Genomic DNA, 230,686 nt, shown 5'->3' with positions numbered 1-230,686 from the left:
CCGATGCTGATGCACCTGTTTCTAATCTATTACGGGATTCCCCTGATCATCGACAAGCTTGCTGCCCGGTACGGCTGGGCCTTTCAGTCGTCTTCCATTCCGATTCTGGTGTTTGTGCTATTCGCTTTCTCGTTAACTGCGGGAGCTTATATGTCTGAGATTATCCGTTCCGGCATTCTGGCGGTGGATACCGGGCAGATGGAAGCTGCACATGCCGTGGGCATGAGTACCTCTCAGGCGTTGAGACACATTATTTTACCTCAGGCGATTGGTGCGGTTCTGCCAAATCTGTGCAGCATGTTTGTTGGTTTCTTGCATGGATCAACACTTGCGTTTACCGTGTCACAGATGGATATTCTCGGTAAAGCGGATGTGGTGGCTTCAGTCAGTCTGAAATTTCTGGAGGCTTTCATTGCTGCCGCATTGATCTATTGGGGTCTGACGGTGATTGCCGAACGGATTACAGCTTTGTTGGAACGCAGAGTTGCCGTGTACAGCAAAGGAGGGGTGTCATGATATCACTGACGAATATACACAAATCTTTTGGTCAGCAGGAAGTGTTGAAAGGTATTGATCTGACTGTGGAGCAGGGGGATGTTGTTGCCATTCTTGGACCGAGCGGGTCCGGCAAAACGACATTGCTGCGTTGTGTGAATTTTCTTGAACGTGCCGATGAGGGCAAAGTACAAATTAGCGGATTAACCGTAGACTGCAAGCATGCCCGCAAACATGACATTGTGCAGTTACGGCGAAAAACGGCGATGGTATTCCAGCATTATAACCTCTTCAAACATAAGACGGTGCTGGATAACGTTACTGAAGGATTAATCATCGCCCAGAAAATGTCAAAAGCAGATGCTCGTGAACGAGCCTTGCGTGTCCTTGAACAAGTAGGTCTGTCCGCCAAAATTAATGAGTATCCCAGCATGCTGTCAGGTGGACAACAGCAGCGGGTTGGCATTGCTCGGGCGCTGGCACTGAATCCAGAGGTGATTCTGTTCGATGAACCTACCTCGGCGCTTGATCCTGAACTTGTAGGTGAGGTGCTGTCCGTCATTCGATCGATTGCCCAGGAAGGTATCACAATGATTGTTGTCACCCATGAAATGGGTTTTGCCCGCGAGGTGGCGAATCGAGTTGTATTTATGGATGGGGGTTCCGTAGTGGAAGAAGGAACACCGGAGGAAGTATTTGTGCGACCCAAACAGGAACGTACCCGCCAATTCCTCAGCCGATACTCATCCGATTGGAGTTATGTCATCTGACGATATAGGCGCAAGCTGGAGTAACTGACGATCCCGGCCCGGCATATGCTGTAGCAGGCAAATGCTGATAGGCCGGGTTTTTCTATGGGTGAAGCAGGCCGTAACGGTAAGGAGGAGGACCATGCAGAGCAAAATCGATGAAATACTCACACATATTGCACATTCTCACCAGCAGGTTGCGCGTGTACTGGATGCCAAACGTCAAGTCGCTGTGCGCATGTCTGAAATCATCAATCATTTGCCGGATATCGAACCAGAGCTGGATGGCGTTGACGGTCTGCTGGACAGCTCGGGACAAATCAACAAAAGCATCATCTCCTATTTGGGAGGCCTGGCAGACCTGGAAGAAGCCGTAGCCGAAACGCTGACCCAGGTGATGCGGGAAATGGCGAGTCAAGAGGAAGAATAAGCCCGGAAGGCGGGTGAATGGACATGAGCAGAGAACAAAGTCTCATACTGATGCTGGATGCAGCAGCCAAGATGCAGTGGAATATTGCTCTGATTTTGGAGGCCAAGGCGATTGAAGCCGAGAAGGTAAGGAACTGGGCGCTAAATCATTTGAACGGTGAGGCTTTTCTGACGCATAGTGATCAGGTGGCTGAGCCACTCAAAATGCATGATCAGCTGGTGGAAATACTGGAAGGGTTGACCCGAATGGAAACCGGACTGTGCAACAATCTGAAAGCAGTGATGGTACAGAACGATAGTGAAGAAGGCGGCATGGACGGTGGCATGTTTGGCGGTATGGATATGGGGGATCTCGGAAAATGAGTCTGTTGCGGCGTGAGCAGGAAGCGAAACTGTCCCTCATTGAGTCCATTGCACACAGTCAGCAGGCGCTCGCCCGCATTCTGGACAGTGTGGCCAGCGTGTCTGCCCACTCGGAAGTATCCGCCCGCAGTCTGGCCGAGAACATTCGTTTGCTGAGCCGTTATCAAGAGGAGATGTCCCGGATGGTTACGGGGATTCAACTGGCCCGAGTCCAGCATGGGGAGCCTGGTGTGCCATGGCTCAAAGACCCTGGATATGCGATACGCATGGTCCGGAACATACAGGAGGAATGTTGACATGTTAAAGAAGAAAAAAATACGTCTGAGAACCAAAAGAGCGCTGCTTGCTCGTGGGGCCCGTCTGCGTAAAATTCGTAAACTGCGTGCGGTCAAAGGCAAACGTGTACTGCACAAACGTACCCTCAAAGGACGCAGTGCGTGGCTCAAAAAAAAGAAACGTGCGGCAGGGCGGCATCGGAGTCTGAAGCCCGCACAACCATTCGTCCCGGCTACCCCTACCGATCCGAACCCGGACAGCGCCTACAGCCAGGGGTACAACGAGGCGTACAACGAGGGATTCAACGCGGGTTTCGCCAAGGGATTCGAGGACGGACATCAGCTGGCTTACAAAGCGCAATAACAGAATAGGTGTACGTTTTCTGATGACTATAGATGCATGTCCAGTGTTTGACGATTGCCCGGGGGGACAGATCCCTCCGGGTTATTTGTATCGCCGCAAAAGCGGACATGCCCGTGCAGGCGGATGTGGAGGGCAGACGCCAATTTTGCGCCTTGCAGGACACCCGTCCATGATGCATCTGACCCCGGGGCATATCCTTTAGAGGGAACACCAATCACGGGGAGAATCTGGAAGTGGGATCTCCTGAAGGAAGACAGGGTGAAGGATGTGGCAAAACGACGACACCGACCGCCTACAGAAGCGGAGACGGCTTACCGTGGCGGATATGCAGAAGGCCGCAGATTTGGCGGCTGTCAGGCCATGATGGAACGAGTGCAGATGTTTGAGCCGACCGTGCGGAATATGAAAGTGCTGTACATTCCTCAAGGATTCGATGCCATCGATGAAGGCGTCATTGGAGCCTTGCAGCAATCTGTTCGTGAATGTGTTGTCGGATCGCCGGCAAACATGCTGCAGGAAGCCAGCCAGCACAGACCCGATCTGGTGCTGGTCATGAATGGATTACACGTATTTCCCCCCGATCATCTGGAACAGGTGAATGGCATAAGGGCACTGGGAATTCGAACAGCAGTATGGTTTGTAGATGATCCGTATTTTACCGAAGATACGACAACCATCTGTCAGCATTATGATGTCGTGTTCACGCATGAAGAAGCGGCTGTGCCATTCTATACGGCACATGGAGCGGGTCGGGTGATCTATATGCCACTGGCAGTGAACCCGGGAATGTTTCAACCAAGGCGTACGGCACCGCAGCATCAGTACGACATTTGTTTTATCGGCACCGGGTTCTGGAACCGAATTGCGCTGTTCGACGAACTGGCTCCTTTTCTGGCGGACAAAAAGGTATTCATTGCCGGCAGCCAGTGGAACCGGCTGAAACGCTCCGACATCCTGGGTCGCTTCATCCATGAAGGCTGGATTGATCCCGGAACGACAGTGGATTATTACAACGGTGCCAAAATTGTCATTAACATTCACCGGACTTGCGAGAATGGGGAAGACAACCGCAATACGCATCATCTCCAAGGTCATTCCATTAATCCGCGGACGTATGAGATCAGTGCCTGCGGCACGATGCAGATAACGGATGCACGCAATGATCTGCCACGCTACTACCGGCCTGGGTATGACATCGAGACCTTTACAACGGCGGCAGAACTTCAGCACAAAATCAAATATTATCTGCACCATGAAGAGGAACGGCGAGCCCTAGCTTGGCGTGGGCTGCTTACCACACTTAACCAGCATACGTTCACCCGTCGTATTGCTCAGCTGCTGGAGCACGTGTAAATCTCTTTCTGCAAGACAGCAGAGTTAGAGAACCCTATCCCAAAAATAAAAGGAGTGGCGGTATGTCTCTCAAACACCGTAAAACGAGAAAGTTTCATGCACCTGTGCTCAGTCTGGCTGACCAAGCACGCAAAAACGGGCAACATGCCGGATATGATGCGGGCAAGGAAGAAGGATATTTGCGCGGCCGTGCCAACTATATCGTCAATTGTGCACAGGAGCCATTGCCTTTCCGGCAGCTTCACGTGCTGTATGTATCTTCGGGTAAGGGATTCCCATATTCCCCACTGGACGAAGCCATCATGGCAACATTGCAGGGCATGGTTGCACAGGTAACCCTTTCCGATCCGCGTCAACCTGTTTCTGAAATTGCGCTGCAAACCCGCCCTGACCTGGTGCTTGTGCTGGATGGCATGGATATTCCGCTGGAACATCTCGATGCGATTCGCCAAGCAGGCATTCAGACGGCAATTTGGCTCACGGATGATCCGTACTATACGGATATGACGCTTGAGACAGTTCAGCATTTCGACCATGTGTTCACATTGGAACTGAACTGTGTCGAGTTGTATCGACAAAACGGCTGTCCTTCTGTTCACTACCTGCCCTTTGCTGCATTCACTAATCACTACTTCCCAATTACGACGCCATCTTCACTCCACCGGGAAGTCAGCTTTATCGGTTCGGCCTACTGGAACCGGGTATATTTCTTCAATCCAATCATGTCACAGCTGATGTCACACAATACCGTATTTAACGGCATCTGGTGGGATCGCCTGCCTGATTATGCTGCTTACGGTGAGAAGATCGAACTGGGTCGCTGGATGAGTCCCCAGGAAACGAACGATGTCTATAACGGTACCAAAATAGTCATCAACCTTCACCGCTCCCACGAAGACGATTCCGTTAACAACAACCATGTTAAAATTCCACCAGCCTCTCCGAATCCGAGAACATTTGAAATTGCGGCTTCCACGACCCTTCAATTGACCGATGCGCGGGATGATCTGGCACGTTTCTATAAACCGGGTGTGGAGATCGAGACCTACTCTTCCCCTCAGGAACTACTCGATAAGGTTGAATACTATCTCTCGCATGAGAAAGAACGCCGTGAGATTGCACTTCGCGGGCTGGAACGGACATTGAAGGATCACACGTATGGCAAAAGAATCAACGAACTGCTGAGTATTATATTTCCTTAATCCTGTCCGGAAGGAGGTGTGCACAGCACCCTGCATATTCGTATTCAGGGTCCGTGCAGCCATGGCGACTAAACCTAAACTCATGTTATTTTCCCATGTGTGCAACACCCGCAGCATTACGGGAGCGGAGAAGCTGTTGCTTCATTTTATGAGAGAGATGGGTTCCATCTTCGATTGTGTACTCGTGGTTCCTCAGGAAGGAAAGCTTGCCGGACTTGCACGGAGATTCGATATTCAGGTCAAAGTATGCTTCTTGCCGATGCTTCACGGTGTGTACACACCTTACCGAGGGATTGCAACCGATGCAGAACAGCTTCGCCATAAACCAGATTATCAGGACGTGGTCTCCCTTATCCGGGAGACTGCACCTGATCTGGTGCTAACGAATACCTGCGTAAATGTGATGCCTGCCGTAGCAGCGAAGTCTTTGCAGATTCCGGTGATCTGGAAGATTACCGAAATTATTCAGTTGAATGAACATACAAACGAGGCTGTACAGATGATTGGGCGTTACTCGGATTGGATCATAGGCATATCCGAAAGTGCGGTAGCTCCATTCAAACAAGCCGGCATGAGTGCCAAATTGACCGTGATCTCCCCAACCTGGGACCCGGCCTTACCGGACCCGGAGCGATGGCTTCACTTGAGGGAACGCAAACGCAAAGAGCTTGGTTTCAAGCCATCGCAGATCTGCATCGGTTACATCTCTTCCTTCATATATGATGCCAAAGGTCTGAAACCTTTTGTGGATATGGCTCTGCAATTGTGTGAAACCCATTCGCGCTGCCGTTTCTGGATCATTGGCACATCAGCGGACAAAAAGTACTATGACGAATGTGTATCACGGGTGAAAAAATCCGGTTATTATCGGAGATTCACCTTTACTCCGTTTGAAGAGAACGTATCGCTGGCCTATACGGCCATGGATATGGTGGTCATTCCGAGCATGGTCAAAGAAGGATTCGGCATGACCGCGCTGGAGGGGCTTTATTTCGCCAAACCGGTTATTGCTTTTGCTCAGGGCGGACTCAAGGAATTGCTGGAATCGGTAGGCAGTGGTGCATTTTTGGCCCCGGCCGGGGATTCCCAGGCGCTTGCCACCCTGGCAACAACTCTGCTGAATGATCCTGAACTGGCCTCCGACACCGGTTGGCGTAATCGAACAGAAGCGGAAAAGCTGTACGGTATTGAAACCTACAGGGCAAATCTGCATACGATGGTGACACAGTGGTTGATGCGTTTTCCCGGATGGTTTCCGTACATTCAGCCTCCGAATGGTCCAGTGTACGCATGGGGTGAGGGCCGCTTGCGAACCGTGCTGATTCTGGAACCGGCTTCGGTTCGGGCACGATTGTTCCCATTGACGATGATTCAGGCGTTGCCACTCTCGCCCTTGCCTCCTCTTGCCATAGGTCAGCCTGTTTATGAAGAAACAGAACCTCGCTCAAGCCACAGAACGGGACGAAGTCGTTACCCGCATTCAACCCCACGCAGCAGGGTTCGTGACCGAATGAAACGAGGAACGGGAACAGGCGGGAGGAAACTGAAGGCAAGTAAAAAGAAGAAACAACGTGTGCGCGTGGTGCAACCGACTGTCCGCAAACGTGCGCCTGTCAAAGCCAAACGAAGCCGGGTTCGCCGGAGATTATCCAATAGACGATGAAGGCAGGGATTACGATGAAGATCATGACGGTGCTGGGTACGCGACCTGAAATTATACGGCTCAGCCTGATCATTTCCAAGCTGGACCAGTACGCGTCCAAACATATTCTGGTACACACGGGACAGAACTTCACGGAAAGTCTCAGCGGTCTTTTCTTCAAGGAAATGGGCTTGCGGGCGCCGGACCACGTCCTTCAGGATGAAGCGGCCTCGTTGGGTCGACAGTTATCCTCGATGTTTACGCAAATGGAAGATTTATTAAACCAGGAGAAACCGGATAAAGTGCTGCTGCTCGGTGATACGAACAGTGCATTATGTGCTGTTCTGGCTGAACGGATGGGCATACCCGTCATTCATATGGAAGCAGGCAATCGATGCTTTGACCTGGATGTGCCCGAAGAGAAAAATCGCAGGGTTATCGACGCCATTTCTACCATTAATATGCCATATACCGAACAGAGCAAGAAACATCTGGTTAGTGAAGGGGTTCCCAGTAGCCGAATTGTGCTGACAGGAAATCCGATCTATGAGGTGATGCGTCACTACGACACACAGGTGAGTTCCAGCAAAATACTGAAAAAATTGAAGCTGAAGTCCGGGCAGTATTTTCTGGTTACGGCCCATCGGGCGGAGAATGTCGACCATCCCCCTCATTTGCTGGAGATCATGAAAGGCTTGAATCAGGTTGCTGAGGAACATGCCATGCGAGTCATATGCAGCATCCACCCTCGAACGGCTATTCGCATTGCCGAGCATCTGCAACTGGAGATGAATCCGCTGGTGGAATTTCACGAGCCATTCGGATTTTTCGACTTCGTCATGTTGGAACGACATGCACGCTGTGCACTCACGGATAGCGGTACCGTTCAGGAGGAGTGCTGCATCATGGGGGTGCCTACAGTGACCATGCGTCGTACGACGGAACGGCCAGAGACGGTGGATTGCGGCAGTAATGTGGTCTCGGGTCTGGATGCGGAGCGTATTGCGGGCTGTGTAAAAGTGATGACCGAAATGCCAAACGACTGGGAATGCCCGCAGGGTTACAAAGCAACAGATGTATCCAGTAAAGTGGTTAAATTTCTGCTTGGAGGGAAAATGCATGTTTGAAAATAAGCGTATACTCGTGACTGGCGGTACGGGATCATGGGGTTATGAACTTGTGGCTCAACTGCTGCCCCAGCAGCCCAAGGAGATTATCGTATACTCCCGGAATGAGTCCAGCCAAGTGGCGATGAGCCGTGAATTCGAAGACCCGCGTCTTCATTTTCGCATTGGTGATATTCGAGACAAGGAAGCGTTGACGGTTGCCTGTCAGCATGTGGATTATGTATTTCATCTCGCAGCGCTTAAGCATGTTCCGGTGTGTGAAGATCAACCCTACGAAGCACTCAAAACCAATGTGATCGGCACACAGAATGTCATCGAGGCTGCGATTGAAAATAATGTAGAAAAAGTCATTTACATCTCGACCGACAAGGCTGCTAATCCATCCAATTTCTACGGCATGACAAAGGCGATCGGTGAGAAGTTGATCGTATATGCCAATCTGCTTCACAGCAATACGCGGTTTGTCACTGTGCGTGGTGGGAATGTACTTGGAACAAATGGCAGTGTCGTGCATTTGTTCAAGAATCAGATTCGATCCAAAGGTCAAGTATCCATTACCGACATGAACATGACGCGGTTCTTTCTGACTTTGAAAGATGCGATTACCTTGCTGTTCAAAGCATCGGTGGAAAGCGTGGGTGGCGAGATTTTTGTCATGACCATGCCTACCTGCAAAATTGTGGATCTCGCTGAAGTGTTGATTGAAGATTCAGGTGTGGAGAATGTGTCCATTGTGGAGCGTGGCACCCGGCCTGGCGAGAAGATTCATGAAATTCTGATGAGTGAATTCGAGAGTATGACCACCGTTGTATATGATGAGCAATACTTGGTGATTTTGCCTACACTCGGCATTCCGGGGCTGAAGGAGCATTATACCAATTGTCCCCCTGTTTCCTTCAGCAGTTTTAGTTCGGAACATCAGCTGATGACCAAACAGGAGATTCGTGACATTCTGCAACGCGGAGGGTTCCTGTCATGAAGTTGCTGATACTTGGGGGGAACGGAATGGCCGGCCATATTTTGGTCGACTATTTCCGCCGTCAAGGCGTCCACAGTGTCTTCTATACTACCCGGGATGTGTCTGATCCTAACGGTCTGTTGCTGGATGTAAACGACAGCTTTATGGTTGACCGTCTGGTAGAGGCGGTGCACCCGGATGTCATCGTTAACGCTGTAGGTGTCTTGAACAGCTTTGCAGATGAAGACAGAATTACCGCTTATCACATTAACGGATTTCTGCCGCATCGTTTGCGGCGGGTCGCCGACACGATCGGTGCACGCTTGATTCACATCAGTACGGATTGTGTGTTTAGTGGGAATCGGGGGGGCTACCGGGAGGACGATGTTACCGATGGAACATCTTCTTATGCGATCACGAAAGCACTGGGTGAAGTCCTGGATGCTGGACATCTGACGATCCGCACGTCCATTATTGGACCTGAAATTCGGAAGGGCGGTATCGGTCTGATGCACTGGTTCATGTCTTGTACAGGCGAAGTTGGCGGGTATACGCGTGTCTTCTGGAATGGGGTGACCACTCTTGAACTGGCCAAATGGGTAGATCATTATCTGTCGTCCCCCGTTAGCGGCCTCATTCATCTGGCTCATCCGGTACCTGTCAGCAAGCATGATCTGCTTATCCTGTTCCAACAGACATGGGATAAGCAAGATGTTGTTGTCGTACCGGATGATAGCGTAGTGCAGGATCGTACGCTGGTGTCCACACGTGAGGACGTGAAGACAGACCTTCCGGATTATTCTACAATGCTGAAGGAGCTGGCATTATGGATGGAGCAGAGCTGACAGGCAAAAAGGTGCTGATCACAGGTGCGTCCGGTTTTACCGGACGGCATGCGGTCGCTTATTTCCGGGCAGCTGGTGCGGTGGTTGCAGCAGTGGTCAGGCGAGTCGGTGTGCATTCGTTTGGCAGTGGCGTAGCTGTACATGTCTGTGATCTTAACGATAAACAGCAAGTCCGTCATCTGATTGACGAGGTGCAACCGGACTATGTGCTGCATCTCGCAGGCAAAAATTCGGTGCCGGATTCATGGTCTGATCCGCTGCTTGTACTGGAGACCAATGTGATGGCTGTCCTGTATCTGCTGGATGCTCTCCGGAGCTGTCCAGCGGCACGGACCGTTATTGTAGGTTCCCGGTTAAAATATACCCCTGAACCCGGCCGGCTTCCGCAGCCTCCCCACCCGTACAGTCTCAGCAAAGCACTGGAGGAGATGGTCTCGCTGTCGTGGATGTCCCTCTTTGGACAGCAGATTATGCTGGCAGAGCCGGGTAATCTGATCGGGGCAGGTCCTTCAACAGGAATATGTTCGCTGCTGGCACGTCATGTTGTCGCCTGTGAACAGGAAGGCAAGACGGAGGCTTTCCGTCTATCCGGCCGGGATAATACCCGTGATTTTCTGGATGTCCGGGATGCAGTCCGGGCATATGCAACCTTGCTTGTTCAGGGCACGACAGGTACTGTTTATCCTGTTGTATCGGGCAATGAGCGAAGTCTGGGCGAGATAGCGGATACGCTGCTGACCATGACCGAAGCCGAAGTTCCCGTACGCTGGGACGGAGCTTCTTCCGGTCCGGACGGGGCTGGAGAACAGGAGGAATTGTCGCTACTGCGAAAGATGGGCTGGCAGCCACTGATTCCTTTTGCCCAATCTCTTCAGGACATTCTGAGCGATGTTCGTACCCAGCAGGGGAGGTCGACTACATGAATCCGAGAGTGTCCATTGTCATTCCGTTTTACAACTGTCCCTATGTACCTCAAGCGATCCAGAGTGCACTGAACCAGACATATACCGATGTGGAGATCATTATCGTCAACGATGGCTCTACCCGACATGAAGAGCTGCTTAAGCCTTATCTTCCCTACATTTATGTTCTTGGCAAAAGCAACGGAGGTACAGCTTCGGCTCTGAATCACGGCATCCGTCATGCCTCTGGGGACTATATCGCCTGGCTGAGTTCAGATGACCTCTTATATCCTGATAAGATTCGTCATCAGGTTGAATTTATGCAACGGGAGAATGTGCTCATCTCACATACCAACTTTAATTACATTAATGAGCACTCTGCAGTGACCAAGCTGAACGGGGGAGCAGAACCGATGGCCGAACCGGATTGGCTGCGCCTCTTCGTAAACGGTAATCCGGTGAATGGCTGTACCGTGATGGTCCGCAGGGATCTGTTTAGTGCGGTGGGCCTGTTCGATGAACTGTTGCCTTATACGCATGATCTGGATCTATGGATGCGTATTCTGCTGAACGGACATCGTTTTCCATATCTGAACGAATCGCTTACGGCATATCGACGGCACGGGGGAATGGGGACGGTACGCTACGCGGATGCCATCGGCCGGGAGGCCTCCATGGTATGGTCCAGATATCGGGAGCCATTGTTGCAGCGGATTGCTGCCATGGGGGGATAACGAACTTTGGTGGGGGTTATGGAGGCCGCAAGTTGGCCGAATAACGCCCTCTTTATTTATAAGCATTTCGATCTATATCTTACTGATTGAAAGCCGCTCTTTGGATTTATGCAAAATGCTCATTTAGTCGTGCGTAATTTATGCGTCGTTATGCAACAGATGCCTGATACCTAACGGATCTACCCTCATATAATAGAGAGAATGGTGATTATTCACGCGGAGAAAGGGGAGGACCGAATGGAGCCGAAAGTATCAATTGTCATTCCTTTTTATAATTGTGCGTACATCGAGCAGGCTGTTCACAGCGCCATTCACCAGACATATCCGCATATTGAGGTCATTGTGGTGGATGACGGCTCTACGAAGCATGTAAAGCGGCTGAAACCATTCATGGATCGCATTCGCTATATTCGAAAAGAGAATGGTGGAACGGCAACAGCGTTAAACGAGGGAATCAAACAGGCAACAGGTGATTACTTTGTCTGGCTCAGCTCCGATGATGTGATGTTGCTGGACCGGGTAGAGAAACAACTGAAGTTCATGCTTGACGTTAAGGCTTCGTTCTGTCACGGGGCCTATCATTATGTAGATGCGAACAGCGAATGGATGGACACCGTGAGACCAGAAGTAGGGAGTCGTCTGGAGATGCTTCAGGTGCTGACCGAAGGTTGTCCAATCAACGGTTGCACCGTGATGCTTGAGATGGATGCATTTCGAAAGTTCGGCATGTTTGACACCGATTTTCGCTACACGCATGACTATGAGATGTGGCTGAGACTGTTTCCGCTCTATGAGCTGTTCTATTACAATGAGCCTCTGATGTGTTATCGGGTTCATGAATCGATGGGAACCAAGAAACACTTCGAGGCATTGAAAGCCGAGATGGAACTTGTTCAAGCGAAGCATCGGCCCGTATTACTCAATCTACTGCAGGTTGGCGGTTACTGGAAGTAGAGGCTAAAAGACGTGGAAGCACGAATACTAGATAGTGAACCGCAAGAAAAAGAGGGTATTCGGTTGCCGTTAAGTAAATGCGGCATCAACGAATATCCTCTTATTTGATCCTGTTTGTAAAGTTATTTAACTCTAATTTTTCTCAGAAGTGAGAATGTGCATGGTTGCCGGATCAGGGAAAACGTAACCTTTGGGCAGCTTCCTCATTAATTCGTTCATTACAGCGTAATCCACCTCGATATGCGTCGTCGACACAGGGGTGGAGAACCAACGATTATACAAATCACTGGGTACGAGCAATGTCATATCCTCTGACCTCCCAACTGAATGGCTTCCTGGTAGACATGCAGCGTGCGCAATCCCATCTCCTCCAGTGATCGATATTGTTCAGCCCATGTTTTGGCTGCTGCTCCTACCTTTGCAAGGGTGGCATCATCCTGCAGAAGGGCATTTAACAGTGAGCTAAGGGCTTCGACATCCTGCGGTGGCACGACCCAACCGGTATGTTCAGGCTGCACCATCTCAGGCATACCTGCCGTACCGCTCACAATGACAGGCAATCCAGCGAGTTGAGCCTCTGTGACCGAGAAAGGCTGCGTATCCTGCAAGCTAGGCTGTACATAAATGTCAGCATGGCGTAGGAATGAAGGGATATTGTCCAGTTTACCCCAGAAAACGATGTCAGCACCTACTCCAAGATCATTGGCTAGGGAGCGTAAATCCTCCATCAGATTACCTTCTCCAGCAATCCAGCAGATCCAATCCGAGCGGATCTTCTTCAGGCCGGAGAGCGCTTTGATCAGAATATGCACCCCTTTGATGTGCTCCAGTCTGCCCGTAAAGGCGATCACTTTTTTGCCCGCTGGCTTGCGTTGACGGAACTTGACCCTTGCTTGGGCACGGTAGGCTGGAATATCCACGGCATAAGGAATAATTCGAAATTTGGACTCGGGAACACGGAGGTCCGTAAGTGTGCTCTTAATCCAATGGCTGGAGACCAGAATAAGCTCGGATTGTTCAGCGCTTCGCTCTTCCAATGACAGGAAGTAACGTCCGCGTTTGGATTGCAAATATTCGGGAAGGGTGAGCTGCGCGTTAGAGTTTTGAGCATCGTAAAAGGCTTCGCGCGCGAGCGCTCCGTGATAACTCGTTACCATGGGTGTGTTGCGGTTCAATATGCGTCTCATCGCGACGGCTGCTACCGGGTCTTGCGCATGGATGACATCATAATGATCAACGCCGAGATAGGCGGCTCCCATTTCAAAGGCGTACCTGTTCAATTCATAATAAGCCACGAGAGCATCGGCAGTAAATTGAGGCAAATCTGTCGGATTAAGTTTGGCTTGAAGCATGGGCCATACCTTATCTTTGGAGAAGGAGCGATTGAGATTGCGAATGTACACTTCATTTTTGGCTCCGTTGGTGCCCATAATATCCACCTCTACGCCAAGAGCCATCAGCCTGTCAGCCAGCTGTTTCACATATGTCCATATTCCACCCATCTGTGTAAGCTCCCAATAGGTCACGAGCAGAACTCTCATAGGTACCTCCTTGTCACGGCCTGCACAGGCCGATCTTCTATCCTGTTAGTCTATGAAAAAAGGCAGACGAAAGGGTGGGCATTTCCGTGGAATTGATTAAAATGGGTGATTGCAAATAGCAATGGACGAGAGAAGGCATACCATATCTAGAGAAAGGTTTAACTCTGCTCTACAGGAGGGATATACCGTGGCCGCATATGTGTTGGAGATTCACGAAAACTTGCTGCAAACCGTTGTTCCGGTGAGATATATGGACATTGAATTGTCATTTGTGGGGAATGACGATGTGGATATCTTTGTCGGAGGAATCAGTCATACCCGTGGGGAGCTGTATCGCTATCTTTGTCGGATTGGGGCGGATACGGGAAATCACATTATTCATAATCTCGCGGTCTCATCCGATCCGTGCGAACTGCGTATCATTAGCAACAGTTCTACACCAAGTCATCTGGTTATTCGCATGTACTGCAGAAGTGACCAAGGCCAGACCCTGGGTATACTTTCGGAGCATCAGATGATCAAGTTGGCAGATTAGCAAAGTTCACTTCAATGAGGAACGATTAACCAAATGGGTGGAGCAGGAGAAGACCTGGTCCATTTTTTGGCATACATACTTGATCCGTTATCTAATAAAAAAATAGCTTGACAGCAAAGGTATTTTCATTAGAATTAACCTATGCTTAAACAAGAGTTTAAAACGACGGTTTAAAACAAAAGTTTGAAACGTCGTGAATATAAGGCCGATGGAGAGGCGCATACAAAGATAATGCCTCCAGGCCGGAAAAGAGAGTGGAGAGAGTGAAACAACAAACAGCAGTGCCCCAGGACCCGGCGGAATTCTCGATTAAAACGATTATTCTGCCGCTACTGGCTATTATCGTCGGGATGATTATGGTCATCTTGGACAGCACGGTGGTTAACGTGGCGATTCCGAATCTGGTTCAATATTTTGAGACCGATCTGAAGACCATTCAATGGACGGTGACAGGATACACGTTGGCTTTGTCAGCCGTCATTCCGCTGGCGGGATGGTTGACCGACCGATTCGGTGCCAAAAGAGTATTTCTGTTCACGATTGCGATGTTTACTCTGGGTTCAGTATTATGTTCGATCGCGCAATCTCCTGAACAATTGATTATTTACCGTATCATCCAGGGACTCGGCGGAGGCATGGTTGCGCCGATTGGTATGGCGATGGTGTTCCGTCTGGCTCCTTCTGAAAGAAGAGGCTCTATCATGGGTATGCTCGGGATTCCCATGCTGTTGGCCCCTGCGCTGGGTCCGGTATTATCGGGCTGGTTCATTGAATCATTCAGCTGGCACTGGATCTTCCTGATCAATCTGCCGATTGGTATTGCTGCGTTTATTCTATGTATCAAATTCCTGCCAGATACGGATCGTGGACGCACGCCTGCGCTTGATCTGCTCGGTATGATTCTGGCACCAATCGCATTCTCGATGCTCGCATACGGTGTAAGTGAAGGCGGAACAAGCTGGACGTCTGCAACAACACTGACAGGTGTGATTGTCGGAGGCGTGGCGCTGATCCTGTTCGTTATCGTGGAGCTTCGTCACAAAAATCCGCTGTTGGAGCTTCGGGTGTTCAAATCATCTGATTTCACACGGGGTATTATTCTGGCATGGGTATCACAAGTTGCTTTGTTCGGGGCGATGATTTTGATCCCACTTTATCTGCAACAAATCAAAGGCTACACTGCACTGGAAACAGGACTTATTCTGCTCCCGCAGGCGCTTGCTTCGGGTGTGGGTATGCCACTTGGTGGACGTTTATTTGATAAAATTGGTGCAAGACCACTGGCTTTCGTGGGTCTGGGTATCATCTCGGGTGCACTGTTTATTCTGTCTTCGATTACGGCGGAAACGGGTCTTGGTCTGATCATTCTTAGCCTTGTCATGATGGGATTGGGTATGGGTTTCTCCATGATGCCACTCAATACGCATGTACTGAATGCTGCTCCACGTAAGCTGGTAGGTCGGGTTACCCCGCTTACTGCTGCTGCACAACAAGTAGTTGTGTCCTTTGCAGTTGCTGGCTTGACCGGATTCCTGACCTCCCATATTGCAAGCAATACAGCCGGAGCTACTGATGCTACAGGTGTGGTGAATGGATTAGTGGCTGGTTTTAACGACACCTTCTTCCTGGCAGCGTGCATTGCCCTGTTTGGATGCCTGCTCAGTCTAATCCTGCGAAAACCAAAACGGATGGAGGAAGAATCCCTTCAAAAAGGGGATCAACCTGATCCTGCAATGATGATGGGACACTAATTCTTATAAGCCGATCTCAAGAAATTAATTTAGGGCAGTTCAGAGCATCTTTCTGAACTGCCTTTTTGTTTTGTTTAAAAGAAAATACTCAAGGCTGTCATCATTTCCCGAAATGAAGTGGCGTATCGATCAGGTGAGAAGGAGACGGCCATGTGCTGTCTGCCTTGAATGCGTATATATTCCCGCAGCTTTTTGTTGCGCATAAGGTCTACCGCTTCAGAAACAGCTTTATTCACGTTGCCAATCGGATAGAATTTTCCCGTTCGGTTATGTGTAATAAAGGACCTTACACCATCCGAATCGGTACTGAGTACCGGGCAGCCGCAGCTGATGGCTTCAGCAACGGCGTATCCAAAGCCTTCAAGTAGGGATGTGGACAGCATAATTCCCCCGGAAGCTGCAACCATGGAGTAGAATGTAGGCATCTGGGAATGGGGGACGTTGATAAAGATGCCAATCCGATCTTCAAGCCCGTACTCGGTAAGCATGTGTCGGAACATGACCTCGTCCTCCGGATTAGCCAAGGTCGGATCGTGGAACAACCATAGTCTGGCTTTCGGAATTTTTTTAATGATTTTGCTGGATATCGTCAAATATTCCCGCCAGTTTTTGTTGTGTTCGAGCCTTCCCACCCATGCAAGTACCGGATAGGGAGGGGTGTCCACCGAAATAGGGGCAAAGGTGTTGGTATCCAGCATATTGGGAATGACAAACCGATGAAGCCATGGGCACATTTGGATGAACATCTCCAGTAAATGATCCGTTGGAGGGATGACCGCAGCGTTACAGTGGGCTTGCAGATTAGGTACTCCCATCTGAATGGTTTCCAGAGCCTGTTCACGCGTCCCAAGTCCCTGTGCTTCATAGATAATGCGTCCTTCATACCCGAGGGCTCTTAATCTGCCCGGCATGGCAATATCGGAGGTAACAATAATGGCATCATAACGATGATGATGAATCAAACTGTGAATTTCCTCATCACTGGAAGCGGTGAAGACCGGCGTGCTGGTATTGTTCTGCATTCCCGAGCCAGGGTACAGATACAATAGATGCGCTTCGATGCCATGGCGTTGCAGAACGGCTGTACGCAATCGGTTTAAAGTATCTACACCGCCACTTGGAACAAAAAACGTGAATAGTACTTTCACACGGTTCACCCTCTGACTTTTGTGCAGGTGCTCATGCTCCTGTACTGTAAGGTACGTTGCCCCAGAGTGCAGGGTGTGGGTGAATGAAGTGTTGTTCACATTTTAGACATATATTTTTAAGCTCTCTTTTAAGTGACTTTAAGCTGTATTTAGGATACAACACGTAAGATACAAGGAACTTCCCGTGTTGACCATCTGAAGAAAGCGATGATGGCACACGGGTATTTTAACGGGAAAGGATGAATGTTGTGCTCGAAGTGAAACAGGTAAGCAAAGTATTTGATGGACGGCGCGGCGTGCATCAACTGGATTTCACAATGGAGCGCGGTGAGATTGTTGGATTTTTGGGACCGAATGGTGCCGGGAAAACCACAACGATGCGAATGATTACGGGCTATTTGCATCCCACGGCAGGCTCCATTGCAGTGGATGGCATATCGGTGCACGATCAGGGCAGGAGTGTCCGTTCCAAGATCGGTTATCTGCCGGAGACACCGCCGCTTTATCCGGATATGACGGTACAGTCGTACCTGAAATTCGTCGCTAATCTGAGGGATGTCCCGACACGTGAAGTGAAACTGCGGATTAGTGAGATGGTGAGCAGGCTGGGTCTTCAAGGTCGCGAAAAGCAACTGGTTCGCGGACTGTCCAAAGGGTACAAGCAGCGTCTGGGTCTGGCTGGAGCCATTATTCACAAACCGGATCTGCTCGTGCTGGATGAGCCGACTTCAGGTCTTGATCCGAATCAGATTATTGAGATACGGGATCTGATCCGTGAACTGGGTGAAAATCATACAGTGCTGCTCAGTACACATATTTTGCCGGAAGTGAGCGCGCTTTGTAATCGCATGTTGATTATTAATCAGGGACAGCTCGTATTGGACGGTTCACCGCAACATTTTGGCTCAGCGATGGGCGACCAGTTCAAGGTGTCTATTGAAGTGAAGGCAACAGAGCAGCAATTACATAATGTGCTGACACCATGGGAGAAGGTACGGAGCGAAGTCATTCAAGCAGCAGATGGGCAGGCATCCACTGGTTCTACTGATACGGTCAAAATGCTGCTTACCGGTGAATCTTCCGAAGATTTCCGGGAGGAACTGTTCTATCTTTTGTCTGGTGCAGGCTTGCCGATCTTGGAGATGAAGAAAGAAAATCTCAGTCTGGAACAGATTTTCCTGAAGCTTACCACAACCGAAACGGAATCTGAAACGGAAATGGCAACGAAGGAACCTGAAGCTGATAAAGCGAAACTCGCCAATCAGACGGCAGATGCAGAGGTCAATTCGGACACCGCTTCAGATCAGAAGCAATCGACTAAGTCCGAGAGCGCTCCATCTGATTCCCACACAGGGGAGGATACCAAATGAGACGAATGATGGCGGTTTGCAATAAAGAACTGCAGGCATATTTCCTGTCACCGACGTCGTATTTCGCTTTTGCCGTATATGTACTGATGACAAGTTTGCTGTTCTACTCCAGCTTTGTCTACTATCAGCCAAGTATTGTGGATTATCGCCTAGTGCTGGGAGACACGTTATCCATGCTGCTGTTTGTGGTGCCGTTGCTGACAATGCGACTGGTGGCAGAGGAATTCCGGCAGGGAACAGACGAACTGTTGTTGACTTCACCTGCACGGGTAACCGAGATCATTTTCGGTAAATATTTGGCGTCACTCGCCATTCTTGTTGTACTTATTCTGTGCAGTCTCGTTTATCCGTTAATTATGTCCTTCTTTGGTGAACTGGATCTGACATCCGTATGGTTGTCTGCACTGGGTCTCTTTTTCCTGGGCGGAAGCATGATGGCGATTGGACTGTTTGCTTCCACGTTATCTCAGCACCAGATGGTGTCTGCGGTAGCCGGTTTTATTATTTTGCTCGTATTATGGATGCTTGATTCATTTGCAGGCAATTCCGGATCTGCGTTACAGCAATGGCTGGACCCATTTGCGCTTACGAACCGGTTTGACAGCTTCACGAAGGGTGTACTTAGTGGCCCAGATATATTGTATTACGTGACGCTCTCAGGTGTGTTTCTGCTATTAAGCATTCAAATTGTGGAACGGAAGCGGTGGAGGTGAGAAGATGAAAAAATGGTTGAGTCATACCAACAGTACCGTGCTGTCTGTAGCGGTCATTGGCATCTTTATTTTGCTGACCCTGTTTCTGAATTCGCTAGGCGGCTTCCAACTGGATCTGACCTCGAATAAACAATATACCTTGTCAGACCAGTCTCTTACCGCGATCAAAAACGTAAAAGAAGACGTCAACATTCTGGTGTTAACCGTCGAAAATGCGAATAATACGGTCTTGAACCGCGAAGTTTCGGATATGGTTCAGGAATATACGAAACGAAACAACAAACTGACGATGAAGCAATACAATCTGACACAGGAGCCTACGCTGGCCTCCAAATATGGCATCACAGGCAGTTCCATTGTATTGGAACAGGGCGATCAACATAAAGTTATTGATATCGCCAGTCTATTCACGGCTGTCGGGGATGGTAGCGATGGATCGTACCAGTTCACAGGTGAGGAGAAGTTGACACAAGCCCTAATGAACCTATCTTCCACGGAGATGCACAAGATGGTCTTCCTGACAGGACATGAGGAGCTTGGTCTGGATCAACTGACTACGCTGCGCTCTTCTCTGGAACAGAATAATATCACGACAGAAGAACTTCAGCTGAATCAAGCTGGTCAGGTTCCAGAAGATGCGGATGTGCTCGCGATTATTGGACCACAGCGGGATATTAGTGATACTGAACTGAAGGCTATTCGGACTTATCTGAGTAACGGAGGGAAATTGCTGTTATCCCTCGGTTTTCACGAAGACATGAGGTTGACTTGGAAAAATATCGATGCACTCATGACGGATTATGGCGTGGTTGATGAGCATGCAGTCATGGTGGATAACCAGCAAGCTAGCACAATGGGCCCACTGTGGGTCGTGCCAGAGTATGGCTCACATGGCATCACGGATAAACTATCAGAAAGTAAACTGTACCCGATGTTATCCCTGTCCATTGCCTTGACGAGCATAGAGCAGGATAAATACACGTTGTCCCCGCTCATTCATTCATCGGATGACAGTTATGGCGAGACGAACATTGCAGGTTTATTGCAAAACGAAACAACCAACGATCCAGATCAGGATGTACAAGGTCCTGTTGAGCTTGGATATGCGGCGGATACAACAGAAGGCAAACCGAAGGCTGTAATTCTGGGTTCATCCATTTTCATGCAGGACTCGGAAATAGTGAACGGTGGGAACCGAGATTTTATTCTGAATACCGTCAATTATTTAAGTGAAAAAGAAGATGGAGTAACGATCCGGCCACGGGTGCAATCCGGTTATCAAACGGCGTACCTGGACGGTGAGCAAGCCAGAACCATTTTCTTCGTGGCGATTGTCGCATTCCCGCTCATTTTTGTTATGATAGGTGTACTCTTATGGTGGAGGCGCAGACACGTATGAAAAAATGGGTCCCAACGATTCTAGTCTTATTGGTCTTGATTATCGGATGGGTCTATGCGGCCAGTCAGAATTATTTTCGTGAAGAGGAAGCGGAGAAGGTCAAGTTACTTGGTATTAAGTCTGCCGATATACAGTCCATCACGATTCATGATAACAATAAAGACACATCAGGTGCTTCAAAACCCTCATCTTCACAATTGGAACTAAAGAATGGCGTATGGAGCATGGTGGAACCCAAGGCTTATCCTCTAAATGGTTATACGGTTAGCAGCTGGCTTGATGCCTTAAGTGATGCGGATCAGAAACTGGTTGTGGAGGAAGACCCGAAGGATCTCGCCAAGTATGGATTGGGTTCAGATGCAACGTTGCTGGACATCCAACTGAAGGATAACCGTGAGATCAAACTGAGCATCGGTGCTCAGCTGCCAGCAGATGACGCTCGTTATGTGCGGGTAGACTCCGGACCTGTCGTAGCTGTACAGACGGAATCCATCAGTAATATAGAAAAATCACGGCAGGATCTGCTGGATACGACTCCGTTTAATCTGGATGAAACCAATGTCACTACGCTGGAATGGGAAGGCGAAGCAGCCACCTGGATGCTCAAATCTTCCTCAGAGGAAGGTGCGGCAGAGCAGACGTGGACGCTGAATGGCGAAGCGATTGAAGCTACAGATTCCGTCTCGCTGATTGGCAAAATTAAAAACCTGTCCACAGCTGAGGATGTGCGCAAAGCTTCTGAACTGAAAGGAACCGTGCCACGCTTTACTTTATCTGTTGAGCAGACGGTTAATGGAGAAGCTGTTACGGATGTGTACCGGGGACTTACTATTCCATCGGAACCGGATCAGATCTGGGTAGTCACACCGGACGGTCAATGGGCCTATCCGATGGATGCAGTTAGTCTGAAGGAAGCAGAGCAATTTCCGAATTCGATCAAAAAATCAGAATCAGATGCAACATCTTCTTCAAGTGGAGATGATGCTGATGCGAATTCCTCATCCTCATCCAAGTAAGTGAAGGGCTTCTTCAACATAATAATGAAGGTTCACACTTGAACAAGAAATACGCGGTTATACAGAGCGGTGCTGCACTTTGTGCAAGCATCGCTTTTTTATTTTTTTATGTGGAAGAGAACCCATTGAGCCCAGATAAAGGAGACTAATGTTCCAGATCCTTTCAGCATATCGCTCCGTACAGAAGAGCATCCTATCCTTGTGACCAAAACCAACATAATTGGAGGATGAGACATGCCAGCAGCCAAAAAGGCGACAGCAATCAGCTTATCTTTGTCTACTGCAATCTTCGTAATGGCCGGATTGACGGGTTGTGGAACCAGTACAAAAGATAACAATCTGCATACCCAAAGTGTTCGTCATGAAGTGAAAGGCATTAACCGTTATGGTGTTGAGTCCAATGGGATGGATGGTATTCGTGCGAAAAGCTATCGCACGCATAACGTCACTGACCTGAAATCAAGTGACGAGCTGGCTAAACGTATTTCAGAAATGAAGGAAGTGAAGTCAGCACATGTTATGCTGACCGATCGTAACGCGTATGTTGCAGTCCGTTTGACAGATGGTCACACTGGCAAATTGGAAAGCAAATCTTTGCGTAACCGTGCAAATGGCACTATGCGTACAGAAAGCATGGGTCAGGATATGGGCGGTTTGCGTGTAAATGGTGGTAATGGAACCATGTCTCCATACAGCACCAGTGGCATTGCTCCGGGACTGAACACCAATGCAGCTACGGATCGCAGCCACATGGGCAATGACCGCAGTATCTATGGAACCATGGGAACCGGATCTTATGGCATGATGCGTGGTCTGACTAACAGTGGCAATGGCAATACACGTACAATGACCGAAGGTCACTACGGGATGAAGAGTGAAACATCGCGTATTGACAGCACGGATGACAACACATCCGAAGAGATTAAATCCAAAATCTCGGCGAAAATCAAACAATTTGCACCTAACGTCGAGAACGTATACGTATCAGCTAACCCGGACTTTGTTCAACATGTGGAGAGCTATGCCACAGATATACGTAACGGCAAACCGGTTAGCGGCATGATTAACACGTTCCAATCGATGGTTGAACGTATTTTCCCAACGAATGCGTTGAACTCGAATCACCGTGATGGTGTGCTCGATGATGGCATTATGAATCGTAACAACAACGATGGCATGATGAACCGCATGAATCGGTAATTTAGGTTGAACAAGTATGCCTTTGCGCTGATGGTCAACATTAGCTGCAGGGGCATGTTTGTTTTTAGAGGGATATTGAAAATAACGATTGAGAAAATGATACATAGTATACTTATATGAGACCGAGTCCAAATTGACGATTAGGGTTTACTTAGTTTGTACCTACATAGGTTATTCATTCAAATTGCAATTCACTGCCCATTTTTTTGATAAAACTGAACCAACGCCCTTGACCCTACATAAGATGAGTTGACTGTATCCCCTTAACCTTGTTACACCAACACAACCCAGGCAAGGAGGGGTGAACATTGAAGGGTATCGATCATAAAAGCAAATTTCTGTTGACCCACCGTGAACGCGAAGTATTCGAATTACTGGTTCAGGACAAAACGACGCGTGACATCGCAGGGCAGTTATTCATCAGCGAGAAAACGGTGCGTAACCATATTTCGAATGTGATGCAAAAACTCAATGTTAAGGGTCGTTCGCAAGCAGTTGTAGAGCTGATTAAGCTCGGAGAACTGAAGATCTGACGCGATACTGCACAGTTGATTGAAGCAGCATGAAAGTCTTTTTCTATTCTTCATGATGAAGAATGGGGAAAGACTTTTTTGTTTTAGGTTGGAAAGCGAAAACAAGCGAATCCCTAAAGTGAAGGGATCGCTTGTTTTAAATAGTCATTCTCAGAAGTCTGAATTCAGAAGCTGCTGAGTGCAGTCAGCTATTCTGGTTAGCTCAGATTTTGGATAGCCTAGCCGCTTTGTCTTTTCGCAGCACCACCAGCAGGAACAATGTATTTTGCCTTTGGCAAAAATCCCTTCGAACTTATAGGACCAACCGTACCGTACAGCAAGCTGTTTTTTTCGTTGAATAACACGCTTTCTGTGATGCCTGTAATAGGCTTGATTTCTTTGCTGAGATTTCATGGATCATCACGCTCCCTTGGGAAAAGGCTCAGCCCGCAGAAATTCCAAGGGTATAGATTGCTACGGGCAGAGCGTGATGGAAATCGTAATCATATATGGCATAAGGGTTCACCTACATATTGTTATTGAAATGCTCCTTAATAAAGGATCTCCATTGTTTCTTTGAAAAAGGCTTATAGAAGAGCTGCTCCAATTCCCCGTATTGTGTTTCATCTAGGTACAGATAGAGTGCTCTGTTTTATGGCAATAATCCAGGTGGAAGGAATCATTTTTTGACGTTGTCGTTGATTCATCGAGTGTACTCCTTCCTTAGAAATGAAAATGTCCACATTCACTTCAAGGTTTATCTCCAATATAAGCGGAATCCCATTCCTTAATCAAGAAGATACCTTTTTAAAAATTTCATCATACATACCGCGAATACATAGTGAGAATGCTCTTGATTTGCAACAAAGTATTGATTAAAATGAAAATATAAAAATAATTTTCTTTATTTATGATGAATTTATAAAAATAATTTTCAAAAAAGGAGTACTCATGGCAGCCATACTACATGCGTTGCAGCAAGAGCTGAATGGACTTCCGTCCCAGGAACGACGAATTGCAGAGGTGATTCTACAGTCTCCATCCGATATTCCTGGCTGGACCATTAATCATCTTGCGCAGCAAAGCGGAACAAGTGCGGCTACGGTAACCCGCTTTTGCAAATCATTTCATTTCAAAGGTTTCCCTGATTTCAAAATGAAGCTCGCCGCAGAATTGTCTCATTCCACCAATGAAACAGCTTATCAGGATATCGTGGCAGGCAATCCTTTATCCAAAATCGTAGAAGCCATTGAAGCCAACCACCTTGCATCCATTGCGGATACCACCCGTTTGCTGGATCTAGGTAGGCTGGAGCATGCGGTTCAGTTACTATGTCATGCCCGTCGCATTGATCTCTACGGTGTCGCAACCTCTTCCATTGTTACGCAGGATTTCTACCAGAAACTTGTGCGGATCGGCAAAAGCTGTACCGCCTTCTCGGATTCACATATGCAAATTACGTCGGCTTCTTCACTGGGTGAGGGAGATGTGGCGATGGCGGTATCCTATTCGGGTGAAACGCCGGAGACGATTGATGCTTTGCATTGTGCCAAACAGGCGGGAGCTTCTACCATTTCACTGACATCCTATGGCAATAACAAACTTGCGGCGGTATCGGATATTCCGCTCTTTACGTCTTCGCTAGAAGAAGGCATGAGGCGCGGGGATATGGCTTCACGTATAGCATTGCTGCATGTCGTCGATATTTTGTTCACGGGCATGGTTAGTGCCGACTTTGACCGCTTTATCCCCAAATTGGAACAATCGTATCACAATGTACAGTCTTATCGAGTTCAACATAACGGAGGTGCCTAAGAAGATGAATATACGTATTTTTGAAAATGAAGAAGATTTGAATGCAACGGGTGCAGGGGTGATTGCCAGTTTGCTGCAGACGAAACCCCGGGCTGTACTGGGACTTGCGACTGGAAGTTCTCCTGTAGGTATCTATAAACAGCTTATTGCTATGTATCAGAAAGGTTTGGTCAGCTTTGCGCAGGCATCTTCCTTCAATCTGGATGAATATGTCGGTCTTCCTGTAGAACATCGCGAAAGCTACCGCAGCTTTATGAATGAGCAACTGTTTTCGCATATTGATATCGATCTCGCCAGAACCCAGGTGCCGAATGGACAGGCTTCGGATTTAAATGAGGAGTGTGTTTCCTATGAACAACGGATTGATGATCGTGGACCAGTAGATCTGCAATTGTTGGGTATCGGACATAATGGTCACATTGGCTTCAATGAACCCGGAACCGAGCTTACAGGACGGACACATGTGGTGGATCTCAAAGAAGAGACAAGAAAAGCAAACGCCCGCTTTTTTAATCATATTGATGAAGTTCCAACTCAGGCCATTACGATGGGGGTAGGTACGATTCTGAAAGCCAAACAAATTCTGCTGATCGCCCGTGGTGAGGAGAAAGCCGAAATTATTCGTGAAGCCTTTATGGGGCCGATTACGACGCAATGTCCCGCTTCGCTGCTGCAATGTCATCCAAATGTGGTCGTATTGCTGGACCGTGCTGCCGGGAGGTTGGTGAAGTGAGCATAGAACATACGGAGAAACATGAGCAAGAGAGTGAAAAAACCATTTCCCTTCTTCGAGGCAAAATCGTACTGCCCGATGGTGTAATGGAGGATGGTGTGCTCGTCTGGACAGAAGGGAAAATCCTTTATGCTGGCGCACCCGAGGGACTATCTGAACACATTCGCCGTGAAGCCGTTTCTGTGCCTGTTTCTAAGCATGGCGTTATTGTCCCTGGGTTTATAGATATCCACGTACATGGCGGTAATGGAGAAGACTTCATGGATGCGAGTAAAGAAGTGTTGGATAAGATCACTTCTTTTCACAGCACGCAGGGGACAACAGCAATGCTGGCAACGTCCATGACAGCGCCCAAAGATAGTCTGGATCGGGTATTGTCTGAAGTGGACAGCTACCGTTCCGAACACATGCCATTTGCACAGTTGGAAGGTGTGCATCTGGAGGGTCCCTTTTTCAGTCCCAAGTGGCCTGGCGCACAAAATCCGGAACATATTGTACTGCCTAATGTGTCCTGGCTTGAGGCGTGGGGAAAACAATATCCTGGCCTGATCCGTCAAGTCACACTGGCGCCGGAACGTGAGGGAGCGCTGGAAGTCATTTCATGGCTGCGTGAGCAGCGAATTACGGCAGCATTAGGGCATACGGATGCGACTTATGAAGAGGTACAGCTTGCAGTCGAAGCCGGGCTGCACCATGCAGTGCATACATTCAATGCGATGACACCGCTGCATCACCGAAATCCCGGAGCTGCCGGAGCAGTACTCAGTGATTCCCGCATCAGTGCAGAGGTCATTGCAGACGGTATCCATGTGCATCCAGCGGCGATCTCGCTCCTTGCACAATTGAAGCAATCTACTGATCAAATCGTATTGATCACGGACGCGATGTCTGCTGCCGGGCTGGATGATGGTGAATACAAAATTGGCGATCTGCCTGTGATTGTTAAGGAAGGTGTAGCACGTTTGAAAGACGGAGGCGCACTGGCAGGAAGCACGCTCACGATGATTCGTGGTTTCCGCTATCTGGTACAGGAAGTGGGCTTGAGTCTGAATGCAGCTTCACGCGCAGCCAGCCTGACGCCGGCACGTCTGCTCGGGATTGATCACCGCACGGGTTCCTTTGCTAAAGGCAAACAGGCGGACGTCGTTTTGCTGAATGGTGATTTGAAAATTGAGGAAGTGTGGGTGAAAGGCAGACGAATCGGCGGTTAATTCTCCGTCTGTAGTGTTGTAGTGTGCCTCAACAGGCAATAGCTTGCGTAATGTGTTAAAATAGATCTCAAAAAAGCCGGGATCTGCGGATCACGCATTACGGAGGCGTGAAACATGGAACGTAACGCTATGCTCGAATTCGACCCGTTCATCACAGAGCTGGCGGAAAAGCTGCACGTACACGGATATTATGCCTTTTATGGCGAACACTACAATGAGACCGATATGGAGCAGTACCGCAGACACCTGTTCACCTCATTCAGCAATATCGTATGGGTGGAGCTGGATGCCCGCAAAAAGTATATGATTGTGGATCATCGTGGACGCAACACGGTCATGAAATTGATCGACGGTATGCTGAACACCCGTAGAACGCTGCGGGCCAATCTGGCGATGGCAGGTACGGACACCTCCGAAGTCCAGCAGGAAATCACGCACATGATGCAGCTTGTGCATATGTTAAATTTCACAACCTTCCGCTCATAAGTGGAGGATGCAGGAGTAGAACTGGAGGATGTCTCCGGAGGTAGGTTTGCCCCTTCTGGACACTATCGCACCAATTATAAAAGGGGTGTGCCGTCATAAATATAGACGGCACACCCCTTTTATATACTTATATATCTACCTACTACCCTTCATTTGTAAAGTAGGTTCAATCTTAAAGTCAGTCATGGAAAAGCTGCAAAGTAGTGAAGGGGACGAAATCGATTCTGGAGAAGCGAAGCGTTCGCCTAAAAGCTTTCTGCAAGAAAGCTACTTCGGAAGCATATGCTATCCCCGGATTTCACCTTTGGAAAAGGTATTCAAAGAAATCCGGGGATAACAGCGATCGAAAGAACGATTCGTATCCGGAACGGCCACTTGCACGCTTTCCAGCACTTATTTTTCACATGAACTATACTTTACAAACTTTTTAAAAACTGAACAATCGTCAACAACCCTTTATCAAAGTTCTCCAGGTTGAAATGCTCATTAGGTGCATGCAGGTTCTCATCTGGCAAACCGAAGCCCATCATGACAGCCGGAATACCAAGCACGCGTGAAAGTTTCTCCACGATCGGAATGGAGCCGCCGTCTTTCGTAAATAGCGCGCGAACGCCGTACACTTGCTCATACGCATCAGCTGCTTTTTGCAGTACTGGATCCGATGGATCTGTATTGAACGCAAAGGCTTTCTCGATTTGTTTCACATGCAGCGTTGCGCCTGGTTGAACATGAGCGCGCAGATGTGCTTCGATTCGGTCCAGCACCTGCTGTGGATCTTGATCTGCAACAAGGCGGCATGTAATTTTGGCATGAGCTTCCTTCGGAATAACCGTTTTGGTGCCTTCACCTTGGAATCCGCCCCATACGCCATTCAGTTCCAGCGTCGGACGTGCGCCAACACGTTCCACGAACGAGTAGCCTTCTTCCCCATACAATTGCTCCAGTCCGAGGTCTTGACGAAGCTGTTCTTCATTGAAGCCCTGCTTTACGAACTCTTCTCTCATCTCAGGAGAGAGCGGCAGAACGCCATCATAGAAACCATCTACGCTCACGCGGCCTTGCTCATCATGCAGCGAAGCGAGCAGGGATACGAGTGCGTGCAGTGCGTTCGGTACACCACCTCCAAATGAACCGGAGTGCAGGTCCGTGTTGGCTGTATTCAGATCCACTTCAAGCGAGCAAAGACCACGCAGACCTGTGGAGATCGCCGGTTTTCCTTTTTCGAGCAAGGACGTATCCGAGATCAGTACCATGTCTGCACACAGTTTGTCTGTATTGTCATTCAGGTAGATCGGCAAGTTCGGGCTGGAGATTTCCTCTTCGCCTTCGATGCAGAATTTCACATTAACGGGAAGTTCCTTGTTTTCGGCAAGCAGAGCTTCAACCGCCTTGATATGTAAGAAAATTTGTCCTTTGTCATCCGTAGCACCACGTGCAAACAGTTTGCCGTCCCGAACGGTAGGTTCGAATGGAGGTGTTTCCCACAGGTTAAGCGGATCGACAGGTTGTACATCATAGTGTCCATAGATCAGTGCGGTTGGTTTGCCGGGTGCATGCAGGTGATCTGCATATACAATCGGATGTCCCGCTGTTGGAATAACCTCTACATTTTCCATACCTGCACGAGTGAGTGCATCTGCAGCCCATTGTGCCGCACGGTTAATATCTTCTTTATGCGCCGAAATGGCTGAGATACTTGGAATGGATAACCATTCATTCAATTCTGCCAGGTTTTTCTCTCTATTTTCTTGAAAATAAGTTTGTTCCTTCATTAAAAGGCCTCCTTCATGTTTTGCTTTACCCTATTGTAATCCATTTTGATGCGTTAATAAAACATTGGTTAAAAAATGATCTGCTACATACCGTTTCATTCCCCCGGAAATTATGCGTATAATACAATAAACGGATTTCATCCATATATTCTCATGTAAACCATTCAGCAGGGGAGTTGAGGGAGTTCCCATGACAGTCAGACCATACGCAAGCAGGCAGGTGAGCGCTGATGGAACCAGTTAGGAAGGTAAGACCCTCCGGCAGACTCACGCGTTGGCCAGGGTTAACCACAGGGCGACATAAAGGGCGTTTTTATCGAAATAGTTTGATGCTTATTTTGCTCATTGCCAGCATTCCCGGACTGATTACAGGCATCGTGATGTATCAGTTGGTCGTTGGCCGGATGGAAAATGAATTTAATCAGATGCACCAAAGCCAGATTGAGAACCGGGCGCGCAACGTGGACGACCAACTCGCTTATCTGGAGATGACCTTGTCCCATTGGGCTTTTGAACCCAGGTTTGGCAATGCGCTGCGAACGCTGGATTTTGTGTATTATTTCAACGAAACACAGGAGATCGTAACCACACTATACGTGTTGCAAGGCTCCCATCCGCTCATCAAATCCGCGCAGCTATATTTGCAGGAACCGAAACCGATTTTGTTTAACCGGGATTATAACGAGTTGAAGGATGATGCAAAAATACAGGCCTTTGACCGCTATCTGACGATGGGCAACCATGTGTATTGGACAGACTGGATTGCGAGCCAGAGTAGTGATAAAGCATCTCGAACGAATGATAGTATACTGCATACCGATCCGGGTAATGCACTGGTTCTTGTACATAAAATTCCGGGTGAAAGCATTAATCCATTTGGTGCGCTGATCATTACGCTGGATAATGACAAAGTCGCCAGCTTGTTGAAAACGCTTACTCCTTATGATGAAGGGTTAACGTTCCTCATGGATAAACAGGGCAATACACTGGTTACCGGTAATCCGGTAGCAGGGAAGACCGACCTTGCTTTTGAGCAGCAGGTAAAAGAAGAAACAGCCCTGCATGCAGACAATCATTCATTCCTGTTCAAATATGAGGACGAGACCTATTCTGTGTCCTATGGATCACTGAGTCGGATTGATTCGGACTGGACGTATGTCTCCGCAGCTCCGCTGACATCGGTGACCTCACCGGTGAAGCTCGTATCCAAAATCATCGTCATTGCGAGTGCTGGCAGTCTTATCCTGGGGTTGGTATTATCCTGGTTTGCTTCACGCAGAATATACTCTCCCGTAGCAAGGATGCTCCATTTATTGACGCCGGGCAGGAGTGAAACGACAACAGATACCAGGCTAGATGAATTCCAGCTGCTGGAACAACAGTGGAACGAATTGACTTCGCAGAGTCTGACCGCCCATCGACAATTACAGGAGCAGCTTCCCCATTTGCGGGACAGTTTTGTATTACAACTGGTGCAGGGGCATCTGTATGCCTATAACGAGCAGGATCTTCAGCAGCGGATGAGGAATCTTGGATTTGAGGTGGAAGACCAGCAGTTTTTGCTGCTTCAGATGTATTTTACGGGCTATGCCCAGTTACAGGGTCGATTTGGTAGCCAGGATACAGGGCTGGTTACCTTTGCAGCAGTTAATATCATTGAAGAAGTTGCCAAAAATGTTTTCAGTCAAATTAGTGTAATGAACTTTCACGACCTGTCTTCAGCCATGCTTGTGATTGCTGCCAACGACGAGCCTGTGAAATCACAAGCGTTATTGTGGGGACAGGAGTTGGTGGAGGTCATAGGTCAGACTTTGAAAATGAACGTGACGGTGATCGTAAGTCGTCCTGCTGCCTCCCCGCAGGAATTGCCGGGATTATTCATGGAGATGGAGCAGGCGGTTGCTTATCGCAGCGTGGAGGACGGGAGCCAGATTCTCGATTTGGAGGATGAGCAATGTTTCCGCAGAACGGAAGAAGCCTCGTATCCACTGGGGCTGGAACGTGAGATCCTTCAGGCGATCAGGCTTGGGAAGAAGGATGAGTCTGAGCGTGTACTGGAGCAATTTGTGACCGAGATCACCCAAGCGGGCAGTTCCGAATTCCAGGTGCAGCAGATGATGCTTCAATTGCTGGGAAGTATTCAGCACATGATGCTGCAGACCGGGGTAACGCCTTACAAGCTGTTTGGTGGCTGCAACATGTATGAGCGCTTGTCCACGATTCGCGAACCTGCACAAATGATGAAATGGATGATCGGAGAAGTATTGCTGCCATATGTTCAGGAGATCGAGATGCGTTCCCAGGAGCCGCTGAAGCAGGTAGTGGAACGTACGATGTTGTTTATTGATGAGAATTATAGAAACGAACTTTCCCTGGAAGGCTGTGCAGATGCGGAGCAGATGACTCCTTATGCATTAAGCAAGGCATTCAAGCAAGTATCGGGCATGAATTTCATTGATTATTTAACACGGGTACGAATGGATGCGGCGAAGCAATTGCTGCGTGAGACCACGATGAAAATCAATGATATCGCAGGCGCTGTTGGATACCAGCACAGTTACTTTAATCGGATTTTCAAGAAACAGGAAGGTTTAACCCCGAGCCAGTATCGGGATCAATGGCTAGGTAAATAAACCTGTTCATGAGACTTCATCATTGACCGGAATCCCGCTTTATGGGACTCCGGTTTTTCATGTTTCACCTCGGAAACAAAGAAGGATAATGCTGCAAAAATGTGCAATAACCTTTGACGAAATATATCCAAATTGAAGAAGGAATGGCGTTATAGCGGGCTTTCGGGCCACTTTGCGTAACCATGCAAAAAATGAAGGTTGCCGGAAACAGGGCAGCTGTATAGTCTGAATAACAGGTCGATTGATAACGCTTACATAAATAGGGAGGGGAGACATTATGAACGGGAAGACGGACTGGAATGGAAATGGCGCTACAGCAGCTCAAGTGGAAATGGCCGCATTGCCGATGAAGCGGGAGTCCAACTGGAAGAGGCAGATCAAACGAAATAAATGGCTGTACGTACTTGTGCTTCCCGGATTTTTGTACTTTGTCATTTTTAAATATTTGCCCATGTGGGGGATCGTTATTGCCTTCCAGGACTATCAACCTTTTCTGGGCATTCGCGACAGTCAATGGGTGGGTATGGAGAACTTTACGAATTTCTTCTCCAATCCGGATTTCTTCCGATTGCTGAGGAATACGCTCGTCCTTGCCCTATATGATCTTATATTCTTTTTCCCGGCACCGATTATCATCGCTTTGTTACTTAATGAAATCCGGGTCGCTTTCTTCAAAAGAACGATTCAAACGCTGGTCTATGTACCTCACTTTGTTTCCATGGTCATTATCGCGAGTATCACTTATGTATTCCTGACTCCGCAAGGCGGGGTACTCTATGACCTGATCTCCTGGATCACAGGCAAACCGATCGATGTATTGGCAAGTCCGGGGTCATTCCGTCCGCTCATTATTGTTCAGATGATGTGGAAAGAGATGGGCTGGGGAACGATTATCTTCCTCGCAGCACTTGCAGGTGTGGATACAGAGCAGTATGAGGCTTCAATTGTGGATGGTGCAGGTCGATTACGGCGCATGTGGCACATCACGCTTCCAGCGATCCGCACGACCATTGTTATCTTGCTCATTCTCAGGCTGGGGAACTTCCTGGATACCGGTTTTGAACAAATCTATCTGATGACCAACTCGCTGAATCGTGATGTGGCAGATGTATTTGATACGTATGTATACACCGTCGGGATTACGCAAGGTGCATTCAGTTACAGTACCGCGGTCGGGTTGTTCAAGTCGGTTGTCGGAATTATTCTGGTGCTGGGCAGCAACAAACTGGCCAAGAAATTCGGACATCCCGGAATCTATTAAGAGCATGTTCGTCATCCATTGATAAGGAGGAAATCGCCCATGAACAGCCGTCTATACAACAGCCCTGCCGGCAGAGTATTTGATATTTTCAATTACGTCATTCTGGGGATTCTGGGCATATTAACCGTCCTTCCTTTCCTGTATATTATAGGAAATTCATTCGCGACCGAAGCCGAGATTACCGAACGCAGTTTTTTCCTTATTCCGAAGGTGTTTTCGTTCAGTGCGTATGAGTATATTTTTTCCTCGTCCACCATCTTCCGCAGTATAGGGGTTTCGATATTTGTTACGGTTGCAGGTACATTGGTCAATCTCTTCTTCACACTGACGATGGCTTACCCACTGTCCCGAAGTGACTTCTGGGGCCGAAATGTCATGATGAACATGGTGATTTTCTCCATGTTGTTCGGCGGCGGGATGATCCCGACCTATCTCGTCATTCGTGGACTTGGACTTCTGGATTCCTACTGGGCCCTCATGCTTCCTGGCGCGATCAGCGCTTTTAACTTAATTGTTGTCAAAAACTTTTTTCAACAAATGCCGCCAGGGCTGGAGGAAGCGGCCCGCATCGACGGCTGTTCGGATCTTGGGGTACTGTGGCGAATTGTTCTGCCATTGTCCAAACCGGTGATTGCCACCTTTGCGTTATTCTACGCCGTAGGGCACTGGAACAACTTTTTCTCGGCACTCTTGTACATTTCCGACAGTGACAAATGGCCATTGCAAGTCATGCTGAGACAGATCGTTCTGCTCTCACAGGCCAGTGTCGGAGATATGGCAAACATGGACCCCAATTTTGTACAGCCACCGGAGCAGTCCATTAAAATGGCGGTCATTGTGGTTGGTACCATCCCGATTTTGCTGGTGTATCCGTTTTTGCAGAAGCATTTTGCCAAGGGTGTCATGTTAGGTTCAATTAAAGGCTAAAGCCAAGGGGGAGAACGTATGGGACAAAAGACGGGATTCAAAAAAGGCGCATTGCTACTCTCTGCATCATTGGTATTGAGTACGATTCTGGGAGCTTGCTCCACGGACAAAGCAGGTTCAGGAACAGCTGCGGGTGGCACGGATCAGATCACGATTATGCTTCCGAACTTTGAAGCGGAGAATCCGCCGGATAACAGTCCTGTGATTCAGAAGCTTGAGGAATTGACCAAGATGGATGTGAATCTGCAATGGGTACCGAGTAGCTCCTATGAGGATAAATTCAATATCACACTGGCTTCGGGCAAGCTGCCCGATGTTATGGTTGTGCTGGGTAAGTCCCCAAGTTTCATTAATGCGGCTCGTACTGGAGCTTTCTGGGAGCTTGGACCTTATTTGAAAGACTATCCGAACCTCAGCAAGATGAATGAAATTATCACTAACAATGCTTCTATCGATGGCAAAACCTATGGCATCTACCGCGCACGTGCTCTCGGACGTAACGGTGTCACGATCCGCAAGGATTGGCTGGAGAAGCTTGGCCTGGAAGAGCCAAAGACCATTGACGAGTTCTACAACGTATTGAAGGCGTTCACGAAGGATGATCCAGACGGCAACGGTAAAGACGATACCTACGGTCTGGTGGCGAGCAAATTCACGGGCCCTTGGGATAATATGCAGATTTGGTTTGGTGCACCCAACAAATGGGGCGAGGATGGTAACGGAGGTTTAATGCCGGCACATGAGACTCCAGAATATATGGAAGCTCTGAAATTTTTCCGCCAAATCTATAGCGAAGGTCTGGTCAACAAGGACTTTGCCGTGATGGATGCGACGAAACTGCCTGATCCTTTTGTAAACGGGCAAGCGGGTGTCATGGTGGATGTGGCGGATAACGCACAGCGCATGGATCAGAAGATACTGGAGAAAGATCCGTCAGCGACTGGACATGTGGATGTACTTCAAGCGATGGAAGGTCCAAAGGGATTGCGCGATATGCCAACATCCGGCTACTCCGGTCTGATAGCTATTTCCAAAAGCAGTGTCAAAACGGAAGAAGATTTGAAAAAGGTGCTTTCTTTCCTGGATCAGCTGAATGAAACAGAATTGCAAACATTGTTGTACAACGGTCTGGAAGGCAAGCAATATGAGAAAAAAGAGGACTACATTATACCGACCACTGATAAACTTGCGCTCCGGGACCTACAGGGTTTGAATCAGATTCTGATGTTTGTTCCCGAGGACAGAACGCTTCGTGTGCAACAGACACCTGTTCGCGAAAAGGTTGCACAGGTGCAGAAAGCCAATGAGGAAATCGTCATTGCTAATCCTGGCGAACCGCTCATTTCCGATGTGTATGCCCAGAAAGGACCACAACTGGATAACATCATTAATGATGCCCGCATCAAATTCATCGTGGGGCAAATTGACGAAAAAGGCTTCCAGGATGCTGTTGCATTGTGGAAAAGCAGTGGCGGCGACGACTATGTCAAAGAAGTGAATGAGCTGTACGCTGCACTGAAATAGATGGATGTTCCAGAGCCCGGCAGCCTTGCTTGTAGTGTAAAGGTGGCAGCCGGGCATTTCCGTATATGCATAGTTCAGGCCAATTAAAACCATGTTCATCTCTTTTTTTGTGAATTATGGCTTCCAGTCTTTGGTTTTTGATGTATAATCAATGAAAAACAAACCTATTTGAACTTAAATGAACGGTAATGGTAAAGGATGACCACTCTTGAGCATACAGGGAGGAAGCGACATGTGGAACGGGGATGCATTTGAAAATCCCGAGGCGCAGTACCGGGTTCATCCCTTTTGGTTTTGGAATGGGGATATGGAAGAAGGGCAAATCAAACGACAAATATCTGAAATGTCTGCACAGGGCATAGGTGGTTTTTTCATCTGTCCACGTCAGGGGCTGGAGATTCCCTATCTGTCCGAAGCATGGTTTGACAAGGTACGGATTGCAGTGGAAGCGGCGGCCGCCTGCGGCATGCAGGTATGGTTATATGACGAGTATCCCTATCCAAGCGGGATGGCCGGCGGTGAGGTGACACTTGATTTTCCCGAGGCGAAGCAGCGCCAGCTTGTACATCAGCAGATTCGTGTTCATGGCGGAGAAATAGTGGATCATGAGTTGCCGTGGGGTCGAATTTTAGTGGCGAAGGCAATACCAAAGGATGCACAGGGCAAAAGATTGTGGCAAGAATCCATTGATTTGCGCAGCAACATCGGCAATATCCAGACGGATCAGGTATATCAGGAGACAGGACTCACGTCGTATAATCGCAAGCGGTTTTTTACATACCGAACGGCTTTTCGCTTGTTGTGGAAAGCTCCCGCTGGGGAGTGGGACGTGATTATATTTCAGGAAGAAGAGATGAATGATTTCAAATATTACGGCAACTTTGTAGACCCGTGTCACAAAGAAGCGATGAGCCGTTTTATTGAACTGACCCACGAACGGTATAAGGAAGCAGTTGGAGAACAGTTTGAAAGCGTAATCAAAGGCATGTTCTCTGATGAAATTGCGCCGCTTGGGCGTATTCCTTGGTCTCCACAGCTTCCCCTATTTTTTAGCGAACGCTGTGGTTACAGTCTGATCGAGTCCCTACCCGCTCTGCTGCATAGCGATGTCCCAGATGCAGAACGAATCCGGTATGACTACTACCAGTCGTTACATCTGCTGCTCAGGGAGTCGTATCACAAACAGGTACATGACTGGTGCGAAGAGGCAGGGATTCAGTATGCGGCAGAAGTGCCCGGGGTACGGATGACCACTCAGTTGTTCAGCCATATGCCAGGTGGAGATTCCGCGCATGAGAAAATCGGACGCCCCTTATCCTGGATTCTGGAACGGTATGGCAAAAAAATGCGCGACAATCCGAAGATGGTCAGCTCGCTTGCCAGACAGTTGGGACGAAGCCGTAATCTGATTGAGTGTTTCCACAGTGTAGGCTGGTCGATGACCTTACAGGATGCCAAATGGATGATTGACCGGATGGCAGCCATGGGCACCAACTTTTTTAACTTCCACGCCTTTTTCTATACCATCGGCGGACTTGCCAAGCATGATGCACCGCCATCCCAGTTTATACAGAACCCTTATTGGCGTCATTTCCGGCAGTTGGGAGATTACACGGGACGTTTAAGCTATCTAATGAGCACGGGGACTGCGGACATTCGAATTGCTGTGCTTGATCCAACGACCACTTTTTGGAGCCTGATGGGCAATCCGCTTCACGGATTCGAATATGGCGGAGAAGACGAAGCAGAACGGGCGAAGCTGGATCGCCTCACGAACGATTGGATGCGGATCACCTCGCACCTGCTCGAAAACAGACGTGACTATGATCATCTGGACCCCGAGCTGTTAGCGGAAGCTGTGCTGGCCGAGGGCACAATTCAGATTGGCGTTGCACGTTATGAAGTGCTGATTCTTCCGCCGATGCTGAACCTGGAGGCAGCAGCTTGGCAGCAGGTGAAGCAGTTCGTGGAACAGGGGGGAACGGTCATATCTGTAGGCATGCCTCCGCATGTAGCTATCCAACCAGGAAGCCCTGTAGGAAATGAGGCCGCTCAGTTCTTTGGTGCAGGTAACCAGCCGCACGAGGCATATTGGGGCAATGCGGAAGAAACAGGTCACGATAGCAGCGAATCGATGTGGCAACAAGGGCAGGGAAATGCTTTTTTTCTACCTGCGGGAACAGGTCGCGGGGATGACTTCTCGTTGGAACTGATCTCCCTGCTGCTGGATCAGGTACTGCCCGAACCGATCTGTTGGATCATGGAAGAAGAAAGTGCGTCGCTGCTTATGCAGACCCGTCAATTATCGGATGGAGAGTTTATGATCTTTTTGTCCAACCAGGAAGGACAACAACTTGAAGGGCAATTGAAAATGGTAGCCAAGCGGTTATGGACGGATGTGGATCTTTCAGCGGGTACACGTCTGCTGGCGGAACGGCTCGATCTGGAGACAGGACAGCGTGAACCATTGCCGTTTACCAGCAGTGGTGGTGAGTGGTGCATTTCGCTAAAGCTTGCTCCCTATGAAGCACAGGCTGTGAGGCTTACTTTACAACATGCCCGAGAGGTATCAGAGGGGAATTCTTTTGCTCTGAACCAAACAGGAATGAAGTCTGGCGCGGATCGTTTAGTTACTGAGACTGAGGACGCGCCCTATACCATTCAACTTCCTGCGGAGGGGCCATGGCGACTGGAAACGGTGCAATCCAACACACTTCGGATGGGGCAGTTCAACGTAACAGCTTCCAATGACAATGGTGTAATTTTTGAACGTAATCATGTTGCAGTCAAACCCTTTATTGATCAGGCGGCTGAATTATCGGAGAACCATCATCTGCCGCTCCAGTTTAATCAGGTATTTGGTACACCAAAGAAAGCTTCCGTTGCTTATCCAATCCAGTGCAAGTATACGACTACATTTGAGCTGAGAACGGCATTGGCAGAATGTCTGTTATTCATGGACAGGGCAGCGATATCGGGTAACTGGACCATGGAAATTAACGGACAACAGATTGGACCCGATCAATTCGAGCCGATTGAAATTACCGATCACAACAATATTGGCTGCAATATAACAGAGTTCCTACACAGTGGTCTGAATAAAATGACCGTTACTGTACAGGTCACGAGGGATGAAGAAGGTATCGTTGATCCGCTGTATCTGCAAGGGCGATTTGGCGTGGAATTCCATCATGAAGGCATGGTCTCTCTCGTTCGCGAGCCGGATACGGCGACCCGAATTGGGCCTGAGCCTCAGCCGTTTTATCCCCATTTTGCAGGGGAGATGAGTTACAAACGAAGCTTCTGGCTGGATCAGCCTGCTGAAGAGGTCGCGTCCTTTGAACTGGAAATCAGCGACTGGCAGGTGCAGGATGTGGTAGAGGTACGGGTGAATGGTCATAGTCTGGGCGTTCGATGCTGGTCTCCATATCGCTGGACGGGAGAAGCCTCCTGGCTGCGAGCAGGGGATAACGATATTGAAGTACGAGTTACCAATACATTAATCGGACTGCTGGAAGGTACGTATTTTGACTCGGGCAGCCACAGTTTGCAGGAAGCCGGTCATATATCAGCTGAAGAATAAACCTCACAAGATAAACGGATTGGCAAGAACATATGAAGGAGGGAAAGCATGGGTATAACCGGATTCAACCAGCAGCGTGCGGAGCCAATCTGGGTGGCGGATCAGGGGGATGGTACATACCGAAATCCGATTCTGCATGCAGATTATTCCGACCCTGATGTCATTCGTGTTGGTGATGACTTCTATATGACGGCTTCCAGCTTTTCGCATACGCCGGGGTTACCGATTCTGCATTCCAAAGATTTGGTGAATTGGAAGCTTGTACGATATGCCATTGAACAGCTGGATTTGCCAGGGTACGATGTGCCGCTTCATGGGAAAGGCGTATGGGCTCCAAGCATTCGGTATCACAACGAAAAGTTTTGGATTTTCTTCAGTACACCGGATGAAGGCATCTTCATGACCACTGCGGGTCATCCCGAGGGAGAGTGGTCCCCTTTGCATCTCGTTCACGAGGTGAAAGGATGGATTGATCCTTGTCCGTTATGGGATGATGACGGCCAGGCTTATCTGGTGCACGCTTTTGCCCATAGCCGCTGCGGGATCAAAAGCAAAATTCAAGTATGCCGCATGGCTGTGGATGGAAGCAGACTTTTGGATGAAGGAACGATTGTTTTTGATGGAACGAAGCATCATCCGACGATTGAAGGACCGAAATTCTATAAGCGAGATGGGTACTATTATATTTTTGCCCCGGCAGGTGGCGTGAAGCCAGGATGGCAAACGGCGTTGCGTTCGGAACAGGTATTTGGGCCATATGAGGACCGAATCGTCATGCATCAGGGAGCTTCCGCGGTGAATGGACCTCATCAGGGAGGTTACGTGGAATTGATGTCGGGTGAGTCCTGGTTTGTGCATTTTCAGGATCGCGATGCGTATGGTCGAATCGTTCATCTGCAGCCGATGTCATGGAGCGAAGATGGCTGGCCTGTCATTGGAATAGATCGTGAAAGTAAAGGAACAGGTGAACCCGTCGATGTGTATGCGAAGCCGAATGTTGGAGCTTCGTATCCCGTCTCGGTGCCTGATGTTTCTGATCATTTTGAGGCCAATCGTCTTGGTCTCCAATGGCAATGGCAGGCGAATTCGCGCCCGGAATGGGCGGATGTTGGTTCGGAAGAGGGGCTGGTATTACATGCGCACCCATACCCGGAGAATATTCAATCCTTGTTTGGTGTCCCACAACTGCTCTTACAGAAGCTGCCTGCCTCTGAATTTGAAGCGACGACCAAGTTGACGTTCTTGCCCAAGCAAGCAGGTGATCGGGTAGGACTTATCCTATTTGGCGATTCGTATGCAAGCTTGTGCCTGATGCAGATGGAAGATGGAACAGCCAGACTATCGTTGATTCGAGGAGCCAAACGTCCGGAGAGCCACCTGCACGCAGATGAATGGGAAGAAACGGGGCTGGACTGGAATGGTAACGGCACACCGTACAACGGCAGGACCATTCATCTCCGATTCACCCTGACGGAACCTGCCCGTTGTCAGTTCAGCTGGAGTGAAGATGGAACGGGGTTTCAACCGATCGGTGCACCGTTTAACGCGACGACAGCTCTTTGGGTGGGCGCGAAGATGGGAATTTTTGCTGTGAATACGCGATCTGCGAATAGTGGAGGTCAAGGTGTTTTTCGATATTTTGATGTGAAGGAAACGGTCTAATCGGTTCAGTAACGGGCCTGGAGGGACGTTCTGACCGCGCAGTGATCCAGTGTGAATCATTCGTTTTTGGAGAAAGCAAGTGGGGGAGGAACAAGATGGGACATCGTATCCAGTTTGACCGCTACCCGGGTGGCGTGATGAAGGCGTTGACGTTCAGTTATGACGATGGTGTGGTGCATGATCGCAGACTGGTGGAAATTTTCAATCAGCATGGGCTGCGGGGCACATTCAATCTGAATTCCGGTACGCTAAGCAAACCTGGCAGAATTGAGACGACAGAAGTTGCGAAGTTGTATGCCGGGCATGAAGTGGCTGTACATACGGTCACCCATCCCACATTGCCTTATGTCCCGGATGAGCTGCTGACCGAAGAGATTATGGAAGATCGGAGAGCGCTGGAACAGCTGGTCGGTTATCCGGTACGAGGTATGGCCTATCCGAATGGGGGTTATGACCGTTCACTCAGCACCAAGCTCGAATGGCTTGGCATCGATTATGCACGCACGGTTGAATCCCACGGCAGGTACACACTGCCTGAGCGGCCGCTTGAATGGCATCCAACCTGCCACCACAACCATGATTTGGCGGCCCATGCCGAACGATTTATCCAGCATACGAAGACAGGTACGCCACTCTTGTTATATGTATGGGGCCACAGCTACGAATTCAATGATAACGACAATTGGCAGATTATAGAACAGTTTGCTGAGCAGATTAGCGGCCGGGATGACATCTGGTACGCAACGAACATCGAAGTGATTGCTTACTGGAAAGCGGTCAAACGTCTGGAGTGTTCAGCAGACCGGTCGATTATCCATAACCCATCGGCCATCTCCATCTGGTTTACAGCGGATCAGCAGGTGGTTGAATTGAAGGCTGGCGAGACATTGCTACTAACCGAACGAATCAAGGTATAGGAAGGGAGCTGACGATCATTCGTTATTTTCATGAGAACGAGGCGATTGCAGGCAAGGTGTATGATTCAATTCCGGATATTTTGACTACCGTGGCACAGCGTTATATTGGGGACCATCCGAAACACTCCTTTTTGTTCCGAGCGTACCACCGTGGAGGCTTCCGCAGACTTGGGGATTATCGTTATGATCTGAATCTGGATGCCAAATGGAAAGAGGCTCGTGCAGGACAGTACGTGTACGTATGGGGCAAGTTGTGGAGCCAGCAGGAGGCTACGTTAAATACGGGACTGAACTGTTATAGTCCGGTGACGGTCTATGTGAATGGAGAAGAAATATTCAAATCGGAGCTATTGCAGGAATTATTTCCTGAGCGCAGAACCCAGATTCCGATTTCCGTGAAATATGGCTGGAACGATGTGTTGCTTTGTTTTGTAAAAACAGAGGTGGGATTCGGCGGAATCTACGGAACGGCCTCATTTAAAAACTTCCCGCTTCACTTCCTCACACCTGGTGTGTATCGCCAAGGTCAGGAGGGCTGGTTGTACTCGGAACCAGTCGATGAACCTTTATCTTCACTCCCTCGTGATGGCATGACTGAAGAAGAAACGGGCCTCTCCTGGTATCCGCGCAGGGACTGGACAGAAGGGGAACAGAACGCTGGAGCTTTCGCCAGAATCTTTGGGACAGAGCAGCCTGCTGTTGCGTACGCATGGTCCAAACTGGATGTCATCCAACCGGGATCGTCACCTGTTCTTTTGCAAGGGAAACATGAGGGTGCTCTCACCCTGTACGTCGATGGCAAGGTGATATATTCTGCTGAGCAAAGCGGCAATTTCCGCATTGAATTGCCTCGCCGCTATGGTCCAACTGATCTGATAGCGAAAGGCGAAACCAAGGCTGGGAGCGAGTTGTGGGGATTCACACTGGATGATGCGAAGGATTCCACTGCAAAAGGATGGAGATTAAGACCACCTCATCCGGTTGCAGGATGTCCCGATGCGTGGCTGTATACGGGTGCATTTTCCCCAGGCTCTGAACCATCTCCCGATGACATCGTGGTAACAGATACCGTATTTGATGATGGAGCCCAAGGTGTATACTGGCATGTGGATCTACCTGAAACGAGTGTTCGTCCCTATTTGGAAAATACCCATTACGGCAAATGGAATTATCCACTCGGTGTTACCCTGCTTGGACTTCTTCAGATTGGACAGGAGTTGGGACGTGACGACTATGTTCAGTATGTGCGGGACCATATTGACCTGAGTACGTCGTTTGACCGTTATGGTCTGTGGGATCGGGAAGGGTACGGCGCCGCGGGAATTAATAATCAGTTGTCTGCAATCGACAGTCTGGATGATTGCGGTTCGTTTGGATCTACTTTGCTGGCAGCGATGGAACTCGGCGACATTCGTGGAGGCAGGGATACCGCAGATCGTATTGCGGGCTATATTACGGATGAACAGGAACGTCTGGACGACGGAGCCTTTTACCGTGTTCGTGGCAGCGGAGAGATGCGCCAGGAAACGATGTGGTGTGATGATCTGTATATGAGCACACCTTTCCTGATGCGTTACGGTCAGTTGACGGGAGATACTTCTTATTGGGATGATGCGATCAACCAGTTCCTCATGTTCCGCAAATATCTCTATATTCCCGAACAACAGATCATGTCCCATGTGTATGATTTTGTACGCGGACGGGCGACAGGCATTCCATGGGGACGCGGAAACGGATGGGTTCTGTTTTCGCTAACCGAACTACTGTCGATTCTACCAAGTGATCACGTTAAACGGCCGGAATTGCTGAGCTTTTACCGGGATTTATGTCAGGGGTATCTGGCGCTGCAAGGTGAAAATGGACTCTGGCACCAGGTGCTGAACCGCCCGGATTCATATGAGGAAACCTCCTGCACGTCAATGTTCATCTACGCCTATGCCCGCGGCATTCGTGAAAGCTGGCTGGAGCAGCCAGAGGCCTACCTGGATGCGGTGCGCAAAGGATGGGAAGGCATGACACGTCTGTCCATTGATTATAAAGGCAATGTGTACGGAGTATGCCGGGGTTCCGGTTATTCCTTTACTGCACTCTATTACCGAGACGATCTGGGATGGATTCTGAACGATACGCACGGTATCGGCATTGTGCTTCTGGCCGGGATTGAGGCGTATAAAATGAACCAGCAGCTCTGCCGGAATTCGCTCGACTCCTCGGTTACAGCCGCACAACGCTAATACAGCAACCATGTGTTCATCTGCATATAGCCTAACGACAAATAAAGCGGCACAGCCTTAAGGCTTGCCGCTTTTTCCTTGTCATTAGGCTTATTATTAGAAACATTTTGTTCAGAATCCGAATTAGACATGTGTTTAAAACAGCTCCAATTGCTCTGGTCCCTCTTCCTCCTCCGGCTCCGTACGGTCAGGGAAGGGCCTTACGGGCTGCTCTAGCAACTCCATCATCATCTGAGCATTGGCAGCGGCGTCGCCGCCCGAGTTGTTGTTGAAAATCACATATACATCTTTGCTCTGCTCTTGCAATTGCTCCAAATAACCTTTCCACTCCAGCAACTCTTCCTGGTTGTAGCGATACAGATAACGGGTCTCGCGCCAATTGGGTGCACCATTCTGGTGCCAGCCTGATACATTGCGTCCATGCATACGCACCAGCGTCATTTCGGCATCGGTAGCCTCAGGTACAATAGGGATAGATCCTGGCCCCGCCTGAGGTTCATCACAGACGCTGTGAATCCAGCCTTGTTCCTTCAGAAATGCCAGCGTCCGTTCGCGCATGCCCTCTTCATACCAGCTGCGATGGCGAAATTCGAGAGCACACGGGATGCCTTCCATTCTTTGCTTCACTTCACGCAGTTCATTGACGTTGTCTCGATTGCATTCAAACCACGGCGGGTACTGGAACAAGGCCGCTTGCATCTTGCCTGCTTCCATGACAGGCTCCAGGGATTCACGAAAAGCTTTATACATCTCCGAGGTGCTTGTGAAATAGGGTTTTCCCCGCAGATGTCCTGTCATCCCTTGATAGGCCTTGACGATAAAAGCAAAGGACTCTGGCGTTTCTGCTGCCCAGCGTGCCATCCGGTCCCGAGGCTGAACGGCGTAGAAGGAACTGTCTACCTCCACGGTCGTAAAATATTGTCCATACAGACGGAGCTTGTCTTTCGCTTTGGTACGGTTCGGGTACAAATCTTCGTGATCTCCCCAGCCCGTAAGTCCAATCCGAATCATAAATAACACCTCCTGCTGCTTCTTCTTATGTCAGCGTTATATTTTAGTTGTCTCATGGCGTTCATGAAGTGAAAATGCCATAGTAGTACTATATCAATCTTCTATGTATACTTAACCGATTCGCGGGGGCCTGACTATGTTTAACATTATATCGTGTGGTTTCCGGCCGTTCAATGTGTACGATCCTTGGGAATTTTTGAGTTTGAAGGATAAAGACGGTACAATGGCTAAAAGCTATAGAGATATGATCCGGCTGATATAACAGCGTATTACGGATAGTTGGGCCAGTGACCATGTGGAGGGCGATACGTAATGACGGAATGGTATGAAAAGAGTTTTGGAGAAGACTACCTTCTTGTGTACAAACATCGGGATGTGCAAGGTGCATATCAGGAAGTACATAAAATGATCAATTGGTTAAAGCTTCAGCCCAAGTCCAAGGTACTTGACCTGTGCTGTGGTATGGGCCGACATTCTCTGGCCCTTGCAGATGCTGGTTTCCAGGTAACCGGAATCGACCTGTCTGATGTGCTTCTGCGAGAAGCACGCAATATGGACACCGAACATCGTGTAGAGTGGTATCACGCCGATATGCGCGAGCTTCCACTGAAAGGCGGATTTGACGCTGTCGTCAATCTGTTTACCTCGTTTGGGTATTTCCGAGAGGATGGAGAGCAACTAAGAGTGTTGCGCGCCATTCATCGGATGCTCAAGCCGGGGGGCAGTTACATTATTGATTTTATGAACACGGCTTATGTGACTCGCCATCTGGTGCAGCATTCAACACGTGAAAGCGAAGGACAGAATATTGAGGAGTTTCGCAAGATCCAGGATGGATTTGTGCAAAAAGAAATCCACATCACCGATACCGCATCGGGCCAAAAACCACGAATCTATCAGGAACGCGTCAAGCTGTACACTCGCGAACAACTACGTGATCTGCTTCACGAGGCAGCACTCGTGGTGGATCAGGTACATGGCGGTTATGATGAAGAGAAGTACGATGAGCAGACATCGCCGCGGATGATTTTTGTCGGTCATCGGCCGGAGCAGTAGAGTTGGAGGAGAATATAATGAAGCGAACGGAATCCATTCCCATGCCAGCAGGCATGTATCGGGTCAAGATTACTATGGCTTTTCCACTGCGTTGGGTGAACAGCTATGTGCTTCATGAACCGGATGGAACAATAACGATTGTTGACCCGGGACCACGCAGTGCTGAGACGGAACAGGAGTGGCACGAAGCACTCGCAGATTTCAATTTAACTTTTCAGGATATTAGTCAGATTGTACTGACCCACCATCACCCCGATCATCTGGGGTTGTCCGGCTGGATACAGCAGCAAACGGGTGTGCCTGTTCGAATGTCCACACGATCCCGCCAGGAAGCGGATTACATGTGGGGAACGGAGGCAACTATAAATACAGTTTTGCCTGAATATTATGGTCGCCATGGAATGCCGGAAGATAAGACGCAGCAGATCCGTGAACATATGGAGGGATTCATCTCACAGATTACGCCACTTCCCGTAGTGACACCGATTGAAGATGGCGAATGGCTGGATATGGGCGGGAAAAAGTGGCGTGCTGTAGAAACAGGTGGACACGCGCCAGGGCACCTATCCTTCTATGCGCCGGACTCCAGGGAGATCTTGTGTGGAGATGCCGTATTGCCGCAGATATCACCGAATATTAGCCTGCAGCCGGGAAGTGACGATCAACCCTTATTGTCTTATATGGAAGGGCTGCATCGACTAGGGGCTTTGGATGTAGAAGTGGCATATCCAGGGCATCGGAATCCGTTTGGCCATTTTGGCGATCGAACGGTTCATCTGCTTACTCATCATGAAGGGCGCCTTCAGAAGATGATGGAGCGAATCCGGGAAGCACCGACGAATGCGTATGATATCTGTGTGTTTATGTTTGGTGACCGATTGGGAACACATCAGCTTCGTTTTGCGATGAGCGAGACTTTGGCACATCTGCAGGAATTGATCCGGCGGGAGCGTATAGTACAGGAGCAGCAGCCCGACGGAGTGTTCTTTTTTATCGAAAATACGTAGAATTACAAGACTTTGACCAGGAGAACTGCCTGTTCAGAGTCTTTTTTGCGTGTAACGACTCAAATAAATGAAAGCTTTAGTCTCTCTTAACCGTTCATTCATCTTCTTTTAAGCCAGCACTTCTATGATAAATTCATGAACTTCGCCAGAGAAAGCAGGGAAGAGCGATGACCAGGAAAAAACGAAATCAATGGAGAAAATGGCAAGCCTCAGCGGCAGCAACGTTGACCGTAGCTGCACTCTTTCAATATGTAAGAACTTCTGATGCCTTTGATGTCGCTTATGCGGCGGCTAATGGTACCGATATAAGCAGTACAGCTTCTACTCAGATAGATGCTCAGGATGATGTCATGGACGAATGGACGAACAACACAGATAACAATTCCGATGCATCGTCCAATGAGGGCTATAGTCTGGATGAAGGAACGACCGATGGAAGCAATGCCATCGGTTCGAATCAAGGCAGGTCGTCGGGCGGTTGGATAACAGATCAGAACAGCAATCAGGATACAGACTCCGGATATAGCCGTGGCAATTATCAGTCACGCACGGGTGCATCATGAGCCGCACGGAGCAAGTCTCCCGTCTTCTTAAGTTCCGCTTCCGGGCGATGAACACGGACGTGGAAGTTCAGTTAGCCGCAGGACGGGAAGAAGCTGAGCATGCGGCAGCCTTGGTGAAGAATTGGTTCGAAGCGCAGGAACAGCGTTTCAGCCGATTTGTGGAAGACAGTGAATTGAATCGTCTGAATCGTTGCACAGGATGGATGCCCATCTCCGCAGCAATGGATGAAGTGTTAAGTTTGGCATACGGTTATATTGGTCAGACGGAAGGGATCTTTCAGCCAGGTATCTCTCAGGCTCTGCGGGCTTCTGGTTACGATGTCAGCTTCGAGCAGCTGCAACAAAGAGTACTTCAGCAATCTGGAACTGAACACAAATCGGGCATCCGACAATCGGATATAACAGATATGCTGAGAGACGAATATGACTATAGCCGCCCACGTTGGATTCAAAGGGAAGGCAGCCGAATGGTTCATAAGGACCCTGGGACTGAGCTTGACCTTGGGGGCATTGTTAAGGGTTGGGCTGTTGAGCGTATCGCCGATTGGCTGCAACGTACACTTCATATTTCGGCCGGATTAATCAATGCAGGTGGAGATATTCAGGCATGGGGGACAACACTTCATCCGATGTGGTCCGTGCAAGTCACCGATCCTTATCAGGAGGAGCATAATCTGATAGGGAGAATTCAATTGAGGAAAGGTGCGGTTGCCACTTCAGGAGTGATACGAAGACAGTGGCATAATACGGACGGAAGCCCTTCACACCACTTAATTGATCCCCGGACGATGGAGCCAGCAGATACAGATGTGCTACAGTGTACCGTTCTGGGCCAGCATGCATCGCAATGTGAGATTATTGCCAAGACCGTCTGTATTTTGGGGAGCGCCGAGGCAGTAGGCTGGTTAAACCGTCACTACGACCGGCATGATATCCTGTGGATGACCCGGGATGGGAGCACTTATTTTAGAGGAAATACCGATACGCTCGCTGAACTCTGGCCTGGTTTTGATCCGGATCACCGGTTCAGTCTTATATAAAAGGTAAGTCTATCAGATATGGGGGAGCCGGTTATGGCGCAATGGATTGTAGATTACCTGCCAACGTGGAATATCATTCGAATTAGTGGGATAGCCGCTTATTTGCTGCTCTTTGCGGGTGTGTTTCTAGGGATTGCTCAAGGGATGCCCATGGCCAAAGGCAGACCCAAAGCGGCCATGTTTAAATGGCATACCCGAACGACCTGGCTCGCCTTTGGACTTGGACTCATGCATGCGTTAACCCTATATATTGATCACTATAGCCCATTCACTTGGAGTGAACTGCTCATTCCGTTTACGGCTTCAGTACATCCGATCGGAAGCGGACTGGGAACGTTATCTTTTTATGGTTTGGTAATCGTTCTGTTATCCAGTGACCTGCGTAACAAGCTTGGCCGCAAATGGTGGTTTATGTTCCATATGTTGTCTTATCCCGTATTCATCGGTTTACTGTTCCATGGCATGGTTACCGGCTCTGATTCAGGCAATGTTCTTATGCGTCTGATGTATGTGTTTACTGGCTTGAGCATTCTTGGTATTACGGTACTTCGAGGTATGCTGCGAGAACGCAAAGACCCGGAAATTACAATTGGACCCAGTCGTGTACAGCCTAAGCCAGCAGCGGAACAGAAATGGACAGAGGTGTACAGTTTGGCGGGAGCGGGAAGACAGGAGCATCTGAAATAGCGTATTACAAAAATAAGTGAATCAACACAAAAGAAGCGGCCTGGTGGCCGCCTTTTTGTCATGATCAGAATAAGTCTGAATGTTGAATTTACTTTGTTCGTTCATTTCCAACTCCTAATCACACATTCTATACGATTTCATCGCTGACAGGTTTTTCTCCCAAAGCTTCTTCAAGCTCCGATTGTTTGCGATGCGCAATCCGACTGCTGGCCGCCGAGGCGATAGCCCCCACGATATCATCCAGAAACGTATGCACAGGCCCGAGGCTCTTGTCGTTTAAACGTTCAAGCACACCGGGTTTTAGCTTGTCTACATAGCCGTAATTCGTAAATCCGATACTGCCGTATACATTGACGATAGAGAATGCGAGAATCTCATCCACGCCATATAACCCTTCGTCATTCTCAATCATCTCCTGCAAAGGAGAAATGAGTTTGCCTTGCTCTGCCAGCAAGTCCAGTTGAATGCCTGTCAGGACTGCGTTCTGCACCTCACGTTTGCGTAATACTTTCTCCACGTTGTCGATACATTCTTCCATCGTAAGATCTGGGTAATACTTTTTCTGCAGCATCATGACCAGTTCTGCGATCTCAGGGATCGTAACGCCCCGCTTGTGCAGCCATTCCCTCGTTGCCTCTGCCACTTTACGGCTATTCAGGCTGTAAGGGATTTTTTCTTGCTCCGGATGTTCCATGGGCGATTCCTCCTCTGAAGTTAGCAATGTCCCTACACTTGTATCCTAATACGTTATTAACCGTTTTGGGTTTCTTTGCTATCCTTCGATGGGGATGGAAAGCCTGTTTTCAGCTTTATGCATGGTGAGCTTGTTTAAAAAGTAGTTATTTTTTGGGCAAAGGCTCGTATACATGGTAGTACAAACTGTAAAAATGATGAGGGGGAACGTGATCATGAGTAAGATCCGTTATTTGCGTACAGCTTCTGCAGCTGCGCTGTTGAGTATTCCTGTGGTGTTATCCGGATGTGGCATGTTTGGGGCACAGTCCTCCGAAGCCATTGATCCACCGCCGCCGATTCAGGAAGCGGCCATGATTCAGGCGGCAGAAGGCAATGGATCACTGGCCAAGCTGCCACTTACAACCGTGTATCTGCAGGACCAGCAAGGTTTATTGGCTCCGGTATCCATGACGCTTCCGTCGGGAACGGACGTCAGCAGTCCCAAAACAGCCCTAGATACACTTGTGACGGGTGGTCCGTATGCAGGGATGTTGCCTGAAGGATTTCAGGGCGTTCTCCCGCAGGGTACCGTTGTTCAGAACGTAACGATTCATTCGGATGATAAACTGGCAGTCGTGGAGTTCTCCGGAAACTTTGCCAAGTATGATGCCAAGAACGAGCGCAAAATGCTGGAGGCTGTCACCTGGACACTCACCGGTACACCGGATGTGCAGAGCGTACAGATCTGGGTGGACGGCAAAAAGTTAACGCAAATGCCAGTAAACAGCACGCCACTGCCGGAACCGTTGAATCGGGCGGTGGGCATCAATCTCGATTTGGGTGATACATTCACGACCAACAGCAGCCCGGTAACAGTTTATTTCTCAGCCGCTTCGCCAGCAGGCATTCAATATTATGTCCCGGTTACGCGTCTAGTGACACCAGGTGGAGACCGGGTGCAGGCGGCGCTGAATGAACTGATCAAGGGGCCTGCCAAAGGTGGCGAGCTGGAAGAGGTCATGACAGGTGGAACGCAGCTGCAATCGATCAAAACGTCTGAGGATGGAACCGTAACGGTTGCACTCAAAGACGATATGTTCACTGAGGGAGATGTCGTGCCAAGTGAACTGCTCCAATCCGTCGTATTGACTACGGCCGAGAACACAGCTGGCAAGGAAGCTAAAGTCCAGATCGAATGGAACGGGCAAAAGACAGTCATGAGTGATGATAATCGGGATTACAGTGCCCCAGTATCGAAGCCTGAATATATCAATGAAATTCCAATTTAAGTCACAAAGAGCGGTCTAACGTACGGTTGACAGAACTCTTTGGTGGATAGGATGCTTTTAACAGAACTCTTTGAGGGACAGGATGCTTTTAAGTGAACTCTTTGGTAATATAGAAGGGATTAGTAAAAGTGTGAACAAGCTCGACATTACAGGATGCTTAAGTCGTAGGAGGCAGAAATGATGAGATCTAACGGACGAACCAGCGACCAGCTGCGCCCGATGAATTTAACAATTAACACGAATAAATACGCCGAAGGTTCTGTACTGATTGAAGTAGGAGATACCAAGGTTATCTGTACAGCTACTGTGGAGGAACGTGTTCCTCCCTTTATGAAAGGGCAGGGTAAAGGCTGGGTAACGGCTGAATACTCCATGCTGCCACGTGCAACACATACCCGTAATCAGCGTGAAGCGAACCGCGGCAAATTGACTGGACGCACCATGGAAATTCAGCGTCTGATTGGCCGGGCACTGCGCTCGGTCGTTAACTTGCAGGCGCTTGGTGAGCGTACCATTACGCTGGACTGTGATGTCATTCAAGCCGACGGAGGTACACGCACAACGTCCATTACCGGTTCGTTTGTAGCTCTGGCGCTCGCGGTGAACAAAATTGCCCAACAGCATAAATTGCAAGTATTTCCGATTACGGATTTCATTGCAGCGGTAAGTGTGGGTGTAGTTGGAGAACAGCCTGTGCTGGATCTGAACTATGATGAAGATTCCAAAGCCAAGGTAGATATGAACCTCGTGATGACAGGCGGCGGGAAATATGTGGAGCTTCAGGGAACAGGTGAAGAAGCACCATTTGACCGTCGTGAGCTGAACGCGATGCTGGAGCTGGGTGAGCAGGGCATTCTGGAGATGATTGAGCGTCAAAAAGAAGTTCTCGGTCCCATTGCACTCAAGATCGGTGCTCGTGGATTAGGAGAAGCCTAAAATGAGTCTGGATAGCCCAATTATCATTGTCGCAACCCGTAATGCAGGGAAAGTACGTGAATTCGCTCATGCATTCGCTCCACTGGGCAAAGAGGTCAAAAGCATGTTCGACTATCCGGAGCTGCCGGATGTTGTTGAGGATGGCGTAACCTTTGCAGAGAATGCCTGGAAGAAAGCCAAAGCGGTGGGCGATGCTCTTGGTCTGCCTGTCCTGGCTGACGATTCGGGATTGTGCGTGGATCTGCTGGACGGTGACCCGGGAGTGTATTCTGCGAGATATGCAGGCGAGGGTGCAACCGATGCGAAGAACAATGCCAAACTGCTTGAGGCGCTGGAATCGCTCAAATCCGGTGAGGATACGGAGCAACCGCTGTTGAGTCCAGCAAGTTTCGTTTGTGCACTTGTGTTGTATGACCCGGCAACCGGAGACAAGTATGAATCAGAAGGCATGGTGGAAGGCTGGATCACAGCTGAGGCAGCCGGTGGTGGCGGTTTTGGATACGACCCACTCTTCTACGTGCCTGAATATGAGATGACGATGGCCGAGCTTACGCTGGAGCAAAAGCAGGCGATCAGTCACCGGGGCCATGCCCTGAGAGCGCTCGTATCCAGTCTGAAAGGCTGAGATTCAAACGAATCGGCTCATATGATTATGAATGTATAAGGTGAATTATTGCCTTGATTAAATATCAAAGCGTTAGTGGAAGGTAAGAATCATTCCTGTGGAATGCTTCACCGACCATTAACGTTTTTTTATTTTTATTGAGTGGAGCCGATTTTAATAAAGCCAGTACGTGGGACCCAAAATAAATCCCGCTTTTTTCAGTGAAAACATCGGAACATACGTTCTTATACCTATATAGAAAATACGAAGATTTCACGTTTGAGCAGAGCATTAGGACCGGGGTTGGAAGGAGTTGCAAGTCTTGTACAGTATGGGTTAACATTCAAGTTAACGAATCATCAATGAACTCAAACGGAGGGGATTTGCTTATGCAAGAAGTGAAGCTTACGGTGTCTTATGATGATTATGAGAACGGTATTCGTATGGAAACGTTGATCAGGGAACTGGCTGCCAAACCGGAGGCTGGTTCGCTGGAGAGTCTGATTATTGGAGACTGGGGACAGGCTTATGAAAATTCGCCGGATGAATTTATGGGCACACTCATCGAACTGGCTCCAAGCTTTCCGTCTTTGATGAAACTGTTCATCGGAGATATGGGCTTTGAAGAATGCGAAGTATCATGGATTATTCAAACGGATCTCACACCACTATTGGTTGCTTTTCCTGAATTGAAGTCATTCACAGTGAAGGGCAGCAGCGGACTAAGTCTGGAACCAATCGAACACGCCAAACTTGAAGAATTGATCATTATTTGCGGTGGTCTTCCCAAAAGTGTGTTAGCTTCAATTGCCCGGGCTAAGTTGCCTGAATTGCGTAAGCTTGAGCTGTATCTGGGTGTGGATGATTATGGATTCGACGGTTCACTGCAAGATGTACTTCCACTTTTGGAACAGGGCTTATTTCCAAAGCTCGTATACCTGGGTCTGAAAGACAGTGAAATTCAGGATGAGATTGCAAAGGCTGCAGCTGAGGCGCCAATTCTGGATCAACTTGAAATCCTGGATCTGTCAGAGGGCACGTTGTCTGATGAAGGGGCAGAGGCGCTGCTTGCCAGTGACAAGATCAAAAAACTTAAACATCTCAATCTTAGTTACCATTACATGACGGACGAAATGCTCATTCGCTGGAAACGTTCCGGTATATCTGTAGATGTTAGCGAGCAACAACAGAGTGATGAAGATGACTGGCGTTACCCGTCGTTAACGGAATAAATGATGTCAGGCATGACGGAAATGGAAGGAAATTTGCAACGCCCAGTTAAGGATTCGGATCTGGAGCAGCCGTTATTGTTAATTGGAAACCCGAATAATCGCCGTACCCTTGGATTACAGGAGGCAAGACAGCGTATTGGCTTACAACCTGCACTTGTGCTGCCTTATGCCCGTTTGCTAAAGACTTGGAGACGGGGCGGAACCATGGCGGATGCCGTACAGCAATGTCTGGAAGGGCGAGGAATTACGCACATGCAGCGAGAGCCGTGGATATCTTCACCAGCGTCGATGTCATATGCGAATCATGGTTCAGTTAACGGAGTGAAAAGGATACCTCTTATTCGGATTGATGCACCTGGTGAGGAGTGGGAAGTAGAGCGTGAACTTCTCTTCCTTGGAGCTGTGAATGATATATCACGTTTAACGGATGGCCTTTCTGAGGGAATGATTCCGGCAGAACAGACACTTACTCTTGAACAGGAGTGGGGGCGGATCTACGCGCCCAACCAATGGTTTCGTGGCTGGAAGGCCTGTTTGGAACGAGTTCGCTATGAAGCCTTGGAATATTGGCCTAATGCCCGGTTCATGAATGATCCCGATGACATTGCGATCATGTTTGATAAAAGGAAATGCCAGCAGCATCTATCTGCCCATGGCGTTCACGTTCCCTCAACACTCCAATCTTCGGAGCCGATCCGCAATTATGTAGACCTGCGTACAGCGATGACAACAGCCGGTATGAATCGCGTTTTCGTGAAACTTGCGTGTGGCTCCGGGGCTTCAGGCGTTGTTGCCTATCAAATTAATCCGCGAACGGGTGCTGAAATCGCCATAACCACAGTGGGAATGGAACAGATTCAGGGAAATCTCATTTTTTATAATGAAGGCCGGATGCGCAGGTATACACATACTTCGGAGATTTCGGCACTCATGGATTGGTTGTGTGCTGAAGGTGCCCAGATTGAACGTTGGATGGCAAAAGCATCCCTGGGTTCAAGCGTGTTTGATATTCGCCAGCTTGTGGCAGGTGGACAAGCAGGTCATGCCATCGTACGGCTTAGTCAGACACCGATCACCAATCTGCATTTGCGCAATGAGCGGTTGCTGCCCGCAGAAGCGGGGCTGGATGAACAGCAGATGGAGGAAGTTCAGACGGCAGCGAAAGCAGCAATGGCTGCCTTCCCCAACTCATGGTCTGCCGGGATTGATGTGATGCTCAGTGGAGGTAGTGAGCCGCGTGCCTATATTTTGGATGTGAATCCGTTCGGAGATTTGTTGTACAGAGTGCAGCATAACGGACTTGGAACCTATGAATGGGAAATGGAACTTTTGCGAAAGGAGCCTTACAACTATGACTGATATGAACACCATCGTAGGCTCCCATGATCTATTAATGATTACGCTGGACACATTAAGGTATGATGTGGCCAAGCTGGAGGAACAGAATTGCCCCAACCTGTGCGGTTCGGGTTCCTGGGAGCAGCGTCATACCCCTGGAAGCTTTACATATGCGGCACATCATGCTTTTTTTGGTGGCTTCATGCCTACACCTGCCAATACGGACAAAACCTCACACGTACGGCTTTTTCATTCCCGGAATACTGGATTAAAGACTCATCCGCATACCTGGCTGTTCGACACACCAGATATCGTATCCGGTTTTGCGGCTGAAGGATATCGTACGATTTGTATTGGAGGGGTCATTTTCTTCACCAAGAAAAATCCGCTCGCCAAAGTGCTACCGGGTTATTTTCAACAGAGTTACTGGCGGATGAATTTTGGGATAACCAACCCCAAATCGACCGAGCATCAGGTTCAGCATGCCTTGAAGCTGCTGGAGCAAAGCGCACCAGATGAGAAGCTGTTTTTGTTCCTGAATGTGTCTGCCATCCATGGGCCAAATCGCTATTTTGTGGAGGGTGCAAGAGAGGATTCGGTAGAAACACAGCGTGCAGCGCTTCGGTATGTGGACGAGGCCCTTGGGCCATTGTTTGATGCAATGAGGCAGCGTTCAAGGCCTACGTTTTGTTTAGCTTTTTCCGATCATGGCACGGCGTATGGTGAGGATGGCTATCAGGGGCACAGGTTGGCGCATGATGTCGTCTGGAATGTGCCTTACCGTGAATTTATTTTATAGAACAAATGATTCATATCATCAACAACTACAAACTGGATATAGGGAGGAAACCGATGGACGATCAATCTCAACATACGACAGCAGGTCATTCCGCACAGTCCGGATCCAATACAGCTACAGGTCTCAGAGAAGTGCTTGCTTCCCCCTATCGCTCTTATTTATATTCGTATCCTCACAAGACCGCATATCGGGAATTGAACCCGCCGTTACCGCTCGGTCCATTGTGGGAACGTGAGAATACCGATACGTATTTTTTATATATGCACATTCCTTTTTGTGCCGCTCGTTGCGGATTTTGCAACCTGTTCACGTTACCGGATCGCCGTGATGACACCCATGTGCGTTATGTGGATGCGCTGGAACGGCAAGCCAAGCAGTGGGCACCCCTCACATCACGCAGACCCTATTCGAGGTTTGCCATCGGTGGTGGGACGCCCACATTATTAAATGAAATTCAGTTGAACCGCTTGTTCGATATTGCGGAACAGGTGATGGGGCTCGATCCGACGCAAGCTTCGATCTCGGTAGAAACGTCACCGGATACCGTGACGGAAGCCAAATTGGCCATCATGAAGGAGCGGAGCGTGGACCGCGTAAGTATGGGCATCCAAAGTTTTATCGAAGCCGAAGCCTCAGCCATTTACCGTCCGCAGAAACCACAGGAAGTGGAACGCGCACTTGAGAAGCTTACACGGTATGAATTCCCTCTGTTGAATCTGGATCTGATCTATGGTCTGCCGGGACAAACGGTGGAATCATGGCTGTATTCGCTGGAACGTGTCCTTTCATATGAACCGGGTGAGATTTTCATTTATCCACTGTACACCCGAGAGAATACCATTGTGAAACCGGATGATATTCAGCGTCAGGGACCGGATATTCGGATGGAGCTGTATAAGGCTGCGCGTGAGACTTTAAAAAGCAGAGGCTATGTCCAGTATTCCATGCGCAGATTTGCCAAAGAACAATCATCTTCTGGAAGCAAAGAGCTTCTACCCTACAGCTGTCAGGAGGAAGGCATGGTTGGTCTGGGTTGCGGAGCACGCTCCTATACCAGTGAAGTACACTATGCTTCCAAGTATGGTGTTAGTTATAAGGCCACACAGAGCATCATCGCCGATTATGTGGCAACCGAGCGTTATGATGTGGCCGATTACGGCATTGTACTCAGCCGGGAGGAGCAGAAGCGCCGCTTTATTCTGAAAGCCCTGCTGCATCGGGAAGGTTTGGCGCTATCGGATTATGATCAACGATTCGGAACGGAAGTCATGTCAGACTACGGATTGTTGAGTGAACTGTTGTCTGAGGGCATGGCTGAGCTTGAGCAGGACGATAAGGGTAACCAGGTGCTGCGTCTGACAGAAGAGGGATTTGGCTACTCGGATGCCATTGGAGATTGGCTCATCTCCGCTGAGGTTCGTGAACAAATGGAAGGGTTTGTATTCTCATGAGAGCAACCTTGTATTATCGGGGGAAGCTGTCGTCCTGTAATTACGACTGTCCATACTGTCCGTTTAGCAAAACGGTAGATTCCAAGGAGACGCTGGAAGTGGATGAACAACAACTGCGTCAATTTGTGAATTGGGTGAGGGATCAGGAGAGTGCTGGTCATCAATTTTCGATTTTCTTTAACCCGTATGGAGAAGCTTTGGTAAGACGTTGGTATCGTGAAGCGATGATTGAACTATCGCATATGCCACATGTGGACAAAATTGCAGTCCAAACCAATCTGTCTGTCAAACTGGACTGGGCCCGCGAAATGAACCGGGATAAAGCGGCATTCTGGGCAACCTATCACCCGCGTGAGACGAAGGAGTCTTCTTTCGTCAAACAATGTTTGACTTTACGTGAGATGGGACTTGCCTTTAGTGTGGGGACAGTTGGATTGCGCAGTGCATTCCCTGCTATTGAATCGATGAGGCAGGCTTTACCCGATGACGTGTATATGTGGATCAATGCATTTAAAGATCGACCCAAATATTACAGCGTGGAAGAGGTCGACTTTTTACGATCCGTTGATCCACTGTTTGAAGGGAACCTGCGGGATTATGAGAGTCTGGGCAAGCGCTGTTCCGCTGGTTCGGAGGTATTTTATGTGCAAGGGTCAGGGCATGTAAAAAGGTGTTACAAGGATCGTCGTATTATTGGGCATCTATACCGCGATGGTTTGGAGGCTTTGGCCGTAGATCGGCCGTGTGGCATGAAAAAGTGTGGCTGTTATATCGGTTATATTCATATGGAGGATTCACCGTTCAGAGATATTTTTGGCAATGGGTTGCTTGAGCGTAATCCGGTTCTAATTAATCGATAGATAGAGGTCAGCAAGTAGTAGGAAGATGCTACGGAAGAATTGCAGCAGTCACTTGATATTTTAAAGTGGGATGATGTATAGCCATACCATAATTTAGTCGTGTACGACGAAGGGGTGCCTGATGAACAGCTATTATGCTGTTCATCGGCACCCTTTTACGAATGAAAAAATAGCCTCATTTATCGAATGGCCACTTTGTACGTACGCAACCACGAGTTAATCTGTGTCAGATAAGCAAACAACTGTGGACCCGACATTAACTGTCCAAACCAGGGCAGGTTCGATGAAGCATCCGGTGAGGAGGCCAATTTGCGAATTTGAACTTTGTCGATTAATGGCAAGATCGGTGAGCTGGCGTCATCCAGAATATCAAGCACCTGCTGTTTAACGGCAGCAAGATACTGCGGGTTATGTGTTTTCGGGTACGGACTCTTTTTCCGGTACAACACATCGTCAGGCAGTACACCTTCCAACGCTTTACGCAGAATGCCTTTTTCCCGTCCGCCTGTCATTTTCATGTCCCAAGGCACGTTAAACACATATTGAATCAAACGGTGATCACAGTAAGGCACCCGAACCTCAAGCCCAGCTCCCATACTCATCCGATCTTTCCGATCCAGTAGTGTGGGCATGAAGCGGGTGATGTTCAGATAGGACATTACTCGCATTTGGGCTGCTTTACCGGTCTCCCCATCGAGTAAAGGTACTTCAGCCACAGCATCCGAGTAGCGGTCCGCGAGATAGTCGAGTGGCCTGATCCATTCCCGAATGTCTGGGGATAACAATCCTGCTCGCATATCAGGCGCAACAGACCATGGGAATGTACCGGAGTTCAGCATCTCTTCCCGATGGAACCAAGGATAACCGCCAAATATTTCATCCGCTGCTTCGCCTGAAATGGCAACGGTGGCTCCTTTTTTGATTTCTTTACAGAACAGATAGAGAGAGGAATCTACATCCGCCATACCTGGCAAATCACGCACAAGCATCGCCTGGGTTAGTGCATGAACCAGTTCTCCGTTTTCAATCTCAATCCAGTGATGATCTGTCTTCAGTTCATCTACCATACGCTGAATCCAGGGTCCATCTGCACCAGGTTGGAAGGAATGGGCCTGAAAATGCTTTGCATTATCCACATAGTCGACAGAATACGTGCTGACCTGACCTTGACCTGTACGGTTATAATAATCCACCGCTAACGCAGATAGAGCACTTGAATCCAATCCCCCCGACAAAAGGGAGCAGACCGGAACGTCCGAAGCCAATTGGCGTTCTAATGTATCCTGTAACAGTCTGCGTACTTCGGCAGCTGTCTCATCCAGATTATGTTCGTGATTCTGACTTTCCAGCTTCCAGTAAGCATAGGTTTTAATACCGTTTCGGTTGTAGATAAGCGCATGCGCAGGTTTGAGCTCGTTAAGGGAGGAGTATACGCCGTGTCCAGGTGTCCGGGCAGGACCGACAATAAATACTTCTGCCAAACCTTCAGGGCCAACCGCAGCTTCAACATCCGGGTGGATGAGCAGTGCTTTGGGTTCTGAGCCAAATACGAGTGCATCCTTTGCATGACTGTAGAACAGGGGTTTGACGCCTAGCCGATCACGGGCGATAAAAACCTGTTCGCGTCCGCCATCCCATATGGCAAAAGCAAAAATTCCGTTAAACCGGTCAACGCAGGCCGGTCCCCACTCAATATAAGAGGCGAGCAGCACTTCCGTATCACATTGTGTGCGGAAATGGTGTCCGCGCTGAAGCAATTCCTTTTTCAATTCGGGTGCATTGTATAGTTCTCCGTTATACACGACGGTATAGGAGGTGTCTCCCTGTAACGCATGCATGGGCTGTGCCCCGTTCTCCGGGTCCATAACGCTGAGACGCCGATGTCCGAACGCACAAGGATTGGAGATCCATGTACCTGAAGCGTCGGGCCCCCGGTTCGACAAGCTGTCCGTCATCCGGACCAGCAGCTCTGATTCCTGGGTCAAATCCCGATTCCACTGTATGAAGCCGGTTATACCGCACATGGTTTGTTCATCCTTTCTTAGTCGAGTCATTCATCCGTATGGCTGCTTGAGTCCTAACAGCCAGCAAATGTTGTCTTTTTCGTCAGAAGTCGTAACAAATATATGCCGAAAGCAGGCATAAAATGTCTGTCCTCTTCGGAAACTATATCTAGGGACAACGGCCTCAACATGCCTGTAAAGGAGAGAACTTGCAAATGGACAGTATGACCTATTATGTATCTGTCATGGGGCGCTCCGTTATTCCGGACCCGCACGTAACGTCGTATGAATGGGTGATCCAGGCGACGCCTCAGGAGGCGGAACATTTACTGGGACTGCTTAATCTGATGCAGGAAAAAGAGGAAGAGGCCTTTCCAGGAATGGTATTCCCTTGGCCGGATACGCCGGAGGAGTCTGTAAACCGTGCATATGAAGCTGTGTTACAGCAGGTGTATCGGGAGATTTATCGCTTGGGAACACCAGAGACCCGATACCAGATCGAACAAAGTACATGAAATGGACAAAGGAGCGCGATAACAAATGTATGCCATTCAGGATGCCAAAATACGCAGATTAACCGAAGTGGATGGATTGTCTTGTGCAGAAGTTGAGGTACAACCTGGAAATGCAGGGGATCCGTCTTTGCTTGTATACGTTGCGGCTTCCCAGCCGGGGAACTCGCTTGAAGTCGTTCGAATTGTACGCAATCATTCGGATGCAGTCCTGGATTGGTACAATAACAATATGCACACAGCGTTTGAAGATGCCACGGAAACGGCGTTTGAGAACAGTGAAGGCATTACAGCAGGGGAAGATAAAGCCCGGTTTCAGAGTGAGTTACTTTCTTTTGGATTACTGGGACCGACGCTTCAACGCTATTTGCTGGGGCAAGGTTAAGGTGGTCATTCCAACAAATGCCGATAGCTGCATAGGATAAGCGAAATTACCCGGAGCCATACTATATGCAAGTTCCGGGGAGGTGATAGCAATGGCTTCCAAGTTCAAGAAAAACAAAGGGAACCTTTATGCGCATCATACCGAGTTTGCCGAGGAAGTGCTCGCCATTAACAGCAAGCGTCCTGCCCAGAGAAATCCGTGGCGTCAGGGAAACAAGTAACCGGAATGCAGAAACCCGCCCTTCTTTCGAAAGGCGGGTTTTTGAATGTTTATTTTAACTTGGTTGTGGAGCTTGTGGTTAGGCATATTCACGCAGCACTTGAATACCTTTGACGATATTGTACACAAAACTTAAGGCATAAATGACAAAGAACAGTATTACAAATCCGACAGCGGAACCCAGACTGTGGGCGGTAACGAAGAAATAAAGTAGCGGGATTGCCGCAAGAAACGGGAAGATATGCGAGAATAAGGCCCGTTTCGCATGTCCCTCAATATAGTTGTCCTTGGCCACAATCCAAATAATGATGGGAAACAAGAACGGGGCGAAGAAAATACTAAAATAGGATAATGCTGATAAAAGTTGTCTCATAGCGGTTTCTCTCCTTTATTTGGTTCAGTAGAATGTATGTATCCAAGTGATTACCCAGCAAGTCTCATCCTGAATATGTCTGCCCATTTTAAATGCACCTAAGCTTAATATCCTCAATATTGCCTGCTTAAAGCATTCATATTCTGTACCTGTGTTGAGTATGAAAATAATACGTTCAAGTCATGTGGAACGATGCAATTATTAATTTTTTTATAAAACTATTGAAAAATATAGAAATGAGAGTATAATAGGAATCGCGCGGTATTTTTATTATACATATTTGTCTCAGTAGCTCAGCCGGATAGAGCAACGGCCTTCTAAGCCGTCGGTCGGGGGTTCGAATCCCTCCTGGGACGTAAGAAAAAGCTTCCTTTGGGAAGCTTTTTTGCGTACAAGGGATGAGAACCCCAAGGTTCGTCGGAGGATAAGCTCCGGTAGGAATACTTCGCAGTCTAGACTGTATCCGACAAAGAGTGGAACATCCTCCAGACATCAAAAAAAGCTCCCCGCAGGGAACTTTTTTTATTTAATCTGTTTTTTGATTATACCTTGAACTTGCCGATGACTTCCTGAAGCTCTTGAGCCATTTGACTCAAGCTGTCCGCGGATGCTGATACTTCTACCATGGACGCACTTTGCTGTTCGGTCGAAGCCGCTACATTTTGGGTATTTCCAGCGGATTGCTCTGCAATGACAGCAACACTCTCTGCCATGTCGACCATATTTTGTGCGCTGGCGAATACCTGCTCCACAATGGAAGAGACATCAATGGATTCGGAAGCGACACGATCGATCGACTGAACAATGTCATTGAAGGCATCCCCAGTTAATGAAACCAGAGATATTCCTTCCTGTACGACCGCTGTTCCTTCGTTCATGGATGTTATAGCATTCGCCGTTTCTTCTCGAACCTGATAGACCAGTTTGCGAATTTTCTCAGCGGATAGTGTGGATTGTTCAGCCAATTTTCTGACTTCGTCGGCGACGACAGCAAATCCTCGGCCATGTTCCCCGGCACGTGCTGCTTCAATAGCAGCGTTTAGAGCAAGCAGATTCGTCTGACTGGAAATTTCGGTAATCAGCCCGATAATATTGCCAATCTCGTCCGTTTTCTGTCCCAATACATGAACGACATTCGCGGTATGGTTAACTTTTTCATAAATGACATTCATTTGTGTTACTGCATGATTAACGACTTCGGTACCTTCTTTGGCTTTTTCATTGGCACTTGTTGTTAACTGGGTGACATGTTGAATCGATGTTGCAGCCTGACTCATACCTTTGGAAATTTCCTCGGTAGACTGAGTAAAGGCATTCGAGTTATTGACCAATTTTTCGGAACCATCTGCGATATGTTGTACTGCCTCTGAAATATAGTCGGCCGTGGCGCGGGTTTGTTCAGCGCTTACTGATAATTCTTCTGAGGTTGCAGCCACCTGTTCTGAGTTAAATCCTACCTGTGAAACTAGCTGTCTTAGATTTCTAGACAGGATGCAACACGTCTCGTCGTATATGTTACGGACATGTATCGCTATCGTCCCATCGTAAATCAAATTCAAAAAGAACTGTGGGGTTCCGGCCCTTATCCGCCGCGCAGCATTATCGAAGTGGATCGTCTGAATCAGGATGATATTGTCGAAGTGGAAGGTACGTTCTACGCACCTGAACAATAAATAAGAGAAATTAAAAGGTCTCCATTGGATGGAGGCCTTTTAATTTGGGTTGAATGATTGGTTCTCATGGAAAATAGATAAAATGTTATAGGATTAAACTATCAATCGTATAGAATTTATATATTTAATTAATAAACCATCTTGTGACACAATGAAGATATCAATCATGAAAGCGATGGTGGTATCCATGCAATCGATTAATCAATGGCAAGCGGATGAGTATGACAACAAACTGGCTTTTGTATCGGGTTATGGTAAAAGTTTAATCTCATGGCTTCAACCTCAAAAAGGGGAATACATCCTTGACTTGGGCTGTGGGACGGGAGATTTGACGTACGAAATTTCTGCAGCGCAGGCTGAGGTAGTTGGCATGGATGCATCACCGGACATGATTCGTCGTGCAAGAGAGAAATTTCCCGATATCGAGTTCATAGAGGGTGACGGCCATCAGTTTGAGACGAACAAGCTCTATGATGCCGTCTTTTCCAATGCAGCTCTGCACTGGATGCGAAGTCCGCGACTTGTCGTGGATAGTATATGGAAGTCTTTGAAGCCTGGGGGACGTTTTGTGGCGGAGTTCGGTGGCAAAGGAAATGTACAGATCATTGTAGATGCATTAGAGGAAGTGTTTGAACGACACACTGGCATTCGTGGATCAGAGCGCAATCCTTGGTATTTCCCGACGATCGGGCAATATAGCAATATTCTGGAACAATGCGGATTTTTGGTTCGACAGGCCTACCACTATGACCGTCCTACCAGACTGGCGGATGGTGAACAGGGTATAGAGGGCTGGTTGGCTCATTTTGGAGGGGACTATTTTGATGGTTTGAGTCAGGAGCAAATTCAGGAAATCTGTCGTGAAACTAGTCAAATCGTTGTGCCGAAGCTCTGGAAAGAAGATGCAATCTATGCCGATTATAAGCGTCTTCGAATTGAAGCATTGAAGCCGGGAGGTTAAATAATCAAAAGATGTATCTTTGTTAAATGAATTAATACATGAAATCCATCGATCACAATTAGGTTAGGAATCTCTTTCAGAATGAAGAGGCTCTTGGCCTTTTTTCCTATGTTATTTAAAAATTGAAATATTCAATCGACAAATAAATACAATTTCACTTTTTCCCCTTACTCAAGAACCATATAAGTAATTTTTATATCATAATTGTAATTATTTAGAAGGGGAATGCGCTATTTTAGTAGAATAATTTACCAAGGGTCAATCTTCTTGCAGATAGGGCGGTGAGTTGTCACAGGTATTGCAGTACTTGTCATAGCAGGACCCAAGCGATTGGTGAGGTACTTTCATATTGAGAAGGAGGGGCATAGCCTTGAATAAACGATTGATATCCATATTGTTAAGTATCCTAATGACTTTTTCTATCATCATGCCAGCGGCCGGAGCCGCTCCTGTAGGTGTTCAGCTTGAGAACTCGCTAAGCAATGGCGAAGCCACACAATGGCGAGAAATTCTTGCCCAGCGGGAAGGGAAGCTTGCAGCAGATCCATTTTTGGACAAGAGCCTGGAAGGTCTTGGGGGAGAGAATACAAGAGTAATTGTTGAACTCTCCAATAAGCCAGTTGCTGTTGCGCAAGGCGAATCTACCCTCTCTGGAAAATCTTTTACCTCCTCTATGGAAACAAAGGCTGTGGCTCAAGTTGAGCAACAACAACAGTCATTTGTACATAGCCTCACTCAGAATAAAATCAAACACGAAGTATTGGAAAATTACGCATATGCTCTGAATGGTATAGCCATTGAACTTAAGGGCAACCAATTGGGGCAATTGCTTCGCATACCGGGCGTTGTCAGTGTATACCCTGACCTTGAAATTACCGTATCCCCGGAAACAGATGAAGTAAATCCTTATATGAAAGATACCGCACCATTTATTGGCGCCCTTGAAGTATGGAATTTGGGATACAAAGGAAAAGGCGTCAAAGTTGGCGTCATTGATACAGGGATTGACTATGAACATCCCAATCTGCAAGACGCTTATAAAGGTGGATGGGATTTCGTTGAAAATGACAATGATCCTTATGAAACAACACGTGAAGAATGGAAAGTATCTGGAGCACCTGAATTTAATGCCAATGGAAGCGCCTATTACACATCCCACGGTACTCACGTAGCCGGTACCATTGCTGCTCGTGAAGCTGGAGATTATGGTATTGTTGGGGTTGCTCCTGAAGCCGATATTTATGCATATCGTGTTCTTGGGCCCTACGGAAGTGGTCAAACTTCATGGGTGCTGGGTGGAATTGACCGTTCCGTTGCCGATGGCATGGACGTAATCAATCTCTCGTTGGGTAACTCCGCAAATGATCCAAGTTATATCACTTCAGTTGCACTTAATAATGCCATGTTGTCTGGCGTGACTGCAGTTGTGGCAAGCGGTAATGATGGCCCGAATCGTTATACATTAGGTTCTCCAGGAGCATCGGCTATGGCAATCACTGTAGGTAACTCCACAGGACCAAGCCAAAGTATTACAGCCAACACTCATTTCTGGATTGGTGAGGAAGGTGAAGGTACGCTTCCTGAAGAACAACCTGTCCCTGAAGTTGAGCCATCTCCTGAACTGGGAACAGCACCGGGAACGGAAACTCCTGAAGTTCCGGCTCAAGGTGAACCATCAACCACATCGGAAGGTGCGACAGGCGAAGAAGCTTCATCAACAAACGAAGCTGCATTGTCTGGATCAGTGTCTGCTGATGTTACAGCTCTAGATGTGGAAGACAGCCAACCAGAAGAGGGTGTTCAACCAACCTCGCCTTCTGCGCCTAGCGAAACAACTCCAGAGGTTGCACCTGTGAAAGAAGAGCCTGAGGTTGATCCAACTGAAACGGAGCAAAATCCACTGGCTGTTACTGAGTCGGTGTACCGCCTGGATGTGATGGGCTGGAGCCTTTCAGCAGATCCGGAATCTGTTTTGACGGATCAATATGATCTTGTATTTGCAGGGTTGGGTAAACCGACCGACTTTGAAGGCAAGGATTTTACAGGCAAAGTGGCTTTTGTACAGCGCGGTGAGCTGGCATTTGTAGAGAAAGTAGCCAATGCCAAAGCTGCTGGTGCAGTTGCTATTATCGTATATAACAATATTCCAGGCCCGATCGGTGTGAGTTTGGGAGATAATTTTGAACTTATTCCAACCTTGAGCATGTCGAAGGAAGATGGAGAAAGTATCAAGGCTGAGCTGGATGCTGGTCAAAGCGTTGAAGTGAGTTTCAGTGACTTCGTTAAAGGTCAAACGGCTGGAGATGAGATGAATCCATCCAGCTCCCGCGGACCAGCCAAGGTGACTCTGGATATCAAACCGGATATAGTTGCACCCGGTACCAGCATTCTGTCTACTGTTCCTGCCTATGGCAAGGACGAGCCTGAAGCAGATTATTCGCAGGCTTATGATCGTAAATCAGGTACAAGTATGGCCACGCCTCATGTTGCCGGACTAGTTGCCCTGTTGATTGAAAAGCACAGTGACTGGACACCATTTGATATTAAAGTAGCACTCATGAACAATGGTAAAGTGCTCGACACAACCAATTACGATGTGTTTGATCAAGGTGCAGGGCGTATTCAAGCGGTGAAAACGATTGATCCTGCTGCATTTGTTAAAGTATTGGATGTAACGAAATACACAGAGAATGGCGTGGCTGTCGAGAAACCAAATGTAACGGGTAGTGTCAATTTTGGCAACTTCCTCAGCACGGACGAAAAAACCGTCAGCAAAACGATCAAAGTGGAGTCGCTGAATGGCAGCGGTGGAAACTACACTGTAAGCGTGAATCCGACACGTACAATCCCTGGTGTATCCGTTGCGGTGGACAAGAGCTCTTTTACACTGAATGGTGAGGAAGAGTTACAAGTTACAATTACAGTTCCAAAAGGTGTTACTGCGGTAACAGAAGCGCAAGGATACCTTCAGTTGTCTAATGGAACGGACACATTCAGTGTTCCATATGTCGCACATTTCAACCTTACCCTGGCAGGCGTTAAATACATTGAGACTGTCTATGGTACAGAGAAGAACCCGTTCCATTATCCATTGAAGTCTGATGGTACGCTGGATACACTCAATGTAGCTATGGAATTCTACAATCCCATGAATTTTGCCCTTATTGAGATCTTCGATGGCCTTAACCCGGATGGGGGCTATTATGGAGATGGATATATTGGATCTATTTTTGGGAACTACTACAATTTTGCTGCCAACACAAGATATAATCTGGAGTGGGATGGACAGTATGCAGACTACACTACCGACGAGGTAACAACTATTCCAGATGGTCTTTATACGGTTGACATCACTACAATCGGTGTTGATGGCAAAACGTATATCGAAGATACTTCTCCATTTTTGGTGAAAAAAGCAGCTCCGGTTGTAACAGCACCAGAAAAGTTGGAATTCAAGCAAGATGAATCTGCTGTCATTAACGGCAGCGTGGATGATTTATACTTCCGTGTCGCTCCTGCACTTAAAGAGAACTGGAGCATTGAGTTTGACCCGGTGACTGCCTTGAAAGCAACATACGTCCTGAAAAAAGAGGATGGTTCGACTTACAAGGAGGGTGTATTTGAAGTAAAACCTGATGGTACCTTCACTCTTCCTTTAGAAGGCATCCAAGCAGGTGAATATGCCGTTGAACTTACGGTAAAAGACCAACAAGGGCTTTCTGGTAAAGCCACTACGGCACTGAGTCTGAAATCCAAGGAGACTGAGCCGGAAACTCCAGCAGTCAAAGCGCCTGGAACACCTGTGTTGTCTCATAATAATTGGGTTGGTAATGGCCTGAGCGAAGGCTCATATATCGTTACCATGAACCTGTGGTGGGGCGAGAACGCCACCAGCTACAAGCTTTATGAGGACGGGGTTTTGATTGATACGCAGAAGTTGACCTACAATGCGCCTCTGGCACAGTTTGCCCAAACGAAGATCACAGGCAAAGCCAACGGCACCTATACGTACGTAGCCGAGCTAACGAACGACAAAGGGACCACGCGGAGTCAGACACTGACAGTCAAGGTTACTAACGCATCGCCAGGCAAAGCAGTTCTCTCTCAAGATAACTGGGACGGCGACGGCAATTATAAAGTTACTATGAACTTGTGGTGGGGAACCAATGCCACTGAGTACCGCCTCTACGAAAATGATAAGTTGATCGACACCCAAGCACTCAATGCGGTTACGCCTAATGCGCAAAGCGCTGTTACTTCGCTGACTGGACGCACTTCGGGCACGTATACGTATCGGGCTGAGTTACTCAATGCAGCTGGTGTAACCAGCACTGACAAGATCACGGTAAAAGTGAAATAAACTCTTCAGCACTTATTTATTGAAGCATTTGTTTTTCGCATAAGCGGTCTTCATCCTGATCTCGCGGGATGGAGGCCGTTTTATTTTGTTTTTTCTCTGCTGCGGAATGGATAACTACTCATTGTCCTGTTAGTTGTAAATTGAGTATAGTTCGCATGAAAGTCCGTTAATAAGAAAACGCTCCTCTCAGGGGACAAGCTTTGTTAGCCTGTCACTCATGAGGGGAGCGTAATTAATCTAACCGATCACTCGATTCTTGCTGGCATTTATACCTGCTATCAGTAATACAATGGCAAGGAGAACCTGTACCAGCAATGGAAGTGTCCATCCTTGTGTCCAATCATGAAGCACGCCGAACAGCAACGGCCCGACGGCTGCCAGCATATACCCAAAGGATTGAGCCATACCTGAAAGTCCCGCAGCCTGTCTTGCATCGGACGTACGCAGTACAAAAAACATGGTTACAAGTCCGAACGAAGCCCCGGCTCCAACGCCAGCCAAAGCAACACCGACGGTTACGAGAGAGGAAATACCACTTAAAAGGAATGCGTAGCCCAGAATCAAACATGAACCTGTAATTGCTGTCAGCCAACGTTGATCTTTCATTCGTCCAGCCAGAATGGGGACGATGAACGTTACCGGAACGCTAACCATTTGCATCAGAGACAACATCCAGCCGGCTGAAGAGGAACTGAAACCCTGATCAGATAGAACCTCTGGCAGCCAGGTAATTGTAGTGTAAAAAATTAAAGATTGCAGTCCCATGAACAATGTGACATACCAGGCTAAGGGAGATGTAATAAGACGAACGGGCTTCGCTTCCGTTCTCGAAGCCACGTAAACTTCGCCGCGACGTCCAGAACGGACGTGAGGCAGCCAGAGAATCAGGGCTAGAATGGACAGTATAGCCCACATGCCCAGTGAAGCGTGCCAACCCATGGAGGTTAAGCCTGCCGTGGGAACGCTGATTCCTGAGGCGATAGCGCCCCATATATTCATGGACACGGAATAGAGGCCGGTAACGAGTCCCACTCGCAATGGGAAATCCCTTTTGATCAGACTGGGCAGCAATACGTTGCTCAGGGCAATACCACATCCAAGGATCGCTGTTCCTGCGAAGAGAACGGGAACAGAGGGCATAAACCGGAGGGATACGCCTATGGTCACAAGAATTATGGCAGTTAACAGAGCGGTTTCTAGTCCGAATCTTCGCGCCAATTGTGGAGCGAACGGAGAGATTGCCGCGAAGGCAAGCAAAGGAAGAGAGGTAAGCAAGCCTGCCAATGTATGACTTATTCCTGTATCTGTACGGATCAGTTCCACAATTGGACCTGTTGCCGTAATAGGTGAACGCATTGTTGCTGCGATAACGATAATGCCTGCCAGCAAGAGCCCAAGTTTCATGGATGCTGACGATGAATTATCGACTGCAGAATGGTCAGGTGAGTTTTGATGTAAAGAGGATGGCATGGTAAATCTCCTATAGTTTATTTGTCTAATATGTATACTTTGATACATACATATACATAAACAAGCATAACATCCCGTGTCAACATCAGCCGATTAACGTATTCAATCATCCCCAGAACGCAAAAAAAGCTTCCCGAAGGAAGCTTTTTCTTTAATTACGTCCCAGGAGGGATTCGAACCCCCGACCGACGCCTTAGAAGGGCGTTGCTCTATCCAGCTGAGCTACTGAGACATGAAATTTTTCAAGCAAAATTGATTTTATCATAAATAATGATGAATATCAAACATTTTATTATAATATATTTTTCGTATATGATATTTGGCGGCAGTAACGTTTTTTTCATTATAATTAAGGTTATGTTAGAATATCAGAAGAACTCAAAAAATAGATCGACTTTCGTTTAATATACATCTATTTATGGTTGATTGCGACTGGAGATTCAGGATACAGAGGAGGTGCTCCTATTAAGGAATCCACGACCCCGGAAACCGAGCACAGTAACAATATTGTGCTGTTTCCTAAGACGCTGGACTATTACCAGATTCAATTGACGGTTATGCTAGAAAATGAACGATATGGTGAAGCGATGGACCTGCTTCGCTTTTTGCTGCAATGCCAAGGGCAGGAAGAGCGGCATTACGACGAATGGCGAGCCTTGCTCGAATGGCTTGAAGCTGCGTTTCCTCATTACGGGGAAGATTTACCCGAGGTTCGTGAAGAGCGTGAGGAAGAGGAAATTAGTGAAGAGGACATGGCACGCCAACATGCCCGATCCAAGCTTGAGCAGGATGATGGCTATGCGGATAAACTTCTTCGTACCGTAATGGAGGAGCCTTTATCTGAACAAACAATGCTGGCGCTGGAGCAGCTTGCTTATCTCGATCGGCCAGAAATTGATGATTCGCTTACCGGTTGGCTCAAAGACAAGACGCTGCATCCTTTACTTCAGTTCCGCGTGCTTCAGACATTACGTCGCCGAGGTGTTCAAGGCATTATTGCGTTTACTCGTGGGGAAGAGCCGGTTGAAGTGGAGATTGATACCGTTCCGCTTAGACCTGAGGATTTCCCGATTCAGATCGTTCAGATTCTTGAAAGAGTGGCAGATCAGACGGAGGTTCATGAACCTACGCTCTTTTATTTTGCACAAGAACTGTGGATTCAATATGTCATGGCCGTGTACGGAACCCGTGATTACATGTCCATGCTGGAAGAAAATGATTCCATGACAGATATATGGGGAGCTGCTCTACATATGACCGTTGCAGACAGTCTGGGCGGTTCGCATGACGAGGAAGATACTCGCTCAATGTATGCTGTGACAGGGGCGATGCGCTTTCGTCTGGAGCAAGCATATCGATCAATGAAGCAGTTTGTTTCTGCCGGTTTGGATGGTCAATAGGACCCGGAAACGTTTTCCTCAAACCGTATCAAGGGATTCCCCTTGAAAAAGAATCTAATCTTGTTTATACTAAAATGGTTATTTTGTACGTGATTGCCTACGTGAACAAGCGAATTTTGGAGGGGAAAGTATACAATGAAAGCAACTTGGGAAAAGATAGAGAAGAACCTTGGGGTTCTTGAGGTTGAAGTGGGTGCAGATCGTGTAACTGCAGCACTCGACAAAGCTTTTAATAAAGTAGTTAAACAAGCAAACGTACCTGGATTCCGTAAAGGTAAAGTTCCACGTTCGATCTTTGAAGCTCGTTTCGGTGTAGAAAGCCTGTATCAAGAAGCAATTGACATTTTGCTTCCTGAAGCTTACACAGAAGCAATCGACCAAACGGATATCTTCCCGGTTGATCGTCCTGACGTAGATGTCGAGCAATTCGCTAAAGGACAAGTATTCAAGTTCAAAGCGAAAGTAACAGTTAAACCTGAAGTTACACTGGGCGACTACAAAGGCGTTGAAGTTGCTGTAGCCAAACATGAAGTAACGGATGTAGAAGTGACTGAAGAGCTCGAGCGTCTTCAACAACGTCACGCAGAACTCGTTGTTATCGACGAAGGCTCTGCACAAAACGGCGACGTTGCTGTAATCGACTTTGACGGTTCCGTTGATGGTGTTCCGTTTGAAGGTGGACAAGCTGAGGGGTATTCCCTGGAACTTGGTTCCAACACATTCATCCCAGGATTTGAAGAGCAGGTTGTGGGTCTGTCCACAGGTGACTTCAAAGACGTTGAAGTAACTTTCCCTGAGAGCTACCATGCAGCTGAACTGGCTGGCAAAAAAGCGGTATTCAAAGTGAAAGTACATGAAATCAAACGTAAACAACTTCCTGAACTGGATGACGAGTTTGCAAAAGATGTTAGCGAATTCGATACGCTTGAAGAGTACAAAGCTGATCTGAAAACGCAATTGGAATCCCGCAAAGCAGATGAAGCCAAAGCAGCTCAAGAAAATGCTGTTGTAGAAAAAGTGGCTGAAAATGCTGAAGTGGATATTCCTTCTGCAATGGTTGAGAGCGAAGTACAAAACATGATGCGTGATTTCGACAACCGTCTGCGCAACCAAGGTATGAACCTGGAAATGTTCCTGAGCTTCTCCGGTCAAACACAAGCTGACCTGAGAGGACAAATGCAGGAAGATGCTTCCAAGCGTGTTCGCAACAACTTGGTTCTTGAAGCAGTTGGTAAAGCGGAAAACATCGAAGTGTCTGATGAAGAAGTTAACCAAGAACTCGAAAAAATGGCTGAGTCTTACAAGCGTCCTGCTGAAGAGATTCGTGGCATTCTCGAGGGTAATGGTTCCCTGGACAGCCTTCGTGATGAAGTGAAACTGCGTAAAACGATCGATGTTCTCGTTGAGAACAGCAAAGTCGTTGAAGCTGTTGAAGCTCCAGCTGAAGAAGTTGCTGCAGAAGCTGACGAAAAATAAGACAAGCTGTTACGTAATGAACAGCTGAATAAACGATAAGGCACGTGAATCATTGCGTGCCTTATTTTTAAATTATGGCATCCATTTTATAGAGGATTCAGTAATAATATGGATGGATTTCGTTGTGGCATTGGTTATGCATATTCAAGGTCCTATGGTTCTCCTGCAAATAAAAAAAAAGGTGAAACGGCATAGGATTGCTCCGATTTGCACATACATAGAAAACATGGTTAAATATGATCAGGCAAAAAAGTAAACTTACTCCGTCTTGACACCACTTGTGAAAAATGACATTGTCACAGGAACGTGTTAGAATGAATTTGGGTTTGCTTTACAGGTAGCCTATGTCTAATTACATGTAGAAAAGAGGTTGGTCTCATGAGTCTGGTGCCAATGGTTGTTGAACAAACCAATCGAGGCGAGCGGTCTTACGATATATATTCGCGTTTGCTGAAGGATCGCATTATCTTTTTAACCAGTGCGATTGATGACGATGTAGCCAATCTTGTCATAGCGCAGCTTTTGTTTTTGGCAGCCGACGATCCTGAGAAGGATATAAGTTTGTACATTAATTCACCTGGTGGTTCTGTCACCGCAGGGATGGGTATATACGATACGATGCAATATATCAAGCCGGATGTATCGACCATTTGCGTAGGTATGGCAGCAAGCATGGGCTCGTTATTGCTGACAGCCGGAGCTCCTGGCAAACGATATGCGCTGACTAACAGCGAAGTGATGATTCATCAGCCGCTTGGCGGCGTTCAAGGACAGGCTGCGGATATCAAAATTCACGCAGAATGGATTATTAAAACACGTCAGAAACTGAATCAAATATACGTCGATCGTACAGGTCAACCCCTTGAGAAAATCGAGCGGGACACAGACCGTGACTTTTTCATGAGTGCTGAAGAAGCCAAAACGTACGGCATTATTGACCAGGTGCTCAGCAGACCGATCAATTCCTAAAGGGGTGGTTTCATGTTTAAATTTAACGATGAGAAAGGGCAATTGAAATGCTCTTTTTGCGGTAAATCTCAGGAACAGGTGCGCAAGCTGGTCGCTGGACCGGGCGTTTACATTTGTGATGAATGTATCGAACTGTGCACTGAAATCGTAGAGGAAGAGCTCGGTCATGACGAAGAACTGGACCTCAAAGATATTCCAAAACCGAAAGAAATTCGCGACATTCTTGACCAGTACGTCATTGGACAGGATCAGGCGAAGAAGTCTTTGTCTGTAGCGGTTTACAATCACTATAAACGGATCAACACACAAAGTAAGATTGAGGATGTTGAATTGCAAAAAAGTAATATTTTGCTGTTAGGACCTACGGGTTCTGGTAAAACGTTGCTTGCGCAAACCATGGCCAAAATCCTTAATGTTCCTTTTGCTATTGCTGATGCGACTTCATTGACGGAAGCAGGTTATGTCGGCGAAGATGTAGAGAATATTCTGCTCAAGTTGATTCAAGCTGCTGATTATGATGTGGAAAAAGCAGAGCGCGGCATTATTTATATCGATGAAATTGATAAAGTAGCGCGTAAATCCGAGAACCCATCCATTACACGTGATGTATCGGGTGAAGGTGTTCAACAAGCGCTCTTGAAAATCCTGGAAGGAACTGTAGCTTCTGTACCACCACAAGGTGGTCGTAAGCATCCACATCAGGAATTCATCCAGATTGATACCACCAACATCTTGTTCATTTGCGGCGGTGCCTTCGATGGTCTCGAGCAAATGATCAAACGCCGGATCGGTAAAAAAGTCATTGGCTTTAACACCGTTGCGGAACAAAAAGATCTAAAACCAGGTGAATATCTGGGTATGGTATTGCCGGAAGACTTGTTGAAATTTGGTCTGATTCCGGAGTTTGTAGGCCGTTTGCCAGTCATCTCCACTTTGGAGCCGCTGGACGAAGATACATTGGTACGGATTCTGTCCGAACCAAAAAATGCGCTGACCAAACAATACCAAAAATTGCTTGAACTGGATAATGTAAATCTGGTGTTCGAACCAGGAGCATTACTGGCGATTGCCAAGGAAGCCATTAAACGTAACACAGGTGCACGTGGACTGCGTGCGATCATCGAGGGCATTATGCTTGAGATTATGTACGAAGTGCCTTCCCGTGATGATGTTACGAACTGTGTCATTACCGAAGAGGTCGTTGAGAAGAGAGTCGTGCCTGAACTGAGCCAATCGAAGGACGACAAGCAGGAAGAAAGTGCCTAACTAAAGGTGATTATTCCGTTTCAACACTGAAATATAGACTTGTCAGTTCTCCACTCCTGGCAGAAGGCGAATTCATGTCTCTGTCAGGGTGGAGCTTTGACGTTGTGGGGAGAGAAATCACTCATGTTTTTAAGACAAGATACACGACCCGTAAAAGTGGGGAACTTAACGATTGGTGGCAGCAACGAGGTCATCATCCAGAGCATGTGTACAACGAAAACGGCAGACGTTGAGGCAACCGTGGCAGAGATTTTGCGTTTGGAAGAAGCAGGCTGCCAATTGGTGCGTGTAACGGTGAACAATGAGGAAGCTGCCGCAGCCATCAAGGAAATCAAGAAACGGATCAATATTCCGCTCGTAGCGGATATCCATTTTAATTATAAACTGGCTCTCCTTGCGATTGAGAACGGCATCGATAAAGTACGGATTAATCCCGGCAATATCGGTAAACGTGCCAAAGTAGAGGAAGTCGTCAAAGCTTGTAAAGAGAAAGGTATTCCAATTCGGATCGGAGTAAACGCTGGTTCTCTGGAAAACCATTTGCTCGAAAAATATGGTTATCCAACAGCTGAGGCTATGGTAGAAAGTGCACTTTATCACATTGGTATTCTGGAAGAATTGGATTTCCATGATATTATTGTGTCTCTCAAAGCATCGGATGTACCGATGGCGATTGCAGCTTATTCCAAAGCGGCTGAGATCATCAAGTATCCATTGCATCTGGGCATTACCGAGGCGGGTACGTTGTTCTCAGGTACGATTAAAAGTTCTGCAGGTATGGGTGCCTTGTTATCGATGGGCATCGGTTCGACGATGCGGATATCGCTTAGTGCTGATCCGGTCGAAGAAATCAAGGTTGCTCGTGACTTGCTCAAAACCTTTGGTCTGATTTCCAATGCAGCTACGCTGATTTCCTGCCCGACCTGTGGTCGTTTGGATATCGATCTGTTCTCCATTGCGAATGAAGTGGAAGAGTATATCTCCAAGCTCAAGGTGCCGATCAAAGTATCAGTGCTGGGTTGTGCCGTTAACGGTCCGGGTGAAGCAAAGGAAGCGGATATCGGTATTGCCGGTGCACGCGGAGAAGGCTTGTTATTCCGTCATGGTAAAATGATTCGTAAAGTGCCGGAAGAAATCATGGTTGAGGAATTGAAAAAAGAGATCGACAAAATCGTGGAGTCCTATGAAACGACAGGAGTTATTCCTGGCCGCTCGCACTGATTGATTTATATAATCGTTTTGTAACAGTCCGTCAGCAATGACGGGCTGTTTTTTGTTCTCAAACATACAATTTCCTGATCACCCGTTTACGTCTCGGTGAAAAGGCTATACTACCAAGTATTAGCATGATCTCATATGAGAAAAGGGATAGAACAGGAGGATGTTGAGACATGGAATTTGGTATGGTCATAATGATGATTCAGTTATTTTTTGGTGTGGTGATCGGTTTGTATTTCTGGAATTTGCTTCGTGGACAGAAAACAAATCGCAGTGCGGTGGAGCGTGAATCCCGCAAGGAACTGGAGAAGCTGCGGAAGTTGCGCTCCATTTCACTCACCAAGCCTCTGGCAGAGAAGACACGTCCGGCAACCATTAATGATATTGTAGGGCAAAAAGACGGACTCCGCGCCCTTAAAGCCGCGCTATGCAGTGCAAATCCACAGCATGTCATTATATATGGGCCTCCAGGGGTCGGGAAAACAGCTGCTGCAAGGGTGGTTTTGGAAGAAGCCAAAAAGAATCCGTCATCTCCCTTCAAGGCCGATGCCAAATTCACGGAACTCGACGCCACGACGGCGCGTTTTGATGAACGGGGTATTGCTGACCCTTTGATTGGTTCAGTGCATGATCCGATCTATCAGGGAGCAGGAGCGATGGGCGTAGCAGGCATTCCTCAGCCGAAACCCGGTGCCATTACGAAAGCGCATGGGGGGATGCTTTTTATTGATGAGATCGGTGAACTGCATTCCATTCAGATGAATAAACTGCTGAAAGTATTGGAGGACCGCAAGGTCTTTTTGGAAAGTGCGTACTATAACTCGGAAGACACGCATACTCCTGCTTATATCCACGATATTTTTCAAAATGGTCTGCCAGCCGATTTTCGTCTTGTCGGAGCGACGACTCGATCGCCCCATGAACTGCCTCCAGCCTTGCGCTCGCGGTGTATGGAGGTCTTTTTCCGTCCATTGCTGCCCGAAGAGATCGGGCAAATTGCGGAAGATGCCGTACAGAAAATCGGATTCAGTCCATGTCCAGATGCAGTTGATGTGGTCAAGCGGTATGCAACCAATGGCCGTGAAGCGGTCAATATCATTCAGCTGGCTGCTGGGCTGGCCTTGACCGAAAAACGTGAAACGCTGCAGGCGTCGGATGTGGAATGGGTCGCTGGCAGCAGCCAGATTCAGCCCCGGCCAGATCGCAAGGTGCCTTTGCGGCCACAGATCGGTTTTGTGAATGGCTTGGCCGTATATGGACCGAATATGGGCACCATTCTGGAGATCGAAGTATCCGCAGTTCCGGCTCTTCGAGATCAGGGACGAATTAACATCACGGGAGTTGTGGATGAAGAAGAGATTGGAGGCGGTTCGCGTACACTCCGGCGAAAAAGCATGGCTAAAGGCTCGGTTGAAAATGTGTTAACCGTATTAAAGGCCATGGGCATTCGTCCTAATGACTATGATTTACACGTCAACTTCCCAGGTGGAACGCCAATTGATGGTCCGTCTGCCGGGATTGCTATGGCCACCGCCATTACATCAGCCATCCAGGGGCGTCCGATTGATCATGAGACAGCGATGACTGGCGAGATAAGTATCCATGGCCGGGTAAAACCGATCGGTGGTGTACTCGCCAAAGTGGAGGCTGCATTCCAGGCTGGTGCAAAGACGGTCATTATTCCGGCAGAGAACTGGCAGTCCATCTTTGAAAATCTGGATGGCTTACGTGTTGTCCCGGTCGATACGGTTGAAGACGTATTCCGAGAAGTATTTGACTGGGTGCCTAATGAGGAGCAAGCAAAACAAATCAACCTTGCGGAGGAGACAGCGACACCTGCACCGGAGATTTTCCCACCGGCATCCGCATCCTATTTACGTGCTGACTTGCCTCGTCCAGGACAGGTTACAGATTCGGGAAGCTGCTAAGCACTTCCCTTCATTGGTTTTTTATGTGAACATTTGATAGAATAATGAATGACTACAACCTGAGAGCCATTGGAGGTGCGAAAGCGATGGGACCGAGCAAAGCGAAAGGTCGTCGTTTTCCTTTACTGCCTTTAAGAGGACTTCTCGTCTACCCGAGTATGGTACTGCATCTCGATGTGGGCCGGGAGAAATCGGTCAAGGCTTTAGAAAAAGCGATGGTAGAAGAACATTTGATTCTCCTATGTTCCCAAGCCGAGGTAAATATTGAAGAACCAACACAAGAGGATATTTTCAGAATCGGAACGGTTGCCAAGGTCAGACAGATGCTGAAGCTTCCAAACGGGACGATTCGTGTACTTGTGGAAGGCTTGGAACGGGCTGAAATCATTGAATATACGGACAACGAGGAATACTATGAGGTTCTGGCACAAGAGCTTCCTGAAGAGGAGAACAGTCATCCGGAAACAGATGCGCTGATGCGTACAGTTCTGAACCAGTTCGAAAATTATATTAATCTGTCCAAAAAGGTTACACCTGAGACACTTGCGGCTGTGTCCGATATTGAAGAACCGGGTCGCTTGGCCGATGTCATCACCAGTCACCTGTCTCTGAAGATCAAGGACAAACAGGAGATTTTGGAGACCATTGACGTTCGTGAACGGCTGGAGAAGTTGCTAGACATCCTCAACAATGAGCGGGAAGTACTGGAGCTTGAACGCAAAATCAGCCAGCGAGTGAAGAAACAGATGGAGAAAACCCAGAAAGAATACTACCTGCGTGAGCAGATGAAGGCGATTCAGAAAGAGCTGGGTGAGAAAGAGGGCCGTGCCGGCGAGGTTGAGGAACTCCGAAATCAGATGGAGGCTCTTGGCTTGCCGGACAAGGTGAAGGAAAAGGTTGAGAAAGAAATTGATCGACTGGAGAAAATGCCATCAAGTTCTGCCGAAGGCGGCGTTATCCGCAACTATGTGGATTGGCTGCTGGGACTGCCTTGGACGCAGTTGACAGCTGACGATCTGGATATTCAAAAGGCTGAAGATGTGTTAAATGCAGATCATTACGGTTTGGAAAAACCGAAAGAACGTGTGCTTGAATATCTGGCTGTTCAGAAGCTGGTGAAAAAGCTTAAAGGACCGATCCTCTGTCTTGTTGGACCTCCAGGGGTCGGGAAAACGTCGCTTGCCCGCTCCATAGCCAGATCACTTGGACGCGAATTCGTCAGAATATCGCTGGGTGGTGTGCGAGATGAAGCAGAAATTCGCGGTCATCGTCGCACCTATGTGGGTGCAATGCCAGGCCGTATCATTCAGGGCATGAAGACGGCGGGGTCACTCAATCCTGTTTTCCTGCTGGACGAGATCGATAAAATGGCTTCGGACTTCCGCGGAGATCCTTCCGCAGCGTTGCTTGAAGTACTTGATCCCGAACAGAACAACACGTTCAGTGACCACTTTGTAGAGTTGCCGTTTGACTTATCTAACGTTATGTTTATTACAACCGCCAACACAGTGCATAACATTCCACGTCCGCTTCTGGACCGGATGGAGATGCTCAATATCCCGGGGTATACTGAGCTGGAGAAGCAGCAAATTGCCAAAAACTATTTGCTGCCGAAACAGAAACAGGACCATGGCCTGGAAGAAGATCAGCTGAATATCGGGGATGACAGCTTGTTGCGTGTCATTCGTGAATATACACGAGAGTCCGGCGTGCGGAATCTAGAACAGCAGATGGCTTCGTTGTGCCGGAAAGCGGCCAAAAACATCGTGTCTGGTGTGGAAGGCCAGATTAACATTACACCGGATGAAGTGAAGGATTACCTTGGTCCGGGTAAATTCCGCTACGGTATGGCCGAACTCGAAGATCAGATTGGTACTGTGACGGGACTGGCGTGGACTGAAGTGGGTGGAGATACCCTCGTGATAGAGGTTACCGTTGTACCTGGAACAGGCAAGCTGACGCTGACAGGTAAATTGGGCGATGTCATGAAGGAATCGGCTCAGGCGGCATTCAGTTACACCCGATCCAAAGCTTCCCAGCTCGGCATTCCGTCTGACTTCCACGAGAAGAACGATATCCATATTCACGTTCCTGAAGGAGCCATTCCGAAGGATGGACCATCTGCCGGGATTACGATGGCGACTGCGTTGATCTCTGCTCTGACGAACAAACATGTCTCCAAGGACGTTGCCATGACTGGCGAAATAACGCTGCGTGGCCGTGTGTTGCCGATCGGCGGACTTAAGGAAAAATCACTGGCTGCCCACCGCGCTGGTTACAAAAAAATATTATTGCCCAAGGATAACGAGCGGGACCTGCGGGATATTCCGGACAGCATTAAGGAAGATGTGGAATTTGTTCCCGTAGCCCATATGGATCAGGTGCTGCAACATGCGCTTGTGGAACAGGCAGGAATACACCTGTAGCCCGTTAAACGAGGGATCGTATGAAGAGTAAACCGTTCTGCGGAAGCTTTGGCGTCCGCTGGAACGGTTTTTTTGGTATGATAGAACAATCCATGGCATAATACCAACAGCAGCTCTAATTAAGAGCACAGGATTCAAGAGAGGACAGATACATTATGAAAGTAAATCAATCCGAATTTATTATCAGTGCCGTTCGGCCTGAACAATACCCCGAGGACGGCCTGCCCGAGATTGCCTTAGCGGGGCGGTCCAATGTAGGGAAATCATCTTTGATCAACCGCTTGATTAATCGCAAAAACTTGGCACGGACGAGTTCTACCCCTGGTAAGACACAGCAACTGAACTATTATAAGATCAATCAGGATCTCTACTTCGTCGATTTCCCGGGATATGGCTACGCTAAAGTTTCCAAAGAGCAACGCTTTGCCTGGGGCAAAATGATGGAGAAGTACTTGTTGGGACGCGAGGAATTGAAGCTTGTCATGCAAATGGTGGACATGAGACATGAACCGTCCAAGGATGACATGATGATGAATGAATGGCTTCGCCATCATGGCTTGCCTCTGGTCGTGGTTGCGACGAAGATGGACAAGATTCCAAAAACGCGTAGAGCCAAACATATTAAAGTCATCAAAGAAGCTTTGGATCTTCGTCCTGGTGATCTGTTTGTACCGTTTTCATCGGAAGAAGGTTTAGGGAAAGAAGAATTATGGGAGATCATCACCCGCTTTGCCGGAATCGGTCAAGCCACAGTGGAAGAAGAGCCACAGGCTTAAGAGAATCACGAAGACCACGAAATTAACGGATAACCGGGGATTGCGCCATTTTGATGCAGGAAAGCGAGCAACTTGGGTGTATCTTTGATGAGATCAAAGATTAATCCATATTTTATGGGTTTCCGTGAAAATTCATTGTTTTATTTTGGGGCGAAATAGCTATACATTAGTGTATAATGAGCTTAGGTGCATTTGTGCCAACAGTACCAAAGTACCGGCCTTGCCGGCCTGAAGAATTTTGAGATCACTGCCACATGTGCAGGAAGACAAAACAATCGGGAAAGAATTGAGGAGATTTTTATGGCTCAGCGATTAGCCACAGAGTATGTTAAAGCCACTTTGAAATTGTCAGAACCTCAGATGCATCAGTTTTTGCGCATGACACAAGACGGCCGGATTCATCAACGTGTGAAGGTGATGGAGAATGGTTGCCAGGAAATTGTGCTAGGAGATGTGAGTGGAGAAGAAGTTCATTTCCCGTTTGATCGTAGGGAAGGGTTTTACATCTGTGAGTTATCTTGCCGCCTGGTAAACCATTATCTGACGAACGTAGTCCGGAAGCTCTTTATGACCTTTAAGGGTGACGGCGTTGTTCATCGAATTTATGAAGAGTTCACCATGACGTATGTTTATACTCAAGGCGTTGTCCGTAAAATTGTGGAGCAGACCGGTGAGAATATCCGTGTCATCTATGAATACAAAAATACGTTGCTTGAATTGCAGCGTGTGTTCCAGGCACGAGATGTTGAACGCGAGATTATTCGGGTATACGCCGAGATTGATTCGTTACTCGATACAAGAATGGATGCTTCTTCTTCTGAACAGCTCCAGCAAATTGATGAAAAGCTTGCTCGCCACCAGAAACGACTGTTTCAGCTTGAAGCCTATTGACCTAAAAGTGTGAGTTATACAAGTACCTAACTAACCATCCCCTAATGCTCTGATCTGGCACATTCCAGGCAGCTGCGAAAGGGGATTTTTTTGATTTTGGGAGCTTGTTGGATACGAATCTTTTATTTTTTGATCTTCCTAAAAGGGGTTGCATTCCCTTTTGCATTCCCTTTGGATAGATGTTATTTTTAATCTCGTTGAAATGAAAAGAATATAGGAACCAAGTACGCAAAGAAACGTGATTGAATAACGACAGCATGAATAATGTTCACATATCGGGATGGAACGAAGATCATCCCAAACCTGAATAGTCATGGAGCCTTCCATGGCTATTTGTTTTATATGGGATTTTCATGAATCTTTATCATTAAAACAAGTATTTAACGCATAACGGTGAAGATTGGTGAGACACTACAATAAATGACAATGCATAAGATGATTTACATGGGGATTTCATAAACATTTCATAAAAATGGCCCAGTCATAGTATGGATGTGTGATATAATTAACCATGTCAATCATAAATGGATGAACATATGTAGAAAACACTTTGATTGGAAATTTATTAGGCAGGTGAACTTGCAATGCACATCGTTGTCGTTGGTTTGAATTATCGCACGGCGCCTGTAGAGGTTAGGGAACGATTCACATTTGCAGAAAAGGACTTGTCTGAAGCGCTGCAGCAGCTCAAGCTGACCAAGAGTGTATTGGAAGGTGTAATCGTAGCCACATGTAACCGTACCGAGTTGTATGTTGTGGTAGACCGTCTTCACATGTGTGGTTATTTTATTCGGACGTTCATGGAACAATGGTTTAATGTTCCGCGGGAAGAATTTACGCAACACTTATATATATATGAAGATGATCAAGCCATGCGCCATTTGTTCCGTGTCATTTGTGGGCTGGACTCAATGGTTATTGGCGAGACTCAGATTCTTGGACAGGTGAAACAGGCTTTTTTCAAAGCACAGGAAGAGAAAGCTACTGGGACCTGGTTTAACATGCTGTTCAAACAGGCTGTTACATTGGGTAAACGGGCACATTCGGAGACTTCGATCGGAGAGAGTGCGGTATCTGTAAGTTATGCTGCTGTAGAACTAGGCAAGCGTATCTTTGGTATGTTCACGGATAAGAAGGTGCTGATTCTGGGTGCCGGCAAAATGAGTGAACTCACAGTAAAACATCTGTATACCAATGGAGCCTCCGAAGTCATTGTGGCGAATCGGACACTTGCGCGAGCTGAGGAATTGGCAGCGAAGTTCCGCGGGACCCCTTGTACGATGGAACAGGCACTAGAGCGACTGAACGAGGTTGATATTGTCATCAGTTCGACAGGGGCCGAAAGATATGTACTGGATGCCTCTGTTGTTCGAGATAGTATGAAGCGTCGTCAATCGCGTCCACTGTTCCTGATTGATATTGCTGTTCCGCGGGATATTGATCCGGCGATCGGCGAGTTATCCAATGTATTCCTTTATGATATTGATGATTTGGAAGGAATCGTGGAGAGCAATCTGGAGATGCGTAAGGTGGAAGCTGCCAAGATTGAGAAAATGATTGAACTTGAGATGGAAGATTATTATCAATGGCTTAAAACCTTGGGCGTTCGTCCTGTCATTCGGGCATTGCAGGAAAAAGGCGCTTCCATTCATGAAGAAACGATGGATAGTCTGTTTAATAAATTGCCTGAACTGGATGAACATCAGCGTAAAGTTATCCGCCGTCTGACGAAAAGCATCGTGAATCAAATGACGACAGATCCGATTAACCGGATTAAGGAAATGGCTGGTACCAAGCACGGTGATGAAGCGCTGCGCATGTTTACTCAGATCTTTGCTCTGGAGGATGCAGTAGAGGTGGCCGCTGAGAAAGTAAGTCAGAGTGATGCGACGGCTCTGCGCAAACCGGATGCCGTTCATCTTAACGATTCCCGGCAAGACCCCGTGCCGGCTTATGCTCCGGCAGGCGTATAAGGCGGGTGGGCAGCTTGACCCTTGCTGAACAAATCTATGAAGCTTTAATCTATATGTATGCCCTGAGCCTACTGTTCTATTTCTCGGACTGCATTCGACGCAATGCGGGGGCGAAGCGGACAGGCACAGGGTTTCTTGTTGTTGTGTGGGCGCTTCAGGTGTTCCATGTCATTTTGCGCATGTTAACTGAAGGGCATTTCCCAATCTACACCACGTTTGATTTTTTGTTTATCTTTTCATTTAGTATTGTGCTGATGTCTCTGGTGATGACTCGGATTCAGCGTTCCGAATTTGTCATTTTATTGCTGAACGTCGTTGGTTTCTCCGTTACGGTGTTGAACCGGTTGTGGTTTACCGCAGGTGAGATATCTCTGCATAACTGGCAGACTGTGCATGGATTGCTTATTATGCATATCACCTTGGCCAATCTAGGTTTTGCGGCTCTCACAGTAGGTGCTGTATTTGCTATGTTATATCTGTTTTTGCACCGCAAGCTGAAAAACAAGAAATGGAATGATACCGTACGTCGTCTGCCGAGCCTCGAAGTGATCGGCAAATATATGGATGGGGCTACACTGATAGGCACACCTCTTCTTGGTGTTTCTATCATGCTCGCGGTATTGTCCATTGTAGCTGAAACGCGCTGGAGCCTGCTCTTGGATCTCAAGGTTATTGCAACGGGACTTGCCATAGCGATCTATGTGGGGTACTTCGTCTTTAAGAGAAGAAAACAGTTTTCCACAGTCATTATGGCGAGATGGACGCTGATCGGATACGGCTTTGTCATTATCAGTTTTTTATCCAATGCGTATTCAGCGTTTCATCGTTGGACGGGAGAGTGAAGGGGATGGAACGGTACACGCCAATATTTGTGGATATATCAGGGAAATCCTGCTGCGTGGTTGGAGGCGGACGTGTTGCTGAACGTAAAATAAAAGGTTTGCTTCATGCGGAAGCGCAAATCAAGGTGATTAGTCCGGAAGTTACGCCAACGTTACAACAATTGCATCATGATTCCCGAATTCAATGGCTGGCCCGGTCCTACCGCAATGGAGATTTGCGGGGGGCCTTTCTCGTATATGCAGCAACGGACCATAGTGAAGTGAACACAGCTGTTGTCCAAGAAGCTGAAGATGCGGGTATACTGGTTAATGACGCCATATCTTCTGAGCGAAGCACCTTTATTACACCAAGTGTGGTCAGGCGTGGAAGACTGAGCATTGCGATATCGACCGCTGGAGCAGGACCTGTGGCCGCAGCAGAAATTCGTGACACCTTGGAGCAGCAATTCGGAGATGAGTACGAGACATATATTGAATTTTTGTATCAGATGAGGATGGAAGTAAAGGCACGTGTATCTTCTCCAGGTGTCAGAGCTAAATTACTCCGTCGTTTAACCGAAATGAATGTACTGGAAAATATCCGTGCAGGTCAGTTTGAGTGGTGGACCGAAGAACAAATTGGGGACTGGATATCCCATAATCAGGAGGACGTGTAGACATGCGGACAATTAAAGTGGGAAGCAGACAAAGCGCACTTGCTTTGACCCAGACAGGCCATGTAATTCAGGATTTACGTGATATTTGTGAACGGGAAGGATTAGCTTTTGATTTTGAAGTACATAAAATTGTTACAAAAGGAGATTTGATTCTCGACGTAACCCTGTCCAAAGTCGGAGGCAAAGGACTGTTTGTCAAAGAGATTGAACAGGCGATGATGGATCGCACGATTGATATGGCTGTTCATAGCATGAAGGATATGCCTTCCGAGTTGCCTGAAGGGTTGACGAACGGAGCTGTTCCGCGCCGTGCAGATCCTCGTGACGCACTGATTTCAAATGGTGGACTCACATTGGATCAATTGCCGGAAGGGGCAAGAGTGGGGACGAGCAGTCTGCGTCGATCCAGTCAATTGAAAGCATATCGTCCGGATTTGCAACTTGAATCGCTTCGTGGCAATATTGATTCCCGTCTGCGCAAGCTGGAGACAGAAGGTTTGGACGCTATTATTTTGGCTGCCGCTGGTCTGTATCGAATGGGCTGGCAGGATCGGATTACGGAATATCTGTCAGAGGAAGCTTGTCTTCCCGCAGTAGGTCAGGGTGCACTCGGCATTGAATGCCGTGAAGATGATGCGGAACTGCTCCATCTGTTGCAGTTGTATAACGATCCGGAAACCGCCTTTCCTGTATTGGCAGAACGTCGCTTCCTTAGTGTATTAAATGGGGGCTGTCAGGTTCCAATTGGAGCTCATGCCGTATGGGTGCCACAGCAAGATGCAGATTCCCCGAATGGACAAAACACGTTACAATTAACAGGTATGGTCGGCACGCCGGACGGCGGACTGATTCTTAAAGAAGCGTTGACGGGCAAAGATCCGGTTCGTCTTGGAGAAGAAGTGGCTTGGAGATTGATTGAACGGGGAGCAGAGCAGATACTGGCAGAAGTTAGGGGATGAAGACATGGTGGGGAAGGTCTTTTTGGTTGGTGCAGGTCCAGGGGACGCTAAGCTGATTACGGTAAAAGGCTGGGAATCGATCGGTCGAGCGGATGCTGTCGTTTACGATCGGTTGGCTAGCCCGAGATTACTCAAACAAATGAAGCCCGGCGCGGTTAAGATATATGTGGGTAAGCGGCCGGATCGACATACGATGAAGCAGGAAGAAATCAACCAGCTGCTGGTTGATCTCGCACTGGAAGGCAAGGTTGTGGTCCGGCTTAAAGGGGGAGACCCGACGATATTCGGACGCGTAGGTGAAGAGGCTGATCTGCTGCGCAAAAACGAAGTTCCTTTTGAAATCGTACCTGGTGTAACCTCAGCAATAAGTGTACCTGCTTACGCTGGAATACCTGTGACCCACCGCGACTATGCTTCCTCTATTTCCATCATTACGGGGCATGAGAGTCCGGACAAGCTTGATCGCAGTATCCATTGGGATAAAGTGACGAATGCAACAGGCACACTGGTATTTATGATGGGCGTCTCCAAAATTGGATATATCAGCGAACAGTTGATTCGTCACGGACGCCCGGCGCAAACACCGGTGGCATTGATTCGCTGGGGAACAAGAGCAGAGCAGGATACGATCACAGGCACGCTTGAAGATATTGAAGCAAAAGTCATCGCTGCGAACTTTCAACCACCCGCTGTCATTGTTGTTGGTGAGGTGGTGAACCAGCGCGAACAGTTGAAATGGGCGGAAGCAATGCCGCTGTTTGGCAAACGCATTTTGGTGACGCGAGCACGCAGTCAGGCTAGTGATTTGGTGAACCGGATCGAGGAACTTGGCGGTGAACCTTACGAATTTCCGGTAATTGAGACCGTGATGCCATCAGGGGAGTCGGCACAGGAAAGTGTCAAACAGGCCTTTGGTGCGTTAAATACGTTTGACTGGGTATTTTTCACGAGTGTAAACGGGGTGGAATTCTTTTTCCGTCATTTGGAGCAACAGGGAAAAGATATTCGCTCCATTCATCAAGCGAGAATTGCGGCGGTAGGGCCTTCCACTGGAGAAGCTTTGCGTAAGTATGGCATCGCAGCGGAAGTCATCCAAGGGCCATTTCAGGCCGAAGGTATGCTTGAAGCTTTTGAAAGTGAACTGAAGGAAGGCCAGAGGGTTCTCTTACCGCATGGAGATCTTGCGCGCTCCTGGTTGCCTGAACAGTTGAGGGAGCGGGGACTACTGGTCACCGAGGCAATTATCTATGACACCATTCTGGCTGGCGAGGATGACGATGAACTGCTGAAGCTGCTTGAAGAGGGCGGCATTCATGCGATGACCTTCACGAGTTCATCCACCGTCACCAATTTCATGAACATTCTGAAACGGATGGGATTGCAGGATCCCTTGCCTTTACTGAAAGATGTTGAGGTTGCGTGTATCGGGCCTGTTACAGCGAAGACGGCAGAAGCAGCAGGCTTGAAGGTCACAATGATGGCTGAAGAAGCAACCATTGAGAGTCTGATTTCTGTGTTGTCTGAGTGGAAACGAAAGCCTGCTACAGAAGCTGTATTTCCCCGTTAAATATATAAATTGAACCGCAATCGATAGATGAAGCGTGCTGAATTCGTTACGATACCGGCGCGCTTCGCTTTTTGCTCCAAATTACTATTTAGGGAGGTTTCACACGTATGAGTTTTCCAATTGTAAGGCATCGCCGTTTACGTCAATCCACAGGTATTCGCAATATGGTAAGAGAGACCCATTTGACTGTGGATGACTTTATCCAACCCATCTATGTTACTTATGGTGAAAATGTAAAATCCGAGATCAAATCCATGCCGGGCGTATTCCGCTTCTCGCTGGATCGTCTGCAGGAAGAAGTGAAGGAGATTGCCGATCTGGGTATTCCGGCTGTGCTCTTATTCGGTATTCCCGAAACCAAAGACAGTGTCGGTTCGTCTGGATTCGCAGAAGATGGCATTGTACAGGAAGCAACGAAACTGATTAAGTCATGGTATCCTGAGCTGCTGGTTGTTGCTGATACCTGTCTATGCGAATTCACCGATCACGGTCATTGTGGCATGGTGCATACCGTGGAAGTGGACGGTCACATATGCGGTGATGTTCTCAATGACGAATCGCTAGAGCTGCTCGTGAAAACAGCGGTATCCCAGGCCAAAGCTGGAGCGGACATCATTGCACCATCCAACATGATGGATGGATTTGTCCAAGCGATCCGTGCCGGACTGGATGAGAATGGCTTCAGTCACATTCCGATCATGTCCTACTCCGTAAAATATGCTTCGGCATTCTATGGTCCATTCCGCGAAGCTGCGGATTCCACGCCACAATTCGGAGATCGCAAGTCGTATCAGATGGACCCAGCCAACGCTCGTGAAGCATTGCGTGAAGCCGAAACCGATGTGTTGGAGGGAGCGGACATGTTGATGGTGAAACCTTCACTGTCCTATCTGGATGTCATGCGTACGATCAAGGACCAATTTGATCTTCCACTGGTTGCTTACAACGTAAGTGGAGAGTATGCCATGGTGAAGGCAGCGGCGATTCAAGGCTGGATTGATGAGAAGAAAGTGGCCATGGAAATTCTGCTGAGTATGAAACGTGCGGGTGCAGATATGATTATTACGTACTACGGAAAAGACGCTTCACGGTGGTTGGCCGAGAAATAATAGCTTGCTCCCATACAGCTAGGATGAACAAAACGGATTATGGTTTATCAAAATTATATAAAAGGCCTCCTCCAAAGGTTTGGAGGGGCCTCATCACTAAGGAGGATGTTCATGACTGCACAACAAGGAACTCGTCGCAATGATGAGCGCTCACGCAGCGCATTTGAAGAAGCCAAGCAGTACATACCTGGGGGTGTGAACAGCCCCGTTCGGGCGTTCAAATCGGTGGGTCTTACCCCGATCTATGCAGAGCGCGGAGAAGGCTCCAAGATCTATGATATTGACGGCAATGTTTTTATTGATTATGTGGGATCCTGGGGTCCGCTCATTATGGGACATGCACATCCTGACGTTGTAGAAGCTTTGCGTGAGACAGCCCTTAAAGGAACAAGCTTTGGTGCGCCAACGCTGCTGGAGACAGAGATGGCAAAACTCGTCTGTGAGCGTGTGCCTTCGATCGATATCGTACGAATGGTGAATTCCGGTACGGAAGCAACCATGAGTGCGATTCGGCTGGCACGTGGTGTAACAGGACGTAGTAAAATTTTGAAGTTTGAAGGATCATACCACGGGCATGCCGACAGTTTGCTGATCAAAGCAGGTTCTGGTGTAGCAACACTGGGTCTGCCTGACAGCCCTGGTGTTCCTGAAGGTGTGGCTATGAATACGATTACGGTTCCATACAATGACCTGGAGTCAGTGAAGCTTGCTTTTGAACGTTATGGTGAAGAACTGGCCGCCGTCATTGTGGAACCTGTTGCAGGTAATATGGGAGTTGTACCACCCGTTTCGGGTTTCCTTGAAGGCCTGCGCAATTTGACGTCTCAATACGGCAGTCTGCTCATTTTTGACGAAGTCATGACTGGTTTCCGTGTAGGGTTGAACTGTGCACAGGGACGATATGGCGTTACACCTGACCTGACTTGTCTGGGTAAAGTAATCGGTGGTGGGCTTCCGGTGGGCGCTTATGGCGGCAGACGTGATCTGATGGAACAGATTGCTCCGACCGGACCGATCTATCAGGCAGGTACACTGAGCGGTAATCCACTGGCTATGGCAGCAGGTTATACGACACTTAAATTGTTGACACCGGAGGTCTATGATCGTCTGGAGACACTGTCTGCACGCTTGCAGGCTGGGTTTGAGAAGAATGCAGCAGAGACGGGTGTAGCCATAACGATTAACCGTGTTGGTTCGATGGTATGTCCATTTTTCAGTGCTGTTCCAGTTACGAATTATGATATTGCCAAAGAAAGCAATCTGGATCAATTCCGTCGTTATTTTGCGGCGATGATTGATCAGGGTGTGAGTGTAGCACCTTCCCAATACGAAGGCATGTTTGTCTCTGGCGTGCATACGGAGCAGGATATTGACGATACAATCGAGGCAAACCGTAAGGCTCTTCAATCATTATGACCATTAAAAGTTGGAAACGTCGTGGGGAATGGCTTGAGCTAATGCCAGGCAAAGCGGTGACAGGCAGTTCAGACAGGCAAACGGCTGCAGAGAAATGGCTCTTGTCTGAGCTTCAGTTACCAGAGAAAATGTTGCGTCAGCTAAAGACGAACCAAGGCATACAACTCGCAGGGGACCGGCTTCGGCTGGCCCTTTTTGCGTCTCAGCCAATCGATGTTGAACCGCGCTGGGTGGATATCGATGTTCTGTATGAGGATGACTTCTGTCTGGTCGTGCATAAACCGGCCGGAATGAAGCTTCATCCCGATGGGAGCCGGGCGGATCAAGCGATTACGCTGGATCATGCGGTTGCGTCTTATTACGAAATGAATGGGATTCAGGCGAATGTACGCCATGTTCATCGTCTGGATGAGGACACAACTGGACCTGTTTTATACGCCAAAAATGCTTTTGCCCTCGCCAAACTGGATGAAGCGATGCGGCGTAAAGACATTGGACGTCATTACGTCGCCATTGCAGGCGGTCAGATATCCACGGAGCTAAATACGATTGATGCTCCGATTGGGAAGGACAGGCATCACAAGCAACGCAGACGTGTCTCTGAAGGCGGGCAGGACGCTGTAACCCATGTGGAGATCGTGGAGGTGTGGGATAGGGCTACCCTCGTCCGGCTGACACTGGATACAGGACGCACACATCAGATTCGGGTGCATTTAAGTTATGCAGGACATCCTCTCGTCGGAGATGAGTTATATGGAGGCAGAAGGGATTCTATTGGTCGGCAGGCACTTCATGGTGAGACACTGAGTTTTGCTCATCCGCTGACAGGGGCACGAATTGAAGTGGCAGACCCTTGGCCGCCCGATTTCGAACAACTGGCACAACGGGAAGGCAAGGACCAATAAACTGGGAAGGTTTGCACAAAAGGTGGCATGCTCATCTCATTCAAGGCATATAGATGGGGTAACGAAGGATTTGGACCATGGATCAGTCCCATGAGAAGGATCATGGTGAACATATGCCGAAAGGAGGACGCCACCTTTGTTGAATCAACCTTATGGTTTGCGGTTCGATATTTATGAGCGCGTTCATTTGTCAGAGGGAGTCCCTGCAATTGAGGAACTGGAGGAAATTGAGTTATATCCCCGCATTCAGGTGATAGGTCAGGATGATCATGCAACATTGCGAGGCCATCTTTTGCTGACAGGTGCGTATCGGGGAGAGAACGAGATCTCGGAGGAACTCAAACATTTTATTCCGGTGGAGATCACGGTACCCCTGAATCGGGTAAGATCGCTTGAGGATATTTCCATTGAGATTGAAAATTTTGATGTCGATTTGTTATCCAACCGAAGTCTGAACATTACTGGCGTATTGTCGCTTCGCGGTATCGAGGGCTTTCCGGTGGAGGAACCGCAGGTCTGGTCAGCAGATGAGTTTACCGTTGTACATTCGCCCGACCCTCAGCAGGGCGACCGTTCCGCTGAAACAGAGCAGACAGGCAGCTATCCCAATGTATTTGCTCAGGAGTATCTGCTTCAACGGAGCGAAGAGGAGTTACAGCAGGAACATCTATTTCAAGCTGCTTCCGAACAATTTCAATCCTGGCACCAAGGTGATGGGAACGCGGAGCAAAGCAAAATAGCTGAAAACGGAGAGTCCTCGTCCTTGAGGGACAAGGAGGATGACGCGCAAGCGGATGTGTTGTCCGAAACGCCTTCTCCCGTTTCGTCTTTTTTGGCGGAGACAGCCGACAGGTTGGCTTCTTACCCTGAATCTGAGCCTTTGCTTCCTCTGGCTGAAGAGTCGTCTGTCTGGTCCGAGCCTTCCGTCGAGACCTTACATACGAACCTAAGGAATTCGGAGCAGGCCGATTCCAAGCTGGATCCGCAGCCTTCGGATGAACAGGCAGCGCCGGACGTATGGCATTTTGAATCTGCCCGATCTGAACCAAAGCAGGAGGATCAGGCGGTTGCAGATGTCCCAGCAGGTTCGCAGTCAGAGAACTGGCAGGATGTCTTCGCAGCGTCTGAACCGGAAATTTCGGAGGAAAACACACCTCCTCTTGAAGCGGTGGAGACGAATGAGCCCGCTGAAAAAGAATCTTTTATCCCTGAACCTGTGGCTGAGACGGAAGACAAGCCGGAGCTTAAGGTTGCTTTTGGCAGCAAGAGAGAATCTGCACCCAAACAGGAAGAGGGCGTAGGCATCTCCTCCTTGTTATCCTCTGGCAGGGTGACACGGGAGGCGGAGGCTGAACGGGAGCAAGAGGCACTTGCTGGAGTCCAGCAGCAAGAAGCATACCCGCCTGATGATGTAGAGTGGAAGAACCTGTTTCTCGGCACCATTGTTGATCAGACCCCGTTCCGTAAAGTGAAGTTATGCATTGTACAGCGTGAAGAGACGCTCGATACCATTGCAGACCGATATCAGTTAAGTACCCGAGAGCTCCAGTTGTATAATCGTCTTTCTGAACAGGTTGTGGAAGAAGGACAGATTCTATATATCCCTTAACCTATAGGCAGGTTTAATGACCATTGTGACCCGTGATCCCTTGAGGATGGCGGGTTTTTGCTTTGTCAGCCCTCAACCTGCATTGCAGCGCGCTTTTTCCGCTGTTGTCAGGTTGACTATCGGGCACGGGCAGGGTATGATGTGTTTAGGTTTTTTGAAGAACAACGTGGATCGGGAGTAGTAGACAGTATGACCTTTCAGAGAGCGGGATTGTAGCGCTGGGAAATTCCGTAGGAACCAACTGATCGAAGTCGCCCGGGAGTTGCCTGTTTGAATACAAGGGATGAGTAACTTTAGTATCATTCATTCCTAAGGTAGGATGGGCCGGTCGCAGCCGTTATCTGCTTGAAGTGTCACGTGAGAACAGAAGGGGTAGTCTATCTTTCTATCTGCGTGAAACAAAGGTGGTACCGCGAAAGCTAACCTTTCGTCCTTTGATGGATGAAAGGTTTTTTTGTTTTTTGGCGATGATGAATAAGTAACGGAGGAATGACACATGTCTGAACAAAAAAATTCAGCTGCAACAGAAATGCCAACCACATATGATCCGAAAGCTGCGGAACAAAAATGGTATTCCACTTGGATGGAAAATGGATATTTCAAGGCAGGCCAGCGTAAAGATGCTGAACCTTATACGATTGTAATCCCACCCCCGAACGTAACCGGAATGCTCCATATCGGGCATGCGCTCGATTTTACACTGCAGGACATTCTGATTCGTACCAAGCGGATGCAGGGCTATGATGCACTGTGGCTGCCGGGTTCTGACCATGCAGGTATTGCTACCCAAACCAAAGTAGAGCAGAAATTGCGTGAAGAAGGTCAGACTCGTTATGATCTGGGACGCGAAAAGTTCTTGGAGAAGGTATGGGACTGGAAAGAGCAATACGCAACAACCATTCGTCAGCAATGGGGCAAAATGGGCTTGTCGCTCGATTACTCGCGTGAACGTTTTACACTGGATGAAGGTCTATCCCAGGCTGTGCGTAAAGTGTTTGTTCAACTGTATGAAAAAGGCCTCATTTATCGAGGCAAACGAATTATTAACTGGGACCCGGTGAACCGGACTGCACTGTCCGACATCGAGGTTGAATATAAAGAAGTTCAGGGTCACTTGTACCATCTGCGTTATCCACTCAAAGACGGAAGTGGGTATGTTACAGTAGCGACAACTCGCCCGGAAACGATGCTGGGAGATACAGCAGTTGCAGTTCATCCTAAGGATGAGCGTTACGCAGACATGATTGGCAAGGTGCTTGTTCTGCCTATTATCGGACGTGAAATTCCGGTTATTGCAGATGAGTACGTAGATAAAGATTTCGGAAGTGGCGCCGTGAAAATTACGCCTGCTCATGATCCGAATGACTTCGAAGTGGGCCTTCGTCATGATCTGCCACAGATTACGGTGATGGATGAGACTGGTACGATGAATGCCGAAGCAGGCAAATATCAGGGACTGGATCGCAGTGACTGCCGTAAGCAGATTGTTGCAGACCTGCAAGAACAGGGCGTATTGATCAACATCGAGGATCATACGCATCAGGTTGGACACAGTGAACGGACAGGAGCTGTCGTTGAGCCGTATTTGTCGACACAGTGGTTTGTTGAGATGAAGCCACTCGCGGAGAAAGCGATTGAGAAGCAACAAAGCGGTGAAGGGGTTCATTTTGTCCCGGATCGTTTTGAGAAAACGTATCTGAACTGGATCGAAAATGTTCGTGACTGGTGTATCTCTCGTCAATTGTGGTGGGGTCATCGTATTCCTGCCTGGTATGACGAGGAGACTGGAGAAGTTATTGTATCTGCTGAAGATCCGACAACATTGCCAGAATACGCTGGACGCAAGCTGAGACAGGATGAAGACGTTCTGGATACATGGTTCAGCTCCGCATTATGGCCGTTCTCTACTTTAGGCTGGCCGGAAGACACAGAAGATCTGAAACGTTATTACCCGACAAGTGTACTCGTAACAGGGTATGACATTATTTATTTCTGGGTGGCGCGCATGATCTTTACCGCTCTGGAGTTCACGGAAGAGGTTCCGTTCAAGGATGTGCTGATGCACGGTCTTGTTCGTGATGCAGACGGACGCAAGATGTCCAAATCGCTAGGCAATGGTGTTGATCCGTTGGATGTGATTGAGAAATATGGTGCGGATGCAATGCGTTACATGATCTCTACAAGTAGTACTCCGGGTCAGGATCTCCGTTTCCGCTGGGAGCGGGTTGAACAGGCTCGTAACTTTGCCAATAAAATCTGGAATGCATCGCGCTTCGCTCTGATGAATCTGGAAGGGTTCACCTATGAAGATCGTGATATTAGTGGAGACCTTGGAACAGCGGATTACTGGATTTTGCACCGCCTGAACGAAACTTCTCGTGATATTACGCGTCTAATCGAAGCGTATGAATTTGGAGAAACAGGCCGTTTGCTGTATAACTTTATTTGGGATGACCTGTGTGACTGGTATATTGAATTTGCGAAGTTGTCCTTCTATGGGGAAGATCCGGTTGCCAAGAAGAAAACACAATCGGTGCTTGCTTATGTGCTGGATCAAACCATGCGCCTGATTCATCCTTTCATGCCGTACATTTCGGAAGAGATCTGGCAGCATCTGCCGCATGAAGGCGAGACCATTACGTTGGCTTCCTGGCCGGTGTATGACCCTGCACTGGAGAACCCAGAAGCGGTTGCCGAGATGAACCTGCTTATGGATACCATTCGTGCAGTAAGAAACATCCGTGCAGAAGTAAACGTACCAATGAGCAAGAAAATTGAATTGATGGTGAAAGCGAACAACGCAGAGACATCCAGCATCATTGAACGCAACAGCCATTACATCAAACGTTTCTGTAATACGTCCGAGTTCGACAGCGGCCTGGATCTGAGCTCACCGGATAAAGCAATGACTGCTGTCATTACTGGGGCTGAGCTGTACTTGCCGCTGGCGGGTCTTATTGATATTGATCAGGAAGTGGCTCGTCTGGAGAAAGAGTTGCAGAACCTTGAGGGCGAAGTACTCCGTGTGGAGAAAAAGCTTGCGAACGAAGGCTTTGTTGCCAAGGCTCCTGCCAAGGTTATTGAAGAAGAGCGCGCCAAGCAAGCGGATTATTCCGATAAACGGGATAAGGTGATTGCACGAATCAAGGAACTGAAAGGTTAATATATTCGGGTCGGATGGAGTGCCTCTGCGCCATCCGGCCGCTTTTTTCAACCAAACTCAAACCAAAGGTGAATCATATGACGGAACTTAACGGGACAGAAATAGCATCTCCTTTACTTACCTATGACGAGGCCGTGAACTGGATCAATGGCCTTATTCCTTTTGGCATCCGACCTGGATTGGAACGAATCGAGGGATTGATGTCATTGCTGGGCAATCCTCACCAGCGTCTCAAATTTATTCATGTCGCGGGAACGAACGGCAAAGGTTCGACTTGCGCTTTTTTGACGTCAGTGCTTCTTCAGGCGGGATATGATGTTGGAACGTTTACGTCCCCTTATATCACCAAATTCACAAACCGTTTTCAGTACAACGGTGAAGATATCCCGGAAGAAACTTTGCTCAAACTCTCAAACCGCCTGTATCCATTGGTTCAAGAGATGGCTTCAACTCCCCTTGGATCACCTACGATGTTTGAGGTATCTACAGCAATCGCTCTTCTGTATTATGCGGAAGAGTGCTACCCTGACATTGTGGTATGGGAGACAGGGCTCGGGGGAAGGATGGACGTAACGAATATTGTTACACCCGTGGTATCGGTCATTACCAATATCGGTATGGACCATACGGATGTACTGGGAGATACGATTGAGGCGATTGCTGGAGAGAAGGCAGGTATTATTAAGGCGGGGGTACCCGTTGTTTCCTGTGCCACGCAGCCAGAGGCTGTGAAGGTGATCCAGGAGACGGCAGAGCGGCTACGTTCAACCGTGTATCTGGCGGGAGATCGTTTCTCCTATCATAGACTGGACAGTGATGAGAACGGACAATCTTTTCATTTTACAGGACCGTTCCGTGATCTGGACGCTCGTATCCGCATGCAGGGCGTACATCAATGCGACAATGCAGCGGGTGCACTTATGGTACTGGAGTTGCTTCGCCAATACATGGCATTTATGCTGGATGATGAAGATATTGCACTTGGACTGGAACATGCCTTCTGGGCAGGACGGTTCGAGAAAGTGGTTGATCAGCCCCGCATTGTACTGGATGGAGCTCATAATCCGGAGGGGGCCGAATCGCTGGCCAAGAGCATTATCGACGTATATCCTCACAACAAGTTAATTTTGATGATGGGCATGCTGGCGAATAAGCATCACGAAGCGTATTTGCAGCATATACTGCCACTAGTGGATACGCTGATCCTGACCGAGCCAGATTTCCGACGCAAAATGGATGCAGCCGAATTGCTGCAGATCGTCGAACGGGTACGTCCCGCCATTGCGAAACCGGAGCTGGAAATCATCGTCGAGCCCGAATGGGCAAAGGCACTTGATCTATTGAAGTCACGGACGGAAGCGGAAGATCTGGGGGTGGTGTCCGGCACATTGTACCTGATTGCAGATGTGCGGGCAGCCCTTTTGCATCAAACCGATTCTGAAAAAGGTTGGTGAAAGTTTTGTTAAATACATCGGAACACGTTCATTTTATAGGGATTGGCGGATATGGCATGAGTGCCATCGCGAGAGTTATGCTTGAGATGGGATACACCGTTACCGGATCGGATGTCGCTTCACAGGAGTTGACCGAGAAGCTGGCAGCCAAGGGAGCGAAAATATATATCGGACATACAGCAGAGCACGTAAACGGGGCAGATCTAGTTGTCTACTCTACGGCAGCTCCTGCTGATAATGTGGAGCGGGTGGCAGCTGAAAAGCTGAACATCCCGATTCTGCATCGCGCCCAGATGCTCGCGCGTTTGCTGAACGAGCGCAAAGGTGTGGCTGTAGCCGGGGCTCATGGCAAAACAACCACGTCATCCATGATTGCACTCGTTATGGATAAATGTGATACAGACCCGACATACATCATTGGCGGGGAAATCATGAACGTGGGGACCAACGCCAAGGCAGGCCAAGGCGACTGGGTTGTTGCAGAGGCGGACGAGAGCGACGGTTCATTTTTGCAGTATCACCCTTGGCTCGGTATTGTGACTAATATTGAAGCGGATCACCTTGAGAACTACAACAGTGATTTTGAAGAACTCAAAAAGGCTTATGTGCAGTTCCTGAGTCAGATTCGTCCAGAAGGCACGGCCATTGTATGTGCTGACGACGAGAATGTTCAAGCCATTTTACCGGAGCTGAAATCACGGGTGACCACATACGGCATTGATTATGCTGCTGATTATACAGCAACAGATATCGTGCTTGGCGACCGCCGAATTTCCTTTACGATGAGCCATCAGGGCAATGTGTTGGGTAAGGTGGAGTTGTCAGTTCCAGGTAAACACAACGTTTATAATGCGATGGCTACGGTTATTACCTGTCTGGAAGCAGGTATTCCATTTGAGAAAATTACAGCCGCCATTATCCAGTTCCATGGAGCGAAACGCAGATTCCAGGTGCTGGGTGAGGCGCGTGATATGCTGATTATTGATGATTATGCTCATCACCCGACCGAGATTGAGGCTACAATCAGTGCGGCCAAAGCAACAGGGAAACGTATCATTGCGGTATTCCAACCACAGCGTTACACACGTACGTTCTTCCTGCTTGATGCGTTCAGTCGTGCCTTTGCAGAAGCAGATGAGGTTCTCATTACCGATATCTATTCCCCTGCGGGCGAAAAACAGATTGAAGGTGTTCACTCGGCTAGGCTGGTTGAACTCATTGTTCAAAACAGTAATGCTTCTGCGCGTTATCTTCCGACAAAGGAAGAAGTTGTTGCAGATCTGCAGAACCGTCTTCAGCCAGGCGATCTTGTGCTCACGATGGGTGCAGGTGATATCTGGAAAGTTGGCGATACACTTGCCAAAGGGTTGAAATAATTACAATCATAAAACCGTCTGACTTCATTTCGAAGCAGGCGGTTTTTTTGCATGAAATGGAATGTTTCTAATTCTCTCCGCATATAGCTGTTATAAATGGGACAAAGGAGAGGGTACGGGGTGAGCAATGCTAGAATGACGTTTCGCTTTGGGGATAACGAGTCGGACAAGCCTGAAAACAAGGGGATACCCACATCCAGCACATTTGCAGCTTTGAGTGAAGAAATTCCGCACAGTCCAACGCCAACACCAACGCAGTTGAATACAACGCCTTCATGGACACCAGAGGATATTCCCGGAGACTGGGGAGAGACGATGCTGACAGGCTCCGCTGTACCTGAACCTTACCAAAGAACGGATAAGGATTCGAAACTCGATGAGCCTGGATACAGTTATAATCATCTTACTGCATATCCGGGTGATGAGGATGAGAACAGGTCGGACGAGAATTATGGAGGTCATGACTGGCTTGCAGATAGTGAAAACTACTCTTATAAGCGAAATCGTCCCCCAAGGGGCTGGAAAATGATTGGTTCAGTAACGGGGGCGCTTGTAACCGGGGCCCTCTTCGGCATGGTTATTCTATCTTTTTTCAATCGGGAAGGGGCCGTAGATCCTGGGAGCAAGATTCCCGCCAATCAGGCGGTTTCCGCTGTGACAGGTCAGGAGGGAGTGGCAGGTTCCGAACAGCAGCTCCAGGGAACGACTACAGGCGGCAGCTATTATGCACTGCAATATGGTGTATTCAGTTCTCCTGAACGCGCTGAACAGGCCAAGGTGGAGCTGTCCCAGGCAGGCATTGCCGCAGGCTCCGATCCGGAGGATGGTAATCGGGTATATGCAGGTATTTCGGCTGACCGTGAGGAGGCCAAGCTGCTCAGCTCAAGGCTTAAAGCCGAAGGTGTGGAGCTGTACGTCAAGGAAATCGTCACCCCAGAAGTGAACCCGGCAGTATTCGGCGGAAAAGCAGAGGATGTGCAGCATTTCTTCGCAAGCGGCTCAGCTTTGGTTGAACAGCTGTCTACCCTTTCGATCCAGCAACTTGGTCAGTCTGTTCCTGAAGCCGTCTCAACCGAAACGATGACCTCATTACAGAACCAGCATGAGCTCTGGCTGACCGGTTTGAATAGTATTGCACCGGGTCTGAGCGCAGACGTACAACCCTATGTTTCCACGATGGAGAAATCGATGAACAGTGCGGTAACCGCACTTGCCGAATACAACAAAAATCCGGCTAATGTTCATATGTGGTCTGTACAGTCCGATCTCATGGAATATGTATTACAGCAAAAAAAATGGCTTGAAGCGATAAAACAGTAATTAACACTTTCCCATAACACGGCCTTGAAATACCTATCCGGCAAGGAACTGGAAATAGTTCCCCTTGCCGGATTTGTGTTTGTATTGACGTACAAAACCCCGTATAATAATGTGGGTGTCAAAAAATGGCGAGGGAAGATCACCGATGAAAAAAAACTTCGGCATGTTATTGCTGTTTCTGCTGCTCGGCTGGCTGGCCGGTGCGTGGATCGCCAAGGCACTGCAGCCTGTAAAGGCCGTTGCCTTTCTAACGAAAGCCACGACCATTCGTTGGTCGCCGCAGGCTGATCTGGATATTATCAGTTATGATATTTCACTTCAATTTCAAATGAGCCTCCTGAGTCTGATCGGTATTATTGCTGCTGTATGGCTGTATCGCAGGTTATAGGAGAATGACGAATTTTGACGAAGAAACTAAAAAAAATGATATCTACTAGCGTGATCCGACAGGATGTCGCCGTAGCATAAGGGGCCGGTTATTTTGGATAAAACACAACAGCGTCGCATTATTCTGGCTTCCACTTCGCCACGGCGTAAAGAACTGATCGCATCACTCCATCTAGCTTTTGAAGTAATACCAAGTCACGCCGATGAAGATACACCCCCGGAATGGACTCCTGAACAGACGGTACAGGAGCTTGCGATGCGTAAGGCGCTTGCCGTTTATCGCGGGCTGGAAGGCCGTGAACAGGATGCTGTTATTGTTGGTAGTGACACTGTTGTCGTTCTGGACGGTGATATTCTTGGTAAACCCGTAGACGAAGCGGACGCTGAACGAATGTTATCTCGTCTACAGGGGCGTGTACACCGTGTTTTCACGGGAGTAGCTTGTATCGATGCAAGTAATGGACAATCCATGGTTCAGTATCGGCAGACCGATGTAACGATGAAGGAACTGTCTGAAGCTACGATTCGTGCGTATGTTCAGACTGGAGAGCCTTCGGACAAGGCAGGATCATATGCCATTCAGGGCATTGGTGCTTCATTGGTAGAACGTGTTGAAGGATGTTATTTCAATGTGGTGGGCCTACCGTTGTCCTTGCTTAGCGATATGCTGGATGGATTCGGCGTACATGTACTGCCACGTACATGAAATTCCGCAATTGACGATCTGAAAAGAGGGAACATATGGAGTCGCCTCAATATATGATGCGCGACATCCCCCAGGAAGAACGCCCGAGAGAACGCATGATGGAATACGGGGCGGGCGCCTTAAGCCATGCTGAATTGCTGGCGATCTTACTTCGAACAGGTACAAGACAGGAATCCGCAGTGCATATGGCACAGCGGATTCTGACCGAAACGGGTGGAATTCGCTCGTTGATGGATCTGAGCCTGGAAGAATTGACTGCGATGAAGGGAATCGGCATGGCCAAGGCTGTACAACTGAAAGCCAGTATTGAGCTTGGTCATCGGATTGCGAAGAGCAGACTTACACAGTCAACTTCAATTCGTACCCCTCGTGATGCGGCCGATATCCTTACCGAACAATTGCGTTACTTGCAGAAAGAACACTTTGTGTGTCTTTTCCTGAATAGCAAAAACCACATTATTGCCCAGGAAACACTCTCCATGGGTAGCCTTAACGCTTCGATTGTACATCCACGTGAAGTGTTCCGGGCTGCCATCAAATGCAGCAGCGCCTCTATTGTGTGCGCACACAACCATCCCAGCGGTGATCCTACGCCTAGTCCAGAGGACATCCAAATAACCAAAAGACTGATCGAAGCCGGTGCAATTGTTGGCATAGACGTGCTGGATCACATTATTATCGGAGATGGAACGTACGTAAGTTTGAAGGAGAAGGGCTTAGTATAATATAATGGTTGGCGTTGATGTTTTCCTATGAATGTTGACGGCGTTGTCCGTAGAAGATAGGTTCACTTTACAAATGCAAAACATTGCAACACAAAACAAATGCGAATATTAGCTCCACCATTTTGGTGGGAATGAAAATGAAACGCTCTTGATTCACTGGGGCGGCTATATGAGGCAGAAAAGGAGATTACGTCATGTTTGGTGGTTTTACGAAAGATTTGGGTATTGATTTGGGGACAGCGAATACGCTGGTTTATGTACGTGGAAAAGGAATTGTGGTGCGCGAACCTTCGGTTGTCGCTATACGGACAGATACAAAAACCATCGAGGCAGTAGGTGAAGCCGCCAAAAAAATGATTGGACGTACACCAGGTAACATTCGTGCCATTCGTCCAATGAAAGATGGCGTTATTGCCGATTTCGATACAACGGCAACGATGATCAAATATTTCATCCGTGAGGCGCAGAAACAACGCTCCATGTTCCAACGTCATCCGAACGTGATGGTATGTGTACCATCCGGGATTACTGCAGTAGAACAACGCGCGGTTGAAGATGCAACCAAACAGGCTGGAGCACGTGAAGCCTATACGATTGAAGAGCCCTTTGCAGCTGCCATTGGTGCAGATCTGCCTGTATGGGAACCAACGGGTAGTATGGTTGTCGATATTGGTGGCGGTACAACGGAAGTGGCTGTCATCTCTCTTGGCGGTATTGTAACAAGCCGTTCGGTTCGTGTAGCGGGTGACGAGATGGATGAATCCGTGATTCAATACATTAAACGCCAGTATAATCTGATGATCGGTGAACGTACATCGGAGCAGTTGAAAATGGATATCGGATCAGCTATGCCGCTTGAGCAAGTGGAAACAATGGAAATTCGTGGACGCGACCTCGTTACAGGCCTGCCGAAGACGATTACGATTACTTCGGATGAAATCAGCGAAGCTCTGGCGGATACGGTGAATGCCATTGTTGAAGCTGTAAAAGTAACCTTGGAGAAATGTCCTCCTGAGCTGGCAGCAGATATTATGGACCGTGGTATTGTTCTCACAGGTGGTGGCGCATTGCTTCGCAATCTGGACAAGCTGCTTGCTGGTGAGACAGGAATGCCTGTTATCGTAGCAGAGAACCCGCTCGATTGCGTTGCAATCGGAACAGGTAAAGCGCTTGAGAATATTCATTTGTTCAAGAGCAGAAGCAGTTCGGCAGTTCGTTCCAAACGTTAATTGATATATGCTATGCTTGGCTCGCTTATCGACCAAGGGGCATGATATCAACGAAGAGGACCCGGTTAACCCCGGGAGAGCTATTACCCGCATACCCGGGGAGAATCGGCTGATATTCTCGATGGGACTATAAGTCTGACAGTCTCCCCGCCGGGCATGGCTCGGAAGAGAATAATGGATGTTAGAGGGTGGTCGAACTGTTTAAACTGCTGGGTAACAAAAGACTTTTTGTTTTGCTGGTGGGCCTTGTTACATTTATCGCGTTAATGGGCTTTACGCTCGGTCCGCGAACCGCTCTATCCTGGCCGGAGAAATTCCTGAAGGATTCAGTCGGATTTGTACAATACGTATTTTACAAGCCCGCTTCTTCTGTAGCGGGCTTTTTCAAAGATTTGGCGAACATGCGTACGGTATATCAAGAAAATGAAGAGCTTCGTATTGCAATGGGTCACTATACCCGAGATCGACTGAAATACAATGATATGGAGCAGGTGAATGAACAGCTCCAGAAAGCTCTCAATTTTACCGAGGAACAAAAGAATCGGTATAACTACGGTTCGCGAATTGCTCAAGTAATCAGTGCCAACTCTGACCCGAACAGCAGAACGATTAATATCGATATTGGTGAAAATGCGGGAATCAAGGCTGGAATGGCTGTTACTTCGCAAGAGGGGCTGGTTGGGGTTGTCAGTCATGTCAGTTCATACACGTCAACAGTTAATCTGTTAACTTCCATGGACGCTAATGATCCAACTTCCAATGCCATTGCAGCTACAGCGGTTGGTAAAGAAAAAGTGTTTGGTATGATTGAAAGTTATGATCCGAAGACTGGCATGCTTAAAATGACCAAGATTTCGGAAGATTCAAATATCAAAAAAGATGATGAAATCATCTCCTCCGGAATTATCAACAATTTTCCGAAGTACATGCGTATTGGAAAAGTGGAGAAGGTTGAAGTTGGGGAATATGGTTTGACACGGACTGCGATTATTAAGCCATATGCAAGCTTTCTGGACTGGAAAGAGCTGATTGTGATTATCCCACCTGAGGTAAAAGAATAATGATAACGCGCAAGCAAGTCTTATTCCTGTTACTGTTCGTTTTGTTCATTGTTGAAGGAACGATCCTTCCGCTGCTCATTCCTTCGGCCTGGCAAATGCGTATTTCTGCCAACCTGGTCTACATCGTGATTTTGTTTATTGCTGTATATCATCATCGGCACACGGCGTTGGTGCTTGGCATATTATTTGGACTTTTGCACGATGTCGTATTTTACGGCGAAATGATTGGACCATACGGATTCTCGATGGGATTATCGGCATATATGATGGGACTTATTTTTCAAGCGCCACGCGCACCACTGCCGGTTATGGTTTCTGTCGTCCTTTTGGGAAGTCTGCTGAATGACACCATGTTATTCTTTCTGTACAAGCTCTTCCAACTCAATCATGTGACATTTGACTGGGCATTGCTTGAATACATGATTCCCAATTTGTTCATTCATTTTGTGTTCGCGCTGATCATTTATGTTCCTCTTCGGAAACAACTGGAGCGGATTGGTAAGAGAAAGAGCAAAGCACAAGAAGCTTCTTGATACATTTATGGAGTGAGAAGCAGGAACTTGGGGACCCGGGCACGAAATGTAATGAGATGGGAGGGACAGGCTTATGACGGTAAAATCGAATCACGTAACGATTAAAGGCATCCGAGACGGCCTGGTTTTCCTGTTGGACGATCAATGTGAATTCGAGGAATTGCTCTACGAGCTCCGCTATAAGCTGGAACACAGCCATCAAAATATTTTGACCGGACCGATAGTTCATGTGGATATCAAACTGGGCAACCGGGAAGTGACGGAGGACCAGAAAGAAGCAATTCTTGATATATTGAAACAAAAAGGGAATTTGCTCATTCGTTCCATAGACTCACCGGCCCTTAAACCAGAGGTTAAAGGGCCGCCGCCGATTGTAACCATGTGTGGTATGGTGCGTTCGGGTCAGGTGCTTCATCATGAAGGGAATCTACTGTTTCTTGGTGATATCAATCCGGGGGGCACAGTAACGTGTACCGGAGATATATATGTTTTGGGTTCACTCAGAGGCATGGCTCACGCTGGAATTGGTGGGGACGAAGACTCGATCATTGCTGCTTCGGTGTTTGCACCAACGCAGCTGCGGATCGCTGACATCATCAGCCGTCCTCCCGATGAGTGGGAGAGCCGAGAGACCGGAATGGAATTTGCTTATTTACAGGACAATCAGATGCAGATCGACAAGATGAGCAATATCGTTCGGTTGCGCCGAGATTTTAATGTGTTTAAAGGAGTGTAGCTCATGGGAGAGGCGATCGTGATCACTTCGGGTAAAGGCGGCGTGGGTAAAACAACCACCTCGGCAAACATCGGGACAGCGCTGGCGCTGCTCGGCAAAAAGGTTTGTCTGGTAGATACCGATATCGGCCTCCGCAATCTGGATGTCGTGATGGGACTCGAAAACCGGATCATTTATGATCTGTGCGACGTTGCGGACGGCCGCTGCCGACTGAATCAGGCTTTGGTCAAAGATAAACGTTTCGAAGAATTATATATGCTGCCTGCAGCACAAACGAGAGATAAGAACTCTGTGTCACCAGAACAGGTGAAGGACATTATTCTCGAATTAAAAAAAGATTTTGAATACGTCATTATTGATTGTCCAGCCGGAATTGAGCAGGGGTTCAAAAATGCGGTTGCAGGAGCTGACCAGGCGATTGTGGTCACTACACCAGAAAATGCGGCTGTCCGTGATGCGGACCGTGTCATTGGTTTGCTGGAGAGTTCACACATTCAATCACCAAAACTGGTCGTGAACCGTATCCGTAACAATATGGTCAAATCAGGCGACATGCTCGACATTGACGGCATTTTACAAGTACTTAACATTGATTTGATTGGGATTGTTCCTGATGATGAGCTTGTCATCAAGGCAGCCAACTCGGGAGAGCCCACAGTAATGAATCCGGATTCACTTGCGGCCATTGCCTATCGAAATATTGCCCGTCGTATTCTGGGAGATACCGTTCCTCTGATGCAATTGGAGCAAAAAAAGGGTGCTTTCACACGTTTTAAGAAGTTCTTTGGAATGGGTTAACGTGTTCTTTCTCATCACATTCATGTATGATAGCCGTGGCCCTCAAGCCCGGCTTTTTGAATATTATGAAGCATTTTATTAAAGGCGTCTTGTATAGAACAGGATATATATACTTCACAGGAGGACTCCACGTTGTGGGGTTATTTTTGCTTCCAGCCGAAGCTTGTTCATATTATGAACGAGCCCCTCATAGGATGTAGTAAACAAGCCTCGGCGGGAGGACATTCCATGAATACGAAACTCAGAATCAAGCAGAGAAGAGAAGAGCGCATTCGGCGGTTAATGGATGGTGCTACGGAAGAAATTATGCAGCAACGAGAATCGGGCTCGGTATCCGATAAGCGTACATCTGCGCAACGTAATCCGTTCTCGTCTATGGATATACAAGATAATCTGCGAACGGCAAGATCTTCGCTGGCAGAACCGGAAAGAGATCCGGAATGGCTGTGGAAAAAAGAGAACGGGCATTATGGTCCTGGCGGCCATCCACGCTTCAATTTGATGAAGTCATTCGTAGGACGAACGGTGGTTAGCATTTTATTATTCGGCGGCGTCTGGGGATTGTTCCAGTTGAACACTTCATGGACGACACCTGCCAAAACCGTGATAGCCGATGTGCTGCATCGGGATATGGATTTTGCTTATGCCGCTGCCTGGTACGAAAGGCATTTTGGCGGAACGCCATCATTCCTGCCTGTTCTTGGACATACCACCGATCCTGTGAACAGCTCGGGTATTCGACACCTGCTGGGCAAACCGATCTCGGGAACCGTCGTTCAGCCTTTTGCGCTGAGCATGAAAGGTATTGAGATTGTTCCCGAAGCTGGCGGTACGGGACTTGTTCAAGTAGTCAGTTCAGATGCCGGACGAGTACTTCAAGTATTGGATGATCCGGAAAATGGGACAACGGTTGTAATCCAGCACTCTGGTCAAGTCACAGCCATATACGGACGTTTGAGCGAAAGTGAAGTCCAGGTGAATGATTGGGTAGAAGCGGGTGACGCGGTCGGTAGCCTAAAGGATATTGGAAATGATCAACCTGCCACTTTGTATTTCGCTGTAAAAGAGGGCGAGAAGTACGTAGACCCTGCGGAAGTGGTTGCCCTTGATTAGGTTGTGGGGTGTACGTATCTCGTTTCATCCTTTTTTTGTGATTATCATGATGGCTTCCCTGTTGACCGGGAACTTTATTGAACTCATCACGCTGTTTGCCATCGTTTTTATTCATGAATGTGGACATGCTGCAGCGGCAGCCCTTCTGGGCTGCCGTGTCCTTTCGATACAGATGCTTCCTTTTGGCGGCGTCGCCGTTATTGAGGATGCCGGAAATATTACAGCGCGTCGGGAGATCATTATCGCTTTGGCAGGTCCTTTTCAAAATATGCTCATGGTTGGAGTTGTTTTGTTGCTGAAGTACGGGAACTTGGGAGACCCGCTTTTTCTGGATTATATTATACAGGGGAATCTGCTGATTGCCCTATTTAACCTACTACCCGTGTTGCCGCTGGATGGCGGTAAAATTGTACAGGCACTCGTTAGTATTGCTGCTCCCTACTATACGACATTGATGTGGACTTACAGAATCAGCATTCTGTGTAGCGCAGGGGTTATCTTGGTTGCCGTCGGTCGATGGTTTACCGGTGATTATGGGCTGCCGCTAAATATTCTGTTGATCGGAATTTTTCTGTTCTATTCCAATGTGACTGATTACCGAAATATCCCATACCGGTTTATCCGATTTCTGATGAATCGTGAAAGTGCATTCACCCGTCATGCAGCTACAGGCAGTTTGGCGCAGCCGATTATCTCATTTCCGGCGAAACCTTTGGAGACTATTTTGCGTCTATTAAAGAGAGAAAGATACCATATGATATATGTGATGAATAGACAGGGAAGAATCATGGCCGTTTTGCCTGAGCAGCGAATCATCGGTTCTTATTTCAAACAAGACACGGATAAGTTGTAGCATCCTGGTGGATCTGTCCTGAATTGGGTTAATACATGTACAATGAGTATGCAAAGATACAGAATGGATGTGGATGAATTGAATTGTCTTCTAGAGGTGAAGCCATGAAACAAATGATTGTACATAATGAACATAACCTCATGCAAATGGCGCTTCTGGAAGAAGGCAAAGCTGTAGAATTCATGGCAGAGCGTACACGCGAGCGTGGACTGCTGGGTTCGTACTTCAAAGGACGGGTAGTGAACGTGTTACCAGGTATGCAAGCTGCTTTTGTGGATATCGGTCAGAAAAAGAATGCTTTTCTGTATGTGGACGATGTATTGCATCCCAATCTGGAGAAACAACCCAAAGTGAAGCCTTCAATTTCGGAGCTGCTTCGTCCAGGTCAGGATGTAATCGTCCAGGTCCTGAAGGAACCAGTAGGAAGCAAGGGTGCCCGGGTGACGACTCATTATTCGCTGCCGGGCCGCTGGCTTGTCTACATGCCTTTAGCGGACTATGTAGCCGTCTCCAAGAAAATTGCCCGTGAGGGGGATCGATCCCGCCTCAAAACGCTGGGTGAACAATTGAGACGGGACGAAGAGGGTCTTATCATACGAACCGTATCCGCAGAGGAACAGAAGGAAGCCATTCAGGCCGACCTGGAAACATTACGTAAGCAGTGGCGTCTGATTCGTGAAAAAGCGGATAGTTTGCCTTCACCAAGCCTGCTGCATCGGGATCACAGTATGGTTCAGCGGATCATTCGTGATGTGTATACGCCTGGCAGCGATGAAGTAATTACGGACAATGAAGTACAAGCCCGTGAGTTGAGTGCTTTGCTGGAGGAAATCTGTCCGGGCCATCAACCTAAAGTACAGGTATACAGGGGAGAAGGATCAATTTTTGCTGCTTATCGTGTGCAGGAGCAGTTGAACAAGGATTTTGCCCGCAAGGTATGGCTGCCTGGTGGCGGATATATTGTCATTGATCATACCGAGGCGCTCACTGTAGTCGATGTCAATACAGGCAAGTACACGGGAGCAGGCGGTGACAGCCTGGAAGAGACTGTAACGGAGACGAACATGCAGGCAGCGGTTGAGATCGCCCGTTTAATGCGTCTTCGGGATATCGGCGGCATGATTATTGTGGACTTCATTGATATGGAGGAAGCGATGAATCGGCATGAAGTTGCGGCAACGCTGGAAAATGAACTCAAGAAGGATCGAACCAAGGCTTTTGTAATGGGTTGGACCAAGCTGGGATTGCTCGAACTTACCCGTAAGAAGGTACGGGAAGAGAGCACGCTTCCTTACGTGGAGCCGTGTTCTTCCTGTCATGGGACAGGCAAAAGATATATTTCGCCGTTGCATTGATTTTTAGTATAGTTGGTGGTATAATCATCAGGTATGTGTTTAGCCTATTGGTCTTGCACATGCTGTAACCGCACTGGCCGGGTACAAGAACAGTTCCGCAAGGACACTGTCACCTGAGACCGGGCGAGTCTGAGACATGAGGAGGTGCAAGGCAAATGTACGCAATTATTGAAACAGGTGGCAAACAGTACAAAGTCCAAGAGGGCGATGTTCTGTTCATCGAGAAATTGACTGCGAACGATGGCGAAAGCGTAACGTTCGACCGTGTCCTGGCTGTATCTAACGATCAAGGTTTGACAGCAGGTACACCATTGGTTTCCGGAGCAACTGTAACGGCTAAAGTGGAGAAACATGGCAAAGGACAAAAGGTTGTTGTATACAAATACAAACCTAAAAAGAACTACCATGTGAAGCAAGGTCACCGTCAACCGTATACAAAAGTAACTATCGAAGCAATCAAAGCGTAAGAAGGTGCGATAAGTGATTATCGTTCAAATCTTTCGTAATGATGACGGGAGCATCGATCGTTTCTCCATCAAAGGGCATGCTAATTTTGCCAAGCGAGGAGAAGACATCGTATGTGCCGGGGTATCCGCTGTTACAGTGGGTACGGTGAACTCGATCGAAACATTGACTGGTGTCGAAATGGACGCCAAGATGAAGAATGGCTTTTTAAGCGCTTCTTTACCGGTGTTGGAGAAAGACGGAACCTGGTCCCAGGTACAATTGCTACTCGAATCCATGGTGCTTATGCTCACTGATATTGCAGAGTCATACGGAAAGTATATTCAGATAGAGCAAGTCAAATAATTAAAGAAGGAGGACAACCAATCATGTTGAAATTAAATCTTCAGTTATTCGCATCGAAAAAAGGTGTAGGTTCCACGAAGAATGGTCGTGACAGTAACGCACAACGCCTTGGCGTTAAACGTGCTGACGGACAAACAGTAACTGGTGGTAGCATTCTCGTTCGCCAACGCGGAACGAAAATTCACCCAGGTACTAACGTGGGTATCGGTAAAGATGACACTTTGTTTGCGAAAGTTGACGGCGTTGTGAAATTCGAACGTTGGGGACGCGATCGTAAAAAAGTAAGCATCTACCCTGTGAATGTTGCTCCAGTAGCAGCTGCAGTAGAAGCATAATATCGGCATTCCGCCTAAGGAGCCTTCGGCATTTTTGCCGGAGGCTTTTTGTATTTATAGGTTATTCGATAATGAACTGGCAGAAAAGACATGTTATACTTGGTTACGGTGGGGTTTAAACCAACCGAGTTTTGTAGAACGGGGAGAAGCCATGAAATCTTGGAAAAGAGTGCCCTGGATTGCGGCATGTTCACTTCTGATTCCTTTGGTTTTCGTTATGCTGTATCCAGTGATTATTTCAATTGCTGTATACGCATTGTGGTCCGTCGCGGTGCTTTTTGTTTCTGTGAATGTGATGAAGAGACAAGCAAAGGCGGAACGCAGAACCATCATACAATCTATGGAAAAGACAGCAATTGCATCATTAAATCATCATAGGCATGATTGGATGAACGATCTTCAGGTATTGTATGGATATCTTAGACTGGGCAAACTTGATAAATCAGTGCAATGTGTGGAAAGAATAGTAGAGCGGGTTAATGAAGAAAGCCGAATCTCCAGATTGGGTATTCCTTCACTCGTATTTTATCTTCAATCTTTCCGGACCAGTGGAGTCGCTCTGGAATTGCATGTGGTCGTAGAGGAAGAGTTGCAGCTTAGTGCTCTGGTCTCTCCCGAGGATGGCGAGTCGCTTACGGGGGCGATTGCCGATGCGATTCGAGCCTATCAATATGGCGGCGGCCGGTCGTCTTGGGGAGAGGTTCGCAAACTGACCTTGAACTTCGGACAGGATCACGGAGATGTGGTTGTCCGGCTGGATGGGGATCAAACACCCGATCCGGAAACATTGCGGCAGCTCAATGCCGTACTCAAAGGAAAAAAAGTCAGAACGGAGCAGCTTCCGTCTGAGGATACGTTTATACAATTCAGAATGCCTTGCGGAATATAGGAAGAAGGGGTTAACCAATGTTTGTAGATAAAGCGAAGATTTATGTGAAAGCCGGAGACGGAGGGGACGGAATTATTTCGTTTCGTCGTGAGAAGTATGTACCGAACGGCGGACCTGCCGGGGGTGATGGAGGCAGAGGAGCTGACATCATTTTTCGTGTGGATGAAGGTCTGCGTACGTTGATGGATTTCCGTTACCAGCGTCACTTCAAGGCCCCTCGTGGTGAGAAGGGACGTAATAAAAGTCAGCATGGCGCGAACGCTGAGAACATGATTGTACGTATTCCACCTGGAACCGTGATTTTGGATGAAGACAGTGGAGAAGTACTGGCTGATTTGACACGTCATGGTCAACAGGTTGTTGTTGCTCGTGGCGGACGAGGCGGACGGGGAAACATTCGTTTTGCCACGCCTAACAATCCAGCGCCAGAACTGGCCGAAAATGGCGAAGAAGGTCAAGAACGTTACATCGTACTTGAGCTTAAGGTCATGGCAGATGTCGGTTTGGTTGGTTTCCCAAGTGTCGGGAAATCTACACTGTTGTCTGTTGTTTCGGCAGCCAAGCCAAAGATTGGAGCATATCATTTTACAACCATTACTCCTAACCTGGGTGTTGTTGGTGTGGGTGAAGGTCGAAGCTTTGTTATGGCCGACTTGCCGGGTCTAATTGAAGGTGCTCATGAAGGTATTGGACTTGGACATGAGTTCTTGCGTCACGTAGAACGTACACGTATTATCGTTCATGTTGTTGACATGTCTGGTTCAGAAGGACGTGATCCGTTCGAAGACTGGCAGAAAATCAACGAGGAACTCAAATTGTACAATCCTGTCCTCGCTGAGAGACCACAAGTTGTAGCAGCCAATAAAATGGACATGCCGGATTCCGAAGCTAATCTGGAAGAGTTTTTGCAGAAGGCTCGTGAAGTTCAACCGGATATTGAAGTTATGCCTATTTCGTCCCTGACACGGAAAGGGATTCAAGAGCTCCTGTATCGTGCGGCTGATCTGCTGGATCAAATTCCGGACGAGCCAGTGGTTGAAGAAGTTGCTGATTTATCCGAACGAAAAGTGTACAGCTTGGACAAAAAAGAGGACGATGGTTTCCGTATTGTACGGGAGAATGAAATCTTCGTAGTCGAAAGTGCCAAGATTGAACGTATGATGAAACGGATGCAGCTGAATTCGCATGAAGCTATTCTCAAACTGGCGCGTACATTGCGCTATATGGGTGTGGATGCGGAATTGCGTAAACGCGGAGCTGAAGAAGGCACCATTGTGCGCATTGGCGAGTTTGAGTTCGAATTTGTGGAAGGCAGCAGCTACTATTAAGATAGCAGGCCGCAGTACGGATAGTGGTTAAAACATAAACGCAGAGAAGTGGGAGTTAACCCGCTGCTCTGCGTTTTTTTGTTTTTCCTTACCTGCACGTGGGATAAACTTGTATACTGTTAGGAATAGTTTTTCAAAAATAGGCATGTGAGGTATTGCCCTTTTGAGATAGATCCTATATAATGTCCACTATATGAATACATGAGTCTTTGAGGAGAGGACGTTCTGTGAATGAACGCTATTACTTAGTACGGGAAGACATTTTGCCAGAGGCTGTGGTGAAGACCATGCAGGTAAAAGAACTGCTAGCTTCCGGAGATGTCAAAACAGTTCATGAGGCGGTTGAACAGGTTGGATTAAGCCGAAGTGCTTTTTATAAGTACAAGGATGGCATCCATTTGATCAATCAGCTTGAACGGGAGCGAATTGTAACGATCTCCATTGATTTGGAGCATCAGTCAGGAATATTGTCTCGTGTGCTCGGACATGTAGCTGGTTATGGAGCCAACGTGCTAACCATTAATCAAAGTATCCCACTCCAGGGAAGAGCCAATGTTGTCATTTCAGTAGAGACATCACATCTCCATGGGGAAATCGGAGAAATGCTCGATCGGATGCAGGATATGCCCGGGGTTCGACGCACGCGCATTGTAGGCCAAGGTTAATTAGACGTTAACGTAAAACGTTTAGGAATAAGTTGTATGTATGGTTAAATCGTACAGGGGTGAAGGAGAAAAAGACATTGGGGGTAGATCGTTAGTGAAACCGGTAAAAGTGGGATTGTTGGGTCTGGGCACGGTGGGTACCGGGGTCGTTCGCATCCTGGAAGGAAATCAGGAGGATCTGAGCAGTCAGGTTGGATCACCGATCGTTATTGAGAAGATTGCAGTGAAGAATACAGAGAAGGATCGTGTCATTGCTGTAGACCGTGCGAAGCTGACTGAAGATCCTTGGGAAGTCATTCGTCACCCGGATATTGATGTTATCGTGGAAGTTATGGGCGGCATTGATCAGACCAAAGAGTACATTCTTGAAGCACTGGAGCGAGGCAAGCATATCGTAACCGCGAACAAGGATTTAATGGCTCTGCACGGTTCCGAAATCTTGGCCAAGGCACAGGAAAAGCAATGTGATGTATTCTACGAAGCGAGTGTGGCTGGGGGCATTCCGATCATCCGAACGCTGATTGAAGGTTTCTCATCCGACCGGATTACCCGCATTATGGGGATTGTGAACGGAACAACGAACTTTATTTTGACCAAAATGAGCCAAGAAGGCGCCTCGTATGAAGAGGTTCTGGCGGAGGCCCAAGCACTCGGATATGCGGAAACTGATCCAACTTCGGATGTCGAAGGACTCGATGCAGCTCGTAAAATGGCGATCCTAGGTACTTTGGGCTTCCGTACTAATGTGGAACTGAAAGACGTGACGGTTAAGGGGATTACATCCGTAACCCGTGAAGATATTACGTATGCCAAAAGACTCGGTTACGAGATGAAGCTGCTTGGTATCGCAGATCGTCGGGATGATGAGATCACCATTAGTGTTCAGCCGACGATGGTAAGACAGAATCATCCAATTGCATCCGTCAATGGCGTGTTCAACGCAGTGTATGTACATGGCGAAGCTGTAGGTGAGACGATGTTCTACGGTGCGGGTGCAGGCGAACTTCCGACGGCAACTTCAGTAGTAGCGGATATCGTGGCTGTGATCAAAAACCTGAAGCTGGGCGTGAATGGTCTCAAAGCAATTGTGCCTTACAAACAAAAGCGCCTGCAAAGTGACGAGCACATTATGTCGAAAAACTTCATTTTGCTGCATGTGGATGACAAGGCAGGGGTGCTGGCGCAAATCACACAAATCTTTGCTGAATACGAAGTCAGCCTGGCTTCGGTTGTGCAACAGCCGAACGAGCACAACCCGGATGCTGAGATCATCATCGTTACGCATAACGCTAGCAAGGCGAGCATGGATAAAGTGTTGAAACACTTTGAATCACTTGCCGTCATTCGTCGCATTAAGAGTGTATACCGGGTAGAAGGATAGTTCGTACCCAAATTCCGGTTTGAATTTTCAGATCTAAATCCAAGTTTAAGGTACACGTTTAACCATATAGATGTATGCAATCATATTCGGATTATTAACGACAAAGGAGTTTACCCACAATGAGATATCAAGGATTACTGCAAACGTATAGAGAGCACCTTCCGGTTAATGAAAACACGCCCCTGCTTACGCTACATGAAGGAAACACACCCCTGGTTCATGCGGAGAATCTGTCCGAGGAACTGGGATTGAATTTATATTTCAAATATGAAGGTCTGAATCCGACTGGTTCATTTAAAGACCGCGGAATGGTTATGGCTGTTGCTAAAGCGATGGAAGAAGGCAGCCGCACGATCATGTGTGCATCGACAGGTAACACTTCAGCGGCAGCAGCAGCCTATGCGGCTCGTGCTGGTCTGAATTGTATCGTATTGATCCCGAATAACAACATTGCGCTGGGTAAACTAGCTCAGGCTATGATCTATGGAGCTAAGGTAATTGCGATTAATGGCAACTTTGACCGTGCATTGGAAATTGTGCGTGAGATTACAGCCAAACACCCAATTACGCTCGTGAACTCCGTGAATCCGTTCCGGATTGAAGGACAGAAAACGGCTGCATTTGAAGTCATTGAGCAGCTTGGTCAAGCACCTGATGTACTCGCCATTCCAGTGGGTAACGCAGGGAACATCTCGGCTTACTGGAAAGGGTTCAAAGAGTATAAAGAAGCAGGAAAGTCGAATTCCTTACCACGTATGGTTGGTTTTGAAGCGGAAGGCGCGATGGCAATTGTCAAAGGTGAACCGATCCTTGAGCCTGAAACCGTAGCAACAGCTATTCGAATTGGTAATCCAGCAAGTTGGAAAACCGCTGTAGCTGCAGCTGAAGAGTCTGGCGGACAGATTAATTATGTAACTGACAAAGAAATTCTGACAGCATATCGTACGATCGCCGCTCGTGAAGGGATTTTTGCTGAACCTGCATCCGCTGCTTCCGTTGCTGGTGTATACAAACTGAAGAGTGAAGGGTACTTTAAAGGCGGAGAGACTGTGGTTTGTGTACTGACAGGACACGGTTTGAAAGATCCTAATATTGCAATCAAAACGGTAGCGACTGAGCCGCTTGTTGTGGAAGATTCCGAAGAAGCGGTTATGGCGGCAATTGCACAATTGGAGCAACAATCCGTATGAGTTTGCAGCAAAGGGTAACTGTTAAGGTACCTGCAAGTACAGCCAATCTGGGTCCAGGGTTTGATACCCTGGGCATGGCATTGTCTCTGTATGCATGGCTTGAGATGAAACCGGCTGAGCAGACAACATTCCATTTACATGGAGATCATCTGACAGGTCTGCCAACAGATAAATCCAATTTGATATATGAAGTTGCACAGATGGTATTCAACGAAGCTGGAATCTCCGTACCGGAGCTGGAGATTTCCATGTATTCAGAGATTCCGCTTACTCGGGGACTGGGAAGCAGTGCATCCGCCATCGTGGGCGCGTTGGCTGCTGCTAATGCTTTAATTGGCACTCCTTTATCTGATGCCAAGCTTCTGGACATGGCTACGTCGCTGGAGAAACATCCAGATAATGTAGGAGCTTCACTATATGGAGGTATCATTACAGCAGCGTGGGATGGCAGTCGGGTAGACCATATTCGCATTGAGCCGCATCAGGATTTGCAGACGTTGGTCATCGTACCGGACTTCGAGTTGTCCACTTCGAAAGCTAGAAATGTAATTCCACAGCAGTTTGACAAGTCTGATGTCATTCACAACATAAGCAGATCATCCTTACTCGTTGCAGCTTTGGCAAGTGGGAGATTGGACATGATTCAAAAGGCGATGTCTGACCGGATTCATCAACCCTACAGGGCATCTTTGGTACCCGGTATGGCTGAAATCCTGGAACATGCGGTCAGTCATGGAGCCCTGGGGGCTGCATTGAGTGGAGCCGGACCTACCGTTTTGACGTTGGTAGATCGTCATGATACTCGTAAGCTCGAACTGGAGCAATATTTGATAGACACAATGAGCCGTGAAGGTATCAATGCATCTGCATTGTGGTTGGATCCGGATCTGGACGGTGTTACCGTACTGCCTGATCAAGATGAAAGTCCTTTTATGGACAGAGTTAAAGGGGAAGTTAACGCATGAAACGAATTGCAGTATTACCTGAAGGTTCAGTTTCCCATGAAGCAGTAGATTTTCTGTTTAATGGGGAGCCTTTGGAATTGCTTCATTCCAAGCTGATTTCTGATGTTTTCCGGGCTACGGATAGTGGAAAGTCCCAGTACAGTGTCATACCCATTGAGAATACGATTGAAGGCTCCGTTAGTTTGCATATGGACTGGCTGGTTAACGAAGTTGATATTCCGATGCAAGCAGAATGGGTTTATCCATCCATCCAGAATGTCATTGGGCATGGCTCCGAGTTCATGACAGAGAGTGGTGAATATGATTTCGGGAAAATTACGAAGATCATGTCCCATCCTGTAGCGATTCCGCAGTGTCAGAATTTTATTCGCCTGCATTCACCTGGAGCAGATCTTGAGGGTGTAAACAGTACAGCGGAAGCTGTAGAAATTGTGAAAAAAAATCCTGGCAAAGGCTGGGTCGCGATTGGCACCAGGCTGGCTGCACAGAAGCACGGTTTGGACATTATGGCTGAACGGGTTACCGACCATGACAACAACTATACTCGTTTTGTGCTAATAGGTCATGAACCTGTTCAGATACCACGAGAGCCTGATCATGTAAAAACCAGTTTGCTCGTTACATTGCCTGAAGATGCACCAGGTGCATTGCATCAGGTGCTGTCGGCTTTTGCCTGGCGGAAGCTGAACTTGACCCGACTGGAATCTCGTCCAACGAAGAAAAGATTGGGGAGTTATTATTTTTACATTGATGTTGAGGAAAGTGCAGATTCGGTATTGCTTACCGCAGCCATGGCTGAGATTGAGGCTTTGAATTGTCAGGTACGTGTTCTTGGCAGCTATCCGTGTTATACATATCCTTCGTTGAAAACGACCTGAATCAGGACGTACATTGTTGAAGGTTGTCATAAGACTGGGTAAAATGAGCAAGAAATAGCTTGTCATTTGTTGTACAATGAACGAGATAAATGTAGTTTCGGAATCTAGGAATGGAAATTTTATGGAGGTGCAGTCATCGGTGTCAGAACAATGGATTTATTTGGATGGTCAATATGTGACCAAAGAGAACGCAACCGTTTCGGTATATGATCATGGATTTTTGTATGGAGACGGTATTTTCGAAGGTATTCGGATTTATAACGGTAACATTTTCAGATGCAAAGCGCATTTGGATCGTTTGTACGATTCAGCTAAATCCATCAGTCTGAACATTCCGCTGTCTTATGATGAGATGCTGGAAGTGATGGCTGAAACGGTACGTCGCAATGATATGCGTAACGGTTATATTCGTCTGATCGTTTCACGTGGACCTGGTAACTTGGGTCTTGATCCGCTGCGCTGCCCTAAAGCATCCGTTATCATCATTGTAGAGCAATTGGCGATCTATCCGGAGGAAGCGTATCTTACTGGGCTAAAAGCTGTGTCTGTATCCCAGCGCCGCAACATCCCGGACGCATTGAATCCAAAGATTAAATCATTGAACTATCTGAACAACATTCTTGTTAAAATTCAGTCTAATTACTCAGGTGCTGGTGAAGCGATTATGCTGAATTCCCAAGGTTACGTTACTGAGGGTTCAAGTGATAACATCTTCATCATCAAAAATGGTGTAGTTTATACGCCACCTTGCTATCTTGGTGCACTGGAGGGAATTACACGTCAGGCCATTATCGATCTGTGCGGTGAGCTGGATCTTGAATTAAAAGAAGTGCCATTTACGCTACATGATGTGTACATTGCCGACGAAGTCTTCTTCACTGGAACAGCCGCAGAAGTTATTGCTGCATATGAGGTGGACGGCAGAACGATTGGAACGGGTGTTGCAGGTCCTGTAACCTTGAGACTGCTGGAAGCGTTCCGTCAAATTGTTGACAAAGACGGTTACAAAGTTTGGGAAGATTAAATGGAACGAACTGAATAGGGAAGCAGGAAATCCTTCTTGTCTTAGAAACTCAGCATATCTGGAGTATGCGGTTTTTGGGGCGTGAAGGATTTTTTTTGCTTAGTTGATGTCATTGGCCCAATTTCTGCATAGGATGTAGTAACGGTATGGGCGAATGTACTGCCCAAGTATCACGTCTAGGAGGTTAGTTCCAAGTGAAAATACACATGGTGAAAAAAGGCGACACATTATATCTGCTGTCCCAAAAATATAATGTAGCGTTGGACAAAATTATCGCAGCTAATCCGCAAATCGCGGATCCCGACAAGTTGGAGATCGGTATGAAGGTCAAAATTCCTGCGGGGCCTGTAACACCAAAGCCGGAGGGCATATTGCACAGCCATAAAGTCCAGCAAGGAGATTCATTGTGGAAGTTGTCACAGGCTTGGGGAGTTCCATTGAAAGATATGATCAATGCGAACCCGCAATTGAAAAATCCTAATGCTCTTCTTGTAGGGGAGATCGTGTACATTCCATCAGCGAGTGCACCGGGGAACGCGGCCTCAGAAAATGGCACATCATCCAATGTTGCTCATGAGAAGCTGTCTCCTGAAGGGAAGGAATACACGGGAGTTAAAGAAGAAACGGCTCCAGTTGTACCAGTAGTCCCAGTACCTGAACCAGCACCTGTACCAGAAGTCTCCAATGCGGTTCCGGCTCCTGTACCTGCAAATCCGGTCGTACCTAATATCAAGCCAGAAGTGGAAGTGTTACCACAGTTACCTGAAATTCCTGAAGAGAAGCCGCAGAAGGAAGCTCAGAAGAAAGAAAATACCAAATCCGAAGTGCAATTAAAACCGATAACTGAAGCGCCGACGTATACGATGCCTAATATCTCACCTGAAGTCCTGCCTTTACCTGTAATACCTAACAACACGAAATGGCCTACAGAAGTGGCTCCTGCGACCAAAGCTCCATGTGGTTGCGGCAGTAAAATGCTGCATGCTCCTGCCGAGCATCCATATGCCCAAGTTCCTGTACCTGCACAAGAGGTATACACTGCTCCACAAAACATGTATACGGCTGGGGCGAACGACAATGCTACATTCCCAGGTATACCTGAAGTGAGTCCTTACTCCATAGGTAATACATCCAACATGCCATGGACCGGCACGGAGTATAATCATAACAACGTTATGCCGAACGTATCTGCTGAGATGCAGAATAACTCGTATCCGATCGCTCCATCAGGTCAAGTGAACAGCCCATACCCTCCATTTGCAGCCAATGAGTATATGAACCAACAACCGCCTCATATTTCTCCTTACTCTATGCTTCCGTACCCGCCATGCGGATGTGGCAACCATCATATGCCCAACCATCAATACGCACATCCCTCACATAACTACCAGAACCCAGCGTGGGGCACATACAATCCTTATGGGATGCAACCCGAAATGACCACATCCATGATGCCTAATCAGCCATTGGAGTATGCCTATCAAAATCCATACCCTACTCAGAACATGGTGCCGCCGTCTCCATTAGGTGCATTTGGTGAACTGTATCCTCCACAAGGTAAGGGGGAAGGCAAAAAGGGTGGACGTGACGAGGCTAACTTAAGCCAGTCTTCTACAGAGAGTGAGGCTCAGTTTAATCTTGAAGCAAAGCCTAAACAAGCAGCCAAAACAGGAACTGCGAAACGCAGAACAGCCAGACCTACTGCCAAAGCTAAATCTAAAGTATCTGTATCCGGGAAACAAGCAAGAGAGCGCACAGGGATAACCACTAAACGTAGTTCTGACAACAAAAAGCGTAGAAATCCCTGGATACAGCAATAACACTGTAAAGTAACGGAAAACCGTTAATCTTCAAAAGGTCGACTCTGAGAAGAGCCGGCCTTTTGAGTTTTGTATGGAGAGCAGATAATCCTACTGCAGTATGGAAGTGTCACGCTTGTAGGGTTCTTTAATAGATATCGAGAAAGCCCATGACTATGGACGGGGTTGTTGGGGGAATAGAGCCTCAAATTCGCTATAGTTTTAGTCGGGTCACTGGGGGCTTAGAATCTATTAAATGTTTTTTTGAAAAAGCTATTGCATTGGTTTCGTCAGTATGATATATTATTTAAGTCGCCGCTGAAACACAGCGCTGACAACGAAAAGAGTAACACAAACAAGTTTGATCTTTGAAAACTGAACAACGAGTGAGTAAACATTCTGCTTGCAGAATGAACGCGAAAGTTTGAAACAAGCCTTGGCTTGAATCGACTGGAGCATAAATGAGATTTTTAATCTCGTCAGTTTCAAAATGAGCTTATCGCTCTTTTCAATACTTTATTGGAGAGTTTGATCCTGGCTCAGGACGAACGCTGGCGGCATGCCTAATACATGCAAGTCGAGCGGACTTGATGAGAAGCTTGCTTCTCTGATAGTTAGCGGCGGACGGGTGAGTAACACGTAGGCAACCTGCCCTCAAGTTTGGGACAACTACCGGAAACGGTAGCTAATACCGAATAGTTGTTTTCTTCTCCTGAAGAGAACTGGAAAGACGGAGCAATCTGTCACTTGGGGATGGGCCTGCGGCGCATTAGCTAGTTGGTGGGGTAACGGCTCACCAAGGCGACGATGCGTAGCCGACCTGAGAGGGTGATCGGCCACACTGGGACTGAGACACGGCCCAGACTCCTACGGGAGGCAGCAGTAGGGAATCTTCCGCAATGGGCGAAAGCCTGACGGAGCAATGCCGCGTGAGTGATGAAGGTTTTCGGATCGTAAAGCTCTGTTGCCAGGGAAGAACGCTTGGGAGAGTAACTGCTCTCAAGGTGACGGTACCTGAGAAGAAAGCCCCGGCTAACTACGTGCCAGCAGCCGCGGTAATACGTAGGGGGCAAGCGTTGTCCGGAATTATTGGGCGTAAAGCGCGCGCAGGCGGTCATTTAAGTCTGGTGTTTAATCCCGGGGCTCAACCCCGGATCGCACTGGAAACTGGGTGACTTGAGTGCAGAAGAGGAGAGTGGAATTCCACGTGTAGCGGTGAAATGCGTAGATATGTGGAGGAACACCAGTGGCGAAGGCGACTCTCTGGGCTGTAACTGACGCTGAGGCGCGAAAGCGTGGGGAGCAAACAGGATTAGATACCCTGGTAGTCCACGCCGTAAACGATGAGTGCTAGGTGTTAGGGGTTTCGATACCCTTGGTGCCGAAGTTAACACATTAAGCACTCCGCCTGGGGAGTACGGTCGCAAGACTGAAACTCAAAGGAATTGACGGGGACCCGCACAAGCAGTGGAGTATGTGGTTTAATTCGAAGCAACGCGAAGAACCTTACCAGGTCTTGACATCCCTCTGATCGGTACAGAGATGTATCTTTCCTTCGGGACATAGGAGACAGGTGGTGCATGGTTGTCGTCAGCTCGTGTCGTGAGATGTTGGGTTAAGTCCCGCAACGAGCGCAACCCTTGATCTTAGTTGCCAGCACTTCGGGTGGGCACTCTAAGGTGACTGCCGGTGACAAACCGGAGGAAGGTGGGGATGACGTCAAATCATCATGCCCCTTATGACCTGGGCTACACACGTACTACAATGGCCGGTACAACGGGCTGTGAAGCCGCGAGGTGGAACGAATCCTAAAAAGCCGGTCTCAGTTCGGATTGCAGGCTGCAACTCGCCTGCATGAAGTCGGAATTGCTAGTAATCGCGGATCAGCATGCCGCGGTGAATACGTTCCCGGGTCTTGTACACACCGCCCGTCACACCACGAGAGTTTATAACACCCGAAGTCGGTGGGGTAACCGCAAGGAGCCAGCCGCCGAAGGTGGGATAGATGATTGGGGTGAAGTCGTAACAAGGTAGCCGTATCGGAAGGTGCGGCTGGATCACCTCCTTTCTATGGAGAATCGTTTCCCGAGTGGAAACATTCAAATACGCAGACTAGATCTGCAAAACTACTCACTCGTTGCTCAGTTTTGAGAGCTCAAACTCTCAAACAGCTTGCTTTTGCATGGAGCTTGTTCTTTGAAAACTAGATATCGAAACGAAATTTTGCGAATTAGAACATTCCTTTAAGCTGATCTTGTGTAAACAAGTGAAGTGTTTATAAGGTAGATTGCATGAGCGAGTGATCGAAATGGAACGACTTTTGGCTTTGCGCAAGCAAAACAAGGGAAGAGACAGCTCGAACACGAGCGATATGGTTAAGCTACTAAGAGCACACGGAGGATGCCTAGGCGCTAGGAGCCGATGAAGGACGTGGCGAACAACGAAACTGCCTCGGGGAGCTGTAAGCAAGCTTTGATCCGGGGGTGTCCGAATGGGGAAACCCAGCTGGGGTAATTTCCAGTTACTCATAACTGAATACATAGGTTATGTAGAGGCATACCAAGGGAACTGAAACATCTAAGTACCTTGAGGAAGAGAAAACAATAGTGATTCCGTCAGTAGCGGCGAGCGAACGCGGAGAAGCCCAAACCAGAGAGCTTGCTCTTTGGGGTTGTGGGACGTCTCACATGGAGTTACAAAGGAACCGGTTAAGCGAAGAGGTCTGGAAAGGCCCGCCAAAGAAGGTAAAAGCCCTGTAATTGAAAGTCTGTTCTCTCCGAGATGTATCCCGAGTAGTGCGGGGCACGTGAAACCCCGTATGAATCCGGCAGGACCATCTGCCAAGGCTAAATACTTCCTAGCGACCGATAGTGAAGCAGTACCGTGAGGGAAAGGTGAAAAGCACCCCGGAAGGGGAGTGAAATAGAACCTGAAACCGTGTGCTTACAAAAAGTCAGAGCCCGTTTTAGGGGTGATGGCGTGCCTTTTGTAGAATGAACCGGCGAGTTACGTTCCCGTGCAAGGTTAAGGTGAAGAGCCGGAGCCGCAGCGAAAGCGAGTCTGAATAGGGCGACTTAGTACGTGGACGTAGACCCGAAACCGGGTGATCTACCCCTGTCCAGGGTGAAGGTGCGGTAACACGCACTGGAGGCCCGAACCCACGCATGTTGAAAAATGCGGGGATGAGGTGGGGGTAGCGGAGAAATTCCAATCGAACTCGGAGATAGCTGGTTCTCCCCGAAATAGCTTTAGGGCTAGCCTCGGAAAACAGAGTCGTGGAGGTAGAGCACTGATTGGGTGCGGGGCCCGCAAGGGTTACCAAGCTCAGTCAAACTCCGAATGCCATAGACTTACTTCCGGGAGTCAGACAGTGAGTGCTAAGATCCATTGTCAAAAGGGAAACAGCCCAGACCATCAGCTAAGGTCCCCAAGTGTGTGTTAAGTGGGAAAGGATGTGGAGTTGCACAGACAACCAGGATGTTGGCTTAGAAGCAGCCACCATTGAAAGAGTGCGTAATAGCTCACTGGTCGAGTGACTCTGCGCCGAAAATGTAACGGGGCTAAACACACCACCGAAGCTATGGCTTGATGCTTTGCATCAGGGGTAGGGGAGCGTTGTATAAGGGTTGAAGGTGTACCGTAAGGAGCGCTGGACATTATACAAGTGAGAATGCCGGTATGAGTAACGAAAAGATCAGTGAGAATCTGATCCGCCGAAAGCCTAAGGGTTCCTGAGGAAGGCTCGTCCGCTCAGGGTAAGTCGGGACCTAAGGCGAGGCCGAAAGGCGTAGTCGAAGGACAACAGGTCGAAATTCCTGTACCACCGTAAGCCGTTATGAGCAATGGGGGGACGCAGCAGGGTAGTGACGCGGACTGATGGATGTCCGTCTAAGCAGTGAGGCTGATGTGTAGGCAAATCCGCACATCATTAAGGCTGGGCTGTGATGGGGAGCGAAAATTATAGTAGCGAAGGTCATGATCTCACACTGCCAAGAAAAGCCTCTAGCCAGGTGATGGTGCCCGTACCGCAAACCGACACAGGTAGGCGAGAAGAGAATTCTAAGGCGCGCGGAAGAACTCTCGTTAAGGAACTCGGCAAAATGACCCCGTAACTTCGGGAGAAGGGGTGCCCCGGTAGTGTGAATAGCACGAGGGGGCCGCAGTGAAAAGGCCCAAGCGACTGTTTAGCAAAAACACAGGTCTGTGCGAAGCCGTAAGGCGAAGTATACGGGCTGACGCCTGCCCGGTGCTGGAAGGTTAAGGGGAGCGGTTAGGAGCAATCCGAAGCTGTGAACCGAAGCCCCAGTAAACGGCGGCCGTAACTATAACGGTCCTAAGGTAGCGAAATTCCTTGTCAGGTAAATTCTGACCCGCACGAATGGCGTAACGACTTGGGCGCTGTCTCAACGAGAGATCCGGTGAAATTTTAATACCTGTGAAGATGCAGGTTACCCGCGACAAGACGGAAAGACCCCATGGAGCTTTACTGCAGCTTGATATTGAATTTGGGTACGATCTGTACAGGATAGGTGGGAGCCTTTGAAACGTGAGCGCCAGCTTGCGTGGAGGCACCGTTGGGATACCACCCTGATCGTATCTAGGTTCTAACCTGGTACCGTAATCCGGTGCGGGGACAGTGTCAGGTGGGCAGTTTGACTGGGGCGGTCGCCTCCTAAAGAGTAACGGAGGCGCCCAAAGGTTCCCTCAGAATGGTTGGAAATCATTCGAAGAGTGCAAAGGCATAAGGGAGCTTGACTGCGAGACCTACAAGTCGAGCAGGGACGAAAGTCGGGCTTAGTGATCCGGTGGTACCGCATGGAAGGGCCATCGCTCAACGGATAAAAGCTACCCTGGGGATAACAGGCTTATCTCCCCCAAGAGTCCACATCGACGGGGAGGTTTGGCACCTCGATGTCGGCTCATCGCATCCTGGGGCTGAAGTAGGTCCCAAGGGTTGGGCTGTTCGCCCATTAAAGCGGTACGCGAGCTGGGTTCAGAACGTCGTGAGACAGTTCGGTCCCTATCTGTCGTGGGCGTAGGAAATTTGAGAGGAGCTGTCCTTAGTACGAGAGGACCGGGATGGACGTACCGCTGGTGTACCAGTTGTTCCGCCAGGAGCACCGCTGGGTAGCTATGTACGGAAGGGATAAGCGCTGAAAGCATCTAAGCGTGAAGCCCCCCTCAAGATGAGATTTCCCAGTATGTAAGACCCCTTGAAGACGACGAGGTAGATAGGCTGGGGGTGGAAGTGCAGCAATGCATGGAGCTGACCAGTACTAATCGGTCGAGGGCTTATCCAATATGCAAGTTGTAAATCGCACATTTCGTTTCGGATCTAGTTTTCAGAGAATAAACTCTGAATGTAAGCTAAGCTATGCGTTTGGTGGCGATGGCGGAGGGGTTCCACACGTACCCATCCCGAACACGACCGTTAAGCCCTCTAGCGCCGATGGTACTTGGACCGCAGGGTCCTGGGAGAGTAGGACGCCGCCAAGCGAACTCTTTCATCTTACATAGAAAACAGATTTTGTATGTTGACGTTGTACGATGAATCGCATTTGCACTGCAGATGCTTAGTATTCCCTGATAGCTCAGTTGGTAGAGCACTCGACTGTTAATCGAGTTGTCACAGGTTCGAGCCCTGTTCGGGGAGCCATTAAGGCCCGTTGGTCAAGGGGTTAAGACACCTCCCTTTCACGGAGGTAACAGGGGTTCGAATCCCCTACGGGTCATAGCTATATTTATTAGCTTGAAAAAGGGATGAGAATCCCAAAGGTTCGTCGTAGGATAAGCTTCGTTAGCAATGGCTTCGCAGTCTCGAACGAAGTGAGAGTATCCCCTACGGGTCATATATACATGGAGGCTTAGCTCAGCTGGGAGAGCATCTGCCTTACAAGCAGAGGGTCGGGGGTTCGATCCCCTCAGCCTCCACCATATCATTTTCTGAATAACGACGCGGGGTGGAGCAGCCCGGTAGCTCGTCGGGCTCATAACCCGAAGGCCGCAGGTTCAAATCCTGCCCCCGCAATTATACTTTCTTTCAAGAAAGTGATCTGGAACCGTGGTGTAGTTGGCCTAACATGCCTGCCTGTCACGCAGGAGATCGCGGGTTCGAATCCCGTCGGTTCCGCCATTTTTATCTTATTTACCGCTTGCGGACGTGGCTCAGCGGTAGAGCATCGCCTTGCCAAGGCGAGGGTCGCGGGTTCGATTCCCGTCGTCCGCTCCAATATTATTTGCGCCCTTAGCTCAGCTGGATAGAGCGTTTGACTACGAATCAAAAGGCCGGGAGTTCGAATCTCTCAGGGCGCGCCATTTTAACTTTATACGCCGGCGTGGCGGAATGGCAGACGCGCTCGACTCAAAATCGAGTGGGAAACCGTGGAGGTTCGAGTCCTCTCGCCGGTATAAATAACGGGATGTAGCTCAGCTTGGTAGAGCACCTGGTTTGGGACCAGGGGGTCGCATGTTCAAATCGTGTCATCCCGATCTCAAAAAAGACGGACTATCTATTTATAGATAGTTCGTCTTTTTATTTTGTTTAAGAGTTACTTGAATTCTAAGCAATAATAACCTCTTAATTCATGGCCAACTTTAATAATGGATAAGTATAGCCTTCATCCTGTTAGTGTTCAAGCATAGCGTATTGCTGGTGCCTTAGGTTAATTTTGCATAAACCCCAGTTCTTTCGGTCACAATAGGTTTAAAAAGTGATAGAAGGGGTTCATGTGAACACGTTTAACTTCAAAAAACAATTCAAGAGACGCTGGCGCCGATGGAAAAGAACAGTGTGGATGACTTCAGCGTTAGTTGCTGTAGCTATACTGGCGTACAGTGGTTTGCCGATTTCTTCTGCGATCGAGCGTTTACTCACGACCAATTTCAGTGAGGCTGTATCTGTAATGGGACCTGCTGCGAGTGAACAAAGGTCTGAGCAAGAAATTCAGACTTTGATGGAACAACTCGGGTCTGATCCGGACCGTTTAACGAGTGTTGTATTGGAGACGCAATATATCTGTGGGGTAGAGACGGAACAATTAGGTAAGATGGCGATTCCTCAATTGAAGATGCTGCTCGTTCAACATCCGGATTGGGATGCTCAGGTTGAATCGGCAGAAGTGTTACGCATTAAGCAACATGTGGATGATCTTTCTCCATTATGTAAAGAGCAGGCGTATATTAGCATAGATGCTGTGGGTAATCTCAATCTTTATGAAGGACGGCCGACAGAAGAGAAAGTCATCCGTACTTTTTTTCAAATGGACGTAGGCACGTTGGAGACATCATTGCCTGAAGGTGTGTTGGAACAGTTGCAGCAGGGTATCCGTATCCAGGACAAGGATGAGTATGACAGTGTAATCTCTACGTTCAGTGATTATGCGGTAGATGAGGCCAATAAAGAAATCCGTAATGGCGGATAAAAAACAGGCTGATCTGCATTGAATGTATCTGTTTACATCGCCTAGAGGAGAAGTTCCTGGTCGCAGGACATTCGCAGGTTATAGAATATACGAAGTGAAACGAAGGACATCGAAAGATGTCCTTTTTGTCGTTCCATGACCGAAACACGTGAATATAGGAGATAGGATTGTAGGTTATTCACGAATTCAGGCGAGTATATGGAAGGACAAAGTTTTTCCTGCCGTAGGGTCTATCTTTTGTTATAATGAAATGAACGATACATATGTTCGCTTTTGTAAGGGAGAGATGGATTTGCGTTTTTTGGGAATTGACCCGGGGATTGCGATTGTCGGTTTTGGTTTTGTGGATAAAATCGGCAGTAAGGTAACACCTGTACAATATGGCTGTATTCAGACAGAAGCTCATACCCCTGAAGAGGAACGGCTGCTTCATGTATATGAGGGCATGGTACAGCTGATTGATAAATATAAACCAGACGCGGTAGCGCTGGAGAAACTTTTTTTCAATCGTAACGTCACAACAGCGATGTCTGTAAGTCAGGCTAGAGGTGTCATGGTACTGGCTGCTGCCCAGAAGGGACTGCCTATAGCCGAATATACGCCGATGCAGATTAAGCAGGCGATTGTGGGATACGGAAAAGCGGAAAAGCGGCAAGTGCAGGAGATGGTCAAAATGTTTTTGCGCCTGCAGGTGATTCCGAAGCCGGATGACGTAGCGGATGCTTTGGCTGTAGCAGTGTGTCATGCACACTCATATACATTAAATTCCAAGTTGAATGAGGTATTGCGAAAATGATTGATTTTCTAAGAGGACAGTTCGTACATCTGGAGAATGAATATATTGTGCTTGATGTGCATGGGGTTGGTTATCGTGTATTCTGTCCGAATCCTTTTGCATTTGCGAAGCAAGAAGGCGAAATTATGGTGTATACCCATCACCATGTACGTGAAGACGCGATGTTGCTGTTTGGTTTTGCCACTCGTGAGGAACAGAAGTTATTTCGCAAGCTGATCGAGGTATCAGGTATTGGACCCAAAGTTGCTCTGGGTATACTCGCTGGCGGTACGCCGGACCATGTCGTGACTGCAATTTATCAAGAGAATCTGACGTTCCTGACCAAACTGCCGGGGATTGGTAAGAAAACAGCGCAGCGCATGATACTGGACCTTAAGGACAAATTGGATGGGTTCGGTGCTGCCACGTATGCAACAGGTTTGTTTGCCCCTCCTTCGGAAGAAGCAGGAAGCGGCTCTGCCTGGGATGAGGCTCGTGAAGGGCTTAAGGCGCTGGGGTATACCGACAGTGAACTGGATAAAGTTTGGCTCAAACTGAAGAAAGATGTTACTTCGGCCGATTCTGTTGATGTGTTGATGAAACGGGCACTGCAAATGCTGTTTACGGGATAATTAATTTTGCCTCTATAATAGAGCAGTAAGCCGCATAAAAAAGGTAGGGATGAACATGGATGACCGGATTATTTCCGCGAACCTGATGATGGAGGATCAAGCTGTGGAGCTTAGCCTTCGTCCCCGGTATTTAAATGAATATATCGGGCAGAACCAGGTCAAGGAGAATTTGAAAATATACATTGAAGCCGCCAAGATGCGCAATGAGGCGCTCGATCATGTGTTGTTATATGGCCCGCCTGGACTGGGTAAAACAACACTTGCCAATATTATTGCCAATGAATTGGGTGTTAACTTGCGCACAACATCGGGACCTGCGATTGAACGTCCAGGTGATCTGGCTGCATTGCTTACAAACCTGCAAGAAGGGGATGTCCTGTTTATTGACGAGATTCATCGCCTTCATCGGACGGTAGAAGAAGTGATGTATCCCGCTATGGAAGACTTCGCATTGGATATCATGATCGGAAAAGGCCCAAGTGCCCGCTCCGTACGTCTTGATCTGCCATCGTTTACGCTGATTGGGGCTACAACCCGTGCAGGCTTGCTGTCTGCGCCTCTCAGAGACCGGTTCGGTGTTATCAGTCGGCTGGAGTTCTACACGGTGGACGAGCTGGCCTACATCGTCTCACGCGCCTCAGAGATTCTAGGAGTGGAGATTGTTGGTAATGCCGCCGAAGAGATCGCATTACGCTCCCGTGGGACGCCGAGGATTGCCAATCGACTGCTAAAAAGAGTGCGTGACTTTGCCCAGGTACGGGGTGATGGAATCATCACACAGGCTCTGGCGGAAGAAGCGCTGCAACGTCTTCAGATTGATCCGCGCGGTCTGGACGAGATCGATCACAAGATGCTCAAATCAATGATTAACAGTTTCCGGGGAGGCCCGGTGGGTCTGGATACGATTGCCGCTACGATTGGTGAGGAGAGTCAGACCATAGAGGATGTCTATGAGCCTTATCTATTGCAGATTGGCATGCTTCAACGCACACCGAGGGGCAGAATTGTAACGGACCTGGCCTATCATCATCTGGGTTTGCCAGTTCCACCGAGAGACGCCAAATAATTGTGATTATATATCAATGAGTTTCATCTTAATATACAACTTGGGACAAACATGGAGAGGAGACTGATCGTGGGGAAAGCAATACAAACAAAGAAGTGGAGTCGGCGTTTGAAGGTATTGGCTGCAGCTCTGTTGACGGTAGGGTGCCTGCAAGTGCCTGTTTATGCCGCTGAAAGTGATGGGCAGATGATCCGGGTAGCCATGTTTGCGAACCTGGGAAGTACGTATAAATCGACTACACCACTGATTACGCTTGAGTCGAGTGGGAAATGGAATGTCGGTTCGGAAAGCGGGGCAAGTATAACTCTTCCAGCAGGACAAATCCGTTTCAGTGCGGATGGATTCCGCGTCAAAGTGTTGGAAACAGGAGATTTCAAAACGGCGGCAGCAGCTGCAAAATTGTTGCAGGCCACTAGTGATAAACCGTTGTTGTTTACAACGTCTCTGAATGGTAAAGCGACCTATCAGCTCTACACCGGGAACTATGCAACAGAAGCGTTGGCTGGACAAGCGATAGCACGTGTACAAAAAGTGGCTGCAGCCCAACTGAGTGGAAAAAAACCAGCGGTGACGGGCAGCAAGCGTCTGTCTGCAGGAGTCTACACTTCACTTCAAGAGGCAGAAGCGGCACAAGCTTCCCTTTCATCGGCAGGAGTTAGTTCTTATACGGTGCTTCAACTGGATGGAGGGAGTCAAGGGTATGCTGTATGGGTGGGAGAAGCCTCATCAGATACTGATCTGTCTGCATTCAAAAAAAGTGTGGAAGCCAGTGTTCCAGGAGTAAACCTGTCTCCGGTAAACAGTAATAGTGCTGCGCTTATCATCCGCCAGGATGCCGGGTTAAGCACGGACACACTTAAAACAGCTCCGCATTACACTATTGCCGGCAGTGAGGCCAAGGCGTTTGTGCAAGGAGACGGCAGTGGAATCAAAGTGGTGGAGCGTTCCGGGCGGACGTATCGCGGTGACATGGAAATTAGCATTGTAAGCGGTGATTTGGCTTTGGTTAATGTAGTTCCACTGGAGCAATATTTATACTCTGTTGTTGGTGCAGAAGTATATTCATCCTGGCCAGCAGAAGCGCTGAAAGTACAGGCTGTTGCTGCACGCTCTTATGCGCTTCAACAGGGGGACCGTTTTAAGATTGCCAATGTCGTGGATACCACGCTCAGTCAGGCATACAACGGAATAGGTTCAGAGAATGATAAAGTCTCCAGCGCGGTTGATGCCACCTCTGGAGAAATCATCAAGAGCGGCGGTAAAATTGTGGAAGCTGTATTCTCTTCAAATGCAGGGGGGCAGACTGCTCACCCATCCGAGGTATGGAACGGAGGCACGGGTGTGTTCAGTAATGTGGACAGCCCTGGAGATACATCGGCCCAAGCTGGATTACAAACATGGTATCATGTGCTGTTAAGTACAGGAGTCAGCGGATATATCCGCGAGGATAATGTAAAAGAATTAACGACCAAAACGGATGCGGGTTTAGCCAAAGTGACGGTTACTGCCCAAAATACCAATGTACGTCCCGTCCCGTTAATTCAATCCAATGTTGAACCGGTAGCGAAAATGAATCCAGGAAACGAAGCCGTTGTTCTGGCCAAAGTGCCGCAATCCAATGATTATGCTTGGGTAAGAGGACCGTTCACGTCAGCTCAGTTGGTTAAATCCCTACAGGGTAAAACGACTTCAACTGTTCCATCCTCGATCTCAACGCTGGAAGTGACCAAGCGCGGGCCATCAGGAAGAGCAATTGAAGTTACTGCCAACGGGCAGGCCATGACGGTAAAATATGCAGATACATACCGCTCTGCTTTAGGTGGATTACCGAGTACTTTATTTGATATTGCAGGGACCGGAAGTTATACTGTATTAGGCGCTGACGGCAAAACAGCAAGCAAAACCGGCTCACAGGGTGCTGCTGTACTATCTGCCTCGGGCACAGGAACTTCATCTAGTAATGCTCTTGTGGTTATGAGTGGCGATGCTCAAGCCCGAGCTGTAACTCAGGGCCAAAGCTTCATGATCATCGGTCAGGGTAATGGGCACGGATTAGGCTTGTCCCAATGGGGTGCCAAAGGCATGGCAGATGAAGGGTATGATTACCAGGCAATATTGAAACACTATTATCAAAATGCGACTATTGTTAAGGAATGAATCTAATATGAATGTGAACTTATATGATTTTGAATTGCCGGAGCAATTGATTGCACAGACGCCACTGCTTGACCGCACGGCGTCCCGGTTGCTTACCTTAAATAAGGAAAGCGGTGAGGTTAACCATCACACGTTTCCTGATATTATCGACTTCCTTCAGCCTGGAGATACACTGGTGCTGAATGATACACGTGTTCTTCCAGCGCGTTTGTTCGGAACCAAAGAGGACACGGGGGCAAAGGCTGAAGTACTCCTGCTCAAAAACGTGGAGGGCGATCGTTGGGAAGCTTTGGTTAAACCAGGCAAGAAGCTGAAAGCCGGTTCGGTCATCGTTTTTAGTGACGAGCTTAGGGCAGTCATTGATGAGGAAGGCGAAATGGGTGCGCGTTTGCTTACGTTCTCATATGATGGAATCTTTCAAGAGATTCTGGATCGTCTGGGAGAAATGCCGCTGCCTCCTTATATCAGAGAGACGCTGGACGACCGCGAAAGGTATCAAACGGTATATGCGAAACATGAAGGATCAGCCGCTGCGCCGACAGCAGGATTACATTTTACAGATGAATTGCTGAATCGGATTCGGGATAAAGGCGTTAATGTAACTTTCATCACGCTTCACGTTGGACTCGGAACATTTCGACCTATGTCAGTTGACAAAGTTGAAGAGCATGTCATGCATGAGGAATACTACTCTTTGTCTCAAGAGACAGCGGATCTAATTAATGAAACGAAAAAACGTGGCAACCGTATATTTGCTGTAGGAACGACAAGTTGTCGTACACTTGAAACGGTAGGAAGCAAGTTTGAAGACGGGCAGTTGCAAGAAAGCAGCGGCTGGACCAAAATCTTTATCTATCCGGGATATACGTTCAAAGTAATCGACGGGATGCTTACGAATTTTCATCTCCCCAAATCCACATTGGTCATGCTGGTCAGTGCGCTTGCGGGTAGAGAACAAATCATGCATGCATATGAGGAAGCAATTAAAGAACAGTACCGTTTCTTCAGCTTTGGCGATGCTATGTTGATTTATTGAGATGTGAAGGTATTACGATTAATTTTTAGAGGATGATTAAAACCAATGGCAGCAATTACGTACGAACATATCAAAACCTGTAAACAATCCGGAGCCCGTTTGGGACGTGTACATACACCACACGGTATTATTGAGACACCAACCTTCATGCCTGTAGGAACACAGGCGACGGTGAAGACGATGAGTCCCGAAGAGCTGAAAGAAATGGATGCACAGATTATTCTGAGCAATACTTACCACCTGTTCCTGAGACCTGGACATGAGATTATTCGTCAGGCAGGCGGCCTGCACAAATTTATGAACTGGGATCGTCCGATTTTGACTGATAGCGGCGGGTTCCAAGTGTTTTCTCTTAGTGAAATGCGCAAAATTACGGAGGAAGGCGTTAACTTCCGCTCACATCTAAATGGAGACAAAAAATTCCTTTCGCCTGAAGTGGCAATGGAAATCCAGAATGCACTGGGCTCTGATATTATGATGGCATTTGATGAGTGCCCGCCGTATCCGGCTGAGTATGAATATGTAAAAAAATCACTTGAAAGAACGAGTCGCTGGGCAGAACGTTGTCTGGAAAGCCATGCTCGTCCGAATGATCAAGGGCTGTTTGCCATCGTACAGGGAGGCATGCACGAAGATCTTCGTCGCCAGAGCGCGGCAGATTTGACTTCCATGGATTTCCCGGGTTATGCTATTGGTGGACTGAGTGTTGGAGAACCGAAACATTTGATGTATGGCGTATTGGATTATACTGTTCCTTTGTTGCCGTCCAATAAACCACGCTATTTAATGGGTGTTGGTTCACCCGATGCATTGATTGAGGGATCGATTCGCGGAGTGGACATGTTCGATTGTGTTCTGCCTACCCGAATTGCCCGTAACGGAACAACGATGACCAGCCAAGGACGTCTGGTAGTTCGTAATGCCAAGTTTGCAACCGATTTTGGGCCACTAGACCCTGAATGTGATTGCTATACTTGTCGTAACTATTCAAGAGCCTATTTGCGTCATTTAATCAAAGCGGATGAAACGTTTGGCTTACGTTTGACGACCATCCACAATCTTCATTTCTTGCAGAATTTGATGCGCAATGTGCGTAAAGCCATAATGGAAGATCGTTTGCTTGATTTCCGGGATGAATTTTTCGATCAATATGGTCTTCATGACAATGACAAAGGTTTCTAATCAGGTTTTTGCGGAACCGGAGTAACAAGCATTATTTGTAAGTATAGTCGATAAGGGGGAGTTTGAATGTTCCAAGCATTACCAGCTACAACCGCTAATGCGGGCGGTGGAATTGTATCTTTGATTGTACCTTTGGTACTCATGGTTGCAATTTTTTACTTCTTGATGATTCGTCCACAGAACAAAAAACAGAAGCAACGTAATTCCATGTTAGGTCAATTGAAAAAAGGCGATAAAATTGTTACAATCGGCGGTCTTCACGGAACGATTGCTGAAATCACGGACGATGTGGTTGTATTGCGTGTAAACGATGTTACTAAACTGACATTCGATCGTAATGCGATTAGCAGTGCAGTTGCTCGTGAAACAGCTGAATAAATCATAGATGTTCAAAGGCCTGTAAGGCACTGAGTACGTTTGCAGCGTATTCTTCATTATCAGAGAACTGGATCTCCATGGAGATCCGGTTCTCTTTTTCTTTTTCTCAAATAACCGTTACACCCGGATCTGATCTTCTATGATCTTCGTGTGTTGACTCCAAATATTCCGCCTAGTGCAGAAATCAGGAATGCACTTGCAAGTTGCAGACTGTCTTTCCAATTGAACGAGGCTTCGAGTGCCAGAAACCCAATCAGCAATACAATTAGTCCATAGACGATTCCGGTAATACCTCCGTGGTACCAGCCTCGCTCACCTGACCTCTTGCCAGATATAAATCCACCGACCAGTAAGGACAAGCCATGAACAACGTACGTATACAGGGAAAGATCCTGTTCCCGCATTCCGGTCATCCAGAGAAAGAAGGATAGAATCAGTGCGCCTAACATCATCCACACAAAAGCATGACAGAGGCCCGAAAGAATCGGGTTAGACATTCGAAATGAAACCATTCGGCGAATCAACTGCATGAAGCAACCCCCTTGTACAAGTTTGAAATTAATACAGTGTATGGTCAAGCCCTCGGAGTTATGAACTGAATTTTCCATTAAATGAACAGTTTATATTTGCATGAGCATGTAAGCTTTCGGCCAAAATAGGGATTACGCTTCAGGTACCTGTATAAAACTCGGATTTGAAGGAGGAACCCTGTTGTGAACTTTGCAGATGTCGGAGCACATGTCTTTCGAACCATACTGATGTATTTTATTGTATACGGTGCAATCAGACTGATGGGAAAACGAGAAATTGGGAAGCTGTCCATGTTCGATCTGGTCGTATCCATTATGCTTGCAGAGATAGCGGCATTTGTGATTGAGGATATCGACAAACCACTATTCCATGGCATTGTGCCCATGCTGACGGTACTTGTCGTGCAGATTGTCATGGCTTTTCTCAGTCTCAAGAGCCGTAAGTTACGGCTAATGATTGATGGAAAACCCACTGTGTTGATATCTAAAGGAACATTGCATCGGGATGAGATGCGCAAGCAGCGGTATAACCTGGATGACCTTCTGCTTCAGTTGCGTGAACAGAATATCGACAGCATTGGTGAAGTGGAATTTGCCATTTTGGAGACGACAGGCAAGTTAACCGTTTTTCCCAAAAATCAGTCCTCCTCCAGTGGCAATAATGCCTCTGGCAAGGATGGAACTATAAATAGCATTCAAAAAGCGAGGAAAGAAAAGGTTGACGGATTCCAAAATATCAAATACGAAGGGCTGCCCCTGCCCCTGATCATGGATGGTAAAGTGCAAGACCAGAATCTTGAGCTGATTCAGAAAACACGGTTTTGGCTTAAAAATCAGATGCAGGGGAAGGGAATTCTTGATTTCAAAGATGTATTTTTATGTTCCATCGACCATAACGGAAAGGTATACGTAAGTTTGAAAGATGAAAAGTGAATTTATTTACGGGAACGGCGCTTAAACCAGGAACCGATGATGGGAGCACGGGAAAGATCGTGAAAATCAATCATTTTAGTCAAGCCCATAACAATGAAATAAACGATCAGTCCAACAAGGGGTGCGAGAAGCATTCTGAGCCAAAACGGAAGTAAGGATGCAGTCTGTTCATAAATGACCAGAGTAGCGGCGCCCATGATGACCATACCAATGCCTGTTTTGACCCAATCCATTACCTTGAAACGGAACTGTAACAGGGTGCGCACACTTCTTGCATGTAAAAGAGTAACGACCGTTGAATTCACACAAATGGCAATCACCGCTCCAAAAATACCGTATTCCGGCCGGGAGGCGAGTACCAAAATTAACGTAATTTTGATGACAGCACCAATAAACGTATTGAGCAGTGCTTTCCCCGGACGATCAAGTGCCTGAAGAGCAGCTTGAAGAGGAGCTTGAATGTAGATAAACAAAGCAAAAGGAGCCATGAGCTTAAGCATGCTTCCAATCGATGCATCATTATACAGGACAAGACACATCGGTTCGGCAAGCACATACATAAACACAGAAAATGGAGCTCCTGTTACAAGGGCTAACCGCAAAGCCTGATGCATCCGTTTATGAATGAGCGCACGGTCACCTTGAGCCGAGGCCTCAGACAATGAAGGGACAAGGGACGTGGCTAACGAGGACGTTAAGGCTCCCGGCAGTAGAAGTAGCGGGATAACCATGCCCTGTAATGCTCCATACTGGGCCGTGGCGAGTCCTTTGGAGATACCTGCAATAGCTAGACTTTGTGCGGTTACAATCGTCTCAGCGAGATAGGATAGGGAACCAACTAACCGCCCGGCAGTTACGGGTACGGAAATCGCGAGTAAACGACGAAGAAGTACTGGTTCTGATCCGGTTGAATTTTTTAGAACAGCAGGTTTGGGTTTGATTGGAGATTCGAGTATGGGCTGATGTTGATCCATATATTTCTTCTGTCTGGCATAGTTCCACAATAATACGAGCATACCGACGAATTCACCGACAAGTGCTCCCAGCATGGCTCCTGCAGCAGCTTGGGCAATTCCTCGGGGCAAGAGCAGCCAGGAGAACCAGATCACACAGATAATACGAATGACCGTTTCTACAATTGATGAAACAGCGGTAGGCATCATGTTTTGCTTTCCCTGGAAATAACCTCTGTAGACTGCAGATACGGCGATGATGGCAATCATAGGGCTCATGCTGACAAACGTGTGATAGACCCTCTCATCGGTCAGAACATAACGGGTGACCCATGGAGCGAAGATAATGCACAGAAACATAAACACAACGCCAAGGGTCAGTGTGAAGCTCAGACTGATTTGTAGAATCCGTTGGGGTGAATAGCGGTTGGCACCTGTATCCGCTTCGGCTACAAGCTTAGCTACGGCCAATGGAATACCACCAGTGATTAATGTGACGAGTACGATGAAAAAGGGATAGCTCAGTTGGTAGATGCCAACACCTTCTGCACCGATAATCCGTGGCAGCGCAATGCGCGGGATGAACCCGAGAATCCGATTAATAATGCCTGCGGCGAGCAGGATCATGGCTCCCTGGATAAATGTCTGTTTCTTCAAGACTACCCCTCTTTCCCGGTTGGAGTACAGATATTCATAAACGGGACAAAGCCGTCGTTCTTCATCCTATGCCAGTCCAATATCTTCTCATGACAACTTGGACACGATTAACAAAAAGATCCATCACCAGCAAGAAGGAATATGATCGGGTAAAGTCGAATGATGTAATATTGATGCCGCATAAAGGCTTGGATGTATGAAGGGAGGCTCCCCGTTGGAAGAAATGAATGATGTGGAGTTGGAACAGTCTATAGAGATGCTCTGCCGCAGCAAGGCAGAGGAATTAAGGCTTGTCGGTTACGAATATGTCACCAGCAAAGATGTCTGGAATTGCATCAGTCATAAATATGAAAAGCAGGGCATTCCACCGCTTCACCAACTGGTGAACGACATATTGTCACTGAAAGCAACAAGCTTTATGAACTTTATGACCGTGTCTGCATACCGGGGGTCCTCTTTCTAACGAAAGGGATCTTTTTTGTTGGAAATTGACTGCTTTTTACGGCATCGCTATAATAGGAATATTGAGAACGAAAGGGGATCTAGGAACGGCATGAAAAGAATCGTCAGTTTCATTTTGGTCGTGCTTGTGACCGCAGGAGTTATGTTGGGCACAAGTCCAGGGCTGCTCAAAAATATACGCTTGGGCCTTGATTTAAAAGGAGGCTACGAGATCTTATATGAAGCAGAGCCGCTGGAACAAGGACAACAAGTCACCAAAGCATCTTTGGTGCAAACAGCAAAAAGTCTGGAGAGCCGTGCCAATGCGCTCGGAACAAGCGAGCCGGAAGTAACAACTGAAGGAACGAACCGGATCCGCTTGAAGCTGGCCGGGGTTACCGACGAGGCTGAAGTCAGAGCCAAAATGAAAGAACCTGCTGTCATGACCTTCCGCAGTAAAGCTGAGAATGACAAAGAAGGCGAATACACCAAAATCGAGCTTCGGGGAAATGAGTTCGTGGAGAATGGTGCCAAAGTGGTATTCAGCCAGTTGAACGCACCGATGATCGATATCCAGGTTAAAGACAAAGCGAAGTTTGCTGAGATTACCAAACGTTTGATTGGACAACCTTTGGCTATCTATCTGGATGATCAATTGTTATCAGCTCCAACCGTGCAGCAGCAACTGAGTGACGGCTCTGCACAGATCACGGGTAACTACTCACGTGAGGAAGCCAATCAGCTTCGTGATACCATTAATTTGGGCGCGTTGCCGTTGAAACTGACAGAGAAGTACTCTCAAAGCGTTGGTGCAACGCTTGGTAAACTATCTCTGGACCAGACGATTAAAGCGGGATTAATTGGTTCCATAATTATCTTGGTGTTCATGATTGGTTTGTACCGTATTCCGGGGATTATTGCAAGCTTTGCCCTGATTACACATACGTGGCTGGTACTTGCAATTTTCTATATGGGAGAATTCGTACTTACCCTTCCGGGGATTGCGGCATTTATCCTGGGTATAGGGATGGCCGTGGATGCCAACATCATCACATACGAGCGGATCAAGGAAGAAATGCGCAGTGGTAAGTCGATATTGTCTTCAGTCAAAGCGGGAGGCAAACATTCCTTCCGTACGATTATTGACTCTAACATTACAACAATCATTGCTGCAGCCGTTATGTTCTTCATGGGTACAGGTGCGGTTAAAGGTTTCGCACTGGTACTGATTTTTGATATCGTGACCAGCATCATTACGAATATTTTCTTCTCCCGCTTCCTGTTAACCCTGCTTGTGCGGGCTAACGTGTTGAAGAAGCCTAAGTACTTCGGAGTGAAGGAGAGTGAAATTCGTGCGCTTTAATTGGAATTTTGATTATGTTAAAGGCAGTAAAATTGCCTATGCCTTTTCCATCATTTTGACGATTGCAGGTATCATCAGCATTTTGGCTCTGGGATTGAATTATGCGGTAGATTTCCGTTCGGGTTCTAATGTGGATATTACGGTATCTAAAGCGATCACAACGGAACAAATCAAGCCCATTGTTAGTGACCTTGGTGTTGACACAAAAGATGTTCATATTACACCTGGTACTGATCGGGTTAACGTTCGTTTCTCGAACGTATTGGATGAAAATCAGGAAAGCAAGTTTAAGCAAGAGTTCACCAAGCTGGATTCAACCGCTTCTTATGAAGTCAACACGGTTGACCCGGAGATGGCTAAAGAACTTGAACGCAATGCCATATACGCGGTTCTCATCGCAAGTATCGGGATTATGATCTATGTAGCGATCCGATTTGAATGGCGGTTTGGTTTGGCTGCTGTAATTGCGCTCTTCCATGATGCATTTGTAGTTATTAGTGTGTTCTCGATCTTCCGACTGGAAGTGAATCTGACCTTCATTACGGCTGTACTGACCATTGTCGGATTCTCGATCAATGATACAATCGTTATCTTCGACCGGATTCGTGAGAATATGCGTTTTGCTAAAAAGACTTCGAAAGCCGATTTGCGGGAAGTAGTCAACCGCAGTTTGGCGCAAACGATGACACGTTCCCTGAATACAACATTCACCGTGTTTGTCGCTTCGCTCTGCTTGTTTATTTTTGGTGGAGAATCCATTCGCATGTTCTCACTTGCTATGGTCATCGGAACGTTGTTCGGTGCATATTCTTCTATCTACATCGCCGCTCCATTGTGGCTGGCGCTCAAAGGTAAACAAACAGAGAAACCTAAAGCAGCTGTCAAAGCATCCAACTAAACATTGTATTGTCAAGCCGCGTCTGCCAGGCGCGGTTTTGCAACTTTAGGTAGAGTATTAAGGGGGGCATCGCCATGACCAGAGAACGTTTCCCTTCTGTTCACGCTGCCACGTGGAGCGGGATCGCTGGGAATTTGACACTTGCAGTAATCAAGGCTGGGTTCGGTTATATGGCAAACAGCAAATCGTTGCTTGCAGACGGCCTTCACTCTGCTTCAGAAGCTGCTTCTTCATTGTCCGGCCTCTTTCCCTCGAAGTCTGTACAAACAAAAAGAAAGGCTCGTAGGGAGCGGTCAAAGGAACATTCACGTATCGCGAGACCTGGAATTTCGGTATTATTATCTGTGCTCATCCTTATGGGAGGTTTGCAGATCGCCATTTCCGCTTTGAGTAGTCTGTCTGGAGATGAACCAGAATCGCTAGAGAAGTATACCCATGCACTTGTGGTAGCTTTTGCAGCACTGGCTGTGAAAGAAGCAATCTTTCAATATCAATACCGATATTTCCGTAAACGAAATCAATCGCAGGCTCTGGCTTATGCACAGCAACATCGTCGGGCACTTTACTGTTCACTTATCGTCTTGGTCGGTATTGTAGGTTCCATGACAGGAGAAACGACAGGGTGGAGTATTCTTCGATATATGGATCCCGCAGCTGCATTGATAGCTTCCTGTTTTGTGCTTCACAAAGGGTACAGAATGATTGTGGATACTGTATATGGTTCACTTGTTCAGGAACTGGAACAGGAAGAAGCACTTGACTTCAAAGAGACGGTGCAGCGTGTATATGGCATTATTACGATTGAACATCTGGTAGCACGTGAACAGGAACATGATGTTACGATTGAACTGGTCATTAGTGTGAACCCTAGAATTTCCGTGCTCGAGGCACAAGAGATTGCGAACCGGGCGAAGACACTTCTCTTAACTCGTTTCAGTCATGTGAAAGAAGTACAGATCCAGGCTGTACCTTATGATCCTGGATATCCTTATAAATCCAATCATGAACTGCCAGATCCTGAAGCGACATTAATTCAGTAATGAAGCTTGGTTCAGTAGATCAGGAAAGGAGCGTTATCATTGCTTTATTCGCAATACCGGTGGAACACACCGAATATCGATTTGGAGGCGGCTGCGGGACTCTCGCAGGCGCTTTCCGTTTCATCACTTGTTGGACGTTTGCTGGTCAGTCGGGGGGTTCATAATGAATCAGAGGCAGAACAATTTCTGCATCCTGATCTGAATCAGATGCATGATCCTTATCTGCTTCTTGGCATGAAAGAAGCTGTGCCCCGAATCCAGCAGGCCATTGAGCGTGAAGAACATATTTTAATATATGGGGACTACGACGCGGACGGAGTATCCAGTACATCCCTGATGATCCATCTGATGCGTTATCTCGGTGCTTCTTATGATATCTATATTCCTCATCGTTCCAATGAAGGCTACGGGTTACACAATCATGCCTTGGATTGGGCTCATCAACAAGGAGTCACTCTGGTGATTACGGTAGATACCGGAATCAGTGCGGTAGAGCAGATTGCTTATGCTGCAACACTGGGAATGGAAGTCATTGTGACGGATCACCATGAACCACCTGAAGTTTTGCCTGAGGCTTATACGCTCATTAATCCCAAGCTTCCGGACTGTCCTTACCCTTTTAAAGGGTTAGCTGGTGCGGGTGTAGCGTTGAAGCTGGCTCAGGCATTGATCGGAGAAGTGCCTGGAGAATGGATGGAAATTGCCGCTATTGGTACGGTTGCCGATTTGATGCCTTTGGAAGGCGAGAACCGGGTTATCGTCAGTTATGGTGTTGAGTCCATGCGAGGTACACGTCTGCCTGGTGTAAGTGCTCTGCTTGAAATTAGTGGTGTGGATCAAACTCAGGTCACTTCAATCAATATTGCCTTTGCAATGGCTCCGCGTATTAATGCAAGCGGACGTCTGGATCATGCCGGCAGAGCCGTATCGCTGCTTACAACCGAGGATCTGGATGAGGCACACACTCTGGCAGGTCAACTGGATTTGCTGAATCGTGAAAGGCAACAGGTTGTTGAGGGTATACTTCTGGAAGCGACAGCCCAGTTGGAGCAGAAAATCCAGCTTAATTCCGGAGCAGTGCCCGACGTCATCGTTTTGGCGGGAGAAGGTTGGAATGTTGGAGTTGTAGGTATCGTGGCTTCCAAGTTACTTGAACGGTATTATCGGCCAACGCTTATCCTGGGCATTGACCCGGAGAGCGGCGCTTGTAAAGGCTCAGCACGCTCCATAGAGGGGCTGGACATCTATGAGGCATTAACTGCTTGCAAACACACGATGGACCATTATGGTGGCCATCCGGCTGCAGCAGGCATGAGCCTTCATCGTGATCAACTTAAAGAGCTGGAAGCCGGACTGAATGAGTTTGCTGCATCCGTGCTGACGGAGGAGGACTTTGTTCCCCATCGTCTTGCAGATGACGAATGCAGAATCAGTGATGTGCCACTGCAGGTCATTCAAGAGATCGACAGACTCCAGCCGTTTGGCATGAGTAATCCTTCTCCTCGTTTTGTATTCCGAAATGTGACTGTAAAAGAAACACGGACGATGGGACGCGAAAAACGTCATCTGAAATTGGTTTTGGAGCAGGATGGTCAGCAACTGGAGACGGTCGCTTTTGGCAAGGGAGCATTGGCTGAGTTTCTGCCTCCAGGCTCCATCATTGATGTTATGGGCGAGTTGTCCGTTAATGAGTGGAACGGGATGAGGAAACCACAATTGATGCTGCAGGACATTCAGGTCCCACATGCGCAAGTTTTTGATTTGCGAGGCAGTACGGAGCCTCTGAACGCGATGAAGCAGTTCTTGAGTTCGCTTGAAATACATTTACGATACAAGTCAGGCTCTATTGGTGCCATCGTTCGGAAAGAAACGAATGTTTCCGAGGGAAATTCATTGTATGAACCGTGCCTTTGGGTATATGATAGAAAGGTCGGTTTGTTTCCGTGCAATGCTGCCGCGCAGCATTATGGGCAGGAACAGGTCCGGACGTTATTTGTGTTTGATACGCCGGAAACCCCGGAACAACTTGATGCAATGCTGGCTTTATTCAGCGGAGCCGAGAATATCATCCTTCTGCACGGATCAGGCAACCGCCGAGATCGCCTTCAGATGCCCTCCAGAGAACTCTTCAAGCGTATTTATATGCTGGTGTCTAAATGGAGAGCTGAACCCGTGGAGGAACAAGAGATCACTCCTGTGCTCAGTCGTCAGTGTGGCTGCTCGCCGCGCATGATTACAATGATGTTGGATGTTTTTGAGGAGTTATCGTTCATTACCCGAGAAGATGGAAAGATTGTGTTTGTGGATAACCCGCCCAAGCGTGAGCTAACCGCTTCGCGTCATTATCAGGCGCTGGAAAGCATGGCCGAGACAGAGCAGGTGATGCTGGATGCATCGACCCCTCAACTGACACAATGGATGATATCCCGGATGAAGGGCGTATCTTAGATAGAAGTTGTGCTATTTATTTTAGGAGGAGATTATTTTGGATTTTAAAGATTATATTCGTGTCATTCCTGACTTTCCACAACCGGGAATCAGCTTCAAAGACATTACGACATTGTTGAAGGATGGAGAAATGTACCGCAAGGCGATCAATGAGCTGAAAGTAATGGTTTCGGATCTCAAAATTGACGTTATTGCCGGACCTGAAGCACGTGGATTCGTTGTGGGCGCTCCTCTGGCGTACGCTCTGGGTGTCGGTTTTGCTCCGATCCGTAAAAGCGGAAAATTGCCTGGAGAGACGATCGAAGTCGGTTATGATCTTGAATATGGCAAAGATACGCTTGCTATGCATACAGATGCAATCGAAAAAGGACAAAATGTCCTGATTGCGGATGATCTGCTGGCGACAGGCGGAACTATTGCTACCTCCATTAACCTGATTGAACAATTGGGTGGCAAGATTGTAGGTGCAGCATTCCTGATTGAGCTGTCTGATTTGAATGGACGTGCAAAATTGCCAGGAATTGATGTATTTACGTTGATGAACTACTAGAATTCCGGCATTCATTGCTGTTAAATCACGTGAACTGGATCTCCCGTTTCCCGGGAAATAATATACAGCATTAACTATTTGCAAAAAAGCCTGTCCCTCGACCCATAAAGGTGAGAGAGCAGGCTTTTTGCGTTGTACGATGTATAAAATGAAGAATGAATAAACATTGTCCGTTCAAACCAGTCGGCAAGAAATCAATCAATCCGGAGTTTTCTCGGTTAAAGGCTGTTTCTCCGTTTGATCATTCGACCAACCCAGTACTTCAAATAATTTAAACAACAAGCTCAGCAGAATTCCGACGATGGTTGCCAGAGCCATTCCCTTGAGATGAACACCATAAAACGTGATCTCAGTACCACTGAGTCCGATGACGAGTACAAGGGTAGTTAGCAACAGGTTGGTCGGTTTAGCAAAATCCACTTTCTGTTCGACCAGAATACGCAAACCGGATGCCGCAATAACTCCGAACAGAAGTAAAGATACACCACCCATAACCGGAACAGGAATGTTAGCTATAAGTGCTGAGAACGTACCTGAGAAAGAAAGCACGATCGCGATAACGGCAGCGCCGCCAATAACATACGTCGAGTAAACTCGGGTCAGAGCCATAACCCCAATATTCTCACCATAAGTTGTATTCGGTGTGGATCCAACGAAACCGGAAAGAATGGTTGAAACGCCGTTCCCGAGCAGGGAGCGATGCAGACCAGGGTCTTTGGATAGATCTTTGCCTACAATGCTGCTCGTTACAAGCAGATGTCCGATGTGCTCGACAATGACAACAAGTGCGACAGGCAAAATGGTGAGGATGACAGACCAGTCAAATGTCGGTGTCGTTACGGTAGGCAGTGAGATAAAGTCAGCGTTCGCTATATTCTCGGTTTTTACCTCACCCATAAAGTATCCAAGCACGTAACCGGATACAATCCCGATTAAAATGTGAATGATCTTGGGGAACCCACGGAAGGTTACTGCACCAATAACAGTGATACCAAGAGTAACCATGGCTAAAATAATCGGTTTGGCTTGAGGTACCCAGTCAGGGTATTTGAGAGAATCGGAATTGATCAGTCCAGCCATTCCGGCAGCCACAGGTACAAGCTCGAGACCGATCAGCGCTACAATTGCGCCCATAACCGCTGGTGGGAAAACAACGTTAATCCAGCCTGTTCCGGTATATTTGATGGTAAGAGCCACGAGACAGAATACAACTCCCGTTACGATGAACGCTCCAAGCGCCATGGAATAACCGTTATCGGGGTGTTCGAGTAACACAAATGACACGGGTGCGATAAAAGCAAAGCTTGACCCAAGATAGGCCGGAATTTTCCCTTTACACATGAGTATGTACAACAATGTTCCAATACCGTTCATAAGTAAGATCATACTTGGATCGACACCGAACAGGTTCGGCACGAGTACCGTGCTGCCAAACATGGCGAACAAATGCTGGAGACTCAGCAGTGAGCCTGAGCCGAGCGGCATTTTTTGATTAACCTGAATTTCACGTTGCAATGAATGTTCATCTCCTTTTTTCCGAAACACAAATCTTCAATATAGTACAGAGTTTCTCTTCATTTAGCAATAACATTTTTCCACTAAACATGGCGAAACCATTTCTATTACGAAAATTAACCCTTCTATTTCGGCAAATAACGGTAATAATACATAATAAATGAGGACGATTCCCAACCTTTATTGAATATCGGGCAATATCTTTGGGGAATGCCACATAACGTATAAAAAAATTGGATATGTGCTCTTATTCGTCAGTAGTTGACGGGAAACGGGCGAAGCGTCATAATTATAGGAAATTACTTTTACGGGGAACCTGTGTTGATATTATGTCACGGGTTCCATTTTGTATAGAAAGGACACGGAACAGATCAGAATGGGCATAGAGCAATTACTCGAGAAGGCCGGGGCATATATCAAAGAACCCGATCTGGTGCGCATACGTGAAGCTTACGAATTTGCTGATCAGGCCCACCATGGACAGACGCGAAAATCGGGAGAACCGTATATTCTGCATCCGCTTGCGGTTGCCGATATTGTTGTAAACATGCAGATGGACACCATCTCCATAATTGCAGCGCTTCTTCATGATGTAGTAGAAGATACTACGGTTTCACTTGAAGAAATCCGCAATCATTTCGGCAATACGTGTGCCATGCTTGTTGACGGCTTGACGAAGCTGGAACGTATTCAGTTCCGCTCCAAGGAAGAACAGCAGAACGAGAACTACCGCAAAATGTTCATCGCCATGGCGCAGGACATCCGTGTCATCGTGATCAAATTGGCTGACCGTCTGCATAATATGCGGACACTCAAGTTTCAGTCGGAAGAAAGCCAACGCCGGATTTCATATGAAACGCTGGAGATTTTCTGTCCGATTGCGAACCGTCTGGGTATCTCTGCGATCAAATGGGAAATGGAGGACATCGCCCTCCGTTATTTGAATCCGCAGCAATATTACCGAATTGCAAACCTGATGCACAAAAAGCGTGCAGAACGTGAGCAATATATTGATACGGTTATGGACGGTATTACAAGCAAGCTGGATGAGATGGGAATTCAGGCAGATCTGTCGGGTCGTCCTAAGCACATCTACAGCGTGTTCAAAAAAATGACTACGAAAAACAAACAGTTTAACGAGATTTATGATCTGCTTGCGATTCGTATTATTGTGGATAACATCAAGGATTGTTATGCTACCCTCGGAATTATACACACGTTATGGAAACCGATGCCAGGACGTTTCAAGGACTATATCGCGATGCCGAAGGCGAACATGTATCAATCGCTGCATACCACGGTCGTAGGTCCGAATGGTGAACCGACTGAAGTCCAAATCCGGACATGGGATATGCACCGCACCGCTGAATTCGGTATTGCTGCCCACTGGGCCTACAAGGAAGGCGCTGCGAACGGAAACCATTTTGAAGATAAAATTACGTTCTTCCGCGAGATCCTTGAACTTCAAAATGAAGCGCAGGATGCGTCTGAATTTGTAGAATCGCTTAAAATGGATTTCTTCTCGGATCTTGTGTTTGTATTCACGCCAAAAGGTGAAGTTATCGAATTGCCTACTGGATCTGTTCCATTGGATTTTGCATATAGAATTCATACAGAGGTGGGTAATCGGACGATTGGTGCCAAAGTAAATGGTCGTATCGTTCCGCTCGATTATCATCTCAAAACAGGCGATATCATTGAAATTTTGACGTCAAAACATTCTTACGGACCGAGCCAGGACTGGCTCAAAATTGCAAAATCCTCTCACGCACGAGCGAAGATTAAGCAATGGTTCAAGAAGGAACGGCGCGAAGAAAACGTTGAAAAAGGACGCGACAGTTGTGAACGTGAACTCAAGCGCATGGGACTTGATCCTTCTGCCTGGATGACGGACGATAAGTTGCAGGAAGCAGCCAAAAAGTATGCCTTCAATGATATTGAGGATATGCTCGCAGCTGTTGGATTCGGTGGTATTACGGCTGCACAGATCGTGACCAAAGCAACGGAGAAACTACGCAAGGAGCAGGAAGAATCCAGCTTGCTTGAACTGAACTCCGAAATGCGTGAGCTGAAGCCTGCACCTGAACGCAAAAACCGTCCGACGAATGGCATCCGTGTCAAAGGTATAGACAATTTGCTTGTACGTTTTGCGCGCTGCTGTAACCCTGTACCAGGGGATGCTATTATCGGGTATGTTACACGTGGACGTGGGGTTTCAGTGCATCGAACGGACTGTCCCAATATTCCGTCTAGTACGGATGGGGAAGAAGCAGCTCGCGTCATTGAAGTCGAGTGGGAAGAGAATATTGAAGCCAACTACAGCGTGGATATTGAGATTACGGGCCATGATCGAAACGGCTTGCTCAATGAAGTGCTTCAGGCTGTTTCCGAAAGTAAAACCAATATATCTGCCGTCACCGGACGTACAGATAAAAATAAATTAGCATTGGTGCACGTCACAATTCTGATTCGTAATACGGAGCATCTGCATTCGGTTGTGGAACGGATCAAACGGGTGAAAGATGTCTATTCTGTGCATCGGATTATGCAGTAAGGAGCCTGTAAGATGAGGGTGCTTGTACAACGCTGTAAAGAGGCTCAGGTGACCGTTGGAGAAGAACTGACGGGAAAAATTGAATCCGGATTGATGTTGCTCGTGGGAATTACACATGAGGACACGGAGAAGGATGCCATATATTTGGCAGACAAAATCGCTGGACTTCGAATCTTTGAGGATGAGCAGGAAAAGATGAATCTCAGTCTGATTGATGTGGGCGGGGCTGTATTATCTGTCTCACAATTTACATTGTACGGAGATTGTCGCAAAGGAAAACGCCCAAGCTTTGCAACTGCAGCCAGACCTGAAGCGGCAGAATTGTTATATGAAACGTTTAATCAGTTGTTACGTGATAAAGGAATTCAGGTTGAAACCGGACGTTTCGGAGCGATGATGGATGTGACTTTCACGAATTGGGGACCGGTGACTTTAATGCTCGAAAGCCCTATTCGTCAAGAAACACATGCATAATTGGTTGGGGAACAGGCCATAATGAGGGATAATTCGGTTCATTAACTTAAGATGATCAAAGGAGTATCCCACCCATTATGCGCCAATCCGTCAAGGAAACACGTTCCCGAATAGAACCTTTGCTTCTGCCTGGAAACTTATATGAGTCCCTGAAGCTTGCCCGCGCTGCTGCCGAGTGTGCAACAACGATTTGGGCTCTTCAGGATTCGGACAAAGGGGAGCAGAGCCGTCTTCCGCGTGACTGAGTGCTGACCATTTGGAATGAATGAAAAGTCTTGATTCGATGATCGAATCAGGGCTTTTTTTGTTATGGAACTTAACTGTTGATGAATCGGATCGCCTGATCAAAGTCAAAATAATACAGGCTCGTCATGTTATAAACGGCTCTGGTTAGGGTAATAACAGAACGAGGCACGATGGCGTGCCAGGATCAGTATTTATTACGGGCAATGAACAAGAAATGTACACCAACAATTTCTGCGAATAACTGATTTCAAGAAATTTCGAACACGGAAAGGAGAACATACGTTATGAGTAAAGTTGCTTTTTTATTGGCGAATGATTTTGAAGATTCGGAAATGCAGGTTCCATATGATGAGGTGAAAAAAGCCGGACACGACGTGGAAATTATCGGCTTGAAAGCAGGAGAGACGCTGAAAGGTAAAGGTGGTAAAGCCTCCTATACTTCGGACAAAGCGATCGCTGAGGTCTCGGCTTCGGATTACGACGCAGTTGTCATTCCTGGTGGATCTTCTCCTGAAAATTTGCGTACAGACGCACATATCCTGAAATTCGTAACGGAGATCAACAGTGCGAAGAAACCTATCGCGGCGATCTGCCACGGTCCGCAAATTCTGGCAAGTGCGAATCTGTTGAAAGGCCGTACGATTACATCCTATCCTCCGCTCAAGGATGATATGGTGAACGCAGGGGCAGAATTCAAGGATCATGAAGCTGTTGTAGATGGAAATTATATTACATCCCGTACGCCTGCCGATGAACCGGCATTTGTCCGCGAATTGTTAAAAGTCATTTAATGACTTGGGGCGGACCGTACGATAATGTGATTACTGATTAAAATGAAGATTGAAGCTCAAAGCTTCTAAGTTTTCGTTATACCAAGCATTTATTCCGATAAAGGAGGGTTTGACATGACAAAACATATTCAGGCGTATTTTCGGACCGAGGACGAGGCAGAGGGGGCAAGAACCTCACTTCAGACGTTCCGTACAGAGCATTTGGAAGTAGGGCAACTGGATAGCGCGGTTGGCAGAGACAAACGGATTATGGTACCTCTGGTGCCTTATAACACAGCGGGTGGCGTAGGAACCAATGGAGCCATGGGTGTGGGTGCAGCACCTGGGGTTCCTGCCAGCGAAAATGTAATCCCGGTCGTCAGCAATGTGGATCGTGATACGGAGCGAGGTTCACGAGATAATGTCAATGAGGATGGCGATCTGTTGGATGCTGCAGATGTGTCCTCGGCTGATTATGACGATCTGCATTATGTTTTGTCTGCCAAAGTAAGGGATGAGGATTATGAGGAAATCATTCATAAACTTCGTTCCAACCAAGCTTATGTGGAAGAATTGAATTAATATGTAGTATGAAGCCCTTGCAGGGTCTGACTTCCATGTCAGGGCCATCTGCAGGGGCTTTTATAATGGAGAAAACAACAAATTATAAAGCGCTATCATTTTTGTAATATTACTGTAATATTAGTTACATAAGCCTTTAACAAAGCCCGTTTATAATAACACACATGACCCCCTTTTTTTATATATCCTTTGAGCCTGCACACCGTGTGCAGGTTTTTTTTTTGAGATGAGAATTTGTATGTTTTGGGCGAAGCTTACCCCTTATTTAAATTTTTTGCTAGAATAGAGAAATGGGTTTAAGTATTTTAAAGCGCATTGTTTTCATAGTTGGGCTACATTGGACGGTAAATCAAGCTTCCAGCGATTGGGCTCAGGCAAATCCAATCCTATGATCGAGAGTATGAGGAATTCATCGCCAGAGTGATCGTTATATTCTAGATGAACATATACTCGCAGAAACGGCCCCGCCCTTATATAAGGGCGGCAACCGTTTCTGCTTGATGCTAGAAATTGTAAGTTATATAGAATGCCTCGTTTGAGAAATGACACCTATAATGCTAAAGCAACAGTGTTCTCATGCGAATGGCTAGTGACAGATTTAAGGGGGAATTAGTTTTGAGTAAGGTTGGAAGAAATGATTTATGCCCGTGCGGAAGCGGGAAAAAATATAAGAAATGCTGTCTGGGCAAGGAGCCTTCTGCGGTAGAATCCATACTGGGGCTGATATCAACGGAGCAGCATGTCCAGGAAGCCTCGATTCAGCCTGAGAGCAAACTGACCTTGACCAAACTGAAAAAGATGGTGGCGCGCGAACTGAAATGGGAGCATCAGGCTCACGAACAGCTGGCCCTGCAGCTTATTGAGAACATGAGGAACCATTACGAGCGGGAGCTGATATTGGAAGCTCTGGTGCTATGGAATGGCTATTCCCGTCAGACCCGCCCTACTGTGAAGAAGACAGGCTCGTTCTTTGCTGCAATCGAGTACTTGCTGTCTGAGGAATACGGCTTCAATGTTTCGAAGGCTGAGCTGTCAGATAAATATGAGGTAACGACATCAACGATCTCCCGAAAGGTTAAGGAGATATTCAAATACATCGAAGAATACGGCATGGGTGGCGAAACGGACGAGCTGATGATTCTGAACAGCCCAGGTACATCGAAGGACAAAGCGCAGGCTCTGCTACATAAGGCGATGGAAGCCAGTTCTTCCAAACGCAGAATACAGCTGGCGAAAACGGCCCTGGAGATGTATTCTGACAGCTCTGATGCATATCGTATTCTGGCTGAGGAATCGGACAATGAGTCTGATGCACGAGCTTACCTCAAGGCTGGAATCGCTGCTGGCGAACGCGAACTGGGCGAACTGTTTTTTGAGAAGAACAAGGGGGACTTCTGGGCGCTTCATGAGACTCGTCCATATATCCGGATATGCAAAAGCTACGCCGAATCCTGCTGGTTTGGCGGAGATGCCAACGAAGCGGCACAAATCCTGGAGCATATTTTGGAGCTTAATACGGAAGACAATACCGGAGCGCGTTACCTGCTCGCTGCTGTGTATTTGTACAGTAACCAATTGAAGCAGGCAGAGCAACTGCTGGAGAAGTATGGGAAAGATGACGCTGCAGCCGCCTTTACCTATGACCAGATCATTCTGGAGTATAAGAAGAACGGAATCACCTCCCAGCTCAAAATGCTGTACCGTGTGGCTCGAGGTGTGAACAACCATGTGCCTGATTATCTGCTGGGTTTGAAGCAGCTGCCGCATAACCTCCCTGATTTTGTCGGAATGGGCAATTCTGACGAAGCGATTGAATATGTCATTATGCACTCCCGCCTATGGGCGAGTGTGCCGGATCTGCTGAAGTGGATGCTGAAACAATAGAGATATAAGAAGGCAATAGAAGTTGGAATTCATTGGATGAATCCAGCTTCTATTAGCCTTGATTTCTGTGGACTCCGCATACCGTACGGCGTGTGAGAATTTTTTTTAGTGCTATCTTTTTGTGTTAACCCTTGACTTTAGCACTGCGGTTCATTACAATCAGAAAATAAATTAACTTTAAACGTTATATAATAACATGTAATCATATAACTTGATGATTTGATGACGGGACCAAGTACTCCGTGCCCACATGAACAGAGAAGAATCCCTTGGCTGTAAGGATTCTCTTGATGAGCGGACGAATGACTTCTCCGAGAACAGACAGCGAACACATTAGATTTACATCTGATGGTTATTAGCTGGCCTGCGCAGGGCGTGCGTTATACGTAGAGCGGAATGATCTGTTTGATCGGATTGCCTGGAGCAACCTTAGATCATCACCTGAACGGCGAAAGTGTCAGGGATTCCGGAATGTGGGTGGTACCACGGGTGAATGTGTAAACACAATCCCTCGTCCCTTTGTTTGCTGTGTATACAGCGACAGGGCGAGGGATTTTTTTGTTATATAAGTTGATCCTAACATTTATACCATAACGGAGATTGCAGAACCAATCTGTAGAAGCGAAGCGTTCGGCTAAAAGCTTTCTGAAAGAAAGCTGCTTCGGAAGCATATGCTATCCCCGGATTTCCCCATTGAAAATTGAATTAAAAAATCTGGGGATAACAGCGATCGGAAGATGGTACTGCAATCGGAGTGGGCAGGTGTAACAGTCCTGGAACAACTTATTATACAGAGAAAAATAGATGCTGGAGGGATAAAAGATGGCTTTTCAAAAACCGACTGGAACGCAGGACTTATTGCCTGGTGTTGTGGAAAAGTGGCAGTTCGTAGAGGAAAAAGCGCGTGATCTGTGTCGCCGTTTTAATTACCGCGAGATTCGCACACCGATCTTCGAACAGACTTCTTTATTTGTACGTGGCGTTGGTGAGACAACCGATATTGTTGAGAAAGAAATGTACACCTTCAATGATAAAGGGGACCGCAGCATGACCCTTCGTCCGGAGGGTACAGCGGGTGTTGTCCGCGCTTATGTGGAAAATAAAATTTATGGCGAACCGGATGTGAGCAAGCTCTATTACATCGGTCCGATGTTCCGGTACGAACGTCCGCAAGCAGGTCGCCAGCGTCAGTTCCACCAGTTCGGTGTAGAAGCCATCGGAGCCCTTGATCCAGCGATCGATGCTGAAGTCATTGCACTTGGGTATCAACTGTGTGTAGAACTGGGATTGAAAGATGTCAAAGTCGAGATCAACTCGGTGGGTAACCCAACTAGCCGTGCAGAATATCGAGAAAAATTGCTTGGATTCCTCAGACCGATGAAGGAAAGCCTGTGCAAGGACTGCCAATCCCGGATGGAACGTAATCCGCTGCGCGTGCTCGACTGCAAAGTTGATCAGGACAAATTCGTAGGGGCACCGTCCATACTGGATAGTCTGGATGAAGAATCATTGAACCACTTTGCCAAGCTGAAAGAGTATCTGGATGATTTTGGCGTAGATTACGCGGTGAACAATCGTCTGGTACGTGGCTTGGATTACTACACATTGACTGCTTTTGAACTGAAAGCTCAAGGCATTGGCGCGATTGATACAGTCGGCGGCGGCGGTAGATACAACGGCCTCGTTGGAGATATAGGTGGACCGGATCAGCCTGGTATTGGTTTTGGTATCGGTCTGGAGCGCATTCAACTGATTCTGGAACACCAGAACATTGATGTTAGTTCCCTTGCTCCACTGGATGTATATTTTGTTGCTCTCGGTGAAGCAGCCGATCGTGAAGTCAACCGTCAGCTGTTTAAGCTTCGTCAATCCGGTCTGTCCGGTGAACGCGACTATCTCGGTCGCAAGATGAAAGCCCAGATGAAATCAGCCGACCGATTCAAAGCCCGTTACACTGCCATTTTGGGTGATGATGAGCTGGAGCGCGGGGAGATTGCCCTGAAGTCCATGGATACAGGTGAACAACAAACCGTGAAGCTCGATGATCTGGTAGCAGCTATACGCGGAAGTAAATAAGCACGAGTTTGAAACTGTAAAATAGCAACAATTGATCCGGCAAAATTACTGAGGTACACCAATGTTTCCGATTAATCGGAAGTTGGCGAGTCAGAGGTAACATGCCATTTGAATAAAATCGTCTTCACGCAACCGCACTGTTGAAAAGCGAGCTCTGCCCGCCCATACAGAACGGAAATTCACATAAGAGGAGTTTGGTTATGAAAAGAAGTCATCATTGCGGCGCATTAACACCCGCACACATCGGTGAGACCGTAACATTGAACGGCTGGGTACAGACCCGCCGTGACCTGGGGGGCGTACTGTTTATCGATCTGCGTGACCGCAGCGGAATTGTACAAGTTGTTTTCAACCCGGCTTACTCTGGCGAAGCATTGCAAATCGCTGACAGAGTGCGGAGCGAGTACGTTATCGCGGTAACTGGTAAAGTTGTTAAACGTGACGAAGAGACCGTAAACAAAAACTTGCCTACAGGCGAAATCGAAGTCCAAATTACCGAGATTGAAGTACTGAACGCGGCAAAAACTCCTCCATTCTTCATCGAAGATGGTGTGGAAGTCGACGAGTCCCTTCGTTTGAAATATCGTTACCTGGACTTGCGTCGTCCGGAAATGTTTGAAACATTGAAATTGCGTTCCAAAGCATCCAAAGTGTTCCGTGATTATCTGGATGGAGAAGAATTCGTTGAAGTAGAAACACCAATCCTGACCAAGAGCTCCCCGGAAGGTGCGCGTGACTATCTCGTACCAAGCCGTGTGCACGAAGGTGAATTCTTCGCCCTGCCGCAATCCCCACAAATTTACAAACAATTGCTGATGGTCGGCGGACTTGAGCGTTACTATCAGATCGCTCGTTGTTTCCGTGATGAAGATTTGCGTGCGGACCGTCAACCGGAATTCACCCAAGTCGACATCGAGACTTCCTTCCTGCAACAGGATGACCTGCTGCCAATGATGGAAGAGCTGATGGCCAAATTGCTGCGTGAAACGAAAGGTGTTGAGCTGGAACTGCCTTTCCAACGGATTACGTATGCAGATGCAATGGGTAAATACGGTTCAGACAAACCGGATCTGCGTTTTGGCATGGAACTGGTAGAAATGAACGATATCGTAGCAAACAGTGGTGTGAAAGTATTTGCTTCTGTCATCGAAAAAGGTGGAGAAGTGAAAGTTCTGAACGCCAAAGGCTGTGGGACATGGAGCCGTAAAGAAATCGATGACCTCGGACCATTCGCAGCGCGTTACGGTGCAAAAGGATTGGCATGGATTCAAGTCAAAGATGGCGAGTTCAAAGGACCAATCGTGAAGTTCTTTACGCCAGAAGAGATCGAAGCAGTCAAAGAACGTACTAGCGCTGAAGAAGGCGACTTGTTGCTCTTCTCTGCTGACACCAAAAAAGTGGTTGCAGATGTACTGGGCGCACTTCGTCTGAAAATCGGTCGTCAACTGGGCCTGATCGATGACAGCAAATTCAAATTTGCATGGGTGGTTGACTTCCCATTGCTCGGGTACGATGAAGATGCCAAACGTTATGTAGCAGAACACCATCCGTTCACACGTCCTAAAGACGAAGATGTACATCTTTTTGACACAGATCCGGGTGCGATTCGCGCTCAAGCTTATGACCTCGTTTTGAATGGTTATGAAGTGGGCGGTGGTTCGATGCGTATCTACAAACGTGATGTTCAAGAAAAAATGTTCGCTGCTCTGGGACTCTCTCCAGAAGTAGCCAACGAGAAATTCGGATATCTGCTCGAGGCATTCGAATACGGAACACCTCCACACGGCGGAATCGCTTTTGGTCTCGACCGTCTGGTGATGCTGCTGGCAGGTCGCACAAATCTGCGTGAAACGATTGCCTTCCCGAAAACGGCAAGTGCAACGGATCTGCTCATGAATGCACCTTCTGAAGTAGATAACTCCCAATTGGAACAACTTCACATCCGCGTAGCCCGTAAACCGGTGGCGGAAAAGAAATAAAGGAGGCATCGATTCTCAATGCTCCATCAATTTTCAAGAACAGAACTGGCAATCGGACCTGAAGGTCTGAACGCCTTGAAAAATAGTACAGTAGCTGTGCTCGGTATCGGCGGCGTGGGTGGTATTGCAGTGGAAGCTCTCGCTCGCAGTGGTGTTGGACGTATCATTCTGATTGATAAAGACGTAGTGGACATCACGAACATCAATCGTCAGATTCATGCTTTGACCACGACCGTTGGTCAGAAAAAAGCAGATTTGATGGTAGAGCGGGTGAAGCTCATCAATCCGGAGTGCGACGCGATTGCACTGAATATGTTTTATACGGAAGAAACGTATGAGGAATTGTTCAAGTATGAGCTGGATTATGTGCTGGATGCTTCCGACACGATAATTTACAAAATTCACCTCATCAAGGAATGCTTGAAACGGAAGATTCCGGTCATTTCCAGCATGGGTGCGGCAAACAAAATGGATCCGACGAAATTCCAGGTTGCGGACATTTCGAAAACGACCATGGACCCGATTGCTCGTGTTGTCCGTACGACACTTCGCAAAGACGGTATTAAAAAAGGTGTGAAAGTGGTCTTTTCAACCGAAAAGCCGCTCAAACCACGCGAAGATGTAACACAGAAAATCGTTCCCGAGAATGCGCCCGAAATTCGCAAGGCCAAACAGCCACCTGCGAGTAACGCATTCGTTCCTCCGGTAGCCGGACTGATTATGGTCAGTGTGGCCGTCAAGGAACTGATCGAAATTGCAGAGAATAAGCAGCAGTAATCTGTTGTAATTGGAAAAGCGCAGGTACCGACAAGGTACCTGCGCTTTTTTGCATGGATATCACATGTGGACAGAGATAGGGGGCAAAAGGGTAATCAAAGCCACAATAAAAAGAGCGCAAAACCTTAACAAATGTCAGGGTTACGTGATGTACTTCAATCCCAAAAGCGTGTATGATATGTGGTGCTGCGCGAAATGATGATAAATACATAGAGAAATGGCAGCGTGAGAGAGAGGGGAATAGAACGAATGAAACAAGGATGGATGACCAGACGACTTGGCCTAGAGCCAGGAGACCAGTGGAAGAAGGAAATTGTGGCGGGGGCCATTTCCTATTTCGCCGTGGTGTATATCGTAATGGTCAATGCAACAATTCTTGCTGATGCCGGAATGCCGCTACAGGCGGCTATGGTGGGTACTTTGCTGACGTCCATTGCAGGTTGTTTGCTGATGGCATTTGGCGGTAAGTCGCCGATTATCGTTGTACCTGGCATGGGCATCAATGCATTTTTCACTTACACACTCGTACATTCGATGAAATTGAGCTGGCAGGAAGCCTTGGCGGTTGTATCCGTCACCGGGGTGCTGTTTGCAATCGTAGCCTTTACATCGTTATATAAAATGATTAGTGAGGCCATTCCGAAAAATCTGCAGCATGGTATTACGGTGGGGATTGGCTTGTTCTTGACGTTCATTGGTTTGCAAAAAAGCGGAATCGTCATCGCACATCAGACCACATTTGTGGCGATCGGACATTTTAATGATCCTGGAGTGATCACCGCCTGTGTTACTCTTGTGATCGCCTTGATTTTATTTATACGCAATGTACAGGGTGGGCTTCTGATCAGTATTTTGGCGGGAACAGGACTAGCTTATGTGCTTGGTGCTGTAAAACCAGGTGATCCTGTGTCTGCCACAGAAGCACTGCATCAATACGGCGGTTTATTTGCCCAGCTGTCCTTCGCAAATCTGGTGGATCTATCGTTCTGGATTGCTGTATTTCTGTTGTTGCTGATTGTTGTATTTGAGAACATCGGCCTGATTACAGCCCAAACCCATCTTATTGGGCGCCCCCAAAGGTTTAAGGGTAGTTTACGGGCTCTGTCGATCTCGAATATTTTTGCCGGAATTTTTGGCAGTAGTCCTACTGTAGCTGCGGCGGAGACAACAGCGGGTATAGCAGCAGGTGGGCGTACAGGATTGACTCCACTGGTTACCGCAGTGCTGTTTGGTGCAACGTTCTTCTTTATTCCGCTGTTGGGTTATATTCCGGACAGTGCTATTGCACCTATTTTGATCATTATTGGCGGCTTAATGGTACAAGATGTGAAGGACATGGATTTCCGTGATTTCACGGAGGCTTTTCCGGCTTTTCTGATCATGGTCATGATTCCATTTACTTATAGCATCGTGGACGGTATGGCATTTGGATTCATTGCGTATCCGGTGGCGAAGCTGGCGGCGGGTCAGGGCAAACAGGTGCCTAAAGTCATGTACGGTATTGCCATCCTGTTTTTGGCCAATTTCGTGCTGCATGGGGTATTGTAAAGACAGGAAACGTAATGTAAGTTCGTACGTATGATCTCTGGTGAACAAGGGGAGAACGGGGGAACGGAAATGGAAGAGCAACAACAGGCAGGTCAAGCTGAATCGAAAATAGGAAAAAAAGGATTCAAGGATTTTGTGAAGCTGATTGCTGCCACTAATCCACCGAAGCTTATTCTGATCATAGCGTTGATCCTGACACTCATTCAGACAACAGCTGGACTGATTGTCCCGCTGATGACCAAAGGCCTGATTGATGGGCTTACGATGTCTGCGCTGAACAAGTCCGTTATTTTCCTGCTGCTGGGGGCATTTGTTATTCAGGCCATCGCTTCAGGCATCAGCATCTATATGTTGAACTATGCAGGTCAACGAGTGGTTGCGACATTGCGAGCGAAGCTGTGGAACAAGGTATTATCCTTGCCGATGCCATATTTCGACCGGAATCGTACGGGTGATACGATGAGTCGAATCACGAATGATACGAGTCAGATTATGACGCTAATTGCGGATTATCTCGTTTCTTTTGTATCCAATATCGTTGCGGTTGTGGGCGGGGTAGCGTTGCTTTTCTATCTGGATTGGGTCATGTCACTCATTATTCTGAGTCTGGTGCCGTTAACGCTACTGATTCTGTTGCCTGTTGGTCGTAAAATGTACAAAATCTCCAAAAAGCAGCAGGACGAAATGGCAGGTCTTACTTCGGTGCTCAGCCAAGTCATTGGCGAGATTCGTTTGGTGAAAGCTTATGGAACGGAGAAACAGGAGGCGGAAGCAGGCGATTCCCGTATTGGGAAGATGTTTGCTTTTGGACTACAGGAAGCTCGGATCTTGGCGTTGATCGGTCCACTCTTTACGTTTGTCATGACGGCTGTACTGGTTGTTATTCTGGGTGTTGGCGGCATGCGGGTAGCTTCTGGATTGCTGTCTCCGGGTGAACTGGTCGCCTTCATTCTGTTGTTGTTCCAGGTGATTATGCCGATGGGGCAATTTACGACACTGTATTCACGTCTGCAAAAGGTTGTCGGTGCGACAGAACGCATTCAGGCTATTCTGGCACATGAAGAAGAACCGCGTCATAGCACAGCAATTGCTCCAAAAGGCAATGAGACGATTACATTTAACGACCTGCATTTCTCTTATGTAACAGGGGAAGAGGTACTGCATGGGATCAATCTGACCGTTCCGGCCCGTAAAGTGACGGCCATTGTTGGGCCGAGCGGTAGCGGGAAATCAACGCTGTTTTCCCTGTTGGAGCAGTTCTATCTTCCGGAGTCGGGCAGTATATCGTATGGTGGACAGGCCATAACGGAATATTCATTAGCCTCCTGGCGAAGCAAGATTGGATATGTATCACAGGAGAGCCCTCTGATGGCAGGCACAATTAAGGAAAACATGACATACGGGCTGGGCCGTGAGGCAAGTATGGACGAAATTAGACAGGCGGCAGAAATGGCGTATTCCTCAGTTTTTATTGATAAACTGCCTCAGGGCTACGACACGGAAGTGGGGGAACGCGGAATCAAGCTATCGGGTGGTCAACGCCAACGGATCGCTATTGCCCGTGCACTGCTGCGCAGCCCGGATATTCTGATGCTGGACGAAGCGACGTCTAGTCTGGACAGCACCTCGGAACATGAAGTACAGCAAGCCCTGTCTAACCTGATGGAAGGACGAACAACGGTTGTTATTGCACACCGATTGTCCACCGTTGTCGACTCTGATCAGATTGTTGTTCTGGAACAGGGACATGTTACGGGAACCGGTACACATGCGGAGCTAATTAGCCACCATCCGGTATACCGTGAACTGGCACAGAAACAGTTTGTGGCACAGGATGGGAAGCCGGATTCTGAGCCGGAATGATGTGAAAGGATGACCGTTGTTCATCTGTTCTTTGCGAACAGGAACAGCGGTTTCTTTCATTTTGCTATCCAGGCTACTGTAGCTTTTTGTACATCAATATGATATAGTGGGTATCCTTTTGTGTCGTCAGTGATTGGCTATGCAGAAAACATATTCTTAGGAGGTAACTGAAACATGTCAGACAGCTTTCAAAGTGCCTATCAAGAAGAAGAGTACAGGTTAGAGCGAACGATGAAGGAAGTGGATAGTCAGCTGGAACGGCTGCAGAATATTCCGGTGTACACCGGCCACGACTTCACAGAACAAGTGCTGGAAGCCGGACGTGAAGAGCGCCGCACCGCCTTGTCCAAGAGCGCGCAGCAACCCTATTTCGGACGCTTGGATTTCGAAGAACAGGGCAGTGGTGCACGGAAACCGCTGTATATTGGCAAAATCGGCGTAGACCGCGAAGAGGTGGGAGAGCATCCGCTCGTCATCGATTGGCGTGCTCCTGTCGCAAGCCTGTTTTACTCATTTACCGGAGGGGAAGCCTCCGCAACGTATGAAGCCCCAGAGGGACTCATTGAGGGCCTGGTTTATCTGAAACGAAACGTTGTTATTCGGCAGCGTATATTGGAACGTGTGGCGGATACGTACGATCGGGACAGTGACCAGCCAGCCGTATCAGATGAATTTCTTGTGTATCGACTGGGAGAGAACAAGGACAACAAGCTCCGTGATATCGTATCTACCATTCAAGCGGAACAGGATCAGATCATTCGTGCGGCGAGAAACACCGCATTGATCATTCAGGGTGTAGCCGGATCGGGAAAAACAACCGTGGCTCTGCATCGCCTTGCCTTCTTGCTGTATCAGTATAAGGAGCAGGTATCTGCGGAGAAGATGGTTATTTTCGCACCCAACCACATGTTCCTGGATTACATATCAGATGTACTTCCGGAGCTCGGTGTGGGGGATATTCAGCAGCGTACATTCCCCGATTGGGCGATGAACCTGCTGGGGCTGGACCTGCCTTTGGCGGACACGTCGGAGACATTGAACACCTGGTTTGAAACGCCGGATGCACGTCCTGAACTCAATGATGATGTGCCTGGGCGTTATAAAGGCTCGATTCGCTTCATGGAACTGATCCGGGAGTGGCTGTCGGGGATGGAAGAGGAATCCGTACCTGATATGGACTTCAGTCCATGGGATGGTGCAGTGCTCAGCAAAGCCGAGATTGAGAACTGGTTCGGGGAAGAGTACAAACATTATCCGCTAGCGAAACGCAAAGAGCGGGTTATGGCGCGTATTCACCGCTGGATTGAGATGGAACTCAAGAAACCTTCCCCGGAAGCCGTTCGCAAAGAGCGTAAAAAGAAAGCGGCAACCCGTGAGAAGGCCTACGCCAAAAAATGGCCTCAATATGAACCGCTTACGCTATACAAACAGCTGTTCAAAGTTGTTAAAGGTGGTTCGGTACCTGCCTCGCTCAGCGGGCTTATTCCCAAATTGGTAATGAAGCAAACGGCAGCAGATCTGAAGCAGGATATCATCCGTGAAGAAGATTTGCCTGCATTGGTGTACATTCATACCTTGGTTCATGATATTGAAGGCTCAGAGCGATTCGATCACGTTGTTATTGATGAAGCGCAGGACTTTTCTCCTTTTCATGTGGCGTTATTGGATCAGTTCGTCAAGGGGCATTCCTTCACCATACTAGGGGATCTGTCCCAAGGTATTCATGAGTACCGTGGTGTTCATGCGTGGGAAGAGATGAGTTCCCTGTTTCCCGAGGAACAGAACGCATACTTTGCATTGACGCGGAGTTATCGCTCGACGATGGAAATTATCGATTATGCCAATACGATTCTGGAGCGGGGAGTCAAGAGCGGGATTACGGCGATTCCTGTATTCCGCAGTGGTGATCCCGTACGGACATTGTCCTATGGGGGAGAAGGGCGCACAGCAAGCCTCGAACAGGCTCTGAAGCTCTTAACGGTCAAAGACTATCGTACAGTCTCCATTCTGACCCGTACCCTGCGTGAGGCAAAGGAGCTTCATCATGAACTCCAGGCGGCAGGCTGGGATCTGAACTTGATTGACGGCGGCAAAAAACAGTACACAGGCGGTCACTCCGTTTTACCTGTCTATTTGTCGAAAGGGTTGGAGTTTGATGCAGTTATCGTAGCAGATAGCGATGATAAACACTATTTGCCCAATGCGGGTGATGCGAAACTGTTATACGTTGGCTGTACACGGGCATTGCACGAACTGTGGTTATTCCACGACGGCCAATTGCCAGACTATGCTGCTGCAACCCACAATACGGAAGGCGAGTCTGTTGCCATTCAGGGTTGGCCTGACAGCGAGGCAGAGTGAACCCTTTGTTGTTGAACATAGCATCAATATAGAAAGAGCATGGCGCTGTTAAAAGTGCCATGCTCTTTCTACGTTCTAAGATGAGTATTATTTTCGAGTGGCTCACCTAAAGTTTCGCAGTGTTCTTCTGCTGGTTAACTTGCAGGTGTACGTTGGGTCAAACCCGGTTTATCCAAAGCTGAGTTATGACTGACGAGACGTCGGTTAACCAGGAAAATGCCCAGACAGATCATTACCCCACCTGCACCCACAATCCAGCCGACATGCTCTTCCAACAAGACGAAGCTCGACAGCAGTCCAAACAGCGGTGCCAGAAAAAGAAAGGAACTGGTTTTGGCCGGATCTGTGTTTTGCAGCAAATAAAACCAGAGGGTGAACTGAATGATGGAACAGAAAATCGTCAGCCATACCAGGACAATGATGGACGTCGTATTTACGATAAAATGAGGCTGCTCTGTAAACGCGCTCAGTAGAAGCAATACTGCGCCTCCAGCGAGCATTTGGTAAGCGGTAAGTACAAATGTATCATGAGCAGCTCCCCAGCGCTTAATGAGCAACGTGGATACAGCAAAGGAGACGGCGCCGCCAAACCCAATCCATGTCCCAGGACTCAAGCTCAGATGGAATCCAAAGGTCAACGCCACTCCGACAAATCCGAGAACCACACCGGTCCACTGGCTAAAACGATAGGACACACCATATAGAGCAGCACTCAGGATTATGACAAGCAACGGATTCGTAAAGGTGATTATGGCGGACTCTCCCGAACTGATCCAGTTCATGCTGTAGTAGGCACAGCCCATCACTCCCGCCGACTGGAACAGACCGATTACGGCGATTTGCATCCACTGTTTACAACCCACAGGCATAGGACGTTTTCTGATGAGCCATGCAAGTAATGCTCCTGCCAATATATAGCGAAGTCCCATTAACAAAAAGGGAGGAGCGTACATCATGCCGATTTTGCCTACGGGAAACGAGGTTCCCATGATGAGCGTGGTCACGATAATCAGGAACGTATATTTTAAAGGCTTCATCAGGATTCCTCCCTTTGGCTTTCCATGCTCATAACGTCTGACCGCTATCTACAGTAATCAGTTGCCCGGTCATGGATGGTTGCTCCAACGCGGCGCATATCATATGTGCAATGTCTTCGCTTGCCGCTATTCGCTGCAGCAATAACTCACCACCCAGACGATGCATTTGTTCTTCCTTTCCTGCCCACCAACGGGTCGCGACTGCACCCGGAATGATGGCGTTAACCCGAATATCGGGGGATAGCGAGTGTGCCAAAGACTTCGTCAAACCGTGTACTGCTGCTTTGGAAACTGCGTAAGGAAGGGAGGACCCAGATCCTGTGCTGCCAGCGATACTGCCAAGGTTAACGATTGCGCCTTGACCTGCCTGTTGCATTCCTTTCGCTACAGCTCGTGCGCAGTAAAACATGCCTTTAACATTAACGTCATATAGTTCATTCCATATGTCATCCGTTACGGATTCCAGATCCTTCATTGGGATATGATGCGTAATGCTGGCGTTATTTACGAGTGCGGTCACAGGGCCAACTTTATTAGTGATAAAGGCTACCATTTGACGAACCTCGACATCGGAGCCAACATTAGCCTGAATTGCAAAAGCATGACCTCCCGCATTCAGAATATGTTGTACAGTCTCTTCCGCCTCATCCTGGGAACGGGAGTAATTGACGGCAACGGTTGCTCCACGATTAGCGAGCAGTATACTGGTAGCTCGGCCTATACCCGTACCACCTCCGGTTACCAAAGCTACAGTGTTCGTCCAGTTCATCATTATTAACACTCCTTAAGTGAACTCAGCGAGTAGTAAGTTGCTGTGTTCTGATTACCCCGATTGTAGCTCGAAGCAGCTATACTGTATAATGATTGTTAATGGATTAGATATCATTTTAAATGATGTCTGAATGGATATAGTTTTATTTGGGAGGTTTACTATGGAAAGTGGGGATTTAAGGATATTTCAATGTGTCGCACAAGAAGGGAATCTGACCCGAGCTGCGGAGCGCCTTGGTTACGTGCAGTCCAATGTGACAGCAAGGATACGACATCTGGAATCCGAAGTAGGGACACTGCTGTTTATTCGTCATAATCGGGGGATGACGTTATCTCCAGCAGGTGAGATGCTGCTGACGTATGCGGATAAAATTGTAGGCCTGCTCGATGAGGCTGGTAAAGCGTTGAGCTCTACAATTGAACCTTCTGGACCACTACGCATAGGCTCCACGCAGACTGCCGCAGCGGTACGTTTACCTGAACTTTTTGCGAAATATTATAAACAGCATCCGGCTGTCTCCTTATCTTTGACTACAGGTAACTCCCAAGTGCTTATGGATCAGGTTATTGGGTATGAATTGGAAGGGGCGTTTATCGGCTGTTCATGTGATCACCCTGATATTGCTTCTACTCCCGTATTTGATGAAGAACTATTCGTTGTCTCCTCCGGTATGGGACCGGAAGCCGAAGAACTCACCAGTAAACCGATTCTGGTCTACAGCATGGGATGTTCATATCGTCAGATTTTGGAGGAATGGTTATCGGTTAGCGGTGTAACCCGTCCGGTCATTATGGAATTTGGAACCCTTGAAGCGATTGTTAGCGGGGTTACATCTGGCATGGGAATTTCACTGTTACCCGAAATCGTCATTCGGCATCAGATCGAAAATGGATTACTGCGCAAGCACACACTCCCGGCAGGCATGAATCGTATGATGACTCATTTTATTACTCGCAAGGATGCCTTTGTCAGCAGTGCGCTTGGCGCATTTATGGGTATGCTGCCGCGGGAGTATGATATGATAGAGAATAGCGATTAATCAGGATTTATTAAGGAACAAGTAAAGGCAATCCGTTAAGGAAGTGATGAGCAATGGATTTATTTTCGTTTCAGCAAGATTCAGAACCTCAAGCAAGACTGCTCGCTGACCGAATGCGGCCTGAGCGGCTTGATGAATATATTGGGCAAGAACAGATTATAGGACCGGGGAAATTGCTTCGGCGCGCCATTGAAGCGGATCAGATTTCGTCTATCTTGCTTTATGGTCCTCCGGGATGTGGCAAGACGACATTGGCACATATTATTTCCCAGCATACCCAAGGGCAGTTCGTCCGTCTGAATGCGGTGGATGCTTCCGTTAAAGATGTACGTGAAGTCATTGAGCAGGCGCAAACGAACAAGCAGTTGTACGGAACAAAAACCATTTTGTTTCTTGATGAAGTACACCGGTTTAATAGTTCACGACAAGATGCGCTGCTACCTGCAGTAGAGAAGGGCACGATTATTTTTATCGGTGCTACGACAGAGAACCCCTTTCATTATGTGAATGGAGCCTTGATGAGCCGTTCCACGCTGTTTCAGTTGGAGTCTTTGAACAAAGAGCATTCCCTGATTGCGATGCGCCGGGCACTGGCGGATGCGGATAAAGGTTTGGGATTCATGGACCTGCAGGCAGACGACGAGGCATTGGAGCATATTGCGACGATGGCAAATGGCGATATTCGGCGTGCGCTGAACGCCTTGGAACTTGCTGCACTGACTACACCGCCAGAGAAGGATGGCTCGATTCACATTACGCTTGATGTAGCTGAAGAATCCATACGTCGTCCGATTGTGAAGGCAGATGAATCGACACAATATGATGTACTGTCGGCATTTCATAAAAGCATCCGGGGTTCCAGTGATGCAGCACTGTTCTGGTTTTTGTATGCGGTAGAGAAGCTGGGCATGGACCCGATGACGTTTATACGTCGTCTGATTGCAGCGAGCAGTGAAGATATTGGACTTGCGAATCCGCAAGCGATGACCCAGGCCATTGGGGCGTTGGATGCTTATCGCAATAATGGCTGGCCTGAAGCCAAGCTGAACATTGCCCAAGCGATCCTGTTTGCTGTTGAAAGTCCGAAGTCCAATGCGGTCTACACTGCGATCTCAAAAGCGATGAATGCCATTGATGAGGTGAAATCGGCTGAAGTCCCTCTTCATCTGAGGGATACCCATTATTCCGGTGCAGTGAAGTTGGGACATGAAGGCTACCAATACCCGCACAATTATCCGGGTCATTATGTGAAGCAGGAATATTTACCGAAACAGCTCTCACGCCGTATTTTCTATGAAGCAACGGAACAAGGCAATGAATCTAAGATTCGTCTAAACCAGCAGCGGCGCAGAGAGCTGTAAGATCCATGACCCGGGAGATGCTTGTACGATGAAAGAAATATTCTATATTGGAATCGGTGGAATTTTGGGTACATTATGCCGATATGGGATACAGTTATGGATGCCAGCAGCCAATGAAGACTTCCCTTGGGCAGTGCTGTTGATCAATGCCATCGGGAGCCTGTTTTTGGGTTGGTTCTTCACCATAGCTGTTCCAGGTAAAATAACGCCTCAACTTCGTCTTGCGATTGGTACAGGGTTCACCGGGGCATTCACCACATTCTCCACCTTTACTCTCGATATGGTCCGTTTATCTGAAGGAGGAATGTGGGGTAAGGCTGTTATATACCTCGTTGTGAGTTTACTCGCAGGGTTATTACTGTGTGCATTGGGAATTAAAGTTGGACAGCGAATGCTGAATAAACCGACGCAGGACGGTGTTGCACCTTGATCATCTGGATTGGTTTTGCAGGAATGCTGGGTGCGGTGCTTCGCTACAGTTTGGGTCGATGGATATCCGGTTCGCTTGGAACGGCCTTCCCATGGGGAACTTGGGTTATTAATATCAGTGGTTCTCTGTTACTTGGATTGCTCTATGGCTGGCATCATTCAGCTTCAATCCCAGACGCAGTCTGGGTGATAGGGGGTACTGGATTTTGCGGAGCGTATACCACATTCTCTACATTTGGATATGAGACCCTTGGTTTGATGGGGCAGGAACGTTACTTAAGAGCAGTTATATACGTCATCAGTTCGGTACTGCTGGGGGTTGCGGCTTCTTTTGCAGGAGTGTGGCTGGCTGCATAAGTGAAAATAATTATTTTTTTTGCAGGAAAAAGAAGGAAAAAAGCCATCCGTCATGGTATACATGAAAGATGGCTTTTGTTATAGGAATACAGGGTATTGTGCAAAATCCATATGGGGATGGATTCATTTCTGTTATTGAATCTATTGCAGCGCCGGTACAGGCACTTTTTGAACCTGATCGATCGTTCCGCCGCCGAGACATACATCTCCATCATAAAACACAACGGCTTGACCAGGCGTGATCGCTTTTTGCTGTTGGTCAAACTGTACATCCACGCTGCCATCTTCCTGCCATGTCAGGGTTACACCCTGATCCGGCTGACGATAGCGGAATTTGGCGGTACAACGGAATGGTACGTTAGGCATGTGTGCTGCACCTGCGATCCAGTTTACACCTGTTGCAGTCAGACCGGTTGAATACAGGCTTGCATGTGCATCGCCTTGAACGACAAGCAGTTGATTTTTCTCCAGATCCTTGTCTGCCACGAACCAGGGTTCACCATTACCGGAGCCGCCGATGCCGAGACCTTGACGTTGTCCAAGCGTATAGTACATCAGACCATCATGACGGCCCTTCACTTCTCCGGTTGCAATATCAACCATGTCTCCACCTTTGGCAGGAAGATAGTTGCTCAGGAACTCTTTGAAGTTGCGCTCGCCGATGAAGCAGACACCTGTGCTATCTTTTTTCTTCGCGGTGTACAGGCCAGCCGCTTCTGCAATCTTGCGCACTTCCGGTTTTGGAAGATGACCAATCGGGAACATGGCTTTGGACAGCTGGTTCTGATTCAGTGCATTGAGGAAGTACGTTTGGTCTTTGTTACTGTCCACACCGCGCAGCAGTTTGAACGTTCCATCTTCTTCAATGAGGCGAGCATAGTGGCCTGTAGCCACATAATCAGCGCCGAGATCCAGTGCTTTGTTCAGGAATTCGCCGAATTTGATCTCACGATTACACATGACATCAGGATTCGGAGTCCGACCCGACTTATATTCATCAAGGAAATAGGAAAATACTTTATCAAAGTACTCTTTCTCGAAGTTGACAGTGTAGTAAGGAATGCCGATCTGTTCGCAAACCCGGCGTACGTCCTCTGAATCTTCTTCAGCAGTACAGTGGCCGAACTCGTCCGTGTCATCCCAGTTTTTCATGAAAATGCCGATGACATCGTAACCCTGCTCCTTCAGCAGCAGTGCGGTGACGGAAGAATCGACACCTCCGGACATGCCAACGACGACCCGTGTATTTTCAATTGTTTTGGACATCGTTATCACCATTTCTCTATATAAATGTGTTTCGTTTCTATTCTAGCATAACCGGACTAAAGTTACGATACACCCGGCCAACTTTGGATAGTGTCCACCACAGGCGCACATTTTGGAATTTCGTCAATCTTTCTTTTCCATAAAGCATGCAGATATGTTAACATTAGCTGAGGGTTATGATCGGAATACGGAGGATTAGAGGGACTAGGTCTGTATTTTTCATATCCCGCTGTGGCGGATCCTGGAAAGACGGTCTTGGACCACATCCTGTTATTTTATGTTTCACAACTTGTTTTTTTCGAAAATTGAAAGAGGTGACTCCTTTGAAAATATCGACAAAGGGCCGTTATGGGCTCACAATCATGATGGAGCTGGCAGCCAGAACAGGCGAAGGCCCTACATCTTTGAAAAGTATTGCCGAGCGCAACCAGCTCTCGGAGCATTATCTGGAGCAATTGATCGCTCCCCTGCGTAATGCAGGACTGGTCAAAAGTATCCGTGGCGCCTACGGCGGTTACATTCTGGCAGGCGATCCTGCTACCGTAACGGCAGGCGATGTTATTCGTGTACTGGAAGGTCCAATCTCTCCAGTGGATTTCACGGAGGAAGATGATCCGGCGAAGCGCGATTTGTGGTTGCGCATCCGTGATGGCATTGCAGAAGTATTGGATTCAACAACGCTGAAGGATCTGATTACATTCCAGGATCAGGAGCAAAAAGACAGCTACATGTTCTATATCTAATATAGTTGATGATGAGCATCACAGACGACACACTAAAGCCCCCATATTGGGGGCTTTAGCCGTGCAACAAGCTTCTTTATGGTTTGAAAATATGGAAGTCCAACATATAACGGGGTGAAATCAATGAAAAGAATATATTTGGATCACGCCGCATCGACACCTATGCACCCACAAGTCGCGGAAGCGATGATGAAAGTTATGACAGGGCAATATGGCAATGCATCAAGTATCCATGCCTTTGGGCGTGAAGCCAAACGGACCGTCAGTGGAGCAAGGGATGTCATTGCGGCGTCTTTGGGTTGTTTCCCAGATGAACTCGTATTTACCGGAGGCGGCACGGAAAGTGACAATCTGGCGATATTTGGCGCAGTTTCAGCGAGAAATGAACGGGGACGGCACATCATTACAACGGCCATTGAACATCATGCGGTACTGCATACTTGTCAGGAGCTGGAGCGACAAGGCTATGAAGTGACCTATTTGCCTGTAGATGAGTACGGAAGAATACGTTTGGAAGAGCTGAAAGATGCCATCCGGCCAGATACAGTGCTGATCACCATGATGTATGCCAATAATGAAGTGGGTACGATTCAACCTATCCGGGAAATTGGTGAACTGGCTCGTCAACATGATATTTTGTTCCATACCGATGCAGTTCAGGCTCTTGGCACCCAGGAAATTTCCTGCAAGGAACTGCCTGTGGATCTGATCAGCTTCTCTGCTCATAAAATTAATGGCCCTCAAGGCGTGGGTGCACTATATGTACGGCGCGGAATTGTGCTGGAAGCGAGATCTCATGGTGGCCTTCAGGAACGGCAGCGACGTGCAGGTACCGAGAATATAGCAGGTATCACTGGCTTTGCGGAGGCGTTGAAAATATCAGGAGAACAAGCGGAGGAGCGCCGTGATCATGATCTGGCATTGCGATCATTGCTGTTGGAACAACTGGAGCAGCATGTAGGGGCAGAGCATTTCCACGTCAACGGACATCCGGAATTTACGTTGCCCAATATCCTGAACATCAGCTTTCTGGAAGTATCCACAGAGACGATGCTCATGAATCTGGATATGGAAGGCATCGCAGTTGCGAGCGGTTCGGCATGTACTTCCGGTTCCCTCGAAGTATCCCATGTACTCAAAGCGATGAAGCTGCCGGAGACATTTTTGCATTCCGCGATTCGTTTTAGCTGGGGGTTGGGTAATACTACGGAAGAAATCATGATAACCGCCGAAAAAATTGGAACCATTCTTGGGCGACTGCGTAATAGAGCCTAAGGGGCTCTTTGCACATGGAACAGAAGGAGGGAAGAAGTTCCATTTCATCGGTTGGATAGAAGCGGTTTTGATGATCGGCGTCTGATTGCCACTCATCAACTTTGGGCATACCTAGCAATAGCGCCGCGACTATTTAATGATAAGAAGATGAGGGGGACCCTGCGATGAAGCTTCAGGAAATGATCGGACTTGCCGTTTTTGACGTTGAGGATGGGAAGCAGGTCGGTAAAATCCAGGATTTCATTGTGAATGACGATTGGAAAATTGAAGGCATTGAACTTGAAAACAAAGGCCTGTTTACCAGTCATGTCAAAATCGTGCAGTGGCAAGATATCGTTGCCTACGGCGAAGATGCCGTCATGATCCGTAATCAACAGGCTGTCCGCAAAACGGGAGCCGACGACATAAAACACACGTACCTCCTCGGCCAGTCTAAATTGAAGGAGATGTCCGTGCTCACCGAAGAAGGTTTGCTGCTTGGACGTGTCTCTGATGTTTATTTTGACCAGGAGTTGGGAAATACAATAATAGGGATTGAAATTACGGACGGTTTTGTGTCCGATTTGATTGAGGGCCGCAAATGGCTGCCATGTACAAGCGATATGTCTATTGGGGAAAGTGCCATTATGGTGCCGCCGCTGAGTGAACAGCGCTTGGAAAATGCCATTCATTCTGTTAATGGATAGGTGAATGAATATGAAATGTCCAAACTGTAGTTCCAAAGATATTGGGAAAATCGGTTCCCACCAGTTTTATTGCTGGGGATGCTTTATCGAATTAACAGTGAACGGTGAGAAAATGTCTGTATACCAAGTGGAAGAAGACGGCACGCTCAGTTCCCTCGATGATCTGTTCTTCGGAGAAGAGCTGCCGCAAGACTTCCCTCATCTTCATGCTTCTTCTTAATAAGAAGCATAACTTCTTCTATATGCGGTTTCATGACAAAGACTGTCATTGAATGCTGTTATGTAATGATGACAGATGTATATAGCTGCGGTTACATAGTGGTTCAAGGGAACTTGTATGAATATATGCTACCCCGGATCACAAGATGCGTCTCCTTCATCATGAAGGGGGCGCTTTTTTTGTGCGTTAATAAATATTCCCTTCCTTACATATACTGACTTTCAGAGCCAGTCCAAAAGGGAGAGATGCAAGTGGAGCAATTAACCAAAAACAAGCTGTTCCGTTATGCCATCTGGCTGCTACTCGGATTGATTATCCTGTACTTTATCTGGCTGCTGCGGCCATTACTGCTTCATATATATGGATTTCTGAAAACAGTGCTGGCACCATTTATCGTGGCCCTCATCATATCCTATGTCCTCAATCCGATTGTAAGCATGCTGGGAGGGCGCAAAGTTCCTCGAACCATTGCCGTGCTGTTAATCTATGCTTTTTTCCTCACCTGTATCGGGGTTATCCTTATGAATGTCATTCCGGTGTTGATTGAACAGTTGGAGGAACTGAACGAGCATATGCCAGAGCTGTCGATGCGTGCCCAGAGTCTGATGAACAATATGGATCACAAATTAATGCCGCCAAGTGTGCGCACGGGTATGAACAGCTGGTTTTTCCAGATGGAGGATCGGCTGACCCAGGGGATAACGAAGCTGATGGATAATATCGGGACAACCATTAATGTGTTGTTCAACGTGTTTATCGTGCCATTCCTCATTTTCTATATGTTAAAAGATTTTGAGGTATTCGAGCGTACGATTGTGGCGTACCTGCCTCGCTCACGTCGCAAGGCCATTGTTTCGGTTATGAAAGAGATTGACACGGCCTTGGGAAACTATATTCGCGGACAGTTTATCGTCTGTGTGATTGTGGGCATCTTTGCCTACATCGGTTACATCGTCATTGATATGCCTTATGCACTGCTGCTCGCCAGCATTGTCGCTGTATTTAACATCGTGCCTTATCTGGGCCCGTTTCTAGGAGCTGCTCCTGCAGTGGTGATGGCGTCTACGGTATCGTTCAAAATGGTGCTCTTCGTTGTCATTGTGAACACACTGTGCCAGGTGCTAGAGAGCAACGTTATCTCCCCTCAGGTGGTGGGGCGGACTCTGCATTTGCATCCGTTGTCGATTATCTTCGCGCTCCTTGTCGGAGGCGAACTGGCGGGCATAGTGGGTCTCATTCTAGCGGTACCTGTCTTTGCTGTTCTGAAAGTCATTGTGCAGCACTTTTTTGCCTATTACATCAAACGAAGAACGGACTGATTCTAGCAACAGTCTAGTCCTAAAGGGTGCGTTGACACCATATAGGCATATCGATATAATGGAGGGGTATGTTTAGAACAAGAAATCGATGATGAAATGAAGTACGCCGAGGTTCCTTTCCTCAGAGAATAGACTTCTTCGGATCAGATGTAATCTGAGCCCGATGGCTGGAAGAGTCTTGAAAGTTGAAGCGGCGGAAAGCTAATTTCGGAGTGCAGGACAACCCTGCCGGGAGCGACCGTTATTTCGCATCAACGAGGAGATTGTTTGTTTCATCTGCGGATGAACAGCAATAACCAGGGTGGTACCGCGATTACAATCGTCCCTGACTATCAGGGGCGTTTTTTGTGTTTGTTTTTACTTGTTAACAACCCGGAGCGAATATGCACCGGACTATTATAATTAATTGGGGGCACACCGTATGAAAGCCAGTGAAATCCGGTCCAAATGGATAGAATTTTTTGCAAGTAAAGGTCACAAAATCGAGCCAAGCGCATCGCTTGTACCTCATAATGATCCATCCCTTCTTTGGATCAATGCAGGTATGGCACCGTTGAAACCGTATTTTGACGGTCGGGAGAAACCGGAGAACCCGCGTCTCGCCAACTCCCAAAAATGTATTCGTACAAACGATATTGAAAATGTCGGTAAAACTCGCCGTCACCATACGTTCTTCGAAATGCTCGGTAACTTCTCCATTGGAGACTATTTCAAGGAAGAGACGATTACTTGGGCTTGGGAATTTCTCACAAGCAAAGAATGGATCGGTTTTGATCCGGAACGTCTCTCTGTAACGGTATACCCTGAAGACGAAGAGGCCTTCAAACTGTGGAACGAAAAAGTAGGCTTGCCTGCCGAACGTATCATCAAACTGGATGAAAACTTCTGGGATATCGGCGAAGGCCCGTGTGGACCTTGTACCGAAATCTTCTATGATCGCGGCGAAGCTTATGGCAATGACATGAATGATCCCGAGATGTATCCAGGCGGGGAAAATGAACGTTACCTGGAAGTATGGAACCTGGTATTCTCCCAGTTCAATCACAACAAGGACGGTAGCTATACACCGCTTCCGAACAAAAATATTGATACAGGTGCAGGTCTGGAGCGTTTTGCATCCATTCTGCAAAATGTGGATTCCAACTTTGACACAGATCTGTTCCAACCGATGATTCAAAGAACAGCGGCTCTAGCCGGTGTGAAATATAATGACAGCGTAGAGATTGACGTTGCACTGAAAGTTATTGCCGACCACATTCGGACCGTTGCCTTTGCTGTAGGTGATGGCGTTCTGCCAAGCAATGAAGGACGCGGATATGTCATTCGCCGTTTGCTCCGTCGTGCCGTACGTTACGGAAAAGTTTTGGGACTCGACCGTCCATTCCTGTATGAACTGACAACGACTGTTGGTGAAGTGATGGGGATGTACTATCCGGAAGTCGTGGACAAACAGGAGTTTATCGCTAAAGTGATCAAAACCGAGGAAGAGCGTTTCCACGAAACACTCACAGATGGTCTGGCCATTCTTGCGGATATCAGCGGCACAGCCAAGTCCGAAGGACGCACGGTTATTAGCGGGCCTGAAGCGTTCAAATTGTATGATACGTACGGTTTCCCGTTTGACCTGACAGAAGATTATGCAGCAGAACATGGTCTGACGGTAGATCGTGAAGGTTTTGATGCTTCTATGCAGAAGCAGCGTGAGCTTGGACGTGCAGGACGCCAAGAAAGCGAGAGCATGAAGGTTCAAGGCGGACCGCTTGCCGATCTGGAGGTTAAAAGCGAGTTTGTTGGTTATAATGACCTGTTGACGGAAGCAAAAGTGGTAGCCATCGTTGCTGGTGACGCACTGGTAGACTCCGTAAGCGAAGGACAGACATGTCAGGTCATCCTTGACAAGACTCCGTTCTATGCAGAAAGTGGCGGACAAGTGAGTGATCAGGGCTTGCTGCGCGGAGCCAGTGTAACGGCGAAAGTGCAAGGCCTGTTCAAAGCTCCGCTGGGACAACACGTACATCTGGTGACGGTAGAGTCCGGTGAACTACGTGTGGGTGAAGTGATTAAAGCTGAAGTGGATGCGTCCAAACGCGGCGATATTATCAAAAACCATACCGCAACGCATTTGCTGCACAAAGCGCTCAAAGATGTGCTCGGAACACATGTCAATCAGGCAGGATCACTCGTAGAGCCTCAACGTCTGCGCTTTGACTTCTCGCACTTCGGCAGCATTACGCCGGAAGAATTAACGGAGATCGAGCGTCAGGTGAACGAACAGATCTGGAATCGTCTGAACGTAAACATTGAACTGAAAGCTATTGATGAAGCCAAAGAAATGGGCGCAATGGCACTGTTCGGTGAAAAATACGGCGATATCGTACGTGTGGTACAAGTCGGAGACTATAGTTTGGAACTTTGTGGCGGCTGTCACGTAAACAATACATCAGAGATCGGTATCTTCAAGCTGGTGAGCGAGAGCGGAATCGGCTCCGGCGTACGTCGGATCGAAGCTGTTACTGGCCGTGGCGCGTATCTGTATGTAGAAAGTCAGCTTGAATTGCTCAAACAATCCGCAACCCTGCTCAAAGCAAATGTGGCGGATGTGCCTAAACGCATTGAAGGTCTGAATCAGCAATTGAAAGAAGCTGCCAGAGAGACTGAATCACTGCAAAGCAAGCTGAGTGCCATGGAAGCAGGCGCATTGACTGATCAAGTGGTACAAGCAGGAAATACACAATTGCTTGCAGCTCGTGTGGATGCTCCGAACATGGATGCACTGCGTACAGTGGCTGATGAATTGAAAGTAAAACTGCCTAATGCAGTACTCGTACTGGGTGCTCCAGCTGACGGCAAAGTGAATTTTGTTGTAGCTGTCCCTGCTGAACAGGTAAAACAAGGGCTGCATGCAGGTAAAATCGTCAAGGAAGTTGCGGCAGTATGCGGCGGCGGAGGTGGCGGACGTCCTGATATGGCGCAAGCCGGAGGCAAGGATGCAACCAAGCTGGATGAAGCGTTGAAACTGGCGGTTTCATTGGTTAGCGGGCATATTGCATAAATCCATTGAGAGGCTTTCAATCTTCAAAATATAAATCGAAATGGTTCTGTTCGTTTATATTTTGTACCCGAGAGCGAGTGGAATCGAATGATGCAATATGCTGAAGCCAGTAAAGGACAAGCAAAAAACACAATTGGCTTATCCTTTGTTTACTTGTGGCAGTCAGAATATGTTATTATATAAGCAGAAATCAATTCGGCAGGACATGGTCCCCATGTTCATGCAGGAGCGAGGTGTCATCAATGGACTCCATGGATAAGACGGTTAAATTTAATGTGAAAGCCGACGAGCAGGAAGCATCCTCCAAAGAGATTCTTCTCACGGTATATGATGCACTGGTGGATAAGGAGTATAATCCTATTAACCAGATTGTCGGGTATCTGATTTCTGGAGACCCCGCATACATCCCTCGTCACAACAATGCACGCAGTCTGGTCCGTAAGAAAGAGCGCGATGAGCTGATTGAAGAGCTTGTTCGTTCTTATCTGGCCAATCACCGGTAATGTACATCGCTTCCGCTGTGGTGCAGCTATGCAGGCAGCGGGAAATGAACCGACAGAAGACAGCCTGAAGCTTGAGAAGGCGATAATTAATCGACCTGAGCAGGCTTGAGGATGGGAGAGCATGGATGAAAATATTAGGTTTGGACTATGGGGACCGAAGAATCGGAGTTGCCGCTAGTGATGCCTTCGGTTGGACTGCCCAGGGATTGGAAGTACTTGAACGCCGCCGGGATGAAGGTGAGTTCGCTCGGATTGCGGAACTTGTGCGTGAGCATGAGATCGGCGAGATTGTTGTCGGACTTCCCAAAAACATGAACGGCACCGTAGGACCGCGTGGTGAAATATGCATCGCTTTTGCCGAACGCCTGCGGGGCGAACTGAATTTACCTGTTCACCTTTGGGATGAACGGCTGACAACCATTGCAGCAGAACGAACGTTGCTTGAAGCGGATGTCAGTCGCAAAAAACGCAAGCAGGTTGTGGACAAAATGGCCGCAAGCTTGATTTTGCAAAATTATTTGGATGCCAATAGTAAAAGGTGAGGGGGATCAACAATGGCTGAAGATCAACTGGGTATGGAAGAAGAATCGGAGATTATTTACATTGCGGATGACGAGGGTAATGAAGAGGAATTCGAAGTCATCATGAAATTCGAAGTGGACGGTTCGGAGGCCAAGTACATGATGGTTGCTCCGGTTGAACCCGAAGATGGAGAGACGGATGTTTATGCATTCCGTTATGAAGAAGAGGGCGACGATATTAAACTTTTCGTCATCCAAGATGATGCCGAATGGGATATCGTCGAGGAGACGTTTAATACATTTCTTGCAGAAGATGAAGAGGAAGCGAACTAAATGACAGAATACAGCCGCGAAGACTTGAAATGGACAGATTCGCTGCGTCTGGCTTTTGGTGCTCACGTTGAGCTGGAAGAAGAGAACGGTAAATCGCATCCGTATGACTTGCTGGCTGAGTTTGAAGTGAAGGGCCAACAGTATGCGGTGCTCCGCAGTTCATTACGTCCTTATGACGAAGTTGAACTTCTGCGGGTTTTACCGGGAAGTGAAGGCCAGATCATGCCGGAATTAGTTACGATTGACGATGATGATGAGTGGGAGAACATCTCTGAACTATATGATGAGTGTACACTCCCCATTGACGAAGATTGATTAATCAGCTTCAAATTGAAGAAACCGGAAGGGCGGAGAAGTCCGCTCTTTTTGGTTGTGTAAAGGAGTTGTGTCTTTTTTGAAAGGAAAAGCGATTTTAGTCTTTCTGCTTATCATCGTGGTTGTTGCCGGAGGCGCAGGCGTATATGTCTGGAACATGATGCGTCCCGTACAAGCATCCACAGAACCGATCGTTTTCGAGATCAAGAGCGGGTCAGGAACTTCCAAAATTGCGGACCAGTTGGAGCAGGAAGGTCTGATTCGAAGTGGTTTAGCCTTTAAGGGTTATCTGAAATGGAAGAAACAAGGATCGAATTTTATGGCAGGTACATATTCCTTAAATCCAGGCGTGTCATACGATGAGATTATTAATAAGCTGAGTAACGGTGAAGTTGTGCCTGAATCCATGGTCAAGTTTACCATTCCTGAGGGATATACAGTATTACAAATGGCAGACAAGCTATCTGCTGAGGGAATTGTGGATCGTGAGGAATTTATCAAGCTTGCGAATGATCCATCTGCTTTTGATATCGTCATCATCAAGGACATTCCAGTGGATGAAGAGCTGCGATATGTGCTGGAGGGATATCTGTTCCCGGAGACGTATGAGCTCAAAGAGGGAAGTTCTACTCAAGAGGTCATGCAGCGAATGCTTGAGGAATTCCAGACCAAGGTTGATACTATCCCTGATTTGGCGTCCAAACTCAAGGAGAGAAACCTGTCTTTGCATGAAGTGTTAACGATCGCATCGCTTGTGGAGAGAGAAGTTGTGGTGGATCAGGAACGAGCGCTTGTGGCAGGTGTGATCTATAATCGGATCAAGCAGGATATGAAACTGGAGATCGACGCGACAGTACAGTATTTACTGGATAAGCCGAAGGCCAGATTGCTTTTCAAGGATCTGAAGGTACAGAGCCCCTATAATACGTATCTGAACAAAGGGCTGCCACCAGGACCGATTGCAAGTCCAAGTCTGGCATCCATTGAGGCAGCGTTGGAACCGGAAGCTTCGGATTACTTGTTCTATGTGACCAAGAAGGATGGTACATTCGGACATCTGTTTGCCAAAACGTATAAGGAACATCAGCAAAATATAGCCAAAAGTAAGGCTGCGCAATAAGCGGAGGGGATGTATATGAGTACGAAACATGAACTGCTCGTTACGGCGGCAAATGTGAAAGAGGCAGAGGTGCTGCTCCAAGCAGGAGCAGATGCTTTGTTAATTGGGGATGATCGCTTCGGCATGCGTCTTCCCGGCAGCTTCAGTGTGGAAGAAACAGCAGAGGTCGTTGCCGTTGCAGCGAAACATCAGGCTCGTGTATACGTGTCCATGAACAATCTGATGTCCAACGAGTTGCTAAAGGAATTACCTGAATATGTTCAAGCACTGGGTAAAATCGGTGTTCATGGGGTGGAGTTCAATGATCCATCTGTGCTCGCCGCTATTAAGGAGCATGCTCCTCATATCCAGCTGCACTGGAACGCTGAGATGACATCGACCAACTATGCAACAGCCAACTACTGGGGAACCAAAGGAGCGAGTCGTGTTGTACTTGCTCGGGAGTTGAATATGGACGAGCTGACAGAGATGGTTCCATTTCTGAAGGTAGAAGCTCAAGTGCAGGTGCATGGCATGACGAACATTTATCATTCCAAACGGAGTCTGGTGCAAAGTTATATGTCCCATCAAGGGCGTCCTGTAGAAGGGCATTTGGGTAAAGAGCGTGGTTTATTTCTGATTGAGGCTGAACGCCGGGATGAGAAGTTCCCGATCTATGAAGATGTGAACGGAACTCACATCATGAGTTCGGAGGATATTTGTATTCTCGAAGATCTTCATCTGTTGATGGAGGCCGGGGTACACAGCTTCAAAATCGAAGGCATGTTAAAACCGCTTGCGTATAACGAAGCTGTTGTACGTGCATACCGCATAGCTCTGGACAGTTATGCAGATGATGCCGATGCTTATGCATTTTGTGAAGAATGGCTGGACGAGGTTCGTCAATTGCAGGACCCTGAACGGGAATTGTCGTTTGGATTTTTCTATAAAGAACAGGTGTATTAATAGACGAGGTGAACAACATGGAAACAGTGGCGGTACAGCGGAAGTTCTCGGGTAAACGTAACCGTCTGGACAAACCGGAGTTGCTTGCTCCGGCGGGCAATCTGGAAAAACTTAAATTTGCAATCCATTATGGTGCAGATGCTGTGTATATCGGTGGACAGGCATACGGATTGCGTTCCAACGCGGATAACTTTAGCTTTGAAGAAATGCGTGAAGGTGTGGAATTTGCCAAAAAGTATGGAGCCAAAGTTTTCGTGGCAACCAATATATATGCGCATAATGAAGATATCGAAGGCATTCAAGCGTATTTGCAAAACTTGTATGATGCAGGAATTGCAGCTATTATCGTAGCAGATCCAGCAATTATTGAAGTGGCTCAGCGTGCCGTACCGGGTCTGGAAGTGCATTTGAGTACACAACAATCAACTCTGAACTGGCAAGCTGTGAAGTTCTGGAAGGATGAAGGTCTTCCACGCGTCGTTCTCGGACGTGAGACAAGCTTTGAAGAAATTGAAGAAATCAAGGCCAATGTGGATATCGAGATCGAAGCCTTTATTCATGGAGCCATGTGTTCGTCATTTTCCGGACGTTGTGTGTTGTCCAACCACTTTACGGACCGGGATTCCAACCGGGGTGGCTGCTGCCAATCTTGCCGCTGGAAGTACGATCTGTTTGAAGATGCCCGGGAGGATACGGTATGGGTTAGCGAAGAGGAGATGCAAATGCAGGCTCCTGTGCCTTTCAAGCTTGGAGAGAATCAGTTGCCTCTGTTCGAGGAGCAGGATAATTCCTTTTCCATGGGTTCCAAGGATCTGTGCATGATTGGTCATATCCCAGAGCTGATTGATGTGGGTGTGGACAGTTTCAAAATTGAAGGGCGTATGAAGTCGATTCACTATGTGGCTACCGTGGTTAACGTGTATCGCCAGGCGATCGATTCTTATATGGCGGACCCGGAGAATTATGTCCTGAAGCCTGAATGGGTAGAGGAAATGAACAAGGCAGCGAATCGTCCGCTGAATACTGGATTTTTCTATGATACACCGGACCATGAGGATCATATCTATGAGCCGGAAGAAAAAGCGGTACCTTACGACTTTGCCGGATTGGTTATAGATTATGATGCGTCTACCGGAATGGCGACGATTCAGCAACGTAATCATTTTAAACCAGGACAGGAAATCGAATTCTTCGGTCCGGGTGGTGCCTTTTTCAAACAGGTGGTTGGAGAACTGCAGGATGAAGAGGGTAACATTCTCGATGCAGCCCGTCACCCGCTACAGCGTATCAAAATGAAGGTAGATCAGCCCGTTTCCTATTTCGATATGATGAGAAAAAAGAAGTAGGTTCAAATACCTAGTTTTTAACAAAATAATATTATGTTTCAACAAAATAGTGTTATAAAATGAAGGATTTTGGCCTCCGTATATCGGCATATGGGGGTCTTTTTTTTATAGAAAAATAGGAAAAAAGTTGTAATAAATTTCGAAAAAACGAAAGGGGAAAGGAGAAAGCTGTCGAATACTACATATTTATAGGGGAGAGAAAGAAAAATCCAACAAGTAAATTACTGGCAGGTGAATGGGATTGGTTCAAAAGAAGCAGAAGGACAGTGGGGAAGAAATAACAAAACCCGAGAAGGTTAAGCCCGAGAAGGTACAGAAAGTAAAGAAAGAAAAAGTAGTGAAAAGTAAGACAGGGGATACTTCAAGCAGAAAGGCTTTTAAATTAGACTCAGGTAAGCTGAAGTCAGGGTGGAACAAGACCAAAAACCAGTTGAAGAAGCAAAACTGGAAAAATGTTGGGGGAACAGCGTTAGAGCAAATGAAGAAGGTCAATCCGATTAAATCGGTAGGTGTTAAACTGTTTTTGATCTTTTTTGTAGCAATCATGTTTTTTGTAGTCGGTTTAGGTCTATTATCCTACGCTAAAGCCAAGGATACGATTGAAAAAAATGCTTCTCGATCAAACCAGGAAACGATTGAACAGACCAAGCAAAAAATGGACATTATTTTGGAGCGGTTTGTAGATACATCCACACAAATTTTCTTTGATCCAGAAATGCAGTCCTTGCTTCAGAAGATGTCTGATACGAATTTAACGGCGTACGATACGTTTATAAATTCAAGTTCGATCAACAAACAATTGTCGAACATTGCATTTACGAATAAATCTATGGAAGCGATTTATCTTGTGCCGACGGACGAAACAAGATCCACCATGGGTACAGGAAACAGTAGTTCCTCTATGGGTGATATTCGTAATGAGGCCTGGTATGACGAACTGGTTCAGGCGGGTGGATATCGCTGGCTTCCAACGGAAGCCAAAGAGGACGGTAGCACACCAACGTTCCGTATTGCGCGTTCGATGAAAAATCTGCAAGGGACAACCCAATCTTATGTATTAATCATTGAATTGAAGTTGGAAGTTCTGGAACAGCAATTGAAATCTCTTGACTTGGGTGAAGGATCTGTACTTCAACTGATCGCTCCGGACGATAAAGTTGTAGCATCAACGATTGCTGATCGTGCAGGGAAAGATACGGATTTGACCTTTGTTAAAGAGCTAACAGAAAAATCCGGCAGCACCAATACAGAGTATACCGTGGATGGAAATTCGACCGATATGCTGGCAGTGTACAGTACTATGGATTCATCCGCTTGGAAATTGATCGGAATGGTCCCAACTTCTATGCTGGTGAAAGATGCCAAAGGCATTCTGACACTGACATTGTGGGTGGCACTCGTAGTTGCCGCTATTGCCATACTGATCGGTATTTGGATGGTTCGCATAATTGCCCGCCCAATGGGCAAATTGAAAGATCTGATGCAAGAAGGAGCAAAAGGTAATCTTAAAGTACGTACACCATTTACCTCCAAGGATGAGATTGGTCAATTATCAGCGGCATTCAATCTCATGATGGAACAGATCACGAATTTGGTCGAACAAACAAACCGTTCTGCGCAAGAAGTGCTCGATACCGCTTCTGAGCTGAGTAGTGCTTCCAAGAAAACAGCAGTCTCTGCTTCCGAGATTGCCGTGGCTACAGAAGAAATTGCAGGTGGAGCAAGTAGTCTGGCAACAGAAGCGGAGCGTGGAAATGAATTGACCGACAATATCTCCCGTCAGATGGAGAGTGTGGTTACAGCCAACGAACAAATGGGTGATTCAGCCCGCCATGTAGAGAAATCCAGTCAGACAGGTACACAGCATCTGAATCAGTTGATGACCAAAACGCAGAAGACAGAAGAAATGATCGGTGCGCTGGTAAACAAGGTGGATTCCTTAAAAGAGAGCACGTCCTCTGTTCTGAAGGTGCTTGACGTCATGCAGAATATTACCAAGCAAACGAACATTCTCTCCTTGAATGCAACAATTGAAGCCGCTCGTGCCGGTACAGCTGGACGCGGATTCATGGTGGTAGCGAATGAGGTTCGCCAGTTGGCTGAACAATCCAGACAATCCATTGATATGGTCGGCGACATTACCGACAAGATTATGACCGAAATGAATGAGACGGTGGATCAATTGTCTGCAGCTTATCCGTTATTCAAGGAACAGATGGATGCTGTTAAAGATACCAATGTAATATTTGCTTCAGTACAGCAACAAATGGGTGCGTTTGTTGAGAGTCTGAGCATGGTCACTGGCTCAATCGGAGATTTGAATCAATCTCAAGGTACGTTGTCCGAAGCGATGAGTAATGTCAGCGCAGTAGCTGAACAATCTTCTGCAACGTCCCAGGAAGTTGCCTCCTTGAGCAGTGAACAACAAAATATCAGTAACCAACTGGTGAATTTGTCTGCAAAACTGGAGAATGTATCGACAGAATTGAAAGATACATTGTCTCGCTTTACAGTCTAATTCGAACCTATTTGATTCATTCGAGAAGCCTGTCCTTTGTAAAGGACAGGTTTTCTTTTTGTTACCGGATAATTCCATTCTGAATGTAGAATACTATGCCAAAACGCTGAACGGGGTGGCCTGATGCCTGTACAACTGAAGCGGCGCATTTATATTGCATGTATTTTTCTCACTGGTTTATTTATTCTGCTTATGGTTCGTTTGGCTTGGGTTCAGGGCGTTCAAATCAACCGCACGATGCCAGGATTTCAACGTACTGTTCGTGAAATGTCCGTATTGCAGCGAGAGCGAGGGGTTGTACTGGATACGGGAAGAGGACAATTTACTGATTATAAGGGGCAGCCCCTAACAGGCAAACTGGAATGGGGCTTGGTCCTTTTTCCGCATCCAGATCAAACAAGTCATTCATATCCATCCACAATAGCGAATTCGGAATTTAAGGAATTGGCAGCTCTATTACATACCGATACGAAGTCGTTACAAAAGGAATGGAATCAAGGGAACGCACCCCATTTCTGGACAGCAGGTGCCAACCAGCCGATTACGTTGACCGAATCCCAGGTTGCCCGACTACGTAAATTGAAGGCAGACGGCGCAAGTGTATATCCTCTCATGACACGTTATGGACATGCGACTACGGGTATGCAATGGTTGGGTTATCTTGCTGAACAGCCTGGATTCCCGAATGCTCAGTCGGGTCATAAGAATGAGGTGAAGCAGCCTTTTGCCATGAAATCTGGAGCAGCTGGGCTGGAAAGAACAATGGAACCTTTATTGATGGGGATTGGGCCTACCCTGATAACACGTATGGTTACAGGTTCAGGAGAGGTTATTCCGGATATCCAGCCGCGCGTCATTGCACCCTCCAATACACACTATCCATTGCGTGCGGAGACGACAATCAATATTGATTTGCAGCAAGGGATAGAGCAGATTGTGAAGAAGTCCGGAATGAAGGAAGGGGCTGTCGTTGTGTTGGATGCGGCCAATGCAGACGTTCGTGCGATGGTTTCGGCGCCGTTCTATAATCCGCAGCATGTAGACCCCAAACAAACGGCTTGGGGGAATCGTGCCGTGCAGGGGGCTGTACCAGGTTCTATATTCAAAATCGTTACAGCAGCGGCCGCTTTGGAATATCACGCTGTATCCAAAGGGGAGACTTTCCATTGTGGTGGCGAGTGGGGGAAATATGGTATGTCCTGCTGGAAGGAGCATGGGCATGGGACATTGAATCTGGAGCAAGGGTTTGCCGAGTCCTGCAATATTGTATTTGCTGAAACTGCCCGTCGGCTTAGTATGGAGCAGTTGGAACTTACGGCAGATGCTTTGGGATTGGCACGTCCAGTTGGCTGGGAGGGAAAGCAGGTCGCAGGAATGCCGGTGCTGCATCATTTCGATCACGAGGACGCAGGACGAGTGAGACTGCTATCCGTCTCTCCTCAGGATGAAGGAGCAAAGGTACAGACGGCTATCGGTCAGCGGGACGTTCTGGTGACCCCGTTGCAAGCGGCGAATCTGATCGTTACGCTCTTGCATGATGGCAAGGTGAGCGCTCCACGCCTCGTTCAGCGTATCCGATATGCCGATGGCGATACGATGCTGGACATGCCGATGCATGATTCACCTTCTTCAGCAGGACGGATCTCTCCAGCTACGGCGCATCAGCTGTTGTCCTGGATGAAGAAGGTAGTCAGTGACGGAACGGGAAAATCCCTGCAACATGCACGGTGGCAAGTGGCAGGGAAGTCAGGCACAGCACAGGTACAGCAGCACGGAGAGAAACGTAACCATCAATGGTTTATTGGATATGGGCCTACGGAACAACCCAAATATGCTGTAGCTGTCCTTGTCCAAAACGTTGCCCCAAGCAGCCGTCATCAAGCAACGGCGATGTTCAGAAAAGTGATGGACTATTTGGCAGAATCCTCATGATTACCTGGAGGAGCAGGTTCTTGCACCGAAGGCTCAGTATTCATACCTGGGGCGGTGCTACCCGGTGTGTCCATCACTAATGGGGAAGATTCGAATTCATCCTTCGGCAAATGGATCCATTGCTGGAGATAGCCTTGTTGCAACAGTTCTTTGAGCAGAATCAGCAGCACGGGAGACAATACCACACCGGCCAGACCAAAGACAGAGAGCGAGATTAGCATAAAAGAAAGCATCAAGTAAGCGGAAGAGACCCCGATCGAATTACCCGATATTTTCGGCTCCAGCAGTTGGCGTGTCAGCATGGTTACAGCAAGGACTACAATTAAGCCAATCGCAAGGCTGCTATTCCCCACAATGAACAGATAAACAATCCACGGAATGAATATAACTGGAACTCCCAGCAAAGGCACAAGGTCAAAAACGGCGCAGATAGCTGCGATGGTAAAGGCATTGGCAGTTCCCAGAATCAACAAGCCTGCATAAATCAATACAAAAGTAATCAGCATCATAATCATCTGGGCCTTCAAATACGAACGAATCGTCTTGAACACATGATTACGCATAAATTCAAGAGCCAGCTTCAACGTTTTTGGCGTTTTGGCTCGGGCAAATTTCCTCCAGGATTCAATCTCGATACTGAGAAAGAACGCGAGGATAATGGCAATCCCGAAGTTGGTAATAAAGGAAGAAAATGAACTCAGAAAACCGATGACGATTTGTGCACCGCTGGTCACCCATTTGGACAGGAATCCGGTCAGTGTTGCAAAATAGTCATTAACCTTATCGGTTATTCCGTCAGGTAAAGCATCAGACTTGTCCTGAATGAAATAAACCAGATTGGTGAATTCACGCTGGACCATCTCGATATAATAAGGGAAATTATCCTGCAAATTAGAAATTTGGGATACGATAATTAATCCCAATCCAAAAAAGGCAGCAACAATAACCGCAAGAAACAATAAAACCGAAATGGCGGCGCCTAGGGTTTTGGGTAATCCTTTGCGATGCAGAAATCTTGCCAGAGGTTCGATCATCCAATACACTATAAATGAAAGAAAAACTGGCGCAGCCAATTGATATAATCGACTGAAACCGTACATGATAAAGTACACGGTTAATACGAGCAGCGCAATGTCAAAGACGGTGCGCCCGTATTTTTTGTAAAGCGGCAGCATGGGCAGGACTCCTTTGTACGTCATTAAGGTAAAAATTAGGATGCATTTATTGTACACGATAGCTATCTTTTTGGGAAAAGAGGATTCAAGAAAAGGCTGAATTATGATAAAATTAAAGGCGGTTTATTTTGGTTAGTTCTATATTATGGCACGGTAATTCAGCAAGAGAAGCGGGGAGTTTGTAGCATGACAAATTTACTTCAGAGCGTATTACTGTGGTTATTGTACATTTCATCGTTTTACGCCTTTATTCCGAGTTTAGTTAGCAGACTTTTTGGTTTTCGTGTGTTCAGGCGCGGGAGAAGTGAGACGGAATTTTCCCTAACCTTCGATGATGGGCCAGATCCGGAATATACGCCCAGGTTACTTGATTTACTACGTCAGCATGATGCGAAGGCAACGTTCTTTGTAGTCGGGGAGCACGCAGCCCGTCATCCCGAGCTCATTCAGCGCATACATGAGGAAGGTCATCTCATCGGTATTCATAATTATATTCACAAAACCAATTGGCTAATGCGGCCGCGTACAGTTAAGGATCAGATTCAACGAACAGGTCAGATTATTCAGGAGGTTACGGGGGTAAGAACTTGTTATTATCGTCCACCATGGGGCATTATGAATCTGTTTGATTTTTTCAGTAAAAAAGATCGCCGGATTATTCTTTGGTCGTCCATGTTTGAGGACTGGAGAAGTAGTGTGGGCGTTGAGAAATTGACAGAACGAATGTTGAAGGAGCTAAGGGGCGGAGAGGTCATGTTACTGCATGATCGAGGGACTACCCTCGGCGCTGATGCACACGCGCCGGAGCAGATGCTCCAGGCGCTCGAAGTCGTATTGCAGGAGGCAAACAGGCAGCAGTTGCACAGTGTACGCATCGATACGTTGATGGGAGGCGTTACGGTGAGCGAACCTAAAAGTACAAGTCAACCACAAACACATTTATCACCTTGGAAACGGATGGTTGTTGTGTTATGGCTAGGCTGGGAGAAGTTGTTTCATTGGGTATACCATTTGCATACAGCGTCACCGGAGGACCCATTGCTGCATTACCGCTCCCGCGTATATCATGGAGCATTGGTTGAAATGAATGACGGTCATGTGATTCGTAACGGAGATCCGGTTATTGAACTTCATTTTGATAATAAAAAACTTTTCGATCTAGGTATGACTTCACGCTCAAGTATGCATCTGGCCATTCGCATGATTCGGGCCATGGAACAGCAACTTCCTGATTTGGCGCGGCAGGTCGCACTTGAACCTGAACTTCGTTCAGCCAAGGCTCTATACGGTGTGAGCATGATTAACCGAGGACCGGAGAAATTCGGGTTTACGGTTCGGGAGTTGGCTCCTGGGCCGTTCAGTTCTGCATCCAAAGTGTATCTGAAACTTCTGCTAAGCGTAATTCATCCGGCAGGAACGAAACGTCTGAAGCAGCGATCGGAACAATTGGTTCCAAAAATGATTGCCATGCCGCTTGACGTGTTGCTGGATCGATATGGTCAGCACGCACTGGTAGCTGCAACGGCGGAACAGTCCTCTGAGGAATTGTTGGTTCCTGAACAGGATCTTGTACCTGAACGAAACTAATCACGAAATGAATAAAGAAAAGGGTTGCCCTTCGCCGAAGTCGGCTGAAGAGCAACCCTTTATTTATGTTTCCGATAAAGAAATTCACCAGATATCTTACACTTGAATTAGATACTCAGTACGCCGCCGTTGCTTGCATTCGTTACGAGTTTGGAATAACGAGCGAGGTAACCGGTTTTTACTTTCGGTTCAAAGCCTTTCCAACCTGCGCGACGACGTTCGAATTCTTCGTCACTGATATGCAATTCGATGATGCGGTTGTTCAGATCAAGTTCAATGATGTCTCCTTCTTCAACAAAAGCGATTGGACCGCCTTCAGCAGCTTCTGGAGAGATATGTCCGATACTGATTCCGCGGGATGCGCCAGAGAAACGTCCATCGGTGATCAGTCCGACTTTGGCACCCAGACCCATACCTACGATCTGGGAAGTAGGAGCCAGCATCTCAGGCATACCTGGTCCGCCTTTTGGTCCTTCATAACGGATAACGACAACATGTCCTTCTTTTACTTTGCCGTTAGCGATGCCTTCGAGCGCTTGCTCCTGGGAGTCAAAGCAAATAGCAGGACCTTTGTGGTATCCACCAACCGAAGCGTCAACAGCACCAACCTTGATGATGGCGCCTTGCGGTGCAAGGTTACCAAACAATACAGCCAGTCCGCCTTTTTCCGAATGAGGATTATCCAGATGGTGAATGACATTGGTATCCTGGATTTCTTGTCCTTCAACGTTCTCACGGATCGTTTTACCCGTTACAGTAATACAGTCACCGTGAATTGCACCTGGTTTCTTGAGCAATTCGTTCAGAACTGCACTTACGCCACCAGCATTGTGTACGTCTTCGATATGAAGATCGGAAGCAGGTGCAAGTTTCGCCAAATGAGGAACGCGGTTAGCAACTTCATTGATACGCTCGATTGGATACTCGATGCCTGCTTCATGAGCCAGTGCCAACGTATGAAGTACGGTATTTGTAGATCCGCCCATAGCCATATCCAGTGCAAAAGCATTGTCGATGGCTTCTACAGTAACGATATCGCGTGGTTTCAGATCCATTTTGATGAGTTCCATCAGTTGTTTTGCGGATTGTTTAACAAATTCACGACGCTCAGGAGCAACAGCCAGGATGGTTCCGTTGCCTGGCATAGCCAGTCCCATCGCTTCAGCCAGACAGTTCATGGAGTTCGCAGTGAACATACCGGAGCATGATCCACATGTTGGACAGCCGAACTGTTCAAGTTCAAGCAAGCTCTTATCATCGATTTTACCAGCTTGATAAGCACCTACGCCTTCAAATACGGAGGTCAGGGACAGAGCTTTACCATTGCTGTCACGACCTGCCATCATTGGACCGCCGCTGACAAACACGGTAGGGATATTACAGCGAAGTGCACCCATCATCATACCGGGTGTGATTTTATCGCAGTTCGGGATACATACCATGCCGTCGAACCAGTGTGCAGATACAACAGTTTCCACGGAATCCGCGATAATGTCACGGCTTGGCAGCGAGTAACGCATACCAATGTGTCCCATGGCAATTCCGTCGTCAACTCCGATGGTGTTGAATTCGAATGGAACGCCACCGGCTTCACGAATAGCTTCCTTTACAATTTTACCGAATTCCTGCAGGTGAACATGGCCGGGCACGATATCGATGTAAGAGTTACATACGGCAATAAATGGTTTGCCAAAGTCCTCTTCTTTAACGCCCGCTGCGCGGAGCAAACTGCGGTGCGGTGCACGGTCAAAACCTTTTTTGATCATATCGGAACGCATCTTCTTGGCTGACATGGTGTATTTCCCCCCAAATTTATAATATTGAGCAACATGAATGGAAATATAAATGGCAGTGCATCTGTCGTTTAATTTCATCCGTACTCTAAAAAAATAGACCAGTGATACTGGTTTCGAGCTTCCCGTAGTTTGTGAAGTTCTTTGCTGCTTTAAACCCGTGAACAACCCGGTTTTTCTATAGAGTCTATCACAACCGTCGTCATATTTCTACAATTCAATAGAAAGAAGCTTCAATCCATTAGTGGAATGAAGCTTTCTTGATTTGATGCACTGCATCAGGTGATCTTTTACCGCTACCCATGGGTAGCGGCTAACTGCTCCCGCCTTTGCGACCAATCTCCCGATAGAATTCTTTATTATGAGTTTCGGAAGTTGCTTCTCCACCCTTGCGTCCAATTTCCTTATAGAACTGAGAATCGTGCGCATCTGAAGTCGCTTCTCCACCTTTTTTACCTATCATTTGGTAGAAGCTCCGATCATGCTTTTTGGAGGTGGCCTTGCCACCTAATCTACCCGCTTCCTCGCGACTCATTTTGTGTTCAGACGTCTGTGGACGTGCCATTACAAATCACTCCTTATATCATAAGTAGATTGTTGTAGCGCGTATTCCTACTTACCACAACATTTCCAGCCTGAAACAAGTCGATTTCAATGGAAAGGAGCAGGATTTTAGTTCATCTGAACCAGGATGCTGAACGTTTTAATACCCCTTGACGATTGAAGTGAACGCGGGAAATATCGGGCTCAATAAGAGGCCGAAAGGCATGACGGACGGCTGGATGAGCCAGCGTTATAGCGAACAGTAACGCAATGGAGATAATCACCGGAATGTACAAGCTGGTCTCCATATAATTGTAAACCCCGGACCAGATCGCCAGGCGAACGAGAAATCCATGTAAAAGGAACACATAAAGAGTACGTCGTCCCAGATCAGTCAATCTGGATGTTAATGAAGGGACCCAGGCGAGAAATAATGCTCCCGATCCGATTTCAAGTACATAGATTCCGAGTCGATAAATTCCTGCAAACCACTCATGATGTCCAAGCTCTGCGTAAGTCATGCTACCCAGTAACCAGCCTGATGCAATGTTGAGTCCGCCCAGTCCGATCCAACCAAGAAGAGCAGCAGACAACATAGCGGCAATTCTACGACCCCAGCCGGATCGCAAACGGGAGCGGATAGACGCTCCGTAGTCATACCCAATAACAAAGAAAGGTAGAAATACAAACGTTCTGCTGAAGCTCAGCCAGAAACCGTCAATGGGTAAATATCCGGCACATACTCCCAGCATGACGGCACCGAGTAGTCTGTGTATCGGTTTCCAGGAGAGTGTAAGACGAATCAATAGCCGCCAGCAGAAATGACTTGCCAGAAACCAGAGCAATAAATAAGGTGCAAAGAAAGACAAACGCATATGCGGTGTGTGGAATACGGTGAAATCCATTAATGCATACAAAGACTGAAACAGAAGGTATTGTAATGCAATCTGTTTAAGCACATTACGGCCAGATGTACCTTTGAGTGAATGTCTGGCAAAGTAGCCGGTTACCCATACAAACAGCGGCATGTGAAACGTATATATCCACTGAAACAGAGCCTCTGCTCCAGCAAAACGCGTAATGATTGGCTCGAGAGCATTGCCCGCTAGTACACAGACAATGAGCATAAAGCGCAAGTTGTAAAAAAAGGAATCCTGATCGTCGTGAATGATGGTCGGTTTGTTCATGTTGTAGCCCCCCTGATAACTCTTGGCGATTGCAATCTGGCTCTGTAATAAGGGTAATATGGATGTGCAACATTCATTGTGATATATTTCACATTGGTAAGCGTTATCCTTTCTCAAAGCTGTGACAACAAAATGAACGCTCCGGGATTGACAACGGTTGCATAGAGGCTGACAATGGGGAAAGAAGATGAGAAATTGTAAATATAAGGAGGGGAGAATTCATGTCGACGAATACCCGCCCTAGCCCTGAAATTGTTACGTTTGGCGAAAGCATGGGTTTGCTGACAGCAAAGGATACAAGAGGTCTCGAATATGCAGCGACATTAGACAAATCATTTGGCGGCGCAGAGAGTAATCTGGCGATTGGTGTATCCCGACTAGGGCATACCAGCGGCTGGTTTGGCCGCCTGGGTAATGATCCGATGGGTAACATGATCATGAAGGCTATTCGTGGTGAAGGTGTGGATGTATCCAGAGCAAGGATGAGCGACAAAGAGCCAACCGGTTTGATGATTCGTGAGAACGCTTCCGGGAAAGCTTCGGTGCACTATTATAGGAAGCTATCCGCTGCAAGTGCGATTACTCCTGAAGACCTGGACACCGATTATATTGCGGGTGCGCAAATCCTTCACGTTACAGGCATCACCGCAGCAATAAGCGCGTCGGGACTTGCTACTGTTGAAGCTGCTATACATATAGCCAAGCAGGCTGGTGTGAAAGTGAGTTTTGATCCGAATTTGCGTCTTAAACTGTGGTCAGCTGAAGAAGCGCGTCCTGTACTGCTTCGTCTGGCTGAGCAAGCGGATTATTTCTTGCCGGGTCTGGATGAGATGAAACTTCTGTATAACGAAGAAGATGATCAAAAAGTACTTGAGCGTTTGTCCGCCATGAATGCAGTCTGTATCGTGAAGGGCGGTCCTGATTTGACCTACGTATTGGTGAATGGTACCCTAACGGAAGTTCCGTACTTCAAGGCAGATCATGTCCTGGATACGGTCGGGGCAGGAGATGGATTCTGTGCGGGCTTTTTGTCCGGCCTTATTAAAGGATATTCTCCACAGGAGGCGACCCGTCTCGGGAACTTGACCGGTTCCATGGTTATACAGGCTGTTGGCGATTGGGAGGCGCTCCCGACGTGGGAGCAGGTCGAGGCCAAGCTGAACAATGTAGCTCATGTTGAGCGCTAGTCGCTGCTGATATCATATATGTCTCATCTTCGTTCATTAATGTAAGGCTTGTAATAGACAACCACATTGACAAGGGAGAGAATGAAATGAAGAAGCTTCAGCTACTGCAAAAAATAACGGACAGTGGGGTTGTTGCGGTTCTGCGTGCAGATTCTGCTGATCAGGTTATCGCCATGGCCGAGCAAGCCATCGCGGGTGGTATCAAGATTATCGAGATTACGATGACGGTGCCTAGTGCCCTCAAAGCCATCGAGAAATTAAGCCGTGTATACCATTGGAACACACAAGATCCAGAGAAATTTGCCATTATTGGAGCTGGAACAGTGCTTGAACCCCAGACAGCGCGTGCCGCGATTATGTCAGGTGCCGAGTTTGTTGTGGGTCCTTCCCTGAACCCGGACACTGTGAAAATCTGCAACCTGTACCGGATTCCGATTCTTCCAGGGGTGATGACCATTGCGGATGTACAACGTGCATTGGAACTTGGCGTGGATATTGTGAAGTTGTTCCCGGGTAATCTCTACGATCCGTCCATCATCAAAACGATGAAGGGACCTATGCCACAAGCGAATTTCATGCCGACCGGTGGGGTTTCCTTGTCCAATCTGGGTGACTGGATCAAGGGAGGCGCCGTTGCTGTAGGTATTGGCTCGGACCTTACAGCGGAAGCAGTGAAGACGGGGGACTTGAGTCATGTTCGCCGCAAAGCGGAACAATATATGGATGCTTACCGCAAGGCCAAGGCTGAATAGCGATGAATGATGGAGAAGGGGAGCCTCAGGAATGAAGGCTCCCGTTCTGCAAGCCGCGGCACCTGCGGAAGTGCAGAAAGGTGATGAACGTTGAGAAACCGATATAATACAGGGCGCAAGAAGAGGGGCATCGGGAAATTCCTGCTCGTTCTTCTGGCGCTCATTGTCATTGGATGTGGGTTTGTGGCCTGGAAGCTGTTTACGCCTTATGGACCACAGGAGATGGCTCAGACAGCCATGGAAACTGCAAATCAGGTGACTGTAACTGAAAAAGACAACTGGATTGATTTTGTGCCGGAAAAATCTGCTGGGGTGAGTGTTATTTTTTATCCAGGTGGATTGGTTAAACCGGAAAGTTATGCACCTCTTGCCCATGAACTTGCGGCAGCAGGACATCATACCATTATTGCGAAAATGCCGGTTAATCTGGCGGTAATTAAGCAGAATCTCGCAGATGATATTATTAAAGCCTATCCGGATGAACAATTTGTTATGGGAGGGCATTCTCTTGGTGGGTCGATGGCGGCACGTTATGCGGCTTCCCATCCAGATGCACTTCAGGGCATCTTTTTCCTCGCATCCTATCCGGATGAAAAAGGCAGTGTGAAGTCACTGGGAATACCAGCGTTATCCATACTGGGTACTAATGATGAAGTGGTGAATGCCACAAAGTATCAGAATGGTCGGGCATATTTGCCAGAAGATACGGTGTATTACACCATTGAAGGTGGTAACCATTCGCAGTTTGGTGACTATGGCCACCAGAGCGGTGACGGCGAAGCTGGGGTCAGTGAAGAGGAACAACTGTCCCAAACGGTTAAAACGACTGTGGGCTGGCTGGATACAATCAAGTAAGCTGCCAGTTCAACGGTGAATGGTACCAATCCATAGCAGACGGGAACTGGAGGTGATACGTATGTCCATGCTTCAAATCCGTGGTAAGCAAGTTACCTGCCGAGGCATTCTATTTGATAAGGATGGAACGCTGTTGGATTTCTTACAGCTATGGGGGCCGTGGGCAGAGTCTTTGCTGAATCAGTTGGAATCACAACTGTCAGAGCTTGGGGCCTCGTTCACGGTGGAGCGTGAGCAAGTTCTAGGTACGGTCCGCAACCGTGAAGGTCAACTGATCGGATATGATCTTCAAGGGCCATTGGCTATTGCCACGGTGGACGAGAGCAACGGTTTGCTTGCTGGGCAGTTGTATGCAGCAGGCATGCCATGGAATGAAGCAATCACTACGATCCGCCGTTTTTCCAGTGTCGCCATGGGTGAGGTAAGGCAGAGAAAAAGGGCTGAACCGCTACCTGGATTAAATGCATTTTTGCAGCGTTGCCAGGAAGCATCTATTCCCATGGCAGTTGTCACTTCGGACAGCACAGCTGCTTCCGAGGAACATATGGAGTGGATGGGAATACGGTCGTATTTTACATCGATTGTTGGCAGTGACCGGGTGACTCGGGGCAAACCGGATGGAGAGGCTGCGGTTCTGGCTTGCCGGGAGTTACATATTCTTCCTGAGGAAGCTGTTGTGATCGGTGACAGCAATGGGGATATGCAGATGGGACGTAACGCAGGAGTGTCCTGTAGGATTGGTTTCTGTCCAGAAGTCGAGGGAAGCCACTATTTATATGACGCCGATGTCATTATCCAAAATTATGATGAGTTAAAAATCATCTCTGAACGTTCCTCACAGGGTGATCTCGTAAAGGAGGAGAGAGGATGAACGCAACGGAACAACTGGCTGCCTGGATTAAGGAAAGTTCAAATATTGTTTTTTTCGGAGGGGCCGGAACTTCAACGGAAAGCGGGATTCCCGACTTCCGCTCTGCCGCTGGTTTGTACCAGACAGAACAGCATTCACCTTATCCCCCGGAAGAGCTGCTGAGCAGGCATTTTTTTGATCAGCATGCTGATATTTTTTATGATTTTTATCGAGGCAAAATGCTTCATCCCGATGCGGTGCCCAACGGCTGCCATCGACTGCTCGCCAGATTGGAGCAGGAAGGAAAACTTCAGGCGGTTATCACGCAAAATATCGACGGGTTGCACCAGAAGGCTGGCAGCAGCAATGTTCTGGAGCTTCATGGTTCGATCCATCGAAATGCTTGTATGGATTGCAAGAGGTTTTATGGGTTGGATGATATTATTACGGCAAAAGATACGGTTCCTCGTTGCACTGCCTGTGGTGGCGTGATCAAGCCGGATGTCGTGCTGTATGAAGAGGAGCTGGACCAGACGATATTATATCGTTCGGTTGACGCACTGTCTTCGGCGGATTTGTTGCTGGTAGGTGGAACTTCACTAACCGTGTATCCTGCCGCACAATTGATTACGTATTTTCAAGGGAAACACACGGTCTTGCTTAACGCTACACCTACGGCTTACGACAGGCAGGCTGATTTGCTGATTACTGACCCTATTGGTGAGGTAATGAATAAGGTGGACCAGCTTCTTGGTTAAACGTAAGTCAACATTGTCCGAATAACCGCATTCTCCGGCATACGGACCGGGTACAAGAGGCGGAACCTGGGGAAAGAAGGGATTCATGATGGTCTACGTAGCCAGCGATGCACGCTACGAAACAATGAAATACAACCGCGTTGGACGTTCAGGTTTGAAACTGCCAGCGATTTCACTTGGGTTATGGCATAATTTTGGTGGCATTAATAATGCGGAGAACGGCCGAAATATGATTACCCGTTCGTTTGATCTGGGCATTACGCATTTTGACCTTGCCAACAATTATGGTCCGCCGGCAGGTTCGGCAGAGCAGTTATTCGGTCAGGTACTGGCACAGGATCTGAAGCCATATCGAGATGAACTCGTCATCTCCACCAAAGCCGGGTACTATATGTGGCCTGGACCTTACGGTGAATGGGGTTCTCGTAAAAACCTGGTTTCCAGTCTCAATCAGAGCTTGAAGCGCATGGGTCTCGATTACGTAGACATCTTTTATTCTCATCGTTATGATCCCGAAACACCTTTGGAAGAAACGATGATGGCGCTGGACCATATTGTTCGTTCCGGCAAAGCATTGTATGTCGGCATCTCCAATTATCCTGCAGAACAGACGAAGCAGGCGGCCGAGATTCTCAAAGGCCTGGGTACACCTCTGTTGATTCATCAACCCAAATATTCAATGTTGGATCGCTGGATTGAGGATGGGCTGCAGGATGTGCTTGATGACTATGGAACAGGCAGCATCGCTTTTTGTCCATTGGCACAAGGTGTGCTCACCAACAAATATCTGAACGGTATTCCTGAAGATTCACGTGCCAAAGGCCCGTCTGTATTTCTGAATGAAAACAACATCTCTCCAGAGACATTGCGCAAAGTGCGTGCGCTGAACCAGATTGCAGCATCACGTGGTCAGAGTCTGGCCCAGTTTGCGCTCGCTTGGGTATTGCGTGATGGCAAGGTAACTTCTGCACTGATTGGTGCAAGTCGTCCTTCGCAGATTGAAGAGAATGTGGCTGCTCTCAGCCAGTTGGAATTCTCCTCAGAGGAATTGGAGCGTATTGAATCGATTCTTCGTCCGGAACAGGATCATAAATAAAGTTCAAAAGGTGCATCTTAGCCATAATGGCGGGATGCACCTTTTTTGTCTTTTATTATTTATGCAGACCTACGGGATAGAAGATCCTACTTTTGATTACAGGGTTATCGCTGGTTCGGTGGTACTTGGCGTGTCGCTTGATGCAAGGGCCTGTTAAGAATGTTCTCCCGGTACAGACTAGGGGCTTCCCCATGGAATCGCTTGAACTGTTTGGAGAAATACAGCGCATCTGGCAAGCCCACGGAGGCCGATACCTGTTCGATGGACAGATCCGGACGTTCCCGCAGCAGCTGGCGCGATTTGTCGATCCGCAGTTTAAGTAGGTAGGTAACTGGTGATAGTCCGGTTTCCTGTTTGAAAATGCGGGACAGGTACGCACGGTTATAGCCAAGACTGGCCGACATTTGCTCAATCGAGACAGGGTAGGCATATTGGGTAGACATGAATTGAATCATCTGTTTTACAGTTCGTCGTATTGAAGATTCACCTGGTATTAAGGTTTGACCCTGAGAGAGGTGATTTTGTGCCTCGGCTAGAATCATATATAACGTACCCAGCGATGTAAAATGAGAGCTTTCTTTCCGCTCGGCAAAAGCCGTCTGCATCACGGATAACCAGTCGGAAATACCACAGGAAGGTCCGGCATGAAAGACGGATTTCTCCGGACGGAAGCCTGCTTCCTCTGTATGCTTCGCAGCCTGGCTGCCGGTAAAGGCTATCCAGCGGTATTGCCAGGGATGCCGGGCATGGGATTGGTAGCTCACCAGCTGCCCCGGATGAATGAGGAAACAATCACCTGCGGATAGTTCGTAGGTATGTAGTTCGGTGCGGAACGTACCGGCCCCTTTTTCTACATAGTGCAATAGATAATAATCGTATAGCTTCGGTCCAAGGGCGTGACCGGGAAGGGTCTGGCTTGCCCCTGCAAAGAGGACATGCAATGCCCCTTTTTCATAATAAACGGGATTGGAGGAAACCGAGTAACTGAGTGCTCCGCTTTTGCCCGAGGTTTCCGGATTGTGTTTTATCGGTTGATCTGCTGGACCTTCCATACGTTGTTCAGTCATGATGACATTCCTTTCCTTCCTTGATGTTCCATTCATTATACGTCGAAAGGTCACATTTATCCATATGGAACACACATGGTTTCATTTCAAGGGGGACCGCTTTCTTGTATAATAACATTAAGGAAACCAACAACATTGAGATGAGGTGCAGCAGCAATGAACATAAATGAATTGAAACAAAAGTTTATTGACAAGTACGGAGAGAGTGGAGCGGACATCCGTGTGTTCCATGCCCCTGGGCGGGTGAATCTGATCGGTGAGCACATTGACTATAACGGTGGATACGTGCTTCCGGCAGCGCTTGAATTCGGTACCACTTTGATTATCCGTGAGCGTGAGGACAACAAGTTGCAGTTGGCTTCCACGAATATGTCCTATGAAGGAACGCTGGATACGTCCTCGATTGGCAAGGAGAAAACAGGGGAATGGACGGATTACCCGGTAGGCGTCATGGTTGAACTGCAAGGCAAAGGCGTAAAAGTAACTAAAGGGTATGACTTCCTCTATCATGGAGAAATTCCGAACGGCGCAGGACTTTCCTCTTCCGCATCACTGGAGGTTCTTACCGGGTTTGCCATCCAGTCGCTCGAAGGTGTGAATGATATTGATACGGTTCAACTGGCGCTGCTGTCCCAAAAGGCAGAGAACGAATTCGTCGGCGTCAACTGCGGCATCATGGATCAGTTCGCTGTAGCCAATGGTGCAGAGGATCATGCGATCCTGCTGATGTGTGACACTCTTGAATATGAAAAAGTACCATTCCGTACCGGCGCCTACAAGCTGGTTATTGGTAACACGAACAAACGTCGGGGGTTGGTGGACTCAGCTTACAACGAACGTCGCTCTCAGTGTGAGCAGGCACTTGCCATTTTGAAAGAACAACTGCCTGCGCTGAACTATCTGGCGCAACTTACACCTGAACAATTCGTTACACTGCAGGATCACATCAAGGATGAGAAGGTAAGACAGCGTGCCCAGCACGTCGTGGAGGAGAATGCACGTGTACTTGCATCGGTGGATGCACTGCGTGATAACGATCTGGAAACCTTCGGCAAGCTCATGAATGCTTCTCATGAATCGCTTCGTTATCTATATGAAGTGAGCTGCGAAGAACTGGACGTGATGGTTGAAGAGGCTCAACGTATTCCAGGCACTCTGGGTGCTCGGATGACTGGTGCGGGATTCGGTGGATGTACGGTATCTCTTGTGCATGAAGACGATGTAGAGCGTTTTGTAAGCGAAGTTGGAGTTGCATATGAAGCACGTACCAGTCTCAAAGGCGAGTTCTATGTATGCGGAGTAGGCGACGGCGTTAAAGAATTGAAGGAGGCGAAGTAAGATGGCGATTTTGGTGACAGGTGGAGCAGGATATATTGGTTCTCATACGGTAGCGGCTTTGTTGGAGCGTGGCGAAGAGGTAGTTGTACTGGATAATTTGCAGACAGGGCATCGTGAAGCTCTGCTGGGCGGAAAATTGTATGAAGGTGATCTGCGTGACAAGGAACTTCTGGCGAAGCTGTTCGCTGAGAATTCCATTGATGCAGTCATCCACTTTGCAGCTAACTCACTAGTTGGCGAGAGTATGAAAGACCCCGTTAAATACTATGACAACAATGTGTTTGGCACATTGTGTCTGCTGGAAGCGATGAATGCAGCGAATGTACGTCGCATCGTCTTCTCTTCCACGGCTGCTACTTACGGCGAGCCGGAGAAAGTGCCGATTGAAGAGAGCGACCGCACAGAGCCTACGAACGTATATGGTGAAACCAAGCTGATGATGGAACGCATGATGTCCTGGTTCGATAAAGTACAGGAAGTCAAATACGTCTCCCTGCGTTACTTCAATGCAGCCGGAGCCCATGATAGCGGCAAAATTGGTGAAGATCACCAACCGGAGAGCCATCTTATTCCACTCGTACTGCAAACGGCGTTAAAACAACGTCCACACATCGCCGTGTTCGGTGACGACTACGCGACGGAAGACGGAACCTGTGTACGTGATTACATCCACGTAAGTGATCTGGCGGATGCGCATCTGCGGGCTGTAGACTATCTCCGTAAAGGTGAGAACAGCAACGTGTTCAACCTGGGCAACGGTCAGGGCTTCTCTGTTAAACAGGTTATTGAGACGGCTAAGAAAGTAACCGGACTGGAAATTCCGGTTGTACAGGAACCACGTCGTGCGGGTGATCCGGCTGTGCTGGTGGCATCGTCTGCCAAAGCAAGATCCGTACTGGGCTGGAACCCGAAATGGACGAATCTAGAAGATGTCATTCAAAGCGCATGGAGCTGGCATCAGTCTCACCCTGACGGCTACGGAAAAAACTAGGAGGCGAACATCGATATGTCACAGACTCATATTGCAGCAGATGCCACAGAGCGGACACCGGAGCAGCAGGAAGCACTGCATGCCATTGAACGTCTGGTAGCATTTTCCTTGCAGAACAAACTGATTGAAGAAGCGGATCGGGATTACAGCCGTAATCTGCTGCTGGAACAGTTCGGGTTCTCCGAGCCGTATGCTGGAGTTTTGAACGAGACGGTGTTGGACGGACCCCAACCATTGTTGGATACGCTGATTGATTACGGATTTGAGATTGGACTTATCCCTGAAAATACCGATACGTACCGTGATTTGCTCGATGCGAAAATTATGGGTCAATTAATGGCCCGTCCATCCGAGGTGGTGCGCGCATTCCGTCATACAGAGCAGACCGAAGGCATTGAAGCGGCTACCTCCAAATTTTATGAACTTTCGATTCATTCCAACTACATTCGGATGGACCGCATCTCCAAGAATGTGTATTGGACACAGGATACAGCTTATGGAGACATGGAGATTACTATCAACCTGTCCAAGCCGGAGAAGAGTCCGAAGGAAATCGCGATGGCAAAGCTGCTTCCGCCTCCGGTGTATCCGAAATGCCAACTCTGTCGTGAAAATGTGGGCTATGCCGGTCGGGTCAACCACCCGGCTCGTCAAAACCTGCGTGTCATTCCATTGGAATTGAACGGCGAACCTTGGTTCTTCCAATACTCGCCATACGTGTACTACAACGAGCACTGCATTATTTTCCATCACGATCATGTGCCGATGAAATTGACCAAAGATACGCTGCGCAGGCTGCTGGCCTTCGTGGGGGAGTATCCGCATTACTTTATCGGTTCCAATGCCGATCTGCCCATCGTTGGCGGCTCCATCCTGACTCATGACCATTTTCAGGGTGGACGTCATACCTTTGCCATTCAAAATGCGAAGCCAGAGGCGGTATTCCGCCACGCTGGTTCACCAGGACTTACGCTCAGTCTTGTGAAATGGCCAATGTCCGTATTGCGCTTGGCATCACAAGATCCGGCTGAGTTGCTCGAAGCAGGGAATGCCGTTTATGAAGCGTGGAAGGTGTACAGCGATTCTACGGTGGAGATCGAGGCATTCAGTGAGGTTGACGGAGAACAAATTCCACACAATACAGTGACTCCAATCGTTCGTCGCAGTGCAGACGGAGGATATGAGATGGACCTCGTCCTGCGGAACAATCGTACGAATGATGAACATCCCGAAGGGATTTTCCACCCGCACCGCGAAATGCATCATCTGAAGAAGGAGAACATTGGACTCATCGAAGTGATGGGGCTTGCAATCCTGCCAGGTCGTTTGAAAGAAGAGCTGGACAGCATCGCGGATATTCTCGTTGGGGATACCAAACTTGCCGAGGCGGCCAAAGCTTCCGAACATGTGTTGAACAAACATCTGGGTTGGGCGGAGGAATTGATCGAACGTTTTGGTCCTAACCTGGACAAAGAACAAGCCGTTGCCATTGTACAGCAGGAAGTGGGCTTGAAATTTGCCGAGATTCTGGAGCATGCAGGTGTCTACAAATATGATGAAGCAGGGCGCCAAGCTTTCCGTCGTTTTGTAAGCAGCATGGGATACACCGAATAAACATGTATAACGAGGAACACCAGCCCATACATGGGCTGGTGTTTTTGGCATATGAACTGTAACGGTGTCGTGGGCGAGACCTTAGTTTTACTGCTTACTGTATTACAGAATAACATCAGGAAGTTATATCTGTTGAAGCACGCATGACTCTATTATAATGATGGAAGGAAGCACGTAATATGGGGAAATAATAGCTTAGAGAGGATGGACATCTGTGTTGGACATACGAATGATTCCCAAAATCCAGCTTCCTCGCCAAACGGCAGGAGCCGTGGAAAGAGACAGATTGGATCAGATATTTCTGAAACATCTTCCGGGGGCTAGGGTGACCATAGTTCGTGCGCCCGCGGGTTATGGCAAAACGACAGCGTTAACCCAGTGGCTCCGGCAGAGCCAAGGGCAAGTGGCCTGGTTAAGCGTAGATACGCTTGATAATGATCCAATCCGTTACTGGACGTACATGTTGCAGGCTGTCTCCATTGCTTGTGATACAGCTGCATTTGACACGCTTCCTCCCCTGTTCCACAGTCAGGACGGCTCAATGCAACCGTTTTGGATCGATGCTTTTATAGAGGAGCTTCAATGCCTCGTAAGTCCTGTACATATTGCCATTGATGATTATCATTGTATCGACAATCCTGCCATTCACCGGATGATGATCCAATGGATCGAGAACCTTCCAGAGCATGTTCATCTCTATCTCACCACCCGTAGCACAGTTCCTTTGCCAGTGGCGAAGTGGCATGTCAAGCAATGGGTACGGGAATACGATGCGGATTATTTGCGTTTTACACCAGAGGAAGCGCGGCAATTGTTTGCTATGAAACATGGATCGCTTCCTCTGGATGAGCGGCTGGAGTTTATCATTGATCAGAACGAAGGTTGGGTAGCGGGACTGATCCTGTCCAGCCTGGCGTTGGAAAAAGAAAATCTGACAGGAGAACACACGGTCCAGCCACTGGTTCACGAATTTCTGTGGGAGGAATTGATTCAGAATCTCCCTGTGGAAACGCAGACATTTCTCCTACGAACGTCGTTGCTGAATGAACTAGAGCCGTCGTTTTGTAACCAGCTGACACAGCGATCGGACAGCTATAAGTTGCTGGAAGAGTTGGAACGCAAGGGGCTGTTCACCACACGACTTCATTTCTCGAAACCTCTATACCGATATCATCAACTGTTTATACAAACGTTGCGTGCAGAACTTGTCAAACGGTGCTCCGAGGAGGAGTTTATGAGCATTGTGCGGGAGACGGCTGAATACAGGTACGATGTAGGCGACTACATATATGCGATTGACCTTGCTCTGGAGCATGGGTTGTGTGAAAAAGCAGATCTTTGGATGATGGAGCAGCTGGTGGAGCTACATGTTTCAGGCCAAACTTTTACGTTTATGCGCTGGCTCAGCCAGCTTCGCAGCCAACATTACCAAGCTCCGCACGAGATGCTCGTTATGGGCTTTCTGGCAGCAATCTCCGCTTCAGATGAAAGGCTTGCCACGTCCCTGATGATTGAGCTTGAGGTTCGTGAGCAGGCAGAGGCATGGCTGGATCAGGAGCAGTATGCAGCTATTGCTCACATCTACGAGAGTGCCAAGGCGTATGCGATTGTGGCGGTGGGCGGAGACTTGGGACAGGTAGAGGAGATCATGCGAAAGCAGTTGGCCAAGGGACATACACCTTCCCGCTGGGATAACGTAGCTCTGCCCTATAACGTCTATGAGTACCGACTCATGCGAACCAGCATCGGGTCGAAGGGGAAGTTGCCGAAGATGCAGGCTGGTGGGGCGGTTATCAAGCTGTTTCGGGAGACGGCGCTGCAATCGGCCAACGCGACAACGTTCAGCTACGGCGTCGCTGCCGAGTCATTGTACGAGCGTAATTTGATCGAGTACGTTGAGAAAGAGCTGGATCAGGCTCTGGATTATGGTCATCAATATAACGAACCGGGTTTGTTTATCCCCATGTATCTATTAAAGGCCAAACTGCACATTTTGCGTGATCAGACCATTTCAGCGCTTGCGATGCTGGAACAAGTCATGGAGAAGGTAGAAGGAAAACATTGGTTAACGATCCTTCGGATAATGAAAGCTCACTGCCATATCGTGGCTGGTGATTATGCATTGGCGGAACGCGAGCTTGATGCTACCGTATCCAAGCAACCGCTGTGGATGCTTACCAAAGCACGTCTGTTATTGTCATTGAAGCAGTATGATGAAGCACTGACCATATTGGTGCATGTGAAAATGAAGGCTAGTCAGGATGAACAAATAGCGACTATGATGGAGGCAATGGTCCTTGAGTCCCTTGTGCAGTATCAGGCAGGTCAGTCAGAGATTGCATTGAATATATTCCACGAAGCGTTGGTGTTAGGCAGCGAGTATTATTATATTCGTACGATTCTGGATGAAATAGGGATGGTTTCTTTAGCGCGAAGCTATTTTAAATCTAGTCCATTCATGGCGAAGTGGAAATCTATACCTGTCGATTATTTTGAGTATCTGTGGAGATGTCTTGAGACATACCCTAAATCGAATTCTTTGCTTACCTCCCGTGAACAAGAAGTGTTTGATCTGTTGAAAGAGGGAAAATCGAATCGTGAAATCGCGGAACAGTTACATCTGTCCGCAGGAACTATCCGGGTATATTTATCGAACATATATAGTAAGCTTGGCGTCCATTCCAGAGCCAAAGCGATGCTGCTTAAGACGGACTGATATGGAAGACGTTGGTTTGGTTCCCAAACAGTGAAATGTTCCGTGCATACTTGCAAATCAACGGGTTGATATAAAGTGAGTGGCTATCGATTTGTTTTTGTATAATCGGGGTACTATAATGGGAGTTGCACTAAAATATGAATCTCCATTGGAGGCGACATAGATATGAGATCTTTTCAATTTTATAATCCAACCCGATTGATTTTCGGTAAGGGTCAGCTTGAAGCGCTGAAAACCGAAGTGCCGAAATACGGCAAACGGGTTCTGCTTGTATATGGTGGCGGTAGTATTAAACGCAGCGGTTTGTACGATCAGGTGATCGGATTGCTGAAGGAAGTTGGAGCTGAAGTTACGGAGCTGGCTGGTGTAGAACCGAACCCGCGTCTTTCGACTGTGCACAAAGGGGTAGACCTTTGCAAAACGAACAACGTTGACCTGATCCTCGCTGTAGGCGGCGGCAGTGTACTGGACTGTGCCAAAGCGATTGCGGTAGGTGCCAAGTATGATGGCGACATGTGGGACTTTGCTCAGCGCAAAGCCGTTGCACAAGATGCTCTTCCACTCGGTACCGTGCTGACAATGGCTGCAACTGGCTCGGAAATGAACGCCGGTTCGGTTATCACCAATCAGGATACACAGGAGAAGTTGGGCTGGGGCAGCGCGTATTCGTTCCCTGCGTTCTCGATCCTTGATCCGGTAAATACATATACCGTTCCTCTGGACCAAACGGTTTATGGCATGGTTGATATGATGTCCCATGTACTGGAGCATTACTTCCATCTGGATGCCAACACACCGGTTCAACTCGGATTCTGTGAGACGATTCTGCGCACAGTTATGGATGCAGCCCCTCGTCTGGTTGATGACCTGGAGAACTATGAACTGCGTGAAACTATTCTGTATTGCGGAACGATGGCATTGAACGGCGTACTGAACATGGGTCTCGCTGGTGACTGGGCTACTCACAATATCGAACACGCGGTATCCGCAGTGTATGATATTCCGCATGGGGGAGGGCTCGCGATTCTCTTCCCGCATTGGATGAAGCATAATGTGGACGTAAATGTGGATCGTTTCAAACGTCTGGCGATCAATGTGTTCGAAGTTAACCCTGAAGGTAAATCGGACAAACAGATTGCTGAAGAAGGCATCGAAGCTTTGAGCCAATTCTGGACATCCATTGGTGCGCCTAATCGTCTGGCTGATTATGATATCGATGACAGCCAGATCGAAGTTATGGCTGACAAAGCCATGCTCTTCGGCCCATTTGGTAACTTCAAAAAATTGCAACGTGAAGACGTTGTATCTATCTACAAGGCTTCTCTGTAAAAACAAAACATAAAGACACAGCAATGTGTTCTGGCACCGCAAGTCTCCTTATAACGGAGATTTGCGGTTTTTTGTTGTGAATAAGAGCGAATCGGAGAATGTTCCAGGAACTAGACCATATTGCGATGAGAATAACCATTATCGGGTCTTGAATACAAATGAGGAAAGATTTTGAAACATTTTGCCATTTGCTACGTATTTATTTACATGAGGAATGCCCAGTTAGGATGGAATTGCGGCAGAAGAGAGGAGGAACGGGGAATGGAGTCAATCTATTGGGGGTGTCTAATCGGAGGAGCCATATTTGCGGTCGTCAGCCTTGTGCTAGGTGACTTGATTGACGGCTTGTTAGACGGGGCCTTTGAATTGCCTGGCCTTGATTTTTTCAAACCTGTTGTGCTGGCAGGTTCCATTACAACCTTTGGCGGGGCTGGCATTATGCTAACACGTTATAGCTCTGTGAGTGCAATGTCGGCACTGATACTATCCCTGCTTATAGGTATTGCTGCAGCCATGCTGGTATTCTTTGCATATATCAAACCAATGCGTAACAGTGACGTTTCCATTGCGTTTTCCATGAAAGAGCTATCCGGGAAAATTGGAGAAATCACCATTCCGGTACCGGAAAAAGGTTTTGGTGAAGTCATGATCAAGATTGCTGCCGGTAATACGGTGCACACGGCATCCAGCTTTGAACATCGTCCCATTGCGGCGGGAGCGCGTGTTGTAGTTGTGGATGTAACCGAAGGTGTGCTGCGTGTGTCGGAATGGGATGAAGATATATTTAAAGATGTTTAAGGAAGTTTAACCGTTAGCAGTGTAAGCACTCATGTATGAATAAGGGGAGAGATGTGGAATGAATAATCTGGATATGGATGTGTTGTTAGTTCCTGCAATAGTTGTCGGTGTTATTCTGATTCTTGGTTTGGCGTTCTGGGCGAGGTACAAGACGGTTGGGCCGGATGAAGCCATGATCGTTACGGGTTCATTCCTTGGAAGTAAAAATATTTCCGACGATGACTCCGGACGCAAAATTAAAATTGTTCGTGGAGGCGGCGCATTTATCTTACCAGTATTCCAGCAGTCAGAGTTTATCTCGCTGTTGTCCCATAAGCTGGACGTTTCCACACCGGAAGTATACACGGAACAAGGCGTACCGGTCATTGCCGATGGTGTCGCCATTATCAAGGTCGGAAGCTCAATAGAAGACGTAGCTACTGCAGCCGAGCAATTTATCGGTAAGCCAGTAGAATCGTTAAGAAGCGAAGCACAGGAAGTTCTGGAAGGGCATTTGCGGGCCATCCTCGGAACGATGACGGTGGAAGAAGTATACCGTAACCGCGATCGCTTCGCGCAAGAGGTTCAAGGTGTAGCTGCCAGGGATCTGAAAAAAATGGGACTGCAAATTGTCTCCTTTACGATCAAAGATGTTCGTGACAAACAAGGCTATCTGGATGCCCTCGGTAAACCGAGGATAGCAGCCGTCAAGCGGGACGCCGAAATTGCGGAAGCGGAAGCGATGCGGGATGCACGTATTCAGAAGGCCAATGCAGAAGAGCAAGGGCAAAAAGCCGAGCTGCTGCGTGATACGAATATCGCTGAAGCTGCAAAAGAGAAGGAACTGAAAGTAGCGACGTTTAAGCGTGATCAAGATACAGCTAAAGCGGAAGCCGATCAGGCATACCACATCCACGAAGCGCGTGCGAGACAAACCGTGGTGGAAGAAGAGATGAAGGTTGAACTTGTTCGGAAAGAACGTGAGATTGATCTGCAAGAGAAAGAAATTATCGTACGTGAGAAGCAGTATGATGCTGAAGTGAAGAAAAAGGCAGAAGCGGATCGTTATGCGGTGGAGCAGGCTGCCGAAGCGGATAAAGCCAAAAGAATGCGTGAAGCCGATGCGGTACAGTACTCCATCGAAACGCATGCGAAAGCTACTGCCGAGCAGAAGCGTCTTGAAGGTCAAGCGATGGCGGATGCTGAACGCGCCAAAGGTACAGCGGATGCAGAGGTTATTCGTCTCCGGGGTCTGGCGGAAGCAGAAGCAAAGGAAAAACTGGCCGAGGCGTTCCAAAAGTTCGGCGAAGCTGCTGTGCTCGATATCATCGTCAAAATGCTGCCTGAACTTGCTGGTAAAATTGCGGAGCCTATCTCTGCGATTGATAAGTTGACCGTTGTGGACACAGGTAAAGGTGAAGGCGCCACTCGTGTAAGCAATTATGTAACTGAGCTCATGGCGACGGCTCCTGAGATGCTCAAGAGCGTCTCCGGCATTGATGTGGAGCAGTTAATTAAAGGTCTCACCAAGTCTAAAACACCAGCACCGGTTGCTATTCAACAGAGCGAGCCTGTAACTACCCCATCTATAATCGACAAGATTGTGCAAAAAGCTGGAGTTGACGAGTAAGACAACGAATTATAAAGCATTCATGCTCTATTGACCTTAAGGCGAATTTTTGTTACTTTTTAAGCAAGACGTCCGGCGCGGATTTCCCGCTCCCGGATGTCTTTTCTTTCTTACTAGGGTGTGACTGAATCACACCTAAGATGGTGTGAAAAAGAGGTGCAAACATTGAGTAGCCTGCAAGTAGCCAAAGCGCTAAATAATAATGTAATTATTGCACAGCATCCTGAACATGGAGAAGTTGTCGTGATTGGTAAAGGCATCGGCTTCAATCGGAAAACGAATGATATTATTCCACTGATGGCTGTGGAGAAGATGTTCATTTTGAGAAACCAACAGGAGCAAGAGCAGTATAAACAGCTTCTTCCACAAGTGGATGAAGCATTGATCGAAATTATTAACGAAGTCATTACGTATATCGCAGATCATACGGACGTTCCTTTAAACGAACATATTCATATCGCATTGACCGATCATATTGCTTTTGCGTTAAAACGGAAAGAACAAGGGATTGTCATACAGAATCCTTTTCTATATGAAACCCGTGAAATTTATCCTGACGAATATCGCATGGGTGAATATGCGGTTCGTTTGATTAAAGAAAAATTGGGTGTCGATCTGGGAATGGATGAAATCGGTTTTATTGCGCTACACATCTACAGTGCCATGACCAACCAAAATATTTCTCAAGTTCGCGAGCATTCCCAACTGATTACCGATTTGGTGAGCCTGGTGTCCACCCAACTGGATTATTCGTTTGAGACGGAGTCACTGGATTATTCCCGGTTACTGACCCATCTTCGATTTGCCTTGGAGCGCGTCCGTCGGGGAGACAAGGTGGAAGAACTCCATAAATTGGATTCGCTGTTGAAGTTGGAGTATCCTGAAATGTACTCGCTTGCATGGAAGCTGACCAAGGTGATGGAAAAAAGATTGAATCTTCCTGTATATCCTGCTGAAGTAGGGTATCTGACCATTCATTTGCAGCGCCTGAATCAAAGGAAAGAAGAAGAGAACAAGTGAAATTTTTCCACAGGTGGAATTTCAATTTGAAAATTTTCTTGTAAAGGCTTGCACTGATTATGAAGTGGTGCTACAATGATTTCCGTAATCAAGCAACTGAATAAACACAAACGACGTGTTACTGATTCGATCAGGCATGAGTTATCTAGAGCGTGATTGTTCTTACCTTTACCGGGTATGCTATACCCGAAGGTTTGACCAATTTGCTTTATTAACTCGTGCCTTTTTTGTTTTCCCTTGCTTGCATCACAACATAACAATTTAAATGAAAGGGTGGATATGACGCAATGTTTAAAAAGCTTTTTGGTGTATTGCAAAGAGTAGGTAAAGCTCTTATGCTACCTGTAGCAATCTTGCCAGCGGCAGGTTTATTGCTAGGGATCGGTAACATGCTTGTGAATCCGGATTTTCTGCAATATGCTACAGTGCTAGATACCCCATGGGTGAGCTCAATCGCGACGATTATGATGAATGCGGGTCAGATCGTATTTGATAATCTGGCATTGCTGTTCGCAGTCGGTGTAGCCGTAGGGCTAGCCGGAGGCGAAGGTGTCGCAGGTCTTGCGGCCATCATCGGTTACTTGGTCATGAACGTGACTCTGGGTACAGCTGTTGGTGTTACGCCAGCCATGATCGGTGAAGTACCAGGTTATGCCAGCATCTTGGGTATCCCTACATTGAGTACGGGCGTGTTCGGAGGTATTATCATAGGTATTACCGCCGCGCTATGTTACAATCGATTTTTCAAAATCGAACTGCCGTCTTACCTCGGTTTCTTTGCAGGTAAACGCTTTGTCCCGATTATCACTTCAGTCGTTTCCCTCTTAATCGGGTTACTTCTGGTGATCATCTGGCCTCCAATTCAAAATGGGCTGAATGCTGTATCTCACTTCATGGTAGATACAAGTCCGACGTTATCGGCGTTCATTTTCGGAGTGGTAGAACGGTCACTTATTCCGTTCGGTCTGCATCACATTTTCTACTCACCGTTCTGGTTTGAGTTCGGTGAATATGTGAACAAAGCTGGAGATGTCATTCGTGGAGACCAGCAAATCTTCTTCAATCAACTGCGTGATGGTGTGAACCTTACAGCGGGGACGTTCCAAGTCGGTAAATTCCCGTTCATGATGTTCGGTTTGCCAGCTGCGGCGCTTGCGATGTACCATGAAGCAAGACCGGAGCACAAAAAGTATGTTGCAGGGATCATGGGATCAGCTGCGCTGACTTCGTTCCTTACAGGGATTACAGAGCCGCTTGAGTTCTCATTCCTGTTTGTAGCGCCAATCCTGTTTGCAGTACACTGTATCTTTGCAGGTTTGTCTTTCATGACGATGCAAATTCTTGGAGTCAAAATTGGGATGACGTTCTCCGGTGGATTCATTGACTTCTTGATCTTCGGGATCATTCCGAATCGTACGCCTTGGTGGGATGTTATTATCGTAGGTTTGATTCTTGCAGTGATTTACTATTTCGGTTTCCGATTCATCATTCGCAAATTCAATCTGAAAACACCAGGACGTGAAGAGGCAACTCCTGATACAGCTTCCGGCGGCGGAGGTTCAGGTTCAACGGATGATCTGCCTCATAACATTCTTGCAGCATTCGGCGGCCAAGAGAATATCAAACATCTGGATGCCTGCATTACTCGTTTGCGGATTGAAGTAAATGAGAAATCTAGCGTAAATAAAGATCGTTTGAAACAATTGGGTGCATCTGGCGTACTTGAAGTGGGTAATAATGTACAGGCCATCTTCGGTACACGTTCAGATACGATTAAATCCCAAATGCAGGATATCATTGCAGGACGGACACCGGCACCAGCTCCAGCAGCTGTGGATAAGCCAGCTCCTGAACAGGAGAAGGCGCAAGGTGAAGAAGGCGAACGTATTATTGCAGAGGACATCGTAATGCCTGTAAACGGCGAGTTGATGGACATCACAAACGTTCCTGATCCGGTCTTTGCCGAGAAAATGACAGGTGACGGCTTTGCTGTTCTGCCTCATGATGGCAAGATTACTTCTCCTGTATATGGTAAGGTGTTTAACGTGTTTCCAAGCAAACATGCCGTGGGCATTATGTCTGACGGAGGCAAGGAAGTGCTTGTTCATATAGGTGTCAACACGGTGAAGCTGAAAGGTCAGGGCTTTAACGTGCTCGTGCAGGAAGGAGACCTGGTATCTGCAGGACAGCCGATTATGGAAGTGGATCTGGAGTATGTGAAAGCTAATGCTCCGTCGATCATCTCTCCGGTCATTTTCACCAATCTGCCGGAAGGCTCAACAGTTACGCTCAAGAAGAGTGGAGTACTGAAAATTGGCGATCAGCCAATCATTGAGATAAAATAAGAAGTGTTACGACGATGGCAAGCAAGTGATAAATATATGCAATGCCTAAATTAAATTATTGAAAGTGAGATGATTGTAATGCAACAAACATTCAGAATTACAGACGAAGATGGTATCCACGCACGTCCGGCGACAGCCCTGGTTAATACAGCAAACAAATTCAAAGGTGCAGAATCCTTTGCAGAAGCTAACGGTAAAAAAGTAACTTTGAAATCCATCCTGGGTGTACTTTCCCTTGGTTTGGAACAAGGCGACACCATCAACATCATCGTTGAAGGCGAAGGAGAAGCTGAAGCTCTTCAAGCTCTGACAGACGTTATGGTTAACGAAGGGCTGGGCGAAATTAATGCTTAATGTTTCTGGGATCGCGGCTTCGGCGGGTATTGCTATCGCCAAGGCGTTTATCTTGGAGCATCCCAACTACTCTGTAGAAAAACGCGAAATCAACGACGTTGACGCAGAGATCGCGAAACTCGACTCGGCTCTGGGCAAGTCCCAGGCTGAGCTTGAGGCGATCAAAGAGCGTACTTTACAAGAGCTTGGCGAGAAAAAAGCTGAGATTTTTGCTTCGCATTTGCTCATTCTGAATGACCCGGAACTGATTGATCCGGTTAAAGCGAAAATTGCAGATGATAAGATTAATGCGGAATTCGCATTGAACGAAACAGCAACGCAATTTATCGAAATGTTCGAAAACATGAAGAGTGCTTACCTGCAGGAACGTGCTGCGGATATGCGTGATGTAACCAAACGTGTGCTAAATCACTTGCTTGGTATCGAATTCATGAGTCCGGCTGAGATCAGTGAAGAAGTGATCGTGCTTGCGGAGGATCTTACGCCTTCCGACACGGCTCAACTGAACCGTCAATATGTAAAAGGTTTTGCAACCAATATTGGTGGACGTACTTCTCACTCCGCGATCATGGCTCGTTCCCTTGAAATCCCGGCTGTCGTTGGAACCAAAGACATTCTGGCTCAAGCGAAACAAGGCGATATGATTATCGTTGACGGTTTGGACGGTCACGTACTGGTTAATCCAACGGATGATGTTATTGCTGAGTATCGTTCCAAACAGGAGCAATACGATGCACAACGTGCGGAGTGGAGAAAACTGCGTGATGAGCCAACGGTAACGGTGGACAACGTTCATGTGGAACTGGCAGCCAACATTGGTACACCGAATGATGTTGCTGGTGTTCTGGAGAATGGCGGCGAGGCTGTAGGCCTGTACCGTACCGAGTTCCTGTACATGGGCAGAGACAAGCTTCCTTCCGAAGACATTCAGTATAATGCTTACAAGGCTGTACTGGAAAAAATGGAAGGCAAACCTGTTGTTGTTCGTACACTCGACATCGGTGGAGATAAAGAGCTTCCATATCTGGACCTGCCAAAAGAAATGAATCCATTCCTCGGTTTCCGCGCAGTTCGTCTGTGTCTGGACCGTCTGGACATTTTCCGTACTCAATTGCGTGCATTGCTGCGTGCAAGCGTACATGGTAACCTGCGTGTCATGTTCCCTATGATCGCAACACTTGGTGAATTCCGTGAAGCGAAAGCTGTCTTGCTCGAAGAGAAAGAGAAGCTGGTTGCTGAAGGTATTGCTGTTTCTGACAGCATTCAACTCGGAATCATGGTCGAAATTCCTTCGACTGCAGTTCTGGCGGATCAATTTGCCAAAGAAGTGGATTTCTTCAGTATCGGAACGAACGATCTGATTCAATACACAATGGCTGCTGACCGTATGAACGAGCGTGTGGCTTATCTGTATCAACCATACAACCCTGCCATCTTGCGTTTGGTTAAAATGGTAATCGATGCAGCACACCGTGAAGGCAAATGGGTTGGCATGTGTGGAGAGATGGCCGGAGACGAAACAGCAATTCCATTGCTGCTCGGTCTCGGACTGGATGAGTTCAGCATGAGTGCAACATCCATTCTGCCAGCTCGTAGTCAGATCACCAAGCTGTCCCGTGCAGACATGCAAGAGCTTGCTGCCAAAGCACTGGATATGCAAACGGCTGAACAAGTCGTTGAATTGGTTCAAAGCATTCAAGCGTAATTTTACGGGGTTTCCACCCGATTTTAAGGGTTCTTTTTCCGATAAAAAAGCTGCAGTCTTGCAGCGATTTTGCCGGTATCTGTTGTTACAGCAGATACCGGCTTTTTTTGTGTGTTGATATAAGAGCTAGGATAGGAATATCGAGTGAAACATATTGAAGGGAGAGGGATCGTATGTAAATCAAAATAAAAATAAAGCTCTTGCTGACTTGGAAACATCAGCAAGAGCTCAGTGTGACTAAAATTATTACATCATTAACTGCAAGCACAGTTCAGTACAGGTTTACGGGCCGCTGTTGTTTCATCCAGACGGGTAACCGGTGTGCCATAAGGGGCATTGAGTACTAATTCAGGTGTCTCTTCTGCTTCCTTGGCAATGCGAATCATCGTATCGATGAACCCATCAAGTGTTTCTTTGCTCTCGGTTTCCGTTGGTTCGATCATGATGCACTCCTCAACGTTCAGCGGGAAGTACACGGTTGGCGGGTGATACCCAAAATCAAGCAATCGTTTGGCAACATCTAGTGTACGTACACCATACTGCTTCAACCCCCGACCAGACATAACGAATTCATGTTTACACACGCCTGGATATGGAATCTCGTAGTAAGGTGCGAGACGGGCCATCATGTAGTTGGCGTTGAGCACCGCACATTCAGATACCCGGCGCAAGCCTTCAGGTCCATAGGTACGAATGTAGGCATAGGCACGGACCAGAATGCCGAAGTTACCATAATACGCTTTGACCCGGCCAATGGATTGATCGCCTTCGCGATCCAATTCATATATACCCTCATCATTTTTAATGACCATCGGTTTCGGCAGAAACGGAATCAAGCGGCTCTTCACGCCAACCGGGCCGGCACCAGGTCCACCTCCGCCGTGCGGAGTACTCATCGTTTTATGCAAATTCAGATGCACCACGTCGAAGCCCATATCGCCAGGTCGGGTGATGCCCATAATGGCATTGGAGTTGGCACCATCGTAGTACAGCAGGCCACCTGCCTGGTGCACAATGGAGGCAATCTCCTGAATGTCTTTTTCAAAAAGTCCGAGTGTGTTCGGGTTGGTCAGCATCAGCGCTGCGGTATCCGAACCAACTGCTGCGCGAAGTGCGTCCAGATCTACCAGACCATCTGCGCGGGAAGGGATCGTTACCGTTTCGAAACCTGCTACGGTTGCACTTGCCGGGTTGGTCCCGTGAGAAGAGTCCGGTACGATAACTTTCGTGCGCTGTTCACCACGACCTTCGTGGTAGGCACGGATCATCATGAGCCCGGTCCATTCGCCATGTGCTCCAGCGGCCGGTTGCAGCGTAACGGCGTCCATACCGGTTAGTCCGGCAAGGTCATTTTGCAACGTGTAAAGCAGTTCAAGTGCACCTTGAATGCTGGATTCATGCTGATATGGATGAATTTTGGCGAACCCGTTGTAACGGGCCACATCCTCATTAATCTTCGGATTATATTTCATCGTACAAGAGCCCAGCGGATAGAATCCGTTATCTATCCCGAAATTACGACGAGACAGGGCAGTGTAATGGCGAATGACGTCAACTTCAAAAACCTCAGGCAATGCTGCTGCTTCCGACCGAAGCATTTCCCGGGGAATCAGGGAATCCACAGCTTGACGGGGAACGTCGCATTCAGGCAAGGAATAAGCGACCCGACCCGGACTGCTAAGTTCAAAAATCAACGATTGCTCCGGTGCTGGAGAGGCAGCCTGGTTAGTGTCTGTTGTGCTGGTTTCAGGTTGGCCCGAAGTGGAGATAGAGGTTACCGTTTCCGATTGTCCTTGAGCTGATGTCGTCGTAGTTGTCTTTGTTGTCGTTTCTTGAGTCACAGCGATCCCTCCAATACACGTGCGAATTCGTCGATCTCTTCCTTGCTGCGTCGTTCAGTAACCGCAATCAGCATATGTCCGGCGAGCTCGGGATAATCACGTCCAAGCTCATAGCCGCCAATGAAACCTGCATCGAGTAATTTCAGTTGTAGTGGTTCCACATTTGTTCCTTCAGGCAGTTGGATAACAAACTCATTGAAAGTAGGTGCGGTAAACGTAAGAGAGACGCCTGGAATTGCGGTAAACGTGTTAAGGGCATAATGGCTCTTTTGCAAATTCAAATCAGCGACGTCGATCATGCCTTGTTTACCCATAATAGACATATAGACAGAGGCGCTTAGCGCGAGTAACGCCTGGTTGGAACAGATGTTGGACGTCGCCTTTTCCCGGCGAATATGCTGTTCCCGTGCTTGCAGCGTGAGTACAAAACCACGCTTGCCGTTGCGGTCCGTTGTCTGGCCTACAATTCGGCCAGGAATCCGGCGCATATGAGCCTGGGATACGGCGAAGTATCCGCATGTTGGGCCGCCGAGTGAAGCGGCGATGCCAAGGGGCTGCGCGTCGCCAACGACGATGTCAGCACCCAGCTTGCCTGGGGCTTCCAGCAGACCCAGCGATAGCGGGTTGGCGCTGACCACGAGCAGACTCTTGTGCGCATGCGCAAGATCTGCGGCCTGTTTTACATTTTCCACGGCGCCGAAGAAGTTCGGGCTTTGGATCATGACGGCTGCGGTGTCATCGGACACGGCGGCTTGCAGGGCATCCCAGTCTGTTACACCATTTTGATATCCAATCTCAACAATCTCCAGATTGAGGCCGTGAGCATAAGCTTGCAATACCTGACGGGATTCGGGGTGCACGGTACGTGACACAATCAGCTGTTTGCGGCGGGTTGCCGCTGCGGCCAGATTGCCTGCTTCCGCAAATGCTGTCGCACCATCGTACATGCTGGCATTGGCTACAGCCATGCCTGTTAACTCACAGATGTAGGATTGAAACTCGAAAATCGCCTGCAATTCTCCTTGGCTGATCTCGGGTTGATAAGGTGTATAGGCTGTATAGAACTCGGAACGGGAGATGACATGATTAATGACGGAGGGAACGTGGTGATCATAAATGCCTGCACCCAGGAAACTGGCGTGTGTCTCGAAGTTGGCATTCGCTCCCGCTAGCTTCGACATATGACGTGTCAGTGCGTATTCATCCAGTTTGGAGGAAATAGGCAGTTCGCCCTGATAGCGAATCTCCTGTGGAATGTCATGGAACAGATCCTCAATCGTTTCCACACCGATGGTTGCCAGCATGGCACTCTGATCCTGCTCGGTCATGGGAATGTAGCGATGCTTGCTCATGCTTGATCAGCTCCTTGAGTAGGTGTCTTTGGCGCACGTGTCCGTTTATGAAATGGGGTCTTCACGACCTCGGCTTTCAGTTTCTTGCCACGAATCTCAATCTCCAGCGGGGTACCCAGTGCAGCATATTTACTGTCAATCAAGGCCAGCCCCAGATTGCGTTTCAATGTAGGCGATTGGGTGCCTGTGGTCACTTCACCAATCTGCACGCCTTCGGCGTAAATCGGATAATGGGGGCGGGGAATGCCCCGTTCCAGCACTTCGATGCCGACCAGCTTGCGGGCAGGCCCATCATTTTTTTGCTGCAACAAGGCTTCATGTCCGATAAACGGTCCGGCATTTAGCTTCACAAACATGCCAACGCCAGCCTCCAGCGGTGAGATGGTTGAAGACAATTCCTGTCCATACAGGGGAAGCTTAGCTTCAAAACGCAGGGTATCCCGGGCACCCAGTCCTGTCGGAACGAGTCCGTGACCTTCTCCCGCTTGCATCAATCCGTTCCAGACCTCAGCAGCTTGTTCCGCAGGAACATAGAGCTCAAAGCCATCTTCACCCGTATATCCGGTGCGGGATAACAACAATGTAACACCACATACCTTCGCATTTGCCACAAAGCGGAAAGGCTCAATGGAAGACACATCGGTGTCTGTCACCGTTCTGAGAATATCTACAGCCAGAGGACCTTGGAGGGCGAGCAGCGCCGTTTGATCCGAATCATTGGTCATTGTTACGCCTGGCGTCATATGCTGTTGCAGCCATGCCCAGTCCTTGTCGATGTTGGAGGCGTTAACTACCAGCATATAATGCTGGTCTTTCAATTTATAGATCAGCAGATCATCGACCACGCCGCCATCCGGATAACACATTAACGTGTATTGGGCCTGACCGGGAACGATTGTTGTTACATCATTGGTGGTCATGTGCTGTAAAAAAGCTTCTGCGTGTTCACCTTGTACGGTGAATTCGCCCATGTGGGATACATCAAATAATCCGGCACGTTCTCGCACCGCTTCATGCTCTTTCTGAATTCCGCTGAATTGCACAGGCAGCTCCCAGCCGCCAAAATCAATGCATCGTACGCCTTCATATTGCTGATAGAGTGGAAAGAGTGGGGTTCTAAGCAAATCGGACATCCAATCACCTCGTCATGGGCCGTCAACCGGCCGAGTGTATAACCATGGATCAATGAATTTGGCATCATATTTTATAAAAGAAGGTAAGGACGCTATAAGGCAGCGCCGCTCTATAACCTGTTTTCGTTTTTTTGGGAAAAAGGAAAAGGACAGGCCAAAGAATCGGCATGCCAGAAGCACGCTGTATTCTTAGGCTCTGTCCTTGGTACCTGAGAGTTACCCCGCCGCCTGATGCAGCAAGTTTCCCCTTGGGTGATCATAACGCCCACACAGGGCGAATAGATGCTCTCCAGAGTTGCGTCCCGTAAAAGTCCTTTTGCCTGAGAGATTCACCTCCGCTTGTCGGTGGTTTACTCCTTCGGCGTTACCGCATGTACACCCTGATTCGGGTGTCAAGGGTAATCTCTCCCTTTACATTCATCCGCGGGTATTGCATAGACCAATTAAACACATTTACTACTCTCATTAAAGCCTGAATCGTCTATTGATGTCAAGAACGATATCATAGAAATGAATAAAAAATCCGAATGATATTTTCAATTCACTTCACAACGTTCGTCTATTTATAAAGAGTGCGCTTACTTTTCTAATATTCACCATTATATGTAGGGAGGGTCCATTTGAGTTACAGGCATATAAGGAAGAAAAACAAATAAATTGTGAGGTATCTTGACATTTGAATCGAAAATATCATACGCTATGTTCTGGGAAAAAGGTTAAGGTCAAAGAAACGCATGCACTCATTAATGAAAAGCGAGGCGGATATCGATGAGCGAATTGAAAAGTGATTTCCTGTACAGTGAAGAGCACGAATGGGTGCAGACCGTAGGGGAGGATACCGTACGTATTGGTATTACCGAGTTCGCGCAGCATCAGCTGGGTGACATTGTGTTTGTGGAATTGCCTGACCTTGAATCGGATGTAAAAGCGGAAGACGGCATTGGAACGATTGAATCCGTCAAAACCGTTTCGGATTTGTTTTCTCCTGTCAGTGGAACGATTATTGCTGTGAATGATGCATTGCAGGATTCCCCGGAGCTGGTTAACAACTCCCCATATAAGGAAGGCTGGATGATTGAAATTCGTGTTGAGGGCGACCTGACAGCAGCACTTTCCACATTGATGAATGCGGATGCGTATCGTAAACATACGGAATAATATTAAGGTGCAAATTTCCGCTAGATACGGAGTTTCAGCTTGATGGAAAAGTCCGTTTAACGTAATAAAAATGAATCGATTGATTATAGATCCGGATGGTGATACAGCTCATTCGGAGAATACTTAGGCGCAATTGCCTCACCTGGGACAGGGTGAGGTAATTGCGCTTTTTTTCGTTGTTAACTGATGAATGGGATGGAATGAATATCAATCTAACGTGTTTCATCATTATTTCTAATTGAGATAGAAACAGCTCATTTAAATAGAATAAATTTACAATTTCATTTGTCATTAAAATGGGGCATTTCGTGGGTATGATACATGAAAGGGAATAACAGGTTCCAATCCATATACAGGTGTAAATAAGGAACAATCCTTTAAATTTAAATCTTGTCATCAACGTTCATGACGGAAGTAGGTTTTCATTTCGTTGTAGAAGATACCGTTTTCATTTACGATATGGTTGTAAATTAAAGATTTATTGCAGATTTGTACCTTCGTTCGTCTGGATCATCGTTGTCAAAATTCAGTGGAATCAAGGTTTAATATGTTGAGGAGGTTTTCAATATGAGTTCAGTGGACGCAAAGTCCGAAAAAAGCGGAGGAATACGGGTCGGCGTTCAGAAGTTTGGACGTTTCCTAAGCGGTATGGTTATGCCGAACATGGGTGCATTTATCGCCTGGGGTCTGATTACGGCATTGTTCATTCCAAAAGGATGGTTCCCTAACGCAGATTTTGCATTGCTGGTTGATCCAATGATCAAATATTTGCTGCCTTTGCTTATCGGTTACACAGGCGGTACCATGGTACACGGCCAACGTGGTGGTGTAGTCGGTGCGATCATGACCATCGGGGTTATTGTCGGCAGTGACATTCCAATGTTTCTTGGTGCTATGATAGCCGGACCATTGGGTGCCTGGGTCATTAAGAAATTTGACAAAGCTGTCGATGGCAAAATTAAATCAGGGTTTGAGATGCTGGTTAACAACTTCTCCGCTGGTATTATTGGTGGGATTTTGGCCCTTCTAGCCCTTAAAGGCATCGGGCCTTTCGTTGAAGCGATTAGCAAGGTGTTGTCAGCCGGGGTAGAAGCTTTGATGAATGCTGGTCTTCTCCCGCTGGTCAATCTGATCATTGAGCCAGGAAAAGTATTATTCCTGAACAATGCGATCAACCATGGGATTCTGACACCAATTGCTACGGATCAAGCAAGAGAATTGGGTCAATCCGTATTATTTATGCTTGAATCCAATCCAGGACCTGGACTCGGCATTTTGCTGGCATACTGCTTCTTCGGTCGCGGATCTGCCAAGTCTTCCGCTCCAGGTGCTGTAATCATCCATTTCTTTGGCGGGATTCACGAGATTTATTTCCCTTACATTCTGATGAGACCGATACTGATTCTGGCTGCGATGGCTGGTGGTGTAGCGGGTACATTGACCTTTATGCTAACTGGAGCTGGTTTGGTTTCAGCACCGTCACCGGGAAGTATCATTGCTTACTCGTTGTTAACACCTAGGGGTGGATACCTTGGCATGTTTGCAGGGGTAGCCGTAGCTGCGATCATCTCGTTCCTCGTAGCATCCATACTGCTCAAAACAGGTAAACAGAAGGACGAGGAAGATCTGGATAGTGCTTCCAACCGCATGAAAGATATGAAAAATCAGGGCAAAACGGGCAACCTCACCGTTGATAAAGACAATCGTGAAGCTGACCGTGCAGCCGATATTGCTTCTTCGGCAGTAAAAACGGATATCAATAAAATTGTATTCTCCTGTGATGCAGGTATGGGTTCGAGTGCCATGGGGGCCTCGATTCTGCGGAAGAAAATGAAGGCAGCCGGTGTGGATATCGCTGTAACCAACACGGCGATCAGTGAGATTCCACAAGATGCCGACATCGTCATCACACAGAAAACATTAACTGACCGGGCCAAATCCGTGGCTCCAAATGCAGAGCATATTTCCATCGATAACTTCCTGAAGAGTCCTGAATATGAGGCACTGGTGGAGCGCCTCAAATCCGACTCCTGATGAGTAATATTACAAGGAGACAGCGTGAGATCGTGGAGTTCCTGCTGGAGCATCCTCATGAGGTAACTGCTGGCGATATAGCTGTTGCGGTCAAAGTAAGCACTCGTACCGTACATCGAGAGTTGCAGATGATTGAACAATGGCTTGAGCCCCTTGGCATGAGATTGGAAAAAAAATCGGGAACCGGGGTTCGAATTGATCCCGGTTCCGATGATTTGGCCGTATTGCGTCAACAACTTGAGCTTAACGAATATGTGGAGTTTACGCCCGAAGAGCGTAAACTCTTCATGCTTTGTATTTTGCTGGATGAATCCGAGCCTGTGAAGCTGCTTGCATTGGCCTCAGATTTGAAGGTAACCGTGTCTACGGCAAGCAATGATCTGGACGATCTGGAGCCACGCATTCAGCTGGCAGGATTGAAACTGGTTCGCAGGCGCGGATATGGGGTCAAGATCAATGGAAGCGAGCTGGCTCATCGCATGGCTATTTCCACGCTCGCTCTTGAATATCTGGATGAATCCGATTTGTTCGGTAGACAAGCGGAGCAGGGAGTTTCCAAAGTAAACAGCAAACTTCTGGAAATGATAGGGCATGAAGATGTACTTACGGTCGAAAATGCATTATGGCAGCCGGATATTGAGTGGTTGGAAAATATCCCGGAACGTCAATACATGAAGCTGTTGATCCAATTGTCTGTAGCGGTTGTGCGGATTCGCAAAGGCTTTGGAATAGGTCGGGGCACACAACAGGACAATAAAGACGTTGGAATGCCTCTGCAAGGTGAGCGGAAGGTGCCGGAATATTTAGCTTCCAGACTGTGCGGTGTTCTATCTGCCCAGCTTGGGCTGGAGTTTGTGGGCCAGGAGCAGGCTTATTTTCACAGGCTGCTGATTGAAATCGAGCAATCGATTCATTCCTCGCGTTTGCTGCCCATAGACGATCTGGTCTTACTCGACATGGTGCGTTCTCTCACAGATCGAATGCAGGAGAAAACTCATTATTCGTTCCATGAGGATCGCCTGCTCCGTGAAGGTCTGATTGCCCATATGGAGCCGGTGCTGGAACGAATGGATGGGCGGCAGCTCATCCGTAATCCGTTACTTCAGCAGATTCGCAAGGATTATGAATCACTGTTTGAGGATGTAAAGAAAGCAGTGCGAGAGGCTTGGTCCAATACGGATGTGCCGGATGAGGAAATCGGGTTTTTGGTAATGCACTTCGGTGCTTCCATTGAACGGCTGCGGGTGTTGAAGCGTGAAATCAGGGCTGTCGTCGTCTGTACGAGCGGGATCGGATCTTCACGGATGTTATCGAGCCGTTTGTCCAAGGAAATTCCCGAAATTCGGATTGTGGACAGCGTGTCCTGGTATGAAGCCGCACGTATTCCGAAGACGGAATATGATCTGGTTCTCTCTACCGTGGATCTGCCAATGGATAAACATCAATACTACAAGGTGAGCCCACTGCTGACGGCAGAAGAAAGTGAACGTTTAAGGCACTTCATCAGGACAACGACGCTTCAGCGGGAACATAGTCCCCCACCTGAAGCAGGTTCAAGGACAACAGGACGGGTTTCCGATCCAGTTGGATTGGAAGCCACACTGATTGAAATCGTACAGATTATTGGCAAGTTTCAGGTGTTCCCGCTGGATAATCAGGATATCGGATTTTTGGAAACGGCCTACGCCATGTGCAACGTTTTGCATCAATCCGGTGTGTTGAATAATCCAGAAGAGATTGCCAGGCTGCTGGAGGAGCGTGAAGCGGTTGGAAGCCAGAAAATTCCCGGGACTTCCCTCGCTTTGTTTCATACACGCAGTGATGGCATTCACAGTCCTTCAATTACGCTGTTCCAATTGACAGAGCCGCTTCTACGCACTTCGGAAGACCCGGCAGGTGTCAGCCATGTGCTCTTGATGCTTGGACCCAGACAGTTATCGAAGGAAAGTTTGGAGGTACTGAGTGAGATCAGTGCACTATTATTGCAGGAAGAAATGATTGCATTACTTGAAAAAGGCAACCGGGATGATCTTATTCATTACTTATCCCAAGAGCTTGCGGGATTTTACCGCAGCAAAACCGAAATTGGAGGTATTCAAACATGAGTGTGTTAACTAAAGATAAAGTCATCATGAATGCAACGGCTCAGGACAAATACGAAGCAATTCGTATGGCAGGTCAAATTTTGAAAGATGCGGGACATATCACCGCTGAATACATTGACAAAATGCTGGAGCGTGAAGAGATTGTCTCCACGTACGTCGGCAACGGACTTGCGATTCCACATGGCACGAAGGAATCCAAATCATTCATTTTGTCCACAGGTATATCGGTCATTCAGTTCCCGCAAGGTGTTGATTTTGGGGAAGAGAAAGCGTATATGGTAATTGGTATCGCTGCTCAGGGCGGAGAACATATGGAGATCCTGACCAGCATCGCAGTCATCTGCGCCGAGGAAGAAAACATGGAAGCTTTGCGTCATGCTCAAACTGCTGAAGAAGTCATCACTATTTTGGAAAGTGAAATGGAACTATGAAGGCCCTTCACTTTGGAGCAGGTAATATTGGACGTGGCTTTATCGGATTGATTCTGTCCCGTGCAGGCTACAATGTCGTTTTCTCGGACGTTAACCAGGAGCTGGTTAAGGCTCTAGAGCAGCGTGGAGAGTACACGGTTGAACTGGCTAACGAGGCCAAGGATCTGGAGACAGTTACCGGTGTGAGTGCGATCGATGGCACTAATCTGGATACCGTAGCCCAGAACGTTGCAGAAGCTGAACTGATCACAACCGCAGTAGGTGTGGGGATTTTGAAACATATTGCTCCCGGTATTGCCAAAGGACTTACGTCCAGACTTGGAACGGGTGATGTCTTCCAGCCCCTTCACATTATTGCCTGTGAAAATGCAATTGGAGCCAGCACTCAGCTGAAAGAACATGTATATGGTCTGCTTGATGAGCGTACTCGCCTGCTTGCGGATCAGTACGTGTATTTCCCGGACTCTGCCGTAGATCGGATTGTGCCGATTCAGCATCATGAAGATCCATTGCATGTACAGGTAGAGCCTTTCTATGAATGGGTTGTTGACCGTTCACAAATGGCTCCTGCTTTCAAACCGGTTGAGGGTATAATGTATGTGGATGATCTGGAGCCTTATATCGAACGGAAGCTGTTTACCGTAAATACTGGACACTGTATTGCCGCTTATATTGGATATGTGAACGGGTTTGATACAATTCAGAAGGCTATTGCCGATGAAAAAGTCAAATCCATCGTATACGGTGCCTTGCAGGAAACCGGAGCAGTTTTGGTGAAGCGTTTTGGATTCAATGCCGATGATCATCAGTTGTACATTGCCAAAATATTGGAACGGTTCGTTAACCCGCACCTGACGGATGAGGTAACACGTGTAGGACGTTCTCCACTGCGGAAACTGTCCCCGAATGACCGTCTGGTTCGCCCAGCTCTCCAGGCTTACGAGTATGGAACGGAGACAACACATTTGGCAATGGGCATGGCCGCTGCCTGCAAGTTCGACATTTCCGAAGACCCGGAAGCGGTAGAACTCCAGACTACGATCCAGCAAAAAGGGATTGAAGCAGCACTCAGCCAGTATACGTCCATGGATGAGAGTCATCCTGTACTGAAGCAGGCTGTAGCGCATTATCAACAACTGCAGAAGTAACGGTCTGTATTTCAATACAACATCATATCGATAGAAGAAGAGCCTCACAGGGTTAACTGTGGGGCTCTTTATTTTGCTCTGTCTTCTTTTTATACGTATCCAGACATGCCTCGCAGATGCAGGACTTCCTTCGCTGTTCTGCCGGAATGGGGTCAAATACCCCTTCTGGGAACACAGCCCGGTTACACCAGCATTCTGAATGAGGACGACCAGCGGCATAGGAGCAGCCATTGGCCTCCCCACACAAAGGACATACAAGAACTTCTGGAGTGACTTTGTTTGTATCTTGCTCAACAGACATACGAGTCTTCCTTCCCCCATGAATTTCAAACCACGAACGATCGATAGGTTTATTAAAGTGTAGCAACTCAACCCATTATATCAATCCTGTGGTTATTCTTCAGGGGGCAATTCAATCTTCAGTCCTTCCACATGCTTGCGACTCATCAGTTTGCGTTTCTTACGGTTCTCTTTGGTCTCCAGCACAATGTCGAGGTCATAGTCACCCGGATATAGTTCATCTGCGGAGATGTGCAGAGTTAGACGTTTCTTGTGAATTTTGACTTTACGTCCGCGCAGCATGACTCCGATATTTCCGCGACTGTCCTCCAGATCACACACAATGCCTGACTGGTTCAGATAGGCTGCATAGACGCGATCCCCTTTTCGGAATACTTTGGCAGGGGAAGTGGGTTCTAATGTTACAGGCCGATCAGATTGCTTTCTTGTTCCAGTTTGTATGGACGGGCTGACAGGTTGAACTGTCTTCCTTGCTTTATACAAGTGTTTTTGTTCAGCCATGCTGTTTGTTTGCGATGACGACGAATTCACATTGGGCACGGATGGACTAAAGCTGGAAGAGACACTTTGCGAGACACCCTGATCTGAAATGAGCTTGGATCGCTCAATAATGCGTTGTGGCATACCAAGTTTCAGTGCAATGGAATAGGCATAGCTGTCCCCGGCTTCTCCGATCCGCAATCGATAAAGAGGTTGAAGAGAGACCGTATCGAATTCCATTCGTGCATTCTCAAAGCCAGGCGTGGCTGCTGCAAAATGTTTGATTTCCCCAAAATGGGTGGTGGCGATAACGGTAGCTCCGCGGCTGTGTAGCTCCTCCAGCATGGCGATGGAGAGTCCCACTCCCTCACCGGGGTCGGTACCAGAGGCCATCTCATCAATAAGCACAAGTGTCGATGAATCGGCTTGCTCCAGAATGCCAATCATGTTGCGAATATGTGCAGAAAAGGTACTAAGTGCTTGCTCCAGGCTCTGTCCATCGCCGATATCAACAGCGACTTCATGATATACGGCCATCTCGCCATCTTCAGCGACAGGGACAAGCAGGCCGGATTGCATCATCAATGTGAGCAGGCCCAATGTTTTGAGCGCAACCGTTTTACCACCCGTATTCGGCCCTGTAATGATTAGTGAGGAATACGTTTGACCAATTGCAAAATCAAGCGGAACCATGGATGCACCCATAAACGGATGGCGGGCATTATGAAGTTGAACCCGTCCATTGGCATTGACACGTACAGTCCGTCCGTCCATGGTCGCCGCATATTTCGCTTTGGCGAACAGGAAATCCAGAATCCCTACTGTTTCCGTATTTAGCGCAATTTCACGATTATAAGACTCTGCCAAGGAGGTTAAGTCACCAAGAATTTTCATTTCTTCCCGTGATTCCTCCGCTTGCAGTGAAGTCAGCTCCATTTGCAGACCTACTAATTCAGCAGGCTCGATATATACGGTTTGACCGCTTCCCGATTCATCCAGCACACTGCCTTTAACGTGTTTGCGGAATTCTTTCTTAATGGGCAGCACTGTTCTTCCACCACGCTGACTAATCACATTTTCCTGCATGATGGAGCGGTGTTTGCTTATAAGAGAATCCAGCTTGCGCTTCATGCGTTCCTCATTCACTGTCATTTTTTTACGAATACGTATCAGCTCCTTGCTCGCCTGATCCTGAATGCGTCCACTATGGATACAGCGTTCAATCTCACTCAGCAGGGATTCCATCCATATCATGGATGAAGCGTAGCGACTAACTGTGGGGGCAACTTCGGCTTTGCCCTCCATGTATTTCATAAGCTGTGCACAGCTGCGCAGAAACTGGGCGAGATGGCTGAAATCTCGTTCCGTAAATAAATAACCGGTGCCTAGCAGATCCATAATGGTCTCCATACCATCTAGTGAAGGAATAGGCACACTGGCGCCGTTACGAATCAAAGCAGCCGCTTCAGCGGTCTCTTCCAGCCGCATTTGAATCACAGAAGCGTCCACCATTGGCTTCATGTCTCTTGCATAACGTTTGCCCAAATAGGATAGGGCAC

General features: G+C 47.8%; 194 protein-coding genes, 11 tRNA genes, 3 rRNA genes, 1 pseudogene, 2 riboswitches and 2 other annotated features (2 of these 213 only partly in view). Of the genes and pseudogenes, 182 read left to right on the top strand and 27 right to left on the bottom strand.

The window, feature by feature from the left end:
* From AC3ITG_RS26170 to AC3ITG_RS26095, 16 genes are all read left to right on the top strand, one after another.
* Positions 1 to 516, top strand: the 3' portion of a protein-coding gene (locus AC3ITG_RS26170) for an amino acid ABC transporter permease (protein WP_489251802.1). Its footprint begins 195 nt before the window's first position; the window shows 516 of its 711 coding nt (coding positions 196-711); its start codon lies off the left edge, out of view; the stop codon is at positions 514 to 516.
* Entirely contained in the window at positions 513 to 1,265 is a 753-nt protein-coding gene (locus AC3ITG_RS26165; protein ID WP_064635771.1) for an amino acid ABC transporter ATP-binding protein, read from the top strand. Before AC3ITG_RS26170 ends, AC3ITG_RS26165 begins: the two co-directional genes overlap by 4 nt.
* A 121-nt stretch (positions 1,266 to 1,386) precedes the next feature.
* Positions 1,387 to 1,674: a nucleoside-diphosphate sugar epimerase gene (locus AC3ITG_RS26160; RefSeq protein ID WP_090904446.1), complete on the top strand. Its 288-nt coding sequence runs from the start codon at positions 1,387 to 1,389 to the stop codon at positions 1,672 to 1,674.
* A gap of 23 nt (positions 1,675 to 1,697) precedes the next feature.
* Positions 1,698 to 2,036: an alpha-helical endospore appendage domain-containing protein gene (locus AC3ITG_RS26155; protein WP_489251801.1), complete on the top strand. Its 339-nt coding sequence runs from the start codon at positions 1,698 to 1,700 to the stop codon at positions 2,034 to 2,036.
* Positions 2,033 to 2,332: a hypothetical protein gene (locus AC3ITG_RS26150; protein ID WP_489251800.1), complete on the top strand. Its 300-nt coding sequence runs from the start codon at positions 2,033 to 2,035 to the stop codon at positions 2,330 to 2,332. The genes AC3ITG_RS26155 and AC3ITG_RS26150 overlap by 4 nt, the downstream gene beginning before the upstream one ends.
* Before the next feature lies 1 nt (position 2,333).
* Positions 2,334 to 2,675, top strand: coding sequence for a hypothetical protein (locus AC3ITG_RS26145; protein ID WP_413373365.1), 342 nt, complete (start codon positions 2,334 to 2,336; stop codon positions 2,673 to 2,675).
* A 22-nt stretch (positions 2,676 to 2,697) separates the two neighbouring features.
* Complete coding sequence (locus tag AC3ITG_RS26140; RefSeq protein WP_489251799.1) at positions 2,698 to 2,877, top strand: hypothetical protein; 180 nt, start codon at positions 2,698 to 2,700, stop codon at positions 2,875 to 2,877.
* A 56-nt stretch (positions 2,878 to 2,933) separates the two neighbouring features.
* Positions 2,934 to 4,028: a CgeB family protein gene (locus tag AC3ITG_RS26135; RefSeq protein ID WP_489251798.1), complete on the top strand. Its 1,095-nt coding sequence runs from the start codon at positions 2,934 to 2,936 to the stop codon at positions 4,026 to 4,028.
* A 62-nt stretch (positions 4,029 to 4,090) separates the two neighbouring features.
* Positions 4,091 to 5,230 carry a CgeB family protein gene (locus AC3ITG_RS26130; RefSeq protein ID WP_236703595.1) on the top strand — a complete coding sequence of 380 codons (1,140 nt, stop codon included), beginning with the start codon at positions 4,091 to 4,093 and terminating at the stop codon, positions 5,228 to 5,230.
* Between the two features lie 61 nt (positions 5,231 to 5,291).
* Positions 5,292 to 6,893: a glycosyltransferase family 4 protein gene (locus AC3ITG_RS26125; RefSeq protein ID WP_489251797.1), complete on the top strand. Its 1,602-nt coding sequence runs from the start codon at positions 5,292 to 5,294 to the stop codon at positions 6,891 to 6,893.
* Between the two features lie 14 nt (positions 6,894 to 6,907).
* Positions 6,908 to 7,999 (top strand): non-hydrolyzing UDP-N-acetylglucosamine 2-epimerase, encoded by a 1,092-nt coding sequence (gene wecB / locus AC3ITG_RS26120; RefSeq protein ID WP_489251796.1) that lies wholly within the window; start codon positions 6,908 to 6,910, stop codon positions 7,997 to 7,999.
* Positions 7,992 to 8,978, top strand: coding sequence for a polysaccharide biosynthesis protein (locus tag AC3ITG_RS26115; protein WP_413373357.1), 987 nt, complete (start codon positions 7,992 to 7,994; stop codon positions 8,976 to 8,978). Before wecB ends, AC3ITG_RS26115 begins: the two co-directional genes overlap by 8 nt.
* Positions 8,975 to 9,802: a dTDP-4-dehydrorhamnose reductase family protein gene (locus AC3ITG_RS26110; RefSeq protein ID WP_413373355.1), complete on the top strand. Its 828-nt coding sequence runs from the start codon at positions 8,975 to 8,977 to the stop codon at positions 9,800 to 9,802. The genes AC3ITG_RS26115 and AC3ITG_RS26110 overlap by 4 nt, the downstream gene beginning before the upstream one ends.
* A complete protein-coding gene (locus tag AC3ITG_RS26105) occupies positions 9,784 to 10,725 on the top strand; it encodes an NAD-dependent epimerase/dehydratase family protein (RefSeq protein WP_413373353.1) in 942 nt (313 codons plus the stop codon). Before AC3ITG_RS26110 ends, AC3ITG_RS26105 begins: the two co-directional genes overlap by 19 nt.
* Positions 10,722 to 11,438, top strand: a complete 717-nt coding sequence (locus tag AC3ITG_RS26100; RefSeq protein ID WP_413373352.1) for a glycosyltransferase — start codon at positions 10,722 to 10,724, stop codon at positions 11,436 to 11,438. Before AC3ITG_RS26105 ends, AC3ITG_RS26100 begins: the two co-directional genes overlap by 4 nt.
* 237 nt (positions 11,439 to 11,675) lie before the next feature.
* The gene (locus AC3ITG_RS26095) at positions 11,676 to 12,392 is read left to right on the top strand and encodes a glycosyltransferase (protein ID WP_413373351.1); all 717 of its coding nucleotides are present in this window, start codon (positions 11,676 to 11,678) and stop codon (positions 12,390 to 12,392) included.
* Positions 12,393 to 12,524: 132 nt separating this feature from the next.
* Here AC3ITG_RS26095 and AC3ITG_RS26090 read toward each other — a convergent pair whose 3' ends face one another.
* Together AC3ITG_RS26090 and AC3ITG_RS26085 are read right to left on the bottom strand one after the other, a co-directional pair.
* Positions 12,525 to 12,698 carry a hypothetical protein gene (locus AC3ITG_RS26090; RefSeq protein ID WP_170867946.1) on the bottom strand — a complete coding sequence of 58 codons (174 nt, stop codon included), beginning with the start codon at positions 12,696 to 12,698 and terminating at the stop codon, positions 12,525 to 12,527.
* Positions 12,695 to 13,933, bottom strand: a complete 1,239-nt coding sequence (locus tag AC3ITG_RS26085; RefSeq protein WP_489251795.1) for a glycosyltransferase family 4 protein — start codon at positions 13,931 to 13,933, stop codon at positions 12,695 to 12,697. The genes AC3ITG_RS26090 and AC3ITG_RS26085 overlap by 4 nt, the downstream gene beginning before the upstream one ends.
* A 187-nt stretch (positions 13,934 to 14,120) precedes the next feature.
* Here AC3ITG_RS26085 and AC3ITG_RS26080 point away from each other — a divergent pair, with 187 nt between their 5' ends.
* Complete coding sequence (locus tag AC3ITG_RS26080) at positions 14,121 to 14,468, top strand: hypothetical protein (protein ID WP_413373348.1); 348 nt, start codon at positions 14,121 to 14,123, stop codon at positions 14,466 to 14,468.
* A gap of 263 nt (positions 14,469 to 14,731) precedes the next feature.
* Positions 14,732 to 16,219 (top strand): DHA2 family efflux MFS transporter permease subunit, encoded by a 1,488-nt coding sequence (locus tag AC3ITG_RS26075; RefSeq protein ID WP_489251794.1) that lies wholly within the window; start codon positions 14,732 to 14,734, stop codon positions 16,217 to 16,219.
* Between the two features lie 74 nt (positions 16,220 to 16,293).
* Here the strand turns inward: AC3ITG_RS26075 and AC3ITG_RS26070 are convergent, their stop codons facing one another.
* A complete protein-coding gene (locus AC3ITG_RS26070; RefSeq protein WP_489251793.1) occupies positions 16,294 to 17,367 on the bottom strand; it encodes a glycosyltransferase family 4 protein in 1,074 nt (357 codons plus the stop codon).
* 239 nt (positions 17,368 to 17,606) lie between these two features.
* Here AC3ITG_RS26070 and AC3ITG_RS26065 point away from each other — a divergent pair, with 239 nt between their 5' ends.
* The 10 genes from AC3ITG_RS26065 to AC3ITG_RS26020 all read left to right on the top strand — a co-directional run bounded on the left by AC3ITG_RS26065 (position 17,607) and on the right by AC3ITG_RS26020 (position 27,822).
* A complete protein-coding gene (locus AC3ITG_RS26065; protein WP_489251792.1) occupies positions 17,607 to 18,737 on the top strand; it encodes an ABC transporter ATP-binding protein in 1,131 nt (376 codons plus the stop codon).
* Positions 18,734 to 19,450, top strand: a complete 717-nt coding sequence (locus tag AC3ITG_RS26060; RefSeq protein WP_489251791.1) for an ABC transporter permease subunit — start codon at positions 18,734 to 18,736, stop codon at positions 19,448 to 19,450. The genes AC3ITG_RS26065 and AC3ITG_RS26060 overlap by 4 nt, the downstream gene beginning before the upstream one ends.
* A 4-nt stretch (positions 19,451 to 19,454) precedes the next feature.
* Positions 19,455 to 20,849, top strand: coding sequence for a GldG family protein (locus tag AC3ITG_RS26055; protein ID WP_489251790.1), 1,395 nt, complete (start codon positions 19,455 to 19,457; stop codon positions 20,847 to 20,849).
* Entirely contained in the window at positions 20,846 to 21,865 is a 1,020-nt protein-coding gene (locus AC3ITG_RS26050; protein ID WP_489251789.1) for a DUF4340 domain-containing protein, read from the top strand. The genes AC3ITG_RS26055 and AC3ITG_RS26050 overlap by 4 nt, the downstream gene beginning before the upstream one ends.
* 234 nt (positions 21,866 to 22,099) lie before the next feature.
* On the top strand, positions 22,100 to 23,065 hold the full coding sequence (locus tag AC3ITG_RS26045; protein ID WP_489251788.1) for a YhcN/YlaJ family sporulation lipoprotein: 966 nt from the start codon (positions 22,100 to 22,102) through the stop codon (positions 23,063 to 23,065).
* Between the two features lie 308 nt (positions 23,066 to 23,373).
* Entirely contained in the window at positions 23,374 to 23,598 is a 225-nt protein-coding gene (locus AC3ITG_RS26040; RefSeq protein ID WP_017692532.1) for a helix-turn-helix domain-containing protein, read from the top strand.
* Positions 23,599 to 24,528: 930 nt separating this feature from the next.
* On the top strand, positions 24,529 to 25,392 hold the full coding sequence (locus AC3ITG_RS26035) for a MurR/RpiR family transcriptional regulator (protein ID WP_489251787.1): 864 nt from the start codon (positions 24,529 to 24,531) through the stop codon (positions 25,390 to 25,392).
* A gap of 4 nt (positions 25,393 to 25,396) precedes the next feature.
* A complete protein-coding gene (nagB, locus tag AC3ITG_RS26030) occupies positions 25,397 to 26,125 on the top strand; it encodes a glucosamine-6-phosphate deaminase (protein ID WP_064635788.1) in 729 nt (242 codons plus the stop codon).
* Positions 26,122 to 27,336, top strand: a complete 1,215-nt coding sequence (nagA, locus tag AC3ITG_RS26025) for an N-acetylglucosamine-6-phosphate deacetylase (RefSeq protein WP_489251786.1) — start codon at positions 26,122 to 26,124, stop codon at positions 27,334 to 27,336. The genes nagB and nagA overlap by 4 nt, the downstream gene beginning before the upstream one ends.
* Before the next feature lie 114 nt (positions 27,337 to 27,450).
* Positions 27,451 to 27,822, top strand: a complete 372-nt coding sequence (locus AC3ITG_RS26020) for a hypothetical protein (RefSeq protein ID WP_053783145.1) — start codon at positions 27,451 to 27,453, stop codon at positions 27,820 to 27,822.
* Positions 27,823 to 28,238: 416 nt separating this feature from the next.
* On the opposite strand, the gene AC3ITG_RS26015 is transcribed toward AC3ITG_RS26020, so the two are convergent.
* Positions 28,239 to 29,594, bottom strand: coding sequence for a dipeptidase (locus AC3ITG_RS26015; RefSeq protein ID WP_489251785.1), 1,356 nt, complete (start codon positions 29,592 to 29,594; stop codon positions 28,239 to 28,241).
* Positions 29,595 to 29,824: 230 nt separating this feature from the next.
* On the opposite strand from AC3ITG_RS26015, the gene AC3ITG_RS26010 reads away from it, so the two are divergent.
* From AC3ITG_RS26010 to AC3ITG_RS25975, 8 genes are all read left to right on the top strand, one after another.
* Positions 29,825 to 32,227: an AraC family transcriptional regulator gene (locus tag AC3ITG_RS26010; RefSeq protein WP_489251784.1), complete on the top strand. Its 2,403-nt coding sequence runs from the start codon at positions 29,825 to 29,827 to the stop codon at positions 32,225 to 32,227.
* A gap of 331 nt (positions 32,228 to 32,558) precedes the next feature.
* Positions 32,559 to 33,488 carry an ABC transporter permease gene (locus AC3ITG_RS26005; RefSeq protein WP_052016746.1) on the top strand — a complete coding sequence of 310 codons (930 nt, stop codon included), beginning with the start codon at positions 32,559 to 32,561 and terminating at the stop codon, positions 33,486 to 33,488.
* A 39-nt stretch (positions 33,489 to 33,527) separates the two neighbouring features.
* Entirely contained in the window at positions 33,528 to 34,415 is an 888-nt protein-coding gene (locus AC3ITG_RS26000; protein WP_489251783.1) for a carbohydrate ABC transporter permease, read from the top strand.
* Between the two features lie 18 nt (positions 34,416 to 34,433).
* Complete coding sequence (locus tag AC3ITG_RS25995; RefSeq protein ID WP_489251782.1) at positions 34,434 to 35,939, top strand: extracellular solute-binding protein; 1,506 nt, start codon at positions 34,434 to 34,436, stop codon at positions 35,937 to 35,939.
* 232 nt (positions 35,940 to 36,171) lie between these two features.
* Complete coding sequence (locus AC3ITG_RS25990; RefSeq protein WP_489251781.1) at positions 36,172 to 39,522, top strand: glycosyl hydrolase; 3,351 nt, start codon at positions 36,172 to 36,174, stop codon at positions 39,520 to 39,522.
* 48 nt (positions 39,523 to 39,570) lie between these two features.
* A complete protein-coding gene (locus AC3ITG_RS25985; protein ID WP_489251780.1) occupies positions 39,571 to 41,184 on the top strand; it encodes a glycoside hydrolase family 43 protein in 1,614 nt (537 codons plus the stop codon).
* Between the two features lie 95 nt (positions 41,185 to 41,279).
* Complete coding sequence (locus AC3ITG_RS25980) at positions 41,280 to 42,101, top strand: polysaccharide deacetylase family protein (RefSeq protein WP_489251779.1); 822 nt, start codon at positions 41,280 to 41,282, stop codon at positions 42,099 to 42,101.
* A gap of 56 nt (positions 42,102 to 42,157) precedes the next feature.
* Positions 42,158 to 44,335 carry a glycoside hydrolase family 88/105 protein gene (locus tag AC3ITG_RS25975; RefSeq protein ID WP_489251778.1) on the top strand — a complete coding sequence of 726 codons (2,178 nt, stop codon included), beginning with the start codon at positions 42,158 to 42,160 and terminating at the stop codon, positions 44,333 to 44,335.
* Positions 44,336 to 44,470: 135 nt separating this feature from the next.
* Here the strand turns inward: AC3ITG_RS25975 and AC3ITG_RS25970 are convergent, their stop codons facing one another.
* The gene (locus AC3ITG_RS25970) at positions 44,471 to 45,346 is read right to left on the bottom strand and encodes a DUF72 domain-containing protein (RefSeq protein WP_489251777.1); all 876 of its coding nucleotides are present in this window, start codon (positions 45,344 to 45,346) and stop codon (positions 44,471 to 44,473) included.
* A 312-nt stretch (positions 45,347 to 45,658) separates the two neighbouring features.
* On the opposite strand from AC3ITG_RS25970, the gene AC3ITG_RS25965 reads away from it, so the two are divergent.
* The 5 genes from AC3ITG_RS25965 (at position 45,659) to AC3ITG_RS25945 (ending at position 49,699) form a co-directional block, all read left to right on the top strand.
* Entirely contained in the window at positions 45,659 to 46,402 is a 744-nt protein-coding gene (locus AC3ITG_RS25965; RefSeq protein ID WP_489251776.1) for a class I SAM-dependent methyltransferase, read from the top strand.
* Positions 46,403 to 46,419: 17 nt separating this feature from the next.
* Positions 46,420 to 47,409 (top strand): MBL fold metallo-hydrolase, encoded by a 990-nt coding sequence (locus AC3ITG_RS25960; protein WP_489251775.1) that lies wholly within the window; start codon positions 46,420 to 46,422, stop codon positions 47,407 to 47,409.
* A 167-nt stretch (positions 47,410 to 47,576) separates the two neighbouring features.
* Positions 47,577 to 47,972, top strand: coding sequence for a hypothetical protein (locus tag AC3ITG_RS25955; protein ID WP_489251774.1), 396 nt, complete (start codon positions 47,577 to 47,579; stop codon positions 47,970 to 47,972).
* Positions 47,969 to 49,012, top strand: a complete 1,044-nt coding sequence (locus tag AC3ITG_RS25950) for an FAD:protein FMN transferase (RefSeq protein WP_489251773.1) — start codon at positions 47,969 to 47,971, stop codon at positions 49,010 to 49,012. Before AC3ITG_RS25955 ends, AC3ITG_RS25950 begins: the two co-directional genes overlap by 4 nt.
* 33 nt (positions 49,013 to 49,045) lie before the next feature.
* On the top strand, positions 49,046 to 49,699 hold the full coding sequence (locus AC3ITG_RS25945; RefSeq protein ID WP_489251772.1) for a ferric reductase-like transmembrane domain-containing protein: 654 nt from the start codon (positions 49,046 to 49,048) through the stop codon (positions 49,697 to 49,699).
* A gap of 127 nt (positions 49,700 to 49,826) precedes the next feature.
* Here AC3ITG_RS25945 and AC3ITG_RS25940 read toward each other — a convergent pair whose 3' ends face one another.
* Positions 49,827 to 50,393 (bottom strand): phosphatidylglycerophosphatase A family protein, encoded by a 567-nt coding sequence (locus AC3ITG_RS25940; protein ID WP_489251771.1) that lies wholly within the window; start codon positions 50,391 to 50,393, stop codon positions 49,827 to 49,829.
* A 214-nt stretch (positions 50,394 to 50,607) separates the two neighbouring features.
* Here AC3ITG_RS25940 and AC3ITG_RS25935 point away from each other — a divergent pair, with 214 nt between their 5' ends.
* The 8 genes from AC3ITG_RS25935 to AC3ITG_RS25900 all read left to right on the top strand — a co-directional run bounded on the left by AC3ITG_RS25935 (position 50,608) and on the right by AC3ITG_RS25900 (position 58,883).
* Positions 50,608 to 51,663 carry a GerMN domain-containing protein gene (locus AC3ITG_RS25935; RefSeq protein ID WP_413373204.1) on the top strand — a complete coding sequence of 352 codons (1,056 nt, stop codon included), beginning with the start codon at positions 50,608 to 50,610 and terminating at the stop codon, positions 51,661 to 51,663.
* 177 nt (positions 51,664 to 51,840) lie between these two features.
* Positions 51,841 to 52,599, top strand: a complete 759-nt coding sequence (gene rph, locus AC3ITG_RS25930; protein ID WP_053783129.1) for a ribonuclease PH — start codon at positions 51,841 to 51,843, stop codon at positions 52,597 to 52,599.
* A gap of 1 nt (position 52,600) precedes the next feature.
* Positions 52,601 to 53,224, top strand: a complete 624-nt coding sequence (locus tag AC3ITG_RS25925; RefSeq protein ID WP_489251770.1) for an XTP/dITP diphosphatase — start codon at positions 52,601 to 52,603, stop codon at positions 53,222 to 53,224.
* 368 nt (positions 53,225 to 53,592) lie between these two features.
* Positions 53,593 to 54,435 (top strand): STM4015 family protein, encoded by an 843-nt coding sequence (locus tag AC3ITG_RS25920; protein WP_489251769.1) that lies wholly within the window; start codon positions 53,593 to 53,595, stop codon positions 54,433 to 54,435.
* 12 nt (positions 54,436 to 54,447) lie between these two features.
* A complete protein-coding gene (locus tag AC3ITG_RS25915; RefSeq protein ID WP_489251768.1) occupies positions 54,448 to 55,794 on the top strand; it encodes an STM4014 family protein in 1,347 nt (448 codons plus the stop codon).
* On the top strand, positions 55,787 to 56,572 hold the full coding sequence (locus AC3ITG_RS25910; RefSeq protein WP_489251767.1) for an STM4013/SEN3800 family hydrolase: 786 nt from the start codon (positions 55,787 to 55,789) through the stop codon (positions 56,570 to 56,572). Before AC3ITG_RS25915 ends, AC3ITG_RS25910 begins: the two co-directional genes overlap by 8 nt.
* Positions 56,573 to 56,625: 53 nt before the next feature.
* A complete protein-coding gene (locus AC3ITG_RS25905; protein WP_489251766.1) occupies positions 56,626 to 58,023 on the top strand; it encodes an STM4012 family radical SAM protein in 1,398 nt (465 codons plus the stop codon).
* Complete coding sequence (locus AC3ITG_RS25900; protein ID WP_489251765.1) at positions 58,020 to 58,883, top strand: STM4011 family radical SAM protein; 864 nt, start codon at positions 58,020 to 58,022, stop codon at positions 58,881 to 58,883. The genes AC3ITG_RS25905 and AC3ITG_RS25900 overlap by 4 nt, the downstream gene beginning before the upstream one ends.
* 179 nt (positions 58,884 to 59,062) lie before the next feature.
* On the opposite strand, the gene asnB is transcribed toward AC3ITG_RS25900, so the two are convergent.
* A complete protein-coding gene (asnB, locus tag AC3ITG_RS25895) occupies positions 59,063 to 60,907 on the bottom strand; it encodes an asparagine synthase (glutamine-hydrolyzing) (RefSeq protein ID WP_489251764.1) in 1,845 nt (614 codons plus the stop codon).
* A gap of 194 nt (positions 60,908 to 61,101) precedes the next feature.
* Here asnB and AC3ITG_RS25890 point away from each other — a divergent pair, with 194 nt between their 5' ends.
* From AC3ITG_RS25890 to AC3ITG_RS25880, 3 genes are all read left to right on the top strand, one after another.
* Positions 61,102 to 61,401 carry a hypothetical protein gene (locus AC3ITG_RS25890; RefSeq protein ID WP_413373195.1) on the top strand — a complete coding sequence of 100 codons (300 nt, stop codon included), beginning with the start codon at positions 61,102 to 61,104 and terminating at the stop codon, positions 61,399 to 61,401.
* 25 nt (positions 61,402 to 61,426) lie between these two features.
* Complete coding sequence (locus tag AC3ITG_RS25885) at positions 61,427 to 61,783, top strand: hypothetical protein (protein ID WP_413373193.1); 357 nt, start codon at positions 61,427 to 61,429, stop codon at positions 61,781 to 61,783.
* Positions 61,784 to 61,874: 91 nt separating this feature from the next.
* Positions 61,875 to 62,003, top strand: a complete 129-nt coding sequence (locus AC3ITG_RS25880; RefSeq protein ID WP_256336669.1) for a hypothetical protein — start codon at positions 61,875 to 61,877, stop codon at positions 62,001 to 62,003.
* Positions 62,004 to 62,081: 78 nt separating this feature from the next.
* On the opposite strand, the gene AC3ITG_RS25875 is transcribed toward AC3ITG_RS25880, so the two are convergent.
* Positions 62,082 to 62,375 (bottom strand): magnetosome magnetite crystal formation protein family, encoded by a 294-nt coding sequence (locus tag AC3ITG_RS25875; protein ID WP_053783120.1) that lies wholly within the window; start codon positions 62,373 to 62,375, stop codon positions 62,082 to 62,084.
* 282 nt (positions 62,376 to 62,657) lie between these two features.
* On the opposite strand from AC3ITG_RS25875, the gene AC3ITG_RS25870 reads away from it, so the two are divergent.
* A tRNA-Arg gene (locus AC3ITG_RS25870) sits at positions 62,658 to 62,731 on the top strand.
* Positions 62,732 to 62,917: 186 nt separating this feature from the next.
* On the opposite strand, the gene AC3ITG_RS25865 is transcribed toward AC3ITG_RS25870, so the two are convergent.
* Positions 62,918 to 63,811, bottom strand: coding sequence for a methyl-accepting chemotaxis protein (locus tag AC3ITG_RS25865; protein ID WP_489251763.1), 894 nt, complete (start codon positions 63,809 to 63,811; stop codon positions 62,918 to 62,920).
* 87 nt (positions 63,812 to 63,898) lie between these two features.
* Between AC3ITG_RS25865 and AC3ITG_RS25860 the strand changes: the two genes are divergently transcribed.
* From AC3ITG_RS25860 to AC3ITG_RS25850, 3 genes are all read left to right on the top strand, one after another.
* Positions 63,899 to 64,048 (top strand): RidA family protein, encoded by a 150-nt coding sequence (locus AC3ITG_RS25860; RefSeq protein ID WP_413373191.1) that lies wholly within the window; start codon positions 63,899 to 63,901, stop codon positions 64,046 to 64,048.
* 166 nt (positions 64,049 to 64,214) lie between these two features.
* Positions 64,215 to 65,009, top strand: coding sequence for a methyltransferase domain-containing protein (locus tag AC3ITG_RS25855; protein WP_489251762.1), 795 nt, complete (start codon positions 64,215 to 64,217; stop codon positions 65,007 to 65,009).
* A gap of 370 nt (positions 65,010 to 65,379) precedes the next feature.
* A complete protein-coding gene (locus AC3ITG_RS25850; protein WP_489251761.1) occupies positions 65,380 to 69,369 on the top strand; it encodes a S8 family serine peptidase in 3,990 nt (1,329 codons plus the stop codon).
* A 237-nt stretch (positions 69,370 to 69,606) separates the two neighbouring features.
* On the opposite strand, the gene AC3ITG_RS25845 is transcribed toward AC3ITG_RS25850, so the two are convergent.
* Together AC3ITG_RS25845 and AC3ITG_RS25840 are read right to left on the bottom strand one after the other, a co-directional pair.
* Complete coding sequence (locus tag AC3ITG_RS25845; protein ID WP_489251760.1) at positions 69,607 to 70,839, bottom strand: CynX/NimT family MFS transporter; 1,233 nt, start codon at positions 70,837 to 70,839, stop codon at positions 69,607 to 69,609.
* Positions 70,840 to 70,997: 158 nt separating this feature from the next.
* Positions 70,998 to 71,071, bottom strand: a tRNA-Arg gene (locus tag AC3ITG_RS25840).
* A gap of 325 nt (positions 71,072 to 71,396) precedes the next feature.
* On the opposite strand from AC3ITG_RS25840, the gene AC3ITG_RS25835 reads away from it, so the two are divergent.
* The 65 genes from AC3ITG_RS25835 (at position 71,397) to yajC (ending at position 136,945) form a co-directional block, all read left to right on the top strand.
* Positions 71,397 to 72,239: a hypothetical protein gene (locus AC3ITG_RS25835; protein WP_064640702.1), complete on the top strand. Its 843-nt coding sequence runs from the start codon at positions 71,397 to 71,399 to the stop codon at positions 72,237 to 72,239.
* 135 nt (positions 72,240 to 72,374) lie between these two features.
* On the top strand, positions 72,375 to 73,715 hold the full coding sequence (gene tig, locus AC3ITG_RS25830; RefSeq protein WP_090810436.1) for a trigger factor: 1,341 nt from the start codon (positions 72,375 to 72,377) through the stop codon (positions 73,713 to 73,715).
* Between the two features lie 378 nt (positions 73,716 to 74,093).
* Positions 74,094 to 74,684 (top strand): ATP-dependent Clp endopeptidase proteolytic subunit ClpP, encoded by a 591-nt coding sequence (gene clpP, locus AC3ITG_RS25825; RefSeq protein WP_024633993.1) that lies wholly within the window; start codon positions 74,094 to 74,096, stop codon positions 74,682 to 74,684.
* Between the two features lie 12 nt (positions 74,685 to 74,696).
* Entirely contained in the window at positions 74,697 to 75,950 is a 1,254-nt protein-coding gene (clpX, locus tag AC3ITG_RS25820) for an ATP-dependent protease ATP-binding subunit ClpX (protein WP_063566713.1), read from the top strand.
* Between the two features lie 123 nt (positions 75,951 to 76,073).
* Positions 76,074 to 77,171 carry a flavodoxin-dependent (E)-4-hydroxy-3-methylbut-2-enyl-diphosphate synthase gene (gene ispG, locus AC3ITG_RS25815; protein ID WP_413373185.1) on the top strand — a complete coding sequence of 366 codons (1,098 nt, stop codon included), beginning with the start codon at positions 76,074 to 76,076 and terminating at the stop codon, positions 77,169 to 77,171.
* A 170-nt stretch (positions 77,172 to 77,341) separates the two neighbouring features.
* Positions 77,342 to 79,096 carry an ATP-dependent protease LonB gene (gene lonB, locus AC3ITG_RS25810; protein ID WP_413373183.1) on the top strand — a complete coding sequence of 585 codons (1,755 nt, stop codon included), beginning with the start codon at positions 77,342 to 77,344 and terminating at the stop codon, positions 79,094 to 79,096.
* An 86-nt stretch (positions 79,097 to 79,182) separates the two neighbouring features.
* Entirely contained in the window at positions 79,183 to 81,522 is a 2,340-nt protein-coding gene (gene lon, locus AC3ITG_RS25805; protein WP_413373181.1) for an endopeptidase La, read from the top strand.
* A gap of 155 nt (positions 81,523 to 81,677) precedes the next feature.
* On the top strand, positions 81,678 to 82,298 hold the full coding sequence (gene yihA, locus AC3ITG_RS25800) for a ribosome biogenesis GTP-binding protein YihA/YsxC (protein ID WP_489251759.1): 621 nt from the start codon (positions 81,678 to 81,680) through the stop codon (positions 82,296 to 82,298).
* Between the two features lie 300 nt (positions 82,299 to 82,598).
* Positions 82,599 to 83,189, top strand: coding sequence for a non-ribosomal peptide synthetase module (locus AC3ITG_RS25795; RefSeq protein ID WP_489251758.1), 591 nt, complete (start codon positions 82,599 to 82,601; stop codon positions 83,187 to 83,189).
* Between the two features lie 584 nt (positions 83,190 to 83,773).
* On the top strand, positions 83,774 to 85,162 hold the full coding sequence (gene hemA / locus AC3ITG_RS25790) for a glutamyl-tRNA reductase (protein WP_413373177.1): 1,389 nt from the start codon (positions 83,774 to 83,776) through the stop codon (positions 85,160 to 85,162).
* 14 nt (positions 85,163 to 85,176) lie between these two features.
* Positions 85,177 to 86,004 carry a cytochrome c biogenesis protein CcsA gene (ccsA, locus tag AC3ITG_RS25785; protein WP_371121670.1) on the top strand — a complete coding sequence of 276 codons (828 nt, stop codon included), beginning with the start codon at positions 85,177 to 85,179 and terminating at the stop codon, positions 86,002 to 86,004.
* 5 nt (positions 86,005 to 86,009) lie between these two features.
* The gene (locus tag AC3ITG_RS25780; RefSeq protein WP_413373176.1) at positions 86,010 to 86,660 is read left to right on the top strand and encodes a precorrin-2 dehydrogenase/sirohydrochlorin ferrochelatase family protein; all 651 of its coding nucleotides are present in this window, start codon (positions 86,010 to 86,012) and stop codon (positions 86,658 to 86,660) included.
* A 2-nt stretch (positions 86,661 to 86,662) separates the two neighbouring features.
* Positions 86,663 to 87,619, top strand: coding sequence for a hydroxymethylbilane synthase (hemC, locus tag AC3ITG_RS25775; RefSeq protein WP_413373175.1), 957 nt, complete (start codon positions 86,663 to 86,665; stop codon positions 87,617 to 87,619).
* Between the two features lie 4 nt (positions 87,620 to 87,623).
* Positions 87,624 to 89,186 (top strand): uroporphyrinogen-III C-methyltransferase, encoded by a 1,563-nt coding sequence (gene cobA / locus AC3ITG_RS25770; protein ID WP_413373174.1) that lies wholly within the window; start codon positions 87,624 to 87,626, stop codon positions 89,184 to 89,186.
* Between the two features lie 107 nt (positions 89,187 to 89,293).
* Positions 89,294 to 90,295 (top strand): porphobilinogen synthase, encoded by a 1,002-nt coding sequence (gene hemB / locus AC3ITG_RS25765; protein WP_079696601.1) that lies wholly within the window; start codon positions 89,294 to 89,296, stop codon positions 90,293 to 90,295.
* A 111-nt stretch (positions 90,296 to 90,406) separates the two neighbouring features.
* Positions 90,407 to 91,711 (top strand): glutamate-1-semialdehyde 2,1-aminomutase, encoded by a 1,305-nt coding sequence (hemL, locus tag AC3ITG_RS25760; protein ID WP_489251757.1) that lies wholly within the window; start codon positions 90,407 to 90,409, stop codon positions 91,709 to 91,711.
* Positions 91,708 to 92,616, top strand: a complete 909-nt coding sequence (locus AC3ITG_RS25755) for an RluA family pseudouridine synthase (RefSeq protein ID WP_489251756.1) — start codon at positions 91,708 to 91,710, stop codon at positions 92,614 to 92,616. The genes hemL and AC3ITG_RS25755 overlap by 4 nt, the downstream gene beginning before the upstream one ends.
* 136 nt (positions 92,617 to 92,752) lie before the next feature.
* Positions 92,753 to 94,225 (top strand): LysM peptidoglycan-binding domain-containing protein, encoded by a 1,473-nt coding sequence (locus tag AC3ITG_RS25750; RefSeq protein ID WP_489251755.1) that lies wholly within the window; start codon positions 92,753 to 92,755, stop codon positions 94,223 to 94,225.
* A gap of 158 nt (positions 94,226 to 94,383) precedes the next feature.
* Positions 94,384 to 94,663, top strand: a binding site (T-box leader).
* A 58-nt stretch (positions 94,664 to 94,721) separates the two neighbouring features.
* Positions 94,722 to 97,388, top strand: coding sequence for a valine--tRNA ligase (locus tag AC3ITG_RS25745; RefSeq protein WP_063568110.1), 2,667 nt, complete (start codon positions 94,722 to 94,724; stop codon positions 97,386 to 97,388).
* A gap of 77 nt (positions 97,389 to 97,465) precedes the next feature.
* Positions 97,466 to 98,842, top strand: coding sequence for a bifunctional folylpolyglutamate synthase/dihydrofolate synthase (locus AC3ITG_RS25740; RefSeq protein WP_489251754.1), 1,377 nt, complete (start codon positions 97,466 to 97,468; stop codon positions 98,840 to 98,842).
* A 5-nt stretch (positions 98,843 to 98,847) separates the two neighbouring features.
* Positions 98,848 to 100,218 carry a UDP-N-acetylmuramate--L-alanine ligase gene (gene murC, locus AC3ITG_RS25735; protein ID WP_079696597.1) on the top strand — a complete coding sequence of 457 codons (1,371 nt, stop codon included), beginning with the start codon at positions 98,848 to 98,850 and terminating at the stop codon, positions 100,216 to 100,218.
* A 120-nt stretch (positions 100,219 to 100,338) separates the two neighbouring features.
* Entirely contained in the window at positions 100,339 to 101,538 is a 1,200-nt protein-coding gene (locus AC3ITG_RS25730) for an SPOR domain-containing protein (RefSeq protein ID WP_489251753.1), read from the top strand.
* A 145-nt stretch (positions 101,539 to 101,683) separates the two neighbouring features.
* Positions 101,684 to 101,926, top strand: coding sequence for a DUF4321 domain-containing protein (locus AC3ITG_RS25725; protein WP_024633972.1), 243 nt, complete (start codon positions 101,684 to 101,686; stop codon positions 101,924 to 101,926).
* A gap of 93 nt (positions 101,927 to 102,019) precedes the next feature.
* Positions 102,020 to 102,631 carry a Maf family protein gene (locus tag AC3ITG_RS25720; protein ID WP_076290778.1) on the top strand — a complete coding sequence of 204 codons (612 nt, stop codon included), beginning with the start codon at positions 102,020 to 102,022 and terminating at the stop codon, positions 102,629 to 102,631.
* Positions 102,632 to 102,666: 35 nt separating this feature from the next.
* Complete coding sequence (gene radC / locus AC3ITG_RS25715) at positions 102,667 to 103,356, top strand: RadC family protein (protein WP_413373166.1); 690 nt, start codon at positions 102,667 to 102,669, stop codon at positions 103,354 to 103,356.
* 194 nt (positions 103,357 to 103,550) lie between these two features.
* The gene (locus tag AC3ITG_RS25710) at positions 103,551 to 104,585 is read left to right on the top strand and encodes a rod shape-determining protein (protein ID WP_063568116.1); all 1,035 of its coding nucleotides are present in this window, start codon (positions 103,551 to 103,553) and stop codon (positions 104,583 to 104,585) included.
* Between the two features lie 188 nt (positions 104,586 to 104,773).
* Entirely contained in the window at positions 104,774 to 105,646 is an 873-nt protein-coding gene (gene mreC / locus AC3ITG_RS25705; protein WP_285078329.1) for a rod shape-determining protein MreC, read from the top strand.
* The gene (locus AC3ITG_RS25700; protein WP_376040431.1) at positions 105,646 to 106,179 is read left to right on the top strand and encodes a rod shape-determining protein MreD; all 534 of its coding nucleotides are present in this window, start codon (positions 105,646 to 105,648) and stop codon (positions 106,177 to 106,179) included. The genes mreC and AC3ITG_RS25700 overlap by 1 nt, the downstream gene beginning before the upstream one ends.
* Positions 106,180 to 106,252: 73 nt before the next feature.
* On the top strand, positions 106,253 to 106,915 hold the full coding sequence (gene minC / locus AC3ITG_RS25695) for a septum site-determining protein MinC (protein ID WP_099858127.1): 663 nt from the start codon (positions 106,253 to 106,255) through the stop codon (positions 106,913 to 106,915).
* Positions 106,916 to 106,918: 3 nt separating this feature from the next.
* A complete protein-coding gene (gene minD, locus AC3ITG_RS25690; protein ID WP_053783092.1) occupies positions 106,919 to 107,713 on the top strand; it encodes a septum site-determining protein MinD in 795 nt (264 codons plus the stop codon).
* A gap of 228 nt (positions 107,714 to 107,941) precedes the next feature.
* Positions 107,942 to 108,826 carry a peptidoglycan DD-metalloendopeptidase family protein gene (locus AC3ITG_RS25685; RefSeq protein ID WP_489251752.1) on the top strand — a complete coding sequence of 295 codons (885 nt, stop codon included), beginning with the start codon at positions 107,942 to 107,944 and terminating at the stop codon, positions 108,824 to 108,826.
* Positions 108,819 to 109,679 (top strand): M50 family metallopeptidase, encoded by an 861-nt coding sequence (locus AC3ITG_RS25680; protein ID WP_413373161.1) that lies wholly within the window; start codon positions 108,819 to 108,821, stop codon positions 109,677 to 109,679. The genes AC3ITG_RS25685 and AC3ITG_RS25680 overlap by 8 nt, the downstream gene beginning before the upstream one ends.
* 104 nt (positions 109,680 to 109,783) lie before the next feature.
* A complete protein-coding gene (locus AC3ITG_RS25675) occupies positions 109,784 to 111,034 on the top strand; it encodes an Rne/Rng family ribonuclease (RefSeq protein WP_489251751.1) in 1,251 nt (416 codons plus the stop codon).
* Between the two features lie 56 nt (positions 111,035 to 111,090).
* Positions 111,091 to 111,175, top strand: a sequence feature (ribosomal protein L21 leader region).
* Positions 111,176 to 111,189: 14 nt separating this feature from the next.
* Positions 111,190 to 111,501 carry a 50S ribosomal protein L21 gene (gene rplU, locus AC3ITG_RS25670; protein ID WP_062328098.1) on the top strand — a complete coding sequence of 104 codons (312 nt, stop codon included), beginning with the start codon at positions 111,190 to 111,192 and terminating at the stop codon, positions 111,499 to 111,501.
* 13 nt (positions 111,502 to 111,514) lie between these two features.
* Positions 111,515 to 111,844, top strand: a complete 330-nt coding sequence (locus AC3ITG_RS25665; protein ID WP_063568124.1) for a ribosomal-processing cysteine protease Prp — start codon at positions 111,515 to 111,517, stop codon at positions 111,842 to 111,844.
* A gap of 23 nt (positions 111,845 to 111,867) precedes the next feature.
* Positions 111,868 to 112,179 (top strand): 50S ribosomal protein L27, encoded by a 312-nt coding sequence (gene rpmA / locus AC3ITG_RS25660; RefSeq protein WP_024633959.1) that lies wholly within the window; start codon positions 111,868 to 111,870, stop codon positions 112,177 to 112,179.
* Between the two features lie 151 nt (positions 112,180 to 112,330).
* The gene (locus AC3ITG_RS25655; RefSeq protein WP_489251750.1) at positions 112,331 to 113,068 is read left to right on the top strand and encodes a Spo0B domain-containing protein; all 738 of its coding nucleotides are present in this window, start codon (positions 112,331 to 112,333) and stop codon (positions 113,066 to 113,068) included.
* A gap of 17 nt (positions 113,069 to 113,085) precedes the next feature.
* Complete coding sequence (gene obgE / locus AC3ITG_RS25650; protein ID WP_064635830.1) at positions 113,086 to 114,396, top strand: GTPase ObgE; 1,311 nt, start codon at positions 113,086 to 113,088, stop codon at positions 114,394 to 114,396.
* A 227-nt stretch (positions 114,397 to 114,623) separates the two neighbouring features.
* Entirely contained in the window at positions 114,624 to 115,061 is a 438-nt protein-coding gene (locus AC3ITG_RS25645) for an ACT domain-containing protein (RefSeq protein WP_024633956.1), read from the top strand.
* A 94-nt stretch (positions 115,062 to 115,155) separates the two neighbouring features.
* Positions 115,156 to 116,442 carry a homoserine dehydrogenase gene (locus AC3ITG_RS25640; RefSeq protein ID WP_413373155.1) on the top strand — a complete coding sequence of 429 codons (1,287 nt, stop codon included), beginning with the start codon at positions 115,156 to 115,158 and terminating at the stop codon, positions 116,440 to 116,442.
* Positions 116,443 to 116,561: 119 nt separating this feature from the next.
* Complete coding sequence (gene thrC, locus AC3ITG_RS25635; protein WP_413373154.1) at positions 116,562 to 117,632, top strand: threonine synthase; 1,071 nt, start codon at positions 116,562 to 116,564, stop codon at positions 117,630 to 117,632.
* The gene (gene thrB, locus AC3ITG_RS25630; protein WP_413373153.1) at positions 117,629 to 118,597 is read left to right on the top strand and encodes a homoserine kinase; all 969 of its coding nucleotides are present in this window, start codon (positions 117,629 to 117,631) and stop codon (positions 118,595 to 118,597) included. Before thrC ends, thrB begins: the two co-directional genes overlap by 4 nt.
* Entirely contained in the window at positions 118,594 to 119,475 is an 882-nt protein-coding gene (pheA, locus tag AC3ITG_RS25625) for a prephenate dehydratase (protein ID WP_489251749.1), read from the top strand. Before thrB ends, pheA begins: the two co-directional genes overlap by 4 nt.
* A gap of 139 nt (positions 119,476 to 119,614) precedes the next feature.
* Positions 119,615 to 120,499, top strand: a complete 885-nt coding sequence (ilvE, locus tag AC3ITG_RS25620) for a branched-chain-amino-acid transaminase (protein ID WP_076290954.1) — start codon at positions 119,615 to 119,617, stop codon at positions 120,497 to 120,499.
* A 194-nt stretch (positions 120,500 to 120,693) separates the two neighbouring features.
* A complete protein-coding gene (locus AC3ITG_RS25615; RefSeq protein ID WP_489251748.1) occupies positions 120,694 to 122,319 on the top strand; it encodes a LysM peptidoglycan-binding domain-containing protein in 1,626 nt (541 codons plus the stop codon).
* A 495-nt stretch (positions 122,320 to 122,814) separates the two neighbouring features.
* Positions 122,815 to 124,366, top strand: a 16S ribosomal RNA gene (locus AC3ITG_RS25610).
* A gap of 305 nt (positions 124,367 to 124,671) precedes the next feature.
* Positions 124,672 to 127,598, top strand: a 23S ribosomal RNA gene (locus tag AC3ITG_RS25605).
* 79 nt (positions 127,599 to 127,677) lie between these two features.
* Positions 127,678 to 127,794 (top strand): 5S ribosomal RNA (gene rrf, locus AC3ITG_RS25600).
* Together the 16S, 23S and 5S rRNA genes with 9 tRNA genes alongside form the textbook arrangement of a ribosomal RNA operon.
* 84 nt (positions 127,795 to 127,878) lie before the next feature.
* Positions 127,879 to 127,954: transfer RNA gene (locus AC3ITG_RS25595), tRNA-Asn, on the top strand.
* Positions 127,955 to 127,958: 4 nt separating this feature from the next.
* Positions 127,959 to 128,030, top strand: a tRNA-Glu gene (locus AC3ITG_RS25590).
* Positions 128,031 to 128,156: 126 nt separating this feature from the next.
* A tRNA-Val gene (locus AC3ITG_RS25585) sits at positions 128,157 to 128,232 on the top strand.
* Between the two features lie 20 nt (positions 128,233 to 128,252).
* Positions 128,253 to 128,326: transfer RNA gene (locus AC3ITG_RS25580), tRNA-Met, on the top strand.
* 27 nt (positions 128,327 to 128,353) lie between these two features.
* Positions 128,354 to 128,431, top strand: a tRNA-Asp gene (locus AC3ITG_RS25575).
* Positions 128,432 to 128,452: 21 nt separating this feature from the next.
* A tRNA-Gly gene (locus tag AC3ITG_RS25570) sits at positions 128,453 to 128,527 on the top strand.
* A gap of 9 nt (positions 128,528 to 128,536) precedes the next feature.
* Positions 128,537 to 128,613 (top strand) — tRNA-Arg (locus AC3ITG_RS25565).
* 14 nt (positions 128,614 to 128,627) lie between these two features.
* Positions 128,628 to 128,706, top strand: a tRNA-Leu gene (locus tag AC3ITG_RS25560).
* A 7-nt stretch (positions 128,707 to 128,713) separates the two neighbouring features.
* A tRNA-Pro gene (locus tag AC3ITG_RS25555) sits at positions 128,714 to 128,787 on the top strand.
* A 239-nt stretch (positions 128,788 to 129,026) separates the two neighbouring features.
* Positions 129,027 to 129,719: a BofC C-terminal domain-containing protein gene (locus AC3ITG_RS25550; RefSeq protein WP_489251747.1), complete on the top strand. Its 693-nt coding sequence runs from the start codon at positions 129,027 to 129,029 to the stop codon at positions 129,717 to 129,719.
* Between the two features lie 292 nt (positions 129,720 to 130,011).
* Positions 130,012 to 130,515 carry a crossover junction endodeoxyribonuclease RuvC gene (ruvC, locus tag AC3ITG_RS25545; protein ID WP_053779097.1) on the top strand — a complete coding sequence of 168 codons (504 nt, stop codon included), beginning with the start codon at positions 130,012 to 130,014 and terminating at the stop codon, positions 130,513 to 130,515.
* A complete protein-coding gene (gene ruvA, locus AC3ITG_RS25540) occupies positions 130,512 to 131,126 on the top strand; it encodes a Holliday junction branch migration protein RuvA (protein ID WP_076287741.1) in 615 nt (204 codons plus the stop codon). Before ruvC ends, ruvA begins: the two co-directional genes overlap by 4 nt.
* Before the next feature lie 55 nt (positions 131,127 to 131,181).
* Complete coding sequence (gene ruvB / locus AC3ITG_RS25535; RefSeq protein ID WP_053779099.1) at positions 131,182 to 132,192, top strand: Holliday junction branch migration DNA helicase RuvB; 1,011 nt, start codon at positions 131,182 to 131,184, stop codon at positions 132,190 to 132,192.
* 69 nt (positions 132,193 to 132,261) lie between these two features.
* The gene (locus AC3ITG_RS25530) at positions 132,262 to 134,349 is read left to right on the top strand and encodes a SpoIID/LytB domain-containing protein (protein ID WP_489251746.1); all 2,088 of its coding nucleotides are present in this window, start codon (positions 132,262 to 132,264) and stop codon (positions 134,347 to 134,349) included.
* Between the two features lie 7 nt (positions 134,350 to 134,356).
* On the top strand, positions 134,357 to 135,385 hold the full coding sequence (gene queA, locus AC3ITG_RS25525; RefSeq protein WP_489251745.1) for a tRNA preQ1(34) S-adenosylmethionine ribosyltransferase-isomerase QueA: 1,029 nt from the start codon (positions 134,357 to 134,359) through the stop codon (positions 135,383 to 135,385).
* A 45-nt stretch (positions 135,386 to 135,430) separates the two neighbouring features.
* Positions 135,431 to 136,567, top strand: coding sequence for a tRNA guanosine(34) transglycosylase Tgt (gene tgt, locus AC3ITG_RS25520; RefSeq protein WP_062325081.1), 1,137 nt, complete (start codon positions 135,431 to 135,433; stop codon positions 136,565 to 136,567).
* A gap of 66 nt (positions 136,568 to 136,633) precedes the next feature.
* Entirely contained in the window at positions 136,634 to 136,945 is a 312-nt protein-coding gene (yajC, locus tag AC3ITG_RS25515; protein WP_063567705.1) for a preprotein translocase subunit YajC, read from the top strand.
* A gap of 137 nt (positions 136,946 to 137,082) precedes the next feature.
* Here the strand turns inward: yajC and AC3ITG_RS25510 are convergent, their stop codons facing one another.
* Positions 137,083 to 137,475, bottom strand: coding sequence for a TIGR04086 family membrane protein (locus AC3ITG_RS25510; protein WP_413373145.1), 393 nt, complete (start codon positions 137,473 to 137,475; stop codon positions 137,083 to 137,085).
* A gap of 228 nt (positions 137,476 to 137,703) precedes the next feature.
* Between AC3ITG_RS25510 and AC3ITG_RS25505 the strand changes: the two genes are divergently transcribed.
* Positions 137,704 to 138,408: a DUF421 domain-containing protein gene (locus AC3ITG_RS25505; protein WP_053779182.1), complete on the top strand. Its 705-nt coding sequence runs from the start codon at positions 137,704 to 137,706 to the stop codon at positions 138,406 to 138,408.
* A 2-nt stretch (positions 138,409 to 138,410) separates the two neighbouring features.
* Here the strand turns inward: AC3ITG_RS25505 and spoVB are convergent, their stop codons facing one another.
* Positions 138,411 to 140,018, bottom strand: a complete 1,608-nt coding sequence (gene spoVB, locus AC3ITG_RS25500) for a stage V sporulation protein B (RefSeq protein ID WP_489251744.1) — start codon at positions 140,016 to 140,018, stop codon at positions 138,411 to 138,413.
* Positions 140,019 to 140,241: 223 nt separating this feature from the next.
* Here spoVB and AC3ITG_RS25495 point away from each other — a divergent pair, with 223 nt between their 5' ends.
* From AC3ITG_RS25495 to AC3ITG_RS25470, 6 genes are all read left to right on the top strand, one after another.
* Positions 140,242 to 140,481: a post-transcriptional regulator gene (locus tag AC3ITG_RS25495; RefSeq protein ID WP_175383441.1), complete on the top strand. Its 240-nt coding sequence runs from the start codon at positions 140,242 to 140,244 to the stop codon at positions 140,479 to 140,481.
* 90 nt (positions 140,482 to 140,571) lie between these two features.
* The gene (gene secD, locus AC3ITG_RS25490) at positions 140,572 to 141,822 is read left to right on the top strand and encodes a protein translocase subunit SecD (RefSeq protein ID WP_413373143.1); all 1,251 of its coding nucleotides are present in this window, start codon (positions 140,572 to 140,574) and stop codon (positions 141,820 to 141,822) included.
* A complete protein-coding gene (gene secF, locus AC3ITG_RS25485; RefSeq protein ID WP_413373142.1) occupies positions 141,812 to 142,720 on the top strand; it encodes a protein translocase subunit SecF in 909 nt (302 codons plus the stop codon). Before secD ends, secF begins: the two co-directional genes overlap by 11 nt.
* Before the next feature lie 74 nt (positions 142,721 to 142,794).
* Entirely contained in the window at positions 142,795 to 143,760 is a 966-nt protein-coding gene (locus AC3ITG_RS25480) for a cation diffusion facilitator family transporter (protein ID WP_489251743.1), read from the top strand.
* A gap of 39 nt (positions 143,761 to 143,799) precedes the next feature.
* Positions 143,800 to 146,208 carry a single-stranded-DNA-specific exonuclease RecJ gene (gene recJ, locus AC3ITG_RS25475; protein ID WP_489251742.1) on the top strand — a complete coding sequence of 803 codons (2,409 nt, stop codon included), beginning with the start codon at positions 143,800 to 143,802 and terminating at the stop codon, positions 146,206 to 146,208.
* A gap of 37 nt (positions 146,209 to 146,245) precedes the next feature.
* Complete coding sequence (locus AC3ITG_RS25470; RefSeq protein WP_024633046.1) at positions 146,246 to 146,758, top strand: adenine phosphoribosyltransferase; 513 nt, start codon at positions 146,246 to 146,248, stop codon at positions 146,756 to 146,758.
* Positions 146,759 to 146,956: 198 nt separating this feature from the next.
* Here the strand turns inward: AC3ITG_RS25470 and uraA are convergent, their stop codons facing one another.
* Entirely contained in the window at positions 146,957 to 148,273 is a 1,317-nt protein-coding gene (gene uraA / locus AC3ITG_RS25465) for a uracil permease (RefSeq protein ID WP_489251741.1), read from the bottom strand.
* 376 nt (positions 148,274 to 148,649) lie between these two features.
* Here uraA and AC3ITG_RS25460 point away from each other — a divergent pair, with 376 nt between their 5' ends.
* The 12 genes from AC3ITG_RS25460 (at position 148,650) to AC3ITG_RS25405 (ending at position 165,387) form a co-directional block, all read left to right on the top strand.
* Positions 148,650 to 150,827: a RelA/SpoT family protein gene (locus AC3ITG_RS25460; protein ID WP_413379795.1), complete on the top strand. Its 2,178-nt coding sequence runs from the start codon at positions 148,650 to 148,652 to the stop codon at positions 150,825 to 150,827.
* Between the two features lie 12 nt (positions 150,828 to 150,839).
* The gene (dtd, locus tag AC3ITG_RS25455) at positions 150,840 to 151,301 is read left to right on the top strand and encodes a D-aminoacyl-tRNA deacylase (protein WP_489251740.1); all 462 of its coding nucleotides are present in this window, start codon (positions 150,840 to 150,842) and stop codon (positions 151,299 to 151,301) included.
* A 77-nt stretch (positions 151,302 to 151,378) separates the two neighbouring features.
* Entirely contained in the window at positions 151,379 to 151,546 is a 168-nt protein-coding gene (locus AC3ITG_RS25450) for a hypothetical protein (protein ID WP_160319650.1), read from the top strand.
* A gap of 285 nt (positions 151,547 to 151,831) precedes the next feature.
* On the top strand, positions 151,832 to 152,338 hold the full coding sequence (locus AC3ITG_RS25445; protein WP_053779112.1) for a type 1 glutamine amidotransferase domain-containing protein: 507 nt from the start codon (positions 151,832 to 151,834) through the stop codon (positions 152,336 to 152,338).
* A 114-nt stretch (positions 152,339 to 152,452) separates the two neighbouring features.
* Positions 152,453 to 152,899, top strand: coding sequence for a hypothetical protein (locus tag AC3ITG_RS25440; RefSeq protein WP_053779113.1), 447 nt, complete (start codon positions 152,453 to 152,455; stop codon positions 152,897 to 152,899).
* 615 nt (positions 152,900 to 153,514) lie between these two features.
* A complete protein-coding gene (locus AC3ITG_RS25435; protein WP_489251739.1) occupies positions 153,515 to 154,783 on the top strand; it encodes an SEC-C metal-binding domain-containing protein in 1,269 nt (422 codons plus the stop codon).
* An 822-nt stretch (positions 154,784 to 155,605) separates the two neighbouring features.
* Positions 155,606 to 156,859: a histidine--tRNA ligase gene (gene hisS, locus AC3ITG_RS25430; RefSeq protein WP_413373135.1), complete on the top strand. Its 1,254-nt coding sequence runs from the start codon at positions 155,606 to 155,608 to the stop codon at positions 156,857 to 156,859.
* A 200-nt stretch (positions 156,860 to 157,059) separates the two neighbouring features.
* Complete coding sequence (gene aspS / locus AC3ITG_RS25425; RefSeq protein ID WP_489251738.1) at positions 157,060 to 158,838, top strand: aspartate--tRNA ligase; 1,779 nt, start codon at positions 157,060 to 157,062, stop codon at positions 158,836 to 158,838.
* 18 nt (positions 158,839 to 158,856) lie between these two features.
* Complete coding sequence (locus tag AC3ITG_RS25420; RefSeq protein WP_024633055.1) at positions 158,857 to 159,615, top strand: tRNA threonylcarbamoyladenosine dehydratase; 759 nt, start codon at positions 158,857 to 158,859, stop codon at positions 159,613 to 159,615.
* A 249-nt stretch (positions 159,616 to 159,864) separates the two neighbouring features.
* Positions 159,865 to 161,163 (top strand): NCS2 family permease, encoded by a 1,299-nt coding sequence (locus AC3ITG_RS25415; protein WP_413373133.1) that lies wholly within the window; start codon positions 159,865 to 159,867, stop codon positions 161,161 to 161,163.
* Positions 161,164 to 161,232: 69 nt separating this feature from the next.
* Complete coding sequence (locus AC3ITG_RS25410) at positions 161,233 to 163,026, top strand: ABC transporter ATP-binding protein (RefSeq protein WP_489251737.1); 1,794 nt, start codon at positions 161,233 to 161,235, stop codon at positions 163,024 to 163,026.
* Between the two features lie 174 nt (positions 163,027 to 163,200).
* Positions 163,201 to 165,387, top strand: a complete 2,187-nt coding sequence (locus AC3ITG_RS25405; RefSeq protein ID WP_489251736.1) for a HelD family protein — start codon at positions 163,201 to 163,203, stop codon at positions 165,385 to 165,387.
* Between the two features lie 134 nt (positions 165,388 to 165,521).
* On the opposite strand, the gene AC3ITG_RS25400 is transcribed toward AC3ITG_RS25405, so the two are convergent.
* On the bottom strand, positions 165,522 to 166,424 hold the full coding sequence (locus tag AC3ITG_RS25400) for a DMT family transporter (protein ID WP_489251735.1): 903 nt from the start codon (positions 166,422 to 166,424) through the stop codon (positions 165,522 to 165,524).
* 28 nt (positions 166,425 to 166,452) lie between these two features.
* Positions 166,453 to 167,193 carry an SDR family NAD(P)-dependent oxidoreductase gene (locus tag AC3ITG_RS25395; protein ID WP_489254532.1) on the bottom strand — a complete coding sequence of 247 codons (741 nt, stop codon included), beginning with the start codon at positions 167,191 to 167,193 and terminating at the stop codon, positions 166,453 to 166,455.
* A gap of 163 nt (positions 167,194 to 167,356) precedes the next feature.
* Here AC3ITG_RS25395 and AC3ITG_RS25390 point away from each other — a divergent pair, with 163 nt between their 5' ends.
* From AC3ITG_RS25390 to crcB (AC3ITG_RS25375), 4 genes are read left to right on the top strand one after another with little or no spacing between them, the layout of a single operon-like run.
* A complete protein-coding gene (locus AC3ITG_RS25390; RefSeq protein ID WP_489251734.1) occupies positions 167,357 to 168,235 on the top strand; it encodes a LysR family transcriptional regulator in 879 nt (292 codons plus the stop codon).
* Positions 168,236 to 168,288: 53 nt separating this feature from the next.
* A complete protein-coding gene (locus AC3ITG_RS25385; RefSeq protein ID WP_413373125.1) occupies positions 168,289 to 169,596 on the top strand; it encodes a replication-associated recombination protein A in 1,308 nt (435 codons plus the stop codon).
* 28 nt (positions 169,597 to 169,624) lie between these two features.
* Entirely contained in the window at positions 169,625 to 170,026 is a 402-nt protein-coding gene (gene crcB, locus AC3ITG_RS25380) for a fluoride efflux transporter CrcB (RefSeq protein WP_489251733.1), read from the top strand.
* Positions 170,023 to 170,382 (top strand): fluoride efflux transporter CrcB, encoded by a 360-nt coding sequence (gene crcB, locus AC3ITG_RS25375; protein ID WP_489251732.1) that lies wholly within the window; start codon positions 170,023 to 170,025, stop codon positions 170,380 to 170,382. Before crcB (AC3ITG_RS25380) ends, crcB (AC3ITG_RS25375) begins: the two co-directional genes overlap by 4 nt.
* Before the next feature lie 141 nt (positions 170,383 to 170,523).
* Here crcB (AC3ITG_RS25375) and mnmA read toward each other — a convergent pair whose 3' ends face one another.
* Entirely contained in the window at positions 170,524 to 171,648 is a 1,125-nt protein-coding gene (mnmA, locus tag AC3ITG_RS25370; protein ID WP_064635858.1) for a tRNA 2-thiouridine(34) synthase MnmA, read from the bottom strand.
* A gap of 323 nt (positions 171,649 to 171,971) precedes the next feature.
* Here mnmA and cymR point away from each other — a divergent pair, with 323 nt between their 5' ends.
* The 15 genes from cymR (at position 171,972) to AC3ITG_RS25295 (ending at position 188,476) form a co-directional block, all read left to right on the top strand.
* Positions 171,972 to 172,391, top strand: a complete 420-nt coding sequence (gene cymR / locus AC3ITG_RS25365; protein WP_063566846.1) for a cysteine metabolism transcriptional regulator CymR — start codon at positions 171,972 to 171,974, stop codon at positions 172,389 to 172,391.
* 123 nt (positions 172,392 to 172,514) lie between these two features.
* Positions 172,515 to 173,666, top strand: coding sequence for a cysteine desulfurase family protein (locus tag AC3ITG_RS25360; RefSeq protein ID WP_413373120.1), 1,152 nt, complete (start codon positions 172,515 to 172,517; stop codon positions 173,664 to 173,666).
* Positions 173,667 to 173,830: 164 nt separating this feature from the next.
* The gene (locus AC3ITG_RS25355; protein ID WP_024633069.1) at positions 173,831 to 174,352 is read left to right on the top strand and encodes a PRC-barrel domain-containing protein; all 522 of its coding nucleotides are present in this window, start codon (positions 173,831 to 173,833) and stop codon (positions 174,350 to 174,352) included.
* Positions 174,353 to 174,362: 10 nt separating this feature from the next.
* Positions 174,363 to 174,572, top strand: a complete 210-nt coding sequence (locus tag AC3ITG_RS25350; RefSeq protein WP_024633070.1) for a hypothetical protein — start codon at positions 174,363 to 174,365, stop codon at positions 174,570 to 174,572.
* A gap of 251 nt (positions 174,573 to 174,823) precedes the next feature.
* Positions 174,824 to 175,891, top strand: coding sequence for an AI-2E family transporter (locus AC3ITG_RS25345; RefSeq protein ID WP_076287766.1), 1,068 nt, complete (start codon positions 174,824 to 174,826; stop codon positions 175,889 to 175,891).
* Between the two features lie 421 nt (positions 175,892 to 176,312).
* Entirely contained in the window at positions 176,313 to 178,943 is a 2,631-nt protein-coding gene (gene alaS, locus AC3ITG_RS25340; RefSeq protein WP_489251731.1) for an alanine--tRNA ligase, read from the top strand.
* A gap of 242 nt (positions 178,944 to 179,185) precedes the next feature.
* Positions 179,186 to 179,446, top strand: coding sequence for an IreB family regulatory phosphoprotein (locus AC3ITG_RS25335; RefSeq protein WP_024633073.1), 261 nt, complete (start codon positions 179,186 to 179,188; stop codon positions 179,444 to 179,446).
* Positions 179,447 to 179,571: 125 nt separating this feature from the next.
* The gene (gene ruvX, locus AC3ITG_RS25330) at positions 179,572 to 179,988 is read left to right on the top strand and encodes a Holliday junction resolvase RuvX (protein WP_053779129.1); all 417 of its coding nucleotides are present in this window, start codon (positions 179,572 to 179,574) and stop codon (positions 179,986 to 179,988) included.
* A gap of 12 nt (positions 179,989 to 180,000) precedes the next feature.
* Positions 180,001 to 180,300 (top strand): DUF1292 domain-containing protein, encoded by a 300-nt coding sequence (locus AC3ITG_RS25325; protein WP_024633075.1) that lies wholly within the window; start codon positions 180,001 to 180,003, stop codon positions 180,298 to 180,300.
* On the top strand, positions 180,301 to 180,615 hold the full coding sequence (locus AC3ITG_RS25320; RefSeq protein ID WP_024633076.1) for a DUF1292 domain-containing protein: 315 nt from the start codon (positions 180,301 to 180,303) through the stop codon (positions 180,613 to 180,615).
* 79 nt (positions 180,616 to 180,694) lie between these two features.
* Entirely contained in the window at positions 180,695 to 181,735 is a 1,041-nt protein-coding gene (gene mltG, locus AC3ITG_RS25315; protein WP_489251730.1) for an endolytic transglycosylase MltG, read from the top strand.
* A gap of 15 nt (positions 181,736 to 181,750) precedes the next feature.
* Positions 181,751 to 182,680 carry a peptidase U32 family protein gene (locus AC3ITG_RS25310; RefSeq protein ID WP_489251729.1) on the top strand — a complete coding sequence of 310 codons (930 nt, stop codon included), beginning with the start codon at positions 181,751 to 181,753 and terminating at the stop codon, positions 182,678 to 182,680.
* A 17-nt stretch (positions 182,681 to 182,697) separates the two neighbouring features.
* Positions 182,698 to 184,026 (top strand): peptidase U32 family protein, encoded by a 1,329-nt coding sequence (locus AC3ITG_RS25305; RefSeq protein ID WP_489251728.1) that lies wholly within the window; start codon positions 182,698 to 182,700, stop codon positions 184,024 to 184,026.
* Between the two features lie 235 nt (positions 184,027 to 184,261).
* Positions 184,262 to 186,544, top strand: coding sequence for a methyl-accepting chemotaxis protein (locus AC3ITG_RS25300; protein ID WP_413373113.1), 2,283 nt, complete (start codon positions 184,262 to 184,264; stop codon positions 186,542 to 186,544).
* Between the two features lie 123 nt (positions 186,545 to 186,667).
* Complete coding sequence (locus AC3ITG_RS25295) at positions 186,668 to 188,476, top strand: peptidoglycan D,D-transpeptidase FtsI family protein (protein WP_489251727.1); 1,809 nt, start codon at positions 186,668 to 186,670, stop codon at positions 188,474 to 188,476.
* Here the strand turns inward: AC3ITG_RS25295 and AC3ITG_RS25290 are convergent.
* The gene (locus AC3ITG_RS25290; protein ID WP_489251726.1) at positions 188,455 to 189,651 is read right to left on the bottom strand and encodes an AI-2E family transporter; all 1,197 of its coding nucleotides are present in this window, start codon (positions 189,649 to 189,651) and stop codon (positions 188,455 to 188,457) included. The two genes, AC3ITG_RS25295 and AC3ITG_RS25290, sit on opposite strands and share 22 nt — an antisense overlap.
* A 186-nt stretch (positions 189,652 to 189,837) precedes the next feature.
* Between AC3ITG_RS25290 and AC3ITG_RS25285 the strand changes: the two genes are divergently transcribed.
* On the top strand, positions 189,838 to 191,238 hold the full coding sequence (locus AC3ITG_RS25285) for a polysaccharide deacetylase family protein (protein WP_489251725.1): 1,401 nt from the start codon (positions 189,838 to 189,840) through the stop codon (positions 191,236 to 191,238).
* A 107-nt stretch (positions 191,239 to 191,345) separates the two neighbouring features.
* Here AC3ITG_RS25285 and ilvD read toward each other — a convergent pair whose 3' ends face one another.
* From ilvD to AC3ITG_RS25270, 3 genes and pseudogenes are all read right to left on the bottom strand, one after another.
* Entirely contained in the window at positions 191,346 to 193,031 is a 1,686-nt protein-coding gene (gene ilvD, locus AC3ITG_RS25280; protein WP_064635868.1) for a dihydroxy-acid dehydratase, read from the bottom strand.
* Between the two features lie 316 nt (positions 193,032 to 193,347).
* Positions 193,348 to 193,596: pseudogene (locus AC3ITG_RS25275) on the bottom strand (KGG domain-containing protein); the annotation flags it as partial.
* Between the two features lie 112 nt (positions 193,597 to 193,708).
* Positions 193,709 to 194,761: an acyltransferase family protein gene (locus AC3ITG_RS25270; protein ID WP_489251724.1), complete on the bottom strand. Its 1,053-nt coding sequence runs from the start codon at positions 194,759 to 194,761 to the stop codon at positions 193,709 to 193,711.
* A 221-nt stretch (positions 194,762 to 194,982) separates the two neighbouring features.
* On the opposite strand from AC3ITG_RS25270, the gene AC3ITG_RS25265 reads away from it, so the two are divergent.
* From AC3ITG_RS25265 to mgrA, 6 genes are all read left to right on the top strand, one after another.
* The gene (locus tag AC3ITG_RS25265) at positions 194,983 to 195,948 is read left to right on the top strand and encodes a sugar kinase (RefSeq protein ID WP_413373106.1); all 966 of its coding nucleotides are present in this window, start codon (positions 194,983 to 194,985) and stop codon (positions 195,946 to 195,948) included.
* 86 nt (positions 195,949 to 196,034) lie between these two features.
* Positions 196,035 to 196,700, top strand: a complete 666-nt coding sequence (locus AC3ITG_RS25260) for a bifunctional 2-keto-4-hydroxyglutarate aldolase/2-keto-3-deoxy-6-phosphogluconate aldolase (RefSeq protein WP_063566860.1) — start codon at positions 196,035 to 196,037, stop codon at positions 196,698 to 196,700.
* Between the two features lie 90 nt (positions 196,701 to 196,790).
* The gene (locus AC3ITG_RS25255) at positions 196,791 to 197,555 is read left to right on the top strand and encodes an alpha/beta fold hydrolase (RefSeq protein ID WP_413373105.1); all 765 of its coding nucleotides are present in this window, start codon (positions 196,791 to 196,793) and stop codon (positions 197,553 to 197,555) included.
* A gap of 61 nt (positions 197,556 to 197,616) precedes the next feature.
* Entirely contained in the window at positions 197,617 to 198,426 is an 810-nt protein-coding gene (locus AC3ITG_RS25250; RefSeq protein ID WP_489251723.1) for an HAD family hydrolase, read from the top strand.
* Complete coding sequence (locus AC3ITG_RS25245) at positions 198,423 to 199,163, top strand: NAD-dependent protein deacylase (protein WP_489251722.1); 741 nt, start codon at positions 198,423 to 198,425, stop codon at positions 199,161 to 199,163. The genes AC3ITG_RS25250 and AC3ITG_RS25245 overlap by 4 nt, the downstream gene beginning before the upstream one ends.
* An 88-nt stretch (positions 199,164 to 199,251) precedes the next feature.
* Positions 199,252 to 200,259, top strand: a complete 1,008-nt coding sequence (gene mgrA / locus AC3ITG_RS25240; RefSeq protein ID WP_489254531.1) for an L-glyceraldehyde 3-phosphate reductase — start codon at positions 199,252 to 199,254, stop codon at positions 200,257 to 200,259.
* 104 nt (positions 200,260 to 200,363) lie between these two features.
* Here the strand turns inward: mgrA and AC3ITG_RS25235 are convergent, their stop codons facing one another.
* Positions 200,364 to 201,326 carry an AraC family transcriptional regulator gene (locus AC3ITG_RS25235; protein WP_489251721.1) on the bottom strand — a complete coding sequence of 321 codons (963 nt, stop codon included), beginning with the start codon at positions 201,324 to 201,326 and terminating at the stop codon, positions 200,364 to 200,366.
* Between the two features lie 156 nt (positions 201,327 to 201,482).
* On the opposite strand from AC3ITG_RS25235, the gene AC3ITG_RS25230 reads away from it, so the two are divergent.
* From AC3ITG_RS25230 to ptsP, 11 genes are all read left to right on the top strand, one after another.
* Complete coding sequence (locus tag AC3ITG_RS25230; protein WP_489251720.1) at positions 201,483 to 202,664, top strand: galactokinase; 1,182 nt, start codon at positions 201,483 to 201,485, stop codon at positions 202,662 to 202,664.
* A gap of 1 nt (position 202,665) precedes the next feature.
* Positions 202,666 to 203,655, top strand: a complete 990-nt coding sequence (galE, locus tag AC3ITG_RS25225) for a UDP-glucose 4-epimerase GalE (protein ID WP_489251719.1) — start codon at positions 202,666 to 202,668, stop codon at positions 203,653 to 203,655.
* 15 nt (positions 203,656 to 203,670) lie between these two features.
* The gene (locus AC3ITG_RS25220; RefSeq protein ID WP_413373094.1) at positions 203,671 to 205,269 is read left to right on the top strand and encodes a UDP-glucose--hexose-1-phosphate uridylyltransferase; all 1,599 of its coding nucleotides are present in this window, start codon (positions 203,671 to 203,673) and stop codon (positions 205,267 to 205,269) included.
* A 214-nt stretch (positions 205,270 to 205,483) separates the two neighbouring features.
* Entirely contained in the window at positions 205,484 to 207,985 is a 2,502-nt protein-coding gene (locus tag AC3ITG_RS25215) for a winged helix-turn-helix domain-containing protein (RefSeq protein WP_489251718.1), read from the top strand.
* Between the two features lie 165 nt (positions 207,986 to 208,150).
* Positions 208,151 to 209,314: an iron-containing alcohol dehydrogenase gene (locus AC3ITG_RS25210; protein WP_489251717.1), complete on the top strand. Its 1,164-nt coding sequence runs from the start codon at positions 208,151 to 208,153 to the stop codon at positions 209,312 to 209,314.
* A gap of 261 nt (positions 209,315 to 209,575) precedes the next feature.
* Positions 209,576 to 210,112, top strand: coding sequence for an NfeD family membrane protein (locus AC3ITG_RS25205; protein WP_489251716.1), 537 nt, complete (start codon positions 209,576 to 209,578; stop codon positions 210,110 to 210,112).
* Between the two features lie 58 nt (positions 210,113 to 210,170).
* A complete protein-coding gene (gene floT, locus AC3ITG_RS25200; RefSeq protein WP_489251715.1) occupies positions 210,171 to 211,721 on the top strand; it encodes a flotillin lipid rafts scaffold protein FloT in 1,551 nt (516 codons plus the stop codon).
* 165 nt (positions 211,722 to 211,886) lie between these two features.
* A complete protein-coding gene (glcT, locus tag AC3ITG_RS25195; protein WP_413373088.1) occupies positions 211,887 to 212,741 on the top strand; it encodes a glucose PTS transporter transcription antiterminator GlcT in 855 nt (284 codons plus the stop codon).
* A 287-nt stretch (positions 212,742 to 213,028) separates the two neighbouring features.
* Complete coding sequence (gene ptsG, locus AC3ITG_RS25190) at positions 213,029 to 215,086, top strand: glucose-specific PTS transporter subunit IIBC (protein WP_489251714.1); 2,058 nt, start codon at positions 213,029 to 213,031, stop codon at positions 215,084 to 215,086.
* A 78-nt stretch (positions 215,087 to 215,164) separates the two neighbouring features.
* The gene (locus AC3ITG_RS25185) at positions 215,165 to 215,440 is read left to right on the top strand and encodes an HPr family phosphocarrier protein (RefSeq protein WP_024633102.1); all 276 of its coding nucleotides are present in this window, start codon (positions 215,165 to 215,167) and stop codon (positions 215,438 to 215,440) included.
* Entirely contained in the window at positions 215,433 to 217,145 is a 1,713-nt protein-coding gene (gene ptsP / locus AC3ITG_RS25180; RefSeq protein WP_063566874.1) for a phosphoenolpyruvate--protein phosphotransferase, read from the top strand. The genes AC3ITG_RS25185 and ptsP overlap by 8 nt, the downstream gene beginning before the upstream one ends.
* A 254-nt stretch (positions 217,146 to 217,399) precedes the next feature.
* Here the strand turns inward: ptsP and gcvPB are convergent, their stop codons facing one another.
* The 3 genes from gcvPB to gcvT all read right to left on the bottom strand — a co-directional run bounded on the left by gcvPB (position 217,400) and on the right by gcvT (position 221,471).
* On the bottom strand, positions 217,400 to 218,839 hold the full coding sequence (gene gcvPB, locus AC3ITG_RS25175) for an aminomethyl-transferring glycine dehydrogenase subunit GcvPB (RefSeq protein WP_489254530.1): 1,440 nt from the start codon (positions 218,837 to 218,839) through the stop codon (positions 217,400 to 217,402).
* A gap of 143 nt (positions 218,840 to 218,982) precedes the next feature.
* Positions 218,983 to 220,338, bottom strand: a complete 1,356-nt coding sequence (gcvPA, locus tag AC3ITG_RS25170) for an aminomethyl-transferring glycine dehydrogenase subunit GcvPA (protein WP_489251713.1) — start codon at positions 220,336 to 220,338, stop codon at positions 218,983 to 218,985.
* Positions 220,335 to 221,471, bottom strand: coding sequence for a glycine cleavage system aminomethyltransferase GcvT (gene gcvT / locus AC3ITG_RS25165; RefSeq protein ID WP_489251712.1), 1,137 nt, complete (start codon positions 221,469 to 221,471; stop codon positions 220,335 to 220,337). Before gcvT ends, gcvPA begins: the two co-directional genes overlap by 4 nt.
* A gap of 194 nt (positions 221,472 to 221,665) precedes the next feature.
* Positions 221,666 to 221,766, bottom strand: a riboswitch (glycine riboswitch).
* Positions 221,767 to 221,769: 3 nt separating this feature from the next.
* A riboswitch (glycine riboswitch) is annotated at positions 221,770 to 221,892 on the bottom strand.
* A 347-nt stretch (positions 221,893 to 222,239) separates the two neighbouring features.
* Between gcvT and gcvH the strand changes: the two genes are divergently transcribed.
* From gcvH to AC3ITG_RS25140, 5 genes are all read left to right on the top strand, one after another.
* Entirely contained in the window at positions 222,240 to 222,629 is a 390-nt protein-coding gene (gcvH, locus tag AC3ITG_RS25160) for a glycine cleavage system protein GcvH (RefSeq protein ID WP_489251711.1), read from the top strand.
* Positions 222,630 to 223,196: 567 nt separating this feature from the next.
* A complete protein-coding gene (locus AC3ITG_RS25155; RefSeq protein ID WP_489251710.1) occupies positions 223,197 to 224,663 on the top strand; it encodes a PTS mannitol transporter subunit IIBC in 1,467 nt (488 codons plus the stop codon).
* On the top strand, positions 224,663 to 226,768 hold the full coding sequence (locus AC3ITG_RS25150; RefSeq protein WP_489251709.1) for a BglG family transcription antiterminator: 2,106 nt from the start codon (positions 224,663 to 224,665) through the stop codon (positions 226,766 to 226,768). The genes AC3ITG_RS25155 and AC3ITG_RS25150 overlap by 1 nt, the downstream gene beginning before the upstream one ends.
* Complete coding sequence (locus AC3ITG_RS25145) at positions 226,765 to 227,199, top strand: PTS mannitol transporter subunit IIA (protein WP_024633110.1); 435 nt, start codon at positions 226,765 to 226,767, stop codon at positions 227,197 to 227,199. The genes AC3ITG_RS25150 and AC3ITG_RS25145 overlap by 4 nt, the downstream gene beginning before the upstream one ends.
* Positions 227,196 to 228,347, top strand: coding sequence for a mannitol-1-phosphate 5-dehydrogenase (locus AC3ITG_RS25140; protein WP_489251708.1), 1,152 nt, complete (start codon positions 227,196 to 227,198; stop codon positions 228,345 to 228,347). Before AC3ITG_RS25145 ends, AC3ITG_RS25140 begins: the two co-directional genes overlap by 4 nt.
* Positions 228,348 to 228,399: 52 nt before the next feature.
* Here AC3ITG_RS25140 and AC3ITG_RS25135 read toward each other — a convergent pair whose 3' ends face one another.
* Positions 228,400 to 228,648: a cysteine-rich CWC family protein gene (locus AC3ITG_RS25135; protein WP_099856835.1), complete on the bottom strand. Its 249-nt coding sequence runs from the start codon at positions 228,646 to 228,648 to the stop codon at positions 228,400 to 228,402.
* Positions 228,649 to 228,740: 92 nt separating this feature from the next.
* Positions 228,741 to 230,686 carry the 3' portion of an endonuclease MutS2 gene (locus tag AC3ITG_RS25130; protein WP_489251707.1) on the bottom strand. The gene runs 61 nt beyond the window's last position, so 1,946 of the gene's 2,007 nt are visible here — the last part of the coding sequence; its start codon lies off the right edge, out of view; its stop codon occupies positions 228,741 to 228,743.

The organism is Paenibacillus sp. GL_099_B (assembly GCF_057835695.1).
This window is presented reverse-complemented; position numbering and strand designations above follow the sequence as displayed.

What these genes read in the sequence shown, in the direction of transcription:
- AC3ITG_RS26165 (WP_064635771.1), top strand. Translation starts at nt 513, where the DNA reads ATGATATCACTGACGAATATACACAAATCTTTTGGTCAGCAGGAAGTG.
- AC3ITG_RS26160 (WP_090904446.1), top strand. Translation starts at nt 1,387, where the DNA reads ATGCAGAGCAAAATCGATGAAATACTCACACATATTGCACATTCTCAC.
- AC3ITG_RS26155 (WP_489251801.1), top strand. Translation starts at nt 1,698, where the DNA reads ATGAGCAGAGAACAAAGTCTCATACTGATGCTGGATGCAGCAGCCAAG.
- AC3ITG_RS26150 (WP_489251800.1), top strand. Translation starts at nt 2,033, where the DNA reads ATGAGTCTGTTGCGGCGTGAGCAGGAAGCGAAACTGTCCCTCATTGAG.
- AC3ITG_RS26145 (WP_413373365.1), top strand. Translation starts at nt 2,334, where the DNA reads ATGTTAAAGAAGAAAAAAATACGTCTGAGAACCAAAAGAGCGCTGCTT.
- AC3ITG_RS26140 (WP_489251799.1), top strand. Translation starts at nt 2,698, where the DNA reads ATGACTATAGATGCATGTCCAGTGTTTGACGATTGCCCGGGGGGACAG.
- AC3ITG_RS26130 (WP_236703595.1), top strand. Translation starts at nt 4,091, where the DNA reads ATGTCTCTCAAACACCGTAAAACGAGAAAGTTTCATGCACCTGTGCTC.
- AC3ITG_RS26125 (WP_489251797.1), top strand. Translation starts at nt 5,292, where the DNA reads ATGGCGACTAAACCTAAACTCATGTTATTTTCCCATGTGTGCAACACC.
- wecB (WP_489251796.1), top strand. Translation starts at nt 6,908, where the DNA reads ATGAAGATCATGACGGTGCTGGGTACGCGACCTGAAATTATACGGCTC.
- AC3ITG_RS26115 (WP_413373357.1), top strand. Translation starts at nt 7,992, where the DNA reads ATGTTTGAAAATAAGCGTATACTCGTGACTGGCGGTACGGGATCATGG.
- AC3ITG_RS26110 (WP_413373355.1), top strand. Translation starts at nt 8,975, where the DNA reads ATGAAGTTGCTGATACTTGGGGGGAACGGAATGGCCGGCCATATTTTG.
- AC3ITG_RS26105 (WP_413373353.1), top strand. Translation starts at nt 9,784, where the DNA reads ATGGATGGAGCAGAGCTGACAGGCAAAAAGGTGCTGATCACAGGTGCG.
- AC3ITG_RS26100 (WP_413373352.1), top strand. Translation starts at nt 10,722, where the DNA reads ATGAATCCGAGAGTGTCCATTGTCATTCCGTTTTACAACTGTCCCTAT.
- AC3ITG_RS26095 (WP_413373351.1), top strand. Translation starts at nt 11,676, where the DNA reads ATGGAGCCGAAAGTATCAATTGTCATTCCTTTTTATAATTGTGCGTAC.
- AC3ITG_RS26090 (WP_170867946.1), bottom strand. Translation starts at nt 12,698, where the DNA reads ATGACATTGCTCGTACCCAGTGATTTGTATAATCGTTGGTTCTCCACC.
- AC3ITG_RS26085 (WP_489251795.1), bottom strand. Translation starts at nt 13,933, where the DNA reads ATGAGAGTTCTGCTCGTGACCTATTGGGAGCTTACACAGATGGGTGGA.
- AC3ITG_RS26065 (WP_489251792.1), top strand. Translation starts at nt 17,607, where the DNA reads ATGAATGTTGTGCTCGAAGTGAAACAGGTAAGCAAAGTATTTGATGGA.
- AC3ITG_RS26060 (WP_489251791.1), top strand. Translation starts at nt 18,734, where the DNA reads ATGAGACGAATGATGGCGGTTTGCAATAAAGAACTGCAGGCATATTTC.
- AC3ITG_RS26055 (WP_489251790.1), top strand. Translation starts at nt 19,455, where the DNA reads ATGAAAAAATGGTTGAGTCATACCAACAGTACCGTGCTGTCTGTAGCG.
- AC3ITG_RS26050 (WP_489251789.1), top strand. Translation starts at nt 20,846, where the DNA reads ATGAAAAAATGGGTCCCAACGATTCTAGTCTTATTGGTCTTGATTATC.
- AC3ITG_RS26045 (WP_489251788.1), top strand. Translation starts at nt 22,100, where the DNA reads ATGCCAGCAGCCAAAAAGGCGACAGCAATCAGCTTATCTTTGTCTACT.
- AC3ITG_RS26035 (WP_489251787.1), top strand. Translation starts at nt 24,529, where the DNA reads ATGGCAGCCATACTACATGCGTTGCAGCAAGAGCTGAATGGACTTCCG.
- nagB (WP_064635788.1), top strand. Translation starts at nt 25,397, where the DNA reads ATGAATATACGTATTTTTGAAAATGAAGAAGATTTGAATGCAACGGGT.
- AC3ITG_RS26020 (WP_053783145.1), top strand. Translation starts at nt 27,451, where the DNA reads ATGGAACGTAACGCTATGCTCGAATTCGACCCGTTCATCACAGAGCTG.
- AC3ITG_RS26015 (WP_489251785.1), bottom strand. Translation starts at nt 29,594, where the DNA reads ATGAAGGAACAAACTTATTTTCAAGAAAATAGAGAGAAAAACCTGGCA.
- AC3ITG_RS26010 (WP_489251784.1), top strand. Translation starts at nt 29,825, where the DNA reads ATGGAACCAGTTAGGAAGGTAAGACCCTCCGGCAGACTCACGCGTTGG.
- AC3ITG_RS26005 (WP_052016746.1), top strand. Translation starts at nt 32,559, where the DNA reads ATGGCCGCATTGCCGATGAAGCGGGAGTCCAACTGGAAGAGGCAGATC.
- AC3ITG_RS26000 (WP_489251783.1), top strand. Translation starts at nt 33,528, where the DNA reads ATGAACAGCCGTCTATACAACAGCCCTGCCGGCAGAGTATTTGATATT.
- AC3ITG_RS25995 (WP_489251782.1), top strand. Translation starts at nt 34,434, where the DNA reads ATGGGACAAAAGACGGGATTCAAAAAAGGCGCATTGCTACTCTCTGCA.
- AC3ITG_RS25990 (WP_489251781.1), top strand. Translation starts at nt 36,172, where the DNA reads ATGTGGAACGGGGATGCATTTGAAAATCCCGAGGCGCAGTACCGGGTT.
- AC3ITG_RS25985 (WP_489251780.1), top strand. Translation starts at nt 39,571, where the DNA reads ATGGGTATAACCGGATTCAACCAGCAGCGTGCGGAGCCAATCTGGGTG.
- AC3ITG_RS25980 (WP_489251779.1), top strand. Translation starts at nt 41,280, where the DNA reads ATGGGACATCGTATCCAGTTTGACCGCTACCCGGGTGGCGTGATGAAG.
- AC3ITG_RS25970 (WP_489251777.1), bottom strand. Translation starts at nt 45,346, where the DNA reads ATGATTCGGATTGGACTTACGGGCTGGGGAGATCACGAAGATTTGTAC.
- AC3ITG_RS25965 (WP_489251776.1), top strand. Translation starts at nt 45,659, where the DNA reads ATGACGGAATGGTATGAAAAGAGTTTTGGAGAAGACTACCTTCTTGTG.
- AC3ITG_RS25960 (WP_489251775.1), top strand. Translation starts at nt 46,420, where the DNA reads ATGAAGCGAACGGAATCCATTCCCATGCCAGCAGGCATGTATCGGGTC.
- AC3ITG_RS25955 (WP_489251774.1), top strand. Translation starts at nt 47,577, where the DNA reads ATGACCAGGAAAAAACGAAATCAATGGAGAAAATGGCAAGCCTCAGCG.
- AC3ITG_RS25950 (WP_489251773.1), top strand. Translation starts at nt 47,969, where the DNA reads ATGAGCCGCACGGAGCAAGTCTCCCGTCTTCTTAAGTTCCGCTTCCGG.
- AC3ITG_RS25945 (WP_489251772.1), top strand. Translation starts at nt 49,046, where the DNA reads ATGGCGCAATGGATTGTAGATTACCTGCCAACGTGGAATATCATTCGA.
- AC3ITG_RS25940 (WP_489251771.1), bottom strand. Translation starts at nt 50,393, where the DNA reads ATGGAACATCCGGAGCAAGAAAAAATCCCTTACAGCCTGAATAGCCGT.
- AC3ITG_RS25935 (WP_413373204.1), top strand. Translation starts at nt 50,608, where the DNA reads ATGAGTAAGATCCGTTATTTGCGTACAGCTTCTGCAGCTGCGCTGTTG.
- rph (WP_053783129.1), top strand. Translation starts at nt 51,841, where the DNA reads ATGATGAGATCTAACGGACGAACCAGCGACCAGCTGCGCCCGATGAAT.
- AC3ITG_RS25925 (WP_489251770.1), top strand. Translation starts at nt 52,601, where the DNA reads ATGAGTCTGGATAGCCCAATTATCATTGTCGCAACCCGTAATGCAGGG.
- AC3ITG_RS25920 (WP_489251769.1), top strand. Translation starts at nt 53,593, where the DNA reads ATGCAAGAAGTGAAGCTTACGGTGTCTTATGATGATTATGAGAACGGT.
- AC3ITG_RS25915 (WP_489251768.1), top strand. Translation starts at nt 54,448, where the DNA reads ATGACGGAAATGGAAGGAAATTTGCAACGCCCAGTTAAGGATTCGGAT.
- AC3ITG_RS25910 (WP_489251767.1), top strand. Translation starts at nt 55,787, where the DNA reads ATGACTGATATGAACACCATCGTAGGCTCCCATGATCTATTAATGATT.
- AC3ITG_RS25905 (WP_489251766.1), top strand. Translation starts at nt 56,626, where the DNA reads ATGGACGATCAATCTCAACATACGACAGCAGGTCATTCCGCACAGTCC.
- AC3ITG_RS25900 (WP_489251765.1), top strand. Translation starts at nt 58,020, where the DNA reads ATGAGAGCAACCTTGTATTATCGGGGGAAGCTGTCGTCCTGTAATTAC.
- asnB (WP_489251764.1), bottom strand. Translation starts at nt 60,907, where the DNA reads ATGTGCGGTATAACCGGCTTCATACAGTGGAATCGGGATTTGACCCAG.
- AC3ITG_RS25890 (WP_413373195.1), top strand. Translation starts at nt 61,102, where the DNA reads ATGGACAGTATGACCTATTATGTATCTGTCATGGGGCGCTCCGTTATT.
- AC3ITG_RS25885 (WP_413373193.1), top strand. Translation starts at nt 61,427, where the DNA reads ATGTATGCCATTCAGGATGCCAAAATACGCAGATTAACCGAAGTGGAT.
- AC3ITG_RS25880 (WP_256336669.1), top strand. Translation starts at nt 61,875, where the DNA reads ATGGCTTCCAAGTTCAAGAAAAACAAAGGGAACCTTTATGCGCATCAT.
- AC3ITG_RS25875 (WP_053783120.1), bottom strand. Translation starts at nt 62,375, where the DNA reads ATGAGACAACTTTTATCAGCATTATCCTATTTTAGTATTTTCTTCGCC.
- AC3ITG_RS25860 (WP_413373191.1), top strand. Translation starts at nt 63,899, where the DNA reads ATGTATCGCTATCGTCCCATCGTAAATCAAATTCAAAAAGAACTGTGG.
- AC3ITG_RS25855 (WP_489251762.1), top strand. Translation starts at nt 64,215, where the DNA reads ATGAAAGCGATGGTGGTATCCATGCAATCGATTAATCAATGGCAAGCG.
- AC3ITG_RS25845 (WP_489251760.1), bottom strand. Translation starts at nt 70,839, where the DNA reads ATGCCATCCTCTTTACATCAAAACTCACCTGACCATTCTGCAGTCGAT.
- AC3ITG_RS25835 (WP_064640702.1), top strand. Translation starts at nt 71,397, where the DNA reads ATGCTAGAAAATGAACGATATGGTGAAGCGATGGACCTGCTTCGCTTT.
- tig (WP_090810436.1), top strand. Translation starts at nt 72,375, where the DNA reads ATGAAAGCAACTTGGGAAAAGATAGAGAAGAACCTTGGGGTTCTTGAG.
- clpP (WP_024633993.1), top strand. Translation starts at nt 74,094, where the DNA reads ATGAGTCTGGTGCCAATGGTTGTTGAACAAACCAATCGAGGCGAGCGG.
- clpX (WP_063566713.1), top strand. Translation starts at nt 74,697, where the DNA reads ATGTTTAAATTTAACGATGAGAAAGGGCAATTGAAATGCTCTTTTTGC.
- ispG (WP_413373185.1), top strand. Translation starts at nt 76,074, where the DNA reads ATGTTTTTAAGACAAGATACACGACCCGTAAAAGTGGGGAACTTAACG.
- lonB (WP_413373183.1), top strand. Translation starts at nt 77,342, where the DNA reads ATGGAATTTGGTATGGTCATAATGATGATTCAGTTATTTTTTGGTGTG.
- lon (WP_413373181.1), top strand. Translation starts at nt 79,183, where the DNA reads ATGGGACCGAGCAAAGCGAAAGGTCGTCGTTTTCCTTTACTGCCTTTA.
- yihA (WP_489251759.1), top strand. Translation starts at nt 81,678, where the DNA reads ATGAAAGTAAATCAATCCGAATTTATTATCAGTGCCGTTCGGCCTGAA.
- AC3ITG_RS25795 (WP_489251758.1), top strand. Translation starts at nt 82,599, where the DNA reads ATGGCTCAGCGATTAGCCACAGAGTATGTTAAAGCCACTTTGAAATTG.
- hemA (WP_413373177.1), top strand. Translation starts at nt 83,774, where the DNA reads ATGCACATCGTTGTCGTTGGTTTGAATTATCGCACGGCGCCTGTAGAG.
- AC3ITG_RS25780 (WP_413373176.1), top strand. Translation starts at nt 86,010, where the DNA reads ATGGAACGGTACACGCCAATATTTGTGGATATATCAGGGAAATCCTGC.
- hemC (WP_413373175.1), top strand. Translation starts at nt 86,663, where the DNA reads ATGCGGACAATTAAAGTGGGAAGCAGACAAAGCGCACTTGCTTTGACC.
- cobA (WP_413373174.1), top strand. Translation starts at nt 87,624, where the DNA reads ATGGTGGGGAAGGTCTTTTTGGTTGGTGCAGGTCCAGGGGACGCTAAG.
- hemB (WP_079696601.1), top strand. Translation starts at nt 89,294, where the DNA reads ATGAGTTTTCCAATTGTAAGGCATCGCCGTTTACGTCAATCCACAGGT.
- hemL (WP_489251757.1), top strand. Translation starts at nt 90,407, where the DNA reads ATGACTGCACAACAAGGAACTCGTCGCAATGATGAGCGCTCACGCAGC.
- AC3ITG_RS25755 (WP_489251756.1), top strand. Translation starts at nt 91,708, where the DNA reads ATGACCATTAAAAGTTGGAAACGTCGTGGGGAATGGCTTGAGCTAATG.
- AC3ITG_RS25745 (WP_063568110.1), top strand. Translation starts at nt 94,722, where the DNA reads ATGTCTGAACAAAAAAATTCAGCTGCAACAGAAATGCCAACCACATAT.
- AC3ITG_RS25740 (WP_489251754.1), top strand. Translation starts at nt 97,466, where the DNA reads ATGACGGAACTTAACGGGACAGAAATAGCATCTCCTTTACTTACCTAT.
- AC3ITG_RS25725 (WP_024633972.1), top strand. Translation starts at nt 101,684, where the DNA reads ATGAAAAAAAACTTCGGCATGTTATTGCTGTTTCTGCTGCTCGGCTGG.
- radC (WP_413373166.1), top strand. Translation starts at nt 102,667, where the DNA reads ATGGAGTCGCCTCAATATATGATGCGCGACATCCCCCAGGAAGAACGC.
- AC3ITG_RS25710 (WP_063568116.1), top strand. Translation starts at nt 103,551, where the DNA reads ATGTTTGGTGGTTTTACGAAAGATTTGGGTATTGATTTGGGGACAGCG.
- AC3ITG_RS25700 (WP_376040431.1), top strand. Translation starts at nt 105,646, where the DNA reads ATGATAACGCGCAAGCAAGTCTTATTCCTGTTACTGTTCGTTTTGTTC.
- minC (WP_099858127.1), top strand. Translation starts at nt 106,253, where the DNA reads ATGACGGTAAAATCGAATCACGTAACGATTAAAGGCATCCGAGACGGC.
- minD (WP_053783092.1), top strand. Translation starts at nt 106,919, where the DNA reads ATGGGAGAGGCGATCGTGATCACTTCGGGTAAAGGCGGCGTGGGTAAA.
- AC3ITG_RS25685 (WP_489251752.1), top strand. Translation starts at nt 107,942, where the DNA reads ATGAATACGAAACTCAGAATCAAGCAGAGAAGAGAAGAGCGCATTCGG.
- AC3ITG_RS25675 (WP_489251751.1), top strand. Translation starts at nt 109,784, where the DNA reads ATGAAACAAATGATTGTACATAATGAACATAACCTCATGCAAATGGCG.
- rplU (WP_062328098.1), top strand. Translation starts at nt 111,190, where the DNA reads ATGTACGCAATTATTGAAACAGGTGGCAAACAGTACAAAGTCCAAGAG.
- rpmA (WP_024633959.1), top strand. Translation starts at nt 111,868, where the DNA reads ATGTTGAAATTAAATCTTCAGTTATTCGCATCGAAAAAAGGTGTAGGT.
- AC3ITG_RS25655 (WP_489251750.1), top strand. Translation starts at nt 112,331, where the DNA reads ATGAAATCTTGGAAAAGAGTGCCCTGGATTGCGGCATGTTCACTTCTG.
- obgE (WP_064635830.1), top strand. Translation starts at nt 113,086, where the DNA reads ATGTTTGTAGATAAAGCGAAGATTTATGTGAAAGCCGGAGACGGAGGG.
- thrC (WP_413373154.1), top strand. Translation starts at nt 116,562, where the DNA reads ATGAGATATCAAGGATTACTGCAAACGTATAGAGAGCACCTTCCGGTT.
- thrB (WP_413373153.1), top strand. Translation starts at nt 117,629, where the DNA reads ATGAGTTTGCAGCAAAGGGTAACTGTTAAGGTACCTGCAAGTACAGCC.
- pheA (WP_489251749.1), top strand. Translation starts at nt 118,594, where the DNA reads ATGAAACGAATTGCAGTATTACCTGAAGGTTCAGTTTCCCATGAAGCA.
- ruvA (WP_076287741.1), top strand. Translation starts at nt 130,512, where the DNA reads ATGATTGATTTTCTAAGAGGACAGTTCGTACATCTGGAGAATGAATAT.
- ruvB (WP_053779099.1), top strand. Translation starts at nt 131,182, where the DNA reads ATGGATGACCGGATTATTTCCGCGAACCTGATGATGGAGGATCAAGCT.
- queA (WP_489251745.1), top strand. Translation starts at nt 134,357, where the DNA reads ATGAATGTGAACTTATATGATTTTGAATTGCCGGAGCAATTGATTGCA.
- tgt (WP_062325081.1), top strand. Translation starts at nt 135,431, where the DNA reads ATGGCAGCAATTACGTACGAACATATCAAAACCTGTAAACAATCCGGA.
- yajC (WP_063567705.1), top strand. Translation starts at nt 136,634, where the DNA reads ATGTTCCAAGCATTACCAGCTACAACCGCTAATGCGGGCGGTGGAATT.
- AC3ITG_RS25510 (WP_413373145.1), bottom strand. Translation starts at nt 137,475, where the DNA reads ATGCAGTTGATTCGCCGAATGGTTTCATTTCGAATGTCTAACCCGATT.
- AC3ITG_RS25505 (WP_053779182.1), top strand. Translation starts at nt 137,704, where the DNA reads ATGTATTTTATTGTATACGGTGCAATCAGACTGATGGGAAAACGAGAA.
- AC3ITG_RS25495 (WP_175383441.1), top strand. Translation starts at nt 140,242, where the DNA reads ATGAATGATGTGGAGTTGGAACAGTCTATAGAGATGCTCTGCCGCAGC.
- secD (WP_413373143.1), top strand. Translation starts at nt 140,572, where the DNA reads ATGAAAAGAATCGTCAGTTTCATTTTGGTCGTGCTTGTGACCGCAGGA.
- AC3ITG_RS25480 (WP_489251743.1), top strand. Translation starts at nt 142,795, where the DNA reads ATGACCAGAGAACGTTTCCCTTCTGTTCACGCTGCCACGTGGAGCGGG.
- AC3ITG_RS25460 (WP_413379795.1), top strand. Translation starts at nt 148,650, where the DNA reads ATGGGCATAGAGCAATTACTCGAGAAGGCCGGGGCATATATCAAAGAA.
- dtd (WP_489251740.1), top strand. Translation starts at nt 150,840, where the DNA reads ATGAGGGTGCTTGTACAACGCTGTAAAGAGGCTCAGGTGACCGTTGGA.
- AC3ITG_RS25450 (WP_160319650.1), top strand. Translation starts at nt 151,379, where the DNA reads ATGCGCCAATCCGTCAAGGAAACACGTTCCCGAATAGAACCTTTGCTT.
- AC3ITG_RS25445 (WP_053779112.1), top strand. Translation starts at nt 151,832, where the DNA reads ATGAGTAAAGTTGCTTTTTTATTGGCGAATGATTTTGAAGATTCGGAA.
- AC3ITG_RS25440 (WP_053779113.1), top strand. Translation starts at nt 152,453, where the DNA reads ATGACAAAACATATTCAGGCGTATTTTCGGACCGAGGACGAGGCAGAG.
- hisS (WP_413373135.1), top strand. Translation starts at nt 155,606, where the DNA reads ATGGCTTTTCAAAAACCGACTGGAACGCAGGACTTATTGCCTGGTGTT.
- aspS (WP_489251738.1), top strand. Translation starts at nt 157,060, where the DNA reads ATGAAAAGAAGTCATCATTGCGGCGCATTAACACCCGCACACATCGGT.
- AC3ITG_RS25420 (WP_024633055.1), top strand. Translation starts at nt 158,857, where the DNA reads ATGCTCCATCAATTTTCAAGAACAGAACTGGCAATCGGACCTGAAGGT.
- AC3ITG_RS25415 (WP_413373133.1), top strand. Translation starts at nt 159,865, where the DNA reads ATGAAACAAGGATGGATGACCAGACGACTTGGCCTAGAGCCAGGAGAC.
- AC3ITG_RS25410 (WP_489251737.1), top strand. Translation starts at nt 161,233, where the DNA reads ATGGAAGAGCAACAACAGGCAGGTCAAGCTGAATCGAAAATAGGAAAA.
- AC3ITG_RS25405 (WP_489251736.1), top strand. Translation starts at nt 163,201, where the DNA reads ATGTCAGACAGCTTTCAAAGTGCCTATCAAGAAGAAGAGTACAGGTTA.
- AC3ITG_RS25400 (WP_489251735.1), bottom strand. Translation starts at nt 166,424, where the DNA reads ATGAAGCCTTTAAAATATACGTTCCTGATTATCGTGACCACGCTCATC.
- AC3ITG_RS25395 (WP_489254532.1), bottom strand. Translation starts at nt 167,193, where the DNA reads ATGAACTGGACGAACACTGTAGCTTTGGTAACCGGAGGTGGTACGGGT.
- AC3ITG_RS25390 (WP_489251734.1), top strand. Translation starts at nt 167,357, where the DNA reads ATGGAAAGTGGGGATTTAAGGATATTTCAATGTGTCGCACAAGAAGGG.
- AC3ITG_RS25385 (WP_413373125.1), top strand. Translation starts at nt 168,289, where the DNA reads ATGGATTTATTTTCGTTTCAGCAAGATTCAGAACCTCAAGCAAGACTG.
- crcB (WP_489251733.1), top strand. Translation starts at nt 169,625, where the DNA reads ATGAAAGAAATATTCTATATTGGAATCGGTGGAATTTTGGGTACATTA.
- mnmA (WP_064635858.1), bottom strand. Translation starts at nt 171,648, where the DNA reads ATGTCCAAAACAATTGAAAATACACGGGTCGTCGTTGGCATGTCCGGA.
- AC3ITG_RS25360 (WP_413373120.1), top strand. Translation starts at nt 172,515, where the DNA reads ATGAAAAGAATATATTTGGATCACGCCGCATCGACACCTATGCACCCA.
- AC3ITG_RS25355 (WP_024633069.1), top strand. Translation starts at nt 173,831, where the DNA reads ATGAAGCTTCAGGAAATGATCGGACTTGCCGTTTTTGACGTTGAGGAT.
- AC3ITG_RS25350 (WP_024633070.1), top strand. Translation starts at nt 174,363, where the DNA reads ATGAAATGTCCAAACTGTAGTTCCAAAGATATTGGGAAAATCGGTTCC.
- alaS (WP_489251731.1), top strand. Translation starts at nt 176,313, where the DNA reads ATGAAAGCCAGTGAAATCCGGTCCAAATGGATAGAATTTTTTGCAAGT.
- AC3ITG_RS25335 (WP_024633073.1), top strand. Translation starts at nt 179,186, where the DNA reads ATGGACTCCATGGATAAGACGGTTAAATTTAATGTGAAAGCCGACGAG.
- ruvX (WP_053779129.1), top strand. Translation starts at nt 179,572, where the DNA reads ATGAAAATATTAGGTTTGGACTATGGGGACCGAAGAATCGGAGTTGCC.
- AC3ITG_RS25325 (WP_024633075.1), top strand. Translation starts at nt 180,001, where the DNA reads ATGGCTGAAGATCAACTGGGTATGGAAGAAGAATCGGAGATTATTTAC.
- AC3ITG_RS25320 (WP_024633076.1), top strand. Translation starts at nt 180,301, where the DNA reads ATGACAGAATACAGCCGCGAAGACTTGAAATGGACAGATTCGCTGCGT.
- AC3ITG_RS25310 (WP_489251729.1), top strand. Translation starts at nt 181,751, where the DNA reads ATGAGTACGAAACATGAACTGCTCGTTACGGCGGCAAATGTGAAAGAG.
- AC3ITG_RS25305 (WP_489251728.1), top strand. Translation starts at nt 182,698, where the DNA reads ATGGAAACAGTGGCGGTACAGCGGAAGTTCTCGGGTAAACGTAACCGT.
- AC3ITG_RS25300 (WP_413373113.1), top strand. Translation starts at nt 184,262, where the DNA reads ATGGGATTGGTTCAAAAGAAGCAGAAGGACAGTGGGGAAGAAATAACA.
- AC3ITG_RS25295 (WP_489251727.1), top strand. Translation starts at nt 186,668, where the DNA reads ATGCCTGTACAACTGAAGCGGCGCATTTATATTGCATGTATTTTTCTC.
- AC3ITG_RS25290 (WP_489251726.1), bottom strand. Translation starts at nt 189,651, where the DNA reads ATGCTGCCGCTTTACAAAAAATACGGGCGCACCGTCTTTGACATTGCG.
- AC3ITG_RS25285 (WP_489251725.1), top strand. Translation starts at nt 189,838, where the DNA reads ATGACAAATTTACTTCAGAGCGTATTACTGTGGTTATTGTACATTTCA.
- ilvD (WP_064635868.1), bottom strand. Translation starts at nt 193,031, where the DNA reads ATGTCAGCCAAGAAGATGCGTTCCGATATGATCAAAAAAGGTTTTGAC.
- AC3ITG_RS25270 (WP_489251724.1), bottom strand. Translation starts at nt 194,761, where the DNA reads ATGAACAAACCGACCATCATTCACGACGATCAGGATTCCTTTTTTTAC.
- AC3ITG_RS25265 (WP_413373106.1), top strand. Translation starts at nt 194,983, where the DNA reads ATGTCGACGAATACCCGCCCTAGCCCTGAAATTGTTACGTTTGGCGAA.
- AC3ITG_RS25260 (WP_063566860.1), top strand. Translation starts at nt 196,035, where the DNA reads ATGAAGAAGCTTCAGCTACTGCAAAAAATAACGGACAGTGGGGTTGTT.
- AC3ITG_RS25250 (WP_489251723.1), top strand. Translation starts at nt 197,617, where the DNA reads ATGTCCATGCTTCAAATCCGTGGTAAGCAAGTTACCTGCCGAGGCATT.
- AC3ITG_RS25245 (WP_489251722.1), top strand. Translation starts at nt 198,423, where the DNA reads ATGAACGCAACGGAACAACTGGCTGCCTGGATTAAGGAAAGTTCAAAT.
- mgrA (WP_489254531.1), top strand. Translation starts at nt 199,252, where the DNA reads ATGGTCTACGTAGCCAGCGATGCACGCTACGAAACAATGAAATACAAC.
- AC3ITG_RS25235 (WP_489251721.1), bottom strand. Translation starts at nt 201,326, where the DNA reads ATGACTGAACAACGTATGGAAGGTCCAGCAGATCAACCGATAAAACAC.
- AC3ITG_RS25230 (WP_489251720.1), top strand. Translation starts at nt 201,483, where the DNA reads ATGAACATAAATGAATTGAAACAAAAGTTTATTGACAAGTACGGAGAG.
- galE (WP_489251719.1), top strand. Translation starts at nt 202,666, where the DNA reads ATGGCGATTTTGGTGACAGGTGGAGCAGGATATATTGGTTCTCATACG.
- AC3ITG_RS25220 (WP_413373094.1), top strand. Translation starts at nt 203,671, where the DNA reads ATGTCACAGACTCATATTGCAGCAGATGCCACAGAGCGGACACCGGAG.
- AC3ITG_RS25210 (WP_489251717.1), top strand. Translation starts at nt 208,151, where the DNA reads ATGAGATCTTTTCAATTTTATAATCCAACCCGATTGATTTTCGGTAAG.
- AC3ITG_RS25205 (WP_489251716.1), top strand. Translation starts at nt 209,576, where the DNA reads ATGGAGTCAATCTATTGGGGGTGTCTAATCGGAGGAGCCATATTTGCG.
- floT (WP_489251715.1), top strand. Translation starts at nt 210,171, where the DNA reads ATGAATAATCTGGATATGGATGTGTTGTTAGTTCCTGCAATAGTTGTC.
- ptsG (WP_489251714.1), top strand. Translation starts at nt 213,029, where the DNA reads ATGTTTAAAAAGCTTTTTGGTGTATTGCAAAGAGTAGGTAAAGCTCTT.
- AC3ITG_RS25185 (WP_024633102.1), top strand. Translation starts at nt 215,165, where the DNA reads ATGCAACAAACATTCAGAATTACAGACGAAGATGGTATCCACGCACGT.
- ptsP (WP_063566874.1), top strand. Translation starts at nt 215,433, where the DNA reads ATGCTTAATGTTTCTGGGATCGCGGCTTCGGCGGGTATTGCTATCGCC.
- gcvPA (WP_489251713.1), bottom strand. Translation starts at nt 220,338, where the DNA reads ATGAGCAAGCATCGCTACATTCCCATGACCGAGCAGGATCAGAGTGCC.
- gcvT (WP_489251712.1), bottom strand. Translation starts at nt 221,471, where the DNA reads ATGTCCGATTTGCTTAGAACCCCACTCTTTCCACTCTATCAGCAATAT.
- gcvH (WP_489251711.1), top strand. Translation starts at nt 222,240, where the DNA reads ATGAGCGAATTGAAAAGTGATTTCCTGTACAGTGAAGAGCACGAATGG.
- AC3ITG_RS25155 (WP_489251710.1), top strand. Translation starts at nt 223,197, where the DNA reads ATGAGTTCAGTGGACGCAAAGTCCGAAAAAAGCGGAGGAATACGGGTC.
- AC3ITG_RS25150 (WP_489251709.1), top strand. Translation starts at nt 224,663, where the DNA reads ATGAGTAATATTACAAGGAGACAGCGTGAGATCGTGGAGTTCCTGCTG.
- AC3ITG_RS25145 (WP_024633110.1), top strand. Translation starts at nt 226,765, where the DNA reads ATGAGTGTGTTAACTAAAGATAAAGTCATCATGAATGCAACGGCTCAG.
- AC3ITG_RS25140 (WP_489251708.1), top strand. Translation starts at nt 227,196, where the DNA reads ATGAAGGCCCTTCACTTTGGAGCAGGTAATATTGGACGTGGCTTTATC.
- AC3ITG_RS25135 (WP_099856835.1), bottom strand. Translation starts at nt 228,648, where the DNA reads ATGTCTGTTGAGCAAGATACAAACAAAGTCACTCCAGAAGTTCTTGTA.